The organism is Bacillus sp. PK3_68 (assembly GCF_003600835.1).
In the GTDB taxonomy this organism is placed as follows: domain Bacteria; phylum Bacillota; class Bacilli; order Bacillales; family Domibacillaceae; genus Pseudobacillus.
In genome coordinates this window covers 2,145,443-2,376,128 of the sequence record NZ_NQYC01000001.1, presented here as the reverse complement: position 1 = coordinate 2,376,128, position 230,686 = coordinate 2,145,443, and the positions used below count along the sequence as shown (strand labels likewise).

General features: G+C 43.0%; 199 protein-coding genes and 9 pseudogenes (2 of these 208 cut by a window edge). 160 read left to right on the top strand and 48 right to left on the bottom strand.

Annotation, left to right across the window (positions count from 1 at the left end):
- From upp to spoIID, 16 genes are all read left to right on the top strand, one after another.
- Positions 1-55, top strand: partial view of a uracil phosphoribosyltransferase gene (gene upp, locus CJ483_RS12130; protein WP_120035289.1) — the 3' portion only. 575 nt of this gene lie to the left of the window's left edge; 55 of the gene's 630 nt are visible here — the last part of the coding sequence; its start codon lies beyond the left edge, outside the window; the stop codon is at positions 53-55.
- Positions 56-76: 21 nt separating this feature from the next.
- Positions 77-1,216 carry a non-hydrolyzing UDP-N-acetylglucosamine 2-epimerase gene (gene wecB / locus CJ483_RS12125; protein WP_120035287.1) on the top strand — a complete coding sequence of 380 codons (1,140 nt, stop codon included), beginning with the start codon at positions 77-79 and terminating at the stop codon, positions 1,214-1,216.
- A gap of 526 nt (positions 1,217-1,742) precedes the next feature.
- The gene (locus CJ483_RS12120; RefSeq protein ID WP_120035285.1) at positions 1,743-1,961 is read left to right on the top strand and encodes an AtpZ/AtpI family protein; all 219 of its coding nucleotides are present in this window, start codon (positions 1,743-1,745) and stop codon (positions 1,959-1,961) included.
- Positions 1,961-2,356, top strand: coding sequence for an ATP synthase subunit I (locus CJ483_RS12115; RefSeq protein WP_120035283.1), 396 nt, complete (start codon positions 1,961-1,963; stop codon positions 2,354-2,356). The genes CJ483_RS12120 and CJ483_RS12115 overlap by 1 nt, the downstream gene beginning before the upstream one ends.
- Positions 2,357-2,362: 6 nt before the next feature.
- Positions 2,363-3,088: a F0F1 ATP synthase subunit A gene (gene atpB / locus CJ483_RS12110; protein ID WP_120035281.1), complete on the top strand. Its 726-nt coding sequence runs from the start codon at positions 2,363-2,365 to the stop codon at positions 3,086-3,088.
- An 80-nt stretch (positions 3,089-3,168) separates the two neighbouring features.
- Entirely contained in the window at positions 3,169-3,381 is a 213-nt protein-coding gene (gene atpE, locus CJ483_RS12105) for a F0F1 ATP synthase subunit C (protein WP_006838507.1), read from the top strand.
- Between the two features lie 284 nt (positions 3,382-3,665).
- Positions 3,666-4,181 carry a F0F1 ATP synthase subunit B gene (locus CJ483_RS12100; protein WP_120035279.1) on the top strand — a complete coding sequence of 172 codons (516 nt, stop codon included), beginning with the start codon at positions 3,666-3,668 and terminating at the stop codon, positions 4,179-4,181.
- Positions 4,181-4,720 carry a F0F1 ATP synthase subunit delta gene (locus CJ483_RS12095; protein ID WP_120035277.1) on the top strand — a complete coding sequence of 180 codons (540 nt, stop codon included), beginning with the start codon at positions 4,181-4,183 and terminating at the stop codon, positions 4,718-4,720. The genes CJ483_RS12100 and CJ483_RS12095 overlap by 1 nt, the downstream gene beginning before the upstream one ends.
- 76 nt (positions 4,721-4,796) lie before the next feature.
- Complete coding sequence (gene atpA / locus CJ483_RS12090) at positions 4,797-6,305, top strand: F0F1 ATP synthase subunit alpha (RefSeq protein ID WP_120035275.1); 1,509 nt, start codon at positions 4,797-4,799, stop codon at positions 6,303-6,305.
- A 91-nt stretch (positions 6,306-6,396) separates the two neighbouring features.
- Positions 6,397-7,257, top strand: a complete 861-nt coding sequence (atpG, locus tag CJ483_RS12085; protein WP_120035273.1) for an ATP synthase F1 subunit gamma — start codon at positions 6,397-6,399, stop codon at positions 7,255-7,257.
- 337 nt (positions 7,258-7,594) lie between these two features.
- On the top strand, positions 7,595-9,013 hold the full coding sequence (atpD, locus tag CJ483_RS12080; protein ID WP_120035271.1) for a F0F1 ATP synthase subunit beta: 1,419 nt from the start codon (positions 7,595-7,597) through the stop codon (positions 9,011-9,013).
- Between the two features lie 22 nt (positions 9,014-9,035).
- Positions 9,036-9,443 carry a F0F1 ATP synthase subunit epsilon gene (locus CJ483_RS12075; protein ID WP_120035269.1) on the top strand — a complete coding sequence of 136 codons (408 nt, stop codon included), beginning with the start codon at positions 9,036-9,038 and terminating at the stop codon, positions 9,441-9,443.
- Positions 9,444-9,561: 118 nt separating this feature from the next.
- Positions 9,562-9,798 carry a DUF1146 family protein gene (locus CJ483_RS12070; protein WP_120035267.1) on the top strand — a complete coding sequence of 79 codons (237 nt, stop codon included), beginning with the start codon at positions 9,562-9,564 and terminating at the stop codon, positions 9,796-9,798.
- Between the two features lie 210 nt (positions 9,799-10,008).
- Positions 10,009-10,728: a YwmB family TATA-box binding protein gene (locus CJ483_RS12065; protein ID WP_120035265.1), complete on the top strand. Its 720-nt coding sequence runs from the start codon at positions 10,009-10,011 to the stop codon at positions 10,726-10,728.
- Between the two features lie 29 nt (positions 10,729-10,757).
- The gene (murA, locus tag CJ483_RS12060; RefSeq protein ID WP_120035263.1) at positions 10,758-12,074 is read left to right on the top strand and encodes a UDP-N-acetylglucosamine 1-carboxyvinyltransferase; all 1,317 of its coding nucleotides are present in this window, start codon (positions 10,758-10,760) and stop codon (positions 12,072-12,074) included.
- Between the two features lie 276 nt (positions 12,075-12,350).
- Positions 12,351-13,361, top strand: coding sequence for a stage II sporulation protein D (spoIID, locus tag CJ483_RS12055; protein ID WP_120037990.1), 1,011 nt, complete (start codon positions 12,351-12,353; stop codon positions 13,359-13,361).
- Positions 13,362-13,385: 24 nt separating this feature from the next.
- On the opposite strand, the gene CJ483_RS12050 is transcribed toward spoIID, so the two are convergent.
- Positions 13,386-13,820: a VanZ family protein gene (locus tag CJ483_RS12050; protein WP_259455632.1), complete on the bottom strand. Its 435-nt coding sequence runs from the start codon at positions 13,818-13,820 to the stop codon at positions 13,386-13,388.
- A gap of 175 nt (positions 13,821-13,995) precedes the next feature.
- On the opposite strand from CJ483_RS12050, the gene spoIIQ reads away from it, so the two are divergent.
- The 9 genes from spoIIQ to CJ483_RS24520 all read left to right on the top strand — a co-directional run bounded on the left by spoIIQ (position 13,996) and on the right by CJ483_RS24520 (position 20,129).
- Positions 13,996-14,910, top strand: a complete 915-nt coding sequence (gene spoIIQ / locus CJ483_RS12045) for a stage II sporulation protein SpoIIQ (RefSeq protein ID WP_120035259.1) — start codon at positions 13,996-13,998, stop codon at positions 14,908-14,910.
- A 322-nt stretch (positions 14,911-15,232) separates the two neighbouring features.
- On the top strand, positions 15,233-15,514 hold the full coding sequence (gene spoIIID / locus CJ483_RS12040) for a sporulation transcriptional regulator SpoIIID (RefSeq protein ID WP_120035257.1): 282 nt from the start codon (positions 15,233-15,235) through the stop codon (positions 15,512-15,514).
- Positions 15,515-15,721: 207 nt separating this feature from the next.
- A complete protein-coding gene (gene mreB / locus CJ483_RS12035; RefSeq protein ID WP_120035255.1) occupies positions 15,722-16,723 on the top strand; it encodes a rod shape-determining protein in 1,002 nt (333 codons plus the stop codon).
- A gap of 241 nt (positions 16,724-16,964) precedes the next feature.
- The gene (locus tag CJ483_RS12030) at positions 16,965-17,801 is read left to right on the top strand and encodes a flagellar hook-basal body protein (RefSeq protein WP_120035253.1); all 837 of its coding nucleotides are present in this window, start codon (positions 16,965-16,967) and stop codon (positions 17,799-17,801) included.
- A gap of 21 nt (positions 17,802-17,822) precedes the next feature.
- Complete coding sequence (locus CJ483_RS12025) at positions 17,823-18,641, top strand: flagellar hook-basal body protein (RefSeq protein ID WP_120035250.1); 819 nt, start codon at positions 17,823-17,825, stop codon at positions 18,639-18,641.
- Between the two features lie 15 nt (positions 18,642-18,656).
- A complete protein-coding gene (locus CJ483_RS12020; RefSeq protein ID WP_120035248.1) occupies positions 18,657-18,866 on the top strand; it encodes a DNA-directed RNA polymerase subunit beta in 210 nt (69 codons plus the stop codon).
- A gap of 14 nt (positions 18,867-18,880) precedes the next feature.
- Positions 18,881-19,303 carry a 3-hydroxyacyl-ACP dehydratase FabZ gene (gene fabZ / locus CJ483_RS12015; RefSeq protein ID WP_120035246.1) on the top strand — a complete coding sequence of 141 codons (423 nt, stop codon included), beginning with the start codon at positions 18,881-18,883 and terminating at the stop codon, positions 19,301-19,303.
- Between the two features lie 255 nt (positions 19,304-19,558).
- Complete coding sequence (locus tag CJ483_RS12010) at positions 19,559-19,966, top strand: hypothetical protein (RefSeq protein WP_120035243.1); 408 nt, start codon at positions 19,559-19,561, stop codon at positions 19,964-19,966.
- The gene (locus tag CJ483_RS24520) at positions 19,956-20,129 is read left to right on the top strand and encodes a hypothetical protein (RefSeq protein ID WP_182917036.1); all 174 of its coding nucleotides are present in this window, start codon (positions 19,956-19,958) and stop codon (positions 20,127-20,129) included. Before CJ483_RS12010 ends, CJ483_RS24520 begins: the two co-directional genes overlap by 11 nt.
- A 123-nt stretch (positions 20,130-20,252) precedes the next feature.
- On the opposite strand, the gene CJ483_RS12005 is transcribed toward CJ483_RS24520, so the two are convergent.
- Entirely contained in the window at positions 20,253-20,687 is a 435-nt protein-coding gene (locus CJ483_RS12005) for a YwpF family protein (protein ID WP_120035241.1), read from the bottom strand.
- Positions 20,688-20,926: 239 nt separating this feature from the next.
- Between CJ483_RS12005 and CJ483_RS12000 the strand changes: the two genes are divergently transcribed.
- Entirely contained in the window at positions 20,927-21,292 is a 366-nt protein-coding gene (locus CJ483_RS12000) for a single-stranded DNA-binding protein (RefSeq protein WP_120035239.1), read from the top strand.
- A gap of 26 nt (positions 21,293-21,318) precedes the next feature.
- The gene (locus tag CJ483_RS24515; RefSeq protein ID WP_182917035.1) at positions 21,319-21,468 is read left to right on the top strand and encodes a hypothetical protein; all 150 of its coding nucleotides are present in this window, start codon (positions 21,319-21,321) and stop codon (positions 21,466-21,468) included.
- Positions 21,469-21,601: 133 nt separating this feature from the next.
- Here the strand turns inward: CJ483_RS24515 and CJ483_RS11995 are convergent, their stop codons facing one another.
- Together CJ483_RS11995 and CJ483_RS11990 are read right to left on the bottom strand one after the other, a co-directional pair.
- A complete protein-coding gene (locus tag CJ483_RS11995) occupies positions 21,602-24,391 on the bottom strand; it encodes a DEAD/DEAH box helicase (RefSeq protein WP_120035237.1) in 2,790 nt (929 codons plus the stop codon).
- Entirely contained in the window at positions 24,384-26,021 is a 1,638-nt protein-coding gene (locus CJ483_RS11990; protein ID WP_120035235.1) for a hypothetical protein, read from the bottom strand. Before CJ483_RS11990 ends, CJ483_RS11995 begins: the two co-directional genes overlap by 8 nt.
- A gap of 942 nt (positions 26,022-26,963) precedes the next feature.
- Between CJ483_RS11990 and CJ483_RS11980 the strand changes: the two genes are divergently transcribed.
- The 5 genes and pseudogenes from CJ483_RS11980 to CJ483_RS11965 all read left to right on the top strand — a co-directional run bounded on the left by CJ483_RS11980 (position 26,964) and on the right by CJ483_RS11965 (position 33,954).
- Positions 26,964-28,373, top strand: coding sequence for an N-acetylmuramoyl-L-alanine amidase (locus CJ483_RS11980; RefSeq protein ID WP_259455631.1), 1,410 nt, complete (start codon positions 26,964-26,966; stop codon positions 28,371-28,373).
- Positions 28,374-28,474: 101 nt separating this feature from the next.
- Entirely contained in the window at positions 28,475-30,412 is a 1,938-nt protein-coding gene (locus tag CJ483_RS11975; RefSeq protein ID WP_142927229.1) for a S8 family serine peptidase, read from the top strand.
- Between the two features lie 429 nt (positions 30,413-30,841).
- Positions 30,842-31,206 (top strand): annotated as a pseudogene (locus CJ483_RS25080) (C40 family peptidase); the annotation flags it as partial.
- Positions 31,180-31,818: an S-layer homology domain-containing protein gene (locus CJ483_RS11970; RefSeq protein ID WP_259455629.1), complete on the top strand. Its 639-nt coding sequence runs from the start codon at positions 31,180-31,182 to the stop codon at positions 31,816-31,818. The pseudogene CJ483_RS25080 and the gene CJ483_RS11970, both read left to right, overlap by 27 nt.
- Before the next feature lie 147 nt (positions 31,819-31,965).
- Positions 31,966-33,954 carry an S-layer homology domain-containing protein gene (locus tag CJ483_RS11965; RefSeq protein ID WP_120035227.1) on the top strand — a complete coding sequence of 663 codons (1,989 nt, stop codon included), beginning with the start codon at positions 31,966-31,968 and terminating at the stop codon, positions 33,952-33,954.
- 97 nt (positions 33,955-34,051) lie between these two features.
- On the opposite strand, the gene CJ483_RS11960 is transcribed toward CJ483_RS11965, so the two are convergent.
- Together CJ483_RS11960 and murJ are read right to left on the bottom strand one after the other, a co-directional pair.
- Positions 34,052-35,563, bottom strand: coding sequence for a hypothetical protein (locus CJ483_RS11960; protein ID WP_120035225.1), 1,512 nt, complete (start codon positions 35,561-35,563; stop codon positions 34,052-34,054).
- A 5-nt stretch (positions 35,564-35,568) separates the two neighbouring features.
- Entirely contained in the window at positions 35,569-37,095 is a 1,527-nt protein-coding gene (murJ, locus tag CJ483_RS11955) for a murein biosynthesis integral membrane protein MurJ (RefSeq protein WP_120035223.1), read from the bottom strand.
- Positions 37,096-37,294: 199 nt separating this feature from the next.
- Between murJ and CJ483_RS24240 the strand changes: the two genes are divergently transcribed.
- Positions 37,295-37,567, top strand: a complete 273-nt coding sequence (locus CJ483_RS24240; protein WP_142927228.1) for a hypothetical protein — start codon at positions 37,295-37,297, stop codon at positions 37,565-37,567.
- Here CJ483_RS24240 and CJ483_RS11950 read toward each other — a convergent pair.
- Complete coding sequence (locus tag CJ483_RS11950; RefSeq protein WP_120035221.1) at positions 37,548-38,030, bottom strand: TspO/MBR family protein; 483 nt, start codon at positions 38,028-38,030, stop codon at positions 37,548-37,550. The two genes, CJ483_RS24240 and CJ483_RS11950, sit on opposite strands and share 20 nt — an antisense overlap.
- Positions 38,031-38,159: 129 nt before the next feature.
- Here CJ483_RS11950 and CJ483_RS11945 point away from each other — a divergent pair, with 129 nt between their 5' ends.
- The gene (locus tag CJ483_RS11945; protein ID WP_182917034.1) at positions 38,160-38,984 is read left to right on the top strand and encodes an STAS domain-containing protein; all 825 of its coding nucleotides are present in this window, start codon (positions 38,160-38,162) and stop codon (positions 38,982-38,984) included.
- 191 nt (positions 38,985-39,175) lie between these two features.
- Here CJ483_RS11945 and CJ483_RS11940 read toward each other — a convergent pair whose 3' ends face one another.
- Together CJ483_RS11940 and csaB are read right to left on the bottom strand one after the other, a co-directional pair.
- Positions 39,176-40,342, bottom strand: coding sequence for a glycosyltransferase family 4 protein (locus CJ483_RS11940; RefSeq protein ID WP_120037986.1), 1,167 nt, complete (start codon positions 40,340-40,342; stop codon positions 39,176-39,178).
- Between the two features lie 14 nt (positions 40,343-40,356).
- Positions 40,357-41,463, bottom strand: a complete 1,107-nt coding sequence (gene csaB, locus CJ483_RS11935; RefSeq protein ID WP_120035219.1) for a polysaccharide pyruvyl transferase CsaB — start codon at positions 41,461-41,463, stop codon at positions 40,357-40,359.
- A 269-nt stretch (positions 41,464-41,732) separates the two neighbouring features.
- On the opposite strand from csaB, the gene CJ483_RS11930 reads away from it, so the two are divergent.
- The 6 genes and pseudogenes from CJ483_RS11930 to CJ483_RS11905 all read left to right on the top strand — a co-directional run bounded on the left by CJ483_RS11930 (position 41,733) and on the right by CJ483_RS11905 (position 57,715).
- Entirely contained in the window at positions 41,733-43,028 is a 1,296-nt protein-coding gene (locus tag CJ483_RS11930) for a nucleotide sugar dehydrogenase (RefSeq protein ID WP_120035216.1), read from the top strand.
- Between the two features lie 11 nt (positions 43,029-43,039).
- A pseudogene (locus tag CJ483_RS11925) lies at positions 43,040-43,755 on the top strand (WecB/TagA/CpsF family glycosyltransferase).
- 56 nt (positions 43,756-43,811) lie between these two features.
- The gene (locus CJ483_RS11920) at positions 43,812-44,921 is read left to right on the top strand and encodes a glycosyltransferase (RefSeq protein WP_120035214.1); all 1,110 of its coding nucleotides are present in this window, start codon (positions 43,812-43,814) and stop codon (positions 44,919-44,921) included.
- A 498-nt stretch (positions 44,922-45,419) separates the two neighbouring features.
- Entirely contained in the window at positions 45,420-48,110 is a 2,691-nt protein-coding gene (locus tag CJ483_RS11915; RefSeq protein ID WP_120035212.1) for an S-layer homology domain-containing protein, read from the top strand.
- Positions 48,111-48,485: 375 nt separating this feature from the next.
- Positions 48,486-52,616: a S8 family serine peptidase gene (locus CJ483_RS11910; protein ID WP_120035210.1), complete on the top strand. Its 4,131-nt coding sequence runs from the start codon at positions 48,486-48,488 to the stop codon at positions 52,614-52,616.
- Between the two features lie 638 nt (positions 52,617-53,254).
- The gene (locus tag CJ483_RS11905; RefSeq protein WP_120035208.1) at positions 53,255-57,715 is read left to right on the top strand and encodes an InlB B-repeat-containing protein; all 4,461 of its coding nucleotides are present in this window, start codon (positions 53,255-53,257) and stop codon (positions 57,713-57,715) included.
- 429 nt (positions 57,716-58,144) lie between these two features.
- Here the strand turns inward: CJ483_RS11905 and CJ483_RS11900 are convergent, their stop codons facing one another.
- Positions 58,145-58,612 (bottom strand): competence protein ComK, encoded by a 468-nt coding sequence (locus CJ483_RS11900; RefSeq protein WP_120035206.1) that lies wholly within the window; start codon positions 58,610-58,612, stop codon positions 58,145-58,147.
- 395 nt (positions 58,613-59,007) lie between these two features.
- Here CJ483_RS11900 and CJ483_RS11895 point away from each other — a divergent pair, with 395 nt between their 5' ends.
- The 7 genes and pseudogenes from CJ483_RS11895 to CJ483_RS11870 all read left to right on the top strand — a co-directional run bounded on the left by CJ483_RS11895 (position 59,008) and on the right by CJ483_RS11870 (position 67,355).
- On the top strand, positions 59,008-60,642 hold the full coding sequence (locus CJ483_RS11895) for an S-layer homology domain-containing protein (RefSeq protein WP_120035204.1): 1,635 nt from the start codon (positions 59,008-59,010) through the stop codon (positions 60,640-60,642).
- 105 nt (positions 60,643-60,747) lie between these two features.
- Entirely contained in the window at positions 60,748-60,921 is a 174-nt protein-coding gene (locus tag CJ483_RS11890; RefSeq protein WP_120035202.1) for a superinfection immunity protein, read from the top strand.
- A 253-nt stretch (positions 60,922-61,174) separates the two neighbouring features.
- Positions 61,175-61,897 carry an SH3 domain-containing protein gene (locus CJ483_RS11885; protein ID WP_120035200.1) on the top strand — a complete coding sequence of 241 codons (723 nt, stop codon included), beginning with the start codon at positions 61,175-61,177 and terminating at the stop codon, positions 61,895-61,897.
- A 226-nt stretch (positions 61,898-62,123) separates the two neighbouring features.
- Entirely contained in the window at positions 62,124-63,959 is a 1,836-nt protein-coding gene (locus CJ483_RS11880; RefSeq protein ID WP_182917033.1) for a WG repeat-containing protein, read from the top strand.
- A 145-nt stretch (positions 63,960-64,104) separates the two neighbouring features.
- Positions 64,105-65,232 (top strand): annotated as a pseudogene (locus CJ483_RS25770) (cache domain-containing sensor histidine kinase); the annotation flags it as partial.
- Positions 65,227-66,174, top strand: coding sequence for a methyl-accepting chemotaxis protein (locus CJ483_RS25765; protein WP_481747739.1), 948 nt, complete (start codon positions 65,227-65,229; stop codon positions 66,172-66,174). The pseudogene CJ483_RS25770 and the gene CJ483_RS25765, both read left to right, overlap by 6 nt.
- Before the next feature lie 251 nt (positions 66,175-66,425).
- Positions 66,426-67,355: an LCP family glycopolymer transferase gene (locus CJ483_RS11870; protein WP_120035194.1), complete on the top strand. Its 930-nt coding sequence runs from the start codon at positions 66,426-66,428 to the stop codon at positions 67,353-67,355.
- Between the two features lie 175 nt (positions 67,356-67,530).
- Here the strand turns inward: CJ483_RS11870 and CJ483_RS11865 are convergent, their stop codons facing one another.
- The gene (locus CJ483_RS11865; RefSeq protein WP_120035192.1) at positions 67,531-68,211 is read right to left on the bottom strand and encodes a hypothetical protein; all 681 of its coding nucleotides are present in this window, start codon (positions 68,209-68,211) and stop codon (positions 67,531-67,533) included.
- A 620-nt stretch (positions 68,212-68,831) separates the two neighbouring features.
- On the opposite strand from CJ483_RS11865, the gene CJ483_RS11860 reads away from it, so the two are divergent.
- From CJ483_RS11860 to CJ483_RS25065, 21 genes are all read left to right on the top strand, one after another.
- Positions 68,832-69,578, top strand: a complete 747-nt coding sequence (locus CJ483_RS11860; protein ID WP_120035190.1) for a YveK family protein — start codon at positions 68,832-68,834, stop codon at positions 69,576-69,578.
- The gene (locus CJ483_RS11855) at positions 69,568-70,272 is read left to right on the top strand and encodes a CpsD/CapB family tyrosine-protein kinase (protein WP_275064569.1); all 705 of its coding nucleotides are present in this window, start codon (positions 69,568-69,570) and stop codon (positions 70,270-70,272) included. Before CJ483_RS11860 ends, CJ483_RS11855 begins: the two co-directional genes overlap by 11 nt.
- Positions 70,273-70,384: 112 nt before the next feature.
- Positions 70,385-71,155: a tyrosine-protein phosphatase gene (locus CJ483_RS11850; protein WP_120035188.1), complete on the top strand. Its 771-nt coding sequence runs from the start codon at positions 70,385-70,387 to the stop codon at positions 71,153-71,155.
- 357 nt (positions 71,156-71,512) lie between these two features.
- Complete coding sequence (locus CJ483_RS11840) at positions 71,513-73,351, top strand: polysaccharide biosynthesis protein (protein WP_120035184.1); 1,839 nt, start codon at positions 71,513-71,515, stop codon at positions 73,349-73,351.
- Positions 73,352-73,368: 17 nt separating this feature from the next.
- Entirely contained in the window at positions 73,369-74,400 is a 1,032-nt protein-coding gene (locus CJ483_RS11835; RefSeq protein ID WP_120035182.1) for a Gfo/Idh/MocA family protein, read from the top strand.
- Positions 74,401-74,412: 12 nt separating this feature from the next.
- On the top strand, positions 74,413-75,741 hold the full coding sequence (locus tag CJ483_RS11830) for a nucleotide sugar dehydrogenase (RefSeq protein ID WP_120035179.1): 1,329 nt from the start codon (positions 74,413-74,415) through the stop codon (positions 75,739-75,741).
- Between the two features lie 21 nt (positions 75,742-75,762).
- Positions 75,763-77,043, top strand: a complete 1,281-nt coding sequence (locus CJ483_RS11825) for a lipopolysaccharide biosynthesis protein (RefSeq protein WP_120035177.1) — start codon at positions 75,763-75,765, stop codon at positions 77,041-77,043.
- Between the two features lie 29 nt (positions 77,044-77,072).
- Positions 77,073-78,365, top strand: a complete 1,293-nt coding sequence (locus tag CJ483_RS11820) for an oligosaccharide repeat unit polymerase (protein ID WP_120035175.1) — start codon at positions 77,073-77,075, stop codon at positions 78,363-78,365.
- Positions 78,362-79,465: a glycosyltransferase family 4 protein gene (locus CJ483_RS11815; protein WP_120035173.1), complete on the top strand. Its 1,104-nt coding sequence runs from the start codon at positions 78,362-78,364 to the stop codon at positions 79,463-79,465. Before CJ483_RS11820 ends, CJ483_RS11815 begins: the two co-directional genes overlap by 4 nt.
- Positions 79,466-79,492: 27 nt before the next feature.
- A complete protein-coding gene (locus tag CJ483_RS11810; RefSeq protein WP_120035171.1) occupies positions 79,493-80,656 on the top strand; it encodes a DegT/DnrJ/EryC1/StrS family aminotransferase in 1,164 nt (387 codons plus the stop codon).
- Between the two features lie 49 nt (positions 80,657-80,705).
- Entirely contained in the window at positions 80,706-81,425 is a 720-nt protein-coding gene (locus CJ483_RS11805; RefSeq protein ID WP_120035169.1) for an acyltransferase, read from the top strand.
- Between the two features lie 9 nt (positions 81,426-81,434).
- Positions 81,435-82,691, top strand: coding sequence for a glycosyltransferase family 4 protein (locus CJ483_RS11800; protein WP_120035167.1), 1,257 nt, complete (start codon positions 81,435-81,437; stop codon positions 82,689-82,691).
- The gene (locus CJ483_RS11795) at positions 82,675-83,277 is read left to right on the top strand and encodes a sugar transferase (RefSeq protein WP_120035165.1); all 603 of its coding nucleotides are present in this window, start codon (positions 82,675-82,677) and stop codon (positions 83,275-83,277) included. Before CJ483_RS11800 ends, CJ483_RS11795 begins: the two co-directional genes overlap by 17 nt.
- Positions 83,274-83,921 carry an acetyltransferase gene (locus CJ483_RS11790; RefSeq protein WP_120035163.1) on the top strand — a complete coding sequence of 216 codons (648 nt, stop codon included), beginning with the start codon at positions 83,274-83,276 and terminating at the stop codon, positions 83,919-83,921. Before CJ483_RS11795 ends, CJ483_RS11790 begins: the two co-directional genes overlap by 4 nt.
- A 71-nt stretch (positions 83,922-83,992) precedes the next feature.
- A complete protein-coding gene (locus CJ483_RS11785) occupies positions 83,993-85,114 on the top strand; it encodes a DegT/DnrJ/EryC1/StrS family aminotransferase (protein WP_120037982.1) in 1,122 nt (373 codons plus the stop codon).
- A gap of 79 nt (positions 85,115-85,193) precedes the next feature.
- Positions 85,194-86,486, top strand: coding sequence for a hypothetical protein (locus CJ483_RS11780; protein WP_142927227.1), 1,293 nt, complete (start codon positions 85,194-85,196; stop codon positions 86,484-86,486).
- A 71-nt stretch (positions 86,487-86,557) separates the two neighbouring features.
- Entirely contained in the window at positions 86,558-87,064 is a 507-nt protein-coding gene (locus CJ483_RS11775) for a VanZ family protein (protein ID WP_259455628.1), read from the top strand.
- Positions 87,065-87,182: 118 nt separating this feature from the next.
- Positions 87,183-87,872, top strand: coding sequence for an ABC transporter ATP-binding protein (locus CJ483_RS11770; RefSeq protein ID WP_120035159.1), 690 nt, complete (start codon positions 87,183-87,185; stop codon positions 87,870-87,872).
- Positions 87,850-88,035 (top strand): ABC transporter permease, encoded by a 186-nt coding sequence (locus tag CJ483_RS25075; protein WP_259455627.1) that lies wholly within the window; start codon positions 87,850-87,852, stop codon positions 88,033-88,035. The genes CJ483_RS11770 and CJ483_RS25075 overlap by 23 nt, the downstream gene beginning before the upstream one ends.
- 26 nt (positions 88,036-88,061) lie before the next feature.
- Positions 88,062-88,751 carry an ABC transporter permease gene (locus CJ483_RS25070; protein ID WP_259455626.1) on the top strand — a complete coding sequence of 230 codons (690 nt, stop codon included), beginning with the start codon at positions 88,062-88,064 and terminating at the stop codon, positions 88,749-88,751.
- Positions 88,748-89,182 (top strand): ABC transporter permease, encoded by a 435-nt coding sequence (locus tag CJ483_RS25065; protein WP_259455625.1) that lies wholly within the window; start codon positions 88,748-88,750, stop codon positions 89,180-89,182. The genes CJ483_RS25070 and CJ483_RS25065 overlap by 4 nt, the downstream gene beginning before the upstream one ends.
- A gap of 66 nt (positions 89,183-89,248) precedes the next feature.
- On the opposite strand, the gene modB is transcribed toward CJ483_RS25065, so the two are convergent.
- The 3 genes from modB to CJ483_RS11750 form a co-directional block, all read right to left on the bottom strand.
- Positions 89,249-89,926 (bottom strand): molybdate ABC transporter permease subunit, encoded by a 678-nt coding sequence (gene modB / locus CJ483_RS11760; protein WP_120035157.1) that lies wholly within the window; start codon positions 89,924-89,926, stop codon positions 89,249-89,251.
- Entirely contained in the window at positions 89,907-90,713 is an 807-nt protein-coding gene (gene modA, locus CJ483_RS11755; RefSeq protein ID WP_120035155.1) for a molybdate ABC transporter substrate-binding protein, read from the bottom strand. Before modA ends, modB begins: the two co-directional genes overlap by 20 nt.
- A gap of 96 nt (positions 90,714-90,809) precedes the next feature.
- Positions 90,810-91,901: an ABC transporter ATP-binding protein gene (locus tag CJ483_RS11750; protein ID WP_120037978.1), complete on the bottom strand. Its 1,092-nt coding sequence runs from the start codon at positions 91,899-91,901 to the stop codon at positions 90,810-90,812.
- Positions 91,902-91,995: 94 nt separating this feature from the next.
- Here CJ483_RS11750 and CJ483_RS11745 point away from each other — a divergent pair, with 94 nt between their 5' ends.
- On the top strand, positions 91,996-92,925 hold the full coding sequence (locus CJ483_RS11745; protein ID WP_120035152.1) for a helix-turn-helix transcriptional regulator: 930 nt from the start codon (positions 91,996-91,998) through the stop codon (positions 92,923-92,925).
- Between the two features lie 74 nt (positions 92,926-92,999).
- Here the strand turns inward: CJ483_RS11745 and CJ483_RS11740 are convergent, their stop codons facing one another.
- The gene (locus CJ483_RS11740; RefSeq protein ID WP_120035150.1) at positions 93,000-94,445 is read right to left on the bottom strand and encodes an APC family permease; all 1,446 of its coding nucleotides are present in this window, start codon (positions 94,443-94,445) and stop codon (positions 93,000-93,002) included.
- Positions 94,446-94,713: 268 nt separating this feature from the next.
- On the opposite strand from CJ483_RS11740, the gene CJ483_RS11735 reads away from it, so the two are divergent.
- Complete coding sequence (locus CJ483_RS11735; protein WP_120035147.1) at positions 94,714-95,226, top strand: DoxX family protein; 513 nt, start codon at positions 94,714-94,716, stop codon at positions 95,224-95,226.
- 144 nt (positions 95,227-95,370) lie between these two features.
- Positions 95,371-96,018: a Bax inhibitor-1/YccA family protein gene (locus CJ483_RS11730; RefSeq protein ID WP_120035145.1), complete on the top strand. Its 648-nt coding sequence runs from the start codon at positions 95,371-95,373 to the stop codon at positions 96,016-96,018.
- Positions 96,019-96,159: 141 nt separating this feature from the next.
- Here the strand turns inward: CJ483_RS11730 and CJ483_RS11725 are convergent, their stop codons facing one another.
- Positions 96,160-96,654 (bottom strand): hypothetical protein, encoded by a 495-nt coding sequence (locus tag CJ483_RS11725; protein ID WP_120035143.1) that lies wholly within the window; start codon positions 96,652-96,654, stop codon positions 96,160-96,162.
- Between the two features lie 364 nt (positions 96,655-97,018).
- On the opposite strand from CJ483_RS11725, the gene CJ483_RS11720 reads away from it, so the two are divergent.
- The 6 genes and pseudogenes from CJ483_RS11720 to CJ483_RS11695 all read left to right on the top strand — a co-directional run bounded on the left by CJ483_RS11720 (position 97,019) and on the right by CJ483_RS11695 (position 103,065).
- Positions 97,019-97,447 carry a MarR family winged helix-turn-helix transcriptional regulator gene (locus CJ483_RS11720; protein ID WP_406908934.1) on the top strand — a complete coding sequence of 143 codons (429 nt, stop codon included), beginning with the start codon at positions 97,019-97,021 and terminating at the stop codon, positions 97,445-97,447.
- 11 nt (positions 97,448-97,458) lie between these two features.
- Positions 97,459-98,667 (top strand): MFS transporter, encoded by a 1,209-nt coding sequence (locus CJ483_RS11715; RefSeq protein ID WP_120035141.1) that lies wholly within the window; start codon positions 97,459-97,461, stop codon positions 98,665-98,667.
- A gap of 494 nt (positions 98,668-99,161) precedes the next feature.
- Positions 99,162-99,362 carry a DUF3311 domain-containing protein gene (locus CJ483_RS11710; protein ID WP_120035139.1) on the top strand — a complete coding sequence of 67 codons (201 nt, stop codon included), beginning with the start codon at positions 99,162-99,164 and terminating at the stop codon, positions 99,360-99,362.
- Positions 99,359-100,840, top strand: coding sequence for a sodium:solute symporter family protein (locus CJ483_RS11705; RefSeq protein WP_120035137.1), 1,482 nt, complete (start codon positions 99,359-99,361; stop codon positions 100,838-100,840). The genes CJ483_RS11710 and CJ483_RS11705 overlap by 4 nt, the downstream gene beginning before the upstream one ends.
- Positions 100,837-102,026: pseudogene (locus CJ483_RS11700) on the top strand (M20 metallopeptidase family protein). The gene CJ483_RS11705 and the pseudogene CJ483_RS11700 overlap by 4 nt, the downstream one beginning before the upstream one ends.
- A gap of 169 nt (positions 102,027-102,195) precedes the next feature.
- Positions 102,196-103,065, top strand: coding sequence for a LysR family transcriptional regulator (locus CJ483_RS11695; protein ID WP_120035135.1), 870 nt, complete (start codon positions 102,196-102,198; stop codon positions 103,063-103,065).
- Positions 103,066-103,108: 43 nt separating this feature from the next.
- On the opposite strand, the gene CJ483_RS11690 is transcribed toward CJ483_RS11695, so the two are convergent.
- Positions 103,109-103,672: a methyl-accepting chemotaxis protein gene (locus tag CJ483_RS11690; RefSeq protein WP_120035133.1), complete on the bottom strand. Its 564-nt coding sequence runs from the start codon at positions 103,670-103,672 to the stop codon at positions 103,109-103,111.
- A gap of 39 nt (positions 103,673-103,711) precedes the next feature.
- Positions 103,712-104,206, bottom strand: coding sequence for a sigma-70 family RNA polymerase sigma factor (locus CJ483_RS11685; protein WP_120035131.1), 495 nt, complete (start codon positions 104,204-104,206; stop codon positions 103,712-103,714).
- Between the two features lie 730 nt (positions 104,207-104,936).
- Between CJ483_RS11685 and CJ483_RS11680 the strand changes: the two genes are divergently transcribed.
- The 25 genes and pseudogenes from CJ483_RS11680 (at position 104,937) to CJ483_RS11565 (ending at position 127,986) form a co-directional block, all read left to right on the top strand.
- Complete coding sequence (locus CJ483_RS11680) at positions 104,937-106,373, top strand: sensor histidine kinase (RefSeq protein ID WP_120035129.1); 1,437 nt, start codon at positions 104,937-104,939, stop codon at positions 106,371-106,373.
- Positions 106,366-106,941, top strand: a complete 576-nt coding sequence (locus CJ483_RS11675; RefSeq protein ID WP_120035127.1) for an ANTAR domain-containing response regulator — start codon at positions 106,366-106,368, stop codon at positions 106,939-106,941. Before CJ483_RS11680 ends, CJ483_RS11675 begins: the two co-directional genes overlap by 8 nt.
- Positions 106,942-107,054: 113 nt before the next feature.
- Entirely contained in the window at positions 107,055-108,338 is a 1,284-nt protein-coding gene (gene eutH / locus CJ483_RS11670) for an ethanolamine utilization protein EutH (protein WP_120035125.1), read from the top strand.
- Positions 108,339-108,349: 11 nt separating this feature from the next.
- Positions 108,350-108,691, top strand: a complete 342-nt coding sequence (gene eutS, locus CJ483_RS11665) for an ethanolamine utilization microcompartment protein EutS (protein WP_120035123.1) — start codon at positions 108,350-108,352, stop codon at positions 108,689-108,691.
- Between the two features lie 13 nt (positions 108,692-108,704).
- Entirely contained in the window at positions 108,705-109,199 is a 495-nt protein-coding gene (locus CJ483_RS11660) for a EutP/PduV family microcompartment system protein (RefSeq protein ID WP_120035121.1), read from the top strand.
- Between the two features lie 143 nt (positions 109,200-109,342).
- Positions 109,343-110,788 (top strand): ethanolamine ammonia-lyase reactivating factor EutA, encoded by a 1,446-nt coding sequence (locus CJ483_RS11655; protein ID WP_259455624.1) that lies wholly within the window; start codon positions 109,343-109,345, stop codon positions 110,786-110,788.
- Positions 110,789-110,806: 18 nt separating this feature from the next.
- A complete protein-coding gene (locus tag CJ483_RS11650; protein ID WP_120035119.1) occupies positions 110,807-112,171 on the top strand; it encodes an ethanolamine ammonia-lyase subunit EutB in 1,365 nt (454 codons plus the stop codon).
- A gap of 12 nt (positions 112,172-112,183) precedes the next feature.
- Entirely contained in the window at positions 112,184-113,131 is a 948-nt protein-coding gene (gene eutC / locus CJ483_RS11645) for an ethanolamine ammonia-lyase subunit EutC (RefSeq protein WP_120035117.1), read from the top strand.
- A gap of 15 nt (positions 113,132-113,146) precedes the next feature.
- Positions 113,147-113,800 (top strand): ethanolamine utilization microcompartment protein EutL, encoded by a 654-nt coding sequence (gene eutL / locus CJ483_RS11640; protein ID WP_120035114.1) that lies wholly within the window; start codon positions 113,147-113,149, stop codon positions 113,798-113,800.
- A 38-nt stretch (positions 113,801-113,838) separates the two neighbouring features.
- On the top strand, positions 113,839-115,365 hold the full coding sequence (locus CJ483_RS11635) for an aldehyde dehydrogenase family protein (protein WP_120035112.1): 1,527 nt from the start codon (positions 113,839-113,841) through the stop codon (positions 115,363-115,365).
- Positions 115,366-115,384: 19 nt separating this feature from the next.
- Positions 115,385-115,681 carry an ethanolamine utilization microcompartment protein EutM gene (eutM, locus tag CJ483_RS11630; protein WP_041095247.1) on the top strand — a complete coding sequence of 99 codons (297 nt, stop codon included), beginning with the start codon at positions 115,385-115,387 and terminating at the stop codon, positions 115,679-115,681.
- A 32-nt stretch (positions 115,682-115,713) separates the two neighbouring features.
- A complete protein-coding gene (gene pduL, locus CJ483_RS11625; protein ID WP_120035110.1) occupies positions 115,714-116,568 on the top strand; it encodes a phosphate propanoyltransferase in 855 nt (284 codons plus the stop codon).
- 12 nt (positions 116,569-116,580) lie between these two features.
- Positions 116,581-116,853 (top strand): EutN/CcmL family microcompartment protein, encoded by a 273-nt coding sequence (locus tag CJ483_RS11620; RefSeq protein ID WP_120035108.1) that lies wholly within the window; start codon positions 116,581-116,583, stop codon positions 116,851-116,853.
- 15 nt (positions 116,854-116,868) lie between these two features.
- A complete protein-coding gene (locus tag CJ483_RS11615) occupies positions 116,869-117,252 on the top strand; it encodes a BMC domain-containing protein (protein WP_120035106.1) in 384 nt (127 codons plus the stop codon).
- A gap of 20 nt (positions 117,253-117,272) precedes the next feature.
- Positions 117,273-118,214, top strand: a complete 942-nt coding sequence (mdh, locus tag CJ483_RS11610; RefSeq protein WP_120035104.1) for a malate dehydrogenase — start codon at positions 117,273-117,275, stop codon at positions 118,212-118,214.
- 283 nt (positions 118,215-118,497) lie between these two features.
- A complete protein-coding gene (locus CJ483_RS11605) occupies positions 118,498-119,691 on the top strand; it encodes an NAD(P)/FAD-dependent oxidoreductase (protein ID WP_120035102.1) in 1,194 nt (397 codons plus the stop codon).
- 23 nt (positions 119,692-119,714) lie between these two features.
- A complete protein-coding gene (locus CJ483_RS11600; protein WP_120035099.1) occupies positions 119,715-120,266 on the top strand; it encodes a helical membrane plugin domain-containing protein in 552 nt (183 codons plus the stop codon).
- A 27-nt stretch (positions 120,267-120,293) separates the two neighbouring features.
- On the top strand, positions 120,294-121,703 hold the full coding sequence (locus tag CJ483_RS11595; protein WP_120035097.1) for an MBL fold metallo-hydrolase: 1,410 nt from the start codon (positions 120,294-120,296) through the stop codon (positions 121,701-121,703).
- A 190-nt stretch (positions 121,704-121,893) separates the two neighbouring features.
- Positions 121,894-122,946 carry a PAS domain-containing sensor histidine kinase gene (locus tag CJ483_RS11590; RefSeq protein WP_120035095.1) on the top strand — a complete coding sequence of 351 codons (1,053 nt, stop codon included), beginning with the start codon at positions 121,894-121,896 and terminating at the stop codon, positions 122,944-122,946.
- Entirely contained in the window at positions 122,927-123,562 is a 636-nt protein-coding gene (locus tag CJ483_RS11585) for a response regulator (protein ID WP_120035093.1), read from the top strand. Before CJ483_RS11590 ends, CJ483_RS11585 begins: the two co-directional genes overlap by 20 nt.
- 296 nt (positions 123,563-123,858) lie before the next feature.
- Positions 123,859-125,196: a cytochrome ubiquinol oxidase subunit I gene (locus tag CJ483_RS11580; protein ID WP_120035091.1), complete on the top strand. Its 1,338-nt coding sequence runs from the start codon at positions 123,859-123,861 to the stop codon at positions 125,194-125,196.
- Positions 125,186-126,198 (top strand): annotated as a pseudogene (locus CJ483_RS11575) (cytochrome d ubiquinol oxidase subunit II). Before CJ483_RS11580 ends, CJ483_RS11575 begins: the two are co-directional and overlap by 11 nt.
- 13 nt (positions 126,199-126,211) lie before the next feature.
- Entirely contained in the window at positions 126,212-126,310 is a 99-nt protein-coding gene (cydS, locus tag CJ483_RS25760) for a cytochrome bd oxidase small subunit CydS family protein (protein ID WP_445324260.1), read from the top strand.
- Positions 126,311-126,327: 17 nt separating this feature from the next.
- On the top strand, positions 126,328-127,104 hold the full coding sequence (locus CJ483_RS11570) for a sulfite exporter TauE/SafE family protein (RefSeq protein WP_120037972.1): 777 nt from the start codon (positions 126,328-126,330) through the stop codon (positions 127,102-127,104).
- A gap of 84 nt (positions 127,105-127,188) precedes the next feature.
- Positions 127,189-127,986 carry a YwqG family protein gene (locus CJ483_RS11565; protein ID WP_120035089.1) on the top strand — a complete coding sequence of 266 codons (798 nt, stop codon included), beginning with the start codon at positions 127,189-127,191 and terminating at the stop codon, positions 127,984-127,986.
- A 39-nt stretch (positions 127,987-128,025) separates the two neighbouring features.
- On the opposite strand, the gene CJ483_RS11560 is transcribed toward CJ483_RS11565, so the two are convergent.
- Together CJ483_RS11560 and speE are read right to left on the bottom strand one after the other, a co-directional pair.
- Positions 128,026-128,583 carry an O-acetyl-ADP-ribose deacetylase gene (locus CJ483_RS11560; RefSeq protein ID WP_120035087.1) on the bottom strand — a complete coding sequence of 186 codons (558 nt, stop codon included), beginning with the start codon at positions 128,581-128,583 and terminating at the stop codon, positions 128,026-128,028.
- A 74-nt stretch (positions 128,584-128,657) separates the two neighbouring features.
- A complete protein-coding gene (gene speE, locus CJ483_RS11555; protein WP_120035085.1) occupies positions 128,658-129,470 on the bottom strand; it encodes a polyamine aminopropyltransferase in 813 nt (270 codons plus the stop codon).
- A gap of 390 nt (positions 129,471-129,860) precedes the next feature.
- On the opposite strand from speE, the gene CJ483_RS11550 reads away from it, so the two are divergent.
- Positions 129,861-131,267, top strand: coding sequence for a purine-cytosine permease family protein (locus CJ483_RS11550; RefSeq protein ID WP_120035083.1), 1,407 nt, complete (start codon positions 129,861-129,863; stop codon positions 131,265-131,267).
- Between the two features lie 200 nt (positions 131,268-131,467).
- Here the strand turns inward: CJ483_RS11550 and CJ483_RS11545 are convergent, their stop codons facing one another.
- Positions 131,468-132,088, bottom strand: coding sequence for a metallophosphoesterase family protein (locus CJ483_RS11545; RefSeq protein ID WP_259455623.1), 621 nt, complete (start codon positions 132,086-132,088; stop codon positions 131,468-131,470).
- Positions 132,089-132,106: 18 nt separating this feature from the next.
- Positions 132,107-134,440, bottom strand: a complete 2,334-nt coding sequence (helD, locus tag CJ483_RS11540) for an RNA polymerase recycling motor HelD (RefSeq protein WP_120035080.1) — start codon at positions 134,438-134,440, stop codon at positions 132,107-132,109.
- A gap of 570 nt (positions 134,441-135,010) precedes the next feature.
- On the opposite strand from helD, the gene CJ483_RS11535 reads away from it, so the two are divergent.
- The 4 genes from CJ483_RS11535 to CJ483_RS11520 all read left to right on the top strand — a co-directional run bounded on the left by CJ483_RS11535 (position 135,011) and on the right by CJ483_RS11520 (position 141,554).
- On the top strand, positions 135,011-135,949 hold the full coding sequence (locus tag CJ483_RS11535) for a lysozyme inhibitor LprI family protein (protein WP_182917030.1): 939 nt from the start codon (positions 135,011-135,013) through the stop codon (positions 135,947-135,949).
- Between the two features lie 298 nt (positions 135,950-136,247).
- Complete coding sequence (locus CJ483_RS11530) at positions 136,248-137,492, top strand: polysaccharide deacetylase family protein (RefSeq protein WP_120035076.1); 1,245 nt, start codon at positions 136,248-136,250, stop codon at positions 137,490-137,492.
- Positions 137,493-137,610: 118 nt separating this feature from the next.
- Positions 137,611-138,792 carry a M14 family metallopeptidase gene (locus tag CJ483_RS11525; RefSeq protein ID WP_120035074.1) on the top strand — a complete coding sequence of 394 codons (1,182 nt, stop codon included), beginning with the start codon at positions 137,611-137,613 and terminating at the stop codon, positions 138,790-138,792.
- Between the two features lie 296 nt (positions 138,793-139,088).
- The gene (locus tag CJ483_RS11520) at positions 139,089-141,554 is read left to right on the top strand and encodes an S-layer homology domain-containing protein (RefSeq protein WP_120035072.1); all 2,466 of its coding nucleotides are present in this window, start codon (positions 139,089-139,091) and stop codon (positions 141,552-141,554) included.
- A gap of 88 nt (positions 141,555-141,642) precedes the next feature.
- Here CJ483_RS11520 and CJ483_RS11515 read toward each other — a convergent pair whose 3' ends face one another.
- Positions 141,643-141,861, bottom strand: a complete 219-nt coding sequence (locus CJ483_RS11515) for a hypothetical protein (protein WP_259455622.1) — start codon at positions 141,859-141,861, stop codon at positions 141,643-141,645.
- Positions 141,862-142,046: 185 nt separating this feature from the next.
- Here CJ483_RS11515 and CJ483_RS11510 point away from each other — a divergent pair, with 185 nt between their 5' ends.
- Positions 142,047-142,421, top strand: coding sequence for a cytochrome-c oxidase (locus tag CJ483_RS11510; RefSeq protein ID WP_120035068.1), 375 nt, complete (start codon positions 142,047-142,049; stop codon positions 142,419-142,421).
- Positions 142,422-142,517: 96 nt separating this feature from the next.
- On the opposite strand, the gene CJ483_RS11505 is transcribed toward CJ483_RS11510, so the two are convergent.
- From CJ483_RS11505 to CJ483_RS11475, 7 genes are all read right to left on the bottom strand, one after another.
- On the bottom strand, positions 142,518-142,979 hold the full coding sequence (locus tag CJ483_RS11505) for a low molecular weight protein-tyrosine-phosphatase (protein ID WP_120035066.1): 462 nt from the start codon (positions 142,977-142,979) through the stop codon (positions 142,518-142,520).
- A 283-nt stretch (positions 142,980-143,262) separates the two neighbouring features.
- Positions 143,263-143,724 (bottom strand): competence protein ComK, encoded by a 462-nt coding sequence (locus tag CJ483_RS11500; RefSeq protein ID WP_120035064.1) that lies wholly within the window; start codon positions 143,722-143,724, stop codon positions 143,263-143,265.
- A 149-nt stretch (positions 143,725-143,873) separates the two neighbouring features.
- Positions 143,874-145,304: an S-layer homology domain-containing protein gene (locus CJ483_RS11495; RefSeq protein ID WP_182917029.1), complete on the bottom strand. Its 1,431-nt coding sequence runs from the start codon at positions 145,302-145,304 to the stop codon at positions 143,874-143,876.
- Between the two features lie 445 nt (positions 145,305-145,749).
- Complete coding sequence (locus tag CJ483_RS11490; protein WP_259455621.1) at positions 145,750-146,298, bottom strand: shikimate kinase; 549 nt, start codon at positions 146,296-146,298, stop codon at positions 145,750-145,752.
- Between the two features lie 123 nt (positions 146,299-146,421).
- Positions 146,422-147,369, bottom strand: a complete 948-nt coding sequence (locus CJ483_RS11485) for an N-acetylmuramoyl-L-alanine amidase family protein (RefSeq protein ID WP_120035060.1) — start codon at positions 147,367-147,369, stop codon at positions 146,422-146,424.
- 11 nt (positions 147,370-147,380) lie between these two features.
- A complete protein-coding gene (locus CJ483_RS11480) occupies positions 147,381-148,097 on the bottom strand; it encodes a YARHG domain-containing protein (protein WP_120035058.1) in 717 nt (238 codons plus the stop codon).
- Between the two features lie 65 nt (positions 148,098-148,162).
- Entirely contained in the window at positions 148,163-148,450 is a 288-nt protein-coding gene (locus tag CJ483_RS11475) for a hypothetical protein (RefSeq protein WP_120035056.1), read from the bottom strand.
- Between the two features lie 479 nt (positions 148,451-148,929).
- Between CJ483_RS11475 and CJ483_RS11470 the strand changes: the two genes are divergently transcribed.
- Together CJ483_RS11470 and CJ483_RS11465 are read left to right on the top strand one after the other, a co-directional pair.
- Positions 148,930-150,321, top strand: a complete 1,392-nt coding sequence (locus tag CJ483_RS11470) for an O-antigen ligase family protein (protein WP_120035054.1) — start codon at positions 148,930-148,932, stop codon at positions 150,319-150,321.
- A 277-nt stretch (positions 150,322-150,598) separates the two neighbouring features.
- A complete protein-coding gene (locus tag CJ483_RS11465; protein WP_120035052.1) occupies positions 150,599-151,435 on the top strand; it encodes a YihY/virulence factor BrkB family protein in 837 nt (278 codons plus the stop codon).
- Between the two features lie 50 nt (positions 151,436-151,485).
- On the opposite strand, the gene CJ483_RS11460 is transcribed toward CJ483_RS11465, so the two are convergent.
- Complete coding sequence (locus tag CJ483_RS11460; RefSeq protein ID WP_120035050.1) at positions 151,486-152,466, bottom strand: S-layer homology domain-containing protein; 981 nt, start codon at positions 152,464-152,466, stop codon at positions 151,486-151,488.
- 334 nt (positions 152,467-152,800) lie between these two features.
- Here CJ483_RS11460 and CJ483_RS11455 point away from each other — a divergent pair, with 334 nt between their 5' ends.
- Complete coding sequence (locus tag CJ483_RS11455) at positions 152,801-154,954, top strand: 5'-nucleotidase C-terminal domain-containing protein (RefSeq protein ID WP_120035048.1); 2,154 nt, start codon at positions 152,801-152,803, stop codon at positions 154,952-154,954.
- Between the two features lie 145 nt (positions 154,955-155,099).
- Here CJ483_RS11455 and CJ483_RS25060 read toward each other — a convergent pair whose 3' ends face one another.
- Positions 155,100-155,228: a hypothetical protein gene (locus CJ483_RS25060; RefSeq protein ID WP_259455832.1), complete on the bottom strand. Its 129-nt coding sequence runs from the start codon at positions 155,226-155,228 to the stop codon at positions 155,100-155,102.
- A gap of 229 nt (positions 155,229-155,457) precedes the next feature.
- Here CJ483_RS25060 and CJ483_RS11450 point away from each other — a divergent pair, with 229 nt between their 5' ends.
- Complete coding sequence (locus CJ483_RS11450) at positions 155,458-156,828, top strand: aspartate kinase (RefSeq protein WP_120035046.1); 1,371 nt, start codon at positions 155,458-155,460, stop codon at positions 156,826-156,828.
- A gap of 61 nt (positions 156,829-156,889) precedes the next feature.
- On the opposite strand, the gene CJ483_RS11445 is transcribed toward CJ483_RS11450, so the two are convergent.
- Both CJ483_RS11445 and CJ483_RS24510 read right to left on the bottom strand, forming a co-directional pair.
- The gene (locus CJ483_RS11445; RefSeq protein ID WP_120035044.1) at positions 156,890-157,171 is read right to left on the bottom strand and encodes a late competence development ComFB family protein; all 282 of its coding nucleotides are present in this window, start codon (positions 157,169-157,171) and stop codon (positions 156,890-156,892) included.
- 177 nt (positions 157,172-157,348) lie between these two features.
- Positions 157,349-157,507 (bottom strand): hypothetical protein, encoded by a 159-nt coding sequence (locus tag CJ483_RS24510; RefSeq protein ID WP_182917028.1) that lies wholly within the window; start codon positions 157,505-157,507, stop codon positions 157,349-157,351.
- A 398-nt stretch (positions 157,508-157,905) separates the two neighbouring features.
- Between CJ483_RS24510 and CJ483_RS11440 the strand changes: the two genes are divergently transcribed.
- Positions 157,906-159,729 carry a S8 family serine peptidase gene (locus tag CJ483_RS11440; protein ID WP_182917027.1) on the top strand — a complete coding sequence of 608 codons (1,824 nt, stop codon included), beginning with the start codon at positions 157,906-157,908 and terminating at the stop codon, positions 159,727-159,729.
- Between the two features lie 27 nt (positions 159,730-159,756).
- Here CJ483_RS11440 and CJ483_RS25055 read toward each other — a convergent pair whose 3' ends face one another.
- Positions 159,757-159,885 carry a hypothetical protein gene (locus CJ483_RS25055; RefSeq protein WP_259455620.1) on the bottom strand — a complete coding sequence of 43 codons (129 nt, stop codon included), beginning with the start codon at positions 159,883-159,885 and terminating at the stop codon, positions 159,757-159,759.
- 130 nt (positions 159,886-160,015) lie between these two features.
- On the opposite strand from CJ483_RS25055, the gene CJ483_RS11435 reads away from it, so the two are divergent.
- From CJ483_RS11435 to CJ483_RS11420, 5 genes are all read left to right on the top strand, one after another.
- Entirely contained in the window at positions 160,016-160,807 is a 792-nt protein-coding gene (locus CJ483_RS11435; RefSeq protein ID WP_182917026.1) for a hypothetical protein, read from the top strand.
- Positions 160,808-160,939: 132 nt separating this feature from the next.
- Positions 160,940-161,800: a CvfB family protein gene (locus CJ483_RS11430; protein ID WP_120035038.1), complete on the top strand. Its 861-nt coding sequence runs from the start codon at positions 160,940-160,942 to the stop codon at positions 161,798-161,800.
- A 285-nt stretch (positions 161,801-162,085) separates the two neighbouring features.
- The gene (locus CJ483_RS25050; protein WP_259455619.1) at positions 162,086-162,211 is read left to right on the top strand and encodes a hypothetical protein; all 126 of its coding nucleotides are present in this window, start codon (positions 162,086-162,088) and stop codon (positions 162,209-162,211) included.
- Positions 162,160-162,438, top strand: a complete 279-nt coding sequence (locus CJ483_RS25755) for a DUF2812 domain-containing protein (RefSeq protein WP_120035036.1) — start codon at positions 162,160-162,162, stop codon at positions 162,436-162,438. The genes CJ483_RS25050 and CJ483_RS25755 overlap by 52 nt, the downstream gene beginning before the upstream one ends.
- A complete protein-coding gene (locus CJ483_RS11420) occupies positions 162,348-162,632 on the top strand; it encodes a hypothetical protein (RefSeq protein WP_142927226.1) in 285 nt (94 codons plus the stop codon). The genes CJ483_RS25755 and CJ483_RS11420 overlap by 91 nt, the downstream gene beginning before the upstream one ends.
- A gap of 113 nt (positions 162,633-162,745) precedes the next feature.
- Here the strand turns inward: CJ483_RS11420 and uraA are convergent, their stop codons facing one another.
- The gene (gene uraA / locus CJ483_RS11415) at positions 162,746-164,020 is read right to left on the bottom strand and encodes a uracil permease (protein ID WP_120035031.1); all 1,275 of its coding nucleotides are present in this window, start codon (positions 164,018-164,020) and stop codon (positions 162,746-162,748) included.
- 774 nt (positions 164,021-164,794) lie between these two features.
- Between uraA and serC the strand changes: the two genes are divergently transcribed.
- The 3 genes from serC to CJ483_RS11395 all read left to right on the top strand — a co-directional run bounded on the left by serC (position 164,795) and on the right by CJ483_RS11395 (position 170,735).
- A complete protein-coding gene (gene serC / locus CJ483_RS11405; RefSeq protein ID WP_120037966.1) occupies positions 164,795-165,880 on the top strand; it encodes a 3-phosphoserine/phosphohydroxythreonine transaminase in 1,086 nt (361 codons plus the stop codon).
- Positions 165,870-167,072: a phosphoglycerate dehydrogenase gene (locus CJ483_RS11400; protein ID WP_120035027.1), complete on the top strand. Its 1,203-nt coding sequence runs from the start codon at positions 165,870-165,872 to the stop codon at positions 167,070-167,072. Before serC ends, CJ483_RS11400 begins: the two co-directional genes overlap by 11 nt.
- Before the next feature lie 156 nt (positions 167,073-167,228).
- Positions 167,229-170,735: a S8 family peptidase gene (locus CJ483_RS11395; RefSeq protein WP_120035025.1), complete on the top strand. Its 3,507-nt coding sequence runs from the start codon at positions 167,229-167,231 to the stop codon at positions 170,733-170,735.
- A 547-nt stretch (positions 170,736-171,282) separates the two neighbouring features.
- Here CJ483_RS11395 and CJ483_RS11390 read toward each other — a convergent pair.
- Together CJ483_RS11390 and CJ483_RS11385 are read right to left on the bottom strand one after the other, a co-directional pair.
- Complete coding sequence (locus tag CJ483_RS11390) at positions 171,283-172,530, bottom strand: efflux RND transporter periplasmic adaptor subunit (RefSeq protein ID WP_120035023.1); 1,248 nt, start codon at positions 172,528-172,530, stop codon at positions 171,283-171,285.
- 23 nt (positions 172,531-172,553) lie between these two features.
- The gene (locus tag CJ483_RS11385) at positions 172,554-173,216 is read right to left on the bottom strand and encodes a hypothetical protein (RefSeq protein ID WP_120035021.1); all 663 of its coding nucleotides are present in this window, start codon (positions 173,214-173,216) and stop codon (positions 172,554-172,556) included.
- Between the two features lie 392 nt (positions 173,217-173,608).
- Here CJ483_RS11385 and CJ483_RS11380 point away from each other — a divergent pair, with 392 nt between their 5' ends.
- Positions 173,609-174,166 (top strand): 3D domain-containing protein, encoded by a 558-nt coding sequence (locus CJ483_RS11380; RefSeq protein WP_120035018.1) that lies wholly within the window; start codon positions 173,609-173,611, stop codon positions 174,164-174,166.
- A gap of 509 nt (positions 174,167-174,675) precedes the next feature.
- The gene (locus CJ483_RS11375) at positions 174,676-175,440 is read left to right on the top strand and encodes a 3D domain-containing protein (protein WP_120035015.1); all 765 of its coding nucleotides are present in this window, start codon (positions 174,676-174,678) and stop codon (positions 175,438-175,440) included.
- Between the two features lie 113 nt (positions 175,441-175,553).
- Here CJ483_RS11375 and CJ483_RS11370 read toward each other — a convergent pair whose 3' ends face one another.
- Both CJ483_RS11370 and CJ483_RS11365 read right to left on the bottom strand, forming a co-directional pair.
- Positions 175,554-176,633: a M20 peptidase aminoacylase family protein gene (locus CJ483_RS11370; RefSeq protein WP_120037963.1), complete on the bottom strand. Its 1,080-nt coding sequence runs from the start codon at positions 176,631-176,633 to the stop codon at positions 175,554-175,556.
- Between the two features lie 40 nt (positions 176,634-176,673).
- A pseudogene (locus CJ483_RS11365) lies at positions 176,674-177,782 on the bottom strand (mandelate racemase/muconate lactonizing enzyme family protein).
- 319 nt (positions 177,783-178,101) lie between these two features.
- Between CJ483_RS11365 and CJ483_RS11360 the strand changes: the two are divergent.
- From CJ483_RS11360 to CJ483_RS11290, 15 genes and pseudogenes are all read left to right on the top strand, one after another.
- Positions 178,102-178,383, top strand: coding sequence for a hypothetical protein (locus tag CJ483_RS11360; protein ID WP_120035013.1), 282 nt, complete (start codon positions 178,102-178,104; stop codon positions 178,381-178,383).
- A 173-nt stretch (positions 178,384-178,556) separates the two neighbouring features.
- Positions 178,557-179,549: a thiamine pyrophosphate-dependent dehydrogenase E1 component subunit alpha gene (locus CJ483_RS11355; protein ID WP_120035011.1), complete on the top strand. Its 993-nt coding sequence runs from the start codon at positions 178,557-178,559 to the stop codon at positions 179,547-179,549.
- A gap of 24 nt (positions 179,550-179,573) precedes the next feature.
- Positions 179,574-180,605: an alpha-ketoacid dehydrogenase subunit beta gene (locus CJ483_RS11350; RefSeq protein WP_120035009.1), complete on the top strand. Its 1,032-nt coding sequence runs from the start codon at positions 179,574-179,576 to the stop codon at positions 180,603-180,605.
- A 28-nt stretch (positions 180,606-180,633) separates the two neighbouring features.
- A pseudogene (locus tag CJ483_RS11345) lies at positions 180,634-181,853 on the top strand (dihydrolipoamide acetyltransferase family protein).
- A gap of 16 nt (positions 181,854-181,869) precedes the next feature.
- Positions 181,870-183,249, top strand: a complete 1,380-nt coding sequence (gene lpdA / locus CJ483_RS11340) for a dihydrolipoyl dehydrogenase (protein ID WP_120035007.1) — start codon at positions 181,870-181,872, stop codon at positions 183,247-183,249.
- Between the two features lie 243 nt (positions 183,250-183,492).
- A pseudogene (locus tag CJ483_RS11335) lies at positions 183,493-185,327 on the top strand (sigma-54-dependent Fis family transcriptional regulator).
- 165 nt (positions 185,328-185,492) lie between these two features.
- Positions 185,493-186,653: a glycerate kinase family protein gene (locus tag CJ483_RS11330; protein ID WP_120035005.1), complete on the top strand. Its 1,161-nt coding sequence runs from the start codon at positions 185,493-185,495 to the stop codon at positions 186,651-186,653.
- Positions 186,654-187,098: 445 nt separating this feature from the next.
- Entirely contained in the window at positions 187,099-189,129 is a 2,031-nt protein-coding gene (locus CJ483_RS11325) for a sigma 54-interacting transcriptional regulator (RefSeq protein ID WP_120035002.1), read from the top strand.
- 13 nt (positions 189,130-189,142) lie between these two features.
- Positions 189,143-190,027, top strand: coding sequence for a 5-oxoprolinase subunit B family protein (locus CJ483_RS11320; protein ID WP_120034999.1), 885 nt, complete (start codon positions 189,143-189,145; stop codon positions 190,025-190,027).
- A 2-nt stretch (positions 190,028-190,029) separates the two neighbouring features.
- The gene (locus CJ483_RS11315; protein ID WP_120034990.1) at positions 190,030-191,010 is read left to right on the top strand and encodes a 5-oxoprolinase subunit C family protein; all 981 of its coding nucleotides are present in this window, start codon (positions 190,030-190,032) and stop codon (positions 191,008-191,010) included.
- Positions 191,011-191,158: 148 nt separating this feature from the next.
- Entirely contained in the window at positions 191,159-193,246 is a 2,088-nt protein-coding gene (locus tag CJ483_RS11310) for a hydantoinase/oxoprolinase family protein (protein ID WP_182917025.1), read from the top strand.
- Positions 193,247-193,259: 13 nt separating this feature from the next.
- Entirely contained in the window at positions 193,260-195,221 is a 1,962-nt protein-coding gene (locus CJ483_RS11305) for a hydantoinase B/oxoprolinase family protein (protein ID WP_120034986.1), read from the top strand.
- Between the two features lie 141 nt (positions 195,222-195,362).
- Positions 195,363-196,319: a DMT family transporter gene (locus CJ483_RS11300; RefSeq protein ID WP_120034984.1), complete on the top strand. Its 957-nt coding sequence runs from the start codon at positions 195,363-195,365 to the stop codon at positions 196,317-196,319.
- A 90-nt stretch (positions 196,320-196,409) separates the two neighbouring features.
- A complete protein-coding gene (locus tag CJ483_RS11295) occupies positions 196,410-198,422 on the top strand; it encodes a penicillin-binding transpeptidase domain-containing protein (protein ID WP_120034982.1) in 2,013 nt (670 codons plus the stop codon).
- 183 nt (positions 198,423-198,605) lie between these two features.
- Positions 198,606-200,429 carry a C40 family peptidase gene (locus tag CJ483_RS11290; RefSeq protein ID WP_120034980.1) on the top strand — a complete coding sequence of 608 codons (1,824 nt, stop codon included), beginning with the start codon at positions 198,606-198,608 and terminating at the stop codon, positions 200,427-200,429.
- 157 nt (positions 200,430-200,586) lie between these two features.
- Here the strand turns inward: CJ483_RS11290 and CJ483_RS11285 are convergent, their stop codons facing one another.
- Positions 200,587-201,624, bottom strand: a complete 1,038-nt coding sequence (locus tag CJ483_RS11285; protein WP_120034978.1) for a hypothetical protein — start codon at positions 201,622-201,624, stop codon at positions 200,587-200,589.
- An 11-nt stretch (positions 201,625-201,635) separates the two neighbouring features.
- Positions 201,636-203,081, bottom strand: coding sequence for an MBOAT family O-acyltransferase (locus tag CJ483_RS11280; RefSeq protein ID WP_120034976.1), 1,446 nt, complete (start codon positions 203,079-203,081; stop codon positions 201,636-201,638).
- A 327-nt stretch (positions 203,082-203,408) separates the two neighbouring features.
- Here CJ483_RS11280 and CJ483_RS11275 point away from each other — a divergent pair, with 327 nt between their 5' ends.
- Entirely contained in the window at positions 203,409-204,602 is a 1,194-nt protein-coding gene (locus CJ483_RS11275; protein WP_182917024.1) for a phosphodiester glycosidase family protein, read from the top strand.
- 132 nt (positions 204,603-204,734) lie between these two features.
- Here CJ483_RS11275 and CJ483_RS11270 read toward each other — a convergent pair whose 3' ends face one another.
- Together CJ483_RS11270 and secA2 are read right to left on the bottom strand one after the other, a co-directional pair.
- Complete coding sequence (locus CJ483_RS11270; RefSeq protein WP_120034972.1) at positions 204,735-205,637, bottom strand: accessory Sec system S-layer assembly protein; 903 nt, start codon at positions 205,635-205,637, stop codon at positions 204,735-204,737.
- 2 nt (positions 205,638-205,639) lie between these two features.
- Positions 205,640-207,997 (bottom strand): accessory Sec system translocase SecA2, encoded by a 2,358-nt coding sequence (gene secA2, locus CJ483_RS11265; protein WP_120034970.1) that lies wholly within the window; start codon positions 207,995-207,997, stop codon positions 205,640-205,642.
- Between the two features lie 369 nt (positions 207,998-208,366).
- Between secA2 and CJ483_RS11260 the strand changes: the two genes are divergently transcribed.
- Positions 208,367-209,416, top strand: a complete 1,050-nt coding sequence (locus CJ483_RS11260; protein WP_120034968.1) for a glycosyltransferase family 4 protein — start codon at positions 208,367-208,369, stop codon at positions 209,414-209,416.
- A gap of 68 nt (positions 209,417-209,484) precedes the next feature.
- Here the strand turns inward: CJ483_RS11260 and CJ483_RS11255 are convergent, their stop codons facing one another.
- Positions 209,485-210,465: an LCP family protein gene (locus tag CJ483_RS11255; RefSeq protein WP_120034966.1), complete on the bottom strand. Its 981-nt coding sequence runs from the start codon at positions 210,463-210,465 to the stop codon at positions 209,485-209,487.
- Positions 210,466-210,601: 136 nt separating this feature from the next.
- Positions 210,602-211,243: a YigZ family protein gene (locus CJ483_RS11250; RefSeq protein ID WP_120034964.1), complete on the bottom strand. Its 642-nt coding sequence runs from the start codon at positions 211,241-211,243 to the stop codon at positions 210,602-210,604.
- Positions 211,244-211,677: 434 nt separating this feature from the next.
- Here CJ483_RS11250 and CJ483_RS11245 point away from each other — a divergent pair, with 434 nt between their 5' ends.
- The 4 genes from CJ483_RS11245 to CJ483_RS11230 all read left to right on the top strand — a co-directional run bounded on the left by CJ483_RS11245 (position 211,678) and on the right by CJ483_RS11230 (position 215,030).
- Positions 211,678-212,832 (top strand): sensor histidine kinase, encoded by a 1,155-nt coding sequence (locus CJ483_RS11245; protein WP_120037961.1) that lies wholly within the window; start codon positions 211,678-211,680, stop codon positions 212,830-212,832.
- Positions 212,833-212,857: 25 nt separating this feature from the next.
- The gene (locus CJ483_RS11240; protein ID WP_120034962.1) at positions 212,858-213,538 is read left to right on the top strand and encodes a response regulator; all 681 of its coding nucleotides are present in this window, start codon (positions 212,858-212,860) and stop codon (positions 213,536-213,538) included.
- A 415-nt stretch (positions 213,539-213,953) separates the two neighbouring features.
- Positions 213,954-214,502 (top strand): hypothetical protein, encoded by a 549-nt coding sequence (locus tag CJ483_RS11235; protein ID WP_142927225.1) that lies wholly within the window; start codon positions 213,954-213,956, stop codon positions 214,500-214,502.
- Positions 214,503-214,562: 60 nt separating this feature from the next.
- Positions 214,563-215,030, top strand: coding sequence for an S-ribosylhomocysteine lyase (locus CJ483_RS11230; RefSeq protein ID WP_120034958.1), 468 nt, complete (start codon positions 214,563-214,565; stop codon positions 215,028-215,030).
- Positions 215,031-215,423: 393 nt separating this feature from the next.
- Here CJ483_RS11230 and CJ483_RS11225 read toward each other — a convergent pair whose 3' ends face one another.
- Entirely contained in the window at positions 215,424-215,876 is a 453-nt protein-coding gene (locus CJ483_RS11225) for a PaaI family thioesterase (protein WP_406908886.1), read from the bottom strand.
- A 453-nt stretch (positions 215,877-216,329) separates the two neighbouring features.
- Here CJ483_RS11225 and paaK point away from each other — a divergent pair, with 453 nt between their 5' ends.
- From paaK to paaX, 15 genes and pseudogenes are all read left to right on the top strand, one after another.
- Positions 216,330-217,658 (top strand): phenylacetate--CoA ligase PaaK, encoded by a 1,329-nt coding sequence (gene paaK / locus CJ483_RS11220; RefSeq protein ID WP_120034956.1) that lies wholly within the window; start codon positions 216,330-216,332, stop codon positions 217,656-217,658.
- A gap of 35 nt (positions 217,659-217,693) precedes the next feature.
- The gene (locus CJ483_RS11215; protein ID WP_120034954.1) at positions 217,694-218,695 is read left to right on the top strand and encodes an NAD(P)/FAD-dependent oxidoreductase; all 1,002 of its coding nucleotides are present in this window, start codon (positions 217,694-217,696) and stop codon (positions 218,693-218,695) included.
- A gap of 39 nt (positions 218,696-218,734) precedes the next feature.
- A complete protein-coding gene (locus CJ483_RS11210) occupies positions 218,735-218,974 on the top strand; it encodes a ferredoxin (protein WP_120034952.1) in 240 nt (79 codons plus the stop codon).
- Positions 218,975-219,175: 201 nt separating this feature from the next.
- Positions 219,176-220,129, top strand: coding sequence for a 1,2-phenylacetyl-CoA epoxidase subunit PaaA (gene paaA, locus CJ483_RS11205; protein WP_120034950.1), 954 nt, complete (start codon positions 219,176-219,178; stop codon positions 220,127-220,129).
- A 25-nt stretch (positions 220,130-220,154) separates the two neighbouring features.
- On the top strand, positions 220,155-220,499 hold the full coding sequence (gene paaB, locus CJ483_RS11200) for a 1,2-phenylacetyl-CoA epoxidase subunit PaaB (RefSeq protein ID WP_120034948.1): 345 nt from the start codon (positions 220,155-220,157) through the stop codon (positions 220,497-220,499).
- A complete protein-coding gene (gene paaC, locus CJ483_RS11195; RefSeq protein WP_120034946.1) occupies positions 220,496-221,311 on the top strand; it encodes a 1,2-phenylacetyl-CoA epoxidase subunit PaaC in 816 nt (271 codons plus the stop codon). The genes paaB and paaC overlap by 4 nt, the downstream gene beginning before the upstream one ends.
- 26 nt (positions 221,312-221,337) lie before the next feature.
- On the top strand, positions 221,338-221,838 hold the full coding sequence (gene paaD, locus CJ483_RS11190; RefSeq protein ID WP_120034944.1) for a 1,2-phenylacetyl-CoA epoxidase subunit PaaD: 501 nt from the start codon (positions 221,338-221,340) through the stop codon (positions 221,836-221,838).
- 17 nt (positions 221,839-221,855) lie between these two features.
- On the top strand, positions 221,856-222,164 hold the full coding sequence (locus CJ483_RS11185; RefSeq protein WP_120034942.1) for an EthD family reductase: 309 nt from the start codon (positions 221,856-221,858) through the stop codon (positions 222,162-222,164).
- Complete coding sequence (locus CJ483_RS11180) at positions 222,161-222,937, top strand: enoyl-CoA hydratase/isomerase family protein (RefSeq protein ID WP_120034940.1); 777 nt, start codon at positions 222,161-222,163, stop codon at positions 222,935-222,937. Before CJ483_RS11185 ends, CJ483_RS11180 begins: the two co-directional genes overlap by 4 nt.
- Positions 222,938-222,950: 13 nt before the next feature.
- Positions 222,951-223,724, top strand: a complete 774-nt coding sequence (locus CJ483_RS11175) for an enoyl-CoA hydratase-related protein (RefSeq protein WP_120034938.1) — start codon at positions 222,951-222,953, stop codon at positions 223,722-223,724.
- Between the two features lie 14 nt (positions 223,725-223,738).
- The gene (locus tag CJ483_RS11170) at positions 223,739-225,256 is read left to right on the top strand and encodes an aldehyde dehydrogenase family protein (protein WP_120034936.1); all 1,518 of its coding nucleotides are present in this window, start codon (positions 223,739-223,741) and stop codon (positions 225,254-225,256) included.
- Positions 225,257-225,326: 70 nt separating this feature from the next.
- Positions 225,327-226,198: pseudogene (locus tag CJ483_RS11165) on the top strand (3-hydroxyacyl-CoA dehydrogenase).
- Entirely contained in the window at positions 226,195-227,400 is a 1,206-nt protein-coding gene (gene pcaF, locus CJ483_RS11160) for a 3-oxoadipyl-CoA thiolase (RefSeq protein WP_120034934.1), read from the top strand. Before CJ483_RS11165 ends, pcaF begins: the two are co-directional and overlap by 4 nt.
- Positions 227,401-227,594: 194 nt before the next feature.
- Positions 227,595-228,371, top strand: coding sequence for an enoyl-CoA hydratase-related protein (locus CJ483_RS11155; protein WP_120034932.1), 777 nt, complete (start codon positions 227,595-227,597; stop codon positions 228,369-228,371).
- Positions 228,372-228,453: 82 nt separating this feature from the next.
- Positions 228,454-229,332 carry a phenylacetic acid degradation operon negative regulatory protein PaaX gene (paaX, locus tag CJ483_RS11150; protein ID WP_120034930.1) on the top strand — a complete coding sequence of 293 codons (879 nt, stop codon included), beginning with the start codon at positions 228,454-228,456 and terminating at the stop codon, positions 229,330-229,332.
- 93 nt (positions 229,333-229,425) lie between these two features.
- Here the strand turns inward: paaX and CJ483_RS11145 are convergent, their stop codons facing one another.
- Positions 229,426-229,944: a gamma carbonic anhydrase family protein gene (locus tag CJ483_RS11145; protein ID WP_120034928.1), complete on the bottom strand. Its 519-nt coding sequence runs from the start codon at positions 229,942-229,944 to the stop codon at positions 229,426-229,428.
- A gap of 82 nt (positions 229,945-230,026) precedes the next feature.
- Here CJ483_RS11145 and CJ483_RS11140 point away from each other — a divergent pair, with 82 nt between their 5' ends.
- Positions 230,027-230,686, top strand: the 5' portion of a protein-coding gene (locus CJ483_RS11140) for an NAD(P)H-dependent flavin oxidoreductase (RefSeq protein WP_120034926.1). It continues 315 nt past the right edge of the window; the window shows 660 of its 975 coding nt (coding positions 1-660); the start codon lies at positions 230,027-230,029; the stop codon falls past the right edge of the window.

Below are 230,686 nucleotides of genomic sequence, written 5' to 3'. Positions count from 1 at the left end.
CTACATTGTACCAGGATTGGGAGATGCAGGCGATCGCCTGTTTGGAACAAAATAATTAGAAGTAGGTGCAAAGAAGATGAACCGCCCGATTAAAGTAATGACCATTTTTGGAACGCGCCCTGAAGCGATTAAAATGGCTCCGCTCGTTCTGGAATTGCAGAAATATCCTGAGCAGTTTGAATCTATTGTCACTGTAACGGCGCAGCATCGGCAAATGCTCGATCAGGTGCTTGAGATCTTTAACATCACTCCAGACTACGATTTAAATATTATGAAGGATCGTCAGACACTTATTGATGTAACGACGCGTGGATTGGAAGGGCTTGACGGAATAATGAAAGAAGTTAAGCCAGATATTGTGCTCGTACACGGAGATACAACGACTACATTTGTTGCAAGTCTCGCTGCTTTCTATAATCAAATTGCCGTTGGCCATGTTGAAGCAGGATTGCGCACATGGAATAAATACTCTCCGTTTCCGGAGGAGATGAACCGTCAATTAACAGGAGTCATGGCTGATCTTCATTTCTCACCTACAGATGAAGCGGAAGAGAACTTACTTAATGAAGGAAAAAAAGCAGAAACCATCTTTGTAACAGGCAACACAGCCATTGATGCGCTAAAAACAACAGTGAAAGAGAGCTACAGCAATGAAGTGCTGGATAAGCTTGGCAGCGATCGCCTTGTCTTAATGACTGCTCACCGCCGTGAAAATCTTGGTGAGCCGATGCGCAGCATGTTCCGTGCAATCAAGCGACTCGTTGAAGAAAACAACGATATTCAAGTGGTCTACCCGATGCATATGAATCCGGTCGTCCGTGAAATTGCTGGTGAAATTCTCGGCAATGATCCGCGCATCCATCTTATCGAACCGCTTGACGTAATCGACTTCCATAACTTTGCGGCGAGAGCACACTTGATTTTAACTGACTCTGGCGGCGTGCAGGAAGAAGCGCCTTCTCTTGGTGTGCCTGTTCTTGTCCTTCGCGATACCACTGAACGTCCAGAAGGAATTAAAGCCGGTACATTAAAGCTTGCCGGTGTAGATGAAGAAGCCATTTATCGGATGGCGACTGAATTGCTGAACGATCAGGCTGAATATGAGAGAATGTCTAAGGCCTCCAATCCATATGGAGATGGGGAAGCTTCCCGTCGCATTTGCGAAGCGATCCTTTATCATTTTAAAGCAACGGATCAAAAGCCGGACCGTTTTTAAAGAGGCTCTGTTAAAGGTCTATGTTGATTGAAGCGAAAGTCGCAAAGGCTCCTCCATCTTACATTCGTATAGTTTCATCATGTGGGGGAGGGGAGCCAGTAGAAGACGAGTGCAAATCAACGCTTATCATTAACAGAAACTTAAATAAAAAAGGAACTGCCCTGACAGTTCCTTTTTTTATTTAATGGCCAATCGGCAGATCTTTGGTAGACTTGAGGATTGGCAATGGAGAATAAGCCGAAATCAAATGAACTTCCGAGGGAAAGAAAAGAAATTTTTATTCAGAAAAGGGTCTGATTTTACAATTATTTTTTACTTATCACCTGTGATAAGTAATTCTTATGGAAAGATTTAAATTTTGATCAATTTGTGAAATGTAACATACAATTTTTGAGGTTTTTTTTAGTATGCGTTGACATTAAAATACCCCTATTGTATGCTTACAAAGGGAAAAGAGCAAATACTATGAACTGAGCGTAAACGCTTTTTTTTTAGGTAGAACCCACGGTGGGCAGGAGTGTTTTACATGAAGAGCCGTAAAAGTGCGTTTAAGGCGATGAGTTTGTACAGTGCAGTTTTGGCACAGTTGACAGGATCTATTCTCATCGGGATTTTTGCCGGACGCTGGCTTGATGAAAAATGGAAAACTGAACCACTTTTTTTAATCATCGGACTGCTCTTAGGATTAACTGCGGGCGTTTTTTCTATGCTTAAGACGGTTAACCACTTCAATTCGGAGGATTAATAAATTATGGGGAACTCCAGCACTCACTTTCCAGACATCGAAAGTATTTATTATATTTGCTCGCCATCTTTGTTTTCTGCTGGGGAATTATGCCTTACAAGGCGATTTTCGGCGGCCTCATTCTTGGAACAGCTTTTAGCTTGTTCAACCACTGGTTAATGTTGAAGCGGATGCAACGTTTCAACACCGCACTTGAGCGCGGCAATAAAGTCCAATCGCTAGGCACGATGTCACGAATGGCATCCGCTGGCGCAGCTGCTCTCATTGCCCTTCGTTATCCGGATCATTTCAACATTATCAGTACAGTTTTGGGATTAATGGCATCCTATATTGTCATTATGATAGATTTTTTTATTCATTTTCTAATAAAAAGAAAAACCGGGGAAGAGAGGTGAAAACAGTTGCATCACGAAAATCCATTATATCATTGGGAAGTATTTGACGGTTTTACTTTAACTTTCAACTTAGCCAACGTATTAATGATCACTGTTGCCAGTGCAATCGTTTTCTTAATTGCAGTTATTTCCACAAGAAAACTGGCAATGAAGCCTACCGGGCTGCAGAACTTTTTTGAGTGGATCATGGACTTTGTGAAAGGGATCGTCAAGAGTAACATGGACTGGAAAACGGGAGGACGTTTCCATGTTCTTGGAATTACACTGCTTATGTACATTGCAGTTTCCAACTTTCTTGGTCTTCCATTTTCAGTGGTAAAAGATGGCGTGCTCTGGTGGAAATCTCCAACAGCAGACCCGGTGATCACTCTAACATTAGCAGTTATGGTTGTCGCTCTGTCACATTATTATGGAATTAAAATGAAGGGCTTTACAGAGTATGGAAAGGATTACTTCCGTCCAATGGGATTCTTATTCCCATTGAAAATTGTAGAGGAGTTTGCTAATACGCTGACTCTTGGCCTTCGACTTTATGGAAACATCTTTGCTGGTGAAATCCTTCTTGGATTGCTAGCAGGAAGCCTTGCTACAGGAGTGGGCGGACATTTAGCTGCCATCCTTCCAACATTAGCATGGCAAGGATTCTCCGTCTTTGTCGGTGGAATCCAGGCATTTATCTTCACCATGTTAACAATGGTTTATATTGCTCACAAAGTGAGTAGCGACCATTAAAATATACCCAGTTCATCTAATGAACAAACCTATTTTTAAACAAATACATTATTTATACATTTAAAGGAGGAAATTTTAAAATGGGTCTTTTAGCAGCAGCAATCGCAATCGGTTTAGCCGCACTTGGTGCAGGTATCGGTAACGGTCTTATCGTATCTAGAACAGTTGAAGGTATCGCTCGTCAACCAGAAGCTCGCGGTATGCTTCAAACAACAATGTTCATCGGGGTAGCGTTAGTAGAGGCGATTCCTATCATCGCTGTAGTTATCGCGTTCATGGTTCAAGGTCAGTAAGAAAAGCGGAAGCGCCTGTCCAGCCGCGACAAGCATAAGGCGATTTGGCAGAATGGCGCTTTTCAGCCATGCAGCCGAATTGACTTGTGATCTCGAGCGGCTAGGCGCTGCAGCTGGACAAGGTAAACATATTAAGGGATTTTTGTTCCAATGGCGAAGATCATTCCAAGCGAACCTTCGCCATTGCTTTATGTTCGAAGTGTAACAAGCAGTTCCATTCTTTTTATACAGACCTTTTCCTCAAGAAGGGGAGGGGGGAAACTCTTGAAAGGAGTGAAGTGGGCGTGTTAGCAAACGCATTCGTACTTGGATCGTCAGCCGGCTTTAACGGCGGGGACATTTTGTTCCAATTGATCATGTTTATTATTTTACTAGCGCTGATTAAAAAGTTTGCCTGGGGACCTTTAATGGGAATCATGCAACAGCGTGAAGATCATATTGCATCAGAAATTGACGCGGCAGAAAAAAGCCGGGTTGAAGCAAATAAATTATTAGAAGAAACTCGAGCAGAATTAAAAGCATCTCGCCAGCAAGCTCAAGAAATCATTGAGAATGCCAAGAAAGTGGGCGACAGTCAAAAAGCAGAAATCATTGCGGCTGCTCGTGCAGAAGCCGAGCGCTTAAAAGAGTCTGCTAAGATGGAAATTGAGCAGCAGACTGAACAAGCAATGGCATCTCTTCGTGAGCAAGTAGCCTCTTTATCTGTATTGATTGCTTCTAAAGTAATTGAAAAAGATTTAAGTGTAGCAGATCAAGAAAAACTGATTAACGAGTATATCCAAGAGGCAGGGGAAAAGTGATGAGTGATTCCGTAGTGGCAAAACGCTATGCGCTGGCTCTTTTCAAAATTGCCAAAGAACATCAGCAACTTCAGCAGATCGGAGAAGAGCTGCAGGTAGTGAAAGCCGTTTTTCAGGAAAACAAAAACTTGCTTCCTCTACTTGACTCTCCGAAGCTAACAATTGAAGAAAAACAAGCACTGATAAAGAATGCTTTTTCAGAGGCTTCTACTTATGTGACTAACATATTAATGCTTTTAATCTCGCGTCATCGTGAAGGAGATATTATTGCCGTAGTTGATGCGTATACGAATCTAGCTCATGAAGAGCAAGGTCTCGCTGAAGCAACTGTTGAGTCTGTACGTCCTTTAACAGACGAAGAGACGAAGCAAATTTCCACTCAATTTGCCAAGAAAGTGGGCAAACAAGCTCTGGAAATTACGAATATCATCAATCCGCAGTTACTTGGCGGCTTAAAGGTGCGCATTGGCAACCGTATTTTTGATGGTAGCCTGCGTGGGAAATTAGATCGGCTTGAAAAACAATTAATAGCAAAATAACGAATGAAAAGCAAAATATCTGTATTTTGTTTCTTGTTCGAATACAACTACTACAATTATATGAGGGGTGAAATTCATGAGCATCAAAGCTGAAGAAATCAGTGCGCTGATTAAAAAGCAGATTGAGAACTTCCAGTCAGACATTACAGTAAACGATGTCGGTACAATTATTCACGTAGGTGATGGTATCGCTCGTGCTCATGGCCTCGACAATGTCATGGCTGGAGAACTGCTTGAGTTCTCAAACGGTGTCATGGGTATGGCACAAAACTTAGAGGAAAACAACGTAGGTATTATCATCCTTGGACCTTACACAGATATTCGTGAAGGTGATGAAGTACGTCGCACAGGCCGCATCATGGAAGTCCCTGTTGGGGAAGAATTAATCGGCCGCGTTGTAAACTCTCTTGGACAGCCTGTAGATGGTCTTGGCCCGATTAATACAACAAAAACTCGTCCGATTGAAAGCAAGGCAACAGGAGTTATGGATCGTAAATCTGTTCATGAGCCTTTACAAACAGGAATTAAGGCGATTGACGCACTTGTGCCAATTGGCCGTGGTCAACGTGAATTGATTATCGGTGACCGCCAAACTGGTAAAACAACTGTAGCGATCGATACAATTCTTAACCAAAGAGATCAAGATATGATCTGTATCTATGTCGCTATTGGACAAAAAGAATCTACTGTTCGTGGAACAGTTGAAACGCTTCGTAAGCATGGAGCGCTTGATTATACAATCGTTGTAACTGCTTCCGCGTCTTCACCAGCTCCAATGCTATTCCTTGCTCCATATGCTGGAGTAACGATGGCAGAAGAGTTCATGTTCAACGGTAAACATGTTCTGATCGTGTATGATGATTTATCTAAACAAGCGGCAGCTTACCGTGAACTTTCCTTATTATTACGTCGTCCTCCAGGTCGTGAAGCTTACCCTGGTGATGTTTTCTACTTGCACTCCCGTTTACTCGAGCGTGCAGCTAAATTGAACGATGAATTAGGAGCAGGTTCAATTACAGCTCTTCCATTCGTTGAAACACAAGCAGGCGATATCTCTGCTTACATTCCAACGAACGTTATCTCTATCACTGACGGACAGATCTTCTTGCAGTCTGACTTGTTCTTCTCAGGCGTACGTCCTGCGATTAACGCTGGTCTTTCTGTATCACGTGTTGGTGGGTCCGCTCAAATTAAAGCGATGAAAAAAGTAGCCGGTACTCTTCGTCTGGACTTAGCTGCTTACCGTGAACTCGAAGCGTTTGCACAGTTCGGCTCTGATCTTGATAAAGCTACCCAAGCAAAATTAAATCGTGGAGCGCGTACTGTTGAAGTGTTAAAGCAAGACTTGAACAAGCCGCTTAAAGTTGAAAAGCAAGTAGTTATTCTTTATGCGTTGACACGCGGTCTTTTAGACGATATTCCAGTAGGAGATATCCGACGTTTCGAAGATGAACTGTTAAGCTGGTTAGATCACAACCATACAAACGTGTTAGAACATATTCGCACAACGAAAGAACTTGCTTCTGATGATGAAATGAAAGCAGCCATCAACGAGTTCAAAAAGACGTTCGCGAAGTCCGAATAATTATCCAGATAGTCAAAAGCGGGAGTGGGTCGAAATGATCCTTCCCTCTTTCTAGGTAAATTTCTAACATAAAAAAGGGTGGTGAGAACCAGTGGCATCGTTACGCGACATAAAGACTCGGATTACTTCTACTAAAAAGACGAGCCAGATCACAAAAGCGATGGAAATGGTTTCCGCTTCTAAATTGAACCGTGCCGAAACAAATGCCAAAGCATTTGTTCCTTACATGGAAAAAATTCAGGAAGTGGTCGCATCCATTGCTCTTGGCAGCAAAGATGTAACACATCCGATGCTAGTCTCCCGCCCCGTTAAAAAAACCGGGTATTTGGTTATTACCTCTGACCGCGGTTTGGCGGGAGCTTATAACAGCAGCATTCTTCGCCTTGTCAGCAACAAAATTAAAGAACGTCATTCTTCTAAAGATGAATACGTAATTATTGCAGTTGGACGTATGGGCCGCGATTTCTTCCTTCATCGGGGAATGAACGTGGGCTTAGACATCGTCGGCTTGCCTGATCAGCCTTCTTTTTCTGACATTAAAGATATCGCAAACAAAGCGGTCAGCTTCTTCTCAGAAGGAATGTACGACGAGCTTTACATGTACTACAATCACTTTGTCAGCGCGATTCAGCAGGATGTAACAGAAAAGAAAGTGCTGCCTTTAACGGATATTGCTACGTCTTCCCAAAAGCTTACGGCTTATGAATTTGAGCCGGCAGCTGAGGAGATTATGGAAGTTCTTCTTCCGCAATATGCGGAAAGCTTGATTTTCGGTGCGCTTCTTGACGGCAAAGCCAGTGAGCATGCTGCCCGGATGTCTGCGATGAAAACTGCAACAGACAACGCAAAAGAATTAATCGATACATTAACATTGCAATACAACCGTGCACGTCAGGCGGCAATCACACAAGAAATTACAGAGATTGTCGGCGGCGTAGCAGCGTTAGAGTAGTCTTGAAAAGCGAAAGCGGCCTGATCAGCCCGATAGGAGGTTGGAGGGCTCGATAAGGAGTCGTTCTTCAGACTCCGACAGAGAGACCGAAACTGCCGTACGGGCTGGCCGCTGCAGCTAGACCAGAAAAGCGGAAGGTGCTTATCCAGCGGCGTATGGACTGGACAGCTCCGCATGAGATAAAGGAAACACGAAGAGCGTGAGCGATCCGATGTTGACTTATCGCAAGAAGGAGCAGGAAGTCCACTAGCCGCTAAGCGCCTGCAGCTAGACAATATTACATGTAATGAATGATCACAACATGATAGATTGAGCGATTACGACAGGAGGGAAAGAGATGAACAAAGGACGCGTTCTTCAAGTTATGGGTCCGGTCGTTGACGTGAAGTTTGAAAGCGGCCAACTTCCTGAGATCTATAACGCGTTAAAAGTGCAAATTGCTGCACAAGCTGATAAAGACGCCGTTGAGTTAACGCTTGAGGTAGCTATCCATTTAGGCGATGATACAGTGCGTACGATTGCCATGGATTCAACAGACGGTTTACAGCGTAATACAGAAGTAATAGACATGGGTCAGCCGATCTCTGTACCAGTAGGAGACATTACACTTGGCCGTGTATTTAACGTACTCGGTGAAACAATTGACTTAAATGAAGAGATTCCTGCAACTGCACAGCGCAATGCGATTCACCGTGCAGCTCCTAGCTTCGAACAGCTTTCTACAGAAGTTGAAATTCTTGAGACAGGTATTAAAGTAGTAGACTTGCTTGCTCCATATATTAAAGGTGGTAAGATCGGTCTCTTCGGTGGTGCCGGTGTAGGTAAAACCGTTCTTATTCAGGAATTGATCAACAACATCGCTCAAGAGCACGGCGGTATCTCTGTATTCGCTGGTGTTGGAGAGCGTACTCGTGAAGGAAATGACCTTTATCACGAGATGAGCGATTCTGGCGTTATTAGCAAAACAGCGATGGTTTTCGGCCAAATGAACGAACCTCCTGGTGCACGTATGCGTGTTGCTTTAACAGGTTTGACAATGGCAGAATACTTCCGTGATGAGCAAAGTCAGGACGTTCTTTTCTTCATCGATAATATTTTCCGTTTCACACAAGCAGGTTCTGAGGTTTCTGCCCTTTTAGGCCGTATGCCTTCTGCGGTTGGTTACCAGCCGACACTTGCTACTGAAATGGGTCAATTGCAAGAACGTATTACATCTACAAGCGTGGGTTCTGTTACATCTATCCAAGCGATTTACGTACCAGCCGATGACTATACTGACCCGGCTCCAGCTACAACATTCGCTCACTTAGATGCAACAACAAACCTTGAGCGTAAGCTTTCAGAAATGGGTATCTACCCAGCGGTGGATCCACTTGCTTCTACATCTCGTGCCCTTTCTCCAGAAATTGTTGGGGAAGAACACTATAGTGTAGCACGCCAAGTGCAGCAAACATTGCAACGTTACAGAGAGCTTCAAGATATTATTGCTATCCTCGGTATGGATGAGCTTTCAGAAGAAGACAAATTGGTCGTGGCACGTGCGCGCCGTATCCAATTCTTCTTATCACAAAACTTCCACGTAGCGGAGCAATTTACTGGCCAGCCAGGTTCTTATGTGCCGGTTAAAGAAACTGTTCGTGGATTCAAAGAAATTCTTGACGGCAAATATGACCATCTTCCTGAAGATGCATTCCGCTTAGTCGGTGGCATTGAAGATGTAATTGCCAGCGCGAAAGAAATGGGCGTAGAGGTATAATAAGGGACCAGGGGGTTAAACAATGAAGACATTTAAAGTCAGTATCGTCACTCCTGATGGCCCGGCGTATGAATCGGATGTTGAAATGGTAAGTGCCAAAGCTCAGACAGGTGAGCTTGGTATTTTACCAGGGCATATTCCAATGGTCGCCCCTTTACAAGTTGGCGCTGTTCGCTTAAACAAAGGCGCTGGAAAACCTGATTTGGTCGCGGTCAGCGGCGGATTTTTAGAAGTCCGTCCAGATCAGGTGACGATATTAGCACAAGCGGCTGAAACAGCGGAAAATATTGACATTGCCCGGGCAAAAGAGGCTAAAGCAAGAGCAGAAAGCCGACTGAGCAATAAACAAGACAATATAGATTTTAAACGTGCTGAATTAGCATTAAAACGGGCAACTAACCGTATTGACGTTTATGAAGGCAGAGTATAACAATGAAAAACCTTCCGGAAACGGGAGGTTTTTCCTCTAAAAGAGAAGGAAAGTTATCTGCTCTTCTCATCGTTAATATAAAATTGTTATAAATCTAGTCAATGAGGGAGGGGTGCAAATGATGGCAAATTTTGGGCAGGATGCATTGTTCAGTATCTTGTCACATCTTGTCTTTATCGGTTTATCCTTTTGGGCACTGCAGGCTATTCGGTTGGATCAATTGATTAAAGCCAACCATGTGTTCCAAGCGCGCCTGTTATTTATAGTGTTATCCATTGCGATCGGTTCATCGGTCAGCAATTTCTTCCTTGATTACTTCATGTGGTCCCGCCAATTGCCGCTTTTATTCCAATAAAATTTGAAAATAGTTCTTCTTACATGCTTGTATTTTTTTCTATTTTGTATATTATTTCTTTAGGGAGATTTATATCTCTCAAGGCTTCTATATAAACACAAGTGAATATTTGAACAATTGGCATTGTCGACAAAGCATGTAATTTGTCGTGTTTTTCCCTGTTTATCTTTTCCCACCCAGGTCACACTGGTAGTAAGGGAGAGGATATCAATGAATCTATTAAAAAGTAGATATTATCTGTTAATAGTTTGTTTCATTGTATTTTTAATGGGGAATAACACAACTGCAAGTGGCGAAGGCAGTTCTTTGCTGCTCTTAACTGACAGTGTGAATGGTGTGAATGGATCGATCGAAGAATGGACCTTACATACTCGCGAACGCTTGACAGAAGAGCCGGATGTGGCGGCTCACAGACTTCAAGCCTTCTTAACCGAATGGAAAGTTACGTCTCTTGATACGGCAAATACTCATGGCTATCTTTTTGAACACACACAAGGAACCGTTCAACAGAGGATCCAAGTGATTTCTTCTGACACAGCCGGAGGTGTTGCCTACATGCTCTATTCTGTCACTGCAGCCGATGAAAAGGAGATTAGATCCTTCTTGGCAAAAGAGTTTCAATCTACATATTCACAGATTTTCCATAGAACGCCACAGGTTTTTACTTGTATCAAAGGGAAGTTTGATGGTACACTTGAAGAAGTTTTGTCAAATCAACTTGATAAATTACTATCGAACTGGAAAGCTGAAAAAAGAGAAGCTGTTTCTGAAACGGACTTCTACTCTTTATCTATTTATTCGGAGCGTTTCACGAGCAATCTTCCGCTCTCGGATCATGAAATGAATGTACAAGTTGGATTAAGAAAAAAACAGAGAGGCACTGAGACGAATTTTGTGATAGGCACGCCTCTCATTACGATTGAATATTAATATATAAATTGGACGCGGAGGGGAAAAGTTTGGAAAAAATTATCGTCCGCGGCGGTCATAAATTAAGCGGAACTGTGAAAGTAGAAGGCGCAAAAAATTCAGTTCTGCCGGTCATCGCCGCTACATTATTAGCCAGTAAAGGGAAGAGTGTGATTCGGGATGTACCGACTCTCTCTGATGTATATACAATAAATGAAGTACTTCGTCATCTAAACTGTCAGGTTCACTTTGAAAATAATACAGTAACCGTAGACGCATCTGAAGAGTTGTTCGTTGAGGCGCCATTTGAGTATGTACGCAAAATGCGGGCGTCTGTTCTTGTCATGGGTTCATTGCTTGCACGTACAGGAAAAGCAAGAGTGGCTTTGCCAGGCGGCTGTGCCATCGGCTCGCGCCCAATCGATCAGCATTTAAAGGGATTTGAAGCGATGGGTGCGGTTGTACGAGTAGAAAATGGTTTCATTGAGGCTGAAGTGACAACACGATTAAAAGGAGCAAAAATCTATCTTGACTTTCCAAGCGTAGGGGCCACGGAAAACATTATGATGGCCGCTGCTTTAGCTGACGGCACGACTGTACTTGAAAATGCAGCTAAAGAACCGGAAATTGTAGACCTTGCTAACCTGCTGAATGCGATGGGCGGAAAAGTAGTCGGTGCCGGTACGGAAACGATTCGAATTGAAGGTGTCAATGAGCTTCAGGGAGCTGACCATACAATCATTCCTGACCGTATTGAAGCTGGAACCTTTATGGTAGCTGCTGCTATTACAGGCGGCAATGTACTTGTTCAGGGGGCTGTGCCTGAACATATGTCTTCATTAATTGCCAAGCTGAAGGAAATGGGCGTGCAAATTACAGAAGAAGAAAACGGTGTGCGCGTGGTTGGTCCTGAAGCTTTGAAGGCCGTTGACATTAAAACAATGCCTCATCCAGGATTCCCGACAGATATGCAATCGCAGATGATGGCTCTACTGCTAAAAGCACAAGGCACGAGCATGATTACTGAAACGGTATTTGAAAATCGTTTTATGCACGTAGAAGAGTTTCGCCGCATGAACGTCAATATTAAAATTGAAGGCCGTTCGGTCATCATTAACGGCCCGGCAGACATTCAAGGTGCAGAGGTGGCAGCCACTGATCTGCGTGCAGCCGCTGCGTTAATTCTAGCAGGCCTTGTTGGAGAAGGTTATACACGCGTAACAGAGCTGAAGCACCTTGATCGTGGATATGTTAATTTCCACGGCAAGTTGGCCGCTCTCGGCGCAGATATTATTCGAGTAAAGGAAGAAGAGGAAGAAATGCCGACTTCATCTTCTGAAAAAATCATTACAGATATTAATGCTTAATTTTCAAAGAGGCTGTTCTGCTAGTTTGCAGAGCAGCTTCTTTTTATTTATTCATTTTGCAGCAAAAGGTGACTACTACTTACCTAATACATGAACCATTTGGCCAAGCGGATCTATGTGGATGTATGATGCGGATAGAAACAGCAAGCAAAAGCCTTGATCCAACATCAGAAAGTAAGGGAGAAAGAAAAAAGTCATATCGATACAGTGCCTGCCATATTCTTAAATGTGAGCATTCACTTTGTGCTCAATACTATAAATGGAGGCCTCTTTTTGATGAAAAAACGACACTCTATCTCCTTTCTCCTTGCTGGACTCATTGCAGTTGCTGTTATTGTTCCCTCGCTACTCGTTATTTTGTTTTCATCAGAAGAAGAGGAAGCAGCCGAAACAACCAAGAAAAAAACACCTGAAGCAGCTTTGCAGGAGCCGGCTGTAGAAGTAGCAGTATTTCGCTCAAATACTAAGCAGACGGAAACTTTTCCGCTTGAGGAATATGTAGCCGGGGTAGTGGCGGCAGAAATGCCAGCTTCATTTGAAAAGGAAGCACTAAAAGCCCAAGCTTTAACAGCGAGAACATTTGTGATCAAGCAGATCATGAGTGGCAGTCAAGTCAATGGCCAGGCAAATGTGACAGACACTGTTGCTCACCAAGTATTTAAAACAAAGGAAGAGTTAAAGAAAGTCTGGGGGAATGATTTTACATGGAAATCCGAAAAAATTGATGAGGCTGTACAAGAAACAGCAGGACAAATTATCACGCACAATGGCACCCCGATTACCGCTTCCTTCTTTTCAACGAGTAACGGCTACACAGAGAACTCAGAAGACTACTGGAATGAGCCGCTTCCTTATTTAAAGAGTGTAGCAAGTCCTTGGGATAAAGCTTCTCCTGAATATAGTTCTAAAAAGGTGATGCCGCTCGCCGAGTTTGAAAGGAAACTGGGGGTATCTGTAAAAGAAACAGCAGAGGCGGGTACAATTACTGCTCGTACTCCAGGAAAACGCATTGCCTCAGTAAAGATTGGCGGAAAAGAGTTTTCGGGAAGGGAAGTACGTGAAAAACTCGGACTAGCTTCGTCTGATTTCAGCTGGGTCATGAAGTCGGGGAATATGATTATTACGACGAAAGGCTATGGACATGGAGTGGGAATGAGCCAATACGGCGCAAATGGCATGGCAAAAGAAGGGAAAAACTACAAACAAATTATCGCTCACTATTATCAGCAGACGAAAATAGAGAGCGCCGAAAGCTTTGTGAAAGAAAAAGTGACAGCAAAAAAATAACTCCTTGTTATCTGACACAAGGAGTTAGGAGCTTGCCCAATGAGTGAACTTGTTCATTAGACGACTGATTAAACTGTCCGGCCGCTGAAAATACGTAAATTGAACGATAAAAAAGCAGACGAGTACTCCTGTCACGTCTTTTACTGCGTCAATGACCGTAGCGGAACGCGACGGAACAAACGCCTGATGAATTTCATCAATAAATCCATAGAAGCAGGCAATTAAAGCGGCCGCCAAGTGAACGGTGCTTGTGAAGCGCCCATGGGCTAAAAAAGCATTAACAATTAAACTATATAAAATCGCAAATTCAATTAAATGTAGGGATTCTTTAAAAAAGCGGTCTACCTCACTTTGAGGGAGTTCAATGATCACATTATCCGGCATACTAGACATCATCCATACGGCTGCCATATAGAGAAAAGGAGCAATAGTGGACAAGCTTTTTGCCAATCTTTTCAAATAGATACACCACCTTAACTGATTATAAGATTTATCCCATTCTATCATGATTTGTCACTCTCTCATTTTCGGTTTTGTGGCATATTTATAACGTTTTTTTCAAAAACGAAAATTTTTCCAAATGGAGGTATAGATTCATTGGAAAGTGTTCACACTGGTTGCTGAGGTGATGAACATGAGAGAGGGAGAAAAGAAAAACACTTCTCAAAAACTGAAAAAAATCTTTAAAAACCGCTGGGTGTTCCCTGCTATCTACTTAATGAGTGCCGCAATTTTAATTTCAGGCATTGTCTGGTACCAAATGGCAGGCCCGGGGAAAGAGCAAGTGAAAGGCCCGAAAGAAAGTGCTGTAGATGAGGAAATGTTTAATCAGCCGGCGGAAGAAGTCAATTCATCTGTGGAGCAAATGGCTTTGCCTTTAAAAGATGAAGACAAAGCAGTCATCAAAACCAACTTTTATGATGAGAAGGCCTCTGAAAAACAACAAGAAGAAGCTCTTGTAGTCTATAATAATACGTACCAGCCAAACACAGGAATTGATTATGCAACAAAAGAAGGCAAAACATTTAATGTTACAGCCGCTTTAAGCGGAAAAGTAACAAAGGTACAGGAAAACGATGCTTTGCTGGGCAACGTTATTGTGATTGAACATGCTGATGGTTTTGTCACGCAGTATCAATCAGTAAAAGATATTAAAGTAGCAGAAGGCGATCAAGTTTCCCAAGGGGATGTTATCGCAAAAGCTGGTAAAAGTCTCTTTAACGAAAAAGCAGGCACTCATTTGCACTTTGAAGTGCGCAAAGATAATGTAGCTATCAACCCACTTGAATGTTTTAATAAAACGGTAGCGGCGATTGAAGAATCAATTAAGCCGGTACAAGCAGAAAAATCCACTGACAGTGCAACAGAGGAATCTACCGACAGTACGACAGAGGAGTCCACTGACAGTGCAACAGAGGGATCTACCGACAGTACGACAGAGGAATCCACTGACAATGCGACAGAAGAGTCAGTTGAAGAAACAGAAGAAAGTCCTTCTAGTCAAGAACAGAATAGCAGCACGATTGAAAAGGATGACAGCAGCTCATAATGGGCTGCTGTTTTTATTTATTCTATGCAAATGGAACCTGGCCATTTTTAATTAAAATTCCCTACTCCTGTACATATTTTCCTGCCAACCCCAATATAGTAATAATAAAACCTGTATAAAGAAAAAGGGATGGTTTGAGGTGAGGAGTCGTTAGACGAACAAATACCTGATGATAACAAGAGCAGTCTAGTTGCCGAAGAGAAGAAAGTGAGAGCTTTCTTTCCGTGTGCAGGCACTGCTGCATGCGGGTTTATATTATTTCATTCAAGCGAAAGCGAGTCTCATTTCACACGTCTCACATCCAATGAAGGAGGCGAGCGGTGTGCACGATTACATCAAAGAGAGGACAATCAGAATTGGTAAGTATATCGTGGAGACAAGGAAAACCGTGCGGGTGATCGCAAAAGAGTTTGGAGTATCGAAAAGTACTGTGCATAAAGATCTGACGGAGCGGCTGCCGGAAGTGAACCCAGAACTTGCTCAGCAGGTGAAAGAAATTCTGGATTATCACAAATCTATTCGTCACCTGCGCGGGGGTGAAGCGACAAAGAAAAAGTATTCAGACGCGTTAAGAAAAGCAAGTGGTTCAGGAGCTGAAGTATGATCATTCGCATAAATAAAAAAGGAAATCTGCCTCGTGGGGCGGATTTTTTTGCGTGTGAAGAAATGAGAAAATTTACAAATAATCCGGCTTTTTCATGTCAAGTATGGTAGAATAAAAAATTGGGAACTCTTTCTGATTCATATGAAAATAGACATAAAAAGATGGAAATAAATAAAAACTATTTAATAAAAAAAGGGGGCTGCTCTAATGATTTCAAAGGACATTGGAATTGATTTGGGGACAGCAAATGTATTGATTCACGTGAAAGGCCAAGGAATTGTATTAAACGAGCCTTCAGTCGTGGCCATTGATAAAAATACGAATAAGGTCCTTGCTGTAGGCGAAGAGGCACACCGTATGGTCGGTAGAACGCCAGGGAACATTATAGCTATCCGTCCACTAAAGGATGGGGTGATCGCCGATTTTGACGTAACTGAATCGATGCTAAAGCATTTTATGAACAAGCTGAACTTAAAAGGTTTGCTTTCAAAGCCGCGCATCTTGATCTGCTGTCCGACGAACATTACAAGTGTGGAGCAAAAAGCGATCCGTGAAGCGGCCGAAAAAAGCGGCGGGAAAATTGTGTATTTAGAAGAAGAGCCGAAAGTAGCAGCGATTGGAGCAGGAATGGATATATTCGAACCGAGTGGCAACATGGTGGTTGATATCGGCGGCGGTACGACGGATGTCGCTGTTCTTTCCATGGGTTCGATCGTGACAGCTGCTTCTATTAAAATGGCCGGTGACAATTTTAACAATGAAATTTTAAATTACATTAAGAAAGAGTATAAATTGTTAATCGGGGAACGCACAGCTGAAGACATTAAAATTACAATCGGCAGCGTCTATCCAGGCGGACGCAGCGAAGAGATGGAAATTCGCGGCCGTGATATGGTTTCTGGTCTTCCGCGCCTGTTAGTGGTTAATTCGGAGGAAATTGAAGGAGCTCTTAGAGAGTCGATAGCTGTAATTGTGAAAGCGGCAAAAGATGTGCTTGAAAAGACGCCGCCTGAGTTATCCGCTGACATTATTGACCGCGGCGTGATTTTAACCGGGGGCGGTGCGTTGCTTCACGGCATTGATCAGCTATTGGCCGAAGAGTTGAAGGTGCCGGTATTTATTGCAGAAAACCCAATGGATAGCGTAGCAGTAGGAACGGGCATCATGCTTGATAACATAGATAAATTGTCAAAAGTAAAGTTAGCATAAACGAGATGAGCGGCTCATCTCGTTTTTTCAAATTTTTATTTAAATGAGCAAATGTTATTAACTTTTTCTAGTTTTTGGCCGATGAAAAAGAGTGATATAATAAAGCAAACATAGGACTAAAAATTAAGTAGATAGACTGAGATGGAAGTTATATAGAAGAAAGATCAGCACTTGCGAGTTGCTTCACAGTTTCTGGAATGTCAATGTCAAGAGAAGATCTTATTTTTGATGAGGTGGATATATGTTTCGCGGATTTTATACAGCAGCTTCGGGTATGATTGCCCAGCAGCGGCGAACTGAAATGCTTTCTAATAATATGTCAAATGCCAATACTCCCGGCTATAAAGCGGATCGTTCTTCCTTGCGCGCTTTTCCGGAAATGCTCTTGCAGCGGATCGATCAAGGATCTGTGCCTACTCAGAAACAGTTGAATCTCCCGCTTCACCAGCAAATAGGTTCCTTGAATACTGGAGTATATATGCAGGAAACGATGCCTGACTTTTCTCAGGGAGATTTACGGGAAACAGGCTTAAAGACGGATGTAGCTCTTTTAGATGTCAATGTACCTGTGAACGAAGATACTGGACAAAAGGGAATGACATTCTTTAAAATACAAGGTCAAGACGGCGTTCAGCGTTATACGCGAAATGGCAATTTTACATTGGATAACGCCGGTTTTCTAACAACAGCGGGTGGTCATTATGTTCTTGATCCAGCTGGAAACCGTATTCAGCTAAATTCAGACAATATAATGATTGATGAAAATGGCCAGATTACAGAAGAAGGGGCACCAGTTGGCCGGATCGGCCTGGCTTTTGCGGAAAATCCTAATCTTTTAATAAAAGAGGGAAACGGCCTGCTGCGTTTGGAGAATGGCACGCTTCCTGAAGTGGATGCCCGTAATGATGTGCAATTCCGCATGCAGCAGGGGTTTCTGGAAGGCTCCAATATAGACACTGCCCGGACGATGACGGATATGATGTCTGCCTACCGGACATTTGAAGCGAACCAAAAAGTATTAGCTGCTTATGATCGCAGCATGGAAAAGGCCGCTAATGAAATCGGCCGAGTGAATTAATCTTCCGGGAGAGGATACTGAATGAATCAAACATTAATTACATCTGCTAATACATTAGGTCAGTTGCAGCAAAAGCTCGATATACTAAGCCATAATATTGCCAATCTTGATACAAACGGATACAAGCGCCGAGAAGCCTCTTTTACAGATCTGATAAACCAGAATGTAAACAATATGCTGCGCACAGACGCAGAGGGTGGCCGTTTAACACCAAATGGTATTCGTGTCGGAACCGGCGCAAAGATTAGCCAGTCACAATTAGTGGGTGTGCAGGGGAGTATAGCGCAGACTGGCCGCAAACTAGACTTTGCTTTCACAAAAGAAAATCAGTTTTTTAAAGTACTCGTTCAGGAAAATGGACAAGGCAAAGTTCATTATACGCGTGATGGATCATTTGCAGTTACTCCCGTTAATAACAACGAAGTCATGCTTGTGACTAAAGAAGGCCATCCTGTTCTCGGAGAAGACAATCAACCAATTACTTTCAATCCGAATAATGGGGATATTACGCTTGAGGCGGGCGGCAGGTTGCGTGTTGGTGGACAAGCATTTAACATTGGAGTAGTAGAAGTCAGACGGCCGCAATTTCTAACGCAGGTAGGGTCGAATTTATTGACGATGCCTGATAATCCGGCTGTCCCAGAAAATGAAATTGTACAGGAAGTAACCGCAGCTAATCGGACAAATGTTGCCCTCCAGCAAAGTGCACTCGAGAAATCGAATGTTGATTTTGCAAAGGAAATGGCAGATTTGACAAACGTGCAGCGGGCCTATCAGTTTCAGTCCCGCTCAATCTCTCTGGCCGACCAAATGATGGGGCTGATTAACGGCGTACGCTAGAGGGGACGAAACAATGTGACTGAAGATTTGCAAAGAAAGAAAAAAAAGCGTACCAGGCTCACACCTCTTGGCCGGTTTGTCGTGAATTTGTTTTTGCTCGCACTCTTTGCAACAGTAGGAGCCATAGTGGGCTATAGTGTCGTCGGGAATGGAAACCCGCTTGAGGTTTTTCTGCCCGCAACATGGATACACTTAGTAGAGGTACTGGTAAATAGCTTATTATGACCTGGAGGAAAAAGATGCTAGATATTCAACAGATTAAAGAAATTATCCCGCACCGCTATCCATTTTTGCTTGTTGATAAAGTCCTTGAAGTAGAAGAAGGAAAGAGAGCGGTCGGTATAAAAAATGTAACAGCCAATGAAGAGTTCTTTAATGGCCACTTTCCGGACTATCCGGTGATGCCCGGCGTGTTAATTGTTGAAGCTCTCGCCCAAGTGGGAGCGGTGGCCATGTTAATGAAAGAAGAGAACCGTGGCAAGCTTGCTTTCTTTGGAGGCATTGACAGTTGCCGCTTCAAACGCCAAGTAGTACCTGGTGATCAGCTGCGCCTTGAAGTGGAAATGACGCGCTTGCGGGGGCCTGTTGGAAAAGGGAAAGCTGTTGCAACAGTAAATGGTGAACTTGCTTGTGAAGCTGAAATTACATTTGCCTTAAAATAAGTAAAAAAACAGAGAGACTCTTGCTCTCTGTTTTTATTTTTTGGCATTTATATAAGAGAATGATATGATAGTTTAAAGATTATAGGCAGGCAGCACTATAGCCGAGCCAGCCCTTTTTCCTGAAAGCCATTAAGATTTTCCTACATTTGTTTTTTTGAAAAAACTTTGTCAAATCCTGTATAGATGTGATAAAGTAATAGATGTTACCATTTTCACAGGGTTTCATCAAGACTCTCTAGGAGGTACTTGTTGTAAATGTTGAGCAGTTTATCGCAAGGTATAAAAATAAGTATCACTCGTTCAATTAAAATAGCATTTGAACAATATATGGCTAAAATTTCATGGGATGAAAAAGCATATCGCTTTGAAGATTTCATGGATGAGTGGAGAACTTACATTCATACAAGCTCCTCTTGGTATAGCAAGGTGGACAGCGAAATGAAATCAAGCCCCGAGTTCCATGAAGAGCTGGCTGCAAAGATTAATGAAGTCATTGAAAAAGTCTTTTCGGAAGAGCCTACAGCAGAGCAGCTCCAAGAACTTGCTGTTTTGCAAAAGAAAATGGGTACTGATTTTGACTTTTCTTGCCGATCAGAAGCAAAGTTTTATATTGAGCTTTTAACTGATCAGCTAAAAAAAAGAAGAGCAGCTGATGCCAGCTAATGAATTAGAGCTATCTCTTGCTGCCATTCTTTATTATCAGGTCTATGAGAAAGAATTACCGGTCCGCGCCTATCGAAAGCAGGACATTCAATATATAATCCAAAAACTCTATCATACAATCGATACTGGCCAGAATGACCTTGAGTCTGGCCTTATCCACTAAAGAGCGGCTGCAGAAAAGCCAGCTCTTTTTTTATAGCCTTCTGCTCGTCCACACTCAGAGGACCAATTATGAGCCGGGTCAATAGAAAAAGCCATCCGGTCTGATAATCAGGCCGGATGGCTTTTAGGTTTTTTTCACGGATGGAGCATTTTTTCTCTGCTTCAAGCAAGTATTAAATGAATCGATTAGATCTTCCCCGCTTAATCCTTTGTGTACAAGATCGGAAAGAACCTGCTTAGCGTATTCATTTCTCATTTGCCGAAGCCGTCCTTCAAGGAGGATGCTGAGACCGCCCTCTAAATGGTTTAATCCTCTCACTTGGGCGAAAAAGAGTGCTGGGTCATTATTCGGATGAGTAATCAGCACCTCAACCTTTAGCTCGTCTTCTTGTTTTTTACATTGATGGAATACTTCTTCGTACTTTGGATGAACAAATAGTTCAATCAGCCAGGAACGCTTGTCATCTTCTCTATTAATGATCAACCCATCTAGTAACTCGATTTCTTGGGCTTCGTTTTGCCCGGCAAGATAAAAGCCGGCAATTTTAAAGGTTTTCATGCAAATAACGCTCCCTTCCTTTTCAATGGCTTCCTAATAGAAAGTATAGCACGTTCCCATAAAGAACCATACAAACTTGAATGGGTGGGTTTTTTACGTTCTAAAGAAGCATTTGTCTCTTTTTGCAGATAAACGTCAATTATTTGTAAAATATGGATGCTTATATCTGAAATGTCGTTTTTACTCTTCGTGCCCGCTTGATTATGATAAAAGCATCTTAACAGAAAGGAGGGACAGGGTTGATTAACCAAGTGACACTCGTTGGCAGGCTGACGAAAGATCCCCAAGTAAAATATACGGCGGATGGCCGTCCATTCTTAAATATGACGGTGGCGGTAAGCCGCCCGTACCGCAATCAAGAGGGGATAGCAGAAACCGATTTTATCTATTGTACGGTTTGGAACCATTCAGCGGAGAATACGGCCAAGTACTGTCAAAAAGGATCGTTAATCGGTGTGCTTGGTACCATTCAGACACGGAATTATGAAAATAAGGATGGGAAAAAGGTGTATGTAACAGAAGTAAGCGTTCATACCGTCCGATTTATGGATAAGAAACGCTCCGGCACTTCTTCCGAGCTCCTGCCGATTTTGCCTATACCTTAGATGGAAAAGAGAAGAGGGAGAAAAGAATGATTTCAAATGAACGCCTGGAAAAAAGATTAGAAGAAGTAACCTACTGCCTCGGCAAAACCCTTGCCAGACTCCGCGTCGTTGAAGAAAAACTAAAACGTTTAGAACATCAGCACCTTCAGAAAAATCCACAGCCGGCTGCACAATGATCCATGATCCGTTGTAGATGATACCTCAATCATCCATTCAATTTAGCCGAACAGGCTCTACGCATAACGAATCCTCGAAATAGTCCTTCATAAAAGAGCCAGCTCTTCCTCAGAGCTGGCTCTTTCGCATGGGCTATCTCAATTCTAAAAGTTCCTTCAATTGATTATCAGTCATTTCTGTGATCCACTGGTCGCTGCTAATAATTTCATCATTCAGTGCTTGTTTTTTCTCTAGCATGGCATCAATCTTTTCTTCCAGCGTTCCCGTTGTGATCATCTTATGCACGTGAACGAACCGGCTTTGGCCGATCCGGTAAGCTCGGTCGGTTGCCTGGTTTTCAACGGCTGGATTCCACCAGCGGTCAAAATGGATGACGTGATTGGCGGCAGTTAAATTCAGTCCAGTGCCACCTGCTTTCAACGAAAGTAAAAAGACTGGGAAGCGGCCTTCTTGAAACTCGGCAACGAGGCGGTCACGCTGATCCTTGGACGTGCTTCCACTCAGGAAAGGAACAGTAATTGCAAATTGCTTTTCAAGCTCTTGCTTGATCATTTCCCCCATGCCAATGTATTGAGTGAAAACCAGACAGGCTTCCTGACGTTCAATAATATTTCCCGTCAGCTCGATCAGCTTATTCATCTTTTCTGAACGTTCTACAATATGTGCCGGCTCCTGTTCTTTCAAATAAAGTGCTGGATGATTGCACAGCTGTTTAATTTTATTGAGCATTTGCAAAATGAGCCCTCGGCGTTCAAAAGCCGCCAGTCTTCGGATTTCTTCCATTGTTTCATTAACGAGCTGTTCATATAGCACCGCTTGCTCAGTTGTAAGCGGGCAATATTCTTTTTGCTCCAGCTTTTCAGGAAGATTCAATTCAACATCCGGGTCATTTTTCGTCCGCCGCAATAAAAATGGGCGAATTTTTGCTTGGAGCTGTTCAATTCTAGTTTTTAACCCATCTTTTTCGATCGGTACAATATAATGTTTCTGAAAGTGAGCGAGACTGTTTAAATAACCATGATTTGTGAAGTCAAAGATGGACCACAGTTCAGCGAGTCGATTTTCCATTGGTGTCCCGGTTAATGCAATATGATGTCGGCCTTTTAGTTTGCGCACAGCACGGGATTGTTTTGTTTGGGCATTTTTTATATTTTGAGCTTCATCGAGCGCTACGGTATTCCATTCAATGGCTGACAAGGTTTCAAAATCGAGGTGAGACAGGCTGTATGTGGTTAAAACTACGTCTGTTTCACTGGCGAGCTGTTCAAAGCTTTCTCCCTGCTTCCGACTGTTTCCATAGTGAAGTATGACCCGTAGATTTGGTGCAAAACGCTCCAGCTCTTTTTGCCAGTTGCCAAGAACAGAGGTTGGACAAACAATCAGCGCCGGAGCTGTAGGCTGTTCTTGGCTTTTGACATGAAGCAAGTAAGAAATGAGCTGGATGGTCTTACCAAGACCCATATCGTCTGCGAGTACTGCGCCAAATCCGCATGAGCGCAAGAACAACAGCCAGCTCATGCCAAACTGTTGGTATGGCCGCAATTCAGCGTGTAAATCAGCAGGGACAGACATGAGCGGAATAGAAGACGTGTCTTTTAACTGGGCCATCATTTTACGGAATGACCGGTTCAGTTCAATTTGAATATGAGCAAATAGCCGTGGATCGCTCCAGTCATCAGTTGGCTCTTCTTCAGGAACGAACTCTTGCTCCAGCAAATCTTGCAGCCGCAAGCCTTCCTTTTTGGCTCTTTTCATTAGCCCTTGAATCTTGCGCACCATTTCCGGGTCTAACTGAATCCATTCTCCATTTACTTTTACCAGCCGGCGATTGTTCGCAGCCAGCTCCATAAATTCTTCCTCAGATAAATCAGCGCCGTTCATCGACAGGCGCCAGTTAAAGTCAAGAATAGCCTGCAAGCCCACAAATGATGGCCTGCTCGTTGCTGTGGTAGACACTTTTGCGGATAATGACAAAGATGTATTCCGGATGGACTCCCACCAAGAAGGCAAAAGAATCGGAATGCCAAGCTGGATCAATTTTTCACTTGCTTCCGTCAGAAAGAGAAAAGCCAGCTCTTCCGACAAGCTCGAACAAAGTGATCCTTCTTCCTCCAACCAAGGGAAGAGCCGCAGCCAGCGTGCTTGTTCTTCCTCGGCTTCTGAAAGATAAAGTTGCCAGCTCTTTGGGATCTTTCCAACCAGAGGATAAATTTTTTCATTGTTTTTCCGACTAATGAGCACACACTCAAGCGTCCAATGATCATGATCATTTTCGGGTTCTGTCAAACGCAGACCGGCAGAGAACGGAGTGGCGCTGTCCTCCATGTTCAGCCATTCCTGCCAGCGGTCTGCATCGAAATAGCGGTTTAGCTCCTCCGGTGTCAATTTTCCGCCAGCTAGCCGGCTGACTTTTGCCTGAGCGCCACCGGCTTCTTTAAATGCTTGTTCCGCACACGCTTGAAAAAGTACAGCGACCAGCTCGCGATTGCTTATTCCTACAACCGCTTCCTCCCAAAAGTCAGGGGCGAATTCTTCCCAAACGGAGTCCGGCACTTGAAAAGAGAGGCCCTCTTCTGTAAAGTGAGGCACGAAACTCCCATCGGTAATCGCTTCATAGATAGCCGGAGCGGCAGCAAGGCTGAAATCCCCCACTTCATCCCATTCCCAACGGATAAAGCGGTTGAATTGTTCATTTTTAAATAGGGTGACCCATTGCCAGGAAGAGAGAAGAATCCCTGCTTCCCCATGGTAAGAAGCCTCCTCAAGCAGAGAACCATAAAAGCTCTCTTCATGACTGAGAAACAGTTGCTTTACCCACTCAGAGGGAGGGAGAGGGCGGCCATTTTCCGCGGCTGCCCGGAGAAAAAAATGTTTATCCTCAAGCCATTCCATATGAATTATGATTTTTCTCGTTTTAAGCATCCGTTAACTGACCCTTTCTGCATTCTTCCTGGAAAGCCCGCAGCCGTTTTTTCTTTTCCAGTAAGAGATGAATGTAGACGTCCCAGCGATCGGAACGTTTTAACTTTTTATATAATGTCCGCAGCCGTTTTAAATAGCGAACCGCTTTTTTGTAGCTGGCGCGATTGCGCTCTTCAATTAAACGAAGAATACCATGATGATAAAGCGGCAATACCTCCTGTGGCGCCTGCTTAGCTGCTTCCTTTAGCCCGTTGCGGTCAAGATCCGGCAGCTCACTATCCATCCATAATTGTAACTCTACCCATTCTCTGTATCGTTCGGTCTGAATGAAATAGAAGCTGAGCTCTGAATAGCTGTAGGGAAGCATGCGTTCCAGCAGGCTTTTATACAGCACAGGTTCTTTTTCGATGAGCCAATCAGAATCGATATAGGTTAAAAACCAATGGACAAATCGCCGGCTCTGTATGCTGCCGCTTTGTTCAAGCTGCTGCAAATAGCCTTCCAGTTTTTGATCGATAATTTTGATCAGCATTCGTGCCTTTTCATAGTATTTGCCATTGGATGCTTCCATGAGCCAGAAAAGGTATAAATCGACTCCTGTATCAGGCAAACGTTTAGCAAAGGCCATAAAGGCATCCAGCTCGTCTGCCAAATAAAGGTGGTGCAAGTAGCCAATAGATACGGTCAGCTCTTGCTTTTCCTGAAGCAGCGATTGCAGTCGCTGGCGCTCTTCGTTTCGCCACGCTTCTCGTTTGAAAAGAGTAGTCCATAACTGACGGTACAGATCGATGCGCTGGGCAGTAAACACCGTGCTCTCGGAAGCCAGAAGGGAAGCCGTTTCCTTACGCAAGTAATGAATATATGGATCGAATTCAAACGGCAGAGCGTGCATCCCGATATCTTCAGCCGCATCGGCTGCTTCTTCTACAATATAAAATAAAAAAGAGGAACAGGAGCGCTGCAACAATTCTTTAGAAAGTGTCGTTCCGCTAAACAACTTTGTGGTAAAGGTCAGCAATCCAAAGCTTACATACAATTCATAGAGCGGCTGCCATTCTCTTTTCGCTGGCCGCTGCTTTAATAAATACTCATATAATTGCTTCCCTTCATATTCAACAATATAGGGGTTTTTATGAACAGAACGGGCCGCCAGACGCTCCTCTGCTGCGTGTTCTATACGCTTCATCCAAGCTTCTGGTCCATCATTGGCCGCCATCGTTGTTTTTAATAAATCGCTGGCCCGCATCACACCAGGAATCGCAGCCGGATCAGGCTTTACTGTTTGCCAGTCACGTAAAAAGTCATAAGCAGACTTTGCCGTCTCCTGGCGAGCTTCGAAGAAAATTGCCAGTTGGTGAGCGCACCAGCCGTCTTGGGAGCAGGTGCAGCTGCTTAAATGAGGGGACGAGAGATCGAGGTGTACTTGAAATGATTCGCCATCAGGCTGTGCGACCGAACCACTGATGAGGCCGGTGGACAGGTGATTGAGCGCCACCTGCTCGTTTGAATATTGACGGAACCCCGCTTCCATAATTTCTTGATCCTTAGATTGAGCAGAGCTCAATTCTATCTTTAATTCTGCGCCGAAAGCATCCAGTTGACCCTTCAATGTTTCTAACTCAACCGCCATATTTGAGACCTCCTTAACCCTAGGAAAACTAGGGTTCTTTCTACAAGAAACAGGAAAAAATCTTTATTATAAAGACGCTCTCATAGAAATTTCATATCTTTTCATTATAAAACAAAAAAGCAACAGAAAAAAGATGGTTTAAGAAAAGCGAAAGGTGCTTGTTTAGCGTGATAGGAGGTTGGAGGGCTCGACAAGGAGTCGTTCTTTAGACTCCGACGGAGAGAGCGAAACCGCCGTACACGCTAGCACCTGTAGCTGGCCAAAAGAAAAGCGGAGAGCACCCGCCTATCGGCGACAAGCATAAGACGAGCCGGGTAGAAGGTTGTCCTGTAACCTTCTAACGGGATGGGCTTATGACCTCGAGCCGATGGTGCTCATAGCTGGCCAAAGAAAAGCGGAAGGCGCTTGTTCAGCGGCGTAGAGACTGGACGGCTCCATATGCGATAAAGGAAACACGAAGAGCGACAGCGATTCGATGTTGACTGATCGGAAGGAGGAGCAGGAAGTCCGCTGTCCAGCATGGGGGCATGTGGAAGAACCGCTCGTCAAACTCCGACAGAGAGCGAAACCCCCGTGCGAACTAGCAGGGATTGTTACAAATTTTTTAAGAAAATCAACTGATAAACGATATACAGCCAACGAATATATGACTCTATACCCTGGAGAATAGTTCTTTAATCTTGAGAGAAATTGGAATGTCTATGCAGGAGAATAGAGGTTTTCTTGCAAGAAAATAGATGAATGGGTAACAGGTAGAATATTTAGTATTTTTTCAACATAATTACAGTTATTACGACATTATGGCAAATTAAGGGTGAAAATACTTTTATTTAATTTGATAGTAATATTGTTCAATGAATTTTAAAAAGTAGATTTTGAGATTGGCGTTTGTTTTAAAATGAATATGTTAAAATGGAAAAAAATAAGAAAGGAGGTAGAGGTGTGAAAAAAAGTGCTTTTTTAGTCTTTTTGTCATTTCTATTGGTCATTCCTCTATTCGGAGTTAATAATACAGCTCAGGCTGCAACGAATTTTACAGATGTAGGTGCTTCCCACCGGGCGGCAAAAGAAATTTACTATTTGGCGCAAGGTGGAATTGCTCAAGGGGCTTCGGCTACTCAGTTCAGTCCGAATAAACGGATGACTCGAGCAGAGGCGGCTACGCTGATCGGACGTGCGCTTCAGCTGAATGGTACGAAACGGCCAACTTCTTTTAAAGATGTCGGTTCTGGAATGTTTGCTTCAGGCTATATCCAATCTGCTGCTGACAAAGGCATCCTTGCCGGGTACAGCGACAAATCGTTCCATCCTTACCAAGAAGTATCCCGCGGTGAAATGGCGGTAATGATTAGCAAAGCGTTTGGATATGAGTATGGCAACAAGCTGTCTGGTGCAGCAAATGCCCTGAAATCTCGCGGCATTGCTCAAGGGAAAGCAGATGGCTCTTTTGGTGCGGATGAACTGATTATTCGTGCGGACTTCTCCGTCTTTTTGGCGCGCGCTATTAATCCGCAATTCCGTTTAGTCGACAACACAGTGACGTTTAAAGATGCCCGCTGGATTAACGTAGACAGCTTAAATGTCCGTACAGGACCAAGCGATGCTTATCCGAAAGTGGGAGCAGTTAAACAGGATGAACAAGTGAAGAGCGCTTATAAAGTGGGTTCATGGAATTACATTAAATATGGCTCTCTTGAAGGATTTGTGCATGGTTCTTATTTGCGTAACACGGCTGAAGCAACGAATGCCGGCAATGTGGATCCGCGTATTGCCAAGCAAGTCATTGTTCTTGATCCAGGCCATGGGGGACATGATTCCGGTGCTACTGGATTTGGAATTTATGAAAAAAATGTCGTGCTTGACACAGGATTAAAGCTCAACAATTTATTTAAGAAAACACCTTTCCAAGTGAAAATGACACGTTCGACAGACAAATTTGTCGAATTAAGAGATCGTGTGAGCTTTGCAAAATCTGCCGGTGCGAATACTTTCATTAGCATTCATGCGAATGCCGGCGGCGGTACAGGATCAGAAACTTATTATTATTCCGCTTACAAGAATCCAAATGTTACAGACAGCAAGCTGCTAGCATCCAAGATTCAAGCCCGTATGGTTGCGGCATGGAATTTAGCAAACCGCGGCGTGAAAAATGGTAATTTCCACGTTATTCGTGAAAATACCATGCCTGCCGTTTTGGTGGAGCTTGGCTTCATTGACACGAAAAAGGACAACGATATGCTTCGTTCTGATTACTGGAGAAACGCAGCTGCCAAAGCGATCTATTACGGGACTTTGGACTACTATAAAGCCAAAGGTTACCAAGTTGATCCATTGTACGATGTGGCAAAATAGGAAATTTATAAAATAGAATTCTATCAAAATAAAAGTTACAATTAGGGGAGACAGCTTGCTGTCTCCTTTATTTTATTTCTGCAAAAAGAGAGGTGGTCGCTTTGAGTAAGACGATAAAATACTCTCTTCTATTGTTTGCTGCGCTTCTCTTTCTTCATGTTTTTCCTACAGATGCAAATGCAAACGTGCTTGAGAAAAAGAGAGCTATTATTTTGTTTAATGAGAAAGTCGATCGACAGCTGCTGGAAAAATACACGGTGGACGTAAATTATGTATTTAACGAATTGCCAGCGGCGACTGTCGAATTAACAGATGCTCAGAAGAAGTTGCTAGAGTTTTATCCGGGCATTCATTCGATCGAATACGACAAGCCAGTACAAAAAAGTGCGCAGCGCGTAGAATGGGGCTATAAGGCCATAGAGGCGGATAAGCGCGTTCCTAGTACATTAACTGGCAAAGGGGTAAAAGTCGGAATTCTCGACTCAGGCGTTGATACGAAACACCCCGATCTTCAAGTAGCCGGCGGAGCCTGTCTGATGACGGTGCTGAGGATCGATGGCTGTAAAAATTCTTATAACGACGATAACGGGCACGGTACTCATGTCGCTGGCGTTATTGCAGCAAAGGATAATTCCATTGGAGTCGTAGGTATTGCTCCTAATGCTCAAATCTATTCAGTGAAAGTGCTCGATAAATTAGGTGAGGGCACCACGTCGACGATGATGGCCGGAGTGGAGTGGGCCATTAAAAATAAAATGGACATTATCAATATTAGTATCACGTCACCTTATGAGGACGAATATCTTCACCGCATGATCAAGCGCGCCTATGATAGCGGCATTCTTGTTGTCGCTGCTGCAGGAAATGAAGGAAAGCCTTTAACCGGTGAACTTTCATCCGTTCAATACCCGGCTAAGTTCCCAGAAGTTATTGCTGTTTCTTCAGTGGACGAGAATAAAAGTCACGGCGCACTGGCTTCCATCGGCAAAGAAGTAGAGCTGGCGGCACCAGGCGAAAAGATTTATAGTACATATCCAACTACTATAAGAACCAATGAGCCAACCGGATACAAGACACTTTCAGGCACTTCGATGGCCTCGCCTTATGTCGTCGGCCTTGCTGCCTTGTATAAAGAAAAATATCCGGACATGTCGAACAAACATATTCGCCTGTTGCTACAGAAAAATGCATTAGATCTCGGTGCACCTGGCAAAGATGACTTCTATGGTTACGGCCTTGCACGGACGGACAAAAATGCAGTTGATTCAGCTGTCGCGTTACCTTACAGTACAGATGGCAAGGGGAAAATTACCATCGACACAAGCGCAGCCGCTGCTAAATTCACTACTTATAATGTGTATCGCTTTGATACGCTAATAAGTAAGGAAGTAACGGCTTCAGAGCTGACGGATTACGCCACAAAAGGCTCTGTACAGTATTACTTCCACCCAGTTGTGAATGGCAAGGAAAGTTCTGATTTTCTTTCCCTGCGGGTCGAAAACCCAGCCCCCGTGTTACAAGATGTTGCGCTGGATAAATGGTATAACCGCTTTATTACGTATTTGTACCACGAAGGTGTGATGAAAGGATATTCGAACGGAGAAATACGGCCTGAGCGTTCCATTTTACGAAGCGAGGCAGCCATTTTGCTTGGCGGTGCCTTGGGGCTGGACGGCACCAAAAAGGATACTCGCTTTAAAGATGTGACGGCTGCTGTCAGCTCATCTGGCTACATTGAGTCACTAGCTGAAGCAAAGATTATCTCCGGTTTTCCGGACGGCACGTTTCGACCAAATGAGCCGGTTACCCGGGCAGAAATGGCCATTTTAATTGCAAAGGCCTATCATATTGCCGGCGAGCAAACAGGTCCTTTCAAAGACATTAATTCAAAGGTGACGGGTTATGAGTATATTAACGGCCTTGCCGCCAAGAAGATTATTAGCGGCTTCGAAGACGGTACATTCCGGCCATCTACAGCCATTAATCGGGCTGGCTTTGCCGCCTTCCTGGCCAAGACGACAAATGAACAACTTAGATAAAGAAGGCCCTTCAGAAAAGCTGCTTGTCATCGACAAGCAGCTTTTCCAGTTGGGAGGGAATACAATTCATTTATTAGACATCCGCTCTTAAAAAGAAGTCACTAATTAAACGACTGAATAATCAGTTTTATTACATGAATATTTCAATGTTACGCAAATATGTATATTTTGCTGAAAAATAGCCGTTTTCCTGCAAACTTGTTGAATTCCTAAATATGGAGAGTTTGGAAGCGTTGTAAAACCAGTGTTTTTGCGAGTTACATAGGAACATATGAATGTAATGCAAACGTAAAAGAATAGCAGACTTATATTTGTTACAATAGCCTCAGTGAGAAAAAACAGGAAAAAAAGACAAAACTTTTTAAACTATGCAGGGGGTTTACAGTGGGTAAATTTAAAAAAATCGTAGCAAGTGGATTAGCTTCGTTTATGTTAATGACAACCGCACCAGTCGCCATACCAGCACTTTCACATACAGAAGCACAAGCAGCAACGTCAATTGGAGCATCATTAGTAGAGTACGGAAAGAAATTCATGGGTGTCCCTTATGTATTTGGTGGAACAACGCCAAGAGGATTTGATTGTTCCGGCTTCACTCAATATGTATATAAGCACTCAGCTGGCATTTCTATTCCAAGAACAACAGATCAACAATATAAAATCGGTACAGCTGTTTCAAAGAGCGAGTTAGTACCTGGAGATCTAGTTTTCTTCAAAATACTTACAGAGCGGGGATTTCCCACGTTGGTATTTATGCAGGAAACAATATGGTATTAAATGCAACCTCTAGTAAAGGAATTGCTTTAGTTTCTTTAAATGATAACTATTGGGGTCCAAAATATGCGGGCTCAAAACGTGTTGTTGAGTATTTTGACGGTTTCAAGGATGTACCAAAAACAGCTCTTACGTACGATGCCATTACAACGTTGACAGATCAAAATATCATCCAAGGATTTGATGATTATACATTCAGACCAGATGAGCCGGTTACACGCGGACAAGCCGCAGCCATTATCAACCGTGTATTGAAGGGCAAGCCGGAAATTATGAGCCATTTCAAAGATGTACCGAAATCTAACCGCTTTGCAGTAGACATTGCCGCTATTCGTGAAGCTGGCATCATCAATGGTTACCCTGATAAAACATTCCGTCCAGAAGCTTACATGAGCCGGACAGAGATGGCCGTTATTGTCCAAAAAGCTTTTGAATTAAAGCTTGGCAATGCAGCTGCTGCCTCTAATCCATACGCTGAAATTAAAAGCGGTTACTGGGCATATGAACCAATTGTGACAATGAGCGTGATCGATAAAACAGGTATCTTTAAAACTGAAAAATACTATGGCGATCACCGTGCAACTCGTGAGGCATTCTCAGCTGCTATCTATAATGCGATGAATGCAAAATAATAGAAGAATCATAGCCTTGGAAATTATTCCGGGGCTATTTTTTAATCAGCATTCTATAAAAATTATCCATTTATTCTATTAAATTCTTGAATGAGACCGATAGAATAAGAGAGTGCAAAAGACTAGTTTCTAGAAAGGAGTATTACTTTGAAAAAGAAAAAAGCGATTGCTTTAGCTATATCATTAAGTTTATTATTCCCGGCTATCGCGCCTTTAAACCCGCAAGCGGCCATGAAGGATGAAATACAAGCAATGATTGACCAGGGAATTATGCAAGGTTATCAGGACGGGGATTTTAGACCGCATCAAAGCGTAACAAGGGCAGAGTTTGCGACATTTTTAACGAGAGCACTTGACTTGCCTTCAGGTCCATCGGTCTTTAAAGACGTATCGCCTTCATTAAAGCTTTCCGCTGGCATTAATGCGGCCGCCGCTGCGAAAATTGTCAACGGCGGATCAGATGGACGGTTCCATCCAGACGATTTAATTACAAGAAAAGACATGGCTTTAATGATCAGCAATGCGTTGGACTATTTAAAAATGGATGTGAAATACACGGCGGCCCCTTTTACCGATATTAAGGATTTAAGCTCCGCCCATAAAGTAGCAATTGGCAAAAACTATGTGTTGAATATTATTCGCGGTTATTCCGCGACCACGTTTAATCCTATGGAAAACGCGAGACGTGATCATGCGGCCGCCTTTATTTACCGCCTGTTAGAAGCAAAGAAAACATCGGGCAGCACGGAGCCGGATCCTTCACCGGAACCAACGCCACCGCCTGTTCCAACGCCTGACCCTCCGAAAGAAGAGCCAACACCATCACCAACGGGAGCTTATCAGGTGGCGACCATTGATGCGAGCGGCAAGCTGACCTATGCTTCCGGTTCGTACAGCACCTTCGCTGCGGCTAAACAAGTGATGGAGCAACGGGGACAAGAGTTGGTCTTGAAGAATAAAAAAATCATCTATATGCCGACAAATGGCGGCATGGTGTTTGCTGGCAACAGCGGTGCAACCGTTAACCTGTACAGTGAACCAGGTTTCGTTACAGCTCGGTCTTATGCTGTCAAAGGAGCCGAACTAAAATATATTACTTCAACCGACAGCTATGTAAAAGCGTCGCTCGGAGGCAGAGACTATTACATGAAGCACAGCGATAGCACGCTTGTTCCTTTTGAAGGAGCACCGGGCCGCAGTTATTATCGGGTGAGCAATGGAGAATTGCAGCATTTCATGTATCAGCCTGCATCGAAAAGCTATGTATCTTATGTGGCTGGAAAAGCACCGAGCTTCCTGAATGCTAATCAGAAATACTATAGCTGGGATAACGCCACTTTCTATAATGATCAAGGACGGGTAGCCGGTACGGCTTATCAATATTTCCAATTTTTATCCGCCCGCACAACAACAAATTATACAGCTGCACAGCTTGATAGCTATATCAAAAAAGCTCTAGCAGAAAGACAAGCGACAGGGCTTGCCAAATATAAGGACGCAACGAAAAAGAGCAAATTAATCGGCCTTGGCGCTACGCTTAAGAAGGTAGAAGCCGAAAAACGTATCAATGCCTTGTTAGTCTTGGCGATGGCCATTCATGAAAGTGATTACGGCATGAGCCGACATGCACAAGTAAATAATAACTTGTTCGGCATTGCCGTCTATGACAGCAAGCCAGAAGAAGGAAAGTCGTTCCCATCTCCGGTAGCCAGTGTTAACCATTTAGCCGATGGCTATCTGAATGACCGCTATGTTGTGCCGAACCCTGTGGGAGCTTGGAAACAAAGTGTTTCCAACGGTGCGGCCGCCGGGAATAAAGGTGTCGGTATTAATGTGAAATATGCATCTGATATTGCATGGGGCGGAAAAGTTGCCGGCCACATGTATCGTATCGACCAAGCCTTAGGGAAAAAAGACTTCGGAAAATACCAAATTGGCTTAACGAATGTCGAAGGATTAAACGTTCGTTCTACTCCGAACGGTGCGATCCAATTCAAGTATAGAGAAGCTGGTATGCCGGTCGTTATGATCGGTGCTCCTGCTTCTGGATGGCAAAAGATCATTTCTGACGAATTGCGATATAAAGAGGCTTATGTGTTCTCTCAATACGTGACGCCGCTGCCAATTGCCAAATAAATGACATCCCCCCTCCATCACTTTGGAGGGGGATTTGTATGCCTAAAGCCTTGTGCATAAAAACAGGGGGCACTCATCAAAGAAAGCCATCCGGAAATTACCGGATGGCTTTTCGTTTGCTTTTTATTAATTTTTGCAGAACAGGGCTCTTGTTACCGCCGAGCGCCTGCCACCTTTTCTCGTGGCGTTCAAGATCGTCTAACGTCAGTTGCTCATAATCATTGCCATCAAAGGTAAGATCACGATTGACCTGGTACCATAGATCTCCGTTAGGCCGAATCCATTTCGTGCCGAGTGATTCAATGCCCAGGCGGATTTCACGGGCAGCGAGCAAGTATTTTTTATTGCCCGTCGCTTTATACGCGTCGATAAACATATTTGCTTCACCGAGTGCGTGATTAAGCGATGTATGGATAAATTGCTTGCCCTGGTGTGGCGAATAGTAATCAGCAGGCAAATAGCCTTCTGTAGTAGGAACAATATTCTTAATCGCAATTAAGTTCAACAAGTAATCTGCATAAGTTGGCAAAGCCTTCATTAGTTCTTTTTCATCAAATTCTTTGCCGATCCGGTATAAGTACAAAGAGATTAATTCATTATGACGTGTATCTACATAAGAAGAAGTAATATCATACTTTTGTTTCAGCCAAGTGCTCGTGTATTCTGTTTTCCAGACCGAGCTTTTTTGCTCTTGGCGGTACTCGAGCAAATTAGCCGTTGATTGGACCATCAAATCATAAAAATAGCGATCCCCGAATTTAAAATAGCGATCAATCGCTTCTTTTTCAATTAGCGTACCGAGGTGGCGGCCATAGCCTTTCTTTGTAAAAGGCTCAATCGACCACGGGAGTTTTTTCATGGCTCCGTTGACTGTGAACCAGTTATTCACTTCTTTATAATGAACATGCTGGAAGTCAATCCAGCTGCTTAAGTGATCCCCGGCTTTAAATAAAGGTTCTTTCGCCAGTAAGAACCATTGCTCTGCCATTTGCTTCGGCGGTGCTTCCAGTGAAAAAGAGAAACCAGATGCATCATGCTGAAGGGCTTCTTTTTCGGCTGTCAGTTCCCGCACGACGCTTTGTTCCCCATTATCATACAACTGTGTTTTGGTCCTTGAATGATATTGTTTACTGACGACTGCCTCATATAAAAAGTCGCCATCCACTGAGTAACGAAGCAGGCCGGAAGGAGGGGTTGTCACATCGTTGCCGATCACTGGATCATGCTTTCGCGCTTTTATCTCCCGGTGCCAATTGATAAAGTAGTAATCGTCAGCCCGAGGGTCTTTCACCTTGGACTCCAGGGAAAGCGGTGCGTTCGACATATTCCTCAGCTGCATCATCACGAAGCGATCCCCGTTGTTAAGCGTGCGCACCTTCACCCTTAACTGGCCGCGATCCCCCCAATTATAAGTGTAAAGCACATCTTTATAAAAGGAAGAGAGGCTGGATTCTTTCTTATTTTGCAGTGGTAAATGTTGAGCGAGAATGAGATTCAACTCGCCGAGCGGCACAGTCACCGTCGCTGCAGCCTGGCTGCTGTTGTCTTCTTCCGAGCAGCCTGCTAGCAGGAGAATGACTGCAAAGGCCGCCAACATCCAACCTTTCATTTTGTTCACCTGCCTTGTGCACGTGTTTTTCGCTTGAGAAGGTTCAGTAATTGATTAAATCCTTCCTTATAGAAGAGGAAGAGACCGACTATATAAAGTAGCGCGCCGAGCGGAACGATAATAGCGAGCTGCCAGAGTGAATACAATTGGGAAATCGGCGTAAATATTTTTAATACATATAGCGGAATGACCATGAAGGCTGTCACAATCAGCACGCGAACAACGAGACCGAGCAGCCGTGCTGCTTCATTTTTCTCAAAGTCTTTGTATACGAATATCGTACTGACAACTAAATAATAAATCGATACAAACGATCCTGTCAGCGCCAGTCCAGGATAGCCGAAAGGACCGACGAACAGCCAGTTTAAAAGCGCGTTCAAAGCGATGGTCGTTACACTAATCCGGAAAACCACTTTTGTCTTCCCGCGTGCATACATTGATTTCGACACAATGTACTGAAGTCCTTGAGTAACAATGGTCGGCAAGTAGTACACGAGAGCGAGATACGTGTTATACGAATCCTGAGCGGTAAACTTTCCTCGCTCAAAGATGAAAGAAATGGCTTCCTGTCCGACTAAAAACAACCCGGCTGCGATAGGGGCTAAAGTGAGCAGGGAAACTTGCATGCCCATAAAAAAGGTATTTTGGAATTTTTTCTGCTCATCGACTTGTTCAGACAATAAGGTAAAAATAATAACCGCAATCGTTGTTCCATAAATCGTGTGCGGAATACTCGTAATCAGGGACGCGTTATTTAAATAAGTGGCTGCCCCAGGAATGGTACTAACAGCAAACGATTTATTGACAAACATATTAATCTGGCCAACTACTGAATTAAGCAAAGAAGGAACGAGCAATACGAGAAAAGCCCGCTGAAATTGCTCCTCGACTTTCAATGCAGGATGCCAGCGCCAGCCTTTTTTCCAAAGGAAGAAGAGCTGAATGAGAATACCGAGAACTGTACCGAAAATAAATCCGTATGCCAGGCTGTTAATGCCCCACTGATCGGAAAAGAGCAAAGCAAAGATGGCACCCATCAGTGTAGCGGACAGCTTGGAGATTTGGGAAGGCACAAAAATCCGCCGTCCTTGCAAATAAGAATCGAGAATTCCGTTGAGCGCGATCGCACTCATAAACAGGAAGAAGAAACGGGTAACTGAAATGGCAATTTCAGCTGTAGCCGGCGGCATTTTGCCATAGATGACCGGCACAAGGTAAGGGGCCAGCAGCCACCCGACAACAGAAATGACAAGGAAGAGCAGAACGGTCAAGTTCATGATCGCGTTTGCGTTTCGTTCTGTTTTCTCGGGCTCGTCCTTCCGGTTTTTGACATACATAGGCAAAAACACATTATTAAATCCGCCGGAAATCATAGCAATCACAAGCGTGATAAATGAAAATGCCAGCAAGTATCCATCTGTATAATGACTGGCTCCAAACTCCCTTGCAATAATACTCTCTCTCAAAAAGCCGGAAAGCTTGACAACAAGCGCAAGCAAACCAAGCCAGAGAGCCGTCTTTTTCAACGACACAAAACCCACCTCAATATAAAATAGGAATGAAAAACCCAATACTTAATAATACCGTAAATCAGCTGGGAAGTTAAGCGTCTGCTGTGATCATCAAGTAGATCGATTCGCTCATAATGAACAAAAGAATGCATCTTCATTCCTGGTGGCCGTTCATAAAAAAAGCCGCATGGCGCGGCGTTTCAGACTGCAGACAAACTCAATGAAATTCGAGAGTTTGTCTGCAGTCGTTTTTATTTTGCTTGTGAATCGGGCTGTTGATTTTCGTTCCAGGCGCTTCGCTTTCCGCGGGGCAGGTGATGAGCCTCCTCGCCGCGAAAGTGCCTGCGGGGTCTCACCTGTCCCGCTGATCCCGCAGGAGTCTTTGCGCCTTCCATTCCAACCAACAGGGTTTGGAACGATCTTATTCCGCCCCCCTTTTGTCGACAAACTAAAACGCCGCATGGCGCGGCGTTTTAGTTCATTTTCCACATAGAATAATTTAAGCTGAGGGCAAATGCGACCCAGGCGGCATAAGGGATCATTAAATTTCCGGCAGTGTGGTCCAATTGGTAAAACTCATAGGCGGTTAACGTGATCATCCCGAGGAGCAGTGCAATTTCTGCAAAAGCGGCTCCGCGCAGTTCCCATTTAAAGAACAAGAACGACCAGAGAAAGTTCAGACCGAGCTGGATATCGTAGGGGAGAAGACGCTCTTTCTGTTCTACCTTTGCTGACGCCCGGTAACGCGCAATGCCCATCGTTGTGTATAACCCTGTCCAGGCTGCTGGGAATACCCACGATGGAGGAGCAAAGCTTGGCTTTTTTAAGCTTTTATATTCTTTTTTGGCGTTTCTTGTCGCCAGAAAACCGACGATGGATCCGCCGACCACAGGCAATAGGACACTCGATGCTAGTTTTCCCACGTTCACTTTTCCGTCTACCTTTAACAATTCCATACAGTCCCTCCTACAGTTGTTACTCTATCTATTTCTTTCTTTTGGCCTGTTTAAACTTTTCTTTGGTTTCGTCTTTTTAATTGATATATAATGAACGATAGAGAAATATGCCGGTTAGGGGGGAAACGAGTGGAATTAAATAAAAGAATGTATGATTTCTTAACAGGAAAGGCGAAACAACTGACAGAAGAATGGTATGATTCGCTAGATAAAAGTGATCCATCCGGTGTGTACGCTTCCAATGACCCTGATGTGATTGCTGAGTTAAAGGAACAAAATTTTAAGTTCCATGGCTATTTGTGCAATCTCCTCATTGAAGAGGAATCTGTTTTTTATAAGAAGTTTGATGACTGGATTTTTGAAGTATCCCGAAGCAAGGAACACCTCAATACACCGATTCACTTTATTATCCGCGAGTTTATGAGGGTGCGCCTTCTCTATATGGAATTTATCCATGAATTCGCCAGAAACAATGAGGATGTCAGCGATGAGCTTGTGGATCAGTGGAAGGATAAGTTCGTCAAAGCGTTTGATAACGTTATCCTCAAATTTACTGAAGAAACGTATATGTATCAATCAAAAATGCTTAAGGCTCAGCGAGAAATGATTAATGAACTTAGCTCGCCGGTCATTATGCTAAAAGGTGGAACAGCTCTGTTGCCGCTAGTCGGTGACATTGACACGCAACGAGCCAAGTTTATTTTAGAAAATACATTAAAGCAGTGTGCGAAGCTGCGAGTGAGTCACCTGCTGATTGATATCTCTGGTGTGGTCATGATCGACACGATGGTGGCTTACCAGCTGTTCCAATTGATTGAGGCCCTAAATTTGATTGGAGTCAAATCCACTCTATCTGGCATCCGTCCAGAAATTGCTCAGACAGCTGTCCAGCTGGGGCTTGATTTTGAGGCTATTCATACGGTTAGCACATTAGCACGAGCGATTAATTTTTAAACATCAAGCTCCGGAAGAGAGATCTTTCGGAGCTCTTTCTATAGGAAAAGAGTAAAAAACGATCATAAAAAGCGGGTCATCCCGCTGAAGGTTCAAAAGCTGGAAGCCTGGCTATACAACATGCTTCCTTTTTATTAGAAAAGGGACGAACTAAAGAAAACCCCCCGCGGCCAATCGGCGCGGGGGATTCATTATTTTGCTCCAAGGTAAATTTGTTCATATTTTTCAGCAGCTGCAAGGTGCGAGTATTCAGCTTCAATCTTCGCACGGGCCCGTTCAGCGAGCTGTCGTCCTTTTTCTGGGTCATCCAGCAGCTCAACCATAGCAGCGGATAACTCTTCCACATTTTTTTCCTCGACGAGAAGGCCGTCCACGTTATGATCGACGATTTCCTTTAAGCCGCCGACAGCACAGGCGATAAGTGGCTGGCCGGAGCCCATGGCTTCCAGGGCGGAAATCGATGTGGCTTCTTCCACGCCGGCAGAGTGAACACTCGGCACTAAAATAACATCTGCCAGTGCGTAATACTCTTTAATGACATCATGCGGAATCGCTCCGAGCAATGTCACATTGTTTTCAATCTTTCTTTCAGCGATCAAGCGCTTCATTTCATCCATTGCTTCACCGGTTCCCGCGTAGATCAACTGGGCGTTCGGGTATTTCTCCAATACAGCCGGCAAGGAGAGAATCGGATAGATGACGCCGTTTTTCTTCGTTAATCGCCGCGGCACGAAAAAGACAGGAGCGTCGTCGGATACACCGTGCTTCTTGCGGTAGGCCGCTTTGTTTTCTGTGTCCGGGCGGAAGTCGTCTACATTAATGAAGTTGCGGATGGCGGTACCCGTCACGCCTGCTTCCCGTTCTACATATTCTTTAATGCGCGTATCCACCGTAATGATCGCACGCGTACTGCGGTAAGCTTTTACTTCTTCTTCCATTAAAAAGCGTTCTTCCGGGCTACCCTTTAAAATGTTGCCGGCACTGAGCGCCTCATATGTTAGGTAGCCGTGTACTGTGGATACAACTGGAAGACCGGCATCGAGCGCTGCGAATGTCGCATATACTTCCTGGGCGTTCACGATGTCGTAATTTTTGTGCTTCACTTGTTCCATCAGCTTTTGCAGCATTTTTTTCCGTGCTTTCAAGCCGTACACAAAGCCTTTTCCTTTAGATAGTTTATTCATTAAAAAGCCCGGTCCGCGCACCTTCGCTTTTTGTTCAAACTCGGGTATATCAGAAAAAGAAAGAATATCCACTTCATGGCCGCGCGCCTCTAACCCGGCTTTCAGCGTTGCCACGTGAACCGACAAGCCGCCTGTATGTGGATAATGGTAGACCGTCGCAAGCAAAATCTTCATCAAAAACCCTCGCTTCACATAAATTTTTTCTTTAATAGTTCGATATTTTCCAAGGCCTCTCTGCGCATTTCAGCTGCATTGCCGGCCACCACTTTACTGAGCTCACTGCGATTGGCAAGCACGTAACGGGCATTTTCTTTCATTTTTGCCGGATCAAATGCTTCTAAAGGGAAAGAATATTCCCACATGCCGGAGCGCTTTAAGAGGCTTTCCACTTTTTTATCATAGCTGATGCCGATATGAGGCACATGGGAAAGCGCCGAGAAGATCAAGGAATGCAGGCGCAGGCCAATCGTCATTTCGCATTCGCCGATAAAATTCAAATACTGGTTCGGCGTAAAGTCCCCGCCGAGCAGGAAGCAGTCATCCGCCCGTGTCATCATCTGCATGACGCGCTTGGACGCATCCACATCATGGTGGCCTTCCATCGGCACGAATACCGGGGTGATGCCTTCTGTCGCAATGAGTTCATCTAGCACTTCAGCGAGCTTGCCATAATAATCATCGTGTTCAAACCAAGGCCGTGTCGATACGGCTACAAGCTTTTCATGGCCCTTCAGCGACAGGCTCTTCAAGCAAGAATCGTCCGGCTTCTTTTGGAAAGCAAAAACGATATCCGCTGTTACAACCGTTTCCGGCCGCTTCACGCCGAGGTTATGCAAGTAATCTTTGGAGTACTGGTCGCGCACTGTCACGAAATCAGCACGGTTGGCGAACACTTTCATTAGAATTTTGCCCCATGTCGAAGTGACGGGTCCAATGCCCTGTGAAAAGAACATGACCTTCGCTCCGCACAGCTTTGCTAAAAAAGCGATAAGCAAATAATAAGGAAGCGGGCCGAACAAAAACTTCGTCGGATATGTATCCTGCAGCAAGCCGCCGCCGCCGCTGATCAATAGATCCGCTTGCCGCAGCGCCCGGATTTTTCCTTTGTTATCATGGCGCCAGCCGCGGTAGACGGTCTTGACATTGTGCTCTTTTGCCGTCTGCTCCGGCGACAAGGAAAACACAGTAATATCTATGTCTTTTATCTCATTTCGTAAATTATCTACAATCGCTTCCAGGATCGCTTCATCACCGGTATTGCCTAATCCATAAAATCCCGAAATCACAACCTTCAAACGGATGTCCTCCTTCAAATCAAATGCTTAAAAAGCTACAGATCATTCTATCATTGATAGCAAGGACATTCAATGAAATTAGTGCAAGCTGAAAGTGAATTTGCTATACTATTGGAAGCAATGAAATTCAATTATACTGGCATAGGATAGACGTTCAAAACGGCAGGAAAAGAAATTCAAGCAATTAGCGATGGCTGTAGGAATACAGGGGAACTATTCATAGTAATCCGCCCGTTTTGAACAACTTCTGTTAGAAAGGATTTTTTCACATGCAAAAAATTTGCGTCATTGGATTAGGATATATTGGTCTGCCGACAGCGGCTGTTTTTGCGCGTGCCGGTTTTTCGGTCGTAGGAGTAGACGTCAACAAACAAGTTGTTGAGCGTTTAAATAAAGGTGAGATTATTATTGAGGAGGTCGGCCTTCCAGAAGTGGTGAAAGAGGTAGTGGACTCCGGCAAGCTGCGTGCTTCTCTGGAACCGGAGGAAGCAGATGCCTTCATTATTTCTGTACCGACGCCGATTCATGAGGACTGCACGGCAAACGTGGACTATGTTCGGAGTGCGACAGAAGCCGTGGTTCCTTACTTGAAAAAAGGGAACGTCGTTATCGTCGAATCCACGATTCCACCGCGCACCATGGATGATGTAGTAGCGCCGATCATCGAAGCGGCCGGTTTTAATCCGAAAGAAGATGTGGCGATTGCCCACTGTCCGGAACGCGTATTGCCGGGCCGGATTTTAATTGAGCTGGTAGAAAATACACGCATCGTCGGCGGCCTTACACCGGAAGCCGCAACAAAGGCAGCGAATGTGTACCGTCAAATCGTCACAGGCGATGTCATTGAAACAGAAGCGGTGACAGCGGAAATGTCAAAGCTGATGGAAAATACGTTCCGCGATGTGAACATTGCGCTTGCTAATGAATTGGCGAAGATTTCGGCCCGCCTTGGTGTCGATGCCCATAAAGTCATTGAGCTTGCCAATAAGCATCCACGCGTGAATATTCACCAGCCGGGACCAGGCGTCGGCGGCCACTGTCTTGCTGTTGACCCGTATTTTATCGTGGAAAAAGCACCAGAAGAAGCGCTGATGATCCAGCTTTCCCGCGATATTAATAATTCGATGCCGGACTTTGTGATCGAGCAGATTATCAAGCTGACGTCTGAATTGAAGGAGCCAAAAATTGCGCTGTTCGGCTTAACGTACAAAGGCAATATTGATGATGTGCGCGAAAGCCCGGCGATTGAAATCGTGGAAAAAGTGCTGGCCAACCCGCGCTATGATGTGCGCGTTCATGATCCGCACGTCAGAGAAGAACAAGTGCCGTTCCCGCTCGTTTCCTTCGAAGAAGCGGTGAAAGGGGCGAATCTGCTCGTCGTATTAACGGATCACAATGAATTCAAACAGATGGACAAAAATGTCCTGCTGTCCGAAATGGAGACGGCGGTTGTCTTCGATACGAAGAACTGCACGAACCTGGAGCAGGAAGAAGGGCTTACGGTCTATCGCATCGGTGACGTGACTGGCCTGCAAGCCATTGCGGTTAAGCCAATCAATAGCTGAGGATGTCTGGAATGGAAAAAGAACAATATTTAGGCGTGTCTGTCTCGCCCTACACGTATGAGCAGATTATCGCTGATTTGAAAAAGAGAATAGCAAACGGGGAGCAGTCTACGGTCATTGCGGTGAATCCAGAAAAGGTGATGACCGCCGGCCGCGATCCGCTCGTTAAAGAATTGATTAACAATTCTACCTACCAGATTGCTGACGGGATCGGCATGATCATCGCTTCCAAGCTGAAAAAGGGCCAGCTGCGTGAGCGGGTGACTGGCGTGGATATGATGGGGCGCCTTCTGCAATTTGCCGCCGATGAAGGGCATAGTGTCTTTTTTACGGGGCAAAGGAAGAGGTCGTTCGGACAGCGAAAGAAAAGCTGGAAGAGAAAATTCCTTCCTTGCGTGTAGCTGGCTATGCCAATGGCTACGTACAGGACCAGGAAGCCCTCGTGAAGCAAATCCGTGAATCCGGCGCAGCTCTGTTATTTGTTGCACTCGGCAGTCCGCGCCAGGAGCTATGGATTAAAGAGAACATGCCGAAGCTGCCGAACGTGAAGGTCTTCCAGGGCGTCGGCGGCAGCTTCGATGTCTATTCCGGCAGGGTCAAGCGGGCACCCGCTTTTTACCGCAAATTCGGCCTGGAGTGGCTGTATCGTCTCATGAAAGAGCCGAAGCGGCTCAAGCGTCAAATGGCGTTGCCGCAGTTTTTGCTCAAAATTTTATTTCAAAAATAATACAAAGTGCCCGGCATCTCTCCAGAGGCCAGGCACTTTTTTTAAGGAGGCATGTCATGAAAGTACTCCATCTTATTACAGGAGCCGAAACAGGCGGCTCGCGCAAGCATGTCATTACGCTGCTGGAGCAATTCGCTCAAGAGGAAGCGGTTCTGGCGCTCATGCAGGAGGGTCCGTTTGCGGAGGAAGCGAGAGCGAAGGGAATCCGTACGGTAGTGTTTACCCAGAGCTCTCGTTACGATCTCTCCATTTTGAAAAAGCTTGTCCAATTCATTCAATCAGAGAAGTTCACAATTTTACATACACACGGCCCGCGCGCCAACCTGTTCGGCATTTACTTAAAAAAGAAAACCGGCATCCGCTGGGTGACGACCGTCCATAGCGACCCGTCCCTTGATTTTGTGAAGTCCGGAGTAAAGGGGAAGGTTTTTACAGCGCTCAGCATGTATGCGGTCAAGAGAATGGACAGCTACTTTGCCGTATCCGAGCGATTTAAGCAGAACCTGATGAATCTTGGCATTGAGGGCCATAAAATCCACACTGTTTACAACGGCATCCATTTTACGAAAGAAACGGCCCAGCCGATTCCACGCACAGAGTGGGGGCTGACCGATGAGGACTTCGTCATGACAATGGTTGCCCGCCTGCACCCGATCAAGGGCCACACCGTTGTCTTTGACGCAATGCAAAAAATGGAAGCAGCCAAGCGTCCGCACCTGCTGCTTGTAGGGGACGGGCCGATCAAACAAGAACTGGAACAAGAAGTGGAGAAGCGGCAGCTGAATAGCCATGTTCACTTTCTCGGCTTTCGTTCCGACGTGGATCAAATCTACGCCGCCTCCAATCTGGCGCTGCTCGCTTCCTACAGCGAGAGCTTTCCGCTCGCTCTTCTGGAAGCAGCCAATCAGCACGTACCGATCGTGACGACGGATGTCGGCGGGGTGAAAGAACTAGTCGAGGAGGGGAAGACAGGCTGGATCGTGCCGGTAGGGGACCCATCGGCCTATGCCGAGGCCCTGCGCCAGGCAATGAATCGCCAAGCGGAAGGGCAGCTCGTTGCAATGGGTGAAATATTATATCAATATGCGTCCAGCCATTACTCCTTAGAGCAGCTCGAACAGCAAACCCGGGCGTTGTATACAAAGCTAGCAGCCCGGCAAAAGTGAAATAAACGTAACCTGAAAGACATCCTTTCAGGTTTTTTTTTGTGATTTTTTAAGAAAGATAGCGCCAAAAAAACGCTTTTCTTTCCAAGTTTTCTACAACTGTAACAGAAAAGAGACAAAATTATTGGTAAAAATCCTTTCAATTTCCTGCTTAATTGGTATATAATGAGAAAGCTATGGTTTTTCATACCACAAATTATAATTTTATCTACAAGAATCGCCAAAAACAGGCGAGTTATTTTCATATTTATATCAAATGTAACAATTTTATTAAAATATGGAAATAGCAAAAAAACGGTTGAAAAACAACAGCACTTTGGTAGAATAGATTTTGAGTTTAAATCTTCCAACCAATACAAACATTACGTAAATTACGTAATATTGTTAAGTTGGGACTAAAGATTTCTCGACATCAACCGATGTAATGAACAACTGGTTTTATGGCTAGTTGGTTTCATAAATTTAAAGAATATTTTACAAAACAGGAGGAACTATTACATGGCTTACCAACCAAAGTCTTATCGTAAATTTGTTGCTACTGCGGCAACAGCTACTCTAGTAGCATCTGCAGTAACACCAGCATTTGCAGCACAAGATTTCACTGATGTAGGTTCACGTTACAAAGAAGCAGTTGACTACTTAGTGAAAAATAACCTTACAAAAGGTATTAACGAAACACAATTCGGTGTTGATCAACAAATCAAGCGTGTTGACTTCGCAATCATTTTAGCGAAAGCAGTTCTTACACAACAACAAATTGATAATGCAAAAGCTTCTAACTTCACAGACGTGCCAAGTCGTGGTGTGAAAGAAGTAAATGCTCTTAAAGAAGCTGGTATTGTTAATGGTAAAACTGACACTCGCTTTGGAGCAAACGACGAAATCACTCGTGGTGAAGCAGCGTTAATGTTTGCGAATGCTTACAAAATTAAAGGCGATGCTAAGAACGTTAATTTCACAGATGTATCTGACCGATACAAAGATGCGGTAGCAGCGCTTGTAGATAAAAAAATCACTTCTGGTAAAACAGATTCTAAATTCGGCACGCAAGATCCGATCAAGCGCGGTGAATTTGCAATCTTCCTTTACAAATTAGAAACAATGGATGAAACACCACAACCAGGTGTATCTAAAGTTGAAGCAATCAATGATACTAAACTTGAAGTATCATTTGCAAAAGCAATTAGTGAAGACCTTGCAATGGAAATCGAAAAGAGCGGTAAGCGCTTTGTTGTATTCCACGGCGGACAAACAGCTCAAAGCGATAACATTATTCAATCTAAAACAATCAGCTTTAATGCAGAGCGCACAAAAGCTGAAGTGATCTTAGCGGATACCCCGGCCCTTGAAGCTGATGTAAATTATACAGTGGCTTTAATGGATGGAGATAACAATGCTGTTTCGTCTGTTGTTGAAAAATTCGGCCCACAAGTACTTAAAAAAGGTGCAGACACACCAGAATTCACAATAAATGGTGATCAAGATAAAGTTGTTCTTGACTTTAAAACAAAAATGGCTGATGAAGCTAAAACAGTAGCAAACTACGAAGTTTACGAAAACGATACAAAACTCGGTGTTCTATCTGATTACGTAGTTACTGGTGACGGTGAATGGGTTGATCCGACAGATAAAAAGTCCGTTGAATTTAAACTTGATAAAGCTGCCGCTAAAGGTCTTTTAGCAGGTAAAACATATAAAATTAAAGTAGCTGACGCCGTTAAAACTGATGATGGCAAACAATTATCTGATAGCCAACGTACAATTACCGTGAAAACACCAGCAATTTCTGAAGCTCAACCAACAGCTAAAGTAGCTCGTGTGGTTGGCGACACAATTGTTGTTACTTTTGACAAAGATTTAGGAACAGAACATTTCAATGAAAAACAAATTACTGTGAAAAAACCAGGTGGACAAACTCTAAATGTTACGTCTATCGCTCAAAACGCTAGTCCTAAAGAACTTGTTTTGGGATTTGATGCTGGCGCACTAGATGCTGACTTAACTTATACAATTGATTTACCATCAAATGGAGTAGAGAATGCATACTTTGCTAATGCCTCCAATAAAGAAGTAAAAGGTTTGAAAGCAGAAGCTCAGAAAGATATTGAAGTAACGTCTGTGACAGCTAAGTTACAACAACAAGTTGACAATAAAGACAAAGCAGATCTTCTTCTGACATTCAACCAACGTGTGGATGTTGCTGCGTTAAACACGGCTACAACCGATGCTATCGTTATTAAAGATGGTGCCGATACCTATGAACTTAATGCTAGTCCAGAAGCTGCAGTTTACCCTGGTGATACGACTGGTAAAACAGTGGTGATTAAAGATGTAACATCTAAATTTACATTAGCTGGTGGCACTGATACATTCATTCCTGAAGATGGTGCATCATACACGATTGAATTTAAAGCTGGTGTTGTTAAAACTGATGCTGGTACAGATGCCAAAACAAACCAAGAGAAACTTAAAGCAACTGTTGGTGGTGTAAGCATTTCTGCACCAGAATTTGATAAAATCCGTATGAACTCTGCCGAAGAGATTGTTGTCGAGTTTGCAGAAGATATCGATGCGAAAAACTTAAGAGCTTCTGACATTAAAGTCAAAGGTTTTGAGTTGTATGATAATGGTAAATTTGCTGCCGATGCAACATTACAAGGCGATTCACAAATTAAGTTTAGCGTAAGCGGAAATCAGTTGAAAATTCAACCAGCTAATTCAAAAGTAAAATTTGTAACTGGTGATGTAACTGATTTAGTGACAGTTGCTGCAGAAACTATTAAAGGCAAATCAAGTGGTGTAGCTAATGCATTAGAGCTTTCATCTGCAGATGTCAAGCCAGCAAACATTATTGATCGTGCAAATCCTATCATGATCGGTGCAACGAAAAAATCAGCTAACGCACTAGATATTACTTATAGTGAAGCGGTGGACTTCAAAGGTACTGATACAGATAAACAAGCTGCTCAATTCACTGTTGAAAACGCAAGCAAAGCAGCATATGGAACTGCAGCAACTGCATCAACTGGTCTAATCTCTGTTACATTTAATGAAACTGATACATTTAAGCCAGATTTAGATCTTGCTAAAGTAAAAGTAAAATACACTAAGAACCTTAATGTGCTTGTGAAAGACGATAAAGGCAATGAAGCGTTATCACAAACAATCACAGGAGTGAAACCTCAGTAAAGGTAGACTAAAAATAGGGGGGCTGTCATTGGACAGCTCCTTTATTTTATATTGTTACTTACTCAAAAATAGAGCCCTTTAAATCCTATCGTTTAGATGAAGAGGAAATTCAATGAAAATAAGTTGTTAAAATATTTAGAGAAAATTAGGTGTTTACTCTGTAGATATTTAGCAACTGGGTATGTTCATATAGTAGTTTAAAAACAGAGAGCTGTTTATCAGCTCTCTGTTTTTATTTATTGATGACCATTCTTTTATATACTTGTCGAAATATTTATTAAATAAAAAGAAACTAGGGCTAAAAGTAATAGATATATATGCCGATATATAAGTAACTTTAAAGCTTTTATTCCTAATGGAAAGAGAGGAAAGGCAGTGAAAAACATATATTCAGCGGCATTAGCGGGAGTACTTTTGTTTTCTGCATTTTCTGTAGGGGCCAGTCCGGTCAAAGCAGAAGAAGAGAACACAGCAATGGATAAATTAAAAGAAGGAAACGCGCATTCTTTATCTTTGCCGGATCGAGAGAAGAAAAAGCAAGAGAGCGTTCCGGGAGAGTTGATTGTTCAGTTTAAGAAAGGAATGAAGCCGGAAAGTGTCTTAAAGACTCATGGCCTCAAAGTAAATAAGAAGGTTAAAAATAAGAATGTAGCCCTCGTTACATTTGATGCAAAAAAACAGACGGCCAAAGGGCTAATGAAGACTCTTACCCAGGATAAGTCGATTGCCCATGTGCAGCCTAACTATCAGTATGCGGCAGCGGGATTCACAAATGATTCTTATTCCAATGAGTTATGGGGATTAAATAATACAGGACAGACAATTTTAGGGCAGACAGGTAAGCCTGACATGGATATTAACCTGCCAGAAGCTTGGAATTTCATTAAGGATAAACATTTGCAGGAAACAGTGGTTGCTGTGATTGACACAGGAACAGACATTAATCATCCAGATTTGGCCGATAAGATATGGACGAATGAAAAGGAAAAGAACGGCCAGCCTCATGTCGATGACGATGGCAACGGGTATGTAGATGATATTCATGGCTGGGACTTCTTTAATAATGATAATACTGTCTATGATGAAGAAGATGGGGACGAACATGGAACGCACGTATCCGGCACCATCGCAGCAAGCATGGATAATGCACAAGGAGTTGCCGGCATTGCGCCGAATGCTAAAATTATGCCGCTTAAATTTCTTGGTCCCGATGGCGGGTCAACGTTTGATGCCATTCAAGCCATTGAATATGCGCAGAGTATGGGAGTGAAAATTTCCAACAATAGTTGGGGTGGTGATGATGGCACTGCGGGAGATGCATTAGAACGGGCGATTGCTGATTCAGGAATGTTATTTGTTGCGGCCGCTGGAAATGATGGGCGCAATATTGATTCGATGCCTTCTTATCCAGCCAGTTACAAGAGTGCAAATATCCTTACGGTAGCAGCGGTTGATAATCAAGGGAGACTAGCGGGCTTTTCTAACTATGGCAAGTCGTCAGTCGATGTGTCAGCTCCTGGCGTATCAATATTAAGTACAGTTCCTCATCGTGATCCCGTTTCTTTGCCCCGCCTCGGAGCAGGAGTAGAAGTAAAAGGAAGCAATTACAAAGCCATCGTCAATGGGTTTGGTTTTGAACATATCGCCAGCCTTACAGAGAGAAAAGCGGCTTTTCAAAAAGCAATGAATTTCTTGGGAGACAAATCGTCTCCAGTACTGTTAGTGGATGATGATGAATCAGATGCGGATATGGGCTCTTACCTATCTATTTATCAAGAGTTATTAAAGTCTCTGGGTTATACGTATACAACTCAAACAATCAATCAATCAGAAAATGGACCAGATGCCAACACGTTAAAGAAATATAAAACAGTCATTTGGTTTACCGGTGATGCTTATGGGACAGCTGATGAATTTCCTTTGACCAGCACAGATACTTATTCCTTGGAAACGTATATGAATGACGGGGGCAGCTTGCTGCTTTCAGGTCGTGATGCGATTTGGGGCAATGAAGAAAGCTCATTTGTTACCGATATGTTAGGGATTCATGTCATCGATGAGTTTTACGCCGGTGACGTAGAAGGCGTGAGTGGAACAGCCTATGAATCTAGCAATTACCAGGTTCGTTCTATTCCTTATGCTGATTTTTATTCTTCGCTAAATCCAGCAACGACAAAAGTGAATTTAGAATATCCAGAGAGAGTCATTAGATTTAATGAATATGAGTACAATAATGGAACGTCAATGGCTGCTCCACATGTCACAGGTGTTGCTGCTTTAATGATGGGCGTCCATTCCAGCGGTACACCTGCAGAAATAATGAATGCATTAAAAACAACTGGCAAGGCGATGACATCAGGAGGAGCTTATGTTGCTAGCGGAAAATTGATTGACGCCAAGAAAGCATTGGAAGCCTACTTGCCTATTGAAATTATCGCAGTGAATGAACTGTATGACAGTTCTCAGTATGTTGAAGGGGACATCGGTGCAAAAGCAAAAGCGAAAGTGACAGTGAAAGTCAACAGTACTGGTAAAGTAGTTACCCAGGATACTGATGCGGCGGGCCACTTTAAAATTAAAATTGGCTATTTGCCTGTTGGCTCAATAGTTACTGTGAAAGCAGCCATTGGTACAAAACAAACAGAAGAAAAAACAGTAGCTGTTTTAAAAGATACAGTAGCTCCTGTATTGCAAAAGGTCCTCGCTTCAGATGCAAAGGCGTTGATTGAAGGGCAAGTAAGTGAAGAAGCAAAAGTACAGGCGCAAATAGGCAGTACGCTTTTGACGAAAACACCAATAGCAACCGATGCAAATGGCAACTTTAAATTAGCAGCCGGCAAGTTAAAAGCAGGCGATCAGGTTAAACTTATTATTAAAGATAATGCCAAAGAACCAAATGTAACAACCGTTGAGACTGTAGTAAAAGACGAAACAGCTCCGGTAATCGGAAAAGTAAATCCTGTCTACAATACTTCCAATTACATTGAAGGCAGTGTAAATGAAGCAGCGACAGTTAAAGTTTCTGTCGTCGATTCAAAAGGAATTGTTCAAAAAACACTTGGAACAGCAACAAGTGAAAATAATTCGTTTAAACTTCAACTTGTAGAAAAATTGCCAAAAGGCACGAAGCTTTCTTTAGAGGCAACAGATACAGCACAAAATAAAAGCAAATTAACGAGTGCAGCGGTAATAGAAGACCGTATTCCGCCTAAGCTGCTTTCACCGCAAACTATTGTTTTGACCGATAAAGGTGAGCAAGTGATGACCGGCCAATTAAGTGAAGAAGGCCGGGTGGAAGTAAAGGTGGGCGAGAACAAGATTAAATCAGTTACGACAGATAAAGACGGAAATTTCACAGTTACATTGCCACAGCTGGCTGCTAATACACCGATCACTTTTATCTTCTGGGACAGCGGCACAGCCAAGTCTGAGAAAAAGGTTACGGTGACGGATGGAACCAATCCAGTTATTCAAACAAACTCTATTCAGCCAATCTATGAAACTTCTAAATATGTAGAAGGAAAAGTGAGTGAAGCCGCTACAGTTACAGCTTTGATTGATGGAAAAGTAGTCGGTACAGTTAAAACGGATGCGACCGGACGATTTAACATGTTAGTGAATCGCAGAGCTCCAGGCACACAGATTACATTAATGGCTAAAGATTTGGCTAAACCGAAAGCATTGGAAAGTGCACCAGTGACTGTCACAGTGGAAAAAGATACATTAGCTCCTCAACTGCTTGCTGACACTATTAAATTGAATGATGCCAGCTCCCTTTTCGAAGGAAAAGTGAGTGAAGAAGCAAAAATTCATGTGCAGATTAATTCACTGCCGATTACGAAAGCACCGGTTGCGACAGATGGACAAGGCAAGTTTAAAGTTACTGTTGGAAAGTTACCGGCTGGAACAAACGTAACGGTTACTATAACAGATTATGCCGGGTTGAAAACGGAAGAAGTTGTCACTGTTCAAGATAAAACAGCTCCTGTTCTGGGAAAAGTAAATCCGATTTACCATACATCCAGCTTTGTGAGCGGTAAGGTATCCGAAAGAGCGTCAGTCAAACTTTATCGGGTTGATACCCGTCTTCAGATTGTTGAAGAACTGGGTGAAGTATTATCAGATGAGGAAGGTAATTTCACCGTTTCTTTACTAACTGAACTGCCTGTCAACACGAAGGTGATGGTAAAAGCAAAAGATCAAATGGGCCAGGAAAGTAAACCAGCCTATACGAATGTATTAAAAGACACGGCTGCCCCTGTTTTTTTGATTATGCCTGTAGTAAGCGAGAAAACGACGGCCATTTCCGGTAAACTGAATGAGCCTGGAACGGTTGTAGTGAAAGTAAATAACAACGTAGCAGGTGAAACGGCTACGAATGAAGATGGCAGTTTTACGATCCAGCTGGATAAAGCGTATGCAGCTGGCACAAGAATAACAATGGAAGCAAAGGACAAGGCAGGAAATAAAAGTTCTATAGTTGTTACGGTAAAGAAAAGTTTGTAAGAGGAATTTGTAAATAAAAAGAAGCCATTTTATAAAATGGCTTCTTTTTTGGATAGCAGATGATCAGGCAAGGAAATAGTAGGATATTTGTCCATATTTCGTTTATTTTATTAATAGTAAAAGATATCCATAGGCTGAAGAGCTTTCGAAAGTAAGGAGAAAACATTCTTTTAGTTCGAATGTTTATATTAAAAATTAAGCTCTATAAGTGAGTTCTTTTCCTTTTAATAAAATTAATAATCCGGAAACGCTTAAAGGAAAAATGTTGAACTTAAATCTTAAAATCTCTTAAGGTTATATGAGGGCACGTGGATTCCTTTTTTCAAAATAAAAGGCGTACATAAATCATATATTTATAGCTTAAAGGATGGATAGGATAGATAAAGTCATTGGGAAATATAATTTCTGAATATTTATTTTTTTCACAAATATTAGGTCTTATGTTGTATAATAATATCAAAAATTTGAGTAATCCATGTATAAGTTTGGCGAAATATCCATTCAATACGGGTGTATGAGGTGATCCAGGCAAATCGCTTTCTCATTTTAAATTGTATCTATCAGAAGAACGAGAGGTAGCCAAATAATTAGGAAGTTAGTATTAAGCAGAAATTAATAAAAGATAAAGGAGAGAGTTAATGAAAGGAAAGAAGGAAAGCTCATTTTCTATGAAAGCTATATTTGTGGTTTTTATTATGCTCATACAATTAGTCAGTTATTTTCCGGCTCAATCAGCTGCAAACAGTGCTGATCATACATCATCAGATGAAAATACGATTAAAGAAACAATGATTCACACTTATGATCAAAATACGTGGGCCTTTAATACGTTGGCGAAGGGACCGAATGGAGAAATTTATCTCGCTCATAAAATAAACGCTAGTGAAATTGCTATTAAAAAGTGGAACGGCAGTGACTGGGTACTTTTAACAAGCGTCACAACATCTTTAACAGGGGATACAAGTTTTAGTGATTCATTAGATTTAGCTGTGGACTCGGATGGCAAACTTCACTTAGTTTTTAAGCATGAGAAAGGGTCAGGGGTAGAAAGCCATCGTGGTGTAAAATACGGTGTATTCGACGGAAATGCTTGGTCGTTCCAAGAAATCGAAGCATATAGCGATTCAAGGGGATGGAAAAATTTTTATGATCCAGCGATTGCGGTAGATAATACTGGCAAAGTACATATAGTTTATATATACGACTATGCTGAAAATCATGATCATTACTTAAAGTACGCCTCAAATTCAACAGGCTCTTGGAAGATAGACACTTTGGCACAAGGGTCTGGGGGAACTGGTGAAATACATGATCCGGATGTTGCTATTGATGGAAGTGATGCAGTGCATATCGCTTATGTCAAAGAGGATAATCAGAATGATTACTATGGCAATTACTACTACACAAGTAAAAAAGTTTCTGATTTAAGCTTTCCGACAGCACAAAAGTTAGTTGATGCAGTTTCTGAGGCAAAAGATTATCGTTATACACCTTTAACATTAGATGATGGTGGGAATGTCTATTTTGCTTATTATCCAAACTATAATTCAGTAGAGAATTTTCAATCGACTACCGCTTATATCCATTCAAATAAATCAGGGAGCTGGAAGCGGGAACCTTTGTATATAGAGTCTAACAGAATACTTTATTCATTAGACCTTTACGCTAGCGGCTCAGATGTATACGGGTTAGTAGAATCATGGGCGCCGGACTGGTCAAATGGCTATTTTGTTGCCTTGAAAAATGATGGAGAGCATTGGATTGTCGGCAATAAGACAGTTCAGCCTGCTTTAGTTGAGGATTATGCTGAGGAGTGGACGTATTTAGTCGATACTCAAGGTAACTTTATAATGGTACTGCTGCATGGGGAGTTAAAGAAAATTAGCAGTTTGACTGGCACAAGTAAGGATTTTGGATTAGTTCCAGCAGCAGCTACGCACACTGTCAGCTACGATGGAAATGGTTACACTAATGGCACTATTCCAGTTGATACCAACGCTTATGAAGAGGGAGAATCTGTTACCATTTTAGGCAATACAGGAAATCTTACGAAGAATGGTTATGTATTTGCAGGTTGGAATACAGAGGCTGATGGTAGTGGCATTGATTATGAGCCTGATGCTACATTTCAGATGGGGACCAATCATATAATATTGTTTGCAAAATGGGTACCAGAGCTGTCAAAAAACGCAGATCTATCTAACATACTAGTTAGCAACGGAACGTTGTCACCCGTATTCTCTTCCGGAACAACAAACTATACAGTGAATGTGGCAAACAGTCTAACATCTATAAATATCATGCCTACTGTCGCACATAGCAAGGCAGCAATAACTATAAATGGATCTAATGCTACAAGTGGAAATGCCAAAAATATACCTCTTCATGTTGGTGAAAATACTATAACTGTGATAGTAACAGCGGAAGATGGAATATCAACAAAAACATATAGTGTTACAGTAACAAGAGCGGCAAGCAGTAATAATGATTTATCAAATCTTACTGTTAGCAAAGGAGAACTTTCTCCTAATTTTGCATCTTCTATAACTTCCTATACAGTTACCGTTGAAAATAATGTTAATTCTATTGATCTTACTTCGACAACTGCTGATAGCACAGCAACTTTAACAGTAAATGGTAACCATACAGATAATAGTTCACCAGTTTCTATTCCCCTAAATGTAGGGGCTAATACAGCGACTATTATCGTTACAGCGCAAAATGGAGAAACAAAAACATATCAAATTATTATTACGAGAGAAGCCCCATCGGATGCCGAGCTTGCTCAAAGAGATAAAGATTCTCTTTCAATCGGTTATAGAGACGGGGATAGTCAAACAAGTGTAACGCAAAATGTGACATTGCCGGAAAGTGGAGACAATGGATCTGTTATTAAGTGGACAAGTTCTCATGCTGATTTTATGTCCAATCAAGGAATCGTCACACGTCCTAAATTTACTGAAGGCAATCAAACGATTACGCTGACAGCAACAATTACAAAGGGAGAAACTACTCTCACAAAAGTATTCACTTTGACAATGCCAACTCTTGAAGGTTACACGGTCACATATAATGAGAACGGAGCTATCTCAGGCAGTGTGCCGGGGATAGAAAAATATGATCCAGCTCAAAGTGTTGCAGTTAAGGAAAACTTAGGTTCTCTGATTAAAACGGGCTATACATTTACTGGTTGGAATACAAAATCCGATGGAACCGGTATAGCCTACAAAGCTGGCGATAGTTTTACAATTGAGCAAAATATAACTCTTTACGCACAATGGAAACTTAATCAATATACGGTCACATTTAATGTAGATGGTGGTACATCTATTGAGTCTGCTGTAGTTAATCATGGAGAGACTTTGATTAAACCACTGGATCCCAGCAAAACGGGCTATACATTTGCAGGATGGTATAAGGATTCTCAGTTAACAGATGCCTATCATTTTGACAGAGACACTATTACACAGGATACAACTTTATATTCAAAGTGGGATATTCAGTCTTACAAGGTAACTTTTAATGTAAACGGAGGATCGGCTATAGCGTCTTCTTCAGTTGTTTATAACAACAAGCTTGAGAAACCTAAAGATCCAAAACGTCCTGGTTATGTCTTCGCAGGCTGGTACAAGGATGAAAAATTTAAAAATAAATTTATTTTTGATACATTAATTACGGACGATATGACGCTCTATGCTCGATGGTCTTCAAACAGCGGTGGTGGTAATCCAACTCCTTCTCCAGTCACAGAAGAAATTGTAGTTGATGTTGTATCGGGTGATAAACTGCTTGTACAAACACCGATCAAACGAACAACTGCCCCAGATGGAACTGTAAGAGACGATGTAACGTTTACAAGGGAAAAGGCAGATGAATCTATTAGCAAGCTTAATAATACAATAGATAAAACAGCGCGCATTGTTATTCCTGATTTAAATGATCAGGTATCTGAAACAATGATCAATGTTCCACAGTTAGCAATGAAAGCCTTAGAAAACGGAAAAGCAAGTTTAGAAATTCAAACGGAGAATGCTCGCCTGTTTGTCCCAGATGCATCGATTTCTGGTTTTGTGGATGACTTATTCTTCCACATGGTCCCTGTAAAAGATGAAGCAGGACATAATGCAATCAAAGAGTTGGCAAAGCAGGAAAAACTCGTTCGCGAAATCACTAATGGCAATGTATCAACGATTAAGATACTGGGTCGTCCAATGACGATTGAAACGAACATGCAAAATCGTCCGGTAACGATTACGATCCCATTGCCAGCAAACTTGCCGCAAGAAGTCATCAATAATATGGCCATCTTCATTGAACACAGCGATGGGACAAAAGAAGTGATTCAGGGAAGTCTTGTTGAATTTAAACCAGGCAAGCAAGGGATTAAATTTGATGTTCAGAAGTTCTCAACATTTACTGTGATGTATATGGAGGGTGCGGCAGACTACTTTTCTCCAAATAAAAAAGGTGAACATGAATTATATATTCATGGTTTCAAGGATGGAACCTTCCGTCCTGATGAAACCGTGACACGTGCGCAAACCGCAGCCATGCTGGTACGTAATTTGGATAAAACATATAATGGAACATCATCTTATACAGATACAAAAGGGTCATTTGCATTCAAAGAAATTGAAATGGCTCGCGAGGCGGGGATTATTTTTGGTTTCAAGGATGGAACCTTCCGTCCAGAGCAGCCCATCACACGTGCACAGATGGCGGCTATTGCCAGCCGTTGGGTAGATCAAATGTGTAAAAAAGAAACAGATTCGACACTGTGTCATCCAACAAAACCGGCTATAAACTTTAAAGATGTGCCAGCGGATCACTGGGCAGCAAAAGCGATTGGCCATGCCAGTAAAATTGGTATCATCAATGGGTTTAGCAATGGTTTCTTTAAGCCCGAACAACCCATCACACGTGCGCAAATTGTAATAATGCTCAACCGGCTATTTAAACGCGGCCCACTGCATGAGGTCAAAAAACAAACGTTTAAAGATGTGAAAATGGATCATTGGGCATTCAAAGAAATTGAGGAAGCTGCGACAAACCACAAGTATCAAATAAACAAAGATGGAAAAGAGATTCTTGTTCCATAAGTATAAAAATCAATCAGATAGAACACTTTTTATCTTCTAATAAGGGAAGATTGATGAGAAGGAAAATGAGTGGTATAAAGTAAAAAAACATTCCTGTATTGAATGAATACAGGAGTGTTTTTTTATGGTTAATAAACTATTCTTTCTCACTATCGACTGAAGAGAGGCCGACTAAATATTTGCTTTGATATTCCAAGAGTATAAAGGTATTCAATAATTAAAGCGATTTTCCTTTCTTCAAAGTGTTTTGTATGTATGAATGAACGTGGTCTTTGAAAGGATATATTTTAATTCTTGCTGAACAGGCAAATAGAGTCAAAAAATTCTCTTAGTTTGTCTTTCATACAAGCAGGATTGCGAAATTTTGTGATGGATATCGGCTAACAAGATAATCACTCTCCAATTCTATTTTTACACCAACTTATTTCATTAAAAAAGAGTAGCTGTCATCCGCTGATAGTAATTAAGACAATTAGCGGTCCGTTCCAGCTGATTTTTGAAGATCCGCAGTGAACAGTTAAGTGGCAGCTGTATGCCATTATTGAAGGTCACGATCAGTTTGCCGTTCTTCATTTCATAGGATTGTACGTGGTAGGGCAGGATCCAGGGGCAGCCGTATTTTTGTGGCGATGTGATTGGAAAAGCACAAATGCGCTGGTTGGGGCAAATAAGCAAAGGTGTCTTTTGGACGTAATCAAGCAGCTTGCGGACGGGCTTCAGCCGGCCTTCATAAGTGGAGAATCTCTTAATACAAGCCTCTTCAAGCAAGGACTTGACGGTCTGCTTTGTGTAATAAATGCCGTTTACATCATAAATAATCGTGTTGTACTCTAGATGATATTCTTCGACGAGAGCCATGGTGTTCATTGAAATCTCATAATTTTTCATTATATTCATCAATATAACCCCCTTCTTAACAATATCCTCTTCATTATAACAAACTGGTATATTTTTACTAGTATAAAAACATCAAATATTTTGAAAAAAATACATAAAATACTTTTATCTAAGTAAATATACGTATTCTTTTTATTTCGACATCATAGCAAATTAGCAGTTAAATAGCTCTTTTTCTTTTATTGGTGTAAAAGTTTATCATTTTAAAGAAAATAATGGTAAGAAATAGAAGGCATTTGCTCATCTTGTTGATTTATGTTGAAACTTTTTTCATTTCATTAGGAAGAATATTCGATGCAAATCCTCAAAATATTTCGTATTGCAAAATATCCCTACTAATGTAAAATAATCTTGTTAGTTAAAAAGAACTAGTATAAAAGTTCGGGAGGGATACGATGAAAAGAAATTTTGCTGTTTTTTTTGCTTTATTGTTTATGGTTGTGCTTTTTCAGGCAGGGCCCGTTTCTGCAGCCCAGAATGAATTTGGACAGGCATACAGCGGAACGCTTGCAGATACGAATACCGAGGATCGCTATACATATACATTGACCCATTCGGGTACGTTTACGATCGATTTGCAATCTTATCTTGGAGCGGTGTCTATCGAAGTAGTAGATGAAAATAACAAAGAAGTATTTTCTCACAGCGTGCGCGGTGGAAAACCTGATAATCCAGCTAAGGAAAATTATGCTGTCGATTTAGAAGAGGGGAGCTACACCGTTATTGTTGAACGATACTCTTCTTCCTATAACGGAAGCTATCGAGTCACGGCTGATTTTGTAAGCTCACAAGCGAATGAAATGGAGCCTAATAATGGAACAGAGGCTGCCCAAAAAATTACGTTGCCTCATGAGCCGGTTACTGGCTTTCTTAGCTGGAATGATGCTGAGGATTATTATGAATTTGACGTAAAACAGGCTGGGAAAGTAACCATTCAGCTAGATTCTTATCTTGAAGCGGTTTCCTTCAGCCTAATCAATCACACAACAGATCAAAGAGTGTGGGATAATGCGAGCGTTCGGGAAGGAAAACCGGAAACACCTAAAAAGGAATTTTTCACAGTTTATCTTGAGCCAGGCAAGTATTACGCGAAAGTGAGCAAGTATTCATCCAGCTACACAGGGAAATACAAATTAAAGGTCTCGCACACAGCAGCCGGCAATACAGAAACGGAAGGGAACAACGGGACAGTGACTGCCCAGCCATTTCCAAGTACCGGTACGGTAAAAGGGCTGATCAGCTGGAACGACCGCGCTGATTATTACAAATTGCGCGTAAAATCCCCTACGAAAGTAAATATCAAAGCAAGTGCATTTTTCTATTCGGAAGTGTTGCTGCTTGACGAAAATGGAAAACAGCTCGACCGGGTAACTACGTATAATGGAGAGGAAGACAATCCTCATACACAAATTATCACGTATAGCCTGACACCTAATAAAGATTATTTTGTGAGCGTCGGCGGCTACTATTCAAATTCTCAAGGAGTCTATACACTAGACATTCCTGAATTAAAGCCGGTGACAGTTCAGTTTAAGGATGTCTCTTCTGCTTATCGGCCAGCTGTTGATTATTTAGTCCGCCACCAAATTACAAATGGCCTGTCTAAAACAGAATTCGGTGTTTCCAAAAACATCAGCCGTGCAGATGCGGCTGTCTGGTTGGCAAAAGCGTTGAATTTAAATACAGAAACAGCTAGAGACTCAGGGTTTGCTGATGTGCCAGCAAGAGCCGTTGGCGCGGTAAATGCTTTGAAAGAAGAAGGCATTGTTGGCGGAAAAACAGACACGAGATTTGGCGCGTATGATTCGTTAACACGCGGTGAAATTGCAATTATCTTACAGCGAGCGTATCAGCTGTCCGGAAACGGCTCTTCTTCTTTTACGGATGTATCTGACCGGTACAGAGACGCAGTAGATGCCCTTGTAGCTAATAAAGTGACAAATGGTATTTCTGCTAGATCCTTCGGTGTGTCCCAAAAATTAACACGCGGCCAGTTAGCGATTTTTCTGTACCGTTTATCAACAAAATAATGCATAAGGATTAGAAAGGACTGTTTGAAGTCAGTTAATCCCTGACTTTGAACAGCCCTTTTTTAGTAAGGCTAGTCAAATAAATAGGTTGAGGGAGATAGAATCATGTCGTTATTTCTTGTTGCATTCATTGCTTTATGCTTTTATTTAATTCCTACGATTATCGCTTTTATAAGAAACAAGCGAAACAAAGTAGCGATCTTCGCATTAAATTTTTTCCTTGGCTGGTCTCTTGTTGGCTGGGTCGTATCGCTCGTATGGGCGTTAACCCATGACTAATACAAAGGGGGACAAAATCTAATGTTGTGTCAAACTTTGTTAAAGAAGAATATTGTTTTTCACTAGTTGGTTGTAGCAAAAGGCGTTAGCCTGCAGAGAAAATCAATAAACAAATATAACGGAGCCTTTTTCAAAGGCAAGTGAAAAGATAATGAATCGAAAACTAAAAAGCGTGAAAATAAAGAAAGATTAATATTTACTTAGATAATTAGTACTAGTAAAATAGAATTATTAATTTTAAGGGGGAGAGAGAATGGGGATAAGCAAACAAATAAAGCGAGCAGTTCTGGCTATGCTGATGACTGCCTTGGCTTTCTCAATTATATTTTCATCTAATGTAGAAGCAGCGGGGACAAAAACAGGGTATGTGGATATTAAATCAGGGGTTCTCAATGTTCGCAGCGGTCCAGGCGGCAGTTACAAAGTAATAGCAACCTTAAAAAATAACACGAAGCTGACGATCTATTCACAAACAAAGAATGGTTGGTCAGAAACAAGGGTGAATAACAAGAAAGGGTATGTTTCCACCGGATATTTGCGTTTTTATAGTCAGATGTCTAATCAAGAGGCAAAACGGATTACAGACCGGGCTATTGGCACAATGGACAAACTGAGCTATGAGCGCTCTTACACGAGAAAGCAAATCCATTCTGTTCTAGCCACTAGCTACACGGCTTCTTATATTGATGCACTGATTAAATACGACATGTGGCCGACAGGCAAAAAAGATAAATATGGCAACCCTTTATATGAATGGATTGCTACAGACTTTCCAGCCTTCAGAATATGGGGATTTGACTGGTATGCTCAAGACGCACCCAAACCTCCAACCGTTACATATTACACAAAAAATGGCGCTCAATACTTAAATGTGTATCAAAATAGCGAAGATGATATGTACGAATACGAGCAAAAGCTCTTTTTGATTAAACAATATTCGAAATCGAGCTGGAAAATATATAGTTACCAGTGGTAAGTAGTATAGCAGCCTGTAGAGAAAAGGATAGCCGATAATGGGTTGCTGAGAAACAAGCGGAGGGACTCCCTCCGCTTGTTTAGCGTATGAAATCAATTTGAAAGACATCGAATGGAAAGAATCAAGCTTTTAAAGGATCATACTTTACGCCAAAGTATACAAGGACAGCAAAGCAGAGAATTCTTCTGGTTCACCGCTTTAAGTAAAAAATAGGATGTGGGATGAAATGAAACGGTTGTATGTAGCATTAGGAGCTTTTCTGCTACTGGGAGGATGTGGAGAAGAGGGATCGAGCGCTTCTCATTCAGGCAGTCAAGTGAAAGGTGAACAGGACAGAGCGGGAGCAGAACGGCTGCCTGTTCCCGTGCAATTAGATACAGGAAATCATTATGTGAATGGAAACGGCAAAATCGCCATATCGGGGCCATTTGACTCTGCCGCTCCGTTTTCGAACGGACTGGCTCAAGTATCGAAAGGGGGAGATACGTACTTTATTAATAAGAAAGGAGATGAAGTTTTCACGTCCAAGTATGAGGCAGTTGAACCTTTTTCTAATGGCTATGCGCTCATTTCAGCAAATGCCGGTAAAGATGAGACGATGCCCCGTTATGGATATATAGATAAGAAGGGGAATCTTCAGATTCATCCAGTATACTTTACTGCTTCCTCTTTTTCGGAAGGGCTCGCTCTTGGAGTGTATCCTAATGATGCCGAGGAAGAGTGGGAGGTCCATTTGATTGATACGAATGGAAATATGAAAAAGCTGCCGAACCTGTCTGCAGGAAATACAACGACTGTTTTGCCTTTTAGTGAAGGGCGGGCCGTTATTCTTCCAAGCCAGTATGCCCACGCTTATTTAATAGATAAAGAGGGGAAAATCCTTTCCCAAGACACCTACCAAGTCATTCAATCATTCCACAACGGCTTAGCTCCAGCGATGATTCTAGATGAAGCTACAGGTGAGGAGCACTGGGGCTATATTGATAAGCAAGGAGAAAAAGCGATACCTTTTCAGTATGATGATGCACTTGAATTTGGCAATCAGGCGAGCCTTGCTCAATCAGGCGGTTCCTGGGGGATCATCAACAAAAAAGGCGAGTGGATTAAAGAGCCGGCATTTGAATCAGCCTCCACTTTCTCGGATGGGTTAGCAGCAGTAAAGATAGACGGAAGATGGGGGTATGCAAATGAGGCAGGAGAAATGGTGATCTCTCCTCAATTTACAAGTGCTGAGCCCTTTCGAGGAGGATTGGCAGAAGTAACAGTCGGACAAAACACAGGTTACATTAATTCTAAAGGGAAATATGTAATTAAACTAAGCGACTTGCCGTCAGAAAAGACAAAGGAGCAAGAACCGATCAGCAAAGAAGAAGCGGCAACACGGCTTTATCAAGAGTTTAGATTAGCTGAGTCTAAATATAAAGTTTATTTTGAAGGAATGACAGAAAAGGGAAACTACCGCTTTTGGGTTCATGAGTTTGTTATTGACGATTCAAAAACAGGAGAAGGACATACTGCGACGTACGGCTTCTTTGATTTTAATCCTTATACAGGAGAGTATCAAAACATTATGGATAGGGAAGAGGAGTCAGCAGTAGAGAGGGGCGATACCGATTCAAGAGTCGTTACCTCAGAAGGAGGCACACAATTTGATGCCGGTTATTTTTCGATTGACTGTCCTGAACATTTCCAAGCAGAGCCTTCTTATCCGTATGAAAATGACGAAGGCTCGGGTTTTGAAATGGTTACGTTTGTGGCAGAACATTCACCGGTTTCCTTCTTCGCTTTCGCAGGATCAGCAGAAAAAGATCCCGAGGAAATAGCGTTAAATCCATCACTGGAGACATTAAGTGATGTAAAGAATGAAAAAACGGAAAAGGCTCACGTTCAGTGGTATCGAATAGATGCAAACGACCAATCATACACGCGTGTCTATGAGCGAACAGTATATCCCGACGGCTCACAAGTAATCGTAGGGCTGAAGTTTCACAGCTGGGACACATATGAAGAATACAAAGATCAATATTTGGAATTTAAAAAGTCCTTTAAAAAAAATAATTAAGGCAAGAAAGATTCTTTGCCTTGTATAGAAAATTCTTATTTTTCATTCCTTGATAAAACTACTTTAAATGTGAGGAGACAGGCCGATAAAACATTTATCCTAAGTAACAACATGCAGGAAATTTCATCAAGGAGCTTAAGAACAGATGCGCACACGAGCTACATCAGAGAAGAAAAGAAAGAAAAGAATCCCTCTCCGTGTAAAATGGAGTTTCGCTATTTGTTTGGCTGTTTTTTTATCGCTTGCAGCGACTATTTTGTTTATGTACAAAACGGTTGGCGATATGCTAGAAAAAGACGATAACCAATCAAACAAGAGCAATGCGGGTATGACTGCGGATCAGGTAAGAATGAATCTTCAAACATTTGAGCAATCAGCTGAAGAACTTTCTGCTATCGTTTCCAATCAATTAAAAGAGAAAAATGCCATTCCTGCCATTGAGGCTCTTATGAAGACGGTAGAGGAAAATAATGAGCTGATCATGTCCGCTTATTTCATGGATTGGAAGACAGGCAAGATTCATATTTCACCGTACGCCGACTTCAATAAAGATGTGCGTGAAACAAGAACGTATAAACAATTATCCAAGCATAAGAAAACGCTATGGATGGATGTATACAGAGAAGAAGGGTCTAATAAGGTCATGACATCTATTATTACGCCCGTTATGTCTAACGGCAAAATGGTGGGCGGTCTCGGCTATGATGTAGACCTGTCTACAATTGGGGAAGCTCGAGAGAAGATTGAAAAGTCGACAGGAAATAAACTGGCGATTCTCGATGCCCAGGGGGTAATTGTTTCTTCTTTTATCGAGGGGTCCGAAGGGAAGAACATGAATCCTGCCAAAAGCGGCGAGATAGCGGGTGTAGAAGATGTAATGAAAGACTCAGCGGATTTCCATTCCCAATTCAGCTGGATTACGGATCTTTATAAAAAAGAAGACAGGCCCCGCACTTTCACATGGAAAGGAAAGGAATACAAAGCACACACCTCCACTATTCCAGAGCTGAATTGGAAAGTGATTTCTTTTACTCCTCAGAGTGTATTTGCCAGCAAGATGAAGGACATTCAACAAACGGGTATGCTGAGCATGGCTGTCGGTTTGCTGATTGGCATCCTCTTTGCAATGTTCTTAGCTAGAAAGTTAGTTCAAATTATTTCTAACTTAAGACGCACGTTAAATAAAACGGCGGAAGGCAATTTACAGGAACAATTTATCGTACAATCCAATGATGAAATTGGTGATTTGTCCGTTAGCTATAATCAGATGATTGATAAGATGAGAGGCCTTATTCAACAAGTCGAGCGGAACGTACAGCGTGTCAATGAATCGACCGTTGGACTGAACACGATTGCGGCTGAGAACAGTTCGGCTATTGCTAACGCCTCCCGCTCTGTTGAGGAAATTGCCAATGGAGCCGGTCATCAAACGGAGGAAATCGAACGGGGCGTTGGCACTGTTCAGTCGTTGAATTGGGAGATTGACCAATTGCTGGAACAAGCGCAATCAACAGAAAGAGCTTTGGATGCTGCGTCGGGACAGCTGGAAAATGCCAGTGGGAAGGTAAGACAATTAAGCGATTCTTCCAATCTTCTCGAACAGGCATTTCAGAAGGTAACAAGACTTGTGGCAGCTTTAAACGAAAAGTCAAAGTCGATATCGGAAGTGACTTCTGCTATCTCGCAAATTTCTGAGCAAACCAATTTGCTTTCTCTAAATGCTTCGATTGAAGCGGCAAGAGCCGGTGAACACGGGAAAGGCTTTGCGGTTGTCGCACATGAAGTTCGCAGCCTCGCGGAACAGTCTAAGAGTTCGGCGGAAGACATTCAGCAAACGATCAACCGCGTGCTCGTAGAAACAGAGGAACTGGTTCAAGTCATGGCTGAGACAAACCGGATTAGTGATGAGCAAAAAAAGGCGGTCCAATCAGTTACCCAATCTAATGAACAACTAATGGCATTTATGCAAAATATGATTCAGATCATTCAGAAGGAAACAAACTCCATCGATAAGCTGCAAGTGCAAAAAGATCATATTGTGAAAGCGATCGAAAGAATATCCGCCGTTTCCCAAGAAACCGCCGCTACGTCAGAAGAGATTGCTGCTTCTATGGAAGAACAAGCAGCTTCCTCTAATGAGTTGGCCCAGCATGCGGCTCAATTAGCCCAGCATACCGAACAGTTACAGGAAGCGATTCATCAATTTAAGATTTAGGAGAATTTTCTGGAGAGAGAGGGAGTTTTTCAAAAACGGCCATGTTCATAAGCAGAGAAAATAGGCAGTCTCTGCTTTTTCTTATCCAAAAGAATAGGCATAAGGAACTGAGTTGTTGACAAACGTTTGCCTGCGTCTTTTTGTTTTATTTAGAAGATTCCTGTCCTTTTTTCTTGCTAAATCATAATTCCGTGATAATCTAGAAAAGTAGTAAATTGTGCATAGGGGAAACTAAAAAGGAGAATGGAAAAATGGAAAGAAGAAGGACCAGACAGAAACGAAAAAAGAGAAAGTTTGTTAGCCTTATATTATTGATCATATTAGTCATTGGAGCGGTTTTCGCATTTAATGTATATTCTTCGTTTAACAGTGCTCTTAAAAATATCGTAAATAAATCAGCGCTGGAAAAATCGGAGAAGCGTGAGAAGGACGTGTCCTTGAAAAATAAAGATGCCTTTACGGTCTTGCTGCTTGGCGTAGACGAACGTGAAGGAGATAAGGGACGCTCGGATACGATGCTTTTAATGTCCGTAAATGGTGAGAAAAACTCTGTGGAAATGTTAAGTATCCCTCGGGACACACGCGTAAATATTGCAGGTAAAGGAAAAGAGGATAAGATTAACCATGCTTATGCCTTTGGCGGAGTAGACATGTCTGCAAAAACAGTGGAAGAGTTTCTGGATATTCCAGTAGACTACTATGTAGAAATGAATATGGACGGATTTAAGGAAATGGTAGATGCCGTCGGCGGTGTAGATGTCGAAAATTCATTTGCCTTCTCTTATGGGGGCGAGAGCTTTGACAAGGGAACGATCCATTTAACCGGCCAGCAGGCTTTGGAGTACACAAGAATGCGTAAAGAAGACCCGCAAGGCGATTTTGGTCGACAAGCCCGTCAGCGCCAGGTGATACAAGGTATCCTTAATAAAGGGGCAAGCATCAATTCAATTTGGAAGTATAACGACATATTAGATGCGTTGAAAACGAATATGGAAACGAATTTGTCCGTAGATGAAATGAGAGCCATTCAAAAGAACTATGCCGGTGCCCGGAATAACATTAAGCAGGAGCAGATAGAAGGAACCGGAAAGAAAATAGACGGTATCTACTATTATATTGTGCCTGATGAAGAAAAAGAAAGAGTGTCTACTATATTTAAAGAGCACTTAAATCTGCAATAAACCTAATTATTTTGTAGATGTTTGTCTTTATTTAAAAAGTCCCATTTTATGGGGCTTTTTTCTGTATATAAAAATACATATAATTACCTGATTTTTATATTTTTATTTTGAAGTGAGAGAACGATGAAGAGAAGGGAGCGTATCTCTGTATAGAGATACGCTCCCTTCTCTATTCTCATGACTGGCCAGCAACCTTCGACAACAATGCCTCCTTCTGTTGTTTTTTGGCATTTTCATAGCTTATTTTAAATGACTTGGCATGAGAAGCGCTATAGTGATTGCTTTTTAATTCATTTTCCAGTGTAAGATATACAGTATTAAATGCTGCATCTGTTTTAGCTTCGACCGTGTCTGCTGCACCGGTATATTTTTGATAAAAATAAGCAGGGTTAATTTTTTCCCCTTTAGCAGCCTTTTCCGAATACTCATTTTTAGCTTGCCCGACTAAAGCACCTAGTTGCTGTTTTGCCTGCCTTTCTAAGTGGCTGAACGTAGGTGCATAGCGTTTTTTAATTTCTTCGACTGTTGCTTTTTTAACTGTTTCATTGGGTCTTTTTCCATTATTTGCAGGACGATCTTTTGTCATCCATGATTGCGGATCCACCGTGCTGCCGTCCTCTAGTATATAATGACCGTTTTTATCGATCCAAACACTACCATCCTCATCTGTTTTGATTCCTTCCGGGAGTGGGGTCCCATTCGGCAGTTGAATGCTATACTGTTTTTCAGTAATTTCGTCTACTTTTCGATCCGCTACATCGTACTGTTTTACCTTCATAAAGTAATAGATTGCAGCTCCGGCGCCAATAGCCAGTATCAGAAAAGCTGCTAAAGCGAGTTTGACAAACTTCCTCATACAATTACCAGCCTCCGCCAATTAATTTTTAACATAGTATAGCATGGCTATTAGCAAATAATAGTTCAAAAAGTAATATATACATAAAGTTGGTAGTATATAACTATTTATTTATTAATATTTGAATTTCATAAAAATATGAGATACGATGTCTATAGTTTTTTATGGGAATAATCGGGTTTCATTCCAATTATTCTTTATTTGATTATAAACAAATTAGTAAATCATGCAGGAGCAAGAAAGAAGGAGAGGGGGAGAGACTTTTTGGCAGTAATATAGAAAAATCCTTAAACAAGAAAGCGGATAAGAGAAAGAGAAAAAGTGTTGTCGAAGATTGTGGGCTGTGAAGAGAAGGACAATTGTTAGTGGGTAACATCGCAGATTAAGGATGAAGAGCAAGTCATTCAGAGGCTAACAGAAGGAAGTGGAGCGATTCATTTCTAAGTAAAATATCTTTTTTACCAGTACCCTCGTAATTTCCGTATATGTAATATTTACAAGAAACATTACAATAATATTAATTTTCCGTAACTTCAGATAATAACTTATGGAAATTTATTCTTCATGTGCTACAATTTCGATAATTAATTCCTTTTTCGACAATTACTTAGGAGGATTTTATGGAAGAAACCATTAGCTTGCGAGAACTAGTAGGTACGTTAAAGAAGCGATTCAAGCTGATATTGCTTATTACATTTGCGGCAGCTTTGATTAGTGGAGTCATCAGTTATTTCGTTCTTAGCCCTGTTTATCAGGCATCTACTCAGTTGCTTGTGAACCAGGCGAAATCAGAGCAGCAGCTATACAATCCGGCTGAGGTTCAAACAAATCTGCAGTTAATTAATACATATAATGTCATTATTAAAAGTCCGGCTATTTTGGATAAAGTCGTTCGAAATCTTGATTTGGATATGACAGCAGCAGAAATAAACGGGAAGATTAACGTTCAAAGTGAAAAGGATTCACAAGTGGTGAATGTAGCTGTACAGGATGAAGATCCAACTATCGCGGCCGATATCGCAAATGAAACGGCTCGTGTATTTCAAAATGAGATCGTTAAGATTATGAATGTCGATAATGTGAGCATTCTTGCTGAAGCAGAAGCGAGCGACAGCTTATCGCCTGTCAAACCTAAACCTCTTTTGAATATCGTTATCGCTTTGGTCGTTGGATTAATGGTGGGAATCGGTCTTGCATTTTTGCTTGAGTACATGGATAACACTGTAAAAACCGAGCAGGATGTTGAAAAGCTTCTTGAGCTTCCTGTGCTTGGAAGTGTGACCGTAATTCACGCAGCGAAAAAAGAAAAAGGTCATGCTTCCATAGAGAAAAAAGCAGTTGTGAGGAGTGAAAGCATTGGTTCTTAAAAGAAAGAAAAATGAGACTCCTGGTCAGACGAGACGGAACCTAATTACTGAAATGGATCCGAGATCGCCGATTTCTGAACAATACCGAACAATCCGTACAAACATCTTATTTTCGGCAGTTGATCAAGAAATCCGTTCACTGCTCGTTACTTCCGCTGGCCCCGGTGAAGGAAAATCAACAACAGCGGCCAATCTGGCCATTGTATTTGCCCAGCAAGGAAAGAAGGTATTGCTTGTCGACGCAGATATGAGGAAGCCGACTATGCACTATACATTTAACTTTATGAATACAGTCGGATTAACAAATGTTCTTGCCAAACAAAAGAGTTTGGCTGCCGCAGTAAAAGAAACTACTGTGCAAGATCTTGCTGTTCTGCTGTCAGGTCCCATTCCGCCTAATCCGGCCGAACTGCTAGGTTCCCGCATGATGGCAGAGTTTCTTAAAGAAGCTTATCGTTCCTATGAAACGATTATCTTTGATACACCGCCAGTGCTTGCGGTAACTGACGCCCAGGTATTGGCAAACCAATGCGATGGGACGTTGCTCGTCATTAATAGCGGCAAAACAGAAGCAGATGGCGCTATTAAAGCGAAAGAGCTGCTTCAGGCTGCAAAAGCGAAGCCGCTTGGGGTCGTGTTAAACAACCGGAAATTAAAGGAAACCAACTACTACTATTATTATGGGAACAAGTGAACCTTTAAAATTGGTAACCAACTAAAAACTAAGCAAATAGACACCTGTCCTAATAGGATAATTATGTGATTTTTTTCATTGTTTGTCAAGTAGAAAAGAAGGGAATGAGCATATGTTTGACCTCCATTGTCACATATTGCCCGGTATTGATGACGGAGCCTCCACGCTTGCAGAAAGTATTGCTATGGCAAAAGAGGCAGAAAGAGAAGGAATTACCTCTATTATCGCTACGCCTCATCATAAGAATGGCGCATACGACAATACAAGGGCCCACATATTGGCGAGTGTTGATCACTTAAATGAGGAGTTGAAGAAAGCCGGCGTGAACGTGAACATACTGCCGGGACAGGAAATCAGGATTTACGGAGAATTGCTGGAGGACTATGAAAAGGGGGAGCTTCTGACTGCTTCGGGAAATTCTGCTTATCTTTTTATTGAATTCCCTGCCAGCACCGTCCCGCATTACACCGAACAGCTATTCTACGATATTCAAATGAAGGGCTTGCTTCCTATCATTGTTCATCCGGAGCGCAACTTTGAGTTTATCCAGAAGCCAGACCGGCTGTACGATCTCGTGAAAAGCGGAGCAGCTACACAGATTACTGCCGCTTCTTATATCGGTAAGTTTGGGAGGAAAGTCCAACAATTCACCGAGCAGCTTATCACAGCTAATTTAACACATTTGCTCGCTTCAGACGCTCACAATACAACTGCGCGCACATTTAAAATGACGGAGGCCTATACACGGCTAGCGGGCAAGCTGGGAAGCGACTATGCAGCTTATTTTCAGGAAAATGCTGAGCTGCTCGTAAATGGGGAACATCTTCATAAAAATCCACCGGAGAAAATTTATAAAAAGAAGAAGCTTTTAGGCATTTTCTAACTTTTAAATAGCAGGATTTCATCCAGCTTATTTTTTTCACTGAAACGATTGGATAAATATCCAAAAAAAGCAGTAAAAATGTATTTGTGTTTAAAACTGGTGATGCCTCCTAACCGTTATCAATGGAGGCACTCGGCTGTACTGTGGGTTTGGAATATCCGGGACCTTAGACGCGAGTCGTCAATAGTGCAGCGTGAGGGTGGGTTAGATGCCCAATTTTCTTTACAAGCTTCATCTATTCAGCTTGGCGATCAGCATTTGGAAAGACAATTAATAAAAGCCCATTTGGAGAGTGGTTTTCTATTAGTTGTTTTGCATAACACTATGACTTTTGAAAATTGAGAGAGGTGAATGGCATTGACGTATCAAAAAAGGCTGTCGCTGTTAGCTGCGCTTGATTCAGCTATCGTTTTATTCTCCATCTATATCGGCTATTTCCTGCTGCATCCTTACATGAACATCTATAATGTAGGCACCTTAGCTATTAGTTCGATTTCACTTTTAGCGAGCCATCATTTGTTTGCCGCTCTTTACAGGCTCTACCAGAAAGCTTGGGAATATGCGAGTGTCCATGAATTGATAGCTATTGTACAAGCGGTCACCTTATCCGTTATAACGACAGCTGTTATTCAACTCGTTGCTTTTCAGGATATTTATGTGCGCGTGCTTTTAATTACGTGGATGCTGCATATTTTATTAATCGGCGGTTCCCGTTTTTCCTGGCGCTTGTACCGCAATCATTTTATGGCAAGGGGTAAGGGAAAAAAGAGAGCGTTAATTGTGGGAGCAGGCTCCGGTGGTTCCATGGTCGTCCGGCAGCTGCTTAATCATAACGATGCTGATTTCCATCCGGTTGTGCTTGTAGATGATGATACCAACAAACAACGGCTGCAAATTCATGGACTCACTGTAGCAGGGAAAACAGCGGATATACCGAGATTGGTGAAGCAGTGGAAAATAGACCACATTATTATTGCGATTCCTTCATTGAAACGCTCCGAAATTCAACATATTTACAAACAATGCGCTAAGACGAGCGCGAAGGTCCAGATTATGCCGCTCATTGAAGATGTCATCACTGGCAGGGTGCCGGTTAGCCAGTTTCGCGAAGTGCAAGTGGAAGATTTGCTTGGTCGGGACCCAGTAGAGCTTAATATTGAAAGCATCGCAGAATATGTAACCGGCCGAACCGTGCTTGTCACAGGGGCAGGCGGGTCGATCGGTTCGGAGATTTGCCGCCAGATCAGCACGTTCCGGCCGCGGAAGATCATCCTTGTCGGGCATGGAGAAAACAGCATTTATCAAATTGATTTGGAATTGCGCACTCGCTACAAGGAAACGATTGAAATTATCCCCATCATTGGCGACATTCAGGATCGTGAGCGCATGTTCCGGGTCATGGAGGACTACCGTCCAGATGTTGTCTATCATGCCGCTGCCCATAAGCATGTGCCACTCATGGAACACAATCCGGAGGAAGCTGTTAAAAATAATATCTTCGGCACAAAAAATTTAGCAGAAGCGGCCTGTGCTGCTGGTGTAAATAAGTTTGTCCTCATCTCTTCCGATAAGGCGGTAAACCCGACAAATGTGATGGGGGCAACGAAGCGTCTTGCTGAAATGATCATTCAGCAGCTTGATAAACAAAGCAACACATGCTTTGTCGCTGTCCGGTTTGGCAACGTGCTCGGTTCAAGAGGAAGCGTCATTCCACTGTTCAAAAAACAAATTCAGGCAGGGGGACCGGTCACCGTTACCCATCCCGAAATGACACGTTACTTCATGACCATTCCAGAAGCATCCAGGCTTGTGATTCAAGCGGGTGCGCTTGCTAAAGGGGGCGAAATTTTCGTTCTTGATATGGGAGAGCCTGTCAAAATCGTGGATCTTGCCAAGAATCTTATTAAACTATCAGGATTCAGCGTGGAAGAGGTAGGCATTAAGTTTTCCGGGATACGCCCAGGTGAAAAAATGTACGAGGAATTGCTGAACAAAAATGAAATTCATCCCGAACAGGTCTTCCCGAAAATCCATGTCGGCAAGGCAGCTCAGGTGGAACCGGAAGTGCTGTGGGAATTTATTGATACTCTTCCTTCAAAAAACAGCCGGATGCTGAAAAAAGAGTTAATAGATATCGCGAATGCGAAAGACGGGCTGCAGCAGTTAATGAAGGAAGTTAGCGGATTACTAATATAGAAAGAAGGAGTTTAGTCATGAATTTTGCTATTGCAGGCTGTGGCTTTATTGCGAAAAAACATGCTAGAGCTATTGAAAACATACAAGGGGCAAAGCTTGTCGCTGTGTGCGATAAGGTGCCAGAAGCTATGGAATATTATACAGACACGTACGGGGCAGAGCCATTTAGCGAATTTGCGGAGATGCTGCAAAGAGAGGACATAGATATTGTCTGCATTTGCACACCGAGCGGCCTCCATGCGCCATTAGCTGAAGAGGCGGCGAGAGCACGGAAGCATATTATTTTGGAAAAACCGATGGCGATGAATTTAAGGGAGACGGATCAAATCATTTATGCCTGTAGGAAGCATAACGTCAAGCTGGCGGTTGTTCACCCAAACCGATTTCGTCCAGCTGTGCAAGAGCTGAAACATATTTTGAACAAGGGGCTGCTGGGGAAAATCAGCCATGCTAATGCTACCGTCAACTGGAACCGAAATCAGGAATATTATGACCAGGCTCCGTGGCGCGGCACGAAACAGTATGACGGCGGCGTGTTGATGAATCAAGCGATTCACACTCTCGATTTATTGCTTTGGTTCATGGGACAGCCTGAACAAATCTTCAGCATGGAAGCGACGCGCTTGCGGAACATCGAAGCGGAAGATGTGTCAACCGGATTGATCCGTTTTGAATCAGGAGCCCTTGGCACAGTGGAAGCTTCTACAACGGTGTATCAAAGCAATTTTGAAGAATCGATTACGATCTTTGGCGAGAAAGGCACAGTGAAAATTGGCGGACCGAATGCCCTCTACTTTGAATGCTTAACAATTGAGGGCATGTCCGAGGAAGAAACCGAAGAGATATTAAATAAAGTTAAATCTGATCCGTGGGGAACACCGGGACATCAGTGCATTATTGAGGACATGATGGAATCGGTAAAAGAGAATAAAGAACCGGCTGTTACAGGAGAAGACGGCAGGGGAGCCTTGGAGCTTGTTCTTGCTTTTTACGAATCAGCTGCGAGAAATGAACCAATTTATATGAAGCCTGTCAAAGTATGTATGTAAAGGGGAGTAATTATGACAACACAAACGATCACTAATACAGCCGAACAGCTCATCACCAAATTGAAAAACAAGACAGCCGTCATTGGGGTTGTCGGTCTTGGATATGTAGGGCTGCCGCTGGCGGTAGAGAAGGCAAAAGCCGGCTACGATGTTATCGGATTTGATGTGCAGCAAGAGAAAGTAAAGAAGGTAAATCAAGGGGAGAACTACATTGGCGATGTAGTCGCCGCGGATCTGGAGGAACTTGTTCACTCCGGCAAGCTAAAAGCTACTTCTAATTATTCATTTATTGAAGAAGTAGATGCTTTGGCCATTTGTGTGCCGACGCCGCTGGACGTTTATAAACAGCCGAACATGGAGTATGTCCAAAGCTCTGCCACAGCTATTGCCAAGCATATGAAAAAAGGAATGCTCGTTGTGTTGGAAAGCACGACTTATCCGGGCACGACAGAGGAATTAATTAAGCCAATTCTTGAAGAGAACGGATTAGTGTGCGGCGAAGACTTTTTTCTTGCTTATTCTCCGGAGCGGGTCGATCCCGGCAATAAAGACTTTAACACGAAAAACACACCGAAAGTCGTTGGCGGCATGACAGAGACCTGTACAAAAGTAGCGGCTACGATGTACCGCTCTGTATTGGAAGGTGATGTGCATGAAGTGTCCAGTCCGGCTGTGGCTGAAATGGAAAAACTGCTTGAGAATACGTTCCGCAACATTAACATTGCTTTGGCAAATGAAATGGCGATCCTGTGCAATAAGATGGGCATAGATGTTTGGGAAGTCATCGATGCTGCGGCAACGAAACCATACGGCTTTATGCCATTTTATCCGGGACCGGGGCTTGGCGGCCACTGCATCCCGATTGATCCGTGGTACCTCACTTGGAAGGCGCGCGAATATAACTATCATACAAAGCTAATTGAGACAGCCGGTGAAATTAATGACAGCATGCCGGAATTTGTTATTCAGCGCTGTATGGAAATTTTGAACGAGCGCGGAAAAGCTTTAAAAGGCTCTAATATTCTTGTGTTAGGTGTGGCTTATAAGAAAGATATTGATGATTACCGGGAATCACCGGTCCTGCCTATTCTTGAGAAAATGACCCAGGCTGAGGCTAACTGGACTGCTGTCGATCCGCATGTCCGGGAATTTAAGCTAAAAGGAAAGTTACATACCACGGCGCATTTGACGGACGAGTTGCTTGAACAAGCTGACTTGACAGTCATTGCCACGAACCATAGCTTGTTTGATTATCAGACGATTATGAGAAAATCACAGGCTATATTTGATACGCGCAACACTTATAGAAATAAGGAACAGAGCAAATATTTAAAATTGTAAATAGCCGGGGAAGTGCCTGTAATGATAGCAATGGAAAGGTTAAATGCCAATCGTTTTCTTAAAAATTTTGCAGCTTTATTTTCCGCTACCTTGTTTGCTCAATTGATTAATATTGTGGCTTCACCGGTGCTGACAAGAATATACAGCCCGGAGGAGTTCGGTTATTTTAGCTTTTATTTGTCTGTCTGCGCTTTATTGATTGTATATACAACAGGCAGATATGAGTTTGCCATCAATACGGTGAAATCAGAGGAAGAAAGCCAACAGCTGTTCAAGGTAGTCTTCGTTTCTTCTATACTTTTTACTGTTCTTCTGTTGGCAGTGGAACAGCTCTTTCATGATCCGGTACTTCGCTTATTTAAGCTGGAGAAAGCCTCGTCGCTCCTGTTATATATCCCGCTCACACTTCTCGTCATGGGGATTTCTCAGGGGCTAAATTATTATTTGAACAAGCACAAGGAATTCGGAGTGCTTTCTAAAGGGAAGGTGCTCCGGAGCTCTGTCACCAGCGGGGCCTCCATCTTGTTCGGCTGGACAGGCCTTCAATCGGTTGGGCTGATTTTAGGAAATGTACTCGGTTACGTCGTTTCCAATATGTATCAGACGAGAATAAAAAAGATCGGTTCTTTATTTGATTTTCGCCAATACGACTTTCCATTATTATGGAAGACGGCGGCAAAGCATAAGCATTATCCGTTGTACAACAGCTCATCTGCTTTTTTTGACAACCTGGCTGTCCAGGCTCCGGTGTTTATTTTAATGCGTTTTTTTTCCGAAGCCATTGTTGGATTTTACAGTTTAACGATACGGGTAGCGGCCATGCCGATTTCCCTTATCTCCGCTTCGGTGGCGCAAGTGTTTTTAAGTGAAGTAGCTGAGTTGCACGCTGAAGGAAAATCTTTTTTGCATGTGTTAAAAAAAGTTCTCATGCTGCTTGCAGGTATTGGCGTTCTTCCTGTCATTCTGCTTGTTGTTGCGGGGCCGTGGGGATTTGCGCTTGTATTCGGTGAAAAATGGCGGATGGCAGGAGAGCTGTCGCAAATCTTAGCCTTTGGCTATTACGCCAAGTTTGTTGTCTCTCCGCTCAGTGTCGTATTTTTTGTGAAACAAAAAGTGAAGCTGCTTTCTCTCATTCAAGGAATAAGGGCAGTTTCTACCCTTTCGGTGCTTTGGATCAGCTCGGTCTACTTGAATATAAAAGGAGTGGTCTTCGTATATTCCATTCACGAACTGCTTTTTTATAGCTTATATTTATTTTTCATTTTTAACATTAGCCGGGATCCCGGTCATACGCGCGACTAAATGAATATATTCGTTGTTTGGAGAGATACATGATAAAAACAAAGACAGTCACATTCATTTCTTTACTTGCTTTAAAAATTCTTTTGGAATACAGCTATACAACGATTATTAATCCCATTTTCTCTTATGAGGGCTTCATTCTATATGAATCTTTTCCGAAAATGGTTGAGTCCTACATACTGGCTTCAATAATTTTCCTAGTTGCTATCTCTTTGCTGGAAAGCAAAAAAGCACCGAGCAAAATTGTTATCTATTTAATCATTGTGCTGCTGTATATTCCTTTAACGGCCTTGTTTTGGCTGCAAAACCAGCCTCGGCCGTTTATTTATTCAATTACTGTTTCCTTATCTCTCATCATTTTGATCGTCAGCACGTTTTCAAAAGTGCGCTTGGTGAAGCTTAAGGAAGGAAAAAGCTTAACTTTCATAATCATTGGCGGCATGTCGCTTATCGTTTATGGGCTGTTAATTGCACAAGGCGGCCTCGGTCGAATTAATTTGAATTTAATGGAAATTTATCAAGTGCGAGAGGCATACGCCAATACGAATAACAAGGTGTTGGCCTATTTGCTGCCATGGCAGGCTCATGTCGTCAATATGCTGGTTATCGCCGTTGCGATGTACAAGCGGAATTTTAAGATTGCCGGGATATTTATCTTATTGCAAGTATTTCTTTTTTCGATGACTAACTTTAAAAGCTTTCTTTTTGCGCCGTTAGTCTTGGTTGGATTCCAACTGTTTGAGAAAACGAAGCTAAGAGATAATTTGCTGCTCGTTATGTCTTTAGGCTCTTCACTGTTGCTCTCGATATGCATTGGGATTTATCACTTTTTTGGTTCGTTTTACATGGCATCCATTTTTATCCGACGTTTGTTTTTCGTACCGAGCAACTTGCATTATGTCTATTACCACTTTTTTCAGCCGATAGAGAAGTACAAGCTTTCCCATTCTTTTTTAAGCTTTATCAATGACAACATCTATCATATGACGCCTGTGCAATTAGTGGCGCTCTCATACTACAACAGGGAAAACTTTGCCCCTAACGTCGGGTTTTTTGGAGACGCTTATTTGAATTTTGGAGTGTTAGGGGTGCTAGGATTTTCATTGCTGCTTGCATTCTTATTAAAGCTTATCGATACAGCATCTGTTTCGGTGCCTTCTTTTCTGGCCATGTCTATTCTCGTGATCCCTGCCATGTCATTGATTAATGCGGCATTTTTCACCTCCTTGCTGACGCATGGAATTTTATTTGCCATTTTAATGCTTTGGCTTGCCAACAGTCTGTTTACAAATGAAATAAATACGATAGGGAGTAAAAAATGAAGATATGTCACTTAACGTCAGTCCATCCTCATAACGATACAAGAATATTTATTAAAGAGTGCCGCTCTCTTGCTGTATCGGGATATGAGGTGCATCTTGTTGTACCGGGAGCGCCTGACTCCGTTATTGATGGAGTACAGCTGCACGGCGTATCCAAGGAAAATGGAAATCGTTTAAGGCGGATGACTAAAACAGTTGACCGTGTGTTGAAAAAGGGATTCGAAATAGATGCGGATGTCTATCACTTCCATGACCCTGAACTAATCCCTGCCGGCTTAAAGCTGAAAAAAGCTGGCAAAAAAGTGATTTATGATGTCCATGAAGATGTGCCGCGGCAAATTTTATCAAAGAAATGGCTGCCGAGTTATCTGCGAAAAGGGATCTCTGCTGCCTTTGAACAATTTGAAAATAGGGCGGCACGGAAATTTGATGCCATTTTAGCTGCTACTCCTCATATTCGGGACCGTTTTCTAACATTGGGCTGCCAAGCGCGTGATGTTAATAACTATCCCATACTGGAAGAGTTGAAGATTGATAATGTTTCCTGGGCGGAAAAAGAAAATGCGGCCTGCTATGTTGGCGGCATCACCGCTATCCGAGGGATTCGTGAAATGGTGGAGGCTCTTCAATTTACAGAAAGTGTCTCCCTGCTGCTTGGTGGAAAATTTGTGACTGCTTCGGAAAGAGACATGGTCGCTGCGCTGCCAGGCTGGGCAAAAGTAGATGAGTTGGGCTATGTAAATCGGGAAGGTGTGAAAGAAATATACCGGAAGTCAAAGGCAGGACTCGTCGTCTTGCACCCGACGATAAACTACATTGATGCCCTTCCAGTAAAAATGTTTGAGTATATGGCAGCAGGTTTGCCAGTAATCGCCTCCAATTTCCCGCTATGGGAAGGGATTATCGTGGAAAAAGGGAAATGCGGCCTTTGCGTCGACCCGTTAAATCCGCGGCAAATTGCTTCTGCGATCCAATGGTTAGTAGATCATCCGGAGGAAGCAGAGCGAATGGGGGAAAATGGCCGCAAGGCGGTGGAAACAGAATATAACTGGGAAAGGGAAAATGAGAAGCTGCTAGCGGTTTATGAGAGTCTCGCTTAATAAATTTAGATACATAAGGAGTTTGTTATGAAGATTAAAATGCTCGATTTATCTGAACAATATCAATCAATGAAAAAAGAAGTTATGGCCAAGCTGGATGAAGTGATGTCCTCTTCTCAATTTATTTTAGGGGATAATGTCAAACAGCTCGAAGCCGATGTAGCCAAGTATAGCGGAGTGAATTATGGAGTGGGTGTCGGTAACGGCAGTGACGCAATTCACATTGCCTTACAGGCTGCAGGAGTGGAAGCAGGCGATGAAGTCATTACCACAGCTTTTACATTTTTTGCAACAGGGGGAGCTATCGCGCGCGCTGGCGCAGTACCTGTGTATGTCGATATTGATCCGGTCACCTTTAATATTGATCCGGCCAAAATCGAAGCAGCCATTACAGAGAAGACAAAAGCTATCATCCCTGTTCACTTATACGGCCAAATGGCAGATATGGAAGCGATCAGGCACATCGCTGATGAATATAATCTAGTTGTGATTGAGGATGCTGCCCAGGCTATTGGCGCCAAACAAAACGGCAAGAGCGTCGGAGAGCTTGGCACAGCCGCAACGTACAGTTTTTTTCCGACAAAAAACCTGGGAGGCTACGGGGACGGCGGAATGATTGTCACAAATGATGAAGAGCTTGCAGAAAAGGCCCGGGTTATCCGAGTACACGGCAGCAAGCCGAAATATTATCATCATGTTTTAGGCTATAATAGCCGTCTCGATGAGATGCAGGCTGCTATTTTGAATGTAAAGTTCCCTTATTTGGATAAGTGGTCTCATAGCCGTCGCGAACGCGCTGCTTATTATACAGATCAGCTGGAGACCAAACTGGAAGGAATTGTCCAAACGCCAGTCCAGAAACAAGGGAACTACCATGTGTTCCACCAGTACACATTGCGTGTGCCGAAACGTGATGAATTGCAGCAATACTTGAAGGAACAGGGAGTTGCTACCATGGTATATTATCCGCAGCCGCTTCATGTTCAGCCGGTATTTAAAGAGCTTGGCTACGAGGAGGGGGACTTGCCAGAAACGGAGAAAGCGGCTAAAGAAGCCCTTTCGCTTCCGATGTATCCCGAGTTAAAGCAGGACGACCAAGATTATATCATTGAAAAGATAGTGGCATTTTATGAGAATGCTTTTGAGAAGGAACAGAAATCAGTGGAAGCAACAAAAGAACTTACAAAATAGACTATCAAAACCGCCTGTTTACCAGGCGGTTTTTTCTAAGGAGAGATCAATGATGAATGTGTCCGTAAGCAGAGGCCATAATTCTGTTATTGGAAAGAACGTATCTTTTGGGGACAATGTAGTGCTTGGCAATAACGTCGTTATATATGAAGGAACACAGATTGGAAACAACGTAATTATCCAGGATAATGCCGTCATTGGAAAACAGCCAACGAGAGCAAAATCCTCGATCTTACCGGAAACGACACAGCTTCCGCCTGCTGTCATTGGATCAGGTGTCACGATTGGAACATCGGCAATTATTTATGCGAACGCAGAAATTAGTAATGATGTATTTATCGCTGACTTAGCCACTGTTCGTGAGCGAGTGATGATTGGCGAGCGGACGATTATTGGCCGCGGAGTCGCAGTGGAAAATGACTGTAAAGTAGGGAAGCGATGCAAGCTGGAAACCAATTGTTATATTACTGCTTATTCTGAACTCGGTGATGATGTGTTTGTTGCTCCTTGTGTCGTAACAACCAATGATAACTATATGGGCAGAAGCAAGGAAAGATTCGATAAATTTAAGGGAGTCACGATTAAAGATGGCGGCCGCATCGGAGCAAATTCGACCATTCTTCCGGGAAAAGTTATTCATGAGGATGGGGCAGCGGCTGCGGCAAGCGTCGTAACGAAGGATATACAAAAGGAAGAGCTTGTTGTCGGTTCACCGGCCAAAAAATTAAGGGAAGTGCCAGCCGGGCAATTATTAAGAAATCAAGAGTGAGGGTATAAAGTGAACATATGGATCTTTAATCATTACGCAACCACTCCGGCGCATGTTGGCGGAACGAGGCATTTTGATTTGGCGAAGCATTTATCTGACAGAGGGCATCAGGTCACAATATTTGCATCTTCGTTCAATCACTTTTCCAAAAAGGAGATGGTCTTCCACAGTAAAGAAAAGCCGAGTGAAGTGGAATGGATCAATGGAATAAAGTATGTCTGGATTAACACCCCGGCTTATCGCCATTCGCTAGGACGAGTGAAAAACATTTTAAGCTACACGTTAAAAAGCTATAAAATCGCTATAGCTAGCTGTGCAGAAGAGTCGCCTGATATCGTGATCGGTTCAAGCGTTCATCCTTTAGCAGCCATTGTCGGGTATTTAACAGCCAAAAAAGCGAATTGTAAATTTTATTTTGAAGAGCGCGATTTATGGCCGCAAACATTTGTTGACTTTGGAAAAATTTCTTCCACTCACCCTTTAGCCATCGTTTTATATAAGTTAGAAAGTTTTTTATACGAAAAAGCCGAGCGGATTATCGTGCTGTTTGATAAGGCGAAAAACTACGTAGAGTCGAGGGGAGTCGATCCGAACAAGGTCATCTATCTTCCTAACGGAGTGAACTTGTCTCCATATGAACAAGTAGAGAAGACGCTTCATGTCGATGAAATGTTCAAGGGACTGGAAAACAAGTTTGTGGTCGCCTATATCGGTTCACATGGAATCGCTAATCATTTAGAACCTGTTATTGATTTATTTTCCATGCTGCAAGATCATCCGGAAATTCATTTGCTGTTAGTCGGGGGAGGCGCAAAAAAGCAAGAATTAATGGAACGGGTGCAAAAAGAAAACCTTCGCAATATCACTTTCAAAGACCCGGTGCCGAAATCTCATATTCCTTATTTATTGAGCAAGGTTCAGATGGGCATTATTTCAATATTGGATACCCCGCTTTACAAATGGGGGTTCAGCATGAATAAGATTTATGATTATATGGCTGCTGGCCTTCCGATTGTCATGGTCGCTAACCCGGATCTCTCAGGTTCGTTGAGCGGAGTGAAAGGGGTTCATGCACAGGATGATTTAGAAAAGCTGAAGCAAGTAATTGTCGACGCTTTCCACTCTGCCAAGAAGCTCCAGGAAGAGGGCAGATTTCTGAGAGAATACGTGAAAGAGCATTATTCATGGGAAGTGCTAGGCGGTCAGCTCGAGGCTGTCATGCTGCAAGACACAGAGGGAGTAGAAATCAATGAAAAGATCGTTTGATATTATTTGTTCTTTCCTTGGTCTAATGTTCTTGTCGCCGGTTCTCTTGGTGACCGCTTTTTTGATCCGCTTAAAACTGGGTTCGCCCGTCCTTTTTAAACAACAGCGTCCCGGCTTGCATGGCAAGCCTTTTTTTGTTTATAAATTTCGGACAATGACTGATGAGAATGATGAAAACGGACAGTTGCTTCCTGATCATATGAGGCTGACATCTTTTGGACAGCTGCTTCGGAAGCTGAGTCTCGATGAATTGCCGCAGTTATTTAATGTGTTAAAAGGTGACCTCAGCCTGGTCGGTCCGCGTCCATTACTGATGGAGTATTTAGAATTTTACACACCGGAGCAAGCGAGGAGGCACGAGGTGCGTCCCGGCATTACCGGTTGGGCGCAGGTGAATGGCCGCAACGCGCTTTCGTGGGAAGAGAAATTCCTGCTGGACGTGTGGTACGTTGACAATCGTTCTTTCTGGCTGGATATGAAAATATTAGGCATGACCGTGTTAAAAGTATTTAAATCGGAAGGAATCAGTCAGACGGGGCATGTGACGATGGAGAAGTTTACAGGTTCGAAAGGCGTGGAGAAATGAAGAAAATTGCGATTGTCGGTGGAGGCGGGCACAGCAAGGTTATCCAGGATATTATTCGAGCGGGAGCAGAATATGAAATAGTTGCTTTATTAGATGATAAATATCCGTCTCCCGAGAAAAGGGGCGAATTGATTTTCGCTCCTGTTTCGTATGCATCACAGCTCAAGCAAGCGGGAGAAGAGGTGAGGTTTGTTATAGCAATTGGAGATAACCGGGTAAGAAAGAAAATGGCCGAACGGTTAGCATCTATAGACGCGCAATTTGCCGTACTCATTCACCCCTCGGCAGTGATCAGTCCCTCGGCTGTTGTAGAAGCAGGAACAGTTGTCATGCCTTATGCCGTCATAAATGCGGATACTTTCGTTGGCCGGCATGCCATCATTAATACGGCGGCTGTTATTGAGCATGACAACAAGATTGAAGATTTTGCCCACATTTCTCCCAATGCCGCTCTTACCGGGAGTGTGCATGTCGAGGAAGGCGTTCATATTGGGGCAGGGGCTGTTGTCATTCCGGGGAAAAGGATCGGGGCGTGGTCAGTCGTCGGGGCTGGTGCCGCTGTCATCAATGATATACCAGAAGAAGTAACCGCAGTCGGTACACCGGCAAAGATTATTCAATATATACATGAGTCACTTGATTAAAAGTTTTACACATAAGAGAAGGAGGGAGAACGTTGGTACAGTCATCGAAAATTCTTCTGTCTCCGCCTCACATGAGCGGAAGAGAGAAGAAGTATATAAATGAAGCATTTGAAACAAACTGGATTGCTCCGCTTGGTCCGAATGTGGATAACTTTGAAAAGGAGCTGGCGGATTATGTGCGTATGCGAGGAGCGGTAGCGCTTAGTTCAGGCACAGCAGCGATTCATCTGGCTCTCCGCCTGCTTGATGTGAAAAAAGGGGATATCGTATTCTGCTCATCACTGACCTTTATAGCAAGTGCAAACCCGATTGTATATGAAGGGGCAAAACCGGTATTTATTGATTCGGAGCCCGATAGCTGGAATATGTCTCCGGCTGCTTTAAAGCGTGCTTTTGTGGATGCTGAGAAAGCCGGATGCTTGCCAAAAGCAGTTGTTATCGTCAACTTATACGGCCAAAGTGCAAAAATGGATGAGCTGTTAGCGATTTGTGATTACTATCACGTGCCGGTCATTGAAGATGCGGCAGAATCGCTTGGAGCTGAATATAAAGGCAGAAAAAGCGGGACGTTCGGCAAATTCGGCGTGTTTTCTTTTAACGGCAATAAAATTATTACAACGTCCGGCGGGGGGATGCTTATATCAAACGATGAGGAAGCACTGCACAGAGCCCGCTTTCTGGCGACGCAGGCCCGCGACCCGGCGCCTCATTACCAGCATAGCGAAACAGGCCATAATTACCGCCTAAGCAATATTTTAGCCGGGGTCGGCAGAGCGCAGCTGGAGGTGCTTGATGAACGTGTAGCAGCAAGAAGAGCTATTTTCAACCGGTATGTACAAGAACTTAGCCATGTGAATGGGGTGGAATTTATGCCTGAGCTTGAAGGAACCGTGCATAACCGCTGGCTCACAACATTCACAATGGACGAGGACCAGCTTGGAGTGTCTCCTTCACAGCTAATAGAAGCGTTAGCGGCGGAGAATATTGAAGCGCGCCCTGTTTGGAAACCGCTCCACCTGCAGCCGGTATTTGCAGGAGCAGCTTATTATCCCCACGAAAAAGGAAGAAGCGTTTCAGATGAGCTATTTGAAAAGGGTGTATGTCTGCCTTCAGGGTCAAGTATGACTGAAGACCAGCAACAGAAAGTGATTGATACAATTAAGAAAACAGTAAAAGGAAAAATAAGCATCTGACGAGTGCATACTTTTCACGAGAATCAAAGCAGAAACAGTTTCCGTCTGTAATAGATCCAAATAAAAAGGACTAAATACCGTGAATAAGAAGTTAATAGTTTTTATTTTACTGGTTACTTTCGCAGTCACCTGTATAACGATCTTTACTAACAGGCATGAGGATGAAGATGTGAACCGCAAGCTAAATGAGAAGGAACAGAGTTTGTGGAACAGCACAATCCGTGTGTATTTACAAAAGGACTTGCAATCCGGCCGTGATTTTTATGATGCAGGGCACTTGCTCATGGTTCCTCTTCATTATGCTTACTCTTCTTCTAATGAGGAGCTTACAAGTGATTTTAAAGAATATTTCCAGCATTTTAACCCAGCCGAGCACAAAGAGCTGAATATTCATGCGGAAGGGGAGCGGTTGTCCACCCTGCAGTATTATTATTTAATCAGCCAATATATCGTATTAGCAGAGAATAAAGGTGCCGACAAGCAGCACATTAATGATTTGGCGGATTACTTATTAAGTGAAATCCAGCAGCTATGGCTGGAAGTGCCCGCGTGGCAATGGGGAGAAAAAGATTTTCGGGGCGGGATGAGACAACGGGTATTATGGAAGCTTGAAAATGAAAAGGTAGACCGTCACTATTATCGGGCATTCGTGGATGAAGAGTTTTTTACATTTGCGATTGCTGCTGATTTAAGCCGACACTTCCAAAATGATCCGGTGCTTAAAGATATTTTAAAAATAAACTATCAGGTATTTCAGCAAGAGAGTCATTTTTACGCAGATGGACGGTGGTTATTCCAGCCGGGCGTATGGAGTGACCATCCGGATTACTTATATGCTGGGTACCATAACAAAAAAAATATTCAGGCAGCAAAGCCAGTAGAGGGGATAGCGGCTGATTCATCCCATTTCCACCGTTTCCCGCTATGGATCACAAGTTTTATTAAGGCCTATCCGAAAGGCTCATCCCAAAGAGAGTTATTTCTGAACGTTCGCCAAGGGCTCGAAAAGCAGTTTTTTGATAAGGTTCTTGTTGATCCCGATGACAAGAAGCCTTATTACAAGTTAAATAATTTCATGGATGGCCGTAACGGGCTGTACAGATGGAATTATGCGACTACGCGGAACAATGGATACGGACCATACGAGCTGTCAGGAACTTTTACGATGGGCTGGTGGGTATTTCTCGGCTCCGACAGAATAAAATACGTATACGCTGATTTGGCAAAACAATTTCCACTGCCTTACGAGGCAGTAGACTTGTATTCAGGTCCTGCCAAGACAAAGGCGAATCATTTCTCTGCTGCCGCTTCTAATACTTATAACAATGGCTTTAAGGAAATTTTAGCTGTCCTGGCTTCAAAAATGAAATAATGGCCAACTGATTGTTGTCCAGCAGATGATAGAAGGATATGGGATACTCAATGATACCGAAGGAGTTTTTCATGAAGTATTTAGTAAGGATGGCGATGCTGCTGATTGTGGCGGGGATCATTTATTCTTTTTCTTCACAAACCTATGAGGAGCAATCGCTTGTGCCCTTTCTGGAGCAGGTGCTTCCCGGAGAACCTTTTTCCGGCGTGCTGTCCGCCTGCAGAGTAACCTATTGGGGAAAAGAGATATCTATTGAGACGCAAGGATACTACTATTTTCTTGAGTTTTTCATCCGTAAGTTTGCTCATCTGTTTTTATTCGGTTTATTAGCTGTCGCCTTATTTCGGGTATACGTAGTATGGGAGCCGAATCGGGTGAGGAAAGGCATACTGGTGGCTTTAGCTGGCACCTTCCTGTATGCCGGGATGGATGAATGGCACCAGCTCTATACAGGAGGGCGGACACCACTTCTTAATGATGTGTTTTTGGATATGATTGGAGCAGTGTTAGCGCTCACTCTTTATGTATTTCTATACATAAGAAGGCCAAACAGACTGTTGCCCAAGATAAACGTGTAATTGAACAGTTTTTCAAATGCCAATGATCGAGACGAATAAAAAACCCCGTGATTATGCTGGATAAGCTCCGGATAATCACGGGGTTTTTATATTTAGTAAAGGAAGAGGAGGTTATGTCATGATTGAAATGCGGAACGGACAAAAAGTTTACCGCTCCGGCGGAGAGAAGCTGCCCGTCTTGCGAGGAGTAAATCTGCATATTGAAAAAGGTGAATATGTGGCGATTATGGGCAAATCCGGATCGGGGAAGAGTACATTGTTAAATTTGTTAGGGACGCTAGATGTGCTTGATGGTGGAGAATATGAGTTGGCAGGGCAGGGTGTTCATCAAATGAGTGCACGCAGACGGACCGCTTTGCGCAATGAGGAGATTGGATTTATCTTTCAGCACTTCCACCTTATCCCCAATCTGTCTGTTTATCAAAATGTGCTTTTGCCGCTTACGTATGGGGAGAAAAGAAGGAATGGAAAGAAAGCCAAGGTGCTTCAAATGCTCGACGCAGTCGGGCTATTGCATAAAAAGAATCAAAAGCCGAACCGGCTATCCGGCGGGGAAAAACAGCGAGTGGCGATTGCAAGGGCACTTGTTAATGAGCCAGGCTTGATTTTGGCAGACGAACCAACGGGAAGCTTGGATGAAGAAACCACCGATGAAGTATTGCAATTAATGGAACACGTACATAAAGACGGGGCGACCATCGTGATGATTACGCATGATTTAGAAGTAGCCAAACGGGCAGAACGTATTTTTTTATTGAAGAACGGCATATTGAAGGAGTCGGCCAATGAAGCTGCTTACAGGATTTAAGCTGGCATGTTTGGGGCTATGGGCGAATCGTTTTCGGGTGCTATTTTCAATGGCTGGTGTCGTCATTGGAATGTTTGCGGTCATTGTGCTGGCTTCGATTTCTATTGGTGTGAAAGATACGCTACTTAAGCAGATGGGGGACTTGGCGCGGAGCAAATTTTAGTTATTCCCGGCCGAGTGCTCGATACCGTGAGCGGGCAAAAAGATCTTTTGAGCGGATTAACGAGCGTGCCGAGCACGCTGACGTATGAGGATGCGAAAGAGATAGAAAAAGTGGAACGTGTCCGCTCAGTCACACCTCACTTGGAAACTGTATCAACCGTACAGACGGGAGAAGGGAGGAATATAAAAAAGCTGCAGGCAGTCCTCGTCGGCAGCACGGATCAATACAGCAGAGTGCAGCATGCCAAGCTTGCTGAAGGGCGCTTTTTTACGAAGGAAGAGCAAAAAGCGAAAGCGAGAGTTGTCGTCTTAGGTAGCAATATTTATGAAGGGCTGCTTGGAAAAGAAAGTAGGCCGGAAGAAACAAGGGAACCGGCAGACGCAGCGACCAAGCCATGGTGGCAGCGGCTATTTTCTTCGCTTGCGCCACAGAGTGCAGCGGCCGAGAAGCAGGAAGCTTCACTTATCGGCAAAGAAGTCGTGATGAACGGGACGAATTACAAGGTTATCGGTGTTATGGCGCCAAATGCCTCACTTGGTTCAAGTACTGACAACAATGTCGTGATGCCGATTGAAACGGCTTTACAGGAAACAAATATGAAAAATTTAAACAAAATGATCGTGGAAGCGGATAGCACCGCGGTCATTGACCGGGTCGACGGTGACGTATTTGCGGCTATAAAAAAAATCATAAGGAGATTGACTTCAGCGTCGTGAAGCAAGAGCAGATGTTGGAGGCACTTAATAAAGTCACAGCGATTTTGCAAGCAATGCTCGCTGGGATTACCGTGACAGCTCTCATTATTAGTGGAACAGGAATTATGAATGTCATGGTCATGTCGGTCAGGGAGAGGACACGGGAAATTGGCATTCGCAAAGCACTGGGAGCGACGACATTTCAAGTGATGGTGCAGTTTCTCTTTGAAACGCTTCTTCTTTGTTTTCTTGGCGGGCTGATTGGTTTGGGGATCGGCTATTTATTTATTGAACTCTGGAATGACACCATTTCTATCTTTTCGCTCGTTCTGCCGCTCTGGGCTGTGAAGCTGGCCTTGACTTCTTCGTTTGCCGTTGGTATTTTATTTGGCATTTATCCGGCATTGAAAGCGGCAAGAATGAATCCGAGCCAAGCATTGAGATTTGAGTAGTAAGGAAAGCGATGTGAAAAGAGAGCTGTCCACTTTCGTAAGACAGCTCTCTATTGATCTATTTTCTTATTGTCTCATCCGCACGATGAGCAGCATAACGAAAGAGAGGAGGACGATGGAGAGCACCCATAGCCAGGCCATGGTCATATTGCCAGAATCGATGGCTATGTAGATAGCTGTCGGAATGGTTTGGGTTTCCCCGGGTATGTTGCCAGCGAACATTAAGGTAGCGCCAAACTCTCCTAAAGCCCGGGCAAAACTTAAGATGCTTCCAGAAATGAGGGCTTTAGAAGCGAGCGGTATGGAAATGAATAGAAGGACTTTCCATTCACTCGCTCCGTCGACTCTTGCTGCATCTTCGATATCGCGGCTAACAGCTTGAAAACCAGATTTGGCGGATTGGTACATGAGTGGAAAGGCGACAATAGCCGAAGCCATCACACCGGCCCACCAGGTGAAAATAATCGGTTGATGAAAGAGCCATTCAATGGCCCTTCCAGCTGGGCTGTTTTTTCCAAAGACAACGATGAGAAAAAAGCCGACCACTGTCGGAGGAAGCACCATCGGCAGCATAAGTACGGTTTCCAAAACGGCTTGTCCTTTAAAGTTCTTTCTTGCTAACAGCCGTCCCGCTAATGTTCCTGCTATGATCACTACAACACCGGCTGTAATGGCTATTTTTAAAGAAAGCCAAATCGGACTTAGGAATTCTTCGATGGATGCTTCATTGAGAAGTGAAGCCATAGTCTTTAAACACCTTTAGCGCTTCATCGCTTTGCAAATAATGATAGAAGTTCTTGGCTTCTTTATAATGTTTGGAGTCTTTAATAACCCCCACCGGATAAATAATCGGTCCATGCATTTTTGGATCAGCTGTAGCCGCGATTTTTACTTTGCTTGAAACAAGGGCATCGGTTTTATAGACAATCCCTGCATCTACATTTCCAGTTTCAACGTAAGAGAGAACCTGGCGTACATCCTTCGCGTAAACGATGTTGGATTCCACTGTATTCCACAGATTCATCTTTTCCAATGTTTCCTTTGCATACTCTCCAGCCGGTACGGATTCTGGCATACCAATCGAAATCTTGCCGGCTTTTCCTAAATCTTTAAAGCTCTTAATAGGAGCCTTTTCTTGTTTTGGAGCAATTAATACAAGGTCATTGCCGAGAAGATCCAGTCCGTCCTCCTTACGGATCTTTCCTTTTTTCACTAATGCGTCAAACTTCTCTTCTGCTGCGGAAAAAAACAAGTCCACTGGCGCTCCTTGAGAGATTTGCTGCTGGAGGGAACCAGAGCTGCCGAAGTTGAATTTCAGCTTGATATTGGGATGCTCCTTTTCATAGGCTGCCTGCATATCATCCATCGCATCCTTCAGACTGGCAGCTGCGGAAATCGTTAATTCTACTTCTTTCTGTTTTCCAGTGACAGCGTTCTTGTCCGCTGATTCAGCGCTCTTATTGTTTGAGCATGCCGCCATTAGCATCAATACAAACAATAAAATGCCCGTTAGCTTAAAATGTTTTTTCATCCTCACACCCCTATTTTATAATTAGTTATAAAAGATTATATCTAATTATAACTAAACGGAAATAGTTTTTTCGTACTTTTTAAAAAATTGCTTTTTCTATTCGCCAAGGAGAATGCGTGTTTCTGTACTTGAGTCGAAGAAATGAGCTTTGTTCATATCGATTGACAGTGACAAAGTCTGGCCAGATTGAAAGTCAGCTCTTGGATTAAACCGGATAGCAAAGGAATGGGAGGAGATTTTTCCGTGCACCACGGCTTCTGCTCCCAGCCATTCAACGGCTTCCGCTTTTACTTGAATCATCGCATCGCCGTGAGGCTCTGTATAAAAGTCTTCCGGGCGGACGCCAAGAATGATCGGTTTATTTACGTATCCTTGCGTTCGCAAGCAGGCCAGCTTTCTTTCAGGAATTGGAATGGACACCGTTCCGAGCTGAAAGGCGTGCTCTGAAAGAGTACCGGCAAAAAAGTTCATGGCCGGTGAACCAATGAAACCTCCGACGAATGTATTGACTGGATTATCGTATACTTCTTTCGGGGAGCCAATCTGTTGAATGGTTCCCTCTTTCATAACAACGAGACGGGTAGCCATTGTCATGGCCTCTGTCTGGTCGTGTGTAACATAAATGGTCGTTGTTTGCAGGCGTTCATGAAGCTTTATAATCTCTGCGCGCATCTGAACGCGAAGCTTAGCATCAAGATTCGATAAAGGCTCGTCCATTAAAAAAACTTTAGCATCACGAACGATGGCACGGCCGAGTGCGACCCGCTGGCATTGCCCCCCGGAGAGCGCACTTGGTTTGCGGTCCAGGCAGGATTCAAGACCAAGGAGGAACGCTGTTTCTTTCACCCGGCGGTCAATTTCCTCCTTTGCATATTTACGAAGCTTTAGCCCAAATGCCATGTTTTGATAGACGTTCATATGAGGGTAGAGTGCATAGTTTTGGAAGACCAAGGCAATGTCGCGCTCTTTCGAGGGCACATCGTTCATTCGTTTGCCATCTAACAGCAAATCACCTTGTGAGATTGTTTCAAGTCCGGCAATCATTCGCAAAATAGTCGATTTGCCGCAGCCTGAAGGGCCAACGAATACAATAAATTCTTTCTCTTTAATATCAAGGTTAAAGTCTTCTATAGCCGTAACCTTTCTATTGTAGTTTTTATAGATGTGTTGTAATTTTAATTCAGCCACCATCATAATCCTTTCGAATATTAAATTATATGAATTATTACTCTTTATGTCTTATTATAATAACATGTCACTAGAAGAAAGAGGGGGTGAGCGCATGAATTCTGACTCATCATATACAATTGAAGAAGTGGCAAAGCTATTAAAAGTATCAAAGCTGACTGTTTATGATTTAATCAAAAAAGAGGAGCTGCCTGCCTATCGGGTTGGCCGGCAAATGAGGGTAGAAGAACAAGATCTTGAAGAGTATAAATTGAAAACAAGGACAGGTACAGCCCGTGAAGAAAGAGAGACTTCTGCAGAGCGGCAGGAAGCTAGGCCAGCGAGAAGCCAAATAGTCATCAGCGGTCAGGACATCGTACTGGACATGCTGAGCAAATATATTGAATCTCATGCTTCTTTGACGCCTTTAAGACTGTATAATGGCAGCTTAAACAGCCTCATGTCTATGTATAAAGGAGAATGTGATGTCGTAAGTGTGCATTTGTATGATGGCGACACAGGCGAGTACAATCTCCCATATGTAAAGCGCATATTAGTCAGCCAGCCGTTTATTCTTATTAATTTGGTTTGCAGAACGGCTGGGATTTATGTACAGCCAGGAAACCCGAAAACTATTAACACATGGAGTGATCTGGCCCATCTGCCTGTTAAGATTGTCAATCGGGAAAAAGGAGCCGGGGCAAGAGTGCTGCTCGATGAACAGCTGCGAATAAACGGCCTCTCTGCCAGGTCAATCGAAGGCTATGAAACAGAAGTAACGAGCCACTTTTCCGTTGCTTCCGCAGTAGCCAGCGGGCAGGCTGATGCTGGCGTAGGCATTGAAAGCGCCGCTAAAATGGTCAATGTTGACTTTATTCCTCTCATTACAGAGCAATATGATGTAGTGATTTTAAAAACAAAAGAAAATGCAGAATTGATCAAAGTCATAAAGGCAGCCGTTTCTTCGCCTGAATACCGATCTCAGCTAGAGCAGTTAAACGGTTACGACACTCGTCTTACAGGGAAGGTCATTTTTGAATCGTAGGGAAACTCCCTCTTTATCTGTCCGCTGCATGATCACCAAGAGGAGCTGCCCGGTTTGGGCAGCTCCCAGACAGTCTAAAGACTCTTTTTTTCTAATTCAGGATCATCCTCATATTGAATCACCCGGTCAATTTCCTCGTCCATATGCTTGTCGGAGTTAGCTGTCCCGTATTTAGACATCGATACTTTATAGAACACAAAGCCCATGATGACCCAGGCGAAGACGATGATCCATTCATACGGCCAGACAAGGGCAGAAGGCATGCCAGGCATATAGAGAACCGAGACTCCAAGCGCCATGAGAGCGGCAATCCAGCCGAGTGTGGTGCCGCCGGGCAGCTTAAATGGCCGGTGCATCGTCGGTAGCTTTTTACGCAGGATAATAAAGGACACAGCAACCATAAACCAGGCGACGACTAATCCCAATCCGCCGGCGTCAACGAGCCAGACTAAAGCCGGGCGTCCGAGCAGCGGAGCGGCAGTAGACAAAACAGCGATTAAGAGGATCGCTTTATGCGGCGTATTATACTTGGGATGCAGTTCTCCGAGAGATTTCGGAAGCATGCCAGATTTGGCGAGTGCATAAATGGCCCGGCTTCCGCCTACATAAAATCCAATCCAGCTTGTTAAAATGCCGCCGATTCCTCCAAGCACAAGAATGTTGCCCATCATTGGACTGTTTCCGAACGCTTTTGCCATCGCATCAGCCGTAACGAGATTCGATTCGGCCATTTCAGCCGGGGTTAATATGCGGGAAACACCGAATATAACGGCAACATACCAAACGACAGCGAGCATAACGGAAAAAATTAACAATTTACCAATTTGCTTTTGCGGGAGATTAATTTCTTCGGAAGCTTGCGGAATAACATCAAATCCAACAAACATAAAAGGAGTCATAATAATAACGGTTAATAATCCGGCCGTCCCTTTTTCGAAAAACGGCTGCATGTTGGCAGTGCTGCCTGAAATGGAGCTGCCAGTGATTAACAGGATTCCGGCAATGGCAATAACGAGTGTGAGAATAAAGGTAATGGCCATAGAGAACTTAATGCCGCGGTAATTAATCCAGGCGATAATAATCGATCCAAGAATGCCGACACCCGCCCAGGTGATTGTTACATCCCAGCCCGCAATTGTATATAAGTAACCTTTGCTGTAGTTTGGAATTAAATATTCAAAGACAGTTGGAAGAGCAACCGCCTCAAAAGCAACAACGGATACATAGCCGAGTACGATCGCCCAGGTAGTAATAAAGCTCGGTACTCTTCCCATCGCTTTATAGCTATACACATGTTCGCCGCCGGCTAGCGGGAGAGAGGAGGCCAGCTCCGCGTAAGTTAAGCCGACGAACGTCACAACGATTCCGCCAATGACGAAAGCAAGAATGGCACCTAACGAACCCGCTTCGGAGATCCACAGCCCGGTTGTCACGACCCATCCCCAGCCAATCATCGCCCCGAATGCCAAAGAAAGCACATCTCTGTTTCCTAGCGTCTTCAGAAATTTTTGTTCACTCATTCGTTCCCCTCCAATCAAAATTTAACAGAGTCGTACACGAGGTAATGAACTGGAATTACTTTACTAATTAAACAGCACCCCCTTCCCTATATGTATCCAGATATGTAAAACAAGTTGTCTTCTTCTATTATATTACATTGTTTCTGTTTATTCTAAATATTTCGTCAAATAGTCACGTATTGTTTTTGCTACCATTTTCATATTGACGATACTGTCCCTTTAAAAGATAATGATAATCATTATCAATTAATAGTTTAGGAGGATTTTTATGTTTATTCATTTTTTGAAAGAGAATCGTTATGCGGCCGGTTTACTGTTCTTTTTGCGTTTATATCTTGGATGGCAGTGGCTGCATGCCGGCTGGGAGAAAATCAGCGGCGGACAGTTTGATGCAGGAGGCTTCCTAAGCGGGGCAATTGGACAAATGTCCGGCGATCACCCGGCTGTACAGCCGTGGTGGGGCGAGTTTTTAAGAGAAGTGGCCTTGCCGAACATCGGAATTTTTAATGTGCTGGTGCCCTGGGGAGAATTTCTGGTCGGTCTCGGTTTGATTTTAGGAGCCTTCACTTCCTATGCAGTATTGATGGGGCTTGTTATGAATTTCTCTTACATGCTTTCTGGCACGACAAGTACAAATCCGCAAATGGTTATTATTGGGTTGCTTATTTTGGCTGCTGGAATCAATGCTGGAAGAATAGGCTTTGACCACTGGATCTATCCTTATGCAAAAAAGGCATTTGCCAAAAAATCGGAGACAGGCACGCTTTCTAAAAGCGCCTGAGACAGGATCATACAACTCCTTCTGGACGTAAGAGAAGATGATTCCTCAGGCAATCTAAATGATTTTTATTTTTTACCTGCTTTTTTGAAACTTTTTGGCAAAAAAGCCGTATAGGTTAGTAAAAATTAATGGAGGGGTCATGAAATGTCGTCTTATACGATACCTGAAGCGTCGAATCATAACCATATGAATGCTGTTCTACGGGCGTTTGTGCTGTCTCTTGGTGTGGCGCTTTTTGGAATGAGCGTCGGTACGGTTGTTCCGCCAGCGCTGTTTTTACCTTTGGCTGTATTAGAAATTCTTTTGTTGGTTGGTGCTTTTTTTCTGCGTAAAAGAAAAGCGGTAGGTTATACGTTCTTATATGTATTCACTTTCCTTTCCGGAATCACCACTTATCCAATTGTTGCTTACTATTTAATGACTTCCGGAGCACAAGTCGTATTGGGGGCTTTAGCCTCTACGTTTGTTGTGTTTTTGGGAATGGCCGTTGCTGGCGTGAAGACAAAAAAAGACTTATCCTTTTTAAGCGGTTTGTTGCTCACGGTTTTATTAGCACTCCTTACGTTATCGATTATGAACTTATTTTGGCCATTTTCTTCAACTGCCATGTTTGTTTATTCTATCATTGGAACCGTCCTTTTTTCTCTTTACGTTATGTATGACTTTAACCAAATGAAGCGTATGACTATTACTGCAGATATGGTTCCGCTCTTGGCACTTAACTTGTATTTAGACTTTGTTAACTTATTCATCAATCTACTGCGTGTGATTGGAATTTTAAGTGAAGATTAAAAAGAAAGGGTCAGTCTCTTAGAGAGACTGACCCTTTTGTATATATTCCATAAAAGAGAATAGCAGCCAATGAGTTGTATGATGCTGCAAACAGGAGAAACAGACTGCCTAAAGGCAGCCTGCTCTGGGCTATATGAATCCTCAAAAGCATTGGAAGGAACGGATTCTTCGCAAGTCTGTGCCAAAATATACCCAGCGCCAATTTCTCCAGCGCCATCCGGCTATAGAGTTTCTTCCTACAAAGGTTGGATAGTACCAGAAACTCTGACCGTTTGTCAGCCAAACATAAGTGTAGCGGAACAAGCATCCTCTTATGGCGCCGGGATCAATGGCGAGGGGGGAAATGCCCCCTTGTTGAAGCTGAGGGGTAAAGGCGGGAGGCGGTGAAGTTGGCGGGCCACCCGGCTGGGCTCCTCCACCCGGCCCTCCTCCTGGAATTCCTGGAGGAGGACCAGGTGGCATTCCCGGTAATCCGAAGGTCGGCTGCTGGCCGGTCGGTCCGGAAACTCCCGGAAACCCTGGAAATAGAAATTGACGGTCTTCTGGAAAATCATATAAAGCTTCACTTTCCAGTAATTGATCTTCTCCTCCAAAAGGAAAGGAAGAATAGTAATCAGAGTAATCTCTATAATCCATCTATCTGATCTCCTTTCATAGTAACTTCCATTTACAGTATGCAATCCCTTGTTTTTTTGTGATTGCTGCCCATGAAAAGGAGTAGAGTGAGGACTAGAGGATTTCTACCACCCAGCGCACGGCATATCTACATCCAATAAGGAGCGAGCGGACAGCCAGCAGCAGCAATTCCGGAATGGCGAGGAGCAAATCGAGAAAAAGGTTAGACAGGGAATAACGGTGATTTTTTTTCTTTTCACTGAAGGGCACTTCTGATCTTCCTTCCTTTTTTATCCTTATTATAAATATTTATGGAGGACTGGACAAAGATTTGGCTATTTGTTATATTAAATTAGTTACCTAAGCTAACTATTTTTTGTAGGAAGTGATTTCAATTCAAACTTTTCAAAAGTTCTTTTATCAATTGTTAATGCTATACCGCCCGTTTGAAAATCGGCTGAACACACTTCTTGGCCAGCATGGGCTCTATAGGGCGCAATGGACGGTGTTGTATTATCTGTTTAATTTTGGATCTGCCACACTTGTGGAACTAGCGAACTATCAGAGTGTGGAGAAGCCGACTATGACCCGAACGGTTCATCGCTTAAAAGAGCTCGGATATTTAGAAGCTGTGCCGACAAAGGATAAACGGGAAAAGAGAATGCAGCTGACGGAGCTCGGCAACGAGGTGTATAAGGAGGTACGGGCAACTGTAGATGCATTCGAACAAGAGATTTTAGAGGGAATTTCTGAAGAAGAGCAGTTAACAGCCATTCGCATGATGAAAGACATTCAACATAACATTTTAAAATAGGGGATGAAAGTGTGAGTCAATCAGAACCAAAATTATGGACCAAGGATTTTATTGTTGTTTCTTCTATTAACTTTGTCCTAACGCTGATTTTTTATTTATTAATGGTGACTATCGCAGTTTATGCCGTCAATGAATTCGAGGCATCAACCAGCCAGGCGGGGCTTGTAACAGGGATTTTCATTATCGGGACGTTGATCGGGCGTTTATTTATCGGCCGGATGATTGATTCTATCGGCCGCAAGAGAACATTATTTATTGGCCTAATTTTCTTCATTTTAGCAACAGCTCTATATTTTGTAGATTTAGGCATTACTTTTCTGTTGTTTAACCGCTTTGTCCACGGTCTGACACTCGGTATAGCAAGTACAGCTACCGGTACAATTGTAGCTCAAATTATACCGGCAACGCGAAAAGGAGAAGGGATCGGGTACTATACGATGAGTGCGACGCTCGCCACAGCGATCGGTCCTTTTATCGGATTGTTCATGAGCCAGCATACAAGCTTTCCGATCATTTTCTCTTTTTGTCTCGTCCTTGGATTAATTAGCCTGGCCGTTGCTTTTTTAGTGAAGGTTCCACCGTTAGAATCAGCTGTAAAAGCAGCGGAAACCAAAGGTCTGAAGCTTTCGAGCTTTGTTGAACCAAGAGCTTTGCCCATTGCCTTCGTCACGCTGGCTGTAGCTTTCTGTTACTCAAGCGTTCTTTCGTTCATTAACTTTTATGCGATTGAGATCAACCTGGTGGACGCGGCCAGCTTTTTCTTTATCGTGTATGCGGCAGCCGTTTTAGTCTCCCGTCCATTTACCGGCCGGTTAATGGATGTGAGAGGGGCTAACTTTGTCATGTATCCTGCATTTTTGCTATTTGGGGCAGGAATGCTTCTGCTCAGTACCGCAGCACACGGCTTCGCTCTGCTGGCAGCAGGCTTCTTAATCGGGCTTGGTTTTGGAAACATGCAGTCCAGCACGCAGGCAATCGCCGTAAAATTGACACCTCCTCACCGGATGGGGCTGGCAACATCGACTTTCTTTATCTTTCTTGATGCTGGCCTTGGGTTTGGTCCTTATGTGCTCGGGCTGGTTATCCCGCATACTGGTTATAGTGCACTTTATACGATTCTAGGCATTGCTGTTCTTGCATTTTCTGTTCTTTATTACTTCCTATATGGCAGAAAGGAAAAGGAGTTAAGAGAGGAAATGAGCGCATCGACCGCAATGTAATAAAGGAGAGTTCCAAACGTTTGTTTGGAACTCTTTTTTATTTTAAAAGACTTGTTGAGCTTCTAAGCATTCTTTTGTTAATGATGAGTGTCATTTCTTTGGAGGATTGAATGAAAAAATATACATTTTTATAGAATGATTATTCGTTCAGGGGAGTCAGATTTTTCGTTTGTTTATTTAAAATTCAGATAAAACTCTCTATTTTTCTCATAGATTCAAAATAAGTTTATGCAAGTATTAATTTTTTTTATAGCAAGTATATAAACCTTCAATGATGGAGCCTGAGAAACTGTGATAGGATTACAGAGTAAAAGCTTGTACAGCAGAAAGCTATTGCGCAATAGTTGTAAGCGGCTACATCGGTAGGCTATAAGCAGACTTTACTGAATCTTCACAACTGTTAGTGGTATTTATCTGAAGTTTGGTTTATACAATTTCTATGCATAATGTGAGTGAGGGAACAATCAATTTATTACTTCGTGAGGAGCGCATGTATGAAGCGAATTATCCTGTTATCAATTATTCCTTTCATCGGATCATTAGGGGGATTGCCATTTGTAAACAAAGTTGATTTGTATATTCTTGGCATGCCGTTTATTTTCTTTTGGGTTGTGCTATGGACGGTATTAATTAGTGGGTTTCTATGGTTGATTTATCACTTCGATCCTAGGAATCTGGAGGATGTGGACGAATGAATAGTGCATTAATTGTTATTTTATTATTTTTAGTGCTGTCCATCTTTTTAGGAATTAAAGCGAAAAAGGGCAAGCAGATGGATCTTGACGAGTGGGCGGTTGGAGGTCGGGGCTTTGGAGCTTTTCTTATTTTCATTTTGCTCGCTGGTGAGATGAATACGACGTTTACTTTTCTCGGCGGAAGCGGCTGGGCATATGACAAAGGGGCACCTGCTGCTTATATGATCGTTTATTTACCGCTTTCCATTATTATGATGTATTGGATTGCTCCAGCGATTTGGAAATATGCAAAGTCTCAAAAATTAGTATCTCAGCCAGATTTCTTTGCGAGCAAATATAATAGTCCATTTTTAGGGGTGTTAGTCGCTATAATCGGTGTCATTGCTATGGTACCCTACCTCATTTTACAGCTGAAGGGCCTCGGGATTATCGTTTCGGCTGCTTCTTATGGAGCGATTTCACCCTCCGTTGCCGTTGTGATTGGAGCAGCAGCCCTTACCGTTTATGTAATGGTATCAGGGATCCACGGTTCTGCCTGGACCGCTGTTTTGAAGGACTTTATGATTTTCTTTATTGTTCTTTTTCTAGGTATTTATTTACCTCTTCATTATTACGGCGGGGTTCAGCCGATGTTTGAGGCGGTAGAAAAAATAAAGCCGGGCTTTTTTCACTTGCCTGATGAGGGACTGAGCATTTCCTGGTTCATTTCTGCTACGTTATTGAGTGCAATTGGGGGGATGGTATGGCCGCATTTGTTTAATGCCATCTATTCTTCTGAAAGTTCCAGAGCGATACGAAAAAATACGATTATGCAACCGATTTATTCTTTAATGCTGCTGTTTGTCTTTTTTGTAGGATTTACTGCTATCGGACAAGTACCAGGATTAACAGGAGCTGATACCGATTTTGCCCTATTGAAGTTATCGATTCAAACATTTGATCCATGGTTTATCGGCTTAATTGGCGCAGCCGGATTATTAACAGCACTTGTTCCAGGGTCGATGCTGCTCATGGCAACGAGTACATCTCTTTCATTGAACGTATATAAGGCAATGGTGCCATCTGCAACAGGCAAGCAAGTAACAAAAGTGGCGAAATATTTAGTGCCGGTCGTTGCGCTAGCTGCCACATATTTTACTGTGAATGGCGGCAACACAATCGTTACACTGCTTTTGCTCGGTTATGGATTTATTGCCCAGCTGCTTCCAGCTCTGCTTTTCAGCTTTTTGAAACATAATTTTGTGAACAAATACGGAGCATTTGCCGGAATGGTCGTCGGTGTAGCAGCTGTTATGTATACAACATTTAACAACTCGTCTTTCGGTACACTCTTCCCATCCCTGCCACAAGTTATTAAGGATTTGGATATCGGAATTGTTGCCTTGGCATTAAATACGTTAGTGACGATTATTGTTAGTGTTATAGTGCAAGGTTTTGTCGCTAAAGAAGCAACAGACAGAAAGGAGTCTTTGTCATGATCGGTCAATTATCAGCCAAATTAGATGAAATATACCCTGAGATGGTCACTTTTCGAAGGGATCTCCATATGTATCCTGAAATTTCTTTTCAAGAGGAAATGACCCTAAAAAAATTAGCGATTATTTAAAGGGGTTAGGGTTGGAAGTTCGCACGGAGGTAGGCGGCAGAGGAGTCGTCGGTTTGTTGCGAGGCGGAAAGCCGGGGAAAACGGTCGCTTTGCGGGCAGATTTTGATGCGCTGCCCATTCAGGACGAAAAGGAAGTTGAATACAAGTCACGTATCCCGGGAGCGATGCATGCTTGCGGACATGACCTCCATACGGCAGCCCTTCTTGGAGTCGCAAAAGTATTAAGTGAAGTAAAAGAAGAAATTAGCGGGACCATTGTTTTCATTCATCAATTTGCCGAGGAACTTACACCGGGCGGAGCAAAGCCAATGATTGAAGACGGTTGTTTAGATGGAGTGGATGTGATTTACGGAGCCCATGTCATGTCTGACGTCCCAGTAGGACAGGTAGGGGTGTGTGAAGGATATGCATCGACTGCCGCAGACGAGTTTGAGATCATCGTGCAAGGAAAAGGCGGTCATGGCTCACAGCCGCATTTAACCGTTGACCCTCTCGTTACCGCCTGCCAGCTTGTGCTGAATTTGCAGCAAATCATCAGCCGGCGTGTCGATCCGCTGAAGTCGGCTGTCCTAACAGTTGGCGCGATTAATTGTGGAAGTGCGCCCAATATAATCCCTGATGCGGCAACTATCAAAGGAACTGTGCGCACATTTGACGAAGAGACGCGCACATTAATTGAAGAAACAATCGGTCAAGTGGCTCGGTCAACTTGTGACGGAACGGGGGCTGATTGTGAGTATACTTATTATAGGGATGCGCCGTCTATGTGGAATGATCCTGCTGAAACGAGCCGAGTAGAAGAAATGGCTGCACTGCTATTTGGTGAAGAGAAAGTAGAGAAGATTTCGCCAATGATGGGGAGTGAAGATTTTGCCTACTATCAAAAAGAAGTCCCGGGCACTTACTTTTTTACAGGTGGAGAAAATCCGGAAATTAACGCCACATTTCCGCACCATCATCCGAAGTTTGATGTAGATGAAAGAGCGATGCTAATGATTGGGAAAGTATTTATCGCGGCTGCGCTGAATTATTTATCTGATGGCCGCATCCGTCCGTAAAAAATGTAAATAATAAAGAAAGGCCATACAGAAGGAAAAAGCCAGCTGTGTGGCCTTTTAGCTTTGTGAGCGAATTTCCTACAGTATGGGCGCCGGTTAATAAAAGTTTGGCTATTCCCTTTTCTCATGTAAAATGAATCATTATGATAGGAAAAGTGAGTGCTGAAGGATGGAATTAAGAAATTTAAGAACATTCATGGTGGTTTCTGAACAATTGAATCTTTCGAAGGCAGCTGAACAGTTGGGCTATACACAGCCCACTGTTACTATTCAAATCAAGGCATTAGAAGAAGAGCTTGGCCACTCCTTAATCTCTCGTTCAGGGAATAAAACATTTCTAACTCCAGCGGGAAAGCTGCTCAAGAAACATGGAGAAAGGATTTTTACTCAACTGCAAGAGATGAAAGAGGATTTAAACAAACTAGATAAGTTCCAGGGAAATCTTGTTATCGCCAGCCCGGAATTTTATTGTGCTCACTATTTATATTTGATTATGAGAGACTATGTCAGCCGGTATCCTCAGGTCAATATTAAGCTGGTTTCCTGTAATAGTGTTGAAGCCATCAAGATGGTTCATGACAAGAAGGCGGACATTGGTATTGTCGGGGTTGAGTATCAGCTTCCTGGCATTGAATCAGTCATTATTGATAAAGAGGCTCTCTTATTTGTTGCCTCAACAGAATTATTGAAAAAGTTGGGAGTGTCTCATGTGCTTGAGCATTCCCCCATCTTAATCGATAAAAATCTGGAAGCCATATCAGAAAAACTATTTGAGGAGATGAATTATTCTCCTCCTTCCCTTATTGAATGCAGCAGTGAAGAGACGATCAAACGATCTGTCCTCAATCAAATAGGTGTGTGCCTTTTAGGCTCAGCCACTGTTGAAAAAGAAATAAAAGATGGAACATTAACGGTTCTTCATCGTTTTTCAAGAGAGCTCAACACGTCTATCGTTTACCGTAAAAGCCGGGAAAAGGAATGGCCCATTCAAACCTTCTCCAGTTTAGTGAAGGAAACGTGGAATTCGATAAGCAGGTAATACGAAAATCCTTCAAGTGTCTAACATTTGAAGGATTTTGATTTTACAGGGTACTGGCCGTTTGGTATAGGCTTTCAGCAGTTACGGCTACTTTGCGGGTATCGCCGCTGATTGCATGAATAATTTGGATAAGCTCTGTTACATCTGCTTCCACTCGATTAATGTGTTTGTCATTTTGATCGATTGCCGAAAGAATCTGCCGAAACTTCTTTTGGGTTTGGGCCGAGTTCTCTAAACCGAGAGAAACTTTTTGTTTAACGTCGGCCGTCGTACTAACGGCCTGATTTGTGAATGAAGCCGAATTGTAAACGAGTGTAGTGATCTGTTCGACAGATTGTTTGGATTGCTGAGCTAGCTTGCGGACTTCTTGAGCCGCTACGGCAAAGCCATTGCCATGTATGCCAGCGTGTGCTGCCTCGATGGAAGCATTGAGAGCAAGCAAGTTGGTTTGCTCGGCCATTTGTTTGACTATGGCAATAATATTTGTAATCTTGTCAGAAGAAAATTTGAGCTCGCCGATGATTTTTCCAAGCTGTTCGGTGCTGTCAGCAATAAACTGCAATTCAAGAAATAAAGGATTCGGTTGCAAAATAAAGACCAGGCGCATGAAGAAAGCTGGAGAGCTTGCTCTCCAGCTTTTTGCTATTTAATCAGTGAGCAGGCTGGAGCCTTTGCTTTTTAGTTTTGCGATGGCTTGCTTGCGCCACTTTTTGACGGCGGACAGAGATACGTTCTCTTGGGCAGCTATTTCTTTTGCAGTCAAATGGTAATAAAAAGTATAGATAATCCAGTTTTTTTCTTTTGTGCTCAAGCCTTCTGTATAAGAAAGCAATAATTCTAATTCAAGTGATTTCTCCTCTTGTTCATCTACTCTTGCTTCCCAAAAAAGATCATCGGGATACACGTGCCGTTCTTCTATTTGGTTGGTTTTTGTCATCGCCTTCTTCATCTCGCCTTTCATATAGGCATAAGCATAATTAGAAAACAAGCCTTTGCTTTCATCGAATTTTTGTTGTGCTTGCCAAAGAGCAATTTTTCCGATTTGGATAAATTCATCTCTATCCTTATAGATGTGCAGAGTGTTCATAACATGATGAATCATGGGAGTAAACTGAGCCACTGTTTCATTAAAATTTGGCATTGAATCTTCCTTTTAGGAAGCGCGCATCCTCGTATTCCCGGGTCAAGACAAGCATAGCCGGGATCATATTTTAAGATCGACCCGGCTAACCTGTTGTTTCCAATCAGCAATAGTAAGATTCGTGGGGAGATATGGGGATTTTAATGATGGCAAGTTAACGAAGTGATGTGAAGTGGAGAAAAGTCCTCTAATAACATAGTTCCTCACAAATATTGTGCTGGCCGTTTAAGAAAGATCACATACACGGAAGATATTGGCGCCGGTTTTTAAGAGAGTATCTGACAATGAAAAACTATTTTAAATAACGGCGATTTTTTTCAAATCTCATTGCTCTCTCCTTTTCCATAAGTATTTTTATAAAGGTATATTTTTATAGCGGATGCTAATAATTACATAATCGACAGGAATGGCCATTTGGTGTCTTCTGTACGAAAAAACTGGAAATATATGATTTTTTGTAATAAAATAGTTTTATAATATTTTGTTGTTTTTTGGAGTATTTGCGAATTTATGGCGCAGATGGAGAGGTTTCTATAGGCTTGAATGACTATCAGCAAAGAAGAGAGAAGGGGGATCTTCTTTTTATAAGGAAGAAATTCAAAAAAACAGCCCATCATATTTTGTCAGTTTTTTAAAAATGGATGATTGACACTTGCTTAATTTTTAAATTATACTGTGGATAATTATTTGGAATTTTATAAATATTGGTGGAATAGAGGGTTGTGTCCTATTGTTAAATTGTTCTCAAGTTGGCAGGCTGTGCCGCGAGCATACTTTGTTAGGCAAGAGGGATATCGAAAAGATTGAGGAAGTTTCACGGCAGCTTCAATTGATTGCCGATTTAACAGGAACGAATGTCTTCATAGATTGTCAGATGAAAGAACCCACTAATGCGATTGTTGTAGCGGAAGCTTCTCCTTCTACTGGTGAAACGCTCTATCATGAGCCGTATGTTGGTACAGTGGTCTATGAGCAATTTGAGCCTAGTGTATTTTTGGCTATGAGAGCAGGAAAAAGCATTCTCTTTAATAAAGCCGTGACACAAAGGGGGATTTTTGTAAAACAAAGTGTGGCCCCTATTAAAAATGACGATAACCAAGTGATTGGCATGCTTATTAAAGAGGAGCATGATCCTAAGGAAGTGCAGGAGATGAAATCGCTTTCTCATGCAACCGAGATGTTATGGGAGCTGTTCTTCGGCACGGATCATGAGCGTCCTGCCTTGTCAGATATTATGAAGGAGCACTTTATCCTTGTGGATTCTTCTATGAAAATAGTCTATGCAAATCCATCGGCCAAAAGTTTCATTACTGAGGTCTATAACTTAGATAAGTGTGAAGGAGAACCGGCAGAGCAGGTCCTGCCTTTTATTCAACCCGTCATTCATTCTAATAAGGACCTTGTAATTAAGGAAATTCAAGTATCTAAATTCTTTTTAGAGGTAAAAAAAGTAGACATCTACAAGGATGACAACGTGACGGGCATGTTGATCCTTATTCGTGATGTAACAGACTTGCGCATGAAAGAAAGAGAGCTCGTTGTTAAATCCGTCGTCATTAGAGAAATTCACCATCGGGTCAAAAACAACTTGCAGGCAGTAGCGAGCTTGCTGCGACTGCAAATCAGGAAAGGCGTATCCGAAGAAAGTCGAGGCTATTTAACGGATAGCTTGAACCGCGTGCTAAGCATTGCTTCTGTTTATGAAATTATTTTGGCAAATGATAACGTGGACGATGATGAAGTAGACATTGTCGGCTTGTCAAACAAAATTGCCCAAATGATCATTCAAAACGGCGGCTGTGACCAAGCGGATTTTCAGTTGAATTGTCGCGGAGAGCCGATCTTAGCTGATTCTAAAAAAGCTGTCTCGATTGCACTTGTTGTGAATGAGCTAGTACAAAATTCTATTAAACATGCATTTAAAAACCGTACTTCCGGAACAATTGATGTGAACTTTACTGAACAGAATGGCAAGATCACGTTAACGGTAGCCGATAATGGAGTGGGGATGAAGAAAGAAGTAAAGCGGTCACTGGGATTAGATATTGTAAAGAACTTAATTGAGCATGATTTATCCGGAGAATATTATATCGGGTCCTCCTCACAAGGAACCACTGTCATCGTGTCATTTACACTGGAGCAGGAGGGAGTAAAAGAGTATGAGTAAACGGATTTTACTAGTGGAAGACGAGTCGCTTATCCGTTTAGATATTTCCTCTATTTTGCAAGATAACGGGTATGAAGTAGTCGGAGAAGCAGGTGACGGGGAGAAGGCGGTGGAGCTAGCTTTTTCACTCAAGCCGGATTTGATTATTATGGATATTAAAATGCCTAAATTAAATGGATTAAAAGCAGGGAAGATTATTTCCAGCAAGCTGGATGTTCCTATTATTTTAGTGACCGCCTATAGTCAAAGAGAGTTTGTGGAAAAGTCCAAGCAGGCAAATGTAGTTGGCTATCTTGTCAAGCCGGTATCCGAGATGAACTTGCTGCCAGCTGTTGAAGTGGCACTGAACCAGGCTGCTAAGATGAAATCGATGCAGGAAGCAATTTTAGCAGCGAATGAGCAGGTGGAAAAACGCAAGCTTGTCGAGAGAGCGAAAGGGCTGCTCATGAAAAACTTGGTGATTTCCGAAGAAGAGGCCTACCAGAAAATGAGGAAATTCAGCATGAAACACCGGTTGTCGATGAACCAGACAGCTGATAAAATTATTGCTAAATATAAAGAGGTCTAATGACAAGTGAATAAATAATTAAGCACAGACGCTTAACGATGGTATGAAACCACCGGGAGGGGTCTGTTTTTTTATTGCATTTTATTTAAATTATTAAAAAAGGAGCGAGTTATATGAGCATGATTGGAAATATTGTCGTGTATATTATCATGACCTGTGCCGTGCTGGGAGCTTTTGCAGCTATTCGCAATCCAGAGGAAGGGCTTGGAAAAGAATTTATGAACGGCCTTCATACTGTCGGCCATATTTTTGTCCCGGCTGCAGGTATTATGGCCTCTATTCCATTTTTGTCCCGATTTATTGATTCAGTGATTGGGCCACTTTTTAATTCTGTCGGAGCGGATCCAGCTCTCGCAGCTACTGCCATATTGGCAACGGACATGGGAGGCTACCAATTAGCAAGCGTGCTAAAGGAAACATATGAAGGATGGATCATGGCTATGATCGTCGGCTACATGGCAGGCGCGACCATTGTGTTTTCAATTCCAATGGGGCTTGCCATGCTGGATAAACGAGACCATAAATACATGGCACTCGGAGTGATGTCAGGAGTATTAACGATCCCGATTGGAGCATTTATCGCCAGTGCCTTAACGCTTTTATTTAATACGAAAGTTCGTGATGTCATTGATACAACTAGTAATTCGACTTACGAGTTTGCTTTATCTTACGGTAAAATATTAGTGAATTTATTGCCGTTGCTCATTTTTGTAGTGGCCATTGCAGCGGGGCTGAAATTCTTCCCAAAAGCAATGATTCGCGGCTTTATGATTTTTGGGAAAGTGATGGATGCAGCAATTAAACTTGTCTTAGTCTTCTCTATCGTCGAAATCTTTACTGGTCTTTTCTCTACTTTATTCGGCGTATGGGGCTTTGATCCAATCATGGCTGATAAGAAAGACCAATTCCGTGCTTTAGAAACAGCAGGGTACATTGGCATCATGCTGGCTGGAGCGTTCCCAATGGTATATTTGCTTCGTAAATATGCAGCTAAGCCGTTAGAAGCAGGTGGCAGAAAAATTGGGCTTAGTTCAACCGGAAGCGCGGGTCTGCTTGCGACGATTGCCAATATATTGGCCATGTTCCAGCTCGTTCGTTACATGAGACCAAAAGACAAGGTGATCAACATTTCCTTTGCCGTTTGTGCAGCCTTTCTTTTAGGTGATCACTTATCTTTCACAGCTAACTTTCAGCCTAATTTAATTTTACCTGTTCTTATCGGGAAGATTTCTGCAGGGGTCGTTGCTATTGGTCTGGCTTACTGGTTATCGGTACCGACTGCCCTTCGTCTGGAAGAAGAGGACCGTGCAAACGGAACGATCCGCCCGGGTGAATATTTAGAAGAGGGAGAAGTAGTGGTAGATGGGAATACACAAACGCAAGAAACAGCACAATAGGAGGAAGACAAATGGGTGAAGAGAAACAACGATTTATCCAGGAATTCGTTCCTGGCAAGCAAATAACACTCAGCCACTTAATTGCCAATCCGGACCCCGATATGTATACAAAGCTCGGGATCCAGGAAGCGGGCGCCTTAGGGATACTGACGTTGACGCCAAGCGAGACAGTCATCATCGCCGGTGACCTTGCTACGAAGGCCGCCAGTGTGTCGATTGGCTTTCTCGATCGTTTTACAGGCAGTTTAGTCATCGTTGGCAGTGTGTCGGAAGTGGAAATGGCTATGATTGAAATTAATCGCTTTCTTTCCGAACAGCTCGGTTACACTTCTTCACCAATAACCAAATCGTGAGGAGAGGTGTGGAATGAAAAATAGAATCATGTTAATCGGTTCCATCGGAGCAGGCAAATCTACGTTAACCAATGCTTTGTTAAATAAACCAGTGAAAGCGGTGAAGACGCAGGCTCTTGTTTACCATGACTGGGTAGTAGATACACCTGGTGAATATACTGAGAATCCTTTATTCTATAAAAATATCATGGCGACAGCTTTAGAAGTGACACACGTCTTTTATATTCAGGATGCTACAGGAGATAAAATGGTGTTCCCTCCAGGATTTAGCTCTGGAATTCCTAAGTTGCCGGTAGGGGTGATTACGAAAGCAGATCATCCTGCTGCTAATATAGAAAGCACGATTCAGAAACTAAAGCAAGCGATAGCGGAAGGGCCGATTATTGTGACATCCGCCCTTTCCGGAAAAAACATCGATGTATTACGAGATCTTGCTGCCTGCTGCTCCCTGGAGGAAATGAAGGAGTATGCCGCTGCACACCAGCAGCTTGATTTCATTTTCAGGTGAAAACCTTTACAACAGATGACTTTTTAGTTATATTTAACATATTACATTCACAAAAGTATAGAAACAGGCAAAGGCGCCTCTGTTGAATTCGTTGCAAACGGATTCTCAGGGGCGTTTTTTGTTTTTTAAGGTGGTGCAAAAGTGTGAAAAGCCAAGCATCCCATGTAGAAACGTTGCTAAGTGCCGGCATTGATATGGGAACAAGCACAACGAAACTAGTAATCAGCCGTTTTTCGCTCATGAATATGGCCGGCGGAGCACACGTGCCAAGAATTGAAATCATCGATAAAGAAGTTCTATACCGCAGTCCGATTTTCCGGACCCCGTTAGTGTCCTCCACAGTCATCGATATGGACGCAGTTGAGAGCATCGTGAAAAGCGAGTACGAGAAAGCGGGTGTAAAACCAGATGACATTCAAACAGGCGCTGTTATTATTACCGGAGAAACGGCTACAAAGCAAAACGCAGAGGAAACGGTTCATCACTTGTCTGCTGTAGCTGGGGAGTTTTTAGTGGCAACTGCTGGTCCAGATTTAGAAGGCATCATTGCGGCTAAAGGCTCGGGAGCCTATAACTACTCGAAGCGAACAGGGAAGTCAGTGGCTAACATTGACATTGGAGGTGGAACGGCCAATCTTGCTGTCTATGAAGATGGCAAGCTGGCAGGTACGTGCACACTTCACATCGGTGGTCGACTTATTGAGTTCAAAGATAAAAAGGTTCATAGCATTTCCCCACCTGTTGAAAGGCTGATCCGACAGGAAGGCTGGTCGCTGCAAGAGGGTGACAATAAAGACCATCCTGATATTCATAAGGTGACAGAATACATGGCAGCGGTCATCGGAAGGGTGTTGAACAAGTCGATGATAAGCGGGGATGAAGTTCTCTTGTTAGGCCATCCTCCGCAATGGGCCGGCGAGATTGACGCGATTATTTTTTCTGGCGGCGTATCAGAGTGCATGTATCAAATAGAAGATCCAACTGCTTCTCCTGCTGTTTATGATGATATCGGCATAGAGATTGCCCAAGCGATGATGAAGGAAGAGAGCCTGAAGCTTTATGAGTGGAGAAGGCCAGATGAAACAGTGCGGGCGACTGTTCTTGGAGCAGGGACGCAAACGACTGATATTAGCGGAGCTACCATTCAAGTAGAGCGCAGTCAGCTTCCTCAAAAAAATCTTCCGGTCTTTGAAGTTTCATTTGAAGGGGAAGCTTCAACGGGGGTAACCAAGTTGCGCAGCGGCATGGAAGAAGCCATTTCTATATATGACCCTAGAAACGAGGGGCAGAATTTTGTCCTCTACTTAACTAATTTACCGCATCTTAAATTTAGAGATGTTCAGTCTATTGCCCAGGAGCTTGTCAGGTGCCGGTGGCTAAAGCCAAACCCACTGCAGCCGTTCATTATTGCGTTGCAGAGTGATCATGCAAAAGTTCTTGGACAGACATTGCAGGCGTTAAAGCCGGATGAAAGTGTGCTGTGCATCGATCAAATTGAGGTGGAACAAGGCGATTACATGGACATCGGCCAGGTTCTTGAATCAGGAGTAGTGCCTGTAGTCATTAAAACACTCACTTTCCATTCATAAAGTAAGGAGGCAGGCAAATTGAAGCTTAAAACAACGATTGGCGGGAAGACCTTTCAATTTAACGATTTGAAAGATCTTTTCGCAAAAGCAAATGAGGAAAAATCCGGGGATCGGCTGGCAGGCATTGCAGCAGAAACGGTACAAGAGCGGATAGCAGCTAAGTCTGTTTTAAGTGACATCACTTTAGCTGATATTCGCAACAATCCGCTTATTGAAGCAGAAAAAGATGAAGTGTCTTTCATTATTGAAAAAGATATAAATGAACCCATTTATAAGCACATGCAGAACTGGTCGGTTGCTGAACTACGTGAATATATTTTAGATGACGAAACCGGAGATAGGGAGTTAAAGCGTATCAGCCAGGGGCTAACGAGTGAAATGATCGCAGCCGTCGCAAAGTTAATGTCCAATTTGGATCTTGTTCATGCGGCAAGCAAATTGGAGATTTTATCTACATGTAATATTACTATTGGACAGCGAGGCACACTTGCTTCAAGACTGCAGCCAAATCATCCAACAGATAACATCGAGGGAATGGTTGCTTCGCTGAAGGATGGTCTGTCTTATGGAGTTGGCGATGCGGTAATCGGCATTAACCCGGTAGACGATTCTGTTGAAAGCGTCAAAAGGCTGTTGCAAGCGAGCCACGAGTTCATTGAGGAATGGAAGATTCCAACACAAAATTGTGTGCTTGCACATGTTACTACTCAAATGAAAGCCATCGAAAGAGGAGCCCCGGCTGATATGATTTTCCAAAGCATCGCTGGGACGGAAAAGGCAAACCGCTCCTTCGGCATCTCGGCTCCGCTCCTTCATGAAGCAGCAGACATGGCCAAAAAACTTGGAACAAGTTCGGGTCCTGAGCGTCTTTACTTCGAAACCGGACAAGGCTCGGAGTTATCAGCAGAAGCTCATTACGGCATTGATCAAATGACGCTTGAATCAAGAAACTATGGATTTGCAAGACACTATAATCCTTATATTGTAAACACGGTTGTCGGCTTTATTGGCCCAGAATATTTGTACAACAACAAGCAGGTCATCCGCGCGGGTCTTGAAGACCACTTTATGGGGAAAATGCACGGCCTGCCAATGGGAGTGGACATTTGTTATACGAATCATATACGTGCCGATCAAAACGACATTGAAGACCTCGGAGTGCTCTTAACAGCAGCGGGGGTAAATTTCATTATTGCTACTCCAATGGGTGATGATTGTATGCTGAACTATCAGTCAATGAGCTATCATGACATCGCTACATTGCGACAGACGCTCGGCAAATCGCCTTCTCCTGAATTTGCTGAATGGCTTGAGAAAATGGGGATTTTTGAGAACGGCAGACTGAGCAAATATGCAGGTGATCCGACAATATTTTTCAAATAGGGGGCGAGGGGAATGAAGGAAGAATTAATTGCTTCGATTACGAAGCTCGTTGTAGAGAAGCTTAGCCAGGAACAGCCGCCTGAAGAACCCGAAATCTCTTTATGGAGCAAGAAGCCAAAAGCTCCTGCACCAGCTGAAGCAGTTCAATCAGGGCCGGAGAAGGTTCAGTTTAAACCTCTTCAGGCGGAACGGGCAAAGCGGGACAATCCGGTATCCAGGCAGCTGCTCTCTGATTCTGCAAAATTAGAAAAAAAGGAACAGCAACTTGAAGAGCTTCGCAAGAAAACACCATCGCGGATTGCTGTTGGCCGGGCTGGCAGCCGTCCAAGAACGAGCACATGGCTTCAGTTTCGTTTCGATCATGCAGCAGCAGTGGACGCGGTATACGGGGAAGTCTCTCCCGATGTATTAGAGAACCTGGGCGTTTTTTCTGTTCAGACGAGAGTGAAGGATAAGGAAGAATATATTCGTCGTCCAGATTATGGCCGCCAGCTGTCAGACGAAGCGAGGGAGATAATTAAAGAACGCTGTCAAGCTTCGCCTACGGTACAAATTGTTATTTCTAACGGATTGAGCGCTAAAGCGGTGGAAGCAAATATAGAAGATGTCTACCTGTCTTTACAGCAGTCGCTCAGTAACTTGAAGATCGATATAGGAACGACGTTCTATGTTGACAAAGGCCGGGTTGCTTTAATGGATGAAATCGGTGAAATTCTAACACCTGATGTGGTCGTTATGCTGATTGGTGAACGACCAGGTCTTGTGAGTGCAGAGTCACTGAGTGCTTACATGTGTTATAAGCCGAGAAAAGGTGTCATTGAAGCTGACCGGATGGTCGTTTCCAATATTCACAAAGGCGGCATTCCGCCGGTTGAAGCAGGTGCCTATCTCGGAACCGTCGTTCAAAAAATCCTAAAACACCAAGCTAGTGGTGTATCACTCGTCAAAAAAGAAGGCTAGGAGGTGGAACAAGCTATGCACTTACCTCGTGTAAAAGCTGAAATTCTCGCTGTGCGGGTTATTCCGAATGTGGATCAAGGCTTGGCGGAAAAGTTTAAGCTGAAAAGCCATCACCGCAGCCTCGGAATGTTTACGGTTACGAGCGATGACATTGGCTACACGGCACTGGACGAGGCGACGAAGTACGCAGATGTCGATGTCGTGTACGCCAAATCTTTTTATGCAGGAGCCAATTATTCGTCTGGCCCATTATCTGGAGAAATGATCGGCATTCTGGCTGGACCGACGCCGGAGCAAGTAAGAAGCGGACTGGAAGCAGTGGAGACGACAATTGAATCCGGCGCTTTCTTTGAAGCGTTAAATGAGGAAGAAAGCCATCTATTATACGCTCATGTCGTCTCAAGGACCGGAAGCTATTTATCGTCTTTAGCTGGAATTAATGAAGGAGATGCGCTAGCCTATTTAATCGCTCCGCCTCTTGAAGCAATTTACGGGCTGGATGCAGCATTGAAGGCAGCGGATGTGGATATTTGCGAACTGTTCGAACCTCCCTCGGAAACGAATTATGGCGGCGGCTTGTTAACAGGAAGCCAATCAGCTTGCCGAGCAGCTGCCGATGCGTTTCGGGAAACGATTATCGAACTGGCAAAAAATCCGCTTCGCTACTGACAGATTAAGTAGGGAAAGCCTTGAAGGAGTGTGAAAGTATGTCTGTAGCAATCGATCGCGACTTGCTTGCCATTCAGGAAATGCGGGAAGCGGTTAGGAAAGCAAAAGAAGCTCAGTTACGTTATATGTCTTACTCACAGGAACAGGTGGACCAGATTGTTAAAGCAGTAGCCGATGCGGCTTTCGCCATGTCTCAGGAGCTGGCTGTGCTGGCTGTAGAGGAAACGGGCATGGGGGTAGCTGAACATAAAAAGATAAAAAATGAAGTAGGGTCCAAAGCGGTATATGAATCAATTAAAGATGAAAAGACTGTCGGCATCATCAGAGAAGACAAGGAAAAGAAAGTAGTGGAAATTGCTGCACCGTTTGGCGTAGTGGCCGCTATTATTCCGACAACGAATCCGACATCGACCGCTTTCTTTAAAACATTAATTGCGCTAAAAACACGCAATGCCATCGTTGTTAGCCCTCATCCTTATGCGGTGAAATGCACGATTGAAGCGCTGAAGGTTTGCGAGCAGGCAGCAGTGGGAGCAGGTGCACCAGAGGGATTGATCGGCTGGCTATCCTACGCATCGATGGAGGCAACTCAGTCACTGATGAAGCATCCGGATGTTCACTTAATTTTGGCGACAGGCGGCGGAGGGCTTGTAAAAGCCGCTTACAGCTCAGGAAAGCCAGCTTACGGAGTGGGGCCTGGAAACGTGCCGGTCTATCTGGAAAAGACAGCCAATATTGAAAAGTCAGTGTCTATGATTGTAGACAGCAAATCATTTGATTATGGAACGATTTGTGCAACAGAGCAGGCAATCATTGTGGACGAAAGCATCTTAGCTGTGACACTGCGCGAGTTAAAAAACAATGGGGCTTACTTATTGAATAAAGAAGAAAAGGCCCGTATGGAAAAGGTAATTTCTCCGGTGCCTGGCAAGGTCAACCCGAAAATTGTTGGCAGAAGCCCGCAATACATTGCTGAACTGGCCGGTATTCATATTGACGATTCCATTCGGTTATTCGTCGCAGAAGAAACCGAAATTGGCAAGGAAGTGCCTTTTTCTTTAGAGAAACTCTCCCCTATTTTTGCGCTATATACAGCAAAAAACAAAGCCGAGGCAAAGCAATTATGCAGCCGTCTTCTGGATTTAGGTGGCCGTGGCCACAGCTTATCGATTCATACAGAAGATGACGCATTGGCACGAGAATTTGCCCTTGACATGCCAGTCTCCAGAATTTTAGTCAATACATTATCTTCTGTTGGAGCCGTCGGCGGCACGACCGGGCTTGCCCCGTCCATGACACTTGGCTGCGGGTCATTTGGTGGCAATATTACCTCTGACAATATCACAGCCCGTCATTTGCTCAATATTAAGCGGATGGCCTATGGAATTAAAGAGGTGAGCCTTCCGAAAAAAGGAAGAGGATCATCATCCAGCTTGCCAACAGGAAACGCAGATACCGAGCAGATTGTAAAAAGTGTGATCGCTGCAATGGGAAAAAGTGCAAAAGTAAATGTAGAAGAAGTCGCGGAACTAGTCAATAAAGTCATTGAACAATACAGCAAATAAAAATTAGGAGGAATGTAAAATGGCAAGAGAAATGACAGCATTAGGAATGATCGAAACAAAAGGATTAGTTGCTTCAATTGAAGCAGCAGACGCAATGGTGAAAGCAGCAAGTGTTCACTTAGTTGGAAAAGTTCATGTTGGTGGCGGTATCGTTACCGTATTAGTACGCGGCGATGTAGGCGCAGTAAAAGCGGCAACAGATGCAGGAGCAGCTGCTGCTCAGCGTGTTGGAGAGTTGAATTCTGTCCACGTTATCCCACGCCCGCATAATGAATTGGAGTCTATTTTGCCAAAAGCCCCAGAAATCGTAGAGTAAGCAAAGAAGTGTAAGAGGAGAGGTGAACGCTCATGGATTCAGAATGGATTCAATCCATTGTGGAAGAGGTAATCCAACAGTTGGGCAGAAAAGAGCTGGCACAAAGGCCAAATCACATTCCAATCGCTGTATCGGCCCGTCATGTTCATCTGTCTGAACAGCACTTGGCTGCTTTATTCGGCCCGTCTTATGCACTGAAGAAAAAAAGTGATTTGTCACAGCCGAATCAGTTTGCTGCAGAAGAAACAGTTATTTTATCAGGTCCGAAAGGCGCGATCGAACGGGTTCGCGTACTCGGGCCTTCCCGCCATCTTACCCAAGTGGAAATAAGTCAAACAGATGCGTTCAAACTTGGACTTAAGCCGCCGATCCGGCAATCTGGTGATATTCAAGGATCTTCTCCAATTACCATTATCGGTCCGAAAGGCAGTGTCTATCTGCCAGAGGGATTGATTATTGCACAGGCACATATTCATATGGCGCCAGAGGATGCGGAGCGCTTTCAAGTGCAGGATGGCCAGTACGTTCAAGTCAGGGCGGAAACAGAACGGCCGGTCACTTTTGAAAAGGTACTTATTCGTGTATCGCCTTCTTACCGCTTGGAAATGCATATCGATACCGATGAAGCCAATGCAGGCTTTATCCGCTCTGGACAAGTAGGCGAAATAATTGTTGAAGGCCAAAGGCAGCCTGTCCAAGCTGCTCCTGTAGTGCTGCAGGAAAAGCCAGTGCTAAGCACTGTTTTTGAAGGCAAGCTCTTATCTCAGCATGAAGTCAAACAAATGAATGAAGAAGTGATTCGTGTTGGAAAAGGAACAATCGTTACCCCTTTAGCCAAAGACACAGCACGTGAGTTAGGAAAAAAAATCCAGGTGATCGACAAGTAGGGCGGTGAGGAGATGAGAATGGGAACTGTTATTGGGAATGTATGGGCGACAAGAAAAGAAGATGGACTTACTGGATTAAAGCTATTGTTTGTCCAGCCTATCCATCCTGATGGTTCATCTATCCATACACCAATTATTGCAGCTGATAGAATTGGAGCGGGCATAGGTGATCAGGTGATCATTACAGAAGGAGGATCGGCCCGATTTATTATGCCGGACAATCCTCTTCCGATTGACGCTGTCGTTATTGGAATTGTCGATTCCACTGAGATTGTACAACAGTAGAAAGGAGTGGGATGGATGCCAAAAGCTATTGGAATGATTGAGACACGCGGATTAGTTGGTTCAATTGAGGCGGCAGACGCCATGTTGAAAGCGGCAAACGTTGAATTAGTCAATCAGGAAAAAATTGATGGTGCCCTCGTTACCGTTCTCGTAGAAGGAGACGTAGGCGCTGTCCAGGCAGCAGTTGATGCTGGAAAAGAAGCAGCAGCACGTGTTGGAGAGTTGGTTTCTGCCCATGTCATCCCCCGTATGGATGAAGAAACATATGGGATGGTTCAACGACGAAAGCAACTAAATCAAGCTTCTGAAATAGAAGAAAAGTCTGCTGTTAAGCCGGCTCCTGCTTCTAATCGTACGAATCGGAAGAAAGCTGACCCAGCCCCTAAAAAAGAAGAATAAGGTAGAAAGGAGCAAATGCCATGGCATTTAAGCGTCCAAAGATTGCGGTGATCGGTGCAGGCTTTACCGGGGCAACAACTGCTTTAATGATCGCCCAAAAAGAGTTGGGAGACGTTATTCTAGTTGATACACCTGAACAAAGCAATCCGACAAAAGGAAAAGCGCTCGATTTGCTGGAAGCCGGCCCTGTACAAAAGTTTAATGCGAAGATTAAAGGGACAGCTGATTATAAGGAGATTCAAGGCGCAGACATGGTGATCATTACGGCGGGCATTGCTAGAAAGCCAGGTATGAGCCGTGATGACCTGGTTTCGACGAATGCTAAAATTATGCGTTCCATCTCGCAAAAGGTGAAGGAATATGCCCCGGACAGCTTTATCCTCGTGTTAAGTAACCCAGTCGATGCAATGACATATGTTTGTTACCAAACAACTAATTTTCCAAAAAACAGGGTGATTGGTCAATCGGGAGTACTCGATACAGCGAGATTCAACACATTTGTTGCCGAAGAATTAAATATCTCTGTGGAAGACATTTCTGGATTTGTCCTTGGTGGACACGGAGATGATATGGTTCCCCTCGTCCGTTATTCATACGCGGGAGGCATTCCATTGGAAAAAATTATCCCGAGTGATCGGCTGGAAGCCATTGTGGAAAGAACAAGAAAAGGCGGCGGCGAAATCGTCAACTTGCTTGGAAACGGAAGTGCGTACTATGCTCCGGCTGCTTCTCTTGTGACAATGGCGGAAGCGATCATCCGTGATAAAAAAAGAATTCTTCCATCCATTGCTTATCTGGAGGGAGAATACGGCTACCGGGGTTTATATCTGGGTGTGCCGACGATTATCGGGGGAGAAGGCATTGAAAGCATCATTGAATTGCCGCTTACCGCTGAAGAAAAAGCTGCTCTCGATAAATCGGTTCATTCCGTTAAACAAGTGATGGCTATTCTGGAAAATTGATAGAAACTATTCGCAGCATGGTTGAGGAGAGCAGAAAATCAAGGCCCTCTTGCAGTTTAATAGTTAAAGTGGAAACTTCTTTGTAGAAGATTTGTTTGTTAGTAACAAATCAACTTCTACAAAGGAGTTTTTTTATTTCAGAAAAAGCTGGCTCTATTAAATATAGGGGGAACCCCCTATAGTATCACGAATAAGTATCTTCTATCATGAATATATAAGCACAGAGTTACTCACAGGGACAGAGCTTGTACTTGTCATTATTCTAACTGGGAGGAAGATAAAGATGAGTGAACACTATCGTATTGTCATCGTTGGCGGGGGCTCAGCAGGCATTAGCACCGCTGCTAGATTGTTGAATGGAATAAAATCGCTTGCGAACGATGTAGCCATTATTGATCCAGCAGATAAGCATTATTATCAGCCGCTGTGGACGTTAGTTGGCGGGGGAGCAGCCAAGAAAGAAGATACAGAACGCAGCATGGAGGAGGTTATTCCGGAAGGAGCCGTTTGGATACAACAAGCCGTTGCTTCTTTTACTCCTGAAGAAAATAAGATTCAGTTAGCGAATCGGGAGTCTCTTTCTTACGATTATTTAGTTGTAGCAGCTGGAATCGAAATCCACTGGGAGGGCGTGAAAGGCTTGAGAGAAGCCCTCGGCAAAGGCGGAGTCTGCAGCAACTATTCGTATGAGTATACAGATTATACGTGGGAAGCGATCCGCACATTTAAAGGCGGCAATGCCGTGTTTACGCATCCGGCCACACCAGTAAAATGCGGGGGAGCTCCGCAAAAAATTATGTATTTGGCGGAAGATCATTTTAGCCGCACGGGGTTTAGAGAACAGACAAACGTTATTTTTGGTTCGGCCAACCCGGCGATTTTTGATGTTCAGAAATACCGTGAAACATTAGAAAAAGTGGTGGCCCGCAAAAAAATTGATGCCCGCTTTCGTGAAAACTTAGTTGAAATCCGGTCAGCCCAAAAAGAAGCGGTATTTGAAAATATAGATACGAAAAAGCAAACAACAGTGAAATACGACATGCTCCATGTCACTCCGCCCATGCGCGCGCCTGGCTTTATCCGTGAAAGCTCTTTAGCAGGGGAAGCAGGCTGGGTCGATGTTCATCCAAATACACTTCAGCACCATAAGTATGAAAATGTGTTTGCCCTTGGCGATTGTGCGGATCTGCCAACGTCCAAAACCGGCGCAGCGATCCGTAAGCAGGCTCCAGTTGTAGCGGAAAATATGCTTGCCCTCATAAAAGAAGAGCCGATGAAGGCAGCATATGATGGGTACAGCTCTTGTCCACTTGTAACAGGCTACAATAGCTTAGTATTAGCGGAGTTTAAATATGGAAAAATACCGAGCGAATCTTTTCCGATCAATCAGGCGAAAGAAAGACGCAGTATGTATATGATGAAAAAAGATTTGCTGCCCATTATGTATTGGGATGGCATGTTGAAAGGGATTATGTAACAGCGGGAAGGGAGTGGAGAGAAATGACGGTTTCAATTTCAAAACAGGACTGGGTCGATGAGTTAAACAAACCGGAAGTGCAGGCTTCTCTTCAAAAGCTGATTGAAAAACTGCCCGATTTAACAGCAAAGATAGAGCAGGCAGACCAGTTATTAACCTTTGGACAATCTGTTCTGGAAGATGAACATACGATGGAAAAAGTGAAAAAGAAGATTGACGGTATAAATATCGATATGAACACACTGGAAGCTGCCCTTCGTTTGCTGGAGAAACTGCCTCTATTGTTAGAACTGATGGAAAAGCTGGAGACAGTTGTTCGATTTGTGGAAAATGTATTAGCTGATGAAAAGTCCATCGCTTATTTGCAAAATAGTGTGGAAGAATATACAGAACCGATTCGTGAGAAAGTGGAAAAAGGTCAATCTCTATGGGAAGAAGTACAAGCAAAAGCAGAGGCGAATGCACAGCATATTTCTCTCTTTACCGTATTAAAGTGGATGAAAGATCCATCGGTGCAGCGAGTATTATCTTATGTGCAAGCACTGATTGAAACATTGCCTAAAAAGACTCAATAGAAGCAGAAAACAGGGAGAGTGACGGACATGTTATTGCGTTATTTTTATGATGAAAAGCTAGCTCATGCTTCGTATTTAATCGGCTGTCAAAAAACAGGGGAATCACTTGTTATTGATGCATCCCGCAATATTGAACAATATGTCGAGACGGCTAACAAAGAAGGGCTGAAGCTGACAGCTGCAGCAGAAACACACATCCATGCGGACTTTGTGGCAGGTTCTCGTGAGATAGCCGAACGGTTTGGGGCAAAAATGTATGTATCCGATGAAGGGGACGAAAATTGGAAATACCAAAATCTTGAAAGGATTGATCATCAGCTGTTGAAAGATGGTGATACGTTTAAAGTCGGAAACCTCACATTGGAAGTGATGCATACACCGGGGCACACACCAGAAAGCATTTCTTTTATCCTGACAGATCACGGCGGCGGTGCCGATCGTCCAATGGGGATTTTTACCGGCGACTTTGTGTTTGTCGGTGATGTGGGCCGCCCCGACTTATTGGAAAAAGCAGCAGGGTACAGCGGAACAGCAGATCAAGGGGCAAAGCAAATGTTTACCTCTATTCAACGCTTTAAGCAGCTTCCTGACTATTTACAAGTATGGCCGGCTCATGGAGCGGGAAGCGCGTGTGGTAAAGCATTAGGGGCGATTCCCTCCTCGACAGTCGGCTATGAAAAGATGTTTAACTGGGCAATGAAATGTAACGATGAAGCGGCTTTTGTGAAAGCTTTGCTCGATGGCCAGCCTGAGCCTCCTAAGTATTTCGCTATCATGAAGCATGTGAACAAAGTTGGTCCGGCTTTGCTGAAGAATGTGACGGTGCCTGTTGAAGAGATGGATGCTTCTGCCCTTCATGAATGGCTTAAGCAAGATATGGTTATTGATACGCGTTCGGCGGCTGAATTTGCTAAAGAACATATTCCAGGAACGGTAAATATTCCGTTTAATAAATCATTTACAAACTGGGCTGGCTGGCTCGTGAACTATGAAGCCCCGCTTTATCTGTTGATTGAGGAAGGTCAACTTTCTGAGATATTAATAGGGCTTCGCTCCATTGGGATCGACCGTATAGAAGGCTATATGAATGTGAAAACCGCTTTAGTTCAAGCTTCTAAATTAGAAAGTTATATGAATGTAGAGCCTGTGGAAATGCAGGAAGCAGTAGAAAAAGGAGAAGTGGCTGTACTGGATGTCCGGAATCAATCAGAATGGGACGCCGGACATATTCCGGGAGCCGTTCACATGATGCTCGGCACACTGCCGGATCGCTTAGAGGAAGTGCCGCAAGATCAGCCGCTTCTTATTCAATGCGGTTCAGGTGTGCGGTCTGCGATTGCGGCGAGCATTTTACAGGCGAATGGATTCAAAGAGATAAAAAACCTTTTAGGGGGCTTTTCACGCTGGAAGAAAGACGTGCCACAGCTCGTAAAATAACGGTTCTTTCCTACAAGACAGTTGCTTGTTCAATCAGTTTTAAGAAAGCATATCGTTGATCAAGAAGCGGAAATCAATCTTCTCCTTGGGAGGACCGACATAAAAGAATAAACGAAACCGCCGGCAGACGTGAATCACCGGCGGTTTTTCGCTTACAATAGTGGAAAAGAAAAATGAAAGGATCAGGCCAATGGAACAGTATCCGGTAGACCCAAAATACTTGAATCAAATATTTGAATATATTCAAGACGGCATTATCGTTATGGATCAAAACCGTGAAATCTTGCTGATGAACCCTGCAGCCGGTCGGCTCACTGGCTGGGCGGTCGGCGAGCATGTTCCTTTTTGCTCTTATTGTAAGGAACGAAAGGCTGAAGCGGGCGAAAACCGCTGTTATTTAATTGCACGCAATGAAGTGCCATATTTTTTATCGCAAATGCCTGTTTACCACGGAAAAAAGCTTGACGTCGAGATGAGTACGGCTTTGATTTACCAGGATCAGGACCACCAAGAAAAAGAGTATTTGCTCGTATTGCGCGATCAAACCCTGCGGCAAAAGGAAGAGGAAGTCCGGCTGTCGAAAATGATGATTAAGCGTTTGATCGAGGTGCAGGAGCGGGAGCATAAGCGGCTGGCTCATGAGCTTCATGATGGAATCAGTCAGTCGCTCTACACTATCTCTGTTGCATTGCAGGCGATTGAATCGACCATTCAGGCTGATGAGCGGCTTCATGATTATGTTAATGAGGTGCGGGCAGAGCTCCAGCGCGCGATGTCAGACATTAAAGCGTATTCCCACCAGCTTCGGCCGACGAGCTTGGACGGGCTGGGACTCGTTTCCGCGTTGGAAACGTTAATCCATACAGTTCAATCCACTTCTTCTTTATCGATTGAACTGAAGACCAATATTAGCGGCCGGTTGCCCTCGGCAGTGGAGATCAATGTCTACCGAGTTATACAAGAGGGTCTTCATAATATCGTGAAGTATGCAGAAGCGAAAAAAGTCTATTTATTGCTCGTAGAAGATCAAGGGCGATTGATTGTAGAAGTCCATGATGATGGGAAGGGCTTTGATCTAGAACAGGCCAAAGGCGGGCTCGGGCTAGAACATATGCGTGAGCGGATCGAGCAGCTGAACGGCCATTTTCATATTGAATCCGCACCGGGTAAAGGAACAACCATTTTAGCGAAAATGATGTTAGATGAAAGCGGGGAAGAGATCGATGAAAGTCATGGTAGTTGATGATCATGATTTAATCAGGAAAGGGATCATTTTACTGTTAGAAAGCTATGCGGATATTGAAGTGGCGGCTGATGCAGGAGACGGTCACGAAGCGCTCGTTCTGGCGATGCAGAAAGAGCCGGATGTCGTCTTGATGGACATTTCCATGCCGAATGGACTGGATGGGTTTACAACAACGAAACAGCTTCTTCAGCAGCAGCCAACTATGAAAGTCGTGCTGTTAACGATGCACGATGAAGAGGCGTATATTCGCAAGGCGATCCAGTCGGGAGCCCATGGCTATATTTTAAAGAAAAGCCAAGGGAGTGATTTGTATGAAGCAATTTATAATGTGCATCAAGGGCACCGTTATTACCGAACCGACTTAAGCGAAGAGCAAATTGACAAGATGATGAAAGAAAAAGAAAAGCCGTCTTCCCCGTTAACACTAAGAGAGCAGGAGGTTTTGCGGCTGACGGTGCTCGGTTATACGAATAAAGAAATCGCTGAAAAGCTGCATATTAGCGCAAAAACCGTCGAAAATCATAAAGCGAATATTATGAACAAGCTGGATTTGAAGCAAAAACATGAAATGATTCAATATGGCATTAAAAACTATTTTTCCGATATTCATTAAAGAACGCTGGCTATCGTGTTCAAGAGGATGTTCCAAAGCAACATAGGAACATCCTCTTTTTATGCTTTCGCTCCAAACCTTCATAAAGTAGTCAAAAACGCGAGAGGGATAGGGGGATGCCCCTATGTCTCGGTGCTCGCTTTCTTTCTATACTGAAAGGGAAAGGCGATTTCTTATCAATCACAGTAGAAAGGAAGAGATACGATGAAAAAAAGAGAAACAGCTTATTTCTGGACAGCGATGATGGTAGCTCTTGGTAGTATACTCAGCTTGATGATGATCTAGGAGGGGGAAATATGTCATATGATGCTGTTTTATATAGTCGTATATTAACCGAGATGACACTCGCTTTTCATATTTTGTTCGCTACGATCGGTGTCGGCGTGCCGGTGATGATCGCGCTCGCCCAGTGGATGGGATTGAAGCATAATGATGCTCACTACTTATTGCTCGCCCGCCGCTGGACACGGGGATTTACGATTACCGTTGCGGTCGGAGTTGTAACCGGGACAGCGATTGGGCTGCAGCTCAGTCTGCTCTGGCCTTCCTTTATGGAACAAGCGGGACAGTTAATCGCGCTGCCGCTTTTTATGGAAACGTTCGCCTTTTTCTTTGAAGCGATCTTTTTAGGGATTTACTTATACACATGGGACCGGTTTAAGAATCCGAAACTTCACTTGCTGCTGCTTGTTCCGGTTGTAATCGGCTCTTCCATGTCCGCTTTTTTCATTACAGCTGTAAATGCGTTTATGAACACACCGCAAGGGTTTGATCTTGTCAACGGAGTGTTTGTGAACGTTGAACCGCTTAAAGCAATGTTTAATCCGGCCGTCCCAACGAAAGTAGGGCATGTGCTCGTATCGGCATACATGACGTCCGCCTTTATATTAGCGGCGCTTGCCGCTTATCATCTGCTTCGCGGCAGAAAGCATAGCTATTATAAAAAAGCGTTGCGGATCACATTAATTCCTGCATTAGTTTTTTCAATCGCTACGGCGCTTGTCGGCGATTTATCCGGAAAGTTCTTGGCAGAATACCAGCCGGAGAAACTTGCTGCCGCAGAGTGGCACTTTGAAACGGAAGGAGAAGCCCCGCTAATTTTGTTCGGGAAATTGGATGAAGAACAAAAGGTGAGCGGTGCGGTCAAAATTCCATGGGCTTTAAGCATTTTAGCAGGGAGCTTGCCAAGCACGGAGGTGGTCGGGCTTAATGAGTTTCCAGAAGATGAACGTCCGCCGTTGTATATTCATTACTTGTTCGATGTTATGGTCACATTAGGCATGGTGTTGCTCTTGATTTCTTTCACTTATGTTGTGTTGTCAAAATGGAAGCCAAAGAAGATGTATAATAAATGGCTGCTGAGAGCGGTTGTGCTGTCTGCTCCGCTTTCATTGATCGCCATTGAGGTCGGCTGGATTTTCGCTGAAGTGGGCCGTCAGCCATGGATCTTACGTGGCTATTTGAAAACAGTGGAAGCGGCTACGTCTTCTCCTCATGTGGATACAATGATTATGGCATTCGGTGCTTTATATGTTCTTCTAGGTGTAGGGGCAGTCGTGGTCCTGCGCAACATGTTTAAGAACAATCCTGCAGAGGAGGAACTAGAGGCAAGGGGGAATTTACATGTCTCTTGAGTTGTTAGGTATCAGTGTGTTGTGGCTCTTTTTGTTCGGTTATGTTATCGTCGCTTCTGTTGATTTTGGAGCTGGTTTCTTTAGTCTGTACAGTGATTGGACGGGACAGAAGCATGTTCTTCACAAAATGATTCAGCGCTATCTTTCCCCGGTATGGGAAGTGACGAATGTGTTTCTCGTTTTCTTCTTTGTGGGCATCGTCGGCTTTTTTCCGAAGACGGCCTATTACTTTGGTTCCGCCCTGTTAGTGCCAGCGAGCGTTTCAATTATATTGCTGGCGATCCGCGGCTCCTACTATGCCTTCGGTACGTACGGGTCAAAAGAAAATAAGCTTTATAGTTTTATATACGGAATCACCGGTGTATTAATTCCAGCTTCGCTGACGACAGTGTTAACCATTTCCGAGGGGGATTCTTGGACATTACGGACACCGGTGTTCACTTGAAAATGACAGAGCTGTTAACGAGTTCATACTCATGGAGCGTTGTGTTGATTTCTCTTGTAAGTGTGCTATTTATATCGGCTGCTTTTTTAACATATTATGCACGGAAGGCAGAGGATTACAAGGCTGAACAGCTTGTCCGCCGCTACACGCTCGGCTGGAGTGCTCCTTCGGTCATCGCGGCGATTATCGTCTTCTATGCTCTTCGTTCACATAACCCTGAGCACTTCGCCCGGATGGTCGATTTTTCCTGGATGTTCGTTGCTTCGCTCGGCTTTTTCGTTACCGCGCTTGCTTTATTTTACAAACGAAAGGCATACGGCACTGCTTTTTTAGCGGTCATGCTCCAATATTTCACCGCTTTTCTGGCATACGGGATCTCTCATTATCCTTATCTGCTGTACCCGGTGCTGACAATCTACGATGGGTTTACGAATAAAACGATGGCGATTTATTTAGTTGTGGCGTTTATTGCCGGACTGCTGCTTTTAATTCCGGCGCTGTACCTGCTGCTGAGACTGTTTTTATTTAACCGCCAATATGTAAAAGGAATGGAATAGGAGGGATGGACCCATGCATCATTTTTTGATTATGTATACTCCTGTTCTTATAGTGATCGCTTCCTTGGTGAGCGTTTTTGCCTGGGGGGCGAAACAGAAAAAACTTGATTGAATATGGGAGTGGTAGAAATGGATCTTTCTTATTGGCTTGTTATTTTTCTCATCGGTTTTATCGGGTCGTTCATTTCGGGAATGGTCGGAATTGGTGGCTCGATTATTAAATACCCGATGCTGCTGTATATTCCGCCGCTTCTTGGATTTGCTGCTTTTACCGCTCATGAAGTGTCGGGGATTAGTGCGGTGCAAGTGTTTTTTGCGACCATTGCCGGCGTTTGGGCGTACCGAAAGAGTGAGTATTTAAATAAAAAGTTGATTATATACATGGGGGGAGCTGTCCTGCTCGGAAGCTTTGTCGGCGGTTTTGGCTCTGAGAGATTGTCAGAGGAAGTCATCAATGTCGTCTACGGCGTGTTGGCTGCACTCGCTGCTATCATGATGTTCGTGCCGAAAAAGAACCTGGACGACCGGCCGATGAGTGAAGTGACGTTTAACGGCTGGCTCGCCGCCGGTCTTGCTTTTGTCGTCGGCATTGGAGCGGGGATTGTCGGAGCGGCCGGAGCATTTTTGTTAGTGCCGATTATGCTTGTCATCTTGAGAATTCCGACTCGGATGACGATTGCTAGCTCTTTAGCTATCACCTTTATTTCATCCATCGGCTCAACGGCTGGAAAGCTCATGACCGGCCAGGTGCTGTTCGTGCCGGCCGTTATTATGATTATTGCTAGTGTGATTGCCTCACCGCTTGGCGCTAAAGCCGGCCAAAAAATGAATACGAAAATTTTACAATGGCTGCTGGCGATCCTGATTGCCGCGACAGCTATTAAAATTTGGCTCGATATTTTGTAAAACTTTTCCTTGCAATCGGAAAATTCCAAGTATAAAATAGGAACGTATGTTTCTGTTTGGTGATTCAGGGAAGGGGTGTTTTCTATGTCTGCTGATCGTAGCCTTAATTTGCCGAAAGAATTGGAACCGTATCGAGAAGAGCTGGAGCAGACGGTGGAGCCGGTAGTAAAGATTGCAGGCCTCCGTACGAGCACGGGTTTGCTTGATAGTAAGTTTGGCGGTCATCCGTATTTGCCTAAAAATATGGAGCATCCGAAAGATGAGAACGGGGTCTATCTCCAGCTGCTGGCTCAAATTAACTTTGCCGAAGTACCGCCAATGAAGGACTTTCCAAAGAAGGGCATCTTGCAATTTTACATTGCGCCAGAGGATGATTTGTTAGGAATGGATTTCGAGGACGGAACAAGCCAGAAGGATTTTCGAATTCTTTATCATGCGGATGTTACGGATGATCGGTCAAAGCTTACAACTGATTTTAACTACATAAAGCCCGGAGAAGAAGAATTCTTTCCGGTGACACATGAAATTAAATTATCATTTGAATTAGACGAGGAGCCTATATCTGAAGGTGATTACCGCATGGAGCAACTTTCCATTGATTTAGAGGAAATGAGCAGCGGCACGGAATTGGGTGAAATCTATGCAGAGGCCTTTGGAGCCACAGGATCGAAAATCGGCGGCTATCCTTTTTTTACTCAGGAAGACCCGCGCAGTTACAGGGAAAAGTATCAGAATCACAATGTGCTGCTGCTTCAGGTGGATACAGATACGGATCTTGATATCATGTGGGGAGACAGTGGAGTCGGAAACTTTTTTATCACAAAAGAAGATTTGCGGAACCTTAACTTCACAAATGTTCTCTACAACTGGGATTGTTATTAACTGAAGGAGATGAGAGGCTAAATAGCCTCTCATCTCTTTTTAATGTTTCTCAATCAATGGTTGAAGTGCGGATTCGTACACATGATAATCCTGAGGAGAGAAGAGCGTCATTACAACCTCACTAAACGAATAATTTTGCAAAAAATGAACGATCGTTTGGAGAGCCGTTGCTGAAGCCAGCCTAATAGGAAACCGATAGACGCCTGTAGAGATAGAGGGAAAAGAAATGCTCGTTATTTCCTTTTCCATAGCAAGCTGTAAGGCGTTTTGATAGCAGTTTGACAGCAGAGCTTCTTCATTCTGCGTATTTTCGTGCCAGATCGGTCCAACTGTGTGAATCACATAGCGCGCGGGAAGGTTATATCCGTTTGTAATAACTGCTTCTCCTGTCGGTAAGTACGCTCCTTTTAATGCTTCTTCGAGAATTTTTCTGCATTCCTCAAGCAATTCTTTGCCAGCGGCGGTGTGAATGGCTCCATCCACACCGCCGCCTCCGAGCAATGATCCATTCGCCGCATTGACGATAGCCTCTGTCGTTTGTTTTGTAATGTCTCCTGTCACCAGTTTCAGAGAATTGCCGTTAACCTTCACTTCCATTGTGTCACTCCCTTAACTAGTTTTGTCATGAAATAAAGAGCGGGTACCGTTAATTTTAACGGTACCCGGTTTGATTACTTTTTATCATTCAACATGAATTGAGGCAGGGCAAAGCTTGCTTCTAAGATATCCTTGTTGAAATATTTCGTCGTTTCTTCATAGTCTGGCTGAGTAAAGGATTGATGTTTTTTGGAGGCAAGAGTAAAGCTCCAAAGACCGCCGGGATAAGTTGGAACGACAGCTGTATATGGTTTTACAATAGGAAATAACTGATTTAAAGATTGATAAGTATTTTGCATTGTTTCTTTATAGAAAATCGGTGATTCACTCTGGCAAACCATCAAACCGTCTTCTTTCAATGCATCGAAGACGTTTTTATAAAAACCGAATTCGAATAATTCAGTTGCGGGTCCGACTGGATCAGATGAATCAACAATGATCACATCAAATTCGTTTGTGTGTTCTTTCATGTATTGAATGCCATCTGCAAAAATATAATGGACACGATCGTCTTCAAGTCCGGCAGAAACGCCTTTTAGGTGCTCTTTGCTCGCTTTGACAACGAGTTCATCAATTTCACAGAAATAAAGCTCTTTAACACTTGTATACTTAATAATTTCTCTGGCTGCGCCGCAGTCGCCGCCACCAATAATTAACACTTTTTTCGGTTCGGGATGGATATGGAGCGGAACATGGGTGATCATTTCATTATAAATGTATCCATCTTTCTCAGTTGATTGTACAACTCCGTCCAGCACGAGCATTTTTCCAAAATCATAGGTATCAAGAACCATAATATGCTGGAAAGGAGACTGCGCTGTGAAAATGATCTCTTTGATACGGTAGCTTACTTTTAAGTTATCCCGATCATCTTCCACAAGCCACATTTCCCCCTCGATATTTTTATGTATTGGTTAACTTTTTCCTCCTTCATAACGGTAACCTCCTAGTACTTTTTCGTTTCTACCGCCCATCTTATACAATCCCTTGTCCAATGTCTATTCTTTTTCCTAGTTTTAAAAATTATAGGCTTCTATCATCATGAAAAATCATCAAAACTGAAAGTGAGATTGCAATTTTGAAAGAAAACGAAACGGTTCTTGCTATTTTTGTAAATGTAAAACAAGAGAAAAGAGCTATTTAATAGGTACAAAGATAGGATCAAAAATAATTTGAGATATATTTTGAAAATTCAATAAATTGGCTTGTTACTTGCTTATAGAAATTAACTCTTAAATGAGGAAGAAATGCAAATAAGCTTGTAGGGGGATGATGAGATGGTAGAAAGATTACAGCCAGCGGAGCAGGGAGAAATCAGCAGAGAAGAGAAAAAAGATGACTTCTCACTGGAAAAAGTGCCTGTAGAAGGCCGGACGATGGGCTGGGCAAGTATTACAAATGTCACGCTTGGCGTAGCAACGGCTATGCTATTTATCCAAATGGGCAGTTTAATGGCTATTTCATTTGGGGCAGTGAACGCCTTGCTGGCAGAGATCTATGCAACAATCGTAGCAGGGGGAGTCGGAATAGGGATTTGTTTTTATGCCGCGAAGTCAGGGTTAAACGTAAATTTAATGGCAAGAGGCGGTGGATTTGGCTATTTTGGCGCTTCGATCACTTCATTGATTTATGCACTCAATTTTATTATGTACTGTGCGATCGAAGGGTCAATTATGGCTTCGGCTGTCCACGAATATATTTCCTTTGTGCCTATATGGGGATTAATGATCTTTTTTGGTTTGATTGTTATTCCATTAAACTGGTTTGGGATTAAGCAACTTGATAAGCTGCAAAAGTGGTCATTGCCTCTCTTCATTCTTTTGCTTGGTGCAGGCTTTTTCATCGTACTAAACAAATCTACCTTCACAGGAAGCATATGGACGTTTCTGCCGGAGGGAGGAGAAGTCGGAGGAGCCTCTTTGCTTGCTTGTATCGGGATTATGAATGGCCTCGTGGGGATCATGGCTTTGCTCGTGTCAGACTATGCGCGGTTCATTAAAAAAGAAGAATTTAAAATTGGGGTATTCGCTGTAGGATTTTTACCGCAGCTCGTCTGCTTTTTTATTATGGGAGTCATCGGGATTTGGTTTGGTGTTCAGATGGGAGAAGAAAATCCGGGCGTTTACTTTGTGCAAATTCTTGGCATTGGAGGGGCGCTCTTCACGATCTTGACACAGCTCCGAATCAACATTACAAACTTATACAGCAGTTCGCTTTCATTAGCTAACTTTTTTGAGAACGTATTTAAATTTAAGCCGGGCCGGAATTTCTGGGTGGTTTTCACTTCAATTGCAGCGATTGTTTTAATGCTTGGCGGTGTGTTGGATCATTTAGGAAGCTTGCTCACTTTCCAGGGGGTTTTCCTGCTTGCCTGGGCGGCTGTGCTTTTATGCGATGCTTTCGTTGTGAAGAGGGTACTCAAAATCGGACCGAGGTATTTTGAACATCGACAGGAATACTTGTATGCCTGGAATCCGGTTGGAGTCGTTTCTCTAATCGTGGCTAGCGTGATCGGCTCCTTAGCTGCCTTCGGATATATGGGAATCTTCTTGCAGAATGTTGCTGCCTTCTTCGCGGCTGTGATCGCCTTCGTCCTGACAATTGTCCTCGCCATTGTGACAAAAGGCAAATACTATAGCAAAAAAGCTGCTGACGACATAGAGGCGGATGAATATATTGCATAACTGTTAAGAGCAGGCGCTAGGCCTGCTCTCTTTTTGTATTTATCAAGAGTGAAGTACTATTTATCTAGACTGGAGGGGAGATTTAGGAAGAAGTGCTGTTTATCTGGAATCAAGAAGTATTTATCAAGAATGATGGCTTGTTTATCCAGACTGTATATAGTAACTACTTTTGGAAACTCCCAGACTCCGTCCCTTTGCTCTTAAAAATAGATATGCTTTGCTTCTAATGCTTCTCCTATTTCAATGATGCCATAAGAAAATCTGGGCTGAAACCGCTTGTCGGTGGGGGAACCGGGATTAAACAAAAGCGTGTCATCGTGCATTTGCGAGTAAGGGATATGGGAGTGTCCGAACACAATGGCGTCCAATTCTTCCTGTTGGAAAGCCTCCCATGCGCGTTCGGGTGTCTTTTTCTTTTTCCCGATATGGCCGTGGGTGATACCGATACGAAACCTTCCAGCTTCGATGATTCTTTTTTCCTCAAAGACATCTTTTACCTCGGGCGGATCGACATTCCCGAAGACACCAATAACAGGGGCTATTTCCCGTAGCTGCTCATATACATCAAGGCTCGTCCAATCTCCTGCATGAAGAATCAGATCGGCATCCTGTATTCCCTCCATGACTATTTCGGGAAGTTGTTTTCCCTTTTTCGGCAGATGCGTATCCGATAAAACAGCTATCTTTATCAAAGTCTTCATCTCCATTCTGTATTTAGCCAGTGAATAATGTTGTTTTTTCCATATAAAAAAGCCGGCAGTATGGAAGTCGCGATGAAAAACTGGCATATTGCCGGCCGGTTCATTTGATTGCTTATTCATCGTAAAAAACCAATGAACTCAAGTTTGGATGAGATTTTCCTGCAAAGCGTTTTGTAAAAATGGGCTTGGTTCACCTACGCTGTAAAGCTGCAAATCATGCATCGCCCTAGTACAAGCAGTATAGAAAACTCTGCGCAGGCTTTCATCGCCGTATACTTGCTTCGATGCATCATAAATGATGACAGCGTCAAATTCGATGCCTTTGGACAAGTACGAAGGTATGACAACCACCCCTTGTTCATATTCCATCGAGCCGTTTTTCAAGAGCTTAATGTCCTCGATGCTGGGCAAGGCTTCATAGGCATGATTACTTTCCTCAGCTGATTTGCAGATAATGGCAATGCTGTGATAGCCTAGTTTTCGCCAATCTGCGACTTTGGAGGCGATGCAGCGGTGCAGGTCTGCGTGATCAGACAATGGTGTTAGTACAGGCAGCTCGCCGCCCCGTTCGAAAGGGATAATCCGGTCGCCGCTAGGTATAAGTTTTCGTGTAAATTCAATAATCGGTTTTGTGGAACGATAGCTGCGTGTCAAGTTGATCACTTCTGTTTCTGCCGATCCGTATAAACCGGCAAGCGTTTGAAAATCAACCATCTCGCTGGCATGAGCGAATATTGCCTGATTAAAGTCACCTAGCACAGTCATTCTTGCAAAAGGAAACAAACGTTTTAGAAACTCGAATTGAAACGGAGAATAATCCTGCGCTTCGTCAACGATGATGTGCTTGATGGAGCTATTCGTCTGAAAGCCTAGTATGAGTTCTTTCATCAGTAAGAATGGAGTAGCATCTTCATATAATAGTTTGTCTTCGTCCAGCGGGTCCATCGTCAACCGGCAAATATCCATCCACTCTAAGGGTGTTTCCTCCAGCCACTGTTTGATCCGCAGAGGATCGGTAAAAAGCTGCTTGTATATTCTCTTGATATCGATGAAACGAAAGGCTCGAATTTGTTTCCGTAAAGGCTTAAACTTCTGCCGAACAATTAACTGGGCGAGTGCTTTAGGCTCCATATCATAATCGGCTATTGCTTCCTCTTTAAAGCCTCGTTTTTTTGCTAAGTACGTATAAGCCTTATGATAATCTTCGTTGCTAAGCAGCTCGATTTCTTCTTGTACCCATGGTTTCGTCCGTTCGGCTTTTTCGGCCTCATCTATTTGCTGTATTAACCAATCTTTCAACTGTTCCAGTCTGTTATGAAAGCGGAGTGAGGTGTCGCTCCTATAAAACCTGTCGGCAATTTGTTGAGCGGTAACAATGGTCTTTCCTCTGAAGCTAATTCTTTTAAATAACATTCCAGATAACTCTAGTGATTTCCTGTAGGAGTGGATCGCCTCGAAGAAAGCGGTGGATGCTTTGAAGCGGATGCTCGCAACCCTTGACTTGTGCGCAGGAGTATTCTCTGCCGTTAACACATATTCCAATTGCTCGTAAGGATGTTCAATTTGGAACTGTTTACTTAGCCGATGGTCCAAATATTCTTGGAATGTGACCTGCTGCATATTCTCTTCGCCGAGCTCTGGCAGCACATTGGACACGTAACTGTTAAACATTGAATTAGGCGAAAATAAAATAATTTGATCAGCGTTCAGGCTATCTCGATATTTGTAGAGCAAATAAGCGATCCTTTGCAGGGCGGCTGATGTTTTGCCACTGCCAGCTGCTCCATGGACAATGAGCAGTCTTCCGCGATCATGACGAATAATCCGGTTTTGCTCCTGCTGAATCGTCGCTACTATATTGTGCATATGTTTGTCAGTACCTTTACCTAGCACCTGTTGTAAAATCTCGTCTCCAATGGTGAGACTGGTATCGAACATAGAATGGAGAACGCCGCTGCGAATAAGATATTGCCACTTTTTCTCCAGTTTGCCTTCGATTACGCCTCCCGGTGTCACATACTCAGCGGGGCCAGGCTGGCAATCGTAGTAGACACTCGAAACCGGCGCTCTCCAGTCGTAGATCAGGAAATGATCACCGCTTTCATCCGTAAGGGTGGAGATGCCAATATAAATTTGTTCCGGAGTGGAAGTGCCAGCTTCCATAAAGTCAATTCGGCCGAAGTAGGGAACCTCCTGCATACGTCGTAGCGCAGACAATCGTTTCGATGCATGTCTGTGGGTGCTTTGACTTACGGACAGAGCTTGAGCTTCTTGCCTCAAGCCGATGATGGTTTCGAGGAAATCGTCGAAGGTATCAACATTCACCTTGACTTCATCCCAAAAGTGTTTGCGGATCTGAACCACTTCGTTCCGGTATCGGGAGGTTTCTTTCTCCAATCTGCTGATTTGCTCCGTAATCGTTTCTATCACACTGTCTACTCGTTTTTGCTCCTGCTGAAATTCTGAATTCACAGCAAACACCCCTTAAAAAAATAAATATAAGTGTTGACTAACAAACAGATTGTATTATATAATTAAAATAGGGATAATATACTTAAATTAATAATACAATGTTTATCTATATAAATTTACCATAGGATCGTATTTTTTTCAATGTATTAGAATGGATTTCTATGCTTGTCGATTCATGCATATGAGATATTAAGGGTTTAGTCTTCTATCGTTTTCATGCGACTAGGGAGGCTGAACCCTTATTTTATGCCATTTAAGGCAGCGACGGGAAAGTGGCTGTGCACGGCAATCCATCGGAGCACGATGCTTTTCCTGTTAAATCAACCACTTTCTTCTGGTAGCCAGCCAGTTGACGGTTTTTCTGATAGTGAGGATTTTGCCGCCTTCAACGGCTGCAGTTTTGGCAGAAGGAGAGGTGTCATCGATTGTCCTCCTAGTCTCGTTTGTATAGATGATAGCAAGAGCTGGGAGGGCAGCTGCAGAAAGTGTCCAATTTATCACAACCTATATACTCAGCTAATAGATTATGGTACTTTATACTTACCAATTATCATCATTCAGGAGGAACTTATGAAGAGGGCAGGAGCAATATTGACATTGATTTTGTTAGCCGGATGCAGTAACGGTACCTATGATAAAGCAATGGAACAGGGGAAACTGGCATTGGCAAACGGGGAGTTTGATAAGGCGCAGGCTTCATTTGAACTGGCGATGGATGAAAAGCCAAAAGATGAGGAAGCGAAAGGACTTTATGAAGATTTGACTGCTTATAATGAAGTGAAGAAAGAGATAGAGGATGCTAAATGGGAAGATGCGATAAAGAAAGCAAATAGCCTGCTTAGAGAGGAAGACTTGGCAGGAAGCATTAAAAAGGAATTAGAACAGCATGTTAAAACAGCAAAGAGTCAAAAAGAGCAATCTGGAGAGGTAGCAAAAAAGTTAGAAGAGATAAAGAATTCTATCGGGCAAGGCAATTATGATGATGCACAGGCTTCTATCAATGAACTGAAGAAAAACCAAGAGCTCTCTCAATTTTCAGATGAGGTAAGCAGCATTGAGGAATCTATCAATGAGCGGCTGCAACAACAGAAAGCAGCTGAGGCTTTAGAGGAAAAAGAAAGAGCGCGTGCTGAGGCGGAGGCGGCTGCCAGTAAAAAAGATAAGTATCTGCAAAAGTTATATAATATAGACGGCAGCTTAGCAGATTTAACCTACATGTATGAAAACGGTACTACAGCGGAAATGCAAGAAGCACAGGGAGCTATCTACAAAAAGTGGGATGATGCGCTGAATGAGATTTATGGTGTGCTGAAGACCCAGCTCTCTTCCAGTGAAATGAAAAGTTTGAGAGATAAGCAGCGCCAGTGGATCAAATATAGAGATCGTACAGCCAATGCAGAAGCCGCGGCATATGAAGGAGGGTCTTTTGCGTCTGTGCAATATGTGATCACGCAAGCACGGCTCACAAGGGAAAGATGCTATGAACTCGTTAATATTTACATGAGATAACTACTATTATAGAGGAAGAATAAACAAGGAGTCTGATTAGCAGGCTCCTTGTTTATTTATGTATGTATTTAACGGCCCTGCTATATTCGGTGGTTGATTTTTCCTGCAGCCGGATGCTTTCTGCTCCAATCAATTATTGAAAAAACAGCCTTGTTTTTTAAGAGAATCTAGAAAAGAGAGGAATGGGATGGTAGGCATTATTTTCATGTTCTTCTTTTTATTAGTAGTTTCTTATGTTACTATAGTATGGTTGTTTGATTAATAAAATATAGCTATTTTATAGAAAAGAGTGGGAATTTTGAAGGGGTTATGTAGTAAAATCGCTTTAATTATTAGTATTTCTTTTGTCTTGATGAATAGCCTTTTCGTTGAAAAGGGAGAAGCTGCTTATTCTTCAAAATGGATAACTGCGAGACAGCAAGTTGCAGCTTACGAACAAGTAAGTGGCAACCCGCTAGCCGTCGGAACACTTTTACCCAATCAATTTTACGAAGTGCTAAAAGAGGACAACGGCTATTACTATATTTCTTTCGGAAATGGGATGGCTTTTGTCAAAAAAAGTTCAAGCCTCTTAGTGGCTAAGAAAGTACAAAAAAGCCTGCCGACAAAAGCAGCAAGCAATACCAATTTATCAATTATTACAAAGTCAGAAGCTGTGGTATATAACAGAATCGATAAAGAGCAAAAAGGGATAGCTATAATTAAAGGCAACATCCGTTATCCGGTCGTAAGGAAATCAGGAGATTGGTATCTTATAAATTTTGCTGGTCAGGTTGGTTATATCCATAAGAATAAAGTGACAGAGGATTTGGGAATACCGGTTTTAATGTACCACCACATGGTAGAGAATCCACAGGAAACGCCGTTTTATAATAATTCTATGGTCATCAAAGTAGCGGAATTTGAAAAGCAAATGAATTATTTAAAACAAAATGGATGGCGGACGATTTCACTGGAGGAATTGGATGCCTATTTAACCCGCAATCAAAACTTGCCTGGAAAAGTCGCAGTAGTCACATTTGATGATAACTACTTGTCGACTCAAAAGTATGCGTACCCTATTTTGAAACAAAACCAGCAAAAAGCAGTTGTATTTGTTATCGGAGGAAAGGTGAAAGCCCAGGCACAGCCGTGGGATCCGATGACCTTGCAGTACATGGGCCATAAGGAAATAAGTGAAACAGAAGGTGTTTTCAGTTTTCAACATCATACCCATGGGATGCATTTAAGAGAAAAAGATACGCAAGTACCTTATTTAGTTTCAAAAACAACGGCAGAAATTGAGGCGGATCTAGTGAAGGGACGGGAATATATTGGACAAGCTCTTAAAGACCCGTCTTCTATCCAATATTTAGCTTACCCGTGGGGCCAATACGCTCCTCATACTATTGAAGCGGCCAAAGCAGCCGGTATCCGTCTTGCTTTTACGACCGAAACAGGAAATGTAAGGCTTGGGGATGATCCGTATACGTTAAAAAGACAGGGGATCAGCCCTGCTCATACGATGGATGACTTTATTAAAAAAATCGAAGGAACTTATTGAAGAGAAGGGGTCGATTCTTCCTCGCTATAAAGCGTTGAAGGATCGACCCCTTAGTCATAGCTCTGCTGTTGGCCACATACAATGGTAAAAAGTCTTTGTAAGGGGGCTGTAAGGCAGTATGGAGATTCTTGTGAGAAAAGGAGACACCTTCTGGTACTATAGCCAGTTGTTTGACATTCCACTTGCGCTGATCATTGACTCAAACCTAAACATGGATATAAATAAATTGAAGCCTGGACAGGCTATCCGAATTCCGGGGTTCACCGCAACCATACGGACCATCCAAAAAGGGGACACGCTTTGGAAGTTAGCTGCCGCTCAAGATATGGATGCAGATGCATTATTGTTGTTGAACCCCCATATAAATCCTAATGAACTGCAAATCGGACAAAAAGTGCGTATTCCGGTAAGAGTTACTGAACTGATTGTGAATGGCAAGCAACCTTATGATTTTCAACAGATGAGAAGGGATATGCATCGGCTGCTAACCATTTATCCGTTTATGAAAAGAAAGGAAGCTGGAAAAAGTGTCCTTGGTTTGCCGCTTTACGATTTGAGGATCGGCAGAGGAGATCGGAAGATACAGATCAACGCCTCTTTTCATGCGAACGAATGGATTACCACTCCTATTTTGATGCAGTTTTTAAACGAATATTTGCTTTCGTTAACGAATCAATTAACCATAAAAGAAGTGAGGGCCCTTCCTGTATATATGGAAACACAGCTATCAGCTGTGCCGATGGTTGATCCAGATGGAGTAAACTTAGTGCTTAATGGTCCACAGCCTGAAGTGGAGGAAAAAGTAGTGGCGATCAATAAAGGAGGCTATGACTTCTCAGGCTGGAAAGCCAACATACGGGGGGTAGACTTAAATAAGCAATTTCCTGCTAATTGGGAATATGAAGCAACACGGAAGCCAAAGGCACCGTCCTCCCGGGATTTTCCGGGAGACCAGCCACTGTCTGAACCAGAGACAAAAGCGATGGCTGCTTTAGTGCGGAAGGAAAGCTTCGAGAGGCTAATTGCTCTCCATACACAAGGAAAAGAATTCTATTGGGGATATGAAGGGTTAGAACCTCCTGAATCTGAAGGGCTCGCCAAACGATTCTCCCGGGTGAGCGGCTACAAAGCTGTCCGTTATGTCGATAGCCATTCAGGCTTTAAAGATTGGTTTATTCAGGAATTTCGCAAGCCAGGGTTCACAATTGAGCTCGGAGAAGGGGAAAATCCTCTTCCGCTTTCGCAATTTGATGAAATTTACGAGGATGTATCTAAATTACTGATTCATTCCTTGCTATAGAACAGAGGTCAGTTTTTCCTTACTTTACAGTGGGAAAAGCTGGCCTTTAAATATTTATAATATTGTCGATAAAAACTATAAACCTAACATTGTATGTATTTATTAAAAAATGCATTTATTAGGGAGAATATCATCAATACAAGCAGTAAGAGGCAGGAACAGGTATCATATTAAGTCTATGTTTAACCCGCAATTGGGGATATAAAGCAGCAAATACAATCTACTGCATGTTGTTGTATAATGTAGAATGTATGGCAACTTGTGAAAATGTTAGATAATATTGGAGGAATGTATACATGGCTTTTCAACCGAAATCGTATCAAAAATTCACTGCAACAGCAGCAACAGCTGTGCTAGTGGCAACGGCTGTTACCCCTGCAATGGCAGCAGCCTCTTTCTCAGATGTTTCCGGCCGTTATAAGGAAGCAGTTGATTATTTAGTAGACCATAAAATAACAAATGGGATTAATTCGACACAGTTTGGCACAGCCAAAGAAATCAAGCGTGTAGACGTAGCTTCTATGGTAGCGAAAGCCGTTTTAACTGAAGAGCAAATCAATAATGCGAAGGATTCTGGTTTTACAGATGTTCCTGGCCGCGCCAAATCTTATGTCGATGCGTTAAAAGAACAAAACATTATCAACGGTAAAACAGCTACATCATTCGGCTCAGATGCTTCTATTACACGCGGCGAGGCAGCGCTTATGCTTGCGAAAGCCTATAAAATCAAAGGAAATACAGCTAATGTCAAATTCTCAGATGTATCTTCCCGTTACACGGAAGCTGTGGCTGCTTTAGTAGATAACAAAATTACTTCTGGAAAGGCAAACAATAAATTTGGTACATCTGATCCAATCACACGCGGAGAACTGGCTATCTTCCTTTATAAATTAGAAACGTTAAATGACGAAAATCCAGCTGCTCCTGAAGTAGTAGAAATAAGTGCATTAAGCAATAAGGAGATCAAAGTTACGGGTTCTGCTCTTGATCAATTAAAATCTGAAAATTTTAATTTAGAAGGGAACAATGTTGTAGCTTATAAAGTAAGTGAGAATAAATCATCGGCTACCATCACATTTGAAAAACCGTTCGAGCTCGATAAAGAATTAAAATTAAACTTTATTGAGAAGGTGGAAGGCGCAGCAGACAAAGTCACTCAATTTCCGTTTACTTACTCATTAAAGGTTACTTCCGTTGCTGTAGCTGATGTTCGTCTGGATGCAGTTAAAGATAAACAGTACCTTTCTTTTACCATTAATAATGGTACAGGAGCGGCTGATATTGAACAATTAAAGCAAGCGGGATATACAGTAGAATTCCAAGCGACTGCTTCAGTATTAGCTGATGCTTCAACGGGTGAAATTGATGAAGCTAAAATTAAAGAAGGCGATACTTTCAAGTATAAAGTTATCCTTACAAAAGGAGACACGAAGGTAGAGTCTGAACTAAAAGAAGCAAAAGTCCTTAATTTTGATCAATATGTATCGTCTATTGAAGAAACAGGTGTCAGCCAAGGGGCTGTTACTGTAAAAAGCAGCAAGATATCTGTCCAGGATGGTGCGGCTCAATTGACAGCAGGCAAGGTCACATCTCTAAGTGGGGCTACGATTGCCACACCAAAGCTTACTTACAAGTCCTCTAATCCTACAGTGGCTACCATTGATGGCGATGGCAAAATCACGCCAATCAAGCCCGGTGCAGTTGTGTTTACAATCACGGCTGATGCTGCCAAGGTAGAAGTTCCATTAACGGTTGTAAGTGGAGCGCGTACGGCTGCCACGGCTGCTTCAAGTGTGTCTTCTGTTAAACTATACAATGAAAATAGTGATACAGTTTCACTTACTGTGTCTGACCAATATGGGGATGAATATGAAGGCAAGTTGAATATATCATCTAAAAATCCAGAAATCGCAGCTGCTGAGAATCCAACAATCAGTGCAAAGGATGGCAAAGCTGAATTCAAAGTGGTATCAAAAGCTTCTGCTAAAGGAGACACAACATTAGAAATCAAAGATGCCAACAATGCGCAAGTTTTAAAAACTGTTGCTGTTTCGATTTCTGATGATAATAAAGTCGCTAGCAGAAAGCTGGAAACAGCTAATTCTACAGACGACTTAAAGCTGGACGTGGCGTTCGGTTCTGGAGACAATCAAGTGAATCTGGTTTGGAACACATATAATCAAGGCGGATTTAAAATTGGTTCTGAAGCTTTAGCTGGTGGAGCTTACTCAGTTTCTTCTTCAGATGAAGATGTGGCAAGTGTTGCGGTAAACGAAGACAAAAAGACAGTCACCGTTACCGGCAAAAAAGCGGGAACTGCTCAAATCATTGTTAAAGAAGGAACGGTAACAAGAGAAACGGTCACAATTACGGTGACGGATTCTACCCCTGTAATTAAGTCGGTAAAATTTGAAGAAGTGAAAGATATCACGAAGGCAGGAGCTTTAACAGAGGTTGTGGTACTAAAACCAGAAAATGTTACGCTAAGCAATGGAGAGTTAATGCCTCAGATAGATACAAATGGAGATATCTTTGTAGATCTCAATAAAAATAAAAAGAAAGACAATGAAGAGGTATTAGGAAAATTAACGGTTAGTTATTCTGGCAAATCCTCTGACTTCTCAGTAGCTCCTGCCATTTCTTCAGGAATGGTGGCAGGTACTGTAGCTAACGGTGCGGAAGGTACGTTAGTGGTTTATGTTACACCAAAAGATGAAAAAGTGGCGCTGGCTACTTCATCAATCAATGTGAAAGTCAACTAACTGACAGAGTAGATTGCTAGGTTAAAGGGTGAATAAAAAGCGGACCACGAAATTCTTCGGGTCCGCTTTTTTACGTATAAAGAATTGGCTATTTGCTTTTTCTTTTTTTTCCAGAGGAAGAAGAGGTAGCATTCTCACCATCGCTGCCCAGTAAAAAATAAGAAATAATTCCTGAAAAAATGACAGCACCCGCCGTAATTAACAGTCTTGTTTGAAGGGGAATTTCCGAATAATCTTTGTTAAGCATCCACAAAGAGAGGGATCCAACGAGAATCATGATGGGAATGACAAAAGTAAACTTTTTCAATGCTTCGCTTCCTTTCATTTAAATTTCGGCTGTTTACATATATAGTCTAGCACAGGTTTAACGATGGTTACTTTTTTAACTAAAACAAGCATGAGCGAGGGCAGTTTCTTATGAAAAATTTTTTTCAGATGAGTCATTTATAGCGAACTTTCACAATAAATTAAGATAAGAAAGGAGGAGTAACAATGGCTATTCGGTTAATTAAGATTTCTGTTGTGTACTTCGCGGTAGGCGTTCTATTGGGGTACTACATGTCTATCGTTCATTCCTATGACTTAACGAGCGTGCACGTACATGTAAATCTTCTTGGCTGGACTGCTTTAATGCTTGCAGGTATTGTTTATCATCTTTTCCCCGCTCTCGCTCATAATGGAATAGCAAAGGCCCACGTTTGGCTCCACAACATTGGTTTGCCTATTATGATGCTCTCCTTATTCTTGCTGATTACCACAAAATCTTCTTCCTACACTGCAGGAGTCGCCACAGGTGCTACACTGACCGTGCTAGGTATCCTTCTCTTTGTCATCAATATACTAAAAAACTTAAAAGCAAGCCGGTAAAAATAAATGAGGACAGCTGTTCACTGCTTTATGCAGCAGACGGCTGTCTTTAAATGCGTTAAAAGCTCAAAAACTCAGCAGGAAACTTTGGCTATTTCACAGTTGTTCTTCTTTAATTTTCTCTAATAACCGCTTGCAACCTTCACTCAGTAGATCATATGTTTCTTGAAAGTCGCCAGTATAGTACGGATCAGGGACATCTTTTTGATGGTCTGTTAGGTCAAGCAGGCGAATGATATGTGGCTGTCTTGGTTGGCCGAGCATCTTTTTAATATTTTGTATGTTGCTTTCATCCATGCCGATGATATAGTCGAATTTTTCGGCATCCTCTTTTTTGAGTTGTCTGCCGGCAAGTCCCTCTGCTGGAACCTTATATTTTCGTAAGATGTTTAATGTCCCTTCGTGTGGCGGAGAATCGACATGCCATCCGCTAGTGCCTGCAGAATCGACAACAATCTGATCCTCCAAGCCTTCTTTTTTTACTAGATCCCTAAACAATGCTTCTGCCATTGGAGAGCGGCAAATGTTCCCGAGACAAACAAATAATACATTGACCATATGTATACAGTCCTCTCTTCCCTATTCATAATAAACAATCGTACCAAACCATACATAATCTGTCATTTTTCTATGTTTATTTAGTATCAGAATAGAGAGGGATACTAAAGTAATGTCCCTGTCCGCAAAAAGGTTCCCATGCTACACGGGGTTATAAAGTAAAGGATACGGACGAATATATGAGGAGTGGGGAAGAAGGCGTTCCTGTGTAAGCGGCTAATCCGTACATCCGGCAGGACCCGTCCTGCATAGTTGTAAAACAGCAGAGGACGGGCCCTTATTTTTAGCTCAATAAATTGCTTTCAAAATAATTAAGGCAGTTGGCAGTGCGTTCTCTTTGACGGTTAAAAACATAGAGTGAACAGGAGAGAGTTAATTGGACCCCATTTTTAAAAGAGGCGACCAGCTGCCCATCTTTCATGGTGCCCATATGAATATGATACGGGAAGATCCATTTGCAGCCATAGTTGTCTGGTGATGTAGTAGGGAAGGCGCAGATGCGTTGTTGAAGGCAAATAACCAGAGGTGTTTTTTTGCGGTAGGGAAAGCGTTGGCGCACCGCTTTAATCCTGCCATCATAGGTAGAGATTCTCTCGATGCAAGCTTCGTTCAATAGGGAACGTACGGTTTGTTTTGTGTAGTAGATGCCATTTTTGTCATAAACGATCGAGTTATAGTCTTGATGATATTCTTCTACGAGCGCCATGGTATTGGTTGTGATTTTGTAATTTTCAATAAATTCCATTTTGTATCAAATCCCCTTATTCTACTATACTATTTCATTGTACCAGTTATAAACAATTTTTACTAGGATGAAATATCTAAAAAAAGTAAAAATATGTTTTAAATTAACAAAAAAAGCACTTTACTACAGATAAAGTGCTTTTTTCTGCTTTATTTGTCGGACAGCGTGTATCTTTTTAAGCTGGACGCTGAAAAACTAGCAAATTCGTTATTTCTTACATTAGATCCATCTTCTTGAAAAATGTAAAAGCTATTTTGAGAGCCCATAGTAACAATCGTTCCCTCGGCAGTAGAAAAGAGATCAGCCCCATGATCTTCGAGTCGTTTTTTTACATTTTCGTCAGGATAGCCTGTGCGTCCATCTGTTGAAAAAATAGCAATAAGCGGATCGACTGCTTTTATAAATGGCTGTGAAGTGGCTCCTTCCGCCCCATGCTTGGCCGTCTTTAAGATATCTGCCTGGAGAGAAGCATTCGCCATCAACTGGTCTTCCACCGCTTTTCCGGCTTCAGAAGTTAATAAGTAACTAATCTCTCCATGAGTGATCTGGATGACAGAGGAACCGTCATCGATATTTTTGGCATGACGATTAGCGTGGAGAACCTCAACATCTACCTGGCTGTTAGGAGAGAGCTGTTGACCGGTTTGTGTTATTTTCGGGTCGATTTTTTTTCTCTCAGCTGCTTGAACGTACTGCTGATATTCCTCATCTGTTCCTGGTAAACCGGAGTCAAATATTTTTTCGACATTCATTTCATTAATGACATAATCTGCGCCGCCAATGTGATCATCACCGGGATGCGTAGCGACAAAAACATTGATTTTTTTTATATTGAGCGCAGCGAGCTCTTGCTTAATGGCTGCTTCAGAAGGACCGGCATCAATAAGCATCGTCTTTCCATCAGGAAATTCAACCAAAGTCGCGTCTCCTTGTCCTACATTTAAAAAGCTGACGGAAAAGTCGGGTGCTTCTTGGCCGGGAATGAAAAATGGATTGAGCGCCCGCGCCATAAATGCAGCGAACTGTTCTCTTTTGAGTACAAGATCAGGTTTGTAGGTATTGTCTTCATAACCGGAGGCGATTCCAGCGGCCGTCATTTTTTTTATATAAGGATAAGCAGCCATTTTAGGATGCACATCAGAAAATTGAATGGTGTCTTCATCCGTTAGTTCAAAAGCTTTTGATAACAAGATAGCCATCTGGCCTCGTGTGACAAATTCATTTGGTCGGAAAGTACCGTCTGGGAAACCAGAAATGATGCCTTCTTCTACGGCAGATGCAATGTAACCGGCTGCTATGTTGGCAGGAGTCACATCTTTAAATTGGGTTTGTCGTTTTTCACCGTTCAAATTCAATGCCTTGCCAATAATAATCGCTGCTGCTGCACGGGTGACTTCTTGGCCGGGTTTAAAATTTCCATCCGGAAAGCCACTGATTATCCCTTGATCTGATAAAAAAAGGATCTCCTTATAGAAACGATTATTTTTTGTTACATCGTTAAATTGAGCGGCTTTAGCAAAAGGAATAAACAGGCTAAAACTTAAAACAAAAGCACAAAATGAAACAAAAACTTTTTTCAATTCAATAATTCTCCTCTCTTTTTTTGCCGAACAATAGTAATAATAGAACATTTTTACAAAAAATAATAGGGAGAGTTAGGAAAAAGATTTAGGTATTCGCTAATTTTATACAGTTAAGTAACATCCAAAAGTAGTGGAGAAAGGAGAAATGCGCATAAACTACAGTTGTTATTTGCATCCTAGAAATAACGAGTAAGCAGCCAGAGGGGAGGGGGAAGAACCTATGAAAATAAAGACGGCCATGAGTGCAAAAGACAAGCTTTGCTGGACGATCGGTTATATGGTATTTTTGGGTATGATCTTAGCTTGTGGGGATGAATAAACGAATAGGTAGGTGGTCGAGGGCTTTTTATAGGGGAGCAGAACGGGATATGAGCCATCATAGCCCGTCCCGCCTGAGCTACAGCAAATATCAAAGTGAATGGCTCCAAACGGATATTGGTCTTTATTTAGATAAACTCTCTCCAAGTTGCAGGGAGCCTATAAGGCAATCAGCCGCTTCCTCGGCGGTTAGTGAGTCGACAAGAAGAGTGGTATGGTTAATGGCATAAGCGCTCTTTCTTTTATAAAAAAGCTCTTCGATTTCCTTCAGATCTTTGCCTTGAAGAACCGGACGGCTATCAATTAAATCATGTAATCTTTCCTTCCATGGTTCCCATGACATATCCAGATAAACAACATGACAATTGGCCAAACAAATTTCTCGCACTTCAGGCTGCATAAAGGCACCGCCGCCGAGGGAGATGACTTTTAAAGACTGCTCGCAAAAGGAACGGATGGTTTGCTTCTCGATTTCGCGGAATCCTTTTTCTCCATGTGCGGCAAAAATTTCATTGATGGACATGTTATATTCTTTTTCGATCTCTTCATCAATGTCGACAAAGGGGCGACCCAGCTTTTTAGCGACAAGGGAGCCAATGGTTGTTTTCCCCACACCCATGAAGCCGATAAATACAATGCTTTTTTCTGTGGACGACGTTTGTATACTATTCAAAATACACACTCTTTCTGCTCATTATTTTGTTCTAGTATAGTACAGGGAAGGGGCAACGTAAATATTTTTGAAATGTTAAAAAATAAGCCGCCTCTTTCTAAAGGAGAGGGCGGCTTTAATTATTTATTGATCAACCGTCGAGCTTGCATAATTTTTAATGCCGTCGGCAAGCAAGGACATTAAGTTCGTTAAGTAGGCGCTGTCGGATAACTTTCGGTCTTCTTCCGGATTCGTCATGAATCCGATCTCTGGAAGAATGACAGGTACGCGGGACCAGTTAAAGCCTGACATATCGCTTCTGAAGAAAATACCGCCCTGGTGAAGAGGAGCCTCTGCGGAAACGCTTTTCAATACAGATTGGCCAGCTTGATAGCTTTTCTCAAAAATGGATTTAGTGTACGGACTTTCTTTTGCTGGCACTAAAACAGAAAATCCGTTCACAGCCGCGCTTTCTGCTCCATCTGCATGGATGCGGACAAATAAATTGGCGCCGTTTTTATTGGCAATTTCCGCTCGCTCCTGATTGCTAATGTTTACCTCATGCATGGTGCGGGTCATGATGACTTTTATTCCTCTTTGTTCTAACTGTGATTTGAGCAGGTTAGAGGCTTCAAGAGTAAGAACATATTCTGGTTTTCCTGTAGCCGCCCCCGTTGTACCGCCCGTTACTTTATACTTCGTTTCTTTGGCGCCTGGCCCAATGGGTTCTTGCTCAAGGTTTGCTTTTGCCTGATGGCCAGGGTCGATAACAACAAGGAACGGCTTATCAATCGCTTTAGGTGCGGGTGGATCGTCAATCTTTGTGGCGGCATTCGGTTTTTGTTCCTCTGCCACAGTTTCCGTGTGTTTGTTTTCCTTCGGATGCTCATTAGCTGAGAGAGTTTCTTCTATTGATTGATTTTTCTCGCTCGTTTCGTTGTTCACATTTTTTTCGATTGCCGGGCTGCTGTCTTTCGATTCTTCAGTGAACAGGCTGTTCAAAAGTCCTTGTTCCGAGCGTGAATCTATTTTTAAAAGAAGGAATGATAGAAAACAGGCGATCAAAACGGCAGCGATAGAGAGTTTTTTCATATGCAAAGCTCCTATTCAAATGACTTGATGAAGTCTACATTGTGCTTCTCTACAGAACTTAAGCTGCCGCCATATCCTGGGTTTGGACTGTACCAGGATTGACTGCTAAAGTAATTTTGCAAATCCTTTGAGTTAAAGATATAACCGTGTCGAGCATATATCTCATTTCTTGCGAGTCGAAGTTCGCTTTTGGATAAGCCGGATAAATCATCATAAGTTAAGTAGGCATAATCGCTATGAGGGATAAGATAGTATGAATAGCTGGCCTGTGATGACTTGGGAGCAACTTCCCTAATTACTTCTTTTACTACTGTTTTTTCCTTCACTTCTTCCTTTTCTGTTTCTTCTTCAGAATTGCCTGTGTTTAAGGTGATTTCTTTTTCTATTTTCGTCCCTGCCAGTTCAAGGACAACTTCATCTTCTGTTGAGCCAGCTGCGGATTTTTTCATTCCTTTTACTTTATAAGAACCTGCTAAAAAAGGACCGAACTCTTGTGCTTCCTTTGCCTTATCCAACACGCCGATCTCATTATCATTTAAATAAACAGTGGTTCCTTCACTAGTGCTATCTGTATGAATAAAGTACCCGGGTGTATCTACGACGTAGCGTTTGAACAAGCCATAATGCTTGCCATCTTCCCGCAAATAAAACAGGTTACTGCCCAGACCTTCGTTATGTAGAGATTCTTCAATATCCTGAACGAGTGAAGGCTCCTTATCAATCAGCATGAATAAAGCGTCTAAGCTTTCACTGCTTACCTTTATCCGAGAGTCAGCTGGAACGATCAGCTGTTTTAAAGCATTTTTGTCTTTTTTGATAAAGCGGTCTTGAACTGTTCAATGACTGCTTCTTCACTATACTTTTTATTGAGCATTTGGTAGCCGGTAAATAGAATGATTAATAAAATGGCAACTGAGGCCAGCAAAAGGGGGATTTTCTTTTTCGACGAGTTTCCTCTTTTGCTATTTGCTTCCTCGCGGCCGGTAGTGCGTGAAGATTGGGTATCTAGAGAAGTTCCACATTTGGAACAGAATACTCCGTCTGCTTCATTTGTATGCCCGCAAGCACCACACTTTCTCATTTTCTTCCCCTCCGATTGTCATGATAGATTTATACTACTAAATTATAGAAAAACTTACAATTGCCTCTTGTAAACTGAATGATTTTCCTGTGGCATGTTAGGGAAATAAAGGGGGGAATGGTTGCTGTAAAGGACAAAAAGCGACGTAAAAGAGCAACGGGCGATTCTCTGCCTCCTTATCTTAAAATATGATAGAGAAAGGATGTTTAAAACGTGAAAGTTATCATATGAAATAGATAGTATGGAAGAGAAAAAGATGATAGAATACAAAGGCGGCAATTAAATTTGGGCTCAAATTTTGCGAAAGATTATTTCGTTTTTGTGATATAATGGAAAAGGTGCTTTTTGTACATAGGCCGGGCCGTTAAGGCTTTATTGTCTGGTTTGAATGGAAACAACATAAGAAATTAGCAACGATTGACAGATTATTTTAATCGTTTATATAAAAGGAAATTGAAAGGGAAGAGGAACAGATCAACATGCTGAATCAGAAGACATTTTTGCTGCTGCTTATATTTTTAGTGTTGCAGCCGGTTATTGACGTAATGACTACGGCATCTCTCATGATTTTAAATGTGAATCTTACGGTTGGTGTCATCGTTCGCGTACTTTATATGGCGGTAATTTTGTTAATATTACTGAAATTGGCTTTTTCAAGCCGGCTTGCAAAAAAGTACATTTTTTATTTAATTGGACTAGCCGTTGTCATCGGGATCAATATTGCAGTTAACATGAACTTAAAGGATCCATACTTTTTATTTAAAGAATTAAAATTCTACAATAAGGTCATTTACTTTCCAATCTTATTTTTAGGCTTTAATATGTTGTATTTACAGCTGAAAAAGCAACGTGTGCCATTGATAGAGAAAACAACAGCATACTTCTTATATTCTTCCATTATTATCAGTGCCGTGTTCATTGTATCCTTTCTGACTGGTACGAGCTTATCCAACTACTCCCATACAAAAATCGGTTTTACTGGATGGTTTTTTGCCGGAAATGAAATTGGTGCCATCATGGCCATTATTTTACCAGTGACCGCAGTTTATGCGATCGAGAAAACGAAATCTTTTAAAACGAGTTATTACTGGATTCCCTTTATCTTACTGTCCATTTCTATGCTGTTTCTCGGTACGAAAGTAGGCTATGGGGGAATCGTCATTGTCCTAATCGCTGCGTGTATCTCTCTTTTGATTATTTACTTAACGAAGGAACGGACGAAAAAAACGAGGGCAAATATGCTAGTTTCTCTTCTTCTTCTTGCTGCACTAGCGGTTTCTACTCCGTTTACACCTGTTTTTAATAATATGTATGCTCACCTTGGCATTCTGAACATTGATATAAACAAAGAGGAACCGAAGAAGGAAGTGACAGAAGAGCCTGAAGAGGAGCCAGAAGATACACAGCAAGAGCCAACGATTACTGAGGAACAGCTCCAAAACCTTGTATTCAGCAGTCGGGAGAAATACTTAGCCGATTTTAAGCAGGATTTTGCAGAAGCGCCCGTCCTGCAGAAAATGTTTGGTATGGGCTTTGCCGGAAACTATGAAATGCCGGAACCAGGGAAAGAGCCTAAGATGATAGAGATGGATTTTTACGATCTCTTCTTCTCACTCGGCATTATCGGCTTTTTATATCTTATTGCCCCACTATTATATTATGCTGTTCGCTTTATCATTTACTTCGTTTCCCAAATACGAGAAACGTTCACCATCCCTTATGTTATGTATGGCGTCGGCTTTATTTTAGCGCTAGGCATTGCCACAACAGCGGGACATGTGCTGACAGCACCAGCGGTCTCTATTTATGTTGCTGCACTGATGTCCATGCTGATGGTGCACAGCGGAACGATTGATGACCAGCCAAGATAATATATGAACGGAACTAATAAAAGAGCAGAGAGAATTTCTCTGCTCTTTTTATATTCTTTCATACTTAGTGGTGGAGCTTACGGTAAACATCGGAGCTAAAAGAACAAAATACTTAAATGTATGTGGGAGCTATACGTGGACTCTTCTTGTATGCTTCTAAGTAAATTCAATCACATAGCCGTTAGTTCAGTTAATTTCCGGGATATACTAATTTAAATAAGAGATTTGACTAGAGAAGAGTTGTTGTTAAGAAAGTGCAAGCGGGGGAGATGAATCCATGCGTTTTATAAGGTTCGTAAAGCGGATAGGCATTCGCTTTTTTACTGAACAGTTTTTTGACCATGCAGCTCAGACAGCTTATTATTTATTGCTGTCCATCGTACCTTTTCTAATTTTCATGCTTTCATTAGTGAGCTTTCTTCCTATCAAGGAAAACGACATACTCAGTGTTATACGTCCTTATGCGCCGGCTAACACATATGCTCTCATTCATGAAAATGTGGAAGCGATTTTGCAAAAAGGAAAAGGTCAATTAATCTCTTTGAGCTTCTTTTCTACATTTTGGCTGTCTTCCATGGCTATTCAATCGCTAGTTCGCTCATTAAATGAAGCGTATCGAATCAAACGTCCTCTTCGTTTTTTAAAAGGGGTGATACGAGATCTAGGAGTTACGCTTATTTTTATGTTTCTTGTTCCGCTCTCCCTGCTTATTCCCTTGGCTGAGCATTTGCTTCATTTGTTGATATCAGCAGAGGTGATCGGTACGATTGAAACCGCGAGCCCTTTTCTTAAAACCTGGACAGCGATCAAATGGGGGCTCGGAACATTATTTTTATTTGGCTTTTTTATTTTGTTTTACAAAATTTTGCCAAGCGGCAAGCAAAAGTTGAAATCCGTGATTCCGGGCGCTGTCTTTGCCGGGATCAGCTGGCAGGCTATGTCTGTTATCTTCGGTGAATATGCCGGTGCAGTCAACTACACGCGTATTTATGGGCAGCTTGCTGGAGTGATCATCCTTACACTGTGGTTTTATCTTACTGCCATTGTCCTTCTAATAGGCGGGCTTATCAATGCCGAACGAGAACGGGGAGTGACTCCTATCCCTCCGGACTGACAGGCTGTAAAAAAGAAAAAGCAGGATCCTTAATGGATCCTGCTTTTTGATTACTGATAGTATTTCCAAGAATGCTCATAGCCGAGAGAGATATCTTTCAAGCTGACTTTGTTTTTTATCTCGCTTGTTGAGAAATAGAAGGTAACGGCTTTTTTCTGGTTAGCGCCGATAGTTACATTCTTGAACTCTCTAGCTGTGCTTGTTTTGGCAACGAGCGTTCTGCCTGCATAAAGTTCATATTTTCCTTTAATGTTAAATGCTGACTGACGAGTATTGTTATACATGATCAGATTCATTTTCAAACGGCCGTCTGATAAATATTGTACGCTTTGAACGTCTACTTGAACGCCGGTACGGAAACGCGGTTCAAGAGCACGAGCGACAAAGACGGAAAACTCTGTGCGGTTAAGCGTCTTATTTGGCATGAAGTAGCCATTGCTGCCGCCAGCAATTCCAGCACTGCCAAGAGTAGCAATATATTTGTAGAATGGATCACTGCTTTTCACATCTTTAAAGGAAACTAGGTAAGAATAGTCAAACCCAAAGCCTTCTGTGATGATTTTAGCCATATGGGAGCGTTTTAACTTGCCGCTCGGGTTAAAATATTTCGCCTTGCTGAAAACACCGTATTTTGTTAAAACAGCAATTTCATCATAGGCAGGATGAGTAACAGGAATATCTCTAAATCCCGGATTTGGAGCAGATTCTTTATCCACGCCAAGTGCTTTTGCTAAAATGATTGCCGCATGTTCGCGTTTAATCGGATCATTCACACCAAATTTCCCATTTTTATAGCCGGAAATAATCCCATTTTGAACAAGGTAGTCAATAGAATCCTTAGCCCAGAAATTTTTCGGCACATCGCTAAATGATGCTGCTTTCGTTGCGTTTGCCGCTGTCGCATGGCTATCCATCGAAGTCTTGCCTTCTGAACTTCCTTCCAGGCTTGCGGACGATGCCGCACTTACAGACGGCACTAAAAGAGTTAGTGACAATAAGGAAGCCACTAAAAGTTTTGTTACTTTTCTCACTTGATACACCCCATTTACGTATAATCTGTCTAGTCACATACATATTTTAGCAAAACAGTAAATATTTTAATATCTTATTTTGCAAAATGAGCAGATAACACTAGGTTAATAGGTTGCAGACAAATATATGAATAAGATAACAAGGAAAAAAGATGTTTTTTTTTGATTTATGATCCTTCAAACGCAAACGTAGGGTCTAAATACCTGGTTAAATTATCATAGTTTATAGTAGAGTAATCATCTAATTAAAGTTTTATCCTTAATAGGTTGCTTTTTTTCAGAAAACTACTAATCTTTTAATATAGGTTTCTTTCCATAAAAGGAGGAGTAGAATTTGGGAAAAAGACATGCATCATCTCAAAAGTTCCTAGCTTTAACAGCAACAGCTGCTATCGTGGTGCCGGCAGTAAGCCCTATTGGGGTTTCAGCCGAAAATAGTTCCTTTAAGGATGTGCCTGCTAGATATGCGGAAGCAGTATCCTATTTAACAGACAAGGGAATTACAGAGGGATTAACTGCTAGTCAGTTTGGCACCGATGTTTCAATTTCTCGTGTGGATGCAGCGATTCAGCTGGCTCTAGCTTTAGGTATCGATCCAAAGGGTACATATAAAAATGCTGGATTTACAGATGTGCCAAAACGAGGTCAGTGGGCAGTCAATGCACTCGCTGAGAAGGGGATTGTAGCTGGGAAAAAAGCTGGTACATTTGGTGCAGCTGCTCCTATTACCCGTAATGAGACAGCCCGTCTGCTCGCTTTAGCTTACAACCTTAACATTGATGAGAGCGTCACAAAAACCTCATTCACTGATGTAAACAGCAAATGGGCTAAGTATGTGGATGTCCTTATTAAGAGCGGAGTAACAAAAGGAAAAACGAGCAGCCGCTTCGGGGCAGATGATCATTTAAAGCGCGGAGAGTGGGCACTATTCCTCCATCGCTTGTCTGAAAAGCCTGCTAAAGAATTTGATTTAACAGTTATGCATGGCAATGATACACATGCACACATCGAAAATATAGCTAGAAAAGTAACCGCTATTAAGGAAGTGCGGAATGCTAAGCCGAATGCTTTGTTGTTAGACGCTGGCGATGTGTTCTCCGGCACCCTTTATTTTAACGAGTATTTAGGTCAGGCTGACTTAGAATTTATGAATTTAGTCGACTACGATGCCATGACATTCGGCAACCATGAGTTTGATTTAGGCACAAAGCCGCTCGCTAACTTTATTGCTAAGGCGAAGTTTCCCTTTGTAAGTGCAAACGTCAACTTTACGAGCGATGAAAATGTTAAAGGATTTGTTAAAGGCGGGATATCCGCTCTTCCGGATAATGGAAAAGTGTACGATGGTATTATCAAAGAGGTGGATGGGGAAAAGATCGGTATTTTTGGCTTAACAACAGCAGAAACGGTCGATATTTCTAGCCCTGGTGCAGGGGTTGCATTTGAAGATTATTTAGAAAGATCGAAAGAGACCGTTGCCGCATTTGAAAAGCAAGGAGTCAATAAAATTATCGCTTTAACGCATATTGGCTTTAAAGATGGGGGCGGCGATAATGATGTGACGCTGGCGAAAGAAGTGGAAGGCATTGACGTTATTGTTGGCGGCCATTCTCATGATCTGCTTGAAGAGCCTGTATTGGAATCAACAGGAAAAGAGCCGACGGTTATTGTCCAAGCAAATGAATACAATAAATATTTAGGCACATTGGATGTCAAGTTTGATGAAAACGGGAAAGTCATTGGGCATGCTGGCAAATTGATTGAAATTGACGCAAAGCAGGAAGATGGCACCTACGTACTCAAAGATGATGCGGAAGCAGCAGGAATTCTAGCCAAATATAAACCGGCAATTGATGAAAAGAAAAAGACAGTCGTTGGTAAAACAACGGTTGCTTTAAACGGTGAACGTGCCGATGCTCGGACGAAAGAAACCAATCTGGGCAATCTAGTTACAGATAGCATGCTCGAAAAAGCAAGAACGATTAATAAAGATACCGTTATTGCTGTGCAAAACGGCGGTGGCATCCGTGCTTCTATTGATGAAGGCGACATCACGCTTGATGAAGTACTGACAGTTATGCCGTTTGGCAATTCGCTTGCCATCATGAATTTGACGGGAGCAGAAATTCGTGCCGCTCTTGAACACAGCGTTAAAGAAGCGCCAGCACAGTTCGGCGGCTTTTTGCAAATGTCTGGATTAAAATTTACTTATGACAGCAGCAAACCGGTCGGTGAACGGGTGCAAACAGCAGAAGTGAAAACAGCTGAAGGCTATGTGCCGCTTGCTGACAATGAATCATACGTCGTGGCGACAAACACGTTTACAGCTAAAGGCGGAGACGGCTACGAAATGTTTGGCAAAGCATATGAAGAAGGCCGTGTCAGCGAACCGGGCTTTGTCGATTGGGAAATGTTCAGAGATTATCTCCAAGCACATCCAAATATCACACCGGGATTAGAAAATCGAATAACAGATAGTAACCAATAAAACAAAAGCGCCGGGGACATTCCTCGGCGCTTTCAAGTAACAAAATATTCTTGGCAAAAATTGTGTGATAGCAGACGGATGGCGTTCGGTTTAATCAGATCAAGCCGTGGGGAATATTTTGTTTTCCAGCACTATATAGGCACATTTATTTTGCCATTGACTTAATTTGATTCATCAGTTTACTTCGGGATTTTTCATTTCTGAGAAGGTAGGCCGCGCCAAGAGCGAGAGCAGTCATGGCTGCTTTATTGCCTCTAGATTTATTTTTTTTCATATTAGTGTGCATTCTCCTTTTATGACAGTTTTGCAGCAATACTAGCGTACATGTAATAGATATTCCCTAAATTAAATGAAATAAACAAGCGGGACATGGGAGAGGACTGTTAATTGCTTGAGCAAATATCAGATTATTTCTTCTTTTTTAATGCAGACAGTGGTATAATCTTTCAAATAAAACTTTTTCCATCATGAAAATCTAACAGCGATTAAGGAGTGAAGTGGGAATGAAGGTATGTAAATTTGGGGGGACTTCCGTAGCGAGTGCAGCACAGATCAAGAAGGTTGCTGCCATTATTAAAGAAGACGCTGCGCGAAAAATTGTAGTTGTTTCCGCCCCAGGTAAACGTTTTGATGACGATATTAAAGTAACCGACCTGCTGATCAGCCTGGCAGAAGCTTCCCTTTCTGAAAAGGATGCGGAGCAAGAATTACAGGCGGTCGTAGAACGGTATGCAGATATAGCAGCCGAGCTCGGTCTGGATAACGAAATTGTTGAAGTAATTGAGCAAGACTTGCGTGACCGTGTAAAACAAAGCAAAGAAAACCGGGATTTATTCGTTGATCAATTGAAGGCGAGCGGAGAAGATAATAATGCCAAGTTAATTGCTGCTTATTTCTCAAGCATCGGCCTGGAAGCTGAATATGTTAACCCGAAGGAAGCGGGCTTAATTGTCAGCGATGAACCTGGACGAGCCCGTGCTTTGCCTGAGGCATATGAGAATTTGCGTAATTTGCGCGATCGCAAAGGGATTGTTGTTTTTCCAGGATTTTTTGGCTACTCGAAGAATGGAATCATGATGACGTTTGCCCGCGGAGGCTCTGATATTACCGGTTCCATTTTAGCAGCAGCTATCCGTGCGGAGCTTTATGAAAACTTTACAGATGTAGATTCAGTTTTTGCTGCTAATCCAAAGATTGTTGACCATCCGGTCGAGATTAAACGGATGACTTACCGGGAAATGCGAGAGCTATCTTATGCTGGATTCTCTGTTTTTCATGATGAAGCGTTAATGCCAGCATTCCAGCATTCTGTTCCAGTCTGTATAAAAAATACAAACAATCCTTCTGCGGAAGGAACGATGATTGTAGCTGAGCGTGAATATTCAAACAGTCCAGTTATTGGAATCGCTGCAGATGGTGGATTTTCTACCATTTATGTCAGCAAGTATTTAATGAACCGCGAACTTGGTTTTGGCCGACGCCTGCTTCAAATCTTGGAGGAAGAAGAAATCTCCTATGAGCATACTCCCTCAGGAATTGACGATCTGTCAGTTATTGTTCGCAGCCACCAACTCACTCCAGCAAAAGAAGAACGAATCATCAAAAAGTGCCGCGAAGAATTAAACGTGGATGATGTTCATATTGAACATAATTTTGCTATGGTTGTTCTTGTTGGTGAAGGGATGAACAATACGAAAGGCTTAACAGCAAGAGCGACAACTGCTATTTCGCAAGCTGGAGCAAATATTGAAATGATTAACCAAGGTTCATCTGAAGTCAGCCTTGTTTTTGGCATTAAGGAAGAAGAGACGAATAACGTCTTAAAAGCCTTGTACAAAGAGTTTTTTAGCACAACAGCTGTTCTCGGCGTCTAACAAAAAAACCCGTCCTTTTGGGCGGTTTTTTGTTTGAAAATATTTCATTTTAACCCATAGGCTATTCTTCTGGGATGGTACAGCGTTTATTGGCAGAGACAACAGCCGCCGCCTGGGCAACAGCCGCTACTATATTGGCATGATCTTGTGTGTTAATCATATAATTAGCTTTTACTAACGGTTGTCGTTTGTCGTCGACGATATACCTTGAAGGCACCTTATTTAGAGAAAGCGCTAAGATATCTTCCTGGCACTTTTGGCATTTACAGGAAAGATGCAAATGATCGAGTTGATCCGAGAGGATTCCTCTTATAATATCCTCCATTACGTTATGCAGGGCCATACGTACTCCTCCAATCTTTCCTAATTATACCACTTTGTCTCAAAAAGATTAACTGCAATCTACTGACAAACCATTTTACTAAGTGAAAGGGAAAGCAAACATTGGAAAAGAAATAAAAAACTCGAAAAGTACTTTTGTACTTTCCGAGTTTGCCGTTCAACTACCTAATTTTTAGTTTTAGCCGGAGATTTTCCCCAGAATGCTGTTATGATTCATACGCACACGATGCGCATTTTGATAGGATTTACGTAGCTGTTGCGTTTCCAATCTTTCTTTGATCTTTGGCAGCATGATCGCTACTACTAATCCATAAGTCAATAATTTTTTTGCGTTCATCTTTCTTCATCTCCGTTCTTAAAAGTTCGTCTAATCCTATTTACCCAACGACCATCAAATAGAAACGTTCATCTTCTTTTGCTGTATGTAACAAAGGGGCAAAATGCTTTAAAAAAGCGGGTAGAAGCCAGTGAAACTACATTCCTTTCTATTATAACATAAACAGGAAGAAATTAAACGAAAACGAAAACAGCAGCACAGCTCTGAAAAGTTAGCGGCGTTATGTTTGATCAGTTGCCTGTTTATCAGGCTTTTCACTAGCTTGTGTCCGCCTGTGCCTTCGCTTCACCGTTTATTGTCATAAAAATTAGATAGACGCCAGGGGATAAAAAAACTATAATATTCCCGTTAGCAAAGGAATACATTAGCACTTTATGAATGAAATGGGAGGAAGCAGGATGGGGATCAGATCAAGGTTGCGACAGGCAGCCGTAGTTAGCACGGCTGCTTTGGTGACAGCGTGTACTATATTTACAACAGGAACAGATCAGGTAAAAGCTGCTGAGCCATCGCAGCCAGTGGAGGAGAAATTTCAGGGGGATTATGCAAAAGGAGAACTGATCATTCAGTTTAATCGTGCGCTGGAGAAAGCGGAACGGCAAGCGATTTATACAAGATATGGTTTATCCGAAGAAGATAGCCTGCAGCATGGTCTTTTTGTCCATGCATCGATTAAGAAAAAACAAGAGCTGTCAACAGTAGCAGCTGAGTTAATGAAGGAAGAGGCAGTTAAACAAGTAGAGCCCAATTATCAGCTTACTAATACATTTAAGCCAAGCGATTCTTATTATAATCGCCAATGGTTTCATTCAAAGATTAACGCACCGAAAGCATGGGACCGAACACGCGGCAGCTCCCAAGTTACGGTCGCAGTTATTGACGGAGGAATGGATACGCGTCATGTTGAGTTTAAAAGTCGTCTTGTGAATCCGTATAACGCAGTAACTGGCCGTACCGCTTTGCCGTTTGATAACCATGGCACACACGTTGCAGGGATTATTGGGGCGGCTATGAATGGCTCGGGTGTAACGGGTGTCGCTCCAGGGGTAAAGATTATGCCAATTAATGTATTTCAAGGAGAGTATGCAGATAGTTATACGATTGCTGAAGCGATGATATATGCAGTGGATAAAGGAGCTGACATTCTTAATTTAAGTCTGGGAAGCTATTCGTATAGCAATGTTATAGAATATGCGGCAAACTATGCTATCAATAAAGGTGCAATGGTTGTTGCAGCTGCCGGAAATGAGGATACCAGTTTGCCATTTTACCCAGCTGCTTTGTCTAACGTTATTAGCGTCAGTGCGACCAGCTCGTTGGATAAAATCGCTGACTTTTCTAATTTTGGTCGCTATATTAATCTATCAGCGCCAGGGGAAGGCATTTTATCAACGACGGTCAATAACTCCTATAGCTATATGGATGGCACTTCTATGGCAGCTCCGGTTGTTTCAGGAACGTCCGCACTCGTTTTGTCAAAAAATCCTTTTTTATCTCCGCAGCAGGTCACACGGATTTTATACAAGTCATCTGTAGATCTAGGAACGAAATCATGGGATTCTTTTTATGGGAATGGTCGCGTTGATGCATATAAGGCGCTTGCAGCAACACCTGAACCGATGGGAAGCATTTCACTTAATACAACGGAATTTAAAGTCACCGGCAGCAATAATCTTAGAGCTGGACTTTCTGTGAGCGGTAGCATGAGAGGAACGGTGTATGTAGAAGGTGCAAATGGAAAAAATGTCCGCACGCTTATAAGCGGAGCAGCACCGCAAAAAGGCGGCTTTGTTGCCTATTGGAATGGAAAGCTGGCAGACGGTACCATAGCACCGGCGGGAAAATATTCCATTGTGTTCCGGACATTCGATAATCATCAATCTTTAACGAAGAAAGCAGCAGTTAAATTGATCCATAACTTGCCGCCTTCTATTAAGGCAGAAGCCGTTAATGAAGCTTCCTCAGCTTCTCAAACAAATGTAAATATCAAATTTACCATTAATAAAAGCTTGTTTGTCACGGCGGCTGTCTACAATAATAAAGGACAACTAGTCAAAACGTTGTTGAATAAAAAGGCGTTGCCGGCCCGAAGTCACCGTCTTTCCTGGAATGGGACAAATGAAAATGTAAAGAGAATGCCTGAGGGCACTTATAAACTGGTTATCACTGGCAGGGACTTGCAGAACAATCAGGTAACAGAAGAAACTCCTATTAATTTGTAAAAAACTCCAGGCGTCTGCCTGGAGTTTTTATCTTTGAGTAGGCATAACCCGGGCGGCTTTGCGTTTATCCAGCATTTTCTTAACGATAGGATAGAGAATCGGTCCATATTTAATAGCTAGCCTGATTAAAGAAGATAAGCCTCTTTTTTTACTCATTGTGTTTACCACCTTTTTTAGAGCGTTAATTATAATTTAACTTCCCCTTTTTTAAATTTATTAAACGATACGGACGAGCTACTTTTTACATGTTATAATTAAAGGGATATTTTACTAGAAAAGGGGAAAAATGATGAAAAAAATAGCGTGTCTCTTAATGGCAGTTGCAATGATTTGTTCATCCGCTATCACGTTGCCTTTCTCAAAAGCGGATGCCGCCGTTATTTGGGATGGGACAGAATTAAAACAAGGGACGATCGGCAAAGTAACTATCTTAAAAGATACCCCTTTATTTACACGATCAAAGGGGAAAATTGTAAAAGTAAAAACGTTGAAAAAAGGCCAGACAGCAAGCGTATTTGCAGTCACAAAAGGGTATTATCATCTTTATAAAAAAACATTTATTAAGAAAAATTCCTATGCTAAATTTACACCTGTTCCAAAAGATGTGCAGTATGAATTAAACAAAGAATATCGAACAGTGTATTACGGGTTAAAGCTTAATAAAAAACATCGATATACGTATTATGATGTAGAGAATGGGAAGGAAAATTGGGCATACAAAGGAACAGCATACGGCTGGGATGTTTGGACAGTGAACGGGGACAATGGGTATGCTTATAGAGAGAATAAAGAGTGGATGCGCTTAGGTGTGGCCAATTCTGATTTCATCTTTTTGAATATTAAGCTGCCGCTAAAAAAAGGAAGCTACTGGAAGGATGATCTTTACGGCGTTCATCATCGTGTCCTATCAGTCAATAAAACAGTTAAGACACCAGCAGGCACTTTCCAACATGTCATTGAGATCAAGGATTCGGAAAACTTCTACTACTATTTTGCTCCGAACGTCGGTCTCATTCTCACAGTAGATAACAACGGAAAATCACCAAAGCGAGTATTTGAACTGCAAAAAATAAATTAATTTGTAAAAAACTTCATTCTCTGGAATGAAGTTTTTTTACAGAAACGATGCGCCTGCCCAAAAGCCTGTTATAATTAAAGCCGAAACGGGAAAATTGTTAATAAATATAAGTGAAAGAAGGATTTACCCTATATGTATAATTTACAAGCTGGCACGATTGTCACATTGGATGTGAAAAATGAAGCGCCATTTGGCTGGTTTCTGACAGACGGAGAAGAAACAGTTTTGCTGCATCATTCGGAGATACAAGAAGGATTTGACCCCGATGAACCGGTGAAAGTTTTTCTTTTCCAAGATCATCAGGGACGACTTGCGGCAACGATGAAGATGCCGATGATTACACAAGATACGTATGAATGGGTAGAAGTTGTTGGTGTAGAGGAAAAGCTCGGTGTGTTCGTTTCGATCGGCATTACAAAAGATATACTCGTGTCGGAAGATGACTTGCCGTTCCTATATTCCGTGCGGCCAATTGTTGGAGACCGACTTTATTGCACGTTGAGGCTTGATAAGAGAGGCCGTCTATTTGCCAAGCCGGCTACAGAAGAGGTAATGGCTAAACAGTTTACCAAAGCTTCTAAGAAAGATTTTAATAAGGATATAACGGGCATTGTTTATCGTGCAACGAAGGTGGGCACATTTATTATTACAGCAGAAGGCTATCGCGGATTCATTCATGAGTCTCAGCGGCAAGAAGAGCCGCGGCTCGGACAGAAGGTAGATGGGCGTATTATCGATGTAAAAGAGGATGGCTCTGTTAATGTGTCTCTTATTGGACGAAAGCAGGAAGTTCAACAAGACGACGCTGAAAAAGTATACGCATACTTACTGCAAAGAGGCGGTTCTATGCCTTATAGCGATAAGAGCTTCCCGGAAGAAATTGAAAAGCGTTTTTCGATGAGTAAAGGTGCTTTTAAGCGGGCTCTTGGCAAGCTGATGAAAGAAAAGAAAGTGTACCAGGAAGAAGGATGGACATATCAAGTAAAGGAATAACAGTTGGGGCTGCCGGGAACTTTCCGGCAGCTTATTTTTATTGACAAATCATTTGGAGATATTTGTTATATCATTATATGATATATCGGTAATGGATATAATGAAGTCTATGCGATTGAACAATCACGGGACTCATTACTTTGCTGGAATTCACACATAGTAGGCGAAAAATCTATAAAGCTACCGAAAAGGGCAAAAATAAGCTCTGCAATGAAGTAAGCAGGCGAAGTCATACGGTTCAACAAGGCGAGCTGTCATTCCAACTGTTAGAGGAGGGGAAGGAAAATGAAAAAACAGAAGGACAAGCGTTATATTTCATCAGGCGGCTTGGCATTCTCTGAAGGAAAAAATATGAAAAAATTAAGCAAGCTGCCAAAAAAGGGTGGATCCTTCAATCTTTTGCACCGTTAGGTTATACGCTTCGAAAAAGCAATCCTCGCCACCTCATCTATAGTCTTGACTATCAAGACGTTCCTATAGAGGAGATGGAGGGTTACTATGCTATTTTAGAGCAGGCGGATGGAATCCTGTTTGTTCAGCAAGAGGCATGCACATTTTTTCTGCTGTTCCGGGAACGAGGCCCATTTATACAGGCCGGTCAACGATTGTTGAAAAATACAAGCGAGCTAAAGGGATAATTAGCAAAGTGACTGTATTTCTTCTAGCCTTAACCATCCTTGTATTCTTTCTCAGTTCTATGCTCTTCTCAGACAGCACAGGAGCAATTAATGATATTGTCTATTGGATTCGTGTGCTTCCGCTCATTTTTTTATTCCCAGCGGCAGCTACCTGGCTGGCCTATCAGATTAGAATTAGCCAGCAAAAGGGATAAATGTTTGGCAAGCTGAGTCGTTTACACGCCATACCGACCAATAAAAATAGTTTACTGACTGCCCACATTTAATTCTGAAGCAAACGACCAAAAAGCAGCCCGAGGGCTGCTTTTTATTGTTCATAGTCATTTGATATTTTTAGCTTGTCAATGATGGCAAAGAACAGGCTGACAAAGATGGCGATGATAGTTGCAAGAGCCATTCCTTTCAACTCAAAGTTGCCGAATTTCAAAGTAGCGCCGCTAAGGCCAATAACGAGTACAACAGTCGTTAAAATCATGTTGGTCGCTTTGGAATAGTCTACTTTCGATTCAACGAGCATGCGCAAGCCAGATACGGCAATGCTTCCGAACAGCAGAAGCGAAAGGCCACCCATAACCGCTGTAGGAATCGTAGAAATCAAAGCGGCCAGCTTGCCGAGGAAAGACAGGATGATCGCCATCACTGCGGCCCCACCGATTACCCAGGTCGAATATACTCTCGTTAAAGCGAGGACACCGATATTCTCTCCATAGGTAGTATTCGGAGTAGAGCCAACAAAGCCAGAAATGACTGTTGAAATCCCGTTTCCAAGTAAAGAAGTGCCTAAGCCTGGTTTTTTCATTAAGTCACGGCCGACGATGTTTTGTGTAACAACAAGATGACTAATGTGCTCAGCGATAACTACAAGAGCAGCTGGCAGAATAATTGCCATGCTTGACCAATCGAATTCTGGACGGTAAAACGTTGGTAAAGCAAACCAATGAGCCTCTTTTACCGGCTGGAAATCAACGAGCCCGTAAAAGACAGCAATAATGTAGCCTGCGACGATCCCAATTAAAATGGGGATAATCCTTAGAAATCCGCGGAACATGACGTTACCAACGATCGTAATGCCAAGTGTTAGCAAGGAAACGGTAATCACATCTGCATCGGGTGTCCATTTTGCAGGATCCGCATCTCCCGAAGGAACTAACCCAGCCATGCCAGCAGCCACTGGAACAAGCTCAAGCCCAATAACAGTCACAATCGCACCCATCGCTGCTGGCGGGAAGATAACATCTACCCATTTAGTTCCAGCCACACGAATAATGAGAGCTACCAAAATAAAGACAATACCAGTGGCGATAAAGCCGCCAAGCGCCGCTCCGTAGCTCTTTGTTGAGAGCACCAAGAGCACCGGAGAAATAAACGCAAAGCTTGAACCAAGGTAAGCAGGAACCTGTCCTTTACATAGAATAAGATAAATTAATGTACCAATCCCATTCATTAACAAAATAGTTGCCGGGTTGACGCCGAACAAAATAGGCACGAGGACTGTTGACCCGAACATCGCAAATAAGTGCTGCAAACTAAGCGGGATCATCGCCGCAACCGGCGGCCGCTCATCAACTTGATAGGTACGCATAAATACCCTCCCTTTATCAAACACAAATTGTAGCTATTATACAGTAATTAACCGTTAAATTTCTATAAAAAATTAAATTATTTTTGAAAAAGTAGGAGGCTCCTTCTTGTTTTATTGTATTGCAAACAAGCCGTTTCTATGAATCATTGCAATAATAGTAAGGAAAGCAACGAGGAAATCGATATATCAAGGAAGCGTTTTAATTCTGGCGCTGTTAGAGGATCTATTTTCTCTGAGCAGCTTCCATCATTTCTATTAAAGATTTTTGTTTTTTCTGAGGAAAGTTTGTTAGAAGAGCACCGTCTTGTTTAGATGTTCTAATCCGCAGCCAGAATAGAAACGGCCCTGTATGCATGTTCGCTCCGTGGCGGGGCCATACATAAAGGACATCAAGAAAATGTAAAAATAAATGCCCTTCATTTAATTAGGGTTAACGGAAGGATGGAAGAGAATGGCCAAAGGGATGAAACGTCTGTTTCATCTCTATCATATTAAGAATATTTTTCTTTTTAGTTGAGCGGTAGAGTCCAAGTAAATAGAGAAGCGATAAAGGAAAGAAGGTAAAGAAGCGAACGAATGAATAAAAAAGACAAAAAATGTTCGTAATTTTTTAGGCTCCTTTTAAAAAAGCAATGAAAGCGTTACCAATTGAAAAATAGAAAAAAAGTTGCCAGACCGCCCCTTGATAAGTAAAGAGTAATAATTTATAATTCATGAATATTATTAATGTATAAATTTTCTGATTCCAAATTTAAAACGAATGAGGGAGTTCACGTGAAGAGAGTATACAATTTTTCGGCAGGACCTTCTATGTTGCCGCTGCCAGTATTAGAAAAAGCACAAAAAGAATTAGTCAATTATGCAGACTCTGGTATGTCAGTCATGGAGTTAAGCCATCGTTCGGGGTTATTCACAGAGATTATTACCGGTGCGGAACAACTGCTGAGAGATTTAATGAACATTCCAGATAATTATAAAGTGCTGTTTATTCAAGGGGGCGCTTCCCAGCAATTCGCAATGGTTCCACTCAACTTGTTGGCAAACAGTAAAAAGGCAGACTATGTGAACACTGGTTCATGGTCTAAAAAAGCAATTAAGGAAGCAAAGAAATATGGAGATGTTCGTGTAATTGCTTCTTCAGAAGATGAGAACTTCAGTTACATTCCGGAAATCAACAGCAGCATGATTGATCCAGAAGCTGACTACGTACATATTACAACAAATAATACTATAGAAGGAACAGCTTTCAGAAACATTCCGGATACAGGCGGCGTGCCGCTCGTTGCTGATATGTCCTCCAACATTTTATCAGAAGAGATCGATGTATCGAAATTCGGTTTGATCTATGCTGGTGCTCAGAAAAACATCGGGCCAGCTGGATTGACAGTTGTCATTATTAGAGAAGACTTGATCGGTCATGCGCCGGAAAGCTGCCCGACGATGCTTGATTATAAGACGCATAGCGAGAGCGGTTCTCTATACAACACGCCGCCAACTTATGGCATTTATATGGCAAAGCTCGTATTTGAATGGTTGCAGGAGATTGGCGGTTTAAAAGAAATGGAGAAGATCAATCGCAAAAAAGCAGAGCTGTTATACAATTTTCTTGAACAGTCAACGATGTTCAACTCTCCAGTTAGAAAAGACAGCCGTTCCATTATGAATATTCCGTTTGTATCACCATCTGCGGAATTAGATGCGGCGTTTGTTAAAGAAGCAAAAGCAGCAGGTCTTGAAACATTGAAAGGCCACCGTTCCGTTGGCGGAATGCGCGCTAGTATCTATAATGCGATGCCGGTTGAAGGGGTAGAGGCCCTCATTCAGTTTATGAAACAATTCCAAGAAAAACATGCACAATAAAAGGGGAGACGGACAGTTGTTTACTATAAAAACACTAAATAATATTGCCGAATGCGGCTTAAATGTTTTTACTAACGAAAACTTTACGATCGATAATGACAGTGAAAACCCGGATGCCATTGTTCTGCGCAGCTTTAACATGCATGACATGGAAATTGGTGGGAATGTAAAAGCCGTTGCCCGTGCGGGAGCTGGCGTGAACAACATTCCAGTCAGCGATTATACAGAGCGCGGCATCGTCGTTTTCAACACGCCAGGAGCAAATGCGAACGCGGTAAAAGAGCTTGTACTCACTACTTTAATTTCATCTTCTCGTAACGTATTTGCGGGTATCGCTTGGACAAGAGGACTTGAGGGTCAGGGCGATCAAATTCCAAAGCTTGTTGAAGCAGGCAAAAAGCAATTTGTCGGTAAAGAAATCAAAGGAAAAACACTTGGTGTTATCGGGCTTGGTGCTGTTGGAGCGCTAGTTGCGAACGACGCGCTTGATCTTGATATGGATGTTATCGGTTTTGATCCGTTCATTTCTGTCGATACTGCCTGGAGCTTATCTCGTAATGTTCAACGTGCTATGACAATTGAACAATTGTTTGCGAAAAGTGATTACATTACTGTTCACGTTCCGCTCACAGACACAACAAAAGGTATGTTCAATACAAACACGTTTGATATTATGAAAGAAGGCGTTCATATTCTGAACTTCTCCCGTGGAGAGCTTGTGAACGAACAAGACATGGCAGCTGCACTTGAAAGCGGCAAGGTCGGTAAGTATGTAACCGACTTCCCGAATGAAAACGTCTTGAAAATGAAAAATGCTGTGCCGATCCCACATCTAGGTGCTTCTACGAAAGAGTCAGAAGAAAACTGTGCGATCATGGCAGCCCGTCAAGTAAAAGATTATTTAGAAACAGGGAATATCAAAAACTCTGTGAATATGCCAAATGCCTCTCTTCCTTATACAGGAAAGCGCCGGGTAACTGTTTACCATCGCAACATTCCGAACATGGTTGGACAGATTACTTCTGCTTTATCTGAATACAGCTTAAATATTGCAGACATGGTGAACAGAAGCCGGGGCGACTTTGCTTATACAATGATTGACATTGACAATAAAGTAAACGGTGACGTTATCCCGGGACTTGAAGAGAAAATCAGCCAAATTGAAGGCGTTGTTACAACGCGTATTATTTAATAAAAAAAGTCGCAGCTACTCCTAAAGTAGCTGCGGTTTTTTTATATATGGAAAAAATAACATTTATTTCAAAAACATGCAAAAAGTGAAACTATTTGTCTTTCTTTTACGTTATTATTAAACAGGTAAACAAAAAATTCAGGAGGAACGAATAAGATGAAGACGTGGAAAAAGGTATTGGCCCTCGGCCTCTCTGCTGTTATGGTTTTTCCAGCAGCAGCTGGGGCATCCGTACATAATCAAGAAGTAAAGGTGTTCCAGCAGGTTTCTGAACAGACACCTGTTACTGCGGCTGCTTCTGAAAAAAATAAAGAAGCGTATAAAGCATTAAAAGAAATGAATGAGCTAGTTGATACGAACACACTAGTCATTAAATATACTAAGCCGCTTAACAGAGCCATCCATAAGAAAGCGGGAACCGTGCTGGTCCGCTCGCTGCCGAAGCTTGGCTATGATATTGTCCATGTGCCGAAATCCAAAAAAGTAAGTGATGCGATGAAGGTATACCGACAGCAAAAAGGGATTTCTTCTATTACTCCCAGCGTGAAATATAAACAATTTGCGACTGCACAAAGTGATCCGAAAAAAAGTAAAATGTACCACTTGCCATTGCTAAATATTGATAAGGCATTAAAGCTTTCCGGCAAACACAAGGTAACTGTAGCAGTGGTCGATGGTGGAGTAGATTACAAGCATCCAGATTTGCAGGGACAGCTGCTGCCGCCGTATAATGCAGCAGACCCAGCGAACAACCCAGTTCGTGATTTGCACGGAACCCATGTGGCAGGGATTATTGCTTCTAAAGCAAACAATGGCATTGGCGGCCATGGTGTAAATCCGAATGCCAAAATTTTACCTATAGATGTATTTAACGGCAAGATGTCAGCGAATGACTTTACGATCGCCGAAGGAATTCTATACGCTGTAGCAAAAGGGGCAGACGTTATTAATCTGAGTCTTGGCGGCTTTGCTTCCTCACCGCTCGTGGAAGAAGCGATCCGTGAGGCGATTGACAGCGGAGCGGTAGTAGTGGCAGCTGCCGGGAATGAATCAACAGATATTTATTCTTATCCGGCTTCTTACCCTGGTGTAATCAGTGTCGGAAATATTGACCGCAATAAGAGATTATCTGATAGTTCGAATTTCGGTCCTTCTGTTGATGTAGTGGCTCCAGGAGAAGATATCTACAGTACGGCTTATGAAAAAGACGGCAAAGGATCGAGCTTTGCTATGCTAACCGGCACCTCTATGGCAGCTCCAATGGTTGCTGGTGTTGTCTCTTTATTGAAGTCCAAGCATCCCGAACTGTCTGCTTATGATATTGAAAATATTTTGGAAAGAACAGCGACAGACCTGGGGGCAAAAGGCTATGATACAACCTATGCTAATGGATTGGTTAACCCGCTGGCTGCACTGTCCTATGACATCAAAAAGCTGCCAAAGAAGCAGGTCCTGACCAGTGAAACTCTCAGTCGCTCTGCAAAGCCGTTAACAGCAGGCAAGAACATGATGAAGGGGCAGCTAAAAACACCTGGTGAAACACACTGGTTTAAAATGAACTTAAATGAAAATGAACATGTCCAAACCGTATTAGAGGCAAGCCGCGATTATGATTATGGAATGGATTTTTACTTTGTTCCTGAAGGAGCCGAGACAGACGAAGGCATGCTCACGGAATATAATAAAGGCCGTGCTGGAGAAAAGGAAGGCTACTTATTTAAGGCTGAAGAAAAAGGAACGCTCTTTATTGGCATAAAAGATGTGAATGGCAGTTACAGTACAGCTGGTTTATCGTCTTACACATTCACAGCTGAAAAGATCAGCGGATTGAAAGCAGATCCTGACACGTCTGATCAACCAATAGTTATCAAATCACTTCCTTACAAAAAAGGGGATTTCACCTTATTCCCGGAAGAGGAAGGAATGCCTGACCATGATCATTACACCATCGAGGTCGATGAAGCAAAAGTGCTTTCTGTTTCCTTATCTGCTTTGCCAGGGGTAAACTCTGCCATGAGTCTTTCTATGATAACCGAGGAAGAGGAAGAAGAAGGCAACACGACAACAGTAGAAGAGATTGCTGAGGCTGATGATCGCGGCATGAGCGAGGGAGAAGTACTTTCTTTTAAAGCGGTGCCTGGAGTTAAATACCAGCTCACCGTAACAAATGAATCATTTGGCGATGCCGGGGGCATAGGGTCTCTTCTTGATTTACTTATGATGAACCCGGGAGCCTTTCAATTTGATGAATATGCAGCGTCTGCTTATCCTTATGAATTAAAAGTGGAAGAAAAGCAACTGCCGGAAGATGAAGATGGTCTGCCATTTAAAGAAGATTTAGAAACAGCGCTTGAAAAGGGGGAAATAGCCCCTGCAAAATACGCGCAAACAAAAGCTGCTGAAGCGATAGATGGCACGCTTGATGAAGAGCCGACAGAAGAAATGGAAGGCGAAATGACAAAAGCCATTTTGTCTAATGCCATACCGTACAAACTCGGAAATACAAAATCCGGTTATTTTCAACTAGAAGGGGATGAAGATTACTATTCTTTCACCCCTGCAGAGAACGGCATCTATGAGTTTGATGTTCAAAAAGGATCAAGCCAGCTGCCAGTTGCTACTGTTTTGCAATATGATAAAGAAACGAACGAACTGATTCCGATTTCAGGCGGTGAAGAGGATCTTCTCAGCCTGATTATGAGTCTGCTTGGCGGCGCAAAAAATAATAAAATGACGATGGCTCTTAAAAAGGGAGAAACCTACATTCTGCGTTTGGCAAATGAAACGTACAATATTTCTGCAGACCCATACACGATACGTTCCAAGAAGCTGGCTCATACGCCACAGGGAACTGGACAGAATGAGAACACCCCTGAAAACGCAAAAATGCTTAAGCCAGGAACAGCATTTAAGAATTACTTTATTTATCCAGGGGATACTGGCTTTTATTACTTTAAAAATAGTGGTAAACAGGCAGTCTATCGTTTAAATATTGATCAAGGAAAATTAACAGCAGCTGAAAAAGCAGCGATTCCTTATGATCTTCGTCAACCGGCTATTTTCACTGGCGCACTCATCGAAGATACGAACGGTGACAAGGTATTAGACGAAGAAGAGCAGCTGAAGTCTATCCCATTTGGCCCTAACTTGCTTGAGTTGTCATTTGAAACAAAAGCAAACCTTTCCTTTATGGCAAAAGAAGACACGGGGTATTTCCTTGCAGTCAGTTCATTCCTTTCCATGAAGCCGAGTCTCCAGCCGTATGAAATAAAGTTGGCTGATATGAAAGATGCACTAAAAGATGGCGATGGCAAGGTGGTAAACCATGTACCTCAAAAGCCGATTTCTTTAAAGAAGATGAATGGACATCTTGGGATAAATGGGTATATGAACGCCGGTGTTCCGTTTGGTGATATCGATCACTTCGTCTTAAATGTAACAAAAGATAGAACGTTTTCTCTTGCGTTAGAAATGGAAGATGGGCTGGACGGAAAAATTGAAATTTATAACGCCAAGGGTGTGCTCGTTCAAAGCTTTGATCATTACGGAAGCGGCGATGAAGAATTGGCTGTCATCCAATTGAAAAAAGGAAAGTACTTTATCGAAATTAGCGAAACAGAAGGCCGCGCTTCTGCACAGCCGTACAAACTGACAGTAAAGTAAGAAAGACTTGAGTAGAGGAAAAACACAAAGCGGTTCGATTGATAAGCTGCTTTGTGTTTTTTTTTATAGGTCTTCATCCATTCACTTATTTAATTTTAACTTTTGGAGAGCCATTATAATGGTAATGTAATCGGGGTCGGCCAGGCCGGCTTCGCAGCAGGTTATTACTCAAGAAAATCAAAGGTAATTTTGGTACAAGAAGTCAAGATAGTATTTTCAGATGGGAGTGTGGCCTCTTTTGAAAATGTTATCTAGGCTATGGGGATTTACATCTTCTTATGAATGAATTCCAATAGCCCCGAGTAGGGAGTCGATTCATTAGCGGGGATAAGCCTAATAAGCGGCCTGTATTTTATTGGCAAGCAGACCCTTTTCTTCTAGAGGAGAAGGGTCTGCTTGGCATAGGGACGTGACCAATGCAGGGAGACGCCTTAATAATGAATACCGTTTTCCTGTTAATCTCCAGTCTTTTTTCTGCTATTGATAGTTTGACAGATTACCAGTAGAAATAAAAAAACAGAGCGAAATTTCGCTCTGTTAAATAAAGTTATGACAATACACCCATTAACATAAATTTCAATCGTTCGGTTTTTGTTAGTTGCTCTAGCTGTTTCTTCTGTATGGCTGTATAATCGGCCGGCGTAATAAAACGATCTTGCTTAGCGATGAGTTTCTCGGGATGGGCTACAACCTTTTCGCCAGCTTTTAAGCCGCTCTTAATTTCTTGAAGGCCGTCCACAAGAAGCCCTTTTTGCACGGCTCTTTTTTCAATTTGCCCTTTTGTATTTAAGACAAATACATAAGAGTGATTGCCGGTTTTCATCAAGGTAGAAGCAGGGACGGTTACAGCTTGTAAAGCTTCCTTTGTGACGACTGTAACATTTGCTTTCATACCCGGCAACAGCTGATCAGCCGCTTCTTTCATATTGCTTTTATCAAGCTGAGCGGTGAATGGATATAAGCTCTTTCTTTTCACAGACGGTTCCTGCTCTGGAAACTTTTCGATGCTTGAAATTTCACCTTGAAAGGTAACTGGAAGGGGATCGACAGAGGCATGGATCATTAATCCTTCCTTTACTTTATTCATTTGCTGTTCGTCAAAGACACCTTGAACAGCCGCTTCGGGAGAGCGGATAGTGATAATCGGATTATCGAGACGAGCATTTAGATTTTTAACAACGCCTTCTTTTTCACTTTTGACGACTAAGTTGTTCTTTTTAGATTCAGTCTGTGAAATTAAGGAATCATATTTACGAATTTCTTCTTCTAATTTCAGTTTTTCTGTTTCTTGATCAATAATGTCTTTTTCAACGGTTACTTTGGCAGCACTGTCTTTCTTATCGTCTTTCTCGTCATCTTTCTTATCATCTGCTGCCCTTTCTTCCCTTTCTATCTTATCTAAAATCGTATTCAATTTAGATATTTGTCCATCAATTAATTGAACTTGCTTCTCTGTTTGTTTCTTTTCTGCCTCTAATTCTTCTATTTCTTGCTCAAGTTTGGATGATGAATATTCAAATAGCGGTGTGCCTGCATCGACCTGTTGGCCTTTTTCTACGAGGAACCTTAAAAATGTTCCTTCATTTTTATCGAAATAAATCGGATATTCATCTGCTGGAATGATCACACCTGTTGTTTGGAAGGATTCAACCACGTCATCTTTTGCCGATTGATTCCATTCTGTCAGCCATTGTGACCGGTCAGCTTTGCTGTCTTCTTTAAAGGTTAAATACAAGTTGCCGGCAATGATCAGCACACTTGCTGTCAGCCAGACGGATTTCTTTATTCTTTTCATATGCCCCGCCGCCTCCTTCTCTCTTAAAATAAGCGGTCAACATGGATGGAAGTGAACAAAGTAGAAAAAAGCCAGATTGCAAAGGTAACTGCTAAAATCAGTAAAAGAACAAAACGCGGGCTTTTCTCTGAACTTTGTTTTAAAAACTTATATTGCAGGCTGATGGCCCAGATTTGAAACAGAGTAATAAAGCTAAAAAAGCTTGTTATTAACTCGTTTTTTGATGCATATTGAGCGAGTACGCCGAGTGAAAAAGGAGAAGAATCTCTCGGAATAGCAAGCGTGATATTTAATAGAATTAATAAGCAAAACTCAATTAAATAAATGACATAGACAAATGATTGCAAGACAAGTAACTTACGAAAATCTACTTCTAAAAAAGTCCAAAATAAAAGCGCAGGCAAGAACAAGATAATTAGTGGATAAAGAAAGCCCCAAATGGTACTTCCAATAGTGAACCACATTTTCTGTCCCTGGATTTCCGCGTTGTTCGTGTCCGCCAAATAGGCAGAGACTGATTCAGATTGAATGCCCAACAGGCCGCTTAAAAAGTACAAGGCTGTACTGATGATGATTAATAAAGAAATGCGGCTCCATAATCCTTTCATTTGTTCCGCATGGTCCAGCTGATAGAAACGATCACTCGGACGAAACAGCCCTTTAATTAGCTGCACACGATAAATCATCTAAAATCCTCCAATGAAGTAATGTAAATTGACATCTTTTTTTATTATATACAACTCCCTCTGTTCATACCAATATAATCTAACAGAATTTGATAAAAAGCGAGTTATTTTGAAGGGGCAATGATGGAGGGGAAATGTAGAATAATGTAACAAATAAAACAGTGGCTTTTAAAATAGTGATAGATTAAGCAGCTGCTTTTTTAGCTGAAATATGACAAAAAGCTTAATAGATAGAGGTTAATGGCGATTTTTGCGAAAAGGAAAATGTATCAGAAAATTATAACGTTTGAAATGTGCGTGTAAAGAAACAAACATGCTAGTGTAATAGTCTCGTTATAATTCCATGATAGAATGAGGCACATGTTACAGAAAAACAAGGGGGTCTTTCATTCGTGAGAAAAGCTATTATGTCTTTGGTTCTTGCTTGCGTACTATTCAGCACGTCTGCTGTAGAAGCAGCTTCAGTGAGTCACACAGTACAAAGAGGAGATACCTTATGGAGCATTGCACGAGAGTATAAGACGACTGTTAATCAATTAAAACAATGGAACAATTTAAAATCAGAAAACATCAAAGTTGGCCAAAAATTGGTCCTTCAAAATACAACTAAGAAAGCTGACGCTAAGCCGGCAGCAAGCAAACCACAGGCCGTCAAAGCCGCCAAGGTACTGACTGTGAGATCAACAGCTTATACGGCTTCATGCAAAGGCTGTTCAGGTGTTACAGCAACAGGCATTAACTTAAAGAAAAACCCAAATGCAAAAGTCATTGCCGTCGATCCAAAAGTTATCCCGCTTGGGACGAAAGTATACGTAGAGGGATACGGCCAAGCCGTTGCTGGTGATAAAGGCGGCGCCATTAAAGGAAACAAAATCGACGTTCATGTTCCGAATAAAACACAAGCAAAGCGTTGGGGAGTACGGACAGTAAAAGTACAGATTTTGAAATAAATAGATTGTAAGAAAAAAAGAAATCCACTTTATGGGTTTCTTTTTTTTATCTAAGGCCTGTTGAAGGTTGTTTGTTCAATAGCTGATTAGAGCGGAAAGGTCCGCCTGAAGCGAAAATCAACAACCAAATACCACAGTGATTTTATCCAACAAGAGAAAAAACATGTTCTAGGGCTTGCAGGAATTGTCTTATTTATTTCATCGAAGTTACAAGTATGCATAAAGTATCTTTTTGTAACAAGAACGTTATATAAAGCGGGAAAGCGTAATGGCTTCTTAAAATCATTACATGCTTTGGCGTGATACAATGAATTTCGTCAGCGGGTCATCGGGTGATTGACCGAACTGTTTATATAAATAAAAATTGTTTATTGCCATTAGTAGTGCCACTGGACACTTTACTTTTTAAAAAAGCTTCTTGCAGGCGGTTGTTTCTTATTTTCCCTTTTAATTGGAAACCTAAACTGGGAAGTTACCGCGTGCTAGAACAATCAGGAGGTTTTTCTATCATGAAAAAACAAATTATCGCACTTGCAGCTACTACAGTGATCGGCGGAGGTCTTTTCGGAACAGCTGCATCAGCACAAACATATACAGTAAAAAATGGAGATACATTATGGGGCATTTCTCAAAAAAATAATACAACTGTTCAACAATTAAAATCTTCTAATAACTTATCATCTGATTTAATTTTTCCTAATCAAAGATTGGAAGTAGGCGGCAGCGCTGCTCCAAAAGCTTCTGCAGCGTCCAATGGAAACGGTACATACACTGTTCAACCTGGAGACACACTAGCCAAAATCGCTTCTAGAAATGGACTATCTGTACAATCTTTAAAAGCGATCAATGGCTTGTCCTCTGATAGAATTTATGCAGGTGACAAACTTTCTCTTTCCGGACAGGTAAAAGGAGTATCGACTTCTAGACCAGCAGCAACTAAAGCAGCTGCAGAGCCGGCAGCGGCTCAACAAGCACCACAAAGCGGTAAAACTATTTCTGTTTCAGCCACAGCCTATACAGCAAAATGTGCTGGCTGCTCAGGCGTTACAGCAACAGGCATTAACTTAAATGCGAATCCAAATGCAAAAGTCATTGCGGTTGACCCTAACGTAATCCCGCTAGGATCAAAAGTACATGTTGAAGGATACGGTACAGCTGTCGCTGGTGATACTGGCGGAGCGATTAAAGGAAATCGCATCGATATCCATGTGCCAACAGAGTCTCAAGCTGTTAACTGGGGCCGCCGTACAGTAAATGTAACAATCCTAAATTAAAAAAAGATCCATCCAACCGAGCTTGAATAAATAATTTTCCTGAGCTAGAAAGCCGATCGGGTATAAAAGAAAAGGGCCGGCTGCTAAATACTTTTAGCAGCCGGCTTTTTTGTTTATTTTTTTAACGCATTTAAAACAGCACTGGCTAGTATATCGGCGCCAATTTGAATGGCACGCGGGTCAAAGGACATTTTGGGATGGTGCAGCCCGGGCTTTAAGTCAGCTCCAATTCCCATCATAGATGCTTTTATCTTTGGGCGCTTAATGGTGTAAAAATGAAAATCATCACTTCCCGATGTGATAAGTGGATCTGCCAGCATTTCCCGGCCTCCATAGTCAAGAATGCTTTGACGAAGCAATTCTTCCGCTTCTGTGTCTACTTCTGCTCCCGGGGTAAAGTCGAGCCACTCTGTCTCAATTTTCACCTCGAAAAGATGGCTTAACTGATGAATTTTCTTTTCAATTATTTTCTGCATGTCCAACAAGACTGAGTTTTTCTGAGCGCGCACATCAAGCCCAAATTTCGCAGTGCCAGGAATAATATTCAAGCTTTGGCCTCCGGCTTCCACATAGGTCATTTTGACAGAATACGGTTCAAAAGGGGAGAAATGAACTAACTTTAGCTGTTCATTTATAACAGAAATAATGTCAATTGCATTTGTTCCCTGATGAGGTCGAGCACCGTGTGCATCATCTCCTATTATTTTTCCGGTTAAAAAAGTGACGGCGCCATGATGAACAGAAGGGGTGACTTTGCCGAAGGGCAGTTCTTCAATAGGACGTAAATGGATGCCAAACAAATAATCCACATCATCAACAATGCCCTTTTCAACCATTTTTAAGGCGCCGCTGCCGGTTTCTTCGGCAGGCTGAAAAATAAAGCGGACTGTGCCGTTTGTTACTTGATTTTTTAATTGCAGAATGGCGCCGATAACGATAGACATATGAGCGTCATGGCCGCATGAATGATTCGCCTGGAAGATACCATCAACTTCCTGCCAGAGCGCATCTATATCTGCACGGACGGCAACGATGGGTTTTCCGTTTCCGATTTCAGCAATCAAGCCCGTACAATCGTCAAACAGGGAGACAAAGATTCCTTCTTTCTTTAGCAATTCGGTGATATACGCCGTTGTTTCTGTTTCTTTCCAGCTGATTTCCGGGTGTGTATGCAGATGCTGAAAAATATTCATCAACTGGCTGTCTGTCTTTTTCACAAATGCTCCTCCTTTCTTATTTTATTGTCGCTCGAGAGACGGTTAATTCTTCTAATGCAGATTCATTGATCACAAGTCCAAGGCCTGGTTTATTGTTCAGGTGAACAAAAGGCACTTCGTACGTGAGGTCGCCAATGTCCTTGCTAAATAGCAGCGGGCCAGTTAATTCTGTACTTGTAATATTTTTTCTTGAAATCGCAGCGTGGTAGCCGGCTGCTGATCCAATCGATGATTCGACCATGGAGCCGATTTGGCAGTCAATTCCAGCGTATTCAGCCGCTTTTGCTATGTGGACCGCTGGAAAGATGCCGCCGCATTTCATTAGTTTGATATTAATCTTATCAACGGCGTCTTTTTTAATCATCTCTATTAGTTGTTCGCCATTTTGAATAGATTCATCCGCCATGAGTGGAATGGTGCATTGCCGCTTGATATGTGCTAGCCCCTCAATGTCGCCGAGACGGATCGGCTGTTCAATCCAGGCAAGCTGCAAAGGCTCAAGCTGCTTCATCGCCTGAATAGCCACCGCATACGTATGCCAACCTTGATTGACATCTACCCGGATTGGAATGTTCCATCCGACTGCTTCTCGGACTGCCTGAATTCGCTTAACATCCATTTGTCTATCCATGCCGACTTTCAGCTTTAATGATTGAAAACCGGCTTCAATGGCTGCCCGCGCTTTGTCTGCCATTACTTCCGGCTCTTCGATACTTAATACTTTTGGATAAGTCAATTTTTTATGACTTTTTCCGCCGAGCAAATCGTACACAGGTAATCCAGCCGCCTTACCCATTAAATCGTAGCAAGCAATGTCAATTGCTGCTTTTGCAGCCGGGTTGGCCGTGATCGCTTGATTCATCTTATGATGGATATGCTCGATTTGGAAGGGATGTTCCCCAGCACCACTGGCAAAAGAACATGGCGCAGAATTTCAATGCAGCTGTAAAAGCTTTCGCCCGTTACATGTTCATCGGGCACTGCTTCACCCCAGCCGATGAGCCCATTATCAGTTTCTAATTTAACAATGATAGACGGCATATGGTGAAAGGTAGCGTAAGAAATAATGAAAGGTGTTTTTAGCGGCAAATGAATGCCGAAAATTTCTGCTTTTGTAATATTCATTCTTGCTCTCTCCTTTGTATGTATATATATCAGTATAAGTGAAAAAATTGATTGAGAAGAGACTTTCCAAGACAGCATGCTTTCATATCCGCAGTATTTAAATTTTTTCTTCATATAAAAAGAGTCGAGCAGAGAAGTGAGCCTGCTTATCTTGGTCGATATTTACAAAACCAGCTTTCGTTGTTATCTTACTGAGCATTCGGCTTTAAAGAAGTTTTCTCTCTTTTGCTGATTTTGTCAAAAAGCTAATTTGCTGTGAAACTTTTTTCCTGATCATTCGTAAGTAAATTATAAGCAATCGTAAAAAGGGGAGACATATATGACGAATGCAATGAAATGGGTAACGGGCGGCATGGAAGCCTTTCTGGGCATTCCTGTTATCGGTGGTTTTTTTATTATGGGACATGCCTGGGCGCCGCTCGGTTTCATGGCCATCCTGCATATCATCACTTTACTTATTGCCTTAAATGCCGGCAGAAGTTTAACAGGTAGCATTCTCGGTATTATTACTTCTGTTATTGGCTGGATTCCATTTGTAGGGATGATCATGCACTGGATTACCGCGCTTGTTCTTATCACAAATGCCTTCAGAGGAAAGTAACGAGTGTGGAATGGACAAGTAATAAAAAAAGAGACAAAGCGAGACAAAGTGGGACAACTGTCTCACTTTGTCTCTTTTTTTATTTGCGAAAGACTGTTTCTATGCGCTTTGAAGCTTGGCATAGCATTTGCAATAAGTAATAGGAGAAAGCAAATGATAGGAGGCTGTTAACCATGGAAGTGCTGCAGAACAAAGGAGTTACATTGACGCAAGATAAGGCCCGATGGATGTATCAGAAGATGCTAGAGATTCGCCAGTTCGAGGATAAAGTCCATGAATTGTTTGCGCAAGGAATTTTACCGGGTTTCGTTCATTTGTATGCCGGTGAGGAAGCAGTGGCGGTCGGTGTCTGCGCTCATCTAGATGATAAAGACACAATTACGAGCACTCATCGCGGGCATGGCCATTGTATTGCAAAGGGCTGCGACCTCGATGGCATGATGGCTGAAATATACGGAAAAGCAACAGGATTGTGCAAGGGAAAAGGCGGATCGATGCATATCGCTGATTTAAATAAAGGGATGCTCGGGGCAAACGGCATTGTTGGCGGAGGGTTCCCGCTTGCATGCGGTGCTGCTTTAACAGCGAAATATAAAAAGACAGACAGGGTCAGTGTCTGTTTCTTTGGGGACGGGGCGAATAACCATGGGACGTTCCACGAAGGAATCAATTTGGCGGCGATTTGGAAGCTTCCTGTTGTTTTTATTGCTGAAAATAACGGTTATGCGGAGGCAACGCCATTCGAATATGCATCGAGCTGCCAAACGATTGCAGACCGAGCAACTGCCTATGGCATTCCGGGAGTTCGTGTGGATGGAAAAGATGTCCTTGCCGTTTACCAGGCGGCTGAAGAAGCGATACAAAGAGCTCGCCGTGGAGAAGGGCCAACGCTAATTGAATGTATGACTTATCGTAATTATGGACATTTCGAGGGAGATGCCCAAACATACAAGGCAGAACAAGAGAAGAAAGAGCATAAGCAGGAGAAGGATGCCATTATTCAATTTAAAAAGCATTTATTAACCCGACAAATTTTAGGTGAAAACGAGTTAGCCTCCCTTGAAGAATCCGTTGAGAAAGCGATTGAACGAGCCGTGCAATTTAGTGAGGAAAGCCCATATCCGGAAGCATCCGAGTTACTGACAGATGTTTATGTATCCTATTAACTTTTTAAATAAGGAGAGATCAATATGGCGAGATCAATAAGCATGTCGGAAGCAATTAATGAAGCAATCACACTAGCAATGAGGAAAGATGAGAATGTCATTTTAATGGGGGAGGATGTTGCTGGAGGAGCAGAAGTGGATCATTTGCAGGATGAAGACGCATGGGGCGGTGTGCTCGGTGTTACAAAAGGGCTCGTCCAGGAGTTTGGAAGGGAACGGATTTTAGATACGCCGATCGCCGAAGCAGGCTATATGGGTGCGGCGATGGCAGCCGCTTCTACAGGGCTGCGGCCGATTGCTGAGCTGATGTTTAATGATTTTATCGGCAGCTGTCTCGACGAAGTATTAAATCAGGGGGCAAAATTCCGCTATATGTTTGGCGGAAAAGCGCAGGTTCCTGTGACAGTGCGTACGATGCATGGAGCAGGCTTTCGTGCAGCTGCTCAACACTCGCAAAGCCTGTATGCGCTATTCACGAGCGTTCCTGGGTTGAAAGTGGTTGTCCCTTCTACCCCTTATGATGCGAAGGGGTTGCTGCTTGCGGCCATTGAAGACAATGACCCCGTCATCTTCTTCGAGGACAAAACCCTTTATAACGTGACCGGAGAAGTGCCGGAAGAGTATTACACCCTTCCAATTGGAAAAGCAGATATCAAGCGGGCAGGTTCTGATTTGACCATTGTCGGTATTGGAAAGCAAGTGAATACCGCTTTGGAAGCTGCTGATCGTCTTGCCAGCCAGGGAATAGAAGTAGAAGTAGTAGACCCGCGCAGCTTATCGCCATTAGATGAAGAAACCATTCTTTCTTCTGTTGCAAAAACGAATCGCCTCGTTATTATTGATGAAGCGAACCCGCGCTGCAACGTAGCGACGGACATTGCAGCAATGGTTGCGGATAAAGGGTTTGATGCGCTGGATGCACCAATTAAACGCATAACTGCACCGCATACACCAGTCCCATTTTCTCCTCCTTTAGAAGATATATATCTTCCTACGCCTGAGAAAGTGATAAAGGTTGTTTCGGAACTTTTAGGAGAAGCTTCTCTCAGCGTATAAGCAAATAAAGAAGAAAGGAAGGGGTTACATGGCTGTAGAAGTGATCATGCCAAAATTAGGGATGGCGATGAAGGAAGGAACGGTTTCTATTTGGAACAAGCAAGTGGGAGATGTGGTAGAAAAGGGCGAACTGATTGCCAGCATTAACTCGGAGAAGATTGAAATGGAGCTCGAAGCGCCAGCAGCTGGAAGCATGTTGGAGATTACCGTGCAGGAGGGACAGGGAGTCCCTCCTGGAACGGTCATTGGCTACATTGGCCAGCCAAACGAGAAAGTGCCGGAAGCAAAGGTTTCTGCTGAAGAAGAGAAAGCCGAAAAAGAGATTGCCGCCACAGTTGCTGAGTCAGAGAAGACTGCTTCACTTTCTAAAGTAAATACAAAAAACCGGGTAAAAATTTCACCTGTTGCCCGCAAGATGGCAGAGAAAGCCGGTATTGACTACAAGCTGTTGGAAGGATCAGGACCGGGCGGGAGAATTATAAAAGAAGATATAGAAAAAGCAATCTCCTATGTGGGAGTTCCCCAAGCAATCGAGCAAAAAGAGAGTAAAGTCGCTAACGAAGCACATAAAACACCAGTGATGGGCATGCGCAAAGTGATTGCTAAACGCATGCACGACAGCTTAAAAGACAGTGCACAATTAACAATGACAACAAAAGTGGATGTAACTGATGCTGTAAAACTGCGTACACAACTGGCAGAGACCGTTCAATCCCATTTTGACACAAAGCTCTCAATGAATGACCTTGTGGCTCGGGCCGTTGTACTCGCGCTGCAAAAGCATCCGCAAATGAACAGTGCTTACATAGATGATCACATTCATGTATTTGAATCGATTCATCTCGGTATAGCTGTTGCATTGGAAAAAGGACTTGTAGTGCCAGTTGTTCAAGAGGCGCAAAACGATTCGCTAATCCAGTTGGCTAAAAAAATCAAACAAGCCGCTCAGCGTGCGCGTCAAGGGGGCTGAGTCAGGATGAAATGATAGGTTCTACTTTTACAATTAGCAACCTCGGGACTTATGGAGTCGAATACTTTACGCCGATTTTAAATCCGCCTGAAGCCGGTATTCTTGGTGTCGGGTCCGTGGAGGATGCGGCCGTTTTTAGAGGGGAAAAAGTGGAGCGCAGAAGCTTGCTGCCTCTTAGCCTGACATTTGATCACCGGGTATTGGACGGAGCACCTGCTGCTGCTTTTTTACAAACGATTAAACAGCTGCTGGAAGATCCGTTTATAATGCTGCTTTAGAAGGAAGGTAGATTATATGACAACCATTGCAATTATCGGTGGCGGGCCTGCAGGGTATGTGGCGGCAATTACTGCCGCCCGGCAAGGCCGGCAAGTCACCCTCATTGATGAGGGTCCTTTAGGCGGCGTATGTTTAAATGAAGGATGTATGCCAACAAAGGCACTATTAGAAAGTGCGGATATGTTTGAAAAAGTGAAGCAGGCAGAGGAGTTTGGCATTCGTTCGTTATCCGCTCATGCAGAAGTGGACTGGGCATATGTGCAGCTGCGAAAAGAAAAAATGATCCGGACGTTAGTGGCGGGCGTAAAGCATTTAGTAACGAAAAATAAAATTACGGTCATGAATGGGCAAGCTCGCTTTAGAGACGCATATAGCTTATTAGTGGCAACGACAGAAGGAGAAAAGACTGTTTCGGCGGACAAGTTTATTATTGCAGCTGGTTCAGAGCCTGTTTCTTTGCCTTTTGCGCCATTTGACGGTGAGTGGATCATTCACAGCAGACAAGCGATATCGCTTCCTGTTATTCCGTCCACGTTGGTGATTATTGGTGGAGGAGTGATCGGCTGTGAGTTTGCCAGTATTTATAGCCGAATGGGAGCCAAAGTAACAGTTGTTGAGATGACTGATCAACTGTTGCCGGGTGAAGATGCAGATATTGCTGCAATTTTGCAGGCAAAGCTGCAGGCAGATGGGGTGACTGTCTATACCTCCAGTGCTGTCAAAGAGGTAAATGCCAGTACAAGAGAAGTGATAATAGAGACGAATCAAGGGGTTGAAAAGCTGGCCGCGGAACGAGTATTGGTGGCCGTCGGAAGAAAACCGCGGGTAGAAAATTTAGGGTTAGACAAAGGCGGAATCTTCCATTCTAAACATGGTATTGAAGTGAACAGCCGGATGGAAACAAATATACCTCATATTTACGCCTGCGGAGATATTATTGGAGGAATTCAGCTTGCCCATGTAGCTTTTCACGAAGGGACAGTAGCGGCAGTGAATGCTTGCGGAGAGTCTATAGACGCGAACTATCGAGCTGTCCCCCGCTGTATTTATACCTCTCCCGAAATAGCGAGCGTCGGGTTAACCGAAAAGCAGGCGCGTGTGGAGTATGGCGATATAAAAATAGGCGAGTTTCCATTTATGGCGAACGGAAAGTCAGTGATTCTTAATCAAGCAGCCGGAAAAGTCAAAGTGCTTATCGAGCCTGAATACAATGAAATTGTTGGTCTGTCGATTGTTGGACCACATGCCACAGAGCTGATTGGACAAGGGGCCGTTATGCTTCATGGAGAGATGACAGCAGATAGCTTAGACTGGGTTATAGCTGCACATCCCAGCTTATCAGAAGCAATTTATGAAGCGATATCCTGTACGGTCGGTCAGGCCATACACATTTGAAGAGAGCGTTGTAACTTCATGCGAAAGTGTTTCGCATGAAGTTTTTTGTCTTTTTTTAGTAGAAAATGATAATTGCCTAAATTTTCTATCTATTTTATAATGGGGAAAGTAATTATTAGCTTCTTTTCTCCTGCCGTTGTTCATCAGTCTATTCATCTAATCTCACAAAAGAAACTGTCCTCAAGCATACATATGAATAAGCTTTTCAGGTGTACTAAATGAATGATTTAAGGGGATATTTGAATGCAATCCGTCTGTTATTTGAGTACATGGAAACGCTTTGTTAATGAAGGAGTACTGGATCCCTCCCGTATTAGTAAACGAATTATTGAATCCTGGCATCGCTGCAAAAGCCAGCAGGTGAATCCTTACTTAAAAAAGGCGAGCATTTTTTGACGAGTGATTTATTTAAACAGCAAAAAGAAAAAAACTCCTTGCTTCTCCAAGCTGTTTTGCCAACTTTGAAAAGAATTGATAAGATGATGATCGAATTAGAAGCAATCGTACTATTGATTGATCCTTCAGGGTATGTGTTATCAATCACTGGAAATAAGAAGGTTCTGCATGAAGCCAGGAGGATTAATTTTGTTGAAGGGGTACGTTGGACGGAAGAGGAAGTCGGAACAAATGCGATTGGCACGGCTCTACAAACAAGTGAAGCGATTATGGTCAGCGGTTCAGAGCATTATTCCATTGCTTCTCATAACTGGAGTTGTGCAGCGGCTCCAATTCATTCATGTGAAGGCGAATTGCTTGGTGTAATTGATGTATCCTGTCCAGTGGATCGAGCCCATCCATTTATGCTTGGCATGGTTGCTTCGCTTGCCCAGGAAGCGGAGAAGGAGTTAAATGTCCAAGCCCACAAAAAAGAAATCGAATTAATTAATCGATGTACGCATTTACTGGAGAGCAGCCAGTCAGTAGTCGTTTGTAATGAAAGAGAGAAGGTAGTTGCCGTCAGTGAGGATTTACGACAGCACATTCCTAACTATAAAGGAATGGATAGAAAAGAGCTGCTCAAGTACGGCATGAAAGTAGAAATGGAGTCTTCTATTCTAGCAAGCGATCAGACAACATGTATCGGTACTTGTCTGCATATAAAGAAAGTGGACGAGCTGTCTTCGAGCTGGACATTAACCTCTAAGCCTTTTTATTTTGAAGGCACTATTGGCACGAGTTCTTCTTTCCAACGAACACTGGATAATGTTAAGAGAGTGGCCCCAACAGAAGCCAGTGTCTATATTTCGGGAGAAACAGGTACAGGAAAAGAAATCATCGCTCGAGCAATTCATTTTAATAGCAAGAGAAAAAATGGGCCTTTTATTGCTTTAAATTGCGGCGCGCTTCCAGCTGAATTAATAGAAAGTGAATTGTTTGGTTATGTAGAAGGTGCTTTCACCGGAGCAAAGCGGCAAGGCCATAAAGGAAAATTTGAGCAGGCAAATAACGGTACAATTTTTTTGGACGAGATCGGCGAAATTTCACCGGCTATGCAGGTGAAGCTATTACGCGTTCTCCAAGAAAGAAGAATAACACCGGTGGGAGGGACGAAAGAAATTGAATTGGATGTTCGCATCATCACAGCTACCCATTGGAATCTCAGTCAACTTGTAGAAGAAGGGAAATTCCGAAAGGATTTATATTATCGTCTTCATGTGTACCCGATTTATGTTCCTCCATTACGGGAAAGAAAGGAAGACATTCCGTATTTAGTCCACTATTATTGTAAGCAAAATGACTGGAATGTTCAGATGCCAGAAGAATATATAGAAAGGCTAAAACAATACGACTGGCCGGGAAATATTCGGGAGCTGTTCAATGTATTGGAGCGTTTACGCATTTCATTCCCTTATCTTGGAGCGGAAAATTACCACGTATTAGATAAATTTTTTGTGACAGATGTTCATTGTTTTCCTATCCAGAAAGAGACACACAAGCTAAACGCACGGGAAAACATCCAAAAAGATTTAATGATTGAGGCACTGCAGAAAACGCAAGGGAATGTCTCTCAAGCAGCAAAACTGTTGAATATGCCGAGAAGTACATTTTACAGGCGCATGCAAAAATATCACCTTTAACAAGTTGGCAGGAAAACCTCCTGCTCTTTTTTGTGGACAAGTAGCAGCCGAGAGAAATGATAGTAGTGAAGAGAGGAAGGTAAATAGACTTATGGCCAGGATAAAGGAATTTCCCTATTCGTCCGCTAAAATAAATAAAGAAAAAGTGCTGAAAGAAGGTTGAATATGAATATTGTTATTGCACCGGATTCGTTTAAAGGGTCGCTTTCAGCCGCAGCTGTTGGGAAAGCGATGGCAGCTGGAGTGGAAAAGGCTATTCCACACGCGGAGATAAAGATTGTGCCAATGGCAGATGGCGGTGAAGGAACGATAGCGGTATTACCCGGCACGCTGCGAAAACTAATGGTTTGCGATCCGCTCATGCGATCCGCGGAAGCTTCTTATCTCACTATGAAATATGAGGGAGAACCCACTGCTTTAATTGAATGCGCGGAAAGCAGCGGTTTAACGCTTCTAGCAGAAACAGAGCGATCTCCGATGGCTGTCAATACGTATGGATTGGGTGAACAGATTAAGGCAGCGCTCGATGAGGGATACCGCCAGATTATTATCTCGCTCGGCGGCAGTGCCACAAATGATGGTGGTCTTGGAATGCTTCAGGCACTCGGCTGGAAGTTATACGATCACCGCAACAATGAAATAAGGAAAGCTGGCAATCCATTGCTGTCCATTCATTCGTTTTGCGATAAACAGATTCATCCAGCAATACGGGAAACGCGATTTTTGGCAGCAAGCGATGTGATGAATCCGTTTTATGGACGAGAGGGAGCCGCTTTTGTATTTGCCCGGCAAAAGGGAGCAAACGAGCAGGAGGTGGAGCGGTTGGATCAAGCCTTGCAAAGGGTCGCCTGTTTGTTTCAGCAAGCTTACGGGACCGATGTACAGAAGGTAAGAGGAAGCGGAGCAGCCGGTGGAATTGGTGGGGCTGTAGCTGCCGCACTTGGCGGTGAAATTATATCAGGCGTTGAAATGGTTATCCAGTTGGTTGGGCTGGAGTCAGACATTAAGAAGGCTGATTTAGTCGTTACAGGGGAAGGAAGTCTTGATGGACAGAGTTTGCTTGGGAAGGTCCCTGTTGGTGTAGCAAAGCTTGCAAAACTGCACAATAAACCTGTTATTGCTCTTGCTGGCAGGCTTGGAAAAGATGTAGCATCACTTCATCCATACTTTGACGGCATCTTTTCAATTCAGTCAGACTGCTTGACTGTTGAACAGGCTATGAATCCTGGAGTAGCTGCTTACCAAGCGAGTCAAACAGCCGAACAGCTTCTTCGTTTGTATTCTTCAAAGCGAGCAAGAAACGCCTCCTGTGACAGCTCTTCATAGGCAGTGCACCGCCTGGGCACTGCGTATTTCAAGTTTGCAAGAATAGCCGTTTGCCTCCGTCTGATTCCGGCGGCATTTCTATATTAAAAAGCATAATCTTCAGTTTTGGATATTTATTTTACAAATAGGCTCCTACTTTTAATTTGAAGTAATACAGAGTTCTTGCAAAACTGCAATAATGATTGCAGCTTTGCAAGAACAGAAAAGGGGTTTTAAATATAACTGTCGAATACTGTTACAGGTAGAGGGAAAAGCGAAGAGCTGAAACAGCAAGGAAAAGAGGTGCTCTTTTCTGAATTTTTCATTTATTTTTAGAATAACTTCTATTTGGCACGATAATTGCTTATATAAAAGCAGATGTAAACGTATTCAACTTTTTGAATCGTTTGTTTGCCAGGTAGAAAGTTCTTTTCCCGTTGATTCAATGGAAAGGGGTTCAGTGACTATGAGATGGAGATGGCAGGAGATTTTATTGCCTTTGCCACCTGGCCTATCAAGCGAAGCTACAGTACAGGGTGCCATCAGCTTGCTTGCGCGGGAAGAGAGCCACACGGCATTTGTCTATGAAAAAGAAGAACTAGTCGGCTATCTTACCCTCGGCGATTTAATGAAACAAGTAAAGGGGGCTGAATCATTAAACCAGCCGATTGAATACGAAAAGGATTTGCTTCTTGTCCGTGAGACAGGGTGGGTAGAGTTTTGTCACAACTGCCATATTGTCGCCGGGGTCGATGAGCAAAAACAGGCAGTCGGTTATATTACTATTGAGGAAGCTAAAAACCAGCTTGCCCAGCTGCAGCTAGAAATTTTAAATCATAGCCTGAACAGCGCAGAAATTGGAATTATTACAACGAATCAGCAGTTTGAAGTGAATTTTATGAATGAAACGGCCGGCCAGATTTTAGGATTGTCCCGCTCGATCCTTGCGGGAAGAAATTATAAAAAAATTATCGCTGCTGATGTGGAAATGGAAAATGTTTTGGCAGGTGAGAAGAAATTTGGTGTTGACAGTTCTTTTAACTTTAAGAAAATGACCGGCCACTTTTCCCCTGTATATCATGAAGGACAAATAGAGGGAGTTGTCCATGTGTTTTATTTGCAGGAACATTTGGAAAAAGCAGTGAGCGGGTTGGAGTTTGTTCGTGAGCTGACGGAAGAGCTTCAGACGATTTACGCGGCATCCAACGAACAAATCATGGCTATACGGCCGTCTGGGGAAATCTCCAACATAGCGGGTGCTTTCCTTGAGAATTTTTGGCGGCCTTATTCAAAAGATGATTTGATTGGAAAAAATATATACGAGTTAGAAGTAGAAGGGCTGTTTGAGCCTAATATTGTAGATCACTGCCTAAAAGAGAAGCAAAGAATTAGCATGACACAAACTAGCCGAAGGAATGTAAAGATTTTATCGACTGCTGCTCCAGTTTTGAAGAAGGGAAAGTTAGAAAAAATTATCGTTCTTTCCCGTGATGTGAGTACGGAGGAAATTTCAGAAAAACAGAACATGGAAAGTGAAAACCAGCTTACACCCGATTTAACGAAAAAGCTAGTGTACCGTTCTCAAGAAATGGCCGAGCTGGTGAAAAAGATAAAGGAAATAGCAGAAACGGAGTCAACGGTTTTGATTACCGGGGAATCGGGCGCTGGAAAAGAGGTGGTTGCTAGCCATATTCATTTTTATAGCCGGCGTGCAGAAGCACCTTTTGTCACTATTAATTGTGGCGCCATTCCTGAGAATCTGCTAGAAAGTGAATTGTTTGGTCATGAAAAAGGCGCATTTACAAGCGCTGTAGATAAAAAGAAAGGACTATTTGAAGCGGCTGACGGCGGGACTATTTTTCTTGATGAAGTTTCTGAGATTCCGCTTCATATGCAGGTAAAGCTTCTACGGGTCTTGCAAGAACGTGAAGTTGTTCGCGTTGGCGGCCTTACACCGATCAAAGTAGATGTTCGTGTACTGGCGGCAACGAATAGAAACTTAAGAAAAATGGTTGCCGCTCAAAAGTTTCGTGAGGATTTATTTTACCGTTTGCACGTTGTGCCATTACAAATTCCACCGCTTAGAAAACGAAAGGAAGATATTGCACCGCTTTCCCTTTCTTTTCTTGAAAGATTAAATGAAACATATAAAAAAGAGAAAAAATTATCAAGAGAAGGTTTGCAGCTGCTGGAAAGTTATCAATGGCCAGGAAATATTCGAGAATTGCAAAATGTGATGGAAAGGCTTGTAGTCATCGGAAGGCAAGAAGTCATCTCCGGTGACGACGTGTTTCGAGCTGTCTGGGACAGTGAATCGGAAGAGCAGGGGCATTTAACGGTTCGTGGAATTATGCCGCTGAAAGAAGCAGTTCAGGAAGTGGAAGACCAGTTAATACGACTTGCTCTTGGAAAATACAAAACAGCGGCCAGAGCGTCAGATGCATTGGGAGTCAGCGCATCGACAGTCAGCCGGAGAATGAAAAAAGCATCGAAATGAAGGAGACAACAACGTGTTAATTTTTCCGGAAACGAAATTTGATTTTTGCGGTGATGAATATATTTACGCAGAAATTTCAACAGAAATGAGAATTGAGAGCAATTTCAAAGCCATTTCCATCACAAATGAATTAAGACAACGCAATATTCCTGGCATGATTGAAGTGTATCCAAGTAATGCCTCTTATTTGATCCGCTATGATCCGAATGTCATTTCTCCTTATCATTTGCTTGATTATTTACAAGAAATTGATCAGCAGAAGAGTGATCGTTCGGAATTGCATTTTAGCAGCCGGATCATTGAAATCCCTGTTTGGTACAACGACAAAGTGACAAAGAAGACGATAGAGAAATATCAGCATTTGCAGCCAGAAGCAGAGGGAGATGACTTTGCATATGTCATGAGAACGAATGGATTTACGGATGTAGAGGCCTTTATCACTGCCCATTCATCTCCGCCGTATTTCATTACATCACTAGGGTTTAAGCCTGGAACCGCGTGGGGATTTCCGCTCGGTGTGCCGCAAAATCGCATTATTCAAGCACCGAAATATTCTAGTCCGCGTCCGTATACACCGAGCGAGGCCCTAGGCATAGGCGGTGCGTTCACCGTCGTTTACCCATCGGAATCTACTGGAAGCTACCAGCTAATCGGTGTATCAGCAGTCCCTGTGTATGATACAGGACAAAGCCTGCCCATCTTCCGAGATTCATTCTTTCTCGCCAAACCGGGAGACTTATGGAAATATCGACCGGTAACAGAAGCCGAGTATTATAACATTCGTGAAGAGGTGGAAAAGCGCACATATGAGTATAAGGTAAAGCCCATTCAATTTTCTGCCGAGCAATATGATGAAAACGGCATCCATTACATTTCTCAACTGATGGAGGGATTTTAACTGTGCTTCATATCCTGGAACCAGGCTTAAAGACAACGATTCAAGACACCGGCCGTTTTGGGCATTACCATATGGGAGTGCCTCCGTCAGGAGCGGCAGATAAACATTCTTTTTTATTGGGAAATGCCCTTCTTGGCAATCCTCCTGATTACGCTGGCTTGGAAATAATGCTGGAAGGTCCAGTCATTGAGTTTCGGAAAAAGACAGTCATCGTGCTCACCGGAGCACCGGCAGAAGCGAAGCTAAACGGAGAAAAGCTGCCACTCTGGCAGCCGGTAGCTGTATCTTCCGGAGATGTGCTAGCGGTAGGGAAAATTTATGAAGGGATTTTTACATATCTGACTGTTTCCGGCGGGCTTGCTACTCCTGAAATGCTTGGCAGCCGTTCTGCTTGTTTCGCCAGTGGATTTCCCGGTGTGCTCGGTCGAAAGCTTTTGAAAGGCGACCAGCTCCCGCTCAATGAGCCGCTCCCGGGAGTTCATCGTCAGGTCGGAAGAAGTATATCAAATGAAATGAAGCCAGTCTTTAGCCGGCAGCTTGATATTCATCTCGTATTAGGCATTGCCAGTGAAAGAATCAGTGATGAAGGGCTAACAGGTCTGCTCAATAATGAGTGGAAAATTCATCCGCAATCTAACCGGGTAGCCTACCGCCTGCACGGAGAGCGTGTTCGTTATATCCAAGAAGCAGCTCCGTTCGGATCGGGAAACAGTCCGGGAAACATTGTGGATATTCCTTATCCGATCGGCGGAGTCATTGTGCCAAATGAAGAGGAATTGATCATTCTGTTGAATGACGGCACAGGTGGAGGCGGCTTTGTGACAACAGGAACTGTGATTAGTTCGGATATTAGTGTACTTTCTCAAGCGAGGCCACAAGCGGTTGTCCGTTTTCATGCTGTGACAGTGGAACAGGCGTTTCAATTACGCCGTCAAAAAGAACAGCTCATTGAAAAAGTAAAAATAAATGTCCAGCAAGCGTGACGAGTCGCTTGCTGCCAAAAATAAATTCAGAATATTTCGTCTATTTCAGGCTGTTCAATTTAGGAGGTGGTGCCGAAAAGCACTAAAAGGGATCAGCGATCAATTAATAAATAAATTTATTTTTTTAATAAATACTGGAGGCGATCAAGTGAGTAAATATCATGTAGCTGTTGATGTTGGGGGAACATTTACGGACGTATTCGTATTCGATGAAAAAACAGGGAAAATCTATGTAACAAAAACGTCTTCCACTCCGTCTAATCCGGAAAAAGGAATGATGGACGGAATCGCTAAAGCGAAGCTGACAGGCGATCAAATTGCGATGTTCTCTCATGGAACAACGGTTGGAACAAACGCCTTAATCGAAAGAAAGCTGCCAAAAGCTGCGCTCGTTACGACGAAAGGCTTTCGTGATGTGACGGAAATTCGCCGCGGTACAAAGCTTGATCTGTGGGATGCTTATAACGATGTTGCTGAGCCTTATATTAAGCGCCGTGACCGATTTGAGGTAACAGAGCGGGTAGATTATTCCGGAAACATTATGACAGAAGTGAATGAAGATGAAGTGCGCGAGCTTGCACGAATATTGAAAAAGCGTCAGGTAGAATCCATTGCGATCTGTTTCATGAATGCTTATGTAAATGGCGACAATGAAAAGCGCGTGAAAGAAATTTTGCAAGCAGAAATGCCAGATGTGTACATTTGTACGTCGTCTGAAACACTTCCGGAAATCTTTGAGCATGAGCGGATGAGCACAACGATCGTAAACGCTGTTCTTGGTCCAACCATCAGCAAGTACATTAAAGTACTGGAAGAAGAAATGAAAGGGATTGGCTATAAAGGAGACATTCTCGTTCTTCATTCCGGAGGCGGTGTCATGACGTCAGAAACAGTTCCCCGCTATGCAGCCCGTCTGGCAAGCTCAGGGATTGCAGCTGGAGCGATTGCAAGTAAGCATATTGCTAATATGTGCGGCTTTAAAAATGCCATCGGTTTGGATATGGGCGGAACAAGTACGGATATTTCCTTAATGTACGAGAACGATTTGCGTGTAACGAAAGACTGGTACATTGAGTACGGCTATCCGATCGGCTTCCCGAGCATCGAGATTTTAACCATTGGGGCTGGTGGCGGCAGCTTGTCATGGATCGATGAAGGCGGTTCTTTACGGAATGGTCCGCAAAGTGCTGGTGCTGTACCAGGGCCTGCGTGCTATCAACGCGGTGGAACAGAGCCGACAAACTCAGATGCAAACGTTGTGCTCGGGCGATTAGGCACAAAGCTTCTTGACGGCCAGATGACACTGGATAAAGAGGCAGCTGTTAAAGCGATCGAAAAGACTGTAGCTTCTAAGCTGGATTACAACGTATACGAAGCAGCGGATGCGATTATTAAGGTGGCCAACGCAAATATGTGTGACGCCCTCCGTTTGATCTCTGTCCGCCGCGGCTATGACCCGCGTGACTTTGCACTTGTTGCCTTTGGTGGGGCCGGTGCCTTGCATGGTGCAGAACTGGCGAAAGAAATGGAGATCCCACATGTCATCGTACCGGCTCACCCGGGAGTGGCAGCAGCGATGGGATGTTTGCTTGTGGATGTGCGCCATGACGTGACGAAAACATATTTAGCGAACGTAGCGGAGATTCAGAAAGAGGATTTAGAAAAAGAATTTATTGAAATGGAAAAAGAAGCGATCAGCTTGCTAGAAGAAGAGGGCATTGCGCCGGAAAATATGAATTTAATTCGTTATGTAGATATGCGTTATGTCGGTCAATGGAGAACGCTGTCTGTCACTGTGGATCGTCCGCTGCAGTCGCTTGAAAATGCAGTTGAGCGTTTCCATCAAGAGCATGAACGTGAATTCGCCTTCAGAGATGAGGCAACAGGCATCGAAATTTACGGCTTGCGTGTAGAGGCGATCGGAACAGTCAATAAACCAGAATTCAATAAAGAAGAGCCGTCCGGAACATTAAAAGACGCACGGAAAGAAACCCGTGAAGTATATTTTGAAGAAGCTGGAGGGTTTACAGAAACAGTTGTTTACGACCGTGTGAAAATTCCTGTTCTATCTGAATTCTCTGGTCCAGCAATTATTGACCAGCTTGATTCCACGGTTGTTGTGCCTCCATATTGCACGGTAAAAGTAGATGAATATCGCAACATTATTATGTCGTTTGTAAAAAAAGAAGAAGGCCAAAAAGAAAAAGACGCGACAGTACCAACATTAGCCAACTAAAAGGGGTGGGAATATGAGCAAAGTATTTGAGAGCCAGTTAGATCCTGTTACATTTGAGGTTTTGAAAAATGGTTTTGTCAATTTAGTTGACCAAATGTCCGAGCAAGTCTTAAGGACTTGTTATTCCTTCGTTATTTACAACCGCGATTTTAGTGCGGCTTTGTGCGACGCGGAAGGGAATACTGTTATGCAGGGAACGCAGGACATTTCTGTTCACGTTGGCACGCTTCACCTAACAGCAAAAGCGGTCATTGAAGACTTCGGCGACGATATTCACCCGGGAGACGTTTTTATTGTTAATGATCCGTATCGTGGCGGCACCCATTTTAACGATACACGTGTGATTCGTCCAGTGTTTTATGAAGATAAGTTGATCGCTTTCATGCAGTTGAACGGCCATTGGGCAGACATGGGCGGTTCTGTGCCAGGATCTTTCGATATTACGTCAAAAGACCATTATGGAGAAGGGATGAGAATTCCACCGCTGCGTATTTGGAGAAAAGGCGAATACTTACACGACGTGGCAAACGTTCTTGTTTCCAACATGCGTCTTCCGGAAGAGCGTCTTGGTGATTTACGCTCCCAAGCAGAGGCTACAAAGACGGGTGAAACACAGTTGCTTGCTCTTGTGGAGAAATACGGATTAGACACAATTTTAACTGCTTTTGCGGAGGTGCAGGATTATGTAGAACGCCTTGCGCGGGCAAAAGTAGCTGCTCTTCCTGATGGTGAGTGGGAAACAACAGATTATATTGATATGGATCCAGAAGTAGGCGATGGTCTTATTCCAATTAAAGTGAAAATGACGATTAAAGGTGACGAAATTTTTTATGATTTAGCCGGTTCCCATGATTATATCGGCTGTTTCTTAAACTCCGCCTTCGGGTCTTCGATGTCTGCCGCTTATGCCGGCACAAAAACATTCTTCCCGGATATCCCGTTAAACTCCGGTTTTTACCGAGTAGTGCATGTGGACTTGCCGGAAAATTCAGTAGTGAATGCAGCTTGGCCAGTGGCGGTTACTGGCTTCTGTTCGGGCGCATACGAAAAAATTATGAATGCCTGCTTTGAGCTGTGGTCTCATGTGATGCCGGAACGCGCACTCGCCTGCTCCTTCAACCTGGAATATTTATTGATCGGCGGCTGGGATAAGCGTCAAGGCTATGACAACTACTTTATGTGGTATGACTGGATGGCAGGCGGACACGGCGGCCGTGATAAGCGTGACGGAGCGAACGCCCTGTCCCCGGTTTTTGGTGTGGGCCTCAGCATCCAGCCTTGTGAAGGACAAGAGCGCCTGTCTCCAGTCATTACAACGAAGCATGAAATCGTCACAGACTCCGCAGGTCCAGGTCAATTCCGCGGCGGCTGTGGGGTAGAAAAAGGCGGGATCTTAACAGATGCGAATGATACAGTCATGTCTTACTGTTGTGACCGCTCCCGCTCCGTTACATGGGGAATCTTTGGCGGACTTCCGTCTACCCCACACGGTGCTTGGTTAAATAAAGACAAAGAAGACGGCCAATTCTTAGGTGCCATTTTCTCGAACGTTAAGCTAAAAAAAGGTGACACATTTACAAGGCCATCTGCTGGCGGTGGCGGACTTGGTGATCCGCTTGAGCGTGACCCGAAAGCTGTGCTGGAAGATGTGATCGATGAATATGTTTCTATTGAACGCGCAAAGAAAGATTACGGTGTTGTTATTCATGAGATTGATAGGGAAATTGATCTGTTTGAAATTGATGAGGAAGCTACAAAGGCAGAAAGACAATTTATCCGTGAATCACGTGCAGGCTGGCTGAAAGAAGATGTAGACAGTGTCCTTTCCAAATATCGCAACGGAGAAATTGATCAATTAGATTTAATTCGCAGATATGGTGTCATTGTTGATTTGGCAACCGAAACGGTTCTTAAAAAGACAACGGAACAAAATCGGGAAATGCTCGAACAGCGTTCACTTGCGTACTGGGCATAACCAAGCAGCAGCGGGGGAAAATCCCCCGCTGCTTTTATTCGTTAAAACAATTGCTTTCTGAAAATTTAGCATTGCGTGTGAAATTAAAGGTGCGTTATAGTGAGGGCAGAGGTTTTTGTTTGTTATTGGGGGATCTATCTTATGAGACCGATTATGTTAGGTGTACTTTCTGCTTTCTTTTTTGCTTTTACATTTGTGCTAAATCGGCTGATGGATGCAGAAGGAGGCAGCTGGATGTGGAGCGCTTCTTTGCGGTATTTATTTATGGTGCCATTGCTTGCCGTAATCGTTGGCAGTCGCAAGGGGATTAGACCGCTATTTGCTGAAATGAGAAAGAACCCCTCTGCCTGGCTATTATGGAGCACAATTGGGTTCGGTTTATTTTATGCTCCGCTTTGTTTTGCGGCGGCTTATGGACCGGGATGGCTAATTGCGGGTACATGGCAAGTAACAATCATTTCCGGCTCCCTCTTGGTGCCGCTTTTTTACATAACAATCCAAACGCCAAGCGGACCAAAAGAGGTAAGAGGGAAGGTTCCATTCAGAGGCCTTGCGATGTCATTTATTATACTAGCCGGGGTTGCTCTTATGCAGGCTGAGCACGCACGGCAATTGTCTTTGGAGGCTGTTTTGCTATGCATGTTGCCAATTATTGTAGCATCATTTGCTTATCCGCTTGGGAATCGTAAAATGATGGATGTTTGCTCTAACCGCCTCGATGCTTACCAACGTGTACTTGGTATGACACTGGCGAGCTTGCCATTTTGGCTCATCCTCTCAGGAGTAGCTATGTACGTGGATGGATGGCCTAGTAAAAGTCAAGTTGGGCAATCAGGATTGGTCGCTCTTTTTTCAGGCGTTTTTGCTACCGTCTTATTTTTTGCCGCGACTGACCTTGTAAGAGGCAATATGAGCAAGCTGGGAGCCGTAGAGGCCACTCAATCGTTAGAAGTTTTATTTGCCGTTGTTGGAGAGATGGCTTTGCTATCGGCCCCTTTACCGGCCCCTATTTCTATTGCCGGCATGATATTAATTGTCATCGGCATGGTGCTGCACAGCTATGTTTCCCATGCCAAACAAATAACGCCTGGCACTTAAGTGTCAGGCGCTTTGTTTGTTATAATAAGGAGAAAGTACGATGAGAGAGAAATTCGGCAGAATGTTGAATTTAAATCGGAGGGTGCAAGAATGCGAAAATATCTATTTTTAACCGGCTTGCTAGTGTTGCTTTTCAGTTTAGCCGGCTGCAACAAATTGGCTTCACCGGAGGAGCGGCTGAATGAGTATACAAAGTTGTGGAATGATCAAAATTTTGCAGAAATGTACAAAAGCTATGTAGCTCCTTCTACGAAAGAAAAGGTTAAGAAGGAAGACTATGTTGACCGTTATCAAACTATCTATAAGAGCTTGGGAATAAAAAGTATAAAAGTAACGCCGCTTGCGAAAGAAGAAAAAGATTGGAAGGGGGAAAAAGCCGTTCTTCCGATCAACGTCCAAATGGATACAAGTGCCGGCCCTGTCTCTTTTAAAAAGAAAGCTACGTTGAAGAAGGAAGAAACGGATAAGGAAGAAGCCTGGTTTATCGATTGGAATCCTTCTTATATCTTCCCGCAAATGGAGGAGGGCGATAAGATTCGAATCGAGACAAGGAAAGGAAGCCGCGGACAGATTTTTGACCGCAACGGCAATTCATTGGCTGTTAACGGACAAGGCTATTCAGCAGGAGTGAAGGCAGGAGAAATAGATAATGATACAGCAGCTAAAAGCAAATTAGCCGAGTTGCTTGGCATTAAGACGGAGTTTATTGACAAACAGTTGAAGCAAAGCTGGGTGCAGCCTGGTCATTTTGTCCCTTTGAAAAATATATCTGCCTATGACAATAAGAAGCTTCAGCAGCTGCGGACAATACCAGGATTTGCTGTAGAAGAAATAACGATGCGCCAATATCCTTATAAAGAAGCCTTGGGGCACTTAACTGGTTATATTGGCGATATTAACAGTGAAGAATTAAAGAAGCTAAAATCAAAAGGGTATAGTGAACAAGACAAGGTAGGCAAACGTGGGCTGGAGCAGTTGCTGGAAGAGGAGCTCCATGCTCAAGATGGCAAAAGAATTTATATTGAAAAGGAAAAAGGTGAACCAGTAACAGTTGCAGAAAAGCCTCCGAAAAACGGAAAAGATATTAAAGTAGCGATCAATGCAGAGATGCAAAAGACGATTTATGAACAATTAAAAGGGAAGCCTGGAACAGCAGCGGCTATTGATCCAAAAAATGGTGAAGTATTAGCGCTCGTCAGCTCCCCAGCATTTGATCCGAATGAATTTGTTCTTGGGGTGTCAGGCAGCCGTTACGAGGAGCTTGAAAATGATCCGGCCAAACCGCTTTTAAATCGGTTCGCCGCTACGTATGCACCTGGTTCAACCATTAAGCCGATTACAGCAGCAATCGGGCTGAAGGCTGGTACGCTTGATCCAGCGGAAGAACGACCGATTAAAGGCCTTCATTGGCAAAAGGATGCATCGTGGGGCAGTTACTCCGTAACAAGGGTAAAAGACCCAGGAGAGCCAATCAATCTTCAGAGAGCGTTTATATACTCTGATAATATTTATTTTGCACAAACTGCTCTTGAAGCGGGGAAGGAAAAAATGGCTAACGGGCTTCGTTCCTTTGGCTTCGCTGAAAAACTCCCGTTTGCCTATCCGATAAGGGCGTCACAAATTTCCAACAGTGGATCATTAGATAAAGAGATCTTGCTTGGTGATACAGGATATGGGCAAGGAGAAGTGCTGACAAGTATGCTGCACCTTGCTTCTACCTATGGTGCGATCGTAAATGATGGTGTGATGATGAAGCCGCAGCTTTATGTCGGAGAAAAAGCAGACGTATGGAAGAAAGACCTTCTTTCTAAAGAGTCAGCTGCGTTGTTAAAGCAAGATCTACGGCTCGTTATCCAAAAAGGAACGGCGAAAGAAGCAGACATGCCAGGCTTTGCACTCGCTGGTAAGACGGGTACAGCTGAAATAAAATTGGAACAGGGAACAACCGGCAAAGAAAATGGCCTTTTTGTTGCATACGATCAGAAAAATCCAGCCTTTATTATGGCTTTGATGGTAGAAGGGGCTGAAGAGGAAGGGGGAAGTAAAGCAGCTATCGGCGTAAGCAAGCAAGTTTTCCTTAAGTGGAAAGAAATAAGCTCTTAAATAGTGAGTCGCCAGAAAAAGCGGATTTTCCCGTTTTTTCGGCGGCTTTTTTTACATTCTAGAAGGTAATCCTTTCCTCTTGTAGAAGTAATTTGTATAGATCTTGTTGTCGAAATTAAAAAATATGAAAGATAACCGATATTAAAAAAGAAAACGGATTTTTCCGGTGATAAGGGGTTTGAGATGAGAAAAAGTTTATTTACACTATCAACAGCTGCTTTTCTTTCCACCGGGGCGGGAGCGGCTACCGTCGTTCATGCGGCTGAACAGCATGTCGTCAAACCCGGTGAAACATTGTACAGCATTGCCAAGCAATATGAAATGGATGTCGATATGCTCAAGGAGTTAAACGGCTTAAAAACGAGTGACTTGCAGGAAAACCAGATCTTGCAGGTATCTAAGAGCGCTGTCACTATTTCTACAAGAACCCATATTGTCAAAGAGGGGGAGACGATCCATTCTATTGCTAAGCTCTATGGAATGAATGAAGCAGAGATACAGCAAATGAATGAGCTCCAAGACCAGAATATTGTGATCGGTCAAGAGTTGAAAGTGACCGGAGAGGCTGCCGCTAGTCAGCCGCCTGCTGTTCAGCGCCCGCTGCCTTCGGCGGAATCTCATACAAAAGCAGCAAAGCCTGCAGTTGAGGCCGGCGCCAAGCAGGTGGTCGCTACAGGAACCTACATAGTTCAAAATGGCGATACATTAGGAGCGATCGCAAAAGCCTATCAGATGGATTCTGCCCAGCTGCGAGAGTTGAATGATCTCAAAAACAACACAGTTTATGCCGGCCAAACACTAAAAGTAAGCGGCCAGCCGCTTTCAAAGAGTCAACCGTCCACGATGACTACTAAAATAGCTTCCTCAGGCACTTACACGATAAAAAGCGGTGATTCACTCAGTGCCATCGCCAAAGCGCATCATATGACAGTCGCCGAGCTGCAAAAGTTGAATGGGCTGACGTCTCATATGATTTATGCCGGTCAAAAACTGAAGGTAAGCGGCAAGCCAGCTGTTGTCACGCCAGCAGCACCCAAACCAACTGCGCCTGTAACGACGCCTGCTGCTAAGGGAACCTATACAGTAAAAAGCGGCGACTCCTTAAGCTTAATTGCTAAAAATCATAAAATGAGCATAGCGCAACTAAAGCAGTTGAATAACTTAACGTCCGATATAATATTCGTCGGTCAAAAGTTAAAAGTAAGTGGCCAATCAAAGCCGCCTGCTACTGTGCCACCAGCTTCAAAACCAACCACTCCTGTAACGAATCCGCCGTCAGCAGGCACTTATACAGTAAAAAGTGGGGACTCATTGAGCTTGATTGCTAAAAAATATAAGATGAGTGTAGCGCAATTAAAACAGCTGAATAACTTAACGTCTGACGTCATATTCGTTGGTCAGAAATTAAAAGTAAGCGGCAAGCCGGCGACTACTACACCGAAGCCATCAACACCAAAGCCGACTCCAACTTTACCTGTAACAAACCCTTCTACCACGGGCACTTATACAGTAAAAAGTGGGGACTCCTTAAGCTTAATTGCAAAAAAATATAAAATGAGTGTAGCTAAGTTGAAACAGCTGAATAAACTAACGTCTGACGTCATATTCGTTGGTCAAAAACTGAAGGTAGCAGGCGGGGCAACAGAAGAGGATAAGCCATCTTCTAACAAGCCCGATTCTTCCGGTACGTCTTTTTCCATCACGGCCTTAATTGCGGAATCTAAAAAGCATCTCGGTACCCCATATGTCTGGGGAGGCGCTCAGCCCTCGGGCTTTGACTGCAGCGGTTTTATTTATTATGTTTTTAACAAAGCCGGGAAGAATATCCCTAGAACAAGTACAGATGGCTATTACAGTCGTTCTTATTTGGTGAGCAAGCCGCAAGTAGGAGATCTTGTTTTCTTTGCGAATACGTATAAAAAAGGAATCTCGCATATGGGGATATATATAGGAGGCAATCAATTTATTCAGGCAAGCTCCTCCCAGGGATTACCATTACAAGTTTAGATAACTCATACTTTAAACAGCGGTTTGACAGCTTTAAGCGGTTCTATTAATAAAGGAGATGGGATGTGTATCCCATCTCCTTGCTTGTTATTTAAATAGGAAGGAAGCTTTATATAAAGCCAGTTAGATATAAAAGTTGGCCCTCTAAAGCAATTTCTTATCTTGCCAGTTGCTCGACTTTTCTTAGGTGATCGTCAATCGTTTGATTTGTTACATATACACCAAACGAGCTGTTTTTTACATCAGGTCCTTGCAAGATGCGGTTTGCAATTTGATCGCCAACATGTGGATAGAAGTGGTGGCCATCAAGATAATTATCAAGGTCAAGTGTTACCTTATTGGGATACATAAAATTGTACACGCCGCCAAACACATCCGTTACATCACGCAGCCAGCGTTCATAATCATCCAGTTGCCCTTCTTCAACCATGGTTTGAAAGAGCTTCGCTGAAATCGGCGTGGTAAAAATAATAAATTCAACATCCGGGTGGCGTTTTTTAAAGAGCATTAAATATTCTTTATATCTTGGGTTATATTGATAATTTCTTCCGTAAAACTCATCTCGAAACCGTTCAATCTTTTCTGATGTGTTCTTTAGTTTTTCTTTTGTATTGATATTTTTAGCAGAGGCCACATTATAGCGGTCATAGACACGCAGGTCATTGACCTCATTGCTTTTGGACATGTTAAAGTTTTGCAGAGAGTACTTGAAAATGTCTGAAGAAATCAAGTTTCTGGCACGGTAAAATCGCTGCTGCACTTTGGCTTCATAGTTTTTCAAAGAAATGGGCTGTTCACTTTCCTGGATGCTAGATTTGAAAAAATCAACGCCAATAATAACGCGTTTAACCTTTTGTGTGCTTTGCTCCTTTGCAAATTGCAAAAAAGTATCATATTCTCTAATGGACATGTTGTTTACAGCAAAATTATAAGCTTTCATGCCTTTAAAACGATTTTGATTAATATAGGTCGTCCGGCTGCTCCCGAGAATAATAGTATCGTAGGAAAAATCCTGAAAGTAAATTCGGTTTGTCTTTTGCTCCCGTTCATCCACAGATATTTGATGATCATTGTACGAGTGATTATGCCCATAGGTCCAATAGGGATCTATATAAAAGTTAAAAGCAGCCATTCCACTCAAAACAAAAATAACAGGGAGAAAAAAAATAACGATAAATTGCTTAGCTTGTTTCATGATGATCCACCTTAAAAGTTAAAATAGAGGAAAGCGGTCACTTGTTGTAATTGCATCACAGAATAAAGAAAAAGAACAGAAGCATACAAAGCGATGGTTTTTTTAGGCTCAAACTCATCTCTCCATTGAATGGAGTTTTTAGCAAATAAAACAATGAGAAAACCGCCAATAATGTAAAGCAGTACCTCTAGGAATGAACTGCCGAGTTCAAAATTAAATAAAACCGGACTGCCAAGCGGAATATGTAACGCTTCAATCACTTCTTTAGGTAAATAGACGCCATTAAGCCCAAACATGCTCTTTAATACATGGAGGGCCGTTTCAAAATCAGGAGATCGGAAGAATACCCATGATAGATTTACGAAGTTAAAGGTAATAAACCAGGCAAGCCATTTATTCATCGAATGCCCAGCGCGTTTCCATGCACGAGCAATAACGCTTGCTATCCCGTGCATCATTCCCCAAATGATAAAGGTCCAGCCGGCTCCGTGCCAAAAACCACTTATGAAGAAAATGATCAGTATATTGATATAAGTCCTAGCCGCTCCTTTGCGGCTGCCACCGAGCGGAATATAAATATACTGAGTTAAAAAGGTATTTAACGTAATGTGCCATCTCCTCCAAAAATCCTGAATATCGAGCGCTTTGTAAGGAGAAAAGAAGTTCTTAGGCAAATGAATATTAAATAACAGGCCAGCACCAATTGCCATATCAGAGTAGCCGCTAAAATCGAAATAAAGCTGGAACGTATAAGCGAGTGCTGTCATCCATCCATCCACAAATGTCAACTGATCAGCTAGTGCATATCCTTTGTTAGCCCAGACTGCGAAAGAATCAGCAATGATGACTTTTTTAAACAAACCGATGCTAAATATAAGCAATCCAAGCGCAAAATTCTGCGGATTTAATCGGCGGTTTTCCTTTTGCTGGAACTGTCCCATTACTTGACTGTGATGAACAATCGGACCGGCAATCAACTGCGGAAAGAATGTAACAAACAAACAGTAGTCTAAAAAATTGTATCCTTTTGTTTCGCCGCGAAAAGAATCCACTAAATAACCGATTTGCTGAAACGTATAAAAAGAAATGGCCAGCGGCAAAATCAGTTGTTTCAAAGGAATAGATTCATTAAATAGGAAATTGATATTTTCCATGAAAAAATCATAGTATTTAAAATAGCCGAGCAGGACAACGTTGAAGATAATGCCGCTCGTTAAAATTAATTTTTTTCTGGAAACAGAATATTGTTTGCCAAGCAATGTACCGACGATAAAATTTACAACGAGTGAACAAAGAATGAGCGGTAAGTATAGCGGGTTCCACCAAGCATAGAAAAATAAGGAACCGCCAAGAAGCCATGCTTTAGCAAGTGTAAAACTCCAATTATTAAATAGGAAGTAAACCAATAAAACAATAGGAAGAAACAGAAAAATAAATTCAAATGAATTAAAAATCAAGTGGATCTCCTCCAAAAAACATCGGAAAATAATAGCGAACTAATCATACTATAATCACCAAATGAATACAATGACACGTTATTTTCTCGCTTTAAGATATTATATCCAGTAAATGAAAATATTTCTTGTGAAAATGAAGAGATATGGTACAATAAAAGTATAGTTTTCTGTTTTGTAATTTGACAATAATGAAGTGGCAACGGTTGGATGGCCCGGAAGCATCTGCTCTTAATGAGCAGATGCTTTTTCTTTTTGGGAAAAAGTGGTCAAGATAGATTGGCAGTTTGGTATAATTGTACTAGTTTAGAAAAAGAGGGGGACATAGTTTTGCGAAAGAAAAAAACAGGACTGCTGCTTTTTTTGCTTGTCCTGCTGCTAGCTTTCCCGATGGAGAGTCTGGCTAAAACAACAGCATTGAGCAATAGCGTCAATTGGAGACATGTCTATACAAAAGTGAATGGGAAATATCAGTCGATTAATATTATGGCAGCAGACTTAACGAAAAGGGGACACAGCATCTCTTATCATCTGCCCATGCCGTATTATCGTCTTAATAAAGTATCTGCTTTATCTAACCGCCAAATGCCGACAGGGCAGAGACAGCTTGGAGCGATTAATGCTTCCTTTTTCCATTTTAGTACGAGAGAGCCGGCTTATTTACTTGTTAAAGAGAACAAACTGGACAATCTGGGAGCCGTATCGAATAAAAACACGGATTATATGTATGTGCCGGCTGCATTCGGTGTGAAGAAAGACGGGGCAGCGATGATTGACCGTTTCCGGTTGTCTATGACCGCAAATTCGAAAAAGGCTGCTTTTCCTATAACAGGCTATAATGAATCCCGTGAACAAGAAGAGTTGATTCTTTATACAAGAAGTATGAAGTTCAACAATACAAGAACGAACCCGTATGGCTATGAAGTGACGGTCGAGGGTCTTGATCATCCGCTGGATCCAGGTGCAAAATTCGGTGAGCCTGTTACAGGAAAGGTAACAGCTATTAGAAAATATGGCGAGCGTTCAAGCTCCGTGATCCCTAAAAATGGATTTGTGCTATCAGCGCATGGAGAGAAAACTCAGTTATTGAAATCATTGAAGACAGGAGATCCTGTTTCATTAACAATTAATCCGGAAGAAAAATGGAAGGACAGCCGTTTCATGCTAGCCAGTGGCCCGCTGCTTGTTCAAAAAGGGAAAGTAGCGATGACCATGTCAACAAAGAGTCCCAATGCACGTGCAAGGGCGCCGCGCTCGGCCGTAATGGTTGATCGTTCGGGGAAAAAGGTGTATTTTGTCACTGTGGACGGCCGTCAAAAAAGAAGTGCAGGCATGACACTAATGGAATTTGCCGGCTACTTAAAAAGCTTGGGTGGCTATCAAGCATTAAATTTGGACGGCGGAGGGTCAACCACAATGGCTGGCCGTGCCATCGGTTCTAGCAAGGCGAAAGTATTGAACATACCTTCAGACGGCCGAGAAAGAACAGTTTCTGCTATTTTAGAAATATTTCAAGCTAAATAAGAATAGAAAAGAGGCTTTCATAAAGCCTCTTTTTTTATTTTTAGCGCCAAATGATCGCTGCTTATTTCTTCGATTAAATATAAAAAGCTGTCAGTTGGATGCTGACAGCTTTAAAGATTAGAAGTGAACAAGTTAGTTGCTTTTCACGTGTACGCTCCATCTTGAAAGATCAGGAGTTTCATTTTTTAATAGCTCTTTTGGAAAAATAAAGGACCATGGCTTTGTTGTATTTGCTTTGATTTCCAGATTTCCTACGTTAAATTGCCCTTCGGCAATGATCTCCTTGTGGCTATCCAATACTTGCAACGGCAGCTGTTCAATATTGATCGAGCGGTCATACCCATTGCGAATGAGAACAGTAACATGGAATGTACCATCCTCCGCTCGTCTTGCCTGGAGCCCGGTAAAATTCAATTCATTTTTCCCCGGATCACCAAGCTGTTCAACAATCTGCTGGAGTTTTTCTTGTTCTGCTTCCGGTAAAGCTTCCTTCCAGGAATCAGCCAAATCCAACTTATGCTCCTTAGATGTTAAATCAAAAGCTAATGTCCAATTTTCTTTCTCTAGGCCTACTTGTTTTTCAATGGACGAGGCAGGAAAAATAAATGTCCACGGCCGGCTGCTTTTAGCAGGAATTTCGCCTATTTCTGCCAGATTAAACTCATGTCTGGCTTTAACCTCATTTTTCTCATTAATCAATAAGAGAGGCACCTTGCCGAGCTGAATGCCTTTCTCAACAGAGTTGCGCACGAAAGCGGAGACAGCTAGTCCTTCTGGCTGCTCATCCCATTCAATGCCGGATAGGGACAGCTGGTTCGCTTTTAAAGGCGGGAGTTCGTTGTTTAAAAAGCGCAAGACATACATTTGTTCTTTAGGGATAGTAGACGATGGATGAATAGACAGCTCAGTTTCTACTTCTTCAGCAGATTCTGCAGCTGTGCTATCTGTTAATTCGCTTGATGCGATGGCACTTTCACGTCCATCATTCTTCAATTGATCTGAATCGCTTTGCTTCTTTTTAAAAAATGAAAACATAATTATTGCAACTCCTCACTATTTAATTCCTTAACGAGATGGCCGAATTGGATGGCAATTTCTTTTTGGAGCTGATGGTGCATATCTGTAAACAGCTGAAGCCCCTCGCGTGCATAAATTCTCATTGGATCTTCCTGTTGGTAATAGCGAAGGCCAATTCCTTCTTTTAAACGAGTCATATTCTCTAGATGTTCGACCCAGAGCCGGTCGATTGTGGAGAGAATAATGCGCTTAATGTATTCATCCCATTCTGTTTGGTACGCTGCAGTAAGTGCTGATACATAGGCAGATAAAGACTGCTCCACAACCTCTTCGATTTCTTTTCTGTTTATGACTTCTTCCGGTAGCTGAACCGGGCGGCTGCCTAGCAAAGCACTGATATTGCCTGCCAGTTGGTCCACCTGCCATTCATCAGAAGGTTCGTCCTCGGGGCAAAGGCGGTCTATTTCATTGCGCACAGCTTCCTGCAGAATAGAGAGAAAACGGTCAAAATGTTCATCTAAATCAACCGCCTTATTGCGAAGGCCGAATATAATGCCGCGCTGTTCGTTAATTACGTCATCCAGCTTTAAATTATATTCGCGCATAGAAAAATTGGCGCCTTCTACGATGCGCTGAACACGGTCTACAAATTCATGCATCTTTTTGTTGAGCACAATTCCATCGGCATCTGTTTGCAGTTTTTTCTCGAGTTTTTCTATATCTTCTTTCGCAAAGCGGCGGAACATCGTGTCTTCTAGTGAGATAAAGAACTGGCTCTCTCCCGGATCTCCTTGCCGGCCAGAGCGGCCTTTGAGCTGGTTATCAATCCGGCGGCTTTCATGGCGTTCGGTCCCTAGCACGAAGAGTCCGCCAAGCTCGGCAACTCCTTCGCCTAAAAGAATGTCCGTGCCACGCCCAGCCATATTAGTAGCAATTGTAATATGTTTTTTTTGACCAGATCTGGAGATGAGCTCAACTTCTTGCTCTACACTTTTTGCATTGAGCAGTTCAAAAGACAGTCCAGCTTCTTTAAAATATTCAGCTACTTTTTCCGATTGAAGAATAGAGGTCGTGCCGACGAGGACTGGCTGGCCCGTGGCGTGCCGCTTTTTTACTTCTTCTGTTACTGCTTTATATTTTACTTCTTCCGTCACATAAATATTATCTGGTCTATCTATCCGTTGTTTAGGGCGGTTTGTAGGGATTTGAATGACCTGCATGTTGTACACTTGCTGGAATTCTTTTTCTTCTGTTTTTGCTGTACCTGTCATGCCGGAAAGATAAGGGTACATTCGGAAGTAATTTTGGATGGTAATGGAGGCTTGTGTTTTGTTTTCATCGGTGATCTCCAAGCCTTCTTTTGCTTCAATTGCCTGATGGAGTCCATCACTCAATGTTCGGCCTTCCATTGTTCGCCCAGTGAACATATCAACGAGCAAAATCTTTCCGTCTTTCACAATATAATCAACATCCCGTTCAAACATGACATGGGCACGCACAGCTTGGATCATATAATGATACAATGTCTGGTGTTCTAGCTCGTACAAATTATCGATACCAAACGCTTTTTCTACTTTTTCAATCCCTTGCTCAGTGAGGCTGACCGCCTTTGTCTCGTCATCCAAATGGTAATCTTCGTCCTTCACAAAACGGCTGGCAACACGGGCCCCAATAACATGAAGATCAGCGCTTGCCGGCATTTTACCAGCAATAATCAGCGGTGTTTTCGCTTCATCAATTAAGACACTGTCTACTTCATCAATAATCGCAAAGTGGTATGGGCGTTGCACACGCTGAGAAGGGTGCCATACCATATTGTCACGCAAATAATCAAACCCGAATTCCGTGCCGACTCCATACGTAATATCGGCCTTATAAGCTTTTTGTTTTTCAGCAGGATCCATCAGCGGCAAGTTGAGACCGACTGTCAATCCGAGGAATTCATGAAGCGGGCCGATGGTCTCCCGGTCACGGCTTGCCAAGTAATCGTTAACTGTAATAACGTGTACACCTTTTCCTTCTAGAGCACGCAAATAGCTTGGTAAAGAAGCGACGAGAGTTTTCCCTTCACCTGTCGCCATTTCAGCGATATTTGCCTCTGTAAGCACCATTCCGCCAATTAGCTGCACATCGTAGTGACGCATGCCAAGCACGCGTTTAGAAGCTTCGCGGACCACAGCGAAGGCTTCCGCCTTGATTTCGTCAACGGTTGCACCGTTTGCGAGCCTTTCTTTGAAGACGACGGTCATATGTGCTAATTCCTCATCTGAAAGCTTTTCAAAATCAGCTTCCAGCGCATTGATCTCTTCTACTGTTTTGTAATACTTCTTTAAACGCTGATCATTTGAATCGCCCAGCTTTTTAAAAAACGAAATCATATATCTTTACGCTCCCTTGGAGAAATTTCAATTAAGTGCAGTGTGGGATAGTTAAATCATTATTTTATTTTACCAAAAGAAGAATCGATTGACTAATATATCTAAGTCTCTGTAAAAATAAAGCAAAAGCTATGTACAAGGTTAGAGGGAAAAGCGTTTAGAGAGCCAGCAAAACAGGAAAAAGAAAATAGCGAATTTACTTGTTTTTATAGAAGTTATTTTGAATTACCATTATAATGTTGAAGTGAAATGAATTTATGAGGGAAAATAAAATAAGCAAGTCATTAGCAGCATGCTGATGTTAAATGCTGTTAATTTATATGGAAGAAAAAATGCAAAACTCGTCTGTATAGCTAGAGGAGGTACTTCATGGTTCTCTTTGCCTTTTTGATGTGTGTATTACTATCGCTCGCGATCACCCCGCTCGTAAAGAAGATGGCTATTGCTGTCGGTGCGATCGACAAGCCGAATTATCGGAAAGTCCATGAAACAGTTATGCCCCGTATGGGGGGATTAGCGATATTTATTAGTTTTATGATCGGCTTACTTTTATTGAAACCGCAGTCGCCCTTTAATGCTGCTATCGTTATTGGCAGTGTGATTATTATTATAACAGGTGTACTTGATGATCGGTTTGAGTTATCGGCGAAAGTAAAGCTGGGAGGGCAGCTGCTTGCTGCTCTCGTTGTTGTGTTATACGGCGGTGTAAAGATGGAATTCATTACTCTGCCATTTGGCGGTGAAATGGAATTTGGAGTTCTTAGCGTACCATTGACTCTTCTGTGGATCGTCGGCATTACAAATGCGATCAATTTAATCGATGGGCTGGATGGACTGGCGGCAGGCGTATCATCCATTGCCCTGTTAACCATCAGCCTGATGGCATTTATGAAGGGCGATATATACGTAATGAGCATGGCTTTGCTTGTTTTAGGAAGCACATTTGGCTTTTTGCGTTACAACTTTCACCCAGCCAAAATTTTTATGGGAGATACGGGCGCTCTGTTTCTTGGCTACATTATTGCCGTCCTTTCTTTGCTTGGCTTTAAAAATATTACCGTTATTTCACTAATTATCCCAATTATTATTCTCGGTGTGCCTATTTCTGATACATTCTTTGCAATCGTTAGAAGAAAAGTAAACAAACAGCCTTTATCGGCCCCTGACAAATCACATTTGCATCATTGTTTACTGCGCATGGGATACACTCATAAGCAAACGGTAATTATTATTTATGCAATCGCCTCTATGTTTGGTTTAGCTGCTGTTATTTTTTCTATGGCAACCATTTGGGGTGCATTTATTATGATTGCAGTGATTGTGATTGCTATCGAGCTGTTCGTTGAAAGTATCGGTCTCGTTAGCTCTAATTACAAGCCACTCCTTAACTTTATGCGTGTTCGCGATAAAAAGAATTAAGCCTACGAAAAAAAGCTGTCGGATCATCCGACAGCTTTTTTGGGCGGGCTACGCTTTTCATTCGTTGGTTAGTCAATTTCTAGGTGACGGGCAAGTTTACGTTTGACGACTTCGAGCTCGTCTTCATCAAGACGGTAAATATAAGCGCCATTAGACATTTTATCATCATCACCGATTAAGGTGAGGGATTCAAATTCTATATTTCCTGATTTCCCATAGTTGATAAGCGACTTCATTTCGCTGAATGTCATATTGGTTTTCATGTTGGAGCCAACTGCCTCGAGAATTTCATCATATTTTGTAATCGAGTTGAAAGAGGTTGCTTTTTTAATCACGGCTCTCAATAGCTGCTGCTGACGTTTGCCACGCTCAATATCATTATCATAATGGCGGGTCCGCGCTAAAGCCAAAGCCTCTTCGCCATTTAATTCTTGAAGGCCAGGTTCAAGCTTGATGGCATTATGGCGATCGTTAGAATCTTTCTCTGACAGCTTATAAGGAACGTTAAACTTGATACCGTCCAAGGCATCAACCACGTCCATAAACGCGTAAAAATTCATGCGGACGTAGTAATCAACAGGAACATCCAGTAAGTCCTCAACGGCATCAATGGTTGCTTTTGGCCCGCCAAAAGCATGCGCATGATTAATCTTTGTTTTGTAGCCGACTTCTGGAATATATGCATAGGAATCACGCGGAATGCTAAGTAATTTAATGGACTTATCTTTTACATTTAAAGTAGCCAGCATTAAGGCATCTGAGCGTGTCTTATCTTCTTTTGTACGCACATCACTTTCATCAATCCCGATAAATAAGATGGAAATGTTATCTTTAAGCGGATGAACTTCTGCATCACGCAAGTCCGATTTTTTACGGCCATCATCCATATAAGAATCTGTAAAAATAGTTTCTGCTTTTTTATATAAAAAGGCACCGTAGCCGGCGGCTGTGAATGTGAGAAATACGATAGGCAATAGGATGAAAAAAGCAACGCGACGCTTTTTTCTCTGTCTTTTGCGTTTTTGCAAACGCTGTCTATCTGATGACATATAGTTTAGCTCCTTCAATAGAGTAATGCGGCAAGAATCAACTATTCAAATAGTTATCATTCTCCAGAGGCCAAGTAACATTTTACTATGAAACGCAGCAGGCGTAAATTTAATTTTTGGCATATTCGCTAAAATTCTATGAAGATTTGACAACTTTCTCCTGATAGAGAAGCGCACCTTCTTGAATGACAGTCTGGCCATTCGTTAATTCTGTCATCCAGTCAGTAAATGTTTCCTTTTGATTTTCCTCGACAAATGTCTCTACCGTTACTTTATCGAGATAATGAATGTCTTTGATAGAATAGACAGAGGATCGCAGCTCATTCTCAACTTTGCCAAGCCAAGTATAATCAATCGCAATTTCCATGATCTGCATCAGCCGGCGTTCAACAACTTTTGCCGCATCGATCCCTTCAGAAGCAGCCTTTCCATATGCGCGGATAAGACCGCCTGCGCCGAGCTTAATCCCGCCAAAATAACGAGTAACGACAACGACTGTATCTTTTAAACCGCGTTTTTTTAACACTTCGAGAATAGGAAGGCCGGCTGTTCCGCTCGGTTCTCCATCATCATTTGCTTTTTGGATATGATTCGTCTCACCGATCATGTAAGCAGAACAATTATGAGTAGCATTCCAATTTTTCTTTTTGATTTCAGCAATAAATTGCTGAGCTTGTTCTTCGGTTTCTGCACGGGTGACGTAGGCGATAAAGCGGGATTTCTGTATAACGATTTCCTCTTCGCCGTAGCCCTTAACGGTATAATAATGAGGGAGCAAGGTTCATTCCTCCAATAAAAAATTTGAAAATTAGGCAAATAATATGTTTAAACGACAAAAAGATGGGTACTAATCATTCTTATGATATATGAAAAAAGGAGAGGAGCAAAGCCATATGGTTCTTTGTACGCAAATGGAAATCTTTTTAACGCAATAGTAATTAAACTTTAATGTATAGGAAATTCAGTCATGATATAATGAATGCATCCTCAATGTTGTATAATCGCCAAGTAGACGGGTTAAAGTGGTAAAGAGGTCCTTTTTAAAACTACGATAACTTATCGGAAAAGTAGTTCTATATAAGCTCCTCTCTCCCAGAGATTTTAATTTTTAAGGGTCTTTTAGAGGGATTTTATACAAATACCTATCCTCATCATAGTGATATAGATGAAATAAAGGTAAAATAGGGATGTCGAGGAAGGGATTACCTAATGATGGCTGCTAAAAACACCAATACATCACTTTTAGATACCATTTTAAAAAAAATGATTGTGACGGTAGACCAGAGTAAAGGAGAATTATTCGCGATTGCTGAGCAGAGCAGACACGACTATGAATCCTTGCTGGGAGAACTCGAACAAGTCCGTATTCAGGTACATCAGTTAATTGATGAACAAGATGAACTTGAAACAAAGGTCAAAATGGCTAGGAACCGTTTGTCGGAAGTGAGTCAAAATTTTCATACATACTCTGAAGAGACTGTCCGTAAGGCCTACGAAAAAGCTCACGATCTGCAAATGAAGCTGCTCGTTTCCCGGCAAAGGGAGAAGCAGTTTCTTGAAAAAAGGAACGACTTGGAAAGAAGATTGTCGACGATTGAATCGACAATCGAACGAGCAGAGCATCTCGTTTCCCAAGTATCTGTTGTCTTAAATTATTTGACACAAGACATGAAGCAAATCGGCGAAGTACTGGAGGATGCCCGTTTAAAACAGGAATTCGGCCTGCAAATTATGGAGGCGCAGGAAGAAGAACGAAAGCGGTTATCGCGTGAAATACATGATGGTCCGGCGCAGATGATGGCAAACGTGCTGCTTAGATCTGATTTGATTGAGCGGCTGTATAGAGAACGGGGTGTGGATGAAGCATTTAAAGAAATTCGCAACTTGAAACAAATGGTTCGCTCCGCTTTGTACGAAGTCCGCAGGATTATTTATGATCTACGCCCAATGGCTCTCGACGATCTTGGTCTTGTTCCCACATTGAAAAAATACTTGGCAACCGTCGAGGAACATGTACAATCATTAAAAAAATCGACAAAAATTCATTTTACAAATATGGGAAGCGAAAAACGGCTTTCGTCCAAATTGGAAGTCGCTTTATTCCGGCTCATACAGGAATCGGTGCAGAATGCATTAAAGCACTCAGAAGCGACATCCATTACGGTAAAACTAGAAATAAAAGCACATCAAGTGCTGGCTGTTATTAAAGATAATGGCCAAGGATTTGATATAAGAGAGAAAAAGACCAGTTCGTTCGGCATTATGGGAATGAAAGAACGCCTTGAATTGTTGGAAGGTGACCTTTCTATCCATTCTAAACCGGACGAAGGAACACTTGTGATGATTCGTGTTCCAATTGTAGAGTAGAGATTGAATTAAGGGAGGAAGACCAATGACAACGAAAATCGTTATTATTGATGACCATCAATTATTCCGTGAAGGGGTTAAGCGGATTTTAGAATTCGAGGAATCATTCGAAGTAGTAGCGGAAGGGGACGATGGCAAGGATGCTGTTGAACTGATTGAGCAATACCATCCAAATGTCGTCTTGATGGATATTAATATGCCAGAGGTGAATGGTGTAGAGGCGACACGTGAACTTGTAGTAAAGTTCCCGGACACAAAAGTGATTATCCTTTCCATTCATGATGATGAGAATTATGTGACGCATGCACTGAAATCAGGAGCTATGGGTTATCTGTTAAAAGAAATGGATGCCGATGCATTAATTGAAGCTGTTAAAGTTGTTTCTGATGGCGGTTCTTATTTGCATCCGCGCGTAACACATAATCTGATTTCTGATTATCGCCGTCTGGCCAATGATGAAGGAAAGGGAAAAGGGTTCCAGCAAACAGAAGTGCGTCGTCCGCTTCATTTGCTCACTCGACGCGAATGTGAAGTGCTTCAGCTTCTTGCAGATGGAAAAAGCAACCGAGCGATCGGCGAAGCATTATATATCAGTGAGAAAACGGTTAAAAACCATGTCAGCAATATTTTACAGAAAATGAATGTAAATGACCGAACACAGGCTGTTGTTACTGCTATTAAAAAAGGCTGGGTAGAGGTTAGATAAATGGAAGCAGCAGGTAGTCATGCCTGCTGCTTTTTTAGTGTGGAAGGTTTTAGCGGTACTTAGCTAGGCCATTACACATCATATAAGGAGTTTTCGATTAAGGGGAAAAAACACTGTGCAGGGGGAGCAAATGAGAGGCTGGCAGATGGGTTCTGAAGGAGAGGCGGTGCGTCAGCATCCAGGGGTGCCTCTTTGGCGGCCTGACCGATCCTTATTTCTATGAAGGATACTTGCCCGCATTGATCAGCAAGCACCGTTCGGATGCCCGGCAAGTAGCCGGTCGGTGCTTTAATCAGTAATCAAGCTTCGAAGTGCCATTCCTCCTGCCCACGCAATTCGCTAATTTTTTCTATGTTCAGCAGTTGAGGAAAAAGGGCAACTTGACATACAATAGGGCAGAAAGGACGTGAAGACGTTGATACGAAGATTAATGGTGCCTGCTTTGCTGGCCGGGATTCTCTTGGCTGGATGTGGTGATGAAGAGGCAAAGAAAGAAAAGGCAGATCAACCACAAGCAGCAGAAGACCCTAAGCCGGCAGCTGATCAGCCTGAGGAAACGAAACAGCCTGTCGTGACTCAGCCAATTGAAGATGTAGATAATGTGCCTCCAAAAGAAAAAGAGGAGTTAATGAAGACGCTTGCCCAGCACGTAGATGCCTTTAACGGAAAAGATCTCGATGCATATATGGAGACCATTTCTAAAAATACAGAACGCAATTATGAGGAAGAGCGTCTTTACGTGAAAAAGGTATTTGATACATTTGATGCAAAAATGGAACCTCAACATACAGCTATCATTAAGTATGATGATAAGAAAAAAGAGGCTTATATATTCGTGGCAATGAAATCTGTCACAAAAGATTTGCAGACAGGAAAGGAAGTCGCAGAAACGACGCGGCAAGTGATGAAGTTTAATAAAGAGAAAGACGGTTGGAAACAAACCGCTTTATCTGCGATGAAATAGTCCAAATGTTCAGGAGAACTGATATAATAGAGTTAACTTTCTGATAAAGGAGCGATCATGATGGCAGAACAAAAACAGATGAACGTAGAAAGCTTTAACCTTGACCATACGAAAGTAAAAGCACCTTATATTCGGCTTGCTGGCAAAAAAGAAGGGATCAATGGAGATCAAATTTACAAATATGATCTGCGCTTTTCCCAGCCAAATAAAGAACATATGGACATGCCTGCCATTCATTCCCTCGAGCATATGATGGCGGAATTCAGCCGCAACCATTCGGATAAAATTGTAGACATTAGTCCGATGGGATGTCAGACAGGCTATTACTTATCCGTCATTAACCACGAAGATTTTGATGACATTTTGCGCATTGTAGAAGCCACATTAAAAGATGTACTCGAAGCAACAGAAGTTCCTGCCTGCAACGAAGTGCAATGCGGATGGGCGGCTAGCCACAGCCTTGAAGGAGCAAAAGAACTTGCCCGGTATATGCTATCAAAACGCGAAGAGTGGACGGAAGTATTTTAAGAATAAAAGCGAAGCCGCCTGCACTGGAGCGACAAGCATAAGACGAAATGGTGAAGTGGCGTTCCTCAGCTACACAACCAGGTCGGGCATATGACCTCGAGCTCCAAGAAGGCAGAGCTGGATAGAATAAAAGCGAAGCCGCCTGCACTGGAGCGACAAGCATAAGACGAAATGGTGAAGTGGCGTTCCTCAGCCACACAACCAGGTCGGCATATGACCTCGAGCTCCAAGGAGGCGGAGCTGGATAGAATAAAAGCGAAGCCGCCTGTACGAGGCCATCTGTTTTCCCATCGCTTCCCCTTAAGACAAGCTGTCTATGAAGATTGTTTTATGTGTAAAGAAAACTTTTCAAAACAAAAAGAGACTGCCAGTTTTTTCTGACAGTCTTCCTTTTTAAGATTCATCCACCGGGACAAAGTATTGGTCTTTTCTATACACGGTGGCTTCCATTGTTGCAAGAAGATTTCCTTCACTTTCAACAGTGATTCGATACCATGCGATGCGCCGGGTTTTCTTTTCTTCAACGGCTGTAGCAGTTAAAGTGGCTCCTTTGCGGCCAGGAGCCATAAAATTCATATTGGTGGATAAGCCGACAGAGACTTTCCCATAAGAATTGCTTGCTGCTGCAAATACGTAATCCGCAATGGCGAACATAACAGCACCATGAACAGTTCCATGAGAGTTCAACATATAGTCTTCAATTTGCATTTCAGCCGAAGCGGTTCCTTTGCCAAGCGCAGTTAACTGAATACCTAAGTGATTGGCGTACGGCTCCTGCTTGAATGTTTCGACAATCTGGTCATAGTGTTCAGCATGGATTTCTTGCTCGTCTAGTTGTCTAGTCAATTTAATCACCTTCCCGTGAATTTTCTAAATTGGTTCTGCCCTCCCGCTTTAACGCTTCACTTGAGTAAAAAGCGCTATGTAAGGAATAGATGGATGATCTAGAAAAATAGCATCATACGATTTTAAAACGCTAAACCAGTAATGGCTTATAAATTCTTTAGATAAAAGTACCATAGCCTTCTCGTTATGTAAATCGAAAGTTCGAACTATTCTGTCTTAATGTGGGCCGCTTTAAGAGGAGGATTGAAAACGATAACAAAACTGAATGAAACGAATATACAAATGAGAGGTTCAAATATGAATTTTCAGAAATTATCATTGACAACAAGCTGCGTAAATTTTAAAATTTAAACATATTACTATTATTCCAATCATCGTATTAAAATCGTTATGAGTTTTCGAGAAGGATTTTTCAAACAAAGGCTATATATTATGCAATTGGAGGGCTACACAATGTATAATCCGCAAATTGAAACAATGGCGCGTTCTGAAATGGAGAGTTTACAGCTTGGACGCCTTCAAAAAACAGTCGAAAGAGTATATGAGAATGTTGAATTCTATAAAAAGAAATTTGAAGAATTAGGGATCACTCCGGAAGATATTAAAAGCTTAGATGATATTGTTAAGCTGCCATTTACAAAAAAACAAGATTTACGCGATAATTATCCATTTGGTTTATTTGCTGTTCCGCAGGAAGAAGTTGTTCGCATTCATGGATCTTCCGGTACAAGCGGAAAACCGACTGTCGTTGGCTATACACAGAATGACATTAACGTGTGGAGTGAAGTAGTAGCCCGTTCCATTGTAGCGGCAGGCGGAAAGAAATCAGACATTTTTCATAACGCTTATGGCTATGGCTTGTTCACTGGCGGTCTTGGTCTACATTACGGGGCGGAAGCTCTTGGGGCAGCTGTTGTTCCTATTTCAGGAGGAAACACAGAAAGACAAATTACAGTCATTGAAGACTTTAAGCCAAGAGGCATTTGCGGTACGCCTTCTTACATTTTAAATATTGCTGAAAAAATGCAGGAAATGGGCAAGGACCCAAGAGATACATCGATTGAATATGGTATTTTTGGTGCGGAGCCATGGTCTGAAGAAATGCGTACTAAGCTCGAAGAAACGTTAAATTTGAAAGCGGTTGATATTTACGGCTTGAGCGAAATTATGGGGCCTGGCGTGTCTATTGAATGTTATGAAGCACAAGATGGTTTGCACGTTCAAGAGGACCATTTTTTCGTTGAAGTAATTAATCCAGATACGCTTGAGCCGGTTGCTGAAGGGGAAATCGGTGAGCTTGTCTTTACGAGCTTAACGAAGGAAGCGTTTCCGATTATCCGATACCGTACGGGTGACCTTGCATCCATTACAAGAGAAACCTGCAAATGTGGACGGACAACAGTGAGAATGTCTAGAGTAAAAGGGCGTACAGATGACATGCTCATTATTCGTGGCGTTAATGTTTTCCCATCTGAAATCGAACGTGTCCTTTTGCAAATTGAAGGCCTTGTGCCGCATTATCAAATTCACCTTGTTAGAAAAGGCACAATGGATGGCGTAGAACTTCATGTAGAAGTGGAGAGCGAATTGTATCGAGAAATCGGAGAAGATTTGTCCCACTTGCGCATTCAGCAAATGAAAAAAGAAATCCAGCATTTGATGAAATCCACCTGTTTGGTGTCAATGAATACAATCTTTAATATCCCTAAAGCGATTCCAAGGTCAGAAGGAAAAGCAATCCGAATCGTTGATTTGAGAAATTCCGACACGGTCGGCGTATAATAAGAGAATGACTAGATTGAAGGAGGAATTACGGAATGTCTGACAACCAGCAAGTTTTTGACATCACGATTATCGGGGGAGGGCCAGTAGGATTATTCACCGCTTTCTATGCGGGAATGAGACAGATGTCTTGCAAGATCATTGAAAGCTTGCCGCAGCTAGGCGGCCAGCTGTCGGCCCTTTACCCGGAAAAATACATTTATGACGTAGCCGGCTTTCCTAAAGTGAGAGCTCAGGAGCTTGTCGATAATTTAAAAGAGCAAATGAATCAGTTTGATCCGACCGTCTGCCTCGAGGAAGCAGTCGAAGGACTGGAAAAGCAGGAAGATGGTACGTTCAAGCTGACAACGAATGCGGGTACGCACTATACGAAAACAGTGATTATTACAGCAGGGAACGGGGCGTTCCAGCCGAGAAAGCTGGAGCTTGCCGGCTCGGAAAAATACGAAGGAAAGAACCTTCACTATTTTATCAACGACCTGAACCAGTTTGCCGGAAAGAAAGTACAGGTCTTCGGTGGCGGCGACTCGGCGGTGGACTGGGCGCTGATGCTGGAGCCGATCGCCGAGCAGGTGACCATTGCCCACCGCCGCGATAAATTCCGTGCCCACGAGCACAGTGTGGAAACGATGAAGAATTCTTCAGTCAATATCAAAACGCCATTTGTGCCGACTGAACTTGTTGGGGAAGAGAGAATCGAACAGGTCATTCTCCAAGAAGTGAAAGGGGAACAGCAAGAGGTGATCGAGGTCGATGACGTTGTCGTTACTTACGGATTTGTTTCTTCCCTCGGTCCCATTAAAAACTGGGGACTAGACATTGAGAAGAACAGCATCGTCGTCAATTCTCGGATGGAAACGAACATCCCGGGGATTTACGCAGCGGGAGATATTTGTACGTATGAAGGAAAGGTGAAGCTGATTGCGAGCGGCTTCGGCGAAGCGCCGACGGCTGTCAGCAACGCGAAAGTATACATTGATCCAAAAGCGAAAGTACAGCCGTTACATAGTACGTCTGTAATGGGAGATGCAAAATAATCGAGAGATTGCTTATCAACAAAGGAGGAACACTACATCATGCCGACATATACTATTGTCGATAAAGACACTTGTATAGCCTGCGGAGCTTGCGGAGCGAGCGCGCCGGATATCTTTGACTATGATGACGAGGGGATTTCCTACGTTATTTTGGATGACAACGAAGGAACAGCTGAAGTGCCAGATGATTTGTTGGATGATTTAGAGGATGCAGCAGAGGGCTGTCCGACAGAATCTATTAAAATCGCTGGTCAGCCATTTTGTGCAGAAAGAGTCTAAAGTCAATATTCCTTTCATAAGATATACATAGAAACGCCGGTCTATAAGACCGGCGTTTCTATGTATATGGGCAATTAAGAAAATTTCATTAAAAATTATCAGAATATATTTGCATTGTGTATAACAATAATTTATAATTACGTTATAAAAATGTTATATATAAGTTTTAGGACTGCGATAGAATTAAAGGAGGAGCAGACAATGTCTAATCTGACAATGATGACAGAAGAAGAAAAGTTAGCACAATTTATGCAGCGGATTGAAGCCGGGGATAAAATTGAAGCGGATGACTGGATGCCTGAAGAATACCGCATGGCGCTTGTTAAGTTAATTTCTATGCATGGGATCAGCGAAATAATGGGAGCGCTTCCAGAGAAAGAGTGGGTGCCGAAAGCTCCTTCCCTTCATAGAAAGCTCGGCATTATGGCGAAAGTGCAGGATGAAATGGGACACGGACAGCTTCTTCTTCGCGTAGCAGAAGACTTGTTGAAACCATACGGCAAAAACCGCGGTGACTTAATGCAGGATTTATTCAACGGTGACTTGAAGTTCCATAACGTTTTTCACATGGATACAAGAACATGGGGAGATGCAGGGTTAATCGGATGGCTTGTTGACGGTGCAGCGATTATTACGCAAACAAATATGCTTGGTTCTTCCTACGGACCGTATGCAAGAGCACTGCAGCGCATTTGTGCAGAGGAAGTGTTTCATGCACAGCACGGTGAAGCGATCATCATGGCGCTTGCAGAAGGAACAGAAGAACAAAGAGCGATGATCCAGGACGCATTAAATCGCTGGTGGGATGCACTGCTTATGTTCTTCGGGCCAGCAAGTAAAGACACAACTGGTTCTTCTAAACAGGACGTGACCATTAAATATAAGATCCGCACAAAAACAAACGAGCAATTGAGACAGGATTTCTTTGATAAATATATTCCGCGCATTCTATCACTGGGATTAAAGCTTCCAGACTCCACTATGCATTATGACGAGGAAAATAAAGTGTGGGTTTACCAGCAGCCAGATTGGTCAGAATTCAAGAAAATTATTAAAAATCAAGGTCCGCGTTCTCAAGCACGCTTGAACTTGCGCAGAACTTCTTATGAAAATAATGCCTGGGTGCGCGATGCCCTTGCAGCTACAGTAAGCTAAGCGAATCGAGAGGAGCAGAAGGAAAATGGCAGAAAAAACATTTTACCAAGAATATGAAGTATTCAGCAAGCGGACGCCGAGCTCTGCATTTCAGCATCAGTTCAGCCTGCTTGCCCCGAACGAAGACATGGCGCTTATCATGGCTCAAGAGAACTTTATGCGTCGCGAGCCGGTTGCCGACATTTGGATCGTCAATAGAAAACATATTCGGTCAATGGATGCAGAGGAAAAATTAACACTTGGCCGGTTAGATAATAAGCAGTACCGCACGACAAAAGGGTATGGTTACTTAAAGAAAAAGTGGCGTCATTATGAACAGCAAATGCTGGATGAAAAAGAAATCTTGTCATGGGGAGGAGACGGCAAATGAGCAGCACAGAAAACAACGTATTAAGCCCGGAATATAAAGAAGCAGTAACGAATCTGTTATTTCAACTGGCAGATGACGACTTCTTAATTTCCTTCCGCGGCTCTGAATGGCTCGGGCTCGCTCCTCATATCGAGGAAGACGTTGCTTCCTCATCCATCAGCCAAGATACAATGGGGCATGCGGCAATGTATTACTCTCTCCTTGAGGAACTAGAGGCAGGAAAAGCGGATGACCTTGCTCATCTGCGTCCGGCTCAGGAAAGAAAAAACAGCGTGCTTGCTGAACGTGTGAACGGTGAAGGTTATTACATGGAGACGCCTCAGTACGATTGGGCGTATGCTGTCGTTAGAAATTTCTTTTATGCTCAAGCAAAAAAAGTGAAAATTGACTCTTTGCGTCAAAGCTCTTACCAACCGCTTGCGGAAACAGCCGTGAAAGTGAACATGGAACTTTACTATCACTTGCTGCACTGGAAAACATGGTTTGTTCAATTGTTAAGCTCAACAGATGAAGCGAAACAAAAAATGAACGACGCTATTGAAATGGTAATGAAGGATTTTGGAGATGTTTTCTCGTATGGTAATAAGAAAGCGGCTATTGAAAGCAACAATCTGATGGCTAGCGAAGAAGAATTGAAAGATAAATGGAAAGCGAACATGGCGCCAGTCTTTGAATCTCTTGGAATGGCAGTGCCTGTAATTCCTGAAACACCAGCTAAAAATGGCCGGAATGGCGAACATACAGAAGACTTAACAGCAGCACTGGCGACTCTTTCTGAAGTATACAGACTAGACCCTGCAGCTGCTTGGTAATTTAATACCGAAAAGAGGTGGCCTTAATGAATACACCTATAGAATCTGCTGGTCAGCAAGTATATGAGGCACTAACAAATGTGAAAGATCCAGAGATCGACACAGTTAGCATTATTGATCTCGGTATGGTAAAGGAAGTCAGCGCTGAAGGAAGTCATGTAAAAGTGGTTCTTCTACCAACATTCTTAGGATGTCCAGCACTTGAAATTATTAAAAAGAACACAGTCAGCGCTGTGAAAGAACTTTCTTTCGTTGAAGAAGTAGACGTAGAATTTGTTTTTCATCCGCCATGGACGTCGGATCGTATTACAGAAGAAGGTCATAAAGGCCTGCGTGCGTTCGGGATTGCCCCGCCGCCCAAGCACTTTGAAGAAGATGGTTCGTGGCATGTAGATTGCCCGTATTGCGGGTCTACTTATGTCACAATGGAGAACATTTTCGGACCGACGGCCTGCAGAAGCATCTTATATTGTAAGAGCTGTAAAAATCCGTTTGAGGCAATGAAGCCTGTTTCAACAATGATGTAAAAGTGGAGGGATGTACAGTGGCAAAAGTAGTAGCTTTATATAAGCAACCAAAAGATAAAGAAACATTCGACGAGCATTATTTTAATGTTCATGGACCGATTACAGCAAAAATTCCGGGCCTTCGTGAAATGAAAGTAACAAAATTTAATAAATCCGTTATGACAGGCGGAGAAGCAGAATATTATCTGATGTGCGAAATGATTTACGATAGCATGGAAGATTTAAAGAATGGCATGCGCTCAGATGAAGGAAAAGCTTCTGGAAAAGATTTAATGGGATTTGCAGGTGATCTCGTTACATTAATGATCGGTGAGGAAGTAGAATGAGCCGTTTTGAATTCATCGAAACATCCGTAAAGGGCGGCACGGCGGTTATTGAATTAAACCGCCCCCGCCAACTGAATGCGCTGAATCGTAGAATGGTCGGTGAGATCGTAGAAGCGATCGAGACATTCGACCGTGACGAAGAAGTTCTTGTCATCTTGTTGACGGGAAAAGGACATTCTTTCTCAGCTGGTGCGGACATTGATGAAATGGCAGAAGATGATCCGATCCGCCTTGAGCTTTTAAATCAGTTTGCCGATTGGGACAGGCTATCATTAGTGAAAAAGCCGATTATCGGCGCTGTTAAAGGGTTTGTCTTTGGCGGCGGATTCGAGCTAGCGCTCAGCTGTGACATATTGATCGCGGCAGCCGGCACGGAGTTTTCCTTTCCTGAAGTGTCGATCGGTGTCATGCCGGGGGCGGGCGGTACACAAAGACTGACAAAGCTCGTTGGCCGCACGAAAGCGCTGGAATGGCTATGGACAGGTGAACGGATTCCAGCAGAGGCTGCTCTTGCTCACGGGGTCATTAATAAAATTGTCGCGCCGGAGCTACTAATGGAAGAAGCGATGAAGTTTGCAGGCAGAATTGCGAAACAGCCGCCTCTTTCCGTACGGCTCATCAAAGATTCGGTCAATAAGGCAGTCGATTACTCGCTGTATGAAGGCATGCAGTATGAACGAAAAAATTTCTATTTGTTGTTTGCCTCGCAGGATCAAAAAGAAGGCATGAATGCGTTTGTCGAAAAAAGGAAACCGAATTATAGAGGAAGGTAAGGGGCTTTGTCGAATGTTTGAAACGATCCGTTATGACGTGAAAGACGGAGTCGCCTGGCTCTTTTTAAACAGGCCTGACAAGCTGAATGCGTTTACAGCGCAAATGAACCGCGAGATTAAAGACGCAGTCAAAGCTGCCTCACAGGATGATGAGGTGCGCTGTATCGTGATTACAGGAGAAGGACGGGCATTTTGCTCCGGCCAGGACTTGTCGGAAGTGGATGAAAATATGGACCATGGTGACATTTTAAGAAAACATTATGGGCCAATGGTTAAACAAATCAGACAATGTGAAAAGCCGATTGTGGCTGCTGTTAATGGGGTAGCTGCCGGTGCAGGATTTTCCTTGGCGCTGGCTTGTGATTTCAGACTGGTTTCGGAGAAAGCTAGCTTTGTCAATGCCTTTGTTCATGTAGGACTCATTCCTGACTCAGGCAATCTTTATTTCCTCACGCAGCTTGTCGGCCAGGCAAAAGCAGCAGAATTATCGATTTTGGGAGAGAAAGTGCCAGCAGAAAAAGCGGTGGCGCTCGGCCTTGCCAACCAGATGATTTCCGCAGAAACATTCACAGACGAAGTGAGCGCATTTGCGGCTCGCCTTGCCGCTATGCCAACAAAAGCAATTGGCTTAATTAAACGCTCATTGAAAGCCGCTTCTGTGCTTTCTTTTGAAGACTACCTTGAGCAAGAAGCACAAGGACAGCGGACAGCAGGATTAACGGCTGATCACCGCGAGGGTGTCGAAGCATTCATGCAAAAAAGAAAACCTGTTTTCTCAGGAAAATAAAGGGAGTGGAACCTATGTCAACAACTCAAGAAACAAAAGTAGAACAAGAAGCAATTAAACGCGATTTTTATCATTTAATCATCAATGGCGAGAAAGTAAAAAGCAGCACAGGTGAAACGATCAAGACATACAATCCGGCAACGGGTGAGCTGGTGGCTGAAGTAGCAAAGGCATCAAAGGAAGATACAGAAAAAGCAGTTGCAGCAGCACGTGAAGCATTCGATAATGGTAAATGGAAGAAGTATCCTGTAGGTCGTCGTGCACAGGTGCTAAATAAAATTGCTGCGATTATGCGTTCTCGTTTTAATGAACTTGTTGAGCTTGAAATTCTTGACACAGGCAAGACGATCCACGCTGCTCAAGGACAGATCACGCAAGCGATTGAAGACTTTGAATTTTATGCTGGAGCGATCGTGGGTCACCGCGGCACAGTTAACAATGTTCCTGGACAATTCCATAACTATACTGAAAAAGAACCGGTTGGTGTTTGTGCGCAAATTACTCCATGGAACTATCCAATGATGATGGCTGCTTGGAAAATTGCCCCTGCTATTGCTGTTGGCTGTTCTGTTATTGTTAAGCCGGCATCCCTTACTCCGCTGACAACGATTGTCCTCGGTGAAATCTGTCAGGAAGCAGGCGTTCCAGCAGGCGTTGTAAATATCGTTCCGGGATCAGGAGCGGAAGTAGGCGATTATTTAGTAGGACACCCACAAGTAGACAAAGTAGCCTTCACTGGCTCTACACCAATTGGGAAAGACATTATGGCCAAAGCTTCTCAAACATTAAAACGCGTAACACTTGAACTTGGCGGTAAATCTCCTAATCTTGTATTTGCCGATGCGGACATTGATGCAGCAGTAGATGGTTCATTATTCGGAATCTTCTATAATAGCGGACAATCTTGTGAAGCACGTTCTCGCCTGTATGTTCATGAAGATATCTATGATGAGTTCGTTAGCAAATTTGTTGAAAAAGCAAAAAGTATTAAACTCGGTGATCCATTTGATAAAGGAACACACATGGGCGCCATCATTGACCAAGGTCAGCTTGACACAATTGACGGCTATGTGAAGTCTGCGATCGAAGACGGCGCTGAAATTCTTGCCGGCGGAAATGTAGCACAGCCTGAAGGCTATGAGAATGGCTTCTGGTATGAGCCGACTGTCATTGCAAATGTGAACCATGACATGAAAGTCGTTAAAGAAGAAATCTTTGGTCCAGTTGTTGTCGTAATGAAATTCAAGGATGAAAAAGAAGCGATCAGACTGGCGAATGATACAGAGTTCGGCCTTGGCTCTGCAATCTGGACAAAAGACGGTGCCCGTGCAACTCGGGTAGCCAATCAAATCCAAGCAGGAATCGTTATGGTCAACTGTCCATTCTCTGCATTCCCGGGCACACCATTCGGCGGATACAAACAATCCGGCTTTGGCCGTGAGCTAAGCATTGAGTCACTGGATCTCTACACAGAAACGAAGAGCATCCTGTCTTACTATGGCAGCCGTCCGATCAATCCATTAGGAGTTTAATTTATTGATGAAGACGGACAGGTGGCATTCAGGCCTCTTGTCCGTTTTCACGCATAAGGGGGAGAACAACATGATCAACCGCATTGGAGTCGTCGGTTCCGGTGTGATGGGCAGAGGAATTGCCTATGTGGGAGCCGTTGGCGGTTACTCAGTGACAGTAGTAGATATTAATGAAGCGGCCTTGCAAAATGCGAAACAGGAGATTGATTCGATTTTTGAAAAAGGCCTATCGCGCGGCAAGATTACAGCAGAAGCTGCTGAGCAAGCGCGCAAGAATTTAAGCTATGAAAGCGACCTGGCACAAGTGGCAGCTGCCGCTGACTTAATTATCGAAGCTGTTCCTGAAAAAGCGGAAATTAAGAAGCAAGTGTTTGAGACGATTGAAGAGCATGCTCCGGAGCATTGCTTCTTTGCAACGAATACTTCTACAATGAGCCCGACAGAGATTGCTTCATACGCGAAGCGCCCGGAAAAAACTATCGCGATGCATTTTTTAATCCGGTACATAAAATGCCTCTCGTTGAAATTATCCGCGGCTTGGAAACAAGTGATGAAACAGCAGCCGTGATTAGAGAAGTAGCCGAGAAAATGGGCAAGGAAACAGTCGTTATTAACGAGTTTCCTGGATTCGTAACCAGTCGGATCAGTGCTTTAGTCGGCAACGAGGCGTTTTACATGCTACAGGAAGGCCTCGGTACCCCGGAAGAGATCGACAAAGCGATCAAGCTCGGCTTAAATTATCCAATGGGTCCATTTGAATTGGTTGACCTTGTTGGTTTGGATGCACGCTTGAACAACTTAAAATATTTGCATGAAAAGCTTGGCGAGAAGTACCGTCCGGCACCGCTTCTTGAACAATATGTGAAAGCGGGAAGACTTGGCCGTAAAAGTGGAAAAGGCGTTTACGATTATACGAACAAGGAAGAGTTGGTAAAAAAATGAGAGAAGTAGTCATTGTTGATGCAGTCCGCACACCGATTGGTAGATATAAAGGAGCTTTAAAAGACGTTAGACCGGATGATCTTGGCGCCGTTGTTATTAAAGCGCTGCTTGAAAGAAATCCGAGTCTTCCGCCTGAACAAATTGAAGAAGTCATTTTTGGCAATGCCAATCAGGCGGGTGAAGACAACCGTAACGTAGCGAGAATGTCCGCTTTGCTTGCGGGACTTCCAGTGGAAGTCGGCGGCACGACAGTGAACCGTCTGTGCGGTTCAGGGCTTGATGCTGTGATGTATGCAGCGAGAGCGATTGCCGTTGGCGAAGGGGACATCTTTATTGCCGGGGGAACAGAAAGCATGACACGCGCACCGCTCGTTATGGCAAAGCCGGATAAGGACTTCCCGCGTGGAAACATGGAATTGCAAGATACGACGATTGGCTGGCGCTTTACGAATCCAAAGCTTCACGAAATGTACGGAACAGATTCTATGCCGCAAACGGCAGAAAATGTAGCGCAGCGTTATAACATTTCCCGTGAGGATCAGGATAAATTTGCGTTTGAAAGCCAGCAGCGTGCAAAAAAAGCCATGGAAGAAAACCGTTTTGCGGAAGAGATTGTGCCGGTCGTATATAAAGACCGCAAAGGGAATGAAATTGTCATCGATACGGATGAGCATCCGCGACCAGATACAACTATTGAAAAGCTTGGCAAGCTAAGACCACTGTTTGCAGATGGAACAGTGACAGCTGGAAATGCCTCAGGTGTAAATGATGGAGCTTCTGCTTTGCTAATTATGAGCGCCGAAAAAGCGAAGGAATTGGACTTGAAGCCGCTTGCCAAATACGTTACAGGAGCGACAGCGGGACTAGAGCCTGCTGTAATGGGGCTTGGACCGATCTACGCATCAAGAAAAGCACTCGGACGCGCTGGCTTGACAGTGGACGACCTGGGGCTTATTGAGTTGAATGAAGCGTTTGCTTCTCAATCGCTTGAATGTATCCGCCAGTTAGAGCTGGACCAAAGCAAAGTAAATGTCAACGGCGGGGCGATTGCTTTTGGCCATCCGCTTGGCGCAAGCGGCGCTCGTATTTTAACAACGCTTCTTTATGAAATGAAAAAACGCGATGAAAAATATGGATTGGCAACGATGTGTATTGGCGTCGGCCAAGGGATTGCTGCAATCGTAGAAAATATAAACGAATAATAAAGATTGTAGGAAAAGTCGATTTTCTAAGCTTTTAGGCTGATTGAAATCGTTTCGTTTGTCTACGATCTGGGATAAATAGGATCACTCGATAAACAGGCTGTCCTTCAGGCGCCAGAGCTCTTTTCTGCTAAGGAAAAGGAAGAGCAGCGGCAGGCGTTGGACAGCTTTTTTGATAGAAAGGGAGAAGAAACATGTCGACTGTTTTATATACAAAGGAAAACAACATTGCCTATGTAACGATTAACCGTGAAAAAGCTCTCAACTGTTTTAACTACGAGACACTTAAACGCCTGCAAGAAGTAACCGATGAAATCTCCATTGACCCGGAAGTAAAGGTCGTAATTTTTACCGGTGCCGGTGAAAAAGCATTCAGTGCCGGTGCGGATTTAAAAGAGCGTAAAACATTGACAGAAACAGAAGTCCGCCGAAATGTTAAAGCGATTCGTGATGTTTTTAACAGCATTGCTGCCCTTCCACAGCCGACAATTGCTGCTGTAAATGGCTACGCGCTTGGTGGCGGGTTTGAATTGATGATCGCCTGCGACTTCCCAATCGCGGCAGCGGGGGTCCAGATGGGGCTTACAGAAACAAGCTGGGCGATCATCCCGGGAGCTGGCGGCACACAGCGTTTGCCAAGATTGGTAGGAGAAATGAAAGCGAAAGAACTTATTTTTACCGCCAAGAAATTTACGGCTGAAGAAGGCTTAGCACTCGGTGTAGTATTAAAAGTTGTGCAGAAGGAAGAATTAATGACTGCCTGTGAACAGCTTGCCGCCGATATGATGAAAAATGGACCTGTTGCCTTAAAGCAAGCCAAATATGCCATTATCCAAGGAATGAATACCGATTTGCAAACAGGACTTGCTATTGAGTCGAAAGCGTACGAACTCACGATTCCGACAGAAGATCGCTTAGAGGCGCTTCAGGCATTCAGTGAAAAAAGAGCACCAAAATTTATTGGAAAGTAAGTAATTTTTCCAATATCACGTTATAATAAGAGAATCAAAGGAAAGTGATGCAACGACGATCAAAGAAGAAAGAGTGGGAGAGATGGCGAATACACAATCAATGATCTTCACGATTTATGGCGATTACATTCGCCATTACGGCAATAAGATATGGATCGGCAGCTTAATCCGTGTATTGAAAGAATTTGGCCATAATGAGCAGTCCGTTCGTGTGGCCGTTTCACGAATGGTGAAGCAGGGGTGGATCCAATCGGAGAAGAAAGGAAATAAAAGCTATTATTTTCTGACACCACGTGGAGAAGTGCGCATGGAAGAAGCCGCCCGCCGGATTTTTAAATTAAAGGCGCACGAGTGGGATGGCAAATGGCGCATGCTGATGTATACCATTCCTGAGGAGAAACGGCAAATTCGCGATGAATTGCGCAAAGAGCTCTTGTGGAGCGGTTTCGGCAGCTTTTCCAACGGATGTTGGATTTCACCAAATGACCTTGAAAAAGAAGTGAAAATGCTTGTAGAGAAATACGATATTAGTTCCTATGTCGATTTCTTTGTCGCAGATTATAAAGGACCGCAGGAAGACCGTGCGCTTGTTGAAAAAAGCTGGCCGCTTGATGAAATTGAAGGTAAGTATGAAGAATTTATTTCTACATACAGCAAAAGATATATTGTTCATCAAAGTGCCATGGCAAGTGGACAAATGACCGATGCTGAGTGTTTTGTTGAGCGGACGAATCTTGTGCATGAATACCGCAAGTTTCTTTTTACCGATCCTGGGCTTCCGAAAGAACTGCTGCCGTCTATGTGGAATGGCGATCATGCGGCTCTTTTATTCGCTCAGTATTATAAATTGCTTGCTGAACCAGCCAGCCGGTTTTTCGAGGAAGTATTCCGTGAAGACAATGATATGCGCCGCAAGGACAAGTCGTATGACGCTGCTGATCATCCATATATCGTGAATTAAATGAAAAAGAAAGGTGCAGAGCACCTTTCTTTTTTACGGATAAAATGTCAGAAAAGATGCTTTTAATGATGTCTCGGCGCGTGGGAAGATCCATTACTTTTCTTTAAAAGTCTCTCGGAATTCATAGCCTTTTTGGACGTAAGTATCAATGGATAGCTGAATGAGCTCGAAATCCTTGTCGCTTAGTTCGCGAACGACCTTTCCGGGCGAACCGACGACGAGCGAGCGGGGAGGAATCTTTTTGCCACTTGGAACTAAAGTGTTGGCGCCAATGATGCACTCTTCTCCAATTTCTGCATGGTCAAGAATGGTTGAGCCCATGCCGACAATGGAGCGTTTTCCTATCTTGCAGCCGTGTAAAATAACATTATGGCCGACCGTTACTTCATCCTCAACGACTACCGGCGCTCCTTCATACAAGTGAATCGTTGAGTTATCCTGAACGCTGCACCGCTTGCCGATCGTGATGGTGCCCTCATCCCCCCGCAGTACAGCATTAAACCAAATGGTTGATTCCGAACCGATATGCACATCTCCGATAAGATAAGCACCAGGTGCAATAAATACGTTTTCTTCGAGCTGCGGATTTTTTCCGTTATATGTAACAATCATGACATACCCTCCAAATATGAATTTACGCAATTGTTTTTCTTTTTTATTTATTATAACATTTCTTTTAAGAGGAGGAGAAAAAATGATAGACGTTTGTGAATTGCTCCAGATTGACTATCCCATTATTCAAGGGGGAATGGGCAATATTAGCAATGCTCAGTTGACGGCTGCTGTCTCAGAGGCGGGCGGGCTGGGCACGATTGGCTGTGGTACAATGCCCCCTGACGAAGTGGAAAAAATTATTCTAGAAACAAAGCAGCGCACAAATAAAAATTTTGCGGTGAATATCGCGATTAGCGTGTCGCCTTATACAAAGGAACTGATTGACCTGGTTATCCAGCATAACGTACCCGTTGTATCGTTGTCAGCTGGCAATCCGGCTCCGCTTATCCCGGTGCTGCATGACCATGGGATAAAAGTGATTACGCTTGTTGCATCTGTGAAGCATGCGCAAAAAGCAGAAGCGGCGGGAGCGGACATTCTTGTGGCAGAAGGCTTTGAAGCGGCAGGAATCAACTCTAGCCTCGAATTGACAACCTTTGCGCTCATTCCGCAAATTGTGAAGCATGTGAACGTGCCGGTGCTTGCGGCAGGAGGAATTGGCGACGGCAAAGGATTGGCGGCGGCTCTTATGCTTGGCGCGAGTGGTGTGCAAATGGGGACACGGCTTATTGCAACGAAGGAAGCGCCCTTTCATGAAGTATACAAGAACAATCTGGTGCAAGCAGGCGATACAGAGACA

Bases quoted from the DNA above. Each gene is read 5' to 3' on its own strand.
- wecB (WP_120035287.1), top strand. From the start codon at position 77: ATGAACCGCCCGATTAAAGTAATGACCATTTTTGGAACGCGCCCTGAA.
- CJ483_RS12120 (WP_120035285.1), top strand. From the start codon at position 1,743: ATGAAGAGCCGTAAAAGTGCGTTTAAGGCGATGAGTTTGTACAGTGCA.
- atpE (WP_006838507.1), top strand. From the start codon at position 3,169: ATGGGTCTTTTAGCAGCAGCAATCGCAATCGGTTTAGCCGCACTTGGT.
- CJ483_RS12095 (WP_120035277.1), top strand. From the start codon at position 4,181: ATGAGTGATTCCGTAGTGGCAAAACGCTATGCGCTGGCTCTTTTCAAA.
- atpA (WP_120035275.1), top strand. From the start codon at position 4,797: ATGAGCATCAAAGCTGAAGAAATCAGTGCGCTGATTAAAAAGCAGATT.
- atpD (WP_120035271.1), top strand. From the start codon at position 7,595: ATGAACAAAGGACGCGTTCTTCAAGTTATGGGTCCGGTCGTTGACGTG.
- CJ483_RS12075 (WP_120035269.1), top strand. From the start codon at position 9,036: ATGAAGACATTTAAAGTCAGTATCGTCACTCCTGATGGCCCGGCGTAT.
- CJ483_RS12070 (WP_120035267.1), top strand. From the start codon at position 9,562: ATGATGGCAAATTTTGGGCAGGATGCATTGTTCAGTATCTTGTCACAT.
- CJ483_RS12065 (WP_120035265.1), top strand. From the start codon at position 10,009: ATGAATCTATTAAAAAGTAGATATTATCTGTTAATAGTTTGTTTCATT.
- spoIID (WP_120037990.1), top strand. From the start codon at position 12,351: ATGAAAAAACGACACTCTATCTCCTTTCTCCTTGCTGGACTCATTGCA.
- spoIIQ (WP_120035259.1), top strand. From the start codon at position 13,996: ATGAGAGAGGGAGAAAAGAAAAACACTTCTCAAAAACTGAAAAAAATC.
- mreB (WP_120035255.1), top strand. From the start codon at position 15,722: ATGATTTCAAAGGACATTGGAATTGATTTGGGGACAGCAAATGTATTG.
- CJ483_RS12030 (WP_120035253.1), top strand. From the start codon at position 16,965: ATGTTTCGCGGATTTTATACAGCAGCTTCGGGTATGATTGCCCAGCAG.
- CJ483_RS12025 (WP_120035250.1), top strand. From the start codon at position 17,823: ATGAATCAAACATTAATTACATCTGCTAATACATTAGGTCAGTTGCAG.
- fabZ (WP_120035246.1), top strand. From the start codon at position 18,881: ATGCTAGATATTCAACAGATTAAAGAAATTATCCCGCACCGCTATCCA.
- CJ483_RS12010 (WP_120035243.1), top strand. From the start codon at position 19,559: ATGTTGAGCAGTTTATCGCAAGGTATAAAAATAAGTATCACTCGTTCA.
- CJ483_RS24520 (WP_182917036.1), top strand. From the start codon at position 19,956: ATGCCAGCTAATGAATTAGAGCTATCTCTTGCTGCCATTCTTTATTAT.
- CJ483_RS12005 (WP_120035241.1), bottom strand. From the start codon at position 20,687: ATGAAAACCTTTAAAATTGCCGGCTTTTATCTTGCCGGGCAAAACGAA.
- CJ483_RS24515 (WP_182917035.1), top strand. From the start codon at position 21,319: ATGATTTCAAATGAACGCCTGGAAAAAAGATTAGAAGAAGTAACCTAC.
- CJ483_RS11995 (WP_120035237.1), bottom strand. From the start codon at position 24,391: ATGCTTAAAACGAGAAAAATCATAATTCATATGGAATGGCTTGAGGAT.
- CJ483_RS11990 (WP_120035235.1), bottom strand. From the start codon at position 26,021: ATGGCGGTTGAGTTAGAAACATTGAAGGGTCAACTGGATGCTTTCGGC.
- CJ483_RS11970 (WP_259455629.1), top strand. From the start codon at position 31,180: ATGGTATTAAATGCAACCTCTAGTAAAGGAATTGCTTTAGTTTCTTTA.
- CJ483_RS11960 (WP_120035225.1), bottom strand. From the start codon at position 35,563: ATGAAAGGTTGGATGTTGGCGGCCTTTGCAGTCATTCTCCTGCTAGCA.
- CJ483_RS24240 (WP_142927228.1), top strand. From the start codon at position 37,295: ATGAAATTCGAGAGTTTGTCTGCAGTCGTTTTTATTTTGCTTGTGAAT.
- CJ483_RS11950 (WP_120035221.1), bottom strand. From the start codon at position 38,030: ATGGAATTGTTAAAGGTAGACGGAAAAGTGAACGTGGGAAAACTAGCA.
- CJ483_RS11940 (WP_120037986.1), bottom strand. From the start codon at position 40,342: ATGAAGATTTTGCTTGCGACGGTCTACCATTATCCACATACAGGCGGC.
- CJ483_RS11930 (WP_120035216.1), top strand. From the start codon at position 41,733: ATGCAAAAAATTTGCGTCATTGGATTAGGATATATTGGTCTGCCGACA.
- CJ483_RS11920 (WP_120035214.1), top strand. From the start codon at position 43,812: ATGAAAGTACTCCATCTTATTACAGGAGCCGAAACAGGCGGCTCGCGC.
- CJ483_RS11915 (WP_120035212.1), top strand. From the start codon at position 45,420: ATGGCTTACCAACCAAAGTCTTATCGTAAATTTGTTGCTACTGCGGCA.
- CJ483_RS11905 (WP_120035208.1), top strand. From the start codon at position 53,255: ATGAAAGGAAAGAAGGAAAGCTCATTTTCTATGAAAGCTATATTTGTG.
- CJ483_RS11900 (WP_120035206.1), bottom strand. From the start codon at position 58,612: ATGAATATAATGAAAAATTATGAGATTTCAATGAACACCATGGCTCTC.
- CJ483_RS11895 (WP_120035204.1), top strand. From the start codon at position 59,008: ATGAAAAGAAATTTTGCTGTTTTTTTTGCTTTATTGTTTATGGTTGTG.
- CJ483_RS11890 (WP_120035202.1), top strand. From the start codon at position 60,748: ATGTCGTTATTTCTTGTTGCATTCATTGCTTTATGCTTTTATTTAATT.
- CJ483_RS11885 (WP_120035200.1), top strand. From the start codon at position 61,175: ATGGGGATAAGCAAACAAATAAAGCGAGCAGTTCTGGCTATGCTGATG.
- CJ483_RS11880 (WP_182917033.1), top strand. From the start codon at position 62,124: ATGAAACGGTTGTATGTAGCATTAGGAGCTTTTCTGCTACTGGGAGGA.
- CJ483_RS25765 (WP_481747739.1), top strand. From the start codon at position 65,227: ATGATTGATAAGATGAGAGGCCTTATTCAACAAGTCGAGCGGAACGTA.
- CJ483_RS11870 (WP_120035194.1), top strand. From the start codon at position 66,426: ATGGAAAGAAGAAGGACCAGACAGAAACGAAAAAAGAGAAAGTTTGTT.
- CJ483_RS11865 (WP_120035192.1), bottom strand. From the start codon at position 68,211: ATGAGGAAGTTTGTCAAACTCGCTTTAGCAGCTTTTCTGATACTGGCT.
- CJ483_RS11860 (WP_120035190.1), top strand. From the start codon at position 68,832: ATGGAAGAAACCATTAGCTTGCGAGAACTAGTAGGTACGTTAAAGAAG.
- CJ483_RS11850 (WP_120035188.1), top strand. From the start codon at position 70,385: ATGTTTGACCTCCATTGTCACATATTGCCCGGTATTGATGACGGAGCC.
- CJ483_RS11835 (WP_120035182.1), top strand. From the start codon at position 73,369: ATGAATTTTGCTATTGCAGGCTGTGGCTTTATTGCGAAAAAACATGCT.
- CJ483_RS11830 (WP_120035179.1), top strand. From the start codon at position 74,413: ATGACAACACAAACGATCACTAATACAGCCGAACAGCTCATCACCAAA.
- CJ483_RS11825 (WP_120035177.1), top strand. From the start codon at position 75,763: ATGATAGCAATGGAAAGGTTAAATGCCAATCGTTTTCTTAAAAATTTT.
- CJ483_RS11820 (WP_120035175.1), top strand. From the start codon at position 77,073: ATGATAAAAACAAAGACAGTCACATTCATTTCTTTACTTGCTTTAAAA.
- CJ483_RS11815 (WP_120035173.1), top strand. From the start codon at position 78,362: ATGAAGATATGTCACTTAACGTCAGTCCATCCTCATAACGATACAAGA.
- CJ483_RS11810 (WP_120035171.1), top strand. From the start codon at position 79,493: ATGAAGATTAAAATGCTCGATTTATCTGAACAATATCAATCAATGAAA.
- CJ483_RS11805 (WP_120035169.1), top strand. From the start codon at position 80,706: ATGATGAATGTGTCCGTAAGCAGAGGCCATAATTCTGTTATTGGAAAG.
- CJ483_RS11795 (WP_120035165.1), top strand. From the start codon at position 82,675: ATGAAAAGATCGTTTGATATTATTTGTTCTTTCCTTGGTCTAATGTTC.
- CJ483_RS11790 (WP_120035163.1), top strand. From the start codon at position 83,274: ATGAAGAAAATTGCGATTGTCGGTGGAGGCGGGCACAGCAAGGTTATC.
- CJ483_RS11785 (WP_120037982.1), top strand. From the start codon at position 83,993: ATGAGCGGAAGAGAGAAGAAGTATATAAATGAAGCATTTGAAACAAAC.
- CJ483_RS11775 (WP_259455628.1), top strand. From the start codon at position 86,558: ATGAAGTATTTAGTAAGGATGGCGATGCTGCTGATTGTGGCGGGGATC.
- CJ483_RS11770 (WP_120035159.1), top strand. From the start codon at position 87,183: ATGATTGAAATGCGGAACGGACAAAAAGTTTACCGCTCCGGCGGAGAG.
- CJ483_RS25075 (WP_259455627.1), top strand. From the start codon at position 87,850: ATGAAGCTGCTTACAGGATTTAAGCTGGCATGTTTGGGGCTATGGGCG.
- modB (WP_120035157.1), bottom strand. From the start codon at position 89,926: ATGGCTTCACTTCTCAATGAAGCATCCATCGAAGAATTCCTAAGTCCG.
- modA (WP_120035155.1), bottom strand. From the start codon at position 90,713: ATGAAAAAACATTTTAAGCTAACGGGCATTTTATTGTTTGTATTGATG.
- CJ483_RS11745 (WP_120035152.1), top strand. From the start codon at position 91,996: ATGAATTCTGACTCATCATATACAATTGAAGAAGTGGCAAAGCTATTA.
- CJ483_RS11740 (WP_120035150.1), bottom strand. From the start codon at position 94,445: ATGAGTGAACAAAAATTTCTGAAGACGCTAGGAAACAGAGATGTGCTT.
- CJ483_RS11735 (WP_120035147.1), top strand. From the start codon at position 94,714: ATGTTTATTCATTTTTTGAAAGAGAATCGTTATGCGGCCGGTTTACTG.
- CJ483_RS11730 (WP_120035145.1), top strand. From the start codon at position 95,371: ATGTCGTCTTATACGATACCTGAAGCGTCGAATCATAACCATATGAAT.
- CJ483_RS11725 (WP_120035143.1), bottom strand. From the start codon at position 96,654: ATGGATTATAGAGATTACTCTGATTACTATTCTTCCTTTCCTTTTGGA.
- CJ483_RS11710 (WP_120035139.1), top strand. From the start codon at position 99,162: ATGAAGCGAATTATCCTGTTATCAATTATTCCTTTCATCGGATCATTA.
- CJ483_RS11705 (WP_120035137.1), top strand. From the start codon at position 99,359: ATGAATAGTGCATTAATTGTTATTTTATTATTTTTAGTGCTGTCCATC.
- CJ483_RS11695 (WP_120035135.1), top strand. From the start codon at position 102,196: ATGGAATTAAGAAATTTAAGAACATTCATGGTGGTTTCTGAACAATTG.
- CJ483_RS11690 (WP_120035133.1), bottom strand. From the start codon at position 103,672: ATGCGCCTGGTCTTTATTTTGCAACCGAATCCTTTATTTCTTGAATTG.
- CJ483_RS11685 (WP_120035131.1), bottom strand. From the start codon at position 104,206: ATGCCAAATTTTAATGAAACAGTGGCTCAGTTTACTCCCATGATTCAT.
- CJ483_RS11675 (WP_120035127.1), top strand. From the start codon at position 106,366: ATGAGTAAACGGATTTTACTAGTGGAAGACGAGTCGCTTATCCGTTTA.
- eutH (WP_120035125.1), top strand. From the start codon at position 107,055: ATGAGCATGATTGGAAATATTGTCGTGTATATTATCATGACCTGTGCC.
- eutS (WP_120035123.1), top strand. From the start codon at position 108,350: ATGGGTGAAGAGAAACAACGATTTATCCAGGAATTCGTTCCTGGCAAG.
- CJ483_RS11660 (WP_120035121.1), top strand. From the start codon at position 108,705: ATGAAAAATAGAATCATGTTAATCGGTTCCATCGGAGCAGGCAAATCT.
- eutC (WP_120035117.1), top strand. From the start codon at position 112,184: ATGAAGGAAGAATTAATTGCTTCGATTACGAAGCTCGTTGTAGAGAAG.
- eutL (WP_120035114.1), top strand. From the start codon at position 113,147: ATGCACTTACCTCGTGTAAAAGCTGAAATTCTCGCTGTGCGGGTTATT.
- CJ483_RS11635 (WP_120035112.1), top strand. From the start codon at position 113,839: ATGTCTGTAGCAATCGATCGCGACTTGCTTGCCATTCAGGAAATGCGG.
- eutM (WP_041095247.1), top strand. From the start codon at position 115,385: ATGGCAAGAGAAATGACAGCATTAGGAATGATCGAAACAAAAGGATTA.
- pduL (WP_120035110.1), top strand. From the start codon at position 115,714: ATGGATTCAGAATGGATTCAATCCATTGTGGAAGAGGTAATCCAACAG.
- CJ483_RS11620 (WP_120035108.1), top strand. From the start codon at position 116,581: ATGAGAATGGGAACTGTTATTGGGAATGTATGGGCGACAAGAAAAGAA.
- CJ483_RS11615 (WP_120035106.1), top strand. From the start codon at position 116,869: ATGCCAAAAGCTATTGGAATGATTGAGACACGCGGATTAGTTGGTTCA.
- mdh (WP_120035104.1), top strand. From the start codon at position 117,273: ATGGCATTTAAGCGTCCAAAGATTGCGGTGATCGGTGCAGGCTTTACC.
- CJ483_RS11605 (WP_120035102.1), top strand. From the start codon at position 118,498: ATGAGTGAACACTATCGTATTGTCATCGTTGGCGGGGGCTCAGCAGGC.
- CJ483_RS11600 (WP_120035099.1), top strand. From the start codon at position 119,715: ATGACGGTTTCAATTTCAAAACAGGACTGGGTCGATGAGTTAAACAAA.
- CJ483_RS11595 (WP_120035097.1), top strand. From the start codon at position 120,294: ATGTTATTGCGTTATTTTTATGATGAAAAGCTAGCTCATGCTTCGTAT.
- CJ483_RS11590 (WP_120035095.1), top strand. From the start codon at position 121,894: ATGGAACAGTATCCGGTAGACCCAAAATACTTGAATCAAATATTTGAA.
- CJ483_RS11585 (WP_120035093.1), top strand. From the start codon at position 122,927: ATGAAAGTCATGGTAGTTGATGATCATGATTTAATCAGGAAAGGGATC.
- CJ483_RS11580 (WP_120035091.1), top strand. From the start codon at position 123,859: ATGTCATATGATGCTGTTTTATATAGTCGTATATTAACCGAGATGACA.
- cydS (WP_445324260.1), top strand. From the start codon at position 126,212: ATGCATCATTTTTTGATTATGTATACTCCTGTTCTTATAGTGATCGCT.
- CJ483_RS11570 (WP_120037972.1), top strand. From the start codon at position 126,328: ATGGATCTTTCTTATTGGCTTGTTATTTTTCTCATCGGTTTTATCGGG.
- CJ483_RS11565 (WP_120035089.1), top strand. From the start codon at position 127,189: ATGTCTGCTGATCGTAGCCTTAATTTGCCGAAAGAATTGGAACCGTAT.
- CJ483_RS11560 (WP_120035087.1), bottom strand. From the start codon at position 128,583: ATGGAAGTGAAGGTTAACGGCAATTCTCTGAAACTGGTGACAGGAGAC.
- speE (WP_120035085.1), bottom strand. From the start codon at position 129,470: ATGTGGCTTGTGGAAGATGATCGGGATAACTTAAAAGTAAGCTACCGT.
- CJ483_RS11550 (WP_120035083.1), top strand. From the start codon at position 129,861: ATGGTAGAAAGATTACAGCCAGCGGAGCAGGGAGAAATCAGCAGAGAA.
- CJ483_RS11545 (WP_259455623.1), bottom strand. From the start codon at position 132,088: ATGAATAAGCAATCAAATGAACCGGCCGGCAATATGCCAGTTTTTCAT.
- CJ483_RS11535 (WP_182917030.1), top strand. From the start codon at position 135,011: ATGAAGAGGGCAGGAGCAATATTGACATTGATTTTGTTAGCCGGATGC.
- CJ483_RS11525 (WP_120035074.1), top strand. From the start codon at position 137,611: ATGGAGATTCTTGTGAGAAAAGGAGACACCTTCTGGTACTATAGCCAG.
- CJ483_RS11520 (WP_120035072.1), top strand. From the start codon at position 139,089: ATGGCTTTTCAACCGAAATCGTATCAAAAATTCACTGCAACAGCAGCA.
- CJ483_RS11510 (WP_120035068.1), top strand. From the start codon at position 142,047: ATGGCTATTCGGTTAATTAAGATTTCTGTTGTGTACTTCGCGGTAGGC.
- CJ483_RS11505 (WP_120035066.1), bottom strand. From the start codon at position 142,979: ATGGTCAATGTATTATTTGTTTGTCTCGGGAACATTTGCCGCTCTCCA.
- CJ483_RS11500 (WP_120035064.1), bottom strand. From the start codon at position 143,724: ATGGAATTTATTGAAAATTACAAAATCACAACCAATACCATGGCGCTC.
- CJ483_RS11485 (WP_120035060.1), bottom strand. From the start codon at position 147,369: ATGAAAAAACTCTCTATCGCTGCCGTTTTGATCGCCTGTTTTCTATCA.
- CJ483_RS11480 (WP_120035058.1), bottom strand. From the start codon at position 148,097: ATGCTGATTGATAAGGAGCCTTCACTCGTTCAGGATATTGAAGAATCT.
- CJ483_RS11475 (WP_120035056.1), bottom strand. From the start codon at position 148,450: ATGAGAAAGTGTGGTGCTTGCGGGCATACAAATGAAGCAGACGGAGTA.
- CJ483_RS11470 (WP_120035054.1), top strand. From the start codon at position 148,930: ATGCTGAATCAGAAGACATTTTTGCTGCTGCTTATATTTTTAGTGTTG.
- CJ483_RS11465 (WP_120035052.1), top strand. From the start codon at position 150,599: ATGCGTTTTATAAGGTTCGTAAAGCGGATAGGCATTCGCTTTTTTACT.
- CJ483_RS25060 (WP_259455832.1), bottom strand. From the start codon at position 155,228: ATGAAAAAAAATAAATCTAGAGGCAATAAAGCAGCCATGACTGCTCTC.
- CJ483_RS11450 (WP_120035046.1), top strand. From the start codon at position 155,458: ATGAAGGTATGTAAATTTGGGGGGACTTCCGTAGCGAGTGCAGCACAG.
- CJ483_RS11445 (WP_120035044.1), bottom strand. From the start codon at position 157,171: ATGGCCCTGCATAACGTAATGGAGGATATTATAAGAGGAATCCTCTCG.
- CJ483_RS24510 (WP_182917028.1), bottom strand. From the start codon at position 157,507: ATGAACGCAAAAAAATTATTGACTTATGGATTAGTAGTAGCGATCATG.
- CJ483_RS11440 (WP_182917027.1), top strand. From the start codon at position 157,906: ATGGGGATCAGATCAAGGTTGCGACAGGCAGCCGTAGTTAGCACGGCT.
- CJ483_RS25055 (WP_259455620.1), bottom strand. From the start codon at position 159,885: ATGAGTAAAAAAAGAGGCTTATCTTCTTTAATCAGGCTAGCTATTAAA.
- CJ483_RS11435 (WP_182917026.1), top strand. From the start codon at position 160,016: ATGATGAAAAAAATAGCGTGTCTCTTAATGGCAGTTGCAATGATTTGT.
- CJ483_RS11430 (WP_120035038.1), top strand. From the start codon at position 160,940: ATGTATAATTTACAAGCTGGCACGATTGTCACATTGGATGTGAAAAAT.
- CJ483_RS25050 (WP_259455619.1), top strand. From the start codon at position 162,086: ATGAAAAAACAGAAGGACAAGCGTTATATTTCATCAGGCGGCTTGGCA.
- CJ483_RS11420 (WP_142927226.1), top strand. From the start codon at position 162,348: ATGCACATTTTTTCTGCTGTTCCGGGAACGAGGCCCATTTATACAGGC.
- uraA (WP_120035031.1), bottom strand. From the start codon at position 164,020: ATGCGTACCTATCAAGTTGATGAGCGGCCGCCGGTTGCGGCGATGATC.
- CJ483_RS11400 (WP_120035027.1), top strand. From the start codon at position 165,870: ATGCACAATAAAAGGGGAGACGGACAGTTGTTTACTATAAAAACACTA.
- CJ483_RS11395 (WP_120035025.1), top strand. From the start codon at position 167,229: ATGAAGACGTGGAAAAAGGTATTGGCCCTCGGCCTCTCTGCTGTTATG.
- CJ483_RS11390 (WP_120035023.1), bottom strand. From the start codon at position 172,530: ATGAAAAGAATAAAGAAATCCGTCTGGCTGACAGCAAGTGTGCTGATC.
- CJ483_RS11385 (WP_120035021.1), bottom strand. From the start codon at position 173,216: ATGATTTATCGTGTGCAGCTAATTAAAGGGCTGTTTCGTCCGAGTGAT.
- CJ483_RS11375 (WP_120035015.1), top strand. From the start codon at position 174,676: ATGAAAAAACAAATTATCGCACTTGCAGCTACTACAGTGATCGGCGGA.
- CJ483_RS11370 (WP_120037963.1), bottom strand. From the start codon at position 176,633: ATGAATATTTTTCAGCATCTGCATACACACCCGGAAATCAGCTGGAAA.
- CJ483_RS11360 (WP_120035013.1), top strand. From the start codon at position 178,102: ATGACGAATGCAATGAAATGGGTAACGGGCGGCATGGAAGCCTTTCTG.
- CJ483_RS11355 (WP_120035011.1), top strand. From the start codon at position 178,557: ATGGAAGTGCTGCAGAACAAAGGAGTTACATTGACGCAAGATAAGGCC.
- CJ483_RS11350 (WP_120035009.1), top strand. From the start codon at position 179,574: ATGGCGAGATCAATAAGCATGTCGGAAGCAATTAATGAAGCAATCACA.
- lpdA (WP_120035007.1), top strand. From the start codon at position 181,870: ATGACAACCATTGCAATTATCGGTGGCGGGCCTGCAGGGTATGTGGCG.
- CJ483_RS11330 (WP_120035005.1), top strand. From the start codon at position 185,493: ATGAATATTGTTATTGCACCGGATTCGTTTAAAGGGTCGCTTTCAGCC.
- CJ483_RS11325 (WP_120035002.1), top strand. From the start codon at position 187,099: ATGAGATGGAGATGGCAGGAGATTTTATTGCCTTTGCCACCTGGCCTA.
- CJ483_RS11305 (WP_120034986.1), top strand. From the start codon at position 193,260: ATGAGCAAAGTATTTGAGAGCCAGTTAGATCCTGTTACATTTGAGGTT.
- CJ483_RS11300 (WP_120034984.1), top strand. From the start codon at position 195,363: ATGAGACCGATTATGTTAGGTGTACTTTCTGCTTTCTTTTTTGCTTTT.
- CJ483_RS11295 (WP_120034982.1), top strand. From the start codon at position 196,410: ATGCGAAAATATCTATTTTTAACCGGCTTGCTAGTGTTGCTTTTCAGT.
- CJ483_RS11290 (WP_120034980.1), top strand. From the start codon at position 198,606: ATGAGAAAAAGTTTATTTACACTATCAACAGCTGCTTTTCTTTCCACC.
- CJ483_RS11285 (WP_120034978.1), bottom strand. From the start codon at position 201,624: ATGAAACAAGCTAAGCAATTTATCGTTATTTTTTTTCTCCCTGTTATT.
- CJ483_RS11270 (WP_120034972.1), bottom strand. From the start codon at position 205,637: ATGTTTTCATTTTTTAAAAAGAAGCAAAGCGATTCAGATCAATTGAAG.
- secA2 (WP_120034970.1), bottom strand. From the start codon at position 207,997: ATGATTTCGTTTTTTAAAAAGCTGGGCGATTCAAATGATCAGCGTTTA.
- CJ483_RS11260 (WP_120034968.1), top strand. From the start codon at position 208,367: ATGGTTCTCTTTGCCTTTTTGATGTGTGTATTACTATCGCTCGCGATC.
- CJ483_RS11255 (WP_120034966.1), bottom strand. From the start codon at position 210,465: ATGTCATCAGATAGACAGCGTTTGCAAAAACGCAAAAGACAGAGAAAA.
- CJ483_RS11245 (WP_120037961.1), top strand. From the start codon at position 211,678: ATGGCTGCTAAAAACACCAATACATCACTTTTAGATACCATTTTAAAA.
- CJ483_RS11240 (WP_120034962.1), top strand. From the start codon at position 212,858: ATGACAACGAAAATCGTTATTATTGATGACCATCAATTATTCCGTGAA.
- CJ483_RS11230 (WP_120034958.1), top strand. From the start codon at position 214,563: ATGGCAGAACAAAAACAGATGAACGTAGAAAGCTTTAACCTTGACCAT.
- paaK (WP_120034956.1), top strand. From the start codon at position 216,330: ATGTATAATCCGCAAATTGAAACAATGGCGCGTTCTGAAATGGAGAGT.
- CJ483_RS11215 (WP_120034954.1), top strand. From the start codon at position 217,694: ATGTCTGACAACCAGCAAGTTTTTGACATCACGATTATCGGGGGAGGG.
- CJ483_RS11210 (WP_120034952.1), top strand. From the start codon at position 218,735: ATGCCGACATATACTATTGTCGATAAAGACACTTGTATAGCCTGCGGA.
- paaA (WP_120034950.1), top strand. From the start codon at position 219,176: ATGTCTAATCTGACAATGATGACAGAAGAAGAAAAGTTAGCACAATTT.
- paaB (WP_120034948.1), top strand. From the start codon at position 220,155: ATGGCAGAAAAAACATTTTACCAAGAATATGAAGTATTCAGCAAGCGG.
- paaC (WP_120034946.1), top strand. From the start codon at position 220,496: ATGAGCAGCACAGAAAACAACGTATTAAGCCCGGAATATAAAGAAGCA.
- paaD (WP_120034944.1), top strand. From the start codon at position 221,338: ATGAATACACCTATAGAATCTGCTGGTCAGCAAGTATATGAGGCACTA.
- CJ483_RS11180 (WP_120034940.1), top strand. From the start codon at position 222,161: ATGAGCCGTTTTGAATTCATCGAAACATCCGTAAAGGGCGGCACGGCG.
- CJ483_RS11175 (WP_120034938.1), top strand. From the start codon at position 222,951: ATGTTTGAAACGATCCGTTATGACGTGAAAGACGGAGTCGCCTGGCTC.
- CJ483_RS11170 (WP_120034936.1), top strand. From the start codon at position 223,739: ATGTCAACAACTCAAGAAACAAAAGTAGAACAAGAAGCAATTAAACGC.
- pcaF (WP_120034934.1), top strand. From the start codon at position 226,195: ATGAGAGAAGTAGTCATTGTTGATGCAGTCCGCACACCGATTGGTAGA.
- CJ483_RS11155 (WP_120034932.1), top strand. From the start codon at position 227,595: ATGTCGACTGTTTTATATACAAAGGAAAACAACATTGCCTATGTAACG.
- paaX (WP_120034930.1), top strand. From the start codon at position 228,454: ATGGCGAATACACAATCAATGATCTTCACGATTTATGGCGATTACATT.
- CJ483_RS11145 (WP_120034928.1), bottom strand. From the start codon at position 229,944: ATGATTGTTACATATAACGGAAAAAATCCGCAGCTCGAAGAAAACGTA.